The 177,502-nt window shown below is 71.1% G+C and carries 139 protein-coding genes, 2 tRNA genes and 1 pseudogene; 73 read left to right on the plus strand and 69 right to left on the minus strand.

From position 1 onward, the window contains the following. Nucleotides 1-128 precede the first annotated feature (128 nt). Nucleotides 129-1,250 (plus strand): 3-oxoadipate enol-lactonase, encoded by a 1,122-nt coding sequence (gene pcaD / locus ACFV9W_RS11355; protein WP_385758164.1) that lies wholly within the window; start codon nucleotides 129-131, stop codon nucleotides 1,248-1,250. A 74-nt stretch (nucleotides 1,251-1,324) separates the two neighbouring features. Continuing rightward, the gene (locus tag ACFV9W_RS11360) at nucleotides 1,325-2,128 is read left to right on the plus strand and encodes an SDR family NAD(P)-dependent oxidoreductase (protein ID WP_385758166.1); all 804 of its coding nucleotides are present in this window, start codon (nucleotides 1,325-1,327) and stop codon (nucleotides 2,126-2,128) included. 9 nt (nucleotides 2,129-2,137) lie between these two features. On the opposite strand, the gene ACFV9W_RS11365 is transcribed toward ACFV9W_RS11360, so the two are convergent. After that, a complete protein-coding gene (locus ACFV9W_RS11365; RefSeq protein WP_385758168.1) occupies nucleotides 2,138-2,794 on the minus strand; it encodes a hypothetical protein in 657 nt (218 codons plus the stop codon). A 61-nt stretch (nucleotides 2,795-2,855) separates the two neighbouring features. Further along, complete coding sequence (locus ACFV9W_RS11370; RefSeq protein ID WP_385758171.1) at nucleotides 2,856-5,549, minus strand: ATP-binding protein; 2,694 nt, start codon at nucleotides 5,547-5,549, stop codon at nucleotides 2,856-2,858. 238 nt (nucleotides 5,550-5,787) lie between these two features. On the opposite strand from ACFV9W_RS11370, the gene ACFV9W_RS11375 reads away from it, so the two are divergent. Further along, on the plus strand, nucleotides 5,788-6,822 hold the full coding sequence (locus ACFV9W_RS11375; RefSeq protein WP_385758173.1) for a DUF2510 domain-containing protein: 1,035 nt from the start codon (nucleotides 5,788-5,790) through the stop codon (nucleotides 6,820-6,822). Nucleotides 6,823-6,974: 152 nt separating this feature from the next. On the opposite strand, the gene ACFV9W_RS11380 is transcribed toward ACFV9W_RS11375, so the two are convergent. After that, nucleotides 6,975-7,607 carry a TetR/AcrR family transcriptional regulator gene (locus ACFV9W_RS11380; protein ID WP_385758175.1) on the minus strand — a complete coding sequence of 211 codons (633 nt, stop codon included), beginning with the start codon at nucleotides 7,605-7,607 and terminating at the stop codon, nucleotides 6,975-6,977. Nucleotides 7,608-7,709: 102 nt separating this feature from the next. Here ACFV9W_RS11380 and ACFV9W_RS11385 point away from each other — a divergent pair, with 102 nt between their 5' ends. Further along, nucleotides 7,710-8,654, plus strand: coding sequence for a phosphatase PAP2 family protein (locus tag ACFV9W_RS11385; protein WP_385758178.1), 945 nt, complete (start codon nucleotides 7,710-7,712; stop codon nucleotides 8,652-8,654). After that, nucleotides 8,651-9,541: a hypothetical protein gene (locus ACFV9W_RS11390; RefSeq protein ID WP_385758180.1), complete on the plus strand. Its 891-nt coding sequence runs from the start codon at nucleotides 8,651-8,653 to the stop codon at nucleotides 9,539-9,541. Before ACFV9W_RS11385 ends, ACFV9W_RS11390 begins: the two co-directional genes overlap by 4 nt. Before the next feature lie 4 nt (nucleotides 9,542-9,545). On the opposite strand, the gene ACFV9W_RS11395 is transcribed toward ACFV9W_RS11390, so the two are convergent. From ACFV9W_RS11395 to tgmA, 4 genes are read right to left on the minus strand one after another with little or no spacing between them, the layout of a single operon-like run. Beyond that, nucleotides 9,546-10,505, minus strand: a complete 960-nt coding sequence (locus tag ACFV9W_RS11395; RefSeq protein ID WP_385758183.1) for a phospholipid scramblase-related protein — start codon at nucleotides 10,503-10,505, stop codon at nucleotides 9,546-9,548. A 41-nt stretch (nucleotides 10,506-10,546) separates the two neighbouring features. Next, a complete protein-coding gene (locus tag ACFV9W_RS11400; protein WP_385758185.1) occupies nucleotides 10,547-11,995 on the minus strand; it encodes a carboxylesterase/lipase family protein in 1,449 nt (482 codons plus the stop codon). Nucleotides 11,996-12,047: 52 nt separating this feature from the next. Continuing rightward, the gene (gene tgmB / locus ACFV9W_RS11405) at nucleotides 12,048-13,070 is read right to left on the minus strand and encodes an ATP-grasp ribosomal peptide maturase (RefSeq protein ID WP_385758188.1); all 1,023 of its coding nucleotides are present in this window, start codon (nucleotides 13,068-13,070) and stop codon (nucleotides 12,048-12,050) included. A gap of 14 nt (nucleotides 13,071-13,084) precedes the next feature. Beyond that, nucleotides 13,085-13,276: a putative ATP-grasp-modified RiPP gene (tgmA, locus tag ACFV9W_RS11410; RefSeq protein ID WP_385758191.1), complete on the minus strand. Its 192-nt coding sequence runs from the start codon at nucleotides 13,274-13,276 to the stop codon at nucleotides 13,085-13,087. Between the two features lie 318 nt (nucleotides 13,277-13,594). Here tgmA and ACFV9W_RS11415 point away from each other — a divergent pair, with 318 nt between their 5' ends. Both ACFV9W_RS11415 and ACFV9W_RS11420 read left to right on the plus strand, forming a co-directional pair. Continuing rightward, nucleotides 13,595-14,434, plus strand: a complete 840-nt coding sequence (locus ACFV9W_RS11415) for a hypothetical protein (RefSeq protein ID WP_385758194.1) — start codon at nucleotides 13,595-13,597, stop codon at nucleotides 14,432-14,434. 317 nt (nucleotides 14,435-14,751) lie between these two features. Then, a complete protein-coding gene (locus tag ACFV9W_RS11420) occupies nucleotides 14,752-15,330 on the plus strand; it encodes an ankyrin repeat domain-containing protein (RefSeq protein ID WP_385758677.1) in 579 nt (192 codons plus the stop codon). Nucleotides 15,331-15,385: 55 nt separating this feature from the next. Here the strand turns inward: ACFV9W_RS11420 and ACFV9W_RS11425 are convergent, their stop codons facing one another. The 7 genes from ACFV9W_RS11425 to ACFV9W_RS11455 form a co-directional block, all read right to left on the minus strand. Then, complete coding sequence (locus tag ACFV9W_RS11425) at nucleotides 15,386-16,615, minus strand: amidohydrolase family protein (RefSeq protein ID WP_385758196.1); 1,230 nt, start codon at nucleotides 16,613-16,615, stop codon at nucleotides 15,386-15,388. A 102-nt stretch (nucleotides 16,616-16,717) separates the two neighbouring features. Next, on the minus strand, nucleotides 16,718-18,034 hold the full coding sequence (locus tag ACFV9W_RS11430) for an SLC13 family permease (RefSeq protein WP_385758199.1): 1,317 nt from the start codon (nucleotides 18,032-18,034) through the stop codon (nucleotides 16,718-16,720). A 155-nt stretch (nucleotides 18,035-18,189) separates the two neighbouring features. After that, complete coding sequence (locus tag ACFV9W_RS11435; RefSeq protein ID WP_385758201.1) at nucleotides 18,190-19,077, minus strand: hydroxymethylglutaryl-CoA lyase; 888 nt, start codon at nucleotides 19,075-19,077, stop codon at nucleotides 18,190-18,192. Nucleotide 19,078: 1 nt separating this feature from the next. Continuing rightward, on the minus strand, nucleotides 19,079-20,332 hold the full coding sequence (locus ACFV9W_RS11440) for a CaiB/BaiF CoA transferase family protein (protein WP_385758204.1): 1,254 nt from the start codon (nucleotides 20,330-20,332) through the stop codon (nucleotides 19,079-19,081). 150 nt (nucleotides 20,333-20,482) lie between these two features. Beyond that, nucleotides 20,483-21,136 carry an IclR family transcriptional regulator gene (locus tag ACFV9W_RS11445; RefSeq protein ID WP_385758207.1) on the minus strand — a complete coding sequence of 218 codons (654 nt, stop codon included), beginning with the start codon at nucleotides 21,134-21,136 and terminating at the stop codon, nucleotides 20,483-20,485. Nucleotides 21,137-21,161: 25 nt separating this feature from the next. Next, nucleotides 21,162-21,470 (minus strand): hypothetical protein, encoded by a 309-nt coding sequence (locus tag ACFV9W_RS11450; RefSeq protein ID WP_385758210.1) that lies wholly within the window; start codon nucleotides 21,468-21,470, stop codon nucleotides 21,162-21,164. A gap of 260 nt (nucleotides 21,471-21,730) precedes the next feature. Continuing rightward, nucleotides 21,731-22,600, minus strand: coding sequence for an alpha/beta fold hydrolase (locus ACFV9W_RS11455; RefSeq protein ID WP_385758213.1), 870 nt, complete (start codon nucleotides 22,598-22,600; stop codon nucleotides 21,731-21,733). A gap of 146 nt (nucleotides 22,601-22,746) precedes the next feature. On the opposite strand from ACFV9W_RS11455, the gene ACFV9W_RS11460 reads away from it, so the two are divergent. Continuing rightward, nucleotides 22,747-24,021: an MFS transporter gene (locus ACFV9W_RS11460; protein WP_385758217.1), complete on the plus strand. Its 1,275-nt coding sequence runs from the start codon at nucleotides 22,747-22,749 to the stop codon at nucleotides 24,019-24,021. A gap of 7 nt (nucleotides 24,022-24,028) precedes the next feature. Here ACFV9W_RS11460 and ACFV9W_RS11465 read toward each other — a convergent pair whose 3' ends face one another. Then, entirely contained in the window at nucleotides 24,029-24,952 is a 924-nt protein-coding gene (locus ACFV9W_RS11465) for an FkbM family methyltransferase (protein WP_385758220.1), read from the minus strand. Between the two features lie 201 nt (nucleotides 24,953-25,153). Here ACFV9W_RS11465 and ACFV9W_RS11470 point away from each other — a divergent pair, with 201 nt between their 5' ends. Further along, entirely contained in the window at nucleotides 25,154-26,929 is a 1,776-nt protein-coding gene (locus ACFV9W_RS11470; protein ID WP_385758222.1) for a glycosyltransferase family 2 protein, read from the plus strand. On the opposite strand, the gene ACFV9W_RS11475 is transcribed toward ACFV9W_RS11470, so the two are convergent. The 3 genes from ACFV9W_RS11475 to ACFV9W_RS11485 all read right to left on the minus strand — a co-directional run bounded on the left by ACFV9W_RS11475 (nucleotide 26,901) and on the right by ACFV9W_RS11485 (nucleotide 31,350). Continuing rightward, nucleotides 26,901-27,737, minus strand: coding sequence for a siderophore-interacting protein (locus ACFV9W_RS11475; protein WP_385758225.1), 837 nt, complete (start codon nucleotides 27,735-27,737; stop codon nucleotides 26,901-26,903). The two genes, ACFV9W_RS11470 and ACFV9W_RS11475, sit on opposite strands and share 29 nt — an antisense overlap. 11 nt (nucleotides 27,738-27,748) lie before the next feature. After that, nucleotides 27,749-28,456 carry a DUF2470 domain-containing protein gene (locus tag ACFV9W_RS11480; RefSeq protein WP_385758228.1) on the minus strand — a complete coding sequence of 236 codons (708 nt, stop codon included), beginning with the start codon at nucleotides 28,454-28,456 and terminating at the stop codon, nucleotides 27,749-27,751. A 74-nt stretch (nucleotides 28,457-28,530) separates the two neighbouring features. Continuing rightward, a complete protein-coding gene (locus tag ACFV9W_RS11485; protein ID WP_385758230.1) occupies nucleotides 28,531-31,350 on the minus strand; it encodes a glycoside hydrolase family 3 C-terminal domain-containing protein in 2,820 nt (939 codons plus the stop codon). A gap of 225 nt (nucleotides 31,351-31,575) precedes the next feature. On the opposite strand from ACFV9W_RS11485, the gene ACFV9W_RS11490 reads away from it, so the two are divergent. From ACFV9W_RS11490 to ACFV9W_RS11515, 6 genes are read left to right on the plus strand one after another with little or no spacing between them, the layout of a single operon-like run. Further along, on the plus strand, nucleotides 31,576-33,252 hold the full coding sequence (locus ACFV9W_RS11490; RefSeq protein ID WP_385758233.1) for an extracellular solute-binding protein: 1,677 nt from the start codon (nucleotides 31,576-31,578) through the stop codon (nucleotides 33,250-33,252). Further along, nucleotides 33,252-34,280: an ABC transporter permease gene (locus tag ACFV9W_RS11495; protein WP_385758235.1), complete on the plus strand. Its 1,029-nt coding sequence runs from the start codon at nucleotides 33,252-33,254 to the stop codon at nucleotides 34,278-34,280. Before ACFV9W_RS11490 ends, ACFV9W_RS11495 begins: the two co-directional genes overlap by 1 nt. Nucleotides 34,281-34,293: 13 nt before the next feature. Further along, entirely contained in the window at nucleotides 34,294-35,229 is a 936-nt protein-coding gene (locus ACFV9W_RS11500) for a carbohydrate ABC transporter permease (RefSeq protein WP_385758238.1), read from the plus strand. Beyond that, nucleotides 35,226-37,238 carry a beta-galactosidase gene (locus ACFV9W_RS11505; protein ID WP_385758241.1) on the plus strand — a complete coding sequence of 671 codons (2,013 nt, stop codon included), beginning with the start codon at nucleotides 35,226-35,228 and terminating at the stop codon, nucleotides 37,236-37,238. Before ACFV9W_RS11500 ends, ACFV9W_RS11505 begins: the two co-directional genes overlap by 4 nt. Beyond that, entirely contained in the window at nucleotides 37,238-39,448 is a 2,211-nt protein-coding gene (locus tag ACFV9W_RS11510) for a glycoside hydrolase N-terminal domain-containing protein (protein ID WP_385758680.1), read from the plus strand. The genes ACFV9W_RS11505 and ACFV9W_RS11510 overlap by 1 nt, the downstream gene beginning before the upstream one ends. 48 nt (nucleotides 39,449-39,496) lie before the next feature. Next, nucleotides 39,497-40,201 carry a hypothetical protein gene (locus ACFV9W_RS11515; RefSeq protein ID WP_385758243.1) on the plus strand — a complete coding sequence of 235 codons (705 nt, stop codon included), beginning with the start codon at nucleotides 39,497-39,499 and terminating at the stop codon, nucleotides 40,199-40,201. Between the two features lie 28 nt (nucleotides 40,202-40,229). Here the strand turns inward: ACFV9W_RS11515 and ACFV9W_RS11520 are convergent, their stop codons facing one another. Both ACFV9W_RS11520 and ACFV9W_RS11525 read right to left on the minus strand, forming a co-directional pair. After that, nucleotides 40,230-41,093 carry an alpha/beta fold hydrolase gene (locus ACFV9W_RS11520; RefSeq protein WP_385758245.1) on the minus strand — a complete coding sequence of 288 codons (864 nt, stop codon included), beginning with the start codon at nucleotides 41,091-41,093 and terminating at the stop codon, nucleotides 40,230-40,232. Nucleotides 41,094-41,125: 32 nt separating this feature from the next. Continuing rightward, on the minus strand, nucleotides 41,126-42,142 hold the full coding sequence (locus ACFV9W_RS11525; protein ID WP_385758247.1) for a LacI family DNA-binding transcriptional regulator: 1,017 nt from the start codon (nucleotides 42,140-42,142) through the stop codon (nucleotides 41,126-41,128). Nucleotides 42,143-42,327: 185 nt separating this feature from the next. Here ACFV9W_RS11525 and ACFV9W_RS11530 point away from each other — a divergent pair, with 185 nt between their 5' ends. The 6 genes from ACFV9W_RS11530 (at nucleotide 42,328) to ACFV9W_RS11555 (ending at nucleotide 51,206) form a co-directional block, all read left to right on the plus strand. Further along, nucleotides 42,328-43,857, plus strand: a complete 1,530-nt coding sequence (locus ACFV9W_RS11530) for a carboxylesterase/lipase family protein (protein WP_385758250.1) — start codon at nucleotides 42,328-42,330, stop codon at nucleotides 43,855-43,857. 101 nt (nucleotides 43,858-43,958) lie between these two features. Further along, nucleotides 43,959-44,684 (plus strand): YoaK family protein, encoded by a 726-nt coding sequence (locus ACFV9W_RS11535; protein WP_385758252.1) that lies wholly within the window; start codon nucleotides 43,959-43,961, stop codon nucleotides 44,682-44,684. Nucleotides 44,685-44,967: 283 nt separating this feature from the next. Further along, a complete protein-coding gene (locus tag ACFV9W_RS11540; protein WP_356373765.1) occupies nucleotides 44,968-45,189 on the plus strand; it encodes a type A2 lantipeptide in 222 nt (73 codons plus the stop codon). Nucleotides 45,190-45,349: 160 nt separating this feature from the next. Continuing rightward, entirely contained in the window at nucleotides 45,350-46,147 is a 798-nt protein-coding gene (locus ACFV9W_RS11545) for a DUF2118 domain-containing protein (RefSeq protein WP_385758254.1), read from the plus strand. Then, a complete protein-coding gene (locus ACFV9W_RS11550) occupies nucleotides 46,144-48,375 on the plus strand; it encodes an NHLP family bacteriocin export ABC transporter peptidase/permease/ATPase subunit (protein WP_385758256.1) in 2,232 nt (743 codons plus the stop codon). The genes ACFV9W_RS11545 and ACFV9W_RS11550 overlap by 4 nt, the downstream gene beginning before the upstream one ends. 8 nt (nucleotides 48,376-48,383) lie before the next feature. Continuing rightward, nucleotides 48,384-51,206 (plus strand): NHLP bacteriocin export ABC transporter permease/ATPase subunit, encoded by a 2,823-nt coding sequence (locus tag ACFV9W_RS11555; RefSeq protein ID WP_385758259.1) that lies wholly within the window; start codon nucleotides 48,384-48,386, stop codon nucleotides 51,204-51,206. A 100-nt stretch (nucleotides 51,207-51,306) separates the two neighbouring features. Here the strand turns inward: ACFV9W_RS11555 and ACFV9W_RS11560 are convergent, their stop codons facing one another. Beyond that, the gene (locus tag ACFV9W_RS11560; RefSeq protein ID WP_385758261.1) at nucleotides 51,307-51,981 is read right to left on the minus strand and encodes a GntR family transcriptional regulator; all 675 of its coding nucleotides are present in this window, start codon (nucleotides 51,979-51,981) and stop codon (nucleotides 51,307-51,309) included. Nucleotides 51,982-52,207: 226 nt separating this feature from the next. On the opposite strand from ACFV9W_RS11560, the gene ACFV9W_RS11565 reads away from it, so the two are divergent. The 3 genes from ACFV9W_RS11565 to ACFV9W_RS11575 are packed head-to-tail and all read left to right on the plus strand — an operon-like array spanning nucleotide 52,208 to nucleotide 55,640. Continuing rightward, the gene (locus tag ACFV9W_RS11565; protein WP_385758264.1) at nucleotides 52,208-53,542 is read left to right on the plus strand and encodes an MFS transporter; all 1,335 of its coding nucleotides are present in this window, start codon (nucleotides 52,208-52,210) and stop codon (nucleotides 53,540-53,542) included. Then, on the plus strand, nucleotides 53,539-54,717 hold the full coding sequence (locus ACFV9W_RS11570; RefSeq protein ID WP_385758267.1) for a GAF domain-containing protein: 1,179 nt from the start codon (nucleotides 53,539-53,541) through the stop codon (nucleotides 54,715-54,717). Before ACFV9W_RS11565 ends, ACFV9W_RS11570 begins: the two co-directional genes overlap by 4 nt. A gap of 17 nt (nucleotides 54,718-54,734) precedes the next feature. Next, entirely contained in the window at nucleotides 54,735-55,640 is a 906-nt protein-coding gene (locus tag ACFV9W_RS11575; protein WP_385758270.1) for a polysaccharide deacetylase, read from the plus strand. A 3-nt stretch (nucleotides 55,641-55,643) separates the two neighbouring features. Here ACFV9W_RS11575 and ACFV9W_RS11580 read toward each other — a convergent pair whose 3' ends face one another. Continuing rightward, nucleotides 55,644-56,900 (minus strand): lipase family protein, encoded by a 1,257-nt coding sequence (locus ACFV9W_RS11580; protein WP_385758272.1) that lies wholly within the window; start codon nucleotides 56,898-56,900, stop codon nucleotides 55,644-55,646. A gap of 301 nt (nucleotides 56,901-57,201) precedes the next feature. On the opposite strand from ACFV9W_RS11580, the gene ACFV9W_RS11585 reads away from it, so the two are divergent. From ACFV9W_RS11585 to ACFV9W_RS11595, 3 genes are all read left to right on the plus strand, one after another. Then, nucleotides 57,202-60,087 carry a peroxidase family protein gene (locus ACFV9W_RS11585; RefSeq protein ID WP_385758275.1) on the plus strand — a complete coding sequence of 962 codons (2,886 nt, stop codon included), beginning with the start codon at nucleotides 57,202-57,204 and terminating at the stop codon, nucleotides 60,085-60,087. Next, the gene (locus ACFV9W_RS11590) at nucleotides 60,080-61,468 is read left to right on the plus strand and encodes a hypothetical protein (RefSeq protein WP_385758277.1); all 1,389 of its coding nucleotides are present in this window, start codon (nucleotides 60,080-60,082) and stop codon (nucleotides 61,466-61,468) included. Before ACFV9W_RS11585 ends, ACFV9W_RS11590 begins: the two co-directional genes overlap by 8 nt. Before the next feature lie 76 nt (nucleotides 61,469-61,544). Then, nucleotides 61,545-62,681 (plus strand): serine hydrolase domain-containing protein, encoded by a 1,137-nt coding sequence (locus tag ACFV9W_RS11595; protein WP_385758280.1) that lies wholly within the window; start codon nucleotides 61,545-61,547, stop codon nucleotides 62,679-62,681. 12 nt (nucleotides 62,682-62,693) lie between these two features. Here the strand turns inward: ACFV9W_RS11595 and ACFV9W_RS11600 are convergent, their stop codons facing one another. From ACFV9W_RS11600 to ACFV9W_RS11610, 3 genes are all read right to left on the minus strand, one after another. After that, nucleotides 62,694-64,883 (minus strand): trehalase family glycosidase, encoded by a 2,190-nt coding sequence (locus ACFV9W_RS11600; protein WP_385758283.1) that lies wholly within the window; start codon nucleotides 64,881-64,883, stop codon nucleotides 62,694-62,696. Nucleotides 64,884-65,062: 179 nt separating this feature from the next. After that, entirely contained in the window at nucleotides 65,063-66,721 is a 1,659-nt protein-coding gene (locus ACFV9W_RS11605) for a cytochrome bc complex cytochrome b subunit (RefSeq protein ID WP_385758286.1), read from the minus strand. A gap of 145 nt (nucleotides 66,722-66,866) precedes the next feature. Next, a complete protein-coding gene (locus tag ACFV9W_RS11610) occupies nucleotides 66,867-67,547 on the minus strand; it encodes a FadR/GntR family transcriptional regulator (RefSeq protein WP_385758288.1) in 681 nt (226 codons plus the stop codon). A gap of 148 nt (nucleotides 67,548-67,695) precedes the next feature. Between ACFV9W_RS11610 and ACFV9W_RS11615 the strand changes: the two genes are divergently transcribed. Further along, on the plus strand, nucleotides 67,696-68,937 hold the full coding sequence (locus tag ACFV9W_RS11615) for a CynX/NimT family MFS transporter (protein WP_385758291.1): 1,242 nt from the start codon (nucleotides 67,696-67,698) through the stop codon (nucleotides 68,935-68,937). A 467-nt stretch (nucleotides 68,938-69,404) separates the two neighbouring features. Here the strand turns inward: ACFV9W_RS11615 and ACFV9W_RS11620 are convergent, their stop codons facing one another. Beyond that, entirely contained in the window at nucleotides 69,405-69,977 is a 573-nt protein-coding gene (locus ACFV9W_RS11620; protein ID WP_385758294.1) for a CGNR zinc finger domain-containing protein, read from the minus strand. Between the two features lie 81 nt (nucleotides 69,978-70,058). Between ACFV9W_RS11620 and ACFV9W_RS11625 the strand changes: the two genes are divergently transcribed. Both ACFV9W_RS11625 and ACFV9W_RS11630 read left to right on the plus strand, forming a co-directional pair. Next, complete coding sequence (locus tag ACFV9W_RS11625; protein ID WP_385758297.1) at nucleotides 70,059-71,231, plus strand: epoxide hydrolase family protein; 1,173 nt, start codon at nucleotides 70,059-70,061, stop codon at nucleotides 71,229-71,231. Between the two features lie 93 nt (nucleotides 71,232-71,324). Further along, nucleotides 71,325-72,791 (plus strand): MFS transporter, encoded by a 1,467-nt coding sequence (locus ACFV9W_RS11630; RefSeq protein WP_385758299.1) that lies wholly within the window; start codon nucleotides 71,325-71,327, stop codon nucleotides 72,789-72,791. A 12-nt stretch (nucleotides 72,792-72,803) separates the two neighbouring features. Here ACFV9W_RS11630 and ACFV9W_RS11635 read toward each other — a convergent pair whose 3' ends face one another. Then, entirely contained in the window at nucleotides 72,804-73,316 is a 513-nt protein-coding gene (locus ACFV9W_RS11635; protein ID WP_385758302.1) for a hypothetical protein, read from the minus strand. A 188-nt stretch (nucleotides 73,317-73,504) separates the two neighbouring features. On the opposite strand from ACFV9W_RS11635, the gene ACFV9W_RS11640 reads away from it, so the two are divergent. Further along, a complete protein-coding gene (locus tag ACFV9W_RS11640; protein WP_385758305.1) occupies nucleotides 73,505-75,331 on the plus strand; it encodes an AMP-dependent synthetase/ligase in 1,827 nt (608 codons plus the stop codon). A 27-nt stretch (nucleotides 75,332-75,358) separates the two neighbouring features. Here the strand turns inward: ACFV9W_RS11640 and ACFV9W_RS11645 are convergent, their stop codons facing one another. Continuing rightward, a complete protein-coding gene (locus ACFV9W_RS11645) occupies nucleotides 75,359-77,416 on the minus strand; it encodes a pectinesterase family protein (protein ID WP_385758308.1) in 2,058 nt (685 codons plus the stop codon). A gap of 298 nt (nucleotides 77,417-77,714) precedes the next feature. Here ACFV9W_RS11645 and ACFV9W_RS11650 point away from each other — a divergent pair, with 298 nt between their 5' ends. Then, the gene (locus tag ACFV9W_RS11650; protein ID WP_385758311.1) at nucleotides 77,715-79,880 is read left to right on the plus strand and encodes a DEAD/DEAH box helicase; all 2,166 of its coding nucleotides are present in this window, start codon (nucleotides 77,715-77,717) and stop codon (nucleotides 79,878-79,880) included. Nucleotides 79,881-79,893: 13 nt separating this feature from the next. Here the strand turns inward: ACFV9W_RS11650 and ACFV9W_RS11655 are convergent, their stop codons facing one another. The 9 genes from ACFV9W_RS11655 to ACFV9W_RS11695 form a co-directional block, all read right to left on the minus strand. Beyond that, nucleotides 79,894-80,949 carry an endo-1,4-beta-xylanase gene (locus ACFV9W_RS11655; RefSeq protein ID WP_385758314.1) on the minus strand — a complete coding sequence of 352 codons (1,056 nt, stop codon included), beginning with the start codon at nucleotides 80,947-80,949 and terminating at the stop codon, nucleotides 79,894-79,896. Between the two features lie 45 nt (nucleotides 80,950-80,994). Then, nucleotides 80,995-83,232 (minus strand): glycoside hydrolase family 3 N-terminal domain-containing protein, encoded by a 2,238-nt coding sequence (locus tag ACFV9W_RS11660; RefSeq protein ID WP_385758317.1) that lies wholly within the window; start codon nucleotides 83,230-83,232, stop codon nucleotides 80,995-80,997. A 45-nt stretch (nucleotides 83,233-83,277) separates the two neighbouring features. After that, nucleotides 83,278-84,042, minus strand: a complete 765-nt coding sequence (locus ACFV9W_RS11665) for a carbohydrate ABC transporter permease (protein ID WP_385758683.1) — start codon at nucleotides 84,040-84,042, stop codon at nucleotides 83,278-83,280. Nucleotides 84,043-84,131: 89 nt separating this feature from the next. Next, nucleotides 84,132-85,121 (minus strand): carbohydrate ABC transporter permease, encoded by a 990-nt coding sequence (locus ACFV9W_RS11670; protein WP_385758320.1) that lies wholly within the window; start codon nucleotides 85,119-85,121, stop codon nucleotides 84,132-84,134. Between the two features lie 6 nt (nucleotides 85,122-85,127). Beyond that, on the minus strand, nucleotides 85,128-86,459 hold the full coding sequence (locus ACFV9W_RS11675) for an extracellular solute-binding protein (RefSeq protein WP_385758323.1): 1,332 nt from the start codon (nucleotides 86,457-86,459) through the stop codon (nucleotides 85,128-85,130). Between the two features lie 127 nt (nucleotides 86,460-86,586). Next, on the minus strand, nucleotides 86,587-87,585 hold the full coding sequence (locus tag ACFV9W_RS11680) for a LacI family DNA-binding transcriptional regulator (protein ID WP_385758327.1): 999 nt from the start codon (nucleotides 87,583-87,585) through the stop codon (nucleotides 86,587-86,589). A 216-nt stretch (nucleotides 87,586-87,801) separates the two neighbouring features. Then, a complete protein-coding gene (locus tag ACFV9W_RS11685; RefSeq protein ID WP_385758330.1) occupies nucleotides 87,802-90,927 on the minus strand; it encodes a sugar-binding domain-containing protein in 3,126 nt (1,041 codons plus the stop codon). Nucleotides 90,928-91,061: 134 nt separating this feature from the next. Further along, complete coding sequence (locus tag ACFV9W_RS11690) at nucleotides 91,062-91,880, minus strand: SDR family NAD(P)-dependent oxidoreductase (RefSeq protein WP_385758333.1); 819 nt, start codon at nucleotides 91,878-91,880, stop codon at nucleotides 91,062-91,064. Continuing rightward, nucleotides 91,877-93,013: an LLM class flavin-dependent oxidoreductase gene (locus ACFV9W_RS11695; RefSeq protein ID WP_385758336.1), complete on the minus strand. Its 1,137-nt coding sequence runs from the start codon at nucleotides 93,011-93,013 to the stop codon at nucleotides 91,877-91,879. Before ACFV9W_RS11695 ends, ACFV9W_RS11690 begins: the two co-directional genes overlap by 4 nt. Before the next feature lie 175 nt (nucleotides 93,014-93,188). Here ACFV9W_RS11695 and ACFV9W_RS11700 point away from each other — a divergent pair, with 175 nt between their 5' ends. Next, nucleotides 93,189-94,244: a biotin/lipoate A/B protein ligase family protein gene (locus ACFV9W_RS11700; protein WP_385758339.1), complete on the plus strand. Its 1,056-nt coding sequence runs from the start codon at nucleotides 93,189-93,191 to the stop codon at nucleotides 94,242-94,244. A 45-nt stretch (nucleotides 94,245-94,289) separates the two neighbouring features. Here the strand turns inward: ACFV9W_RS11700 and ACFV9W_RS11705 are convergent, their stop codons facing one another. Together ACFV9W_RS11705 and ACFV9W_RS11710 are read right to left on the minus strand one after the other, a co-directional pair. Beyond that, nucleotides 94,290-94,712 carry a PPOX class F420-dependent oxidoreductase gene (locus ACFV9W_RS11705; RefSeq protein WP_385758342.1) on the minus strand — a complete coding sequence of 141 codons (423 nt, stop codon included), beginning with the start codon at nucleotides 94,710-94,712 and terminating at the stop codon, nucleotides 94,290-94,292. Nucleotides 94,713-94,865: 153 nt separating this feature from the next. After that, nucleotides 94,866-95,741, minus strand: coding sequence for a LysR substrate-binding domain-containing protein (locus ACFV9W_RS11710; RefSeq protein ID WP_385758345.1), 876 nt, complete (start codon nucleotides 95,739-95,741; stop codon nucleotides 94,866-94,868). Between the two features lie 118 nt (nucleotides 95,742-95,859). Here ACFV9W_RS11710 and ACFV9W_RS11715 point away from each other — a divergent pair, with 118 nt between their 5' ends. Both ACFV9W_RS11715 and kdgD read left to right on the plus strand, forming a co-directional pair. After that, the gene (locus tag ACFV9W_RS11715) at nucleotides 95,860-97,029 is read left to right on the plus strand and encodes a mandelate racemase/muconate lactonizing enzyme family protein (protein WP_385758686.1); all 1,170 of its coding nucleotides are present in this window, start codon (nucleotides 95,860-95,862) and stop codon (nucleotides 97,027-97,029) included. A gap of 205 nt (nucleotides 97,030-97,234) precedes the next feature. Then, nucleotides 97,235-98,149 (plus strand): 5-dehydro-4-deoxyglucarate dehydratase, encoded by a 915-nt coding sequence (gene kdgD, locus ACFV9W_RS11720; protein WP_385758348.1) that lies wholly within the window; start codon nucleotides 97,235-97,237, stop codon nucleotides 98,147-98,149. Between the two features lie 47 nt (nucleotides 98,150-98,196). Here the strand turns inward: kdgD and ACFV9W_RS11725 are convergent, their stop codons facing one another. Both ACFV9W_RS11725 and ACFV9W_RS11730 read right to left on the minus strand, forming a co-directional pair. Next, entirely contained in the window at nucleotides 98,197-98,931 is a 735-nt protein-coding gene (locus tag ACFV9W_RS11725) for a FadR/GntR family transcriptional regulator (protein ID WP_385758351.1), read from the minus strand. 71 nt (nucleotides 98,932-99,002) lie between these two features. After that, nucleotides 99,003-99,770, minus strand: coding sequence for an SDR family NAD(P)-dependent oxidoreductase (locus ACFV9W_RS11730; protein WP_385758354.1), 768 nt, complete (start codon nucleotides 99,768-99,770; stop codon nucleotides 99,003-99,005). Nucleotides 99,771-99,939: 169 nt separating this feature from the next. On the opposite strand from ACFV9W_RS11730, the gene ACFV9W_RS11735 reads away from it, so the two are divergent. The 20 genes from ACFV9W_RS11735 to ACFV9W_RS11830 all read left to right on the plus strand — a co-directional run bounded on the left by ACFV9W_RS11735 (nucleotide 99,940) and on the right by ACFV9W_RS11830 (nucleotide 120,906). Beyond that, nucleotides 99,940-101,931 (plus strand): beta-galactosidase, encoded by a 1,992-nt coding sequence (locus ACFV9W_RS11735; protein WP_385758357.1) that lies wholly within the window; start codon nucleotides 99,940-99,942, stop codon nucleotides 101,929-101,931. A 74-nt stretch (nucleotides 101,932-102,005) separates the two neighbouring features. Continuing rightward, nucleotides 102,006-103,337, plus strand: a complete 1,332-nt coding sequence (locus ACFV9W_RS11740) for an ABC transporter substrate-binding protein (protein ID WP_385758360.1) — start codon at nucleotides 102,006-102,008, stop codon at nucleotides 103,335-103,337. Then, on the plus strand, nucleotides 103,334-104,317 hold the full coding sequence (locus ACFV9W_RS11745) for a carbohydrate ABC transporter permease (RefSeq protein WP_385758363.1): 984 nt from the start codon (nucleotides 103,334-103,336) through the stop codon (nucleotides 104,315-104,317). Before ACFV9W_RS11740 ends, ACFV9W_RS11745 begins: the two co-directional genes overlap by 4 nt. Beyond that, nucleotides 104,314-105,204 (plus strand): carbohydrate ABC transporter permease, encoded by an 891-nt coding sequence (locus ACFV9W_RS11750; protein ID WP_385758366.1) that lies wholly within the window; start codon nucleotides 104,314-104,316, stop codon nucleotides 105,202-105,204. Before ACFV9W_RS11745 ends, ACFV9W_RS11750 begins: the two co-directional genes overlap by 4 nt. Before the next feature lie 39 nt (nucleotides 105,205-105,243). Then, nucleotides 105,244-106,392, plus strand: coding sequence for a galactonate dehydratase (gene dgoD / locus ACFV9W_RS11755; RefSeq protein ID WP_385758369.1), 1,149 nt, complete (start codon nucleotides 105,244-105,246; stop codon nucleotides 106,390-106,392). A 145-nt stretch (nucleotides 106,393-106,537) separates the two neighbouring features. Further along, a complete protein-coding gene (locus ACFV9W_RS11760; protein ID WP_385758372.1) occupies nucleotides 106,538-107,266 on the plus strand; it encodes an SDR family NAD(P)-dependent oxidoreductase in 729 nt (242 codons plus the stop codon). Between the two features lie 48 nt (nucleotides 107,267-107,314). Then, on the plus strand, nucleotides 107,315-107,818 hold the full coding sequence (locus tag ACFV9W_RS11765) for a 2,4'-dihydroxyacetophenone dioxygenase family protein (protein WP_385758375.1): 504 nt from the start codon (nucleotides 107,315-107,317) through the stop codon (nucleotides 107,816-107,818). A gap of 96 nt (nucleotides 107,819-107,914) precedes the next feature. Then, nucleotides 107,915-108,907, plus strand: a complete 993-nt coding sequence (locus ACFV9W_RS11770) for a LysR family transcriptional regulator (protein WP_385758378.1) — start codon at nucleotides 107,915-107,917, stop codon at nucleotides 108,905-108,907. A gap of 67 nt (nucleotides 108,908-108,974) precedes the next feature. Further along, nucleotides 108,975-109,628 (plus strand): RraA family protein, encoded by a 654-nt coding sequence (locus ACFV9W_RS11775; RefSeq protein WP_385758380.1) that lies wholly within the window; start codon nucleotides 108,975-108,977, stop codon nucleotides 109,626-109,628. Between the two features lie 7 nt (nucleotides 109,629-109,635). Continuing rightward, the gene (locus ACFV9W_RS11780) at nucleotides 109,636-110,610 is read left to right on the plus strand and encodes a sugar kinase (protein ID WP_385758383.1); all 975 of its coding nucleotides are present in this window, start codon (nucleotides 109,636-109,638) and stop codon (nucleotides 110,608-110,610) included. A 15-nt stretch (nucleotides 110,611-110,625) separates the two neighbouring features. After that, on the plus strand, nucleotides 110,626-111,768 hold the full coding sequence (locus ACFV9W_RS11785; RefSeq protein ID WP_385758386.1) for an ABC transporter substrate-binding protein: 1,143 nt from the start codon (nucleotides 110,626-110,628) through the stop codon (nucleotides 111,766-111,768). Continuing rightward, nucleotides 111,765-112,622 carry an ABC transporter permease gene (locus ACFV9W_RS11790; RefSeq protein ID WP_385758389.1) on the plus strand — a complete coding sequence of 286 codons (858 nt, stop codon included), beginning with the start codon at nucleotides 111,765-111,767 and terminating at the stop codon, nucleotides 112,620-112,622. Before ACFV9W_RS11785 ends, ACFV9W_RS11790 begins: the two co-directional genes overlap by 4 nt. Continuing rightward, nucleotides 112,622-113,440: an ABC transporter permease gene (locus ACFV9W_RS11795; RefSeq protein WP_385758392.1), complete on the plus strand. Its 819-nt coding sequence runs from the start codon at nucleotides 112,622-112,624 to the stop codon at nucleotides 113,438-113,440. The genes ACFV9W_RS11790 and ACFV9W_RS11795 overlap by 1 nt, the downstream gene beginning before the upstream one ends. A gap of 22 nt (nucleotides 113,441-113,462) precedes the next feature. Next, nucleotides 113,463-114,266, plus strand: a complete 804-nt coding sequence (locus ACFV9W_RS11800) for an ABC transporter ATP-binding protein (protein ID WP_385758395.1) — start codon at nucleotides 113,463-113,465, stop codon at nucleotides 114,264-114,266. Further along, complete coding sequence (locus tag ACFV9W_RS11805; protein WP_385758398.1) at nucleotides 114,238-114,594, plus strand: hypothetical protein; 357 nt, start codon at nucleotides 114,238-114,240, stop codon at nucleotides 114,592-114,594. Before ACFV9W_RS11800 ends, ACFV9W_RS11805 begins: the two co-directional genes overlap by 29 nt. A gap of 119 nt (nucleotides 114,595-114,713) precedes the next feature. After that, a complete protein-coding gene (locus ACFV9W_RS11810; RefSeq protein ID WP_385758401.1) occupies nucleotides 114,714-115,703 on the plus strand; it encodes a LysR family transcriptional regulator in 990 nt (329 codons plus the stop codon). Nucleotides 115,704-115,769: 66 nt separating this feature from the next. Continuing rightward, nucleotides 115,770-117,380 (plus strand): aminotransferase class V-fold PLP-dependent enzyme, encoded by a 1,611-nt coding sequence (locus ACFV9W_RS11815; RefSeq protein WP_385758404.1) that lies wholly within the window; start codon nucleotides 115,770-115,772, stop codon nucleotides 117,378-117,380. A gap of 50 nt (nucleotides 117,381-117,430) precedes the next feature. Beyond that, a complete protein-coding gene (locus ACFV9W_RS11820; protein ID WP_385758407.1) occupies nucleotides 117,431-117,922 on the plus strand; it encodes a RidA family protein in 492 nt (163 codons plus the stop codon). 35 nt (nucleotides 117,923-117,957) lie between these two features. Continuing rightward, nucleotides 117,958-119,271, plus strand: a complete 1,314-nt coding sequence (locus ACFV9W_RS11825; protein WP_385758410.1) for an amidohydrolase/deacetylase family metallohydrolase — start codon at nucleotides 117,958-117,960, stop codon at nucleotides 119,269-119,271. Between the two features lie 159 nt (nucleotides 119,272-119,430). Further along, nucleotides 119,431-120,906: an MFS transporter gene (locus ACFV9W_RS11830; protein WP_385758413.1), complete on the plus strand. Its 1,476-nt coding sequence runs from the start codon at nucleotides 119,431-119,433 to the stop codon at nucleotides 120,904-120,906. Here ACFV9W_RS11830 and ACFV9W_RS11835 read toward each other — a convergent pair whose 3' ends face one another. After that, the gene (locus ACFV9W_RS11835; RefSeq protein WP_385758416.1) at nucleotides 120,907-122,016 is read right to left on the minus strand and encodes an Lrp/AsnC family transcriptional regulator; all 1,110 of its coding nucleotides are present in this window, start codon (nucleotides 122,014-122,016) and stop codon (nucleotides 120,907-120,909) included. 90 nt (nucleotides 122,017-122,106) lie between these two features. On the opposite strand from ACFV9W_RS11835, the gene ACFV9W_RS11840 reads away from it, so the two are divergent. The 3 genes from ACFV9W_RS11840 (at nucleotide 122,107) to tnpB (ending at nucleotide 126,591) form a co-directional block, all read left to right on the plus strand. Continuing rightward, entirely contained in the window at nucleotides 122,107-123,348 is a 1,242-nt protein-coding gene (locus ACFV9W_RS11840) for an amidohydrolase family protein (protein ID WP_385758419.1), read from the plus strand. After that, on the plus strand, nucleotides 123,345-124,904 hold the full coding sequence (locus tag ACFV9W_RS11845; protein WP_385758422.1) for an AbgT family transporter: 1,560 nt from the start codon (nucleotides 123,345-123,347) through the stop codon (nucleotides 124,902-124,904). The genes ACFV9W_RS11840 and ACFV9W_RS11845 overlap by 4 nt, the downstream gene beginning before the upstream one ends. A gap of 169 nt (nucleotides 124,905-125,073) precedes the next feature. Then, on the plus strand, nucleotides 125,074-126,591 hold the full coding sequence (tnpB, locus tag ACFV9W_RS11850) for an IS607 family element RNA-guided endonuclease TnpB (RefSeq protein ID WP_385758425.1): 1,518 nt from the start codon (nucleotides 125,074-125,076) through the stop codon (nucleotides 126,589-126,591). 211 nt (nucleotides 126,592-126,802) lie between these two features. Here tnpB and ACFV9W_RS11855 read toward each other — a convergent pair whose 3' ends face one another. Next, nucleotides 126,803-128,365: a polysaccharide lyase family 1 protein gene (locus tag ACFV9W_RS11855; protein ID WP_385758428.1), complete on the minus strand. Its 1,563-nt coding sequence runs from the start codon at nucleotides 128,363-128,365 to the stop codon at nucleotides 126,803-126,805. 338 nt (nucleotides 128,366-128,703) lie between these two features. On the opposite strand from ACFV9W_RS11855, the gene ltnD reads away from it, so the two are divergent. The 7 genes from ltnD to ACFV9W_RS11890 are packed head-to-tail and all read left to right on the plus strand — an operon-like array spanning nucleotide 128,704 to nucleotide 135,651. Continuing rightward, the gene (gene ltnD / locus ACFV9W_RS11860; RefSeq protein WP_385758430.1) at nucleotides 128,704-129,684 is read left to right on the plus strand and encodes an L-threonate dehydrogenase; all 981 of its coding nucleotides are present in this window, start codon (nucleotides 128,704-128,706) and stop codon (nucleotides 129,682-129,684) included. A 1-nt stretch (nucleotide 129,685) separates the two neighbouring features. Further along, nucleotides 129,686-130,972 (plus strand): 3-oxo-tetronate kinase, encoded by a 1,287-nt coding sequence (otnK, locus tag ACFV9W_RS11865; RefSeq protein WP_385758433.1) that lies wholly within the window; start codon nucleotides 129,686-129,688, stop codon nucleotides 130,970-130,972. Continuing rightward, nucleotides 130,969-131,649 carry an aldolase gene (locus ACFV9W_RS11870; RefSeq protein ID WP_385758435.1) on the plus strand — a complete coding sequence of 227 codons (681 nt, stop codon included), beginning with the start codon at nucleotides 130,969-130,971 and terminating at the stop codon, nucleotides 131,647-131,649. The genes otnK and ACFV9W_RS11870 overlap by 4 nt, the downstream gene beginning before the upstream one ends. Before the next feature lie 60 nt (nucleotides 131,650-131,709). Then, entirely contained in the window at nucleotides 131,710-133,017 is a 1,308-nt protein-coding gene (locus ACFV9W_RS11875) for an MFS transporter (protein WP_385758437.1), read from the plus strand. Between the two features lie 36 nt (nucleotides 133,018-133,053). Continuing rightward, nucleotides 133,054-133,851, plus strand: coding sequence for a 2-oxo-tetronate isomerase (gene otnI / locus ACFV9W_RS11880; RefSeq protein ID WP_385758440.1), 798 nt, complete (start codon nucleotides 133,054-133,056; stop codon nucleotides 133,849-133,851). Next, nucleotides 133,848-134,882 (plus strand): D-erythronate dehydrogenase, encoded by a 1,035-nt coding sequence (gene denD, locus ACFV9W_RS11885; RefSeq protein ID WP_385758443.1) that lies wholly within the window; start codon nucleotides 133,848-133,850, stop codon nucleotides 134,880-134,882. The genes otnI and denD overlap by 4 nt, the downstream gene beginning before the upstream one ends. 4 nt (nucleotides 134,883-134,886) lie before the next feature. Continuing rightward, a complete protein-coding gene (locus ACFV9W_RS11890; protein ID WP_385758445.1) occupies nucleotides 134,887-135,651 on the plus strand; it encodes a FadR/GntR family transcriptional regulator in 765 nt (254 codons plus the stop codon). Nucleotides 135,652-135,673: 22 nt separating this feature from the next. Here the strand turns inward: ACFV9W_RS11890 and ACFV9W_RS11895 are convergent, their stop codons facing one another. Continuing rightward, entirely contained in the window at nucleotides 135,674-136,837 is a 1,164-nt protein-coding gene (locus ACFV9W_RS11895) for an acyl-CoA dehydrogenase family protein (RefSeq protein ID WP_385758448.1), read from the minus strand. A gap of 215 nt (nucleotides 136,838-137,052) precedes the next feature. On the opposite strand from ACFV9W_RS11895, the gene ACFV9W_RS11900 reads away from it, so the two are divergent. Beyond that, nucleotides 137,053-138,231 carry a CaiB/BaiF CoA transferase family protein gene (locus ACFV9W_RS11900; RefSeq protein WP_385758450.1) on the plus strand — a complete coding sequence of 393 codons (1,179 nt, stop codon included), beginning with the start codon at nucleotides 137,053-137,055 and terminating at the stop codon, nucleotides 138,229-138,231. A 71-nt stretch (nucleotides 138,232-138,302) separates the two neighbouring features. Beyond that, nucleotides 138,303-139,706, plus strand: coding sequence for a purine-cytosine permease family protein (locus ACFV9W_RS11905; RefSeq protein ID WP_385758452.1), 1,404 nt, complete (start codon nucleotides 138,303-138,305; stop codon nucleotides 139,704-139,706). A gap of 48 nt (nucleotides 139,707-139,754) precedes the next feature. Here ACFV9W_RS11905 and ACFV9W_RS11910 read toward each other — a convergent pair whose 3' ends face one another. The 12 genes and pseudogenes from ACFV9W_RS11910 to oxc all read right to left on the minus strand — a co-directional run bounded on the left by ACFV9W_RS11910 (nucleotide 139,755) and on the right by oxc (nucleotide 153,300). Beyond that, nucleotides 139,755-141,215, minus strand: a complete 1,461-nt coding sequence (locus ACFV9W_RS11910; RefSeq protein ID WP_385758455.1) for a PucR family transcriptional regulator — start codon at nucleotides 141,213-141,215, stop codon at nucleotides 139,755-139,757. 101 nt (nucleotides 141,216-141,316) lie between these two features. Beyond that, nucleotides 141,317-142,354 carry an ADP-ribosylglycohydrolase family protein gene (locus ACFV9W_RS11915; RefSeq protein ID WP_385758689.1) on the minus strand — a complete coding sequence of 346 codons (1,038 nt, stop codon included), beginning with the start codon at nucleotides 142,352-142,354 and terminating at the stop codon, nucleotides 141,317-141,319. Nucleotides 142,355-142,417: 63 nt separating this feature from the next. Continuing rightward, nucleotides 142,418-142,828, minus strand: a pseudogene (locus ACFV9W_RS11920) (DUF6508 domain-containing protein); the annotation flags it as partial. 16 nt (nucleotides 142,829-142,844) lie between these two features. Further along, on the minus strand, nucleotides 142,845-143,909 hold the full coding sequence (locus ACFV9W_RS11925; protein WP_385758458.1) for a hypothetical protein: 1,065 nt from the start codon (nucleotides 143,907-143,909) through the stop codon (nucleotides 142,845-142,847). Continuing rightward, nucleotides 143,906-146,101 (minus strand): putative T7SS-secreted protein, encoded by a 2,196-nt coding sequence (locus ACFV9W_RS11930; protein ID WP_385758461.1) that lies wholly within the window; start codon nucleotides 146,099-146,101, stop codon nucleotides 143,906-143,908. The genes ACFV9W_RS11925 and ACFV9W_RS11930 overlap by 4 nt, the downstream gene beginning before the upstream one ends. Further along, nucleotides 146,101-146,682 (minus strand): hypothetical protein, encoded by a 582-nt coding sequence (locus tag ACFV9W_RS11935; protein WP_385758463.1) that lies wholly within the window; start codon nucleotides 146,680-146,682, stop codon nucleotides 146,101-146,103. The genes ACFV9W_RS11930 and ACFV9W_RS11935 overlap by 1 nt, the downstream gene beginning before the upstream one ends. Further along, nucleotides 146,679-147,170 carry an SseB family protein gene (locus ACFV9W_RS11940; RefSeq protein WP_385758465.1) on the minus strand — a complete coding sequence of 164 codons (492 nt, stop codon included), beginning with the start codon at nucleotides 147,168-147,170 and terminating at the stop codon, nucleotides 146,679-146,681. Before ACFV9W_RS11940 ends, ACFV9W_RS11935 begins: the two co-directional genes overlap by 4 nt. Before the next feature lie 139 nt (nucleotides 147,171-147,309). Beyond that, nucleotides 147,310-147,394, minus strand: a tRNA-Leu gene (locus ACFV9W_RS11945). Between the two features lie 114 nt (nucleotides 147,395-147,508). Then, nucleotides 147,509-150,124 carry an ABC transporter permease/substrate binding protein gene (locus tag ACFV9W_RS11950; protein ID WP_385758468.1) on the minus strand — a complete coding sequence of 872 codons (2,616 nt, stop codon included), beginning with the start codon at nucleotides 150,122-150,124 and terminating at the stop codon, nucleotides 147,509-147,511. After that, complete coding sequence (locus ACFV9W_RS11955) at nucleotides 150,117-151,184, minus strand: glycine betaine/L-proline ABC transporter ATP-binding protein (protein ID WP_385758692.1); 1,068 nt, start codon at nucleotides 151,182-151,184, stop codon at nucleotides 150,117-150,119. Before ACFV9W_RS11955 ends, ACFV9W_RS11950 begins: the two co-directional genes overlap by 8 nt. Before the next feature lie 179 nt (nucleotides 151,185-151,363). Then, nucleotides 151,364-151,448: transfer RNA gene (locus ACFV9W_RS11960), tRNA-Leu, on the minus strand. 112 nt (nucleotides 151,449-151,560) lie between these two features. Beyond that, nucleotides 151,561-153,300 carry an oxalyl-CoA decarboxylase gene (oxc, locus tag ACFV9W_RS11965; RefSeq protein WP_385758471.1) on the minus strand — a complete coding sequence of 580 codons (1,740 nt, stop codon included), beginning with the start codon at nucleotides 153,298-153,300 and terminating at the stop codon, nucleotides 151,561-151,563. 278 nt (nucleotides 153,301-153,578) lie between these two features. Between oxc and ACFV9W_RS11970 the strand changes: the two genes are divergently transcribed. Further along, nucleotides 153,579-154,970, plus strand: a complete 1,392-nt coding sequence (locus ACFV9W_RS11970; protein ID WP_385758474.1) for an AMP-binding protein — start codon at nucleotides 153,579-153,581, stop codon at nucleotides 154,968-154,970. Between the two features lie 95 nt (nucleotides 154,971-155,065). Here ACFV9W_RS11970 and ACFV9W_RS11975 read toward each other — a convergent pair whose 3' ends face one another. The 7 genes from ACFV9W_RS11975 to ACFV9W_RS12005 form a co-directional block, all read right to left on the minus strand. After that, entirely contained in the window at nucleotides 155,066-155,998 is a 933-nt protein-coding gene (locus ACFV9W_RS11975; RefSeq protein WP_385758695.1) for a LysR family transcriptional regulator, read from the minus strand. Nucleotides 155,999-156,037: 39 nt separating this feature from the next. Further along, nucleotides 156,038-157,009 (minus strand): 2-dehydropantoate 2-reductase, encoded by a 972-nt coding sequence (locus ACFV9W_RS11980; protein WP_385758477.1) that lies wholly within the window; start codon nucleotides 157,007-157,009, stop codon nucleotides 156,038-156,040. Nucleotides 157,010-157,171: 162 nt separating this feature from the next. Further along, nucleotides 157,172-157,384 (minus strand): formate dehydrogenase subunit delta, encoded by a 213-nt coding sequence (locus ACFV9W_RS11985; RefSeq protein WP_385758479.1) that lies wholly within the window; start codon nucleotides 157,382-157,384, stop codon nucleotides 157,172-157,174. 1 nt (nucleotide 157,385) lies between these two features. Beyond that, entirely contained in the window at nucleotides 157,386-160,196 is a 2,811-nt protein-coding gene (gene fdhF, locus ACFV9W_RS11990) for a formate dehydrogenase subunit alpha (protein ID WP_385758481.1), read from the minus strand. Then, nucleotides 160,193-161,800, minus strand: a complete 1,608-nt coding sequence (locus ACFV9W_RS11995; protein ID WP_385758698.1) for a formate dehydrogenase beta subunit — start codon at nucleotides 161,798-161,800, stop codon at nucleotides 160,193-160,195. Before ACFV9W_RS11995 ends, fdhF begins: the two co-directional genes overlap by 4 nt. 18 nt (nucleotides 161,801-161,818) lie before the next feature. Further along, a complete protein-coding gene (locus ACFV9W_RS12000; RefSeq protein ID WP_385758485.1) occupies nucleotides 161,819-162,292 on the minus strand; it encodes an NAD(P)H-dependent oxidoreductase subunit E in 474 nt (157 codons plus the stop codon). Nucleotides 162,293-162,448: 156 nt separating this feature from the next. Further along, on the minus strand, nucleotides 162,449-163,162 hold the full coding sequence (locus tag ACFV9W_RS12005; RefSeq protein WP_385758487.1) for an acyl-CoA dehydrogenase family protein: 714 nt from the start codon (nucleotides 163,160-163,162) through the stop codon (nucleotides 162,449-162,451). Between the two features lie 227 nt (nucleotides 163,163-163,389). On the opposite strand from ACFV9W_RS12005, the gene ACFV9W_RS12010 reads away from it, so the two are divergent. Beyond that, a complete protein-coding gene (locus tag ACFV9W_RS12010) occupies nucleotides 163,390-164,082 on the plus strand; it encodes a GntR family transcriptional regulator (protein WP_385758489.1) in 693 nt (230 codons plus the stop codon). 53 nt (nucleotides 164,083-164,135) lie between these two features. Here the strand turns inward: ACFV9W_RS12010 and ACFV9W_RS12015 are convergent, their stop codons facing one another. The 6 genes from ACFV9W_RS12015 to sucC all read right to left on the minus strand — a co-directional run bounded on the left by ACFV9W_RS12015 (nucleotide 164,136) and on the right by sucC (nucleotide 170,877). After that, nucleotides 164,136-164,633 carry a beta-class carbonic anhydrase gene (locus ACFV9W_RS12015; protein ID WP_385758492.1) on the minus strand — a complete coding sequence of 166 codons (498 nt, stop codon included), beginning with the start codon at nucleotides 164,631-164,633 and terminating at the stop codon, nucleotides 164,136-164,138. 1 nt (nucleotide 164,634) lies between these two features. Further along, nucleotides 164,635-165,864, minus strand: a complete 1,230-nt coding sequence (gene frc, locus ACFV9W_RS12020; RefSeq protein WP_385758495.1) for a formyl-CoA transferase — start codon at nucleotides 165,862-165,864, stop codon at nucleotides 164,635-164,637. A gap of 96 nt (nucleotides 165,865-165,960) precedes the next feature. Further along, a complete protein-coding gene (locus tag ACFV9W_RS12025; RefSeq protein WP_385758497.1) occupies nucleotides 165,961-166,641 on the minus strand; it encodes a GntR family transcriptional regulator in 681 nt (226 codons plus the stop codon). A 483-nt stretch (nucleotides 166,642-167,124) separates the two neighbouring features. Beyond that, the gene (locus tag ACFV9W_RS12030) at nucleotides 167,125-168,660 is read right to left on the minus strand and encodes an aldehyde dehydrogenase family protein (RefSeq protein WP_385758499.1); all 1,536 of its coding nucleotides are present in this window, start codon (nucleotides 168,658-168,660) and stop codon (nucleotides 167,125-167,127) included. Between the two features lie 178 nt (nucleotides 168,661-168,838). Beyond that, nucleotides 168,839-169,723 carry a succinate--CoA ligase subunit alpha gene (sucD, locus tag ACFV9W_RS12035; RefSeq protein WP_385758501.1) on the minus strand — a complete coding sequence of 295 codons (885 nt, stop codon included), beginning with the start codon at nucleotides 169,721-169,723 and terminating at the stop codon, nucleotides 168,839-168,841. A gap of 11 nt (nucleotides 169,724-169,734) precedes the next feature. Next, entirely contained in the window at nucleotides 169,735-170,877 is a 1,143-nt protein-coding gene (gene sucC, locus ACFV9W_RS12040; RefSeq protein WP_385758503.1) for an ADP-forming succinate--CoA ligase subunit beta, read from the minus strand. Between the two features lie 198 nt (nucleotides 170,878-171,075). Between sucC and frc (ACFV9W_RS12045) the strand changes: the two genes are divergently transcribed. From frc (ACFV9W_RS12045) to ACFV9W_RS12060, 4 genes are all read left to right on the plus strand, one after another. Next, the gene (gene frc, locus ACFV9W_RS12045; protein WP_385758505.1) at nucleotides 171,076-172,305 is read left to right on the plus strand and encodes a formyl-CoA transferase; all 1,230 of its coding nucleotides are present in this window, start codon (nucleotides 171,076-171,078) and stop codon (nucleotides 172,303-172,305) included. Nucleotides 172,306-172,308: 3 nt separating this feature from the next. Further along, complete coding sequence (locus ACFV9W_RS12050; protein ID WP_385758507.1) at nucleotides 172,309-174,462, plus strand: acetate--CoA ligase family protein; 2,154 nt, start codon at nucleotides 172,309-172,311, stop codon at nucleotides 174,460-174,462. A 123-nt stretch (nucleotides 174,463-174,585) separates the two neighbouring features. Beyond that, the gene (locus tag ACFV9W_RS12055) at nucleotides 174,586-175,971 is read left to right on the plus strand and encodes an OFA family MFS transporter (protein ID WP_385758509.1); all 1,386 of its coding nucleotides are present in this window, start codon (nucleotides 174,586-174,588) and stop codon (nucleotides 175,969-175,971) included. 1 nt (nucleotide 175,972) lies between these two features. After that, nucleotides 175,973-177,352, plus strand: a complete 1,380-nt coding sequence (locus ACFV9W_RS12060; RefSeq protein WP_385758512.1) for an OFA family MFS transporter — start codon at nucleotides 175,973-175,975, stop codon at nucleotides 177,350-177,352. Nucleotides 177,353-177,502: the final 150 nt, after the last annotated feature.

The raw sequence follows: 177,502 nt of genomic DNA on the forward strand, positions 1-177,502 counted from the left end.
ATGTGTATAAGAGACAGCCTTTTAGGGGCGCGGGGAACTGCGCGCCCAGCCACGTACGACCGAAACCCGACCACCACCGAACACCGCCAGCCCAAGTCGAAGCTCGACGATCCACCGGGAGCACACCCATGAACGCACCCCGTCTCCACCACCACGAAGAGGGCTCGCGCACCGCTCCCCCGCTGGTGCTCGGGCCCTCGCTCGGGACGAGTTCCGCCCTGTGGGACGCGGTCGCGCCCGAGTTGTCCGCCGCCCACCGCGTCGTACGGTGGGACCTCCCCGGTCACGGCGGGTCCGACGCCGGCCTGATCAACCCCGGCGCCACCGTCGCAGACCTCGCCGACCTCGTCCTCGCACTCGCCGACGACCTCGGCATCGACCGGTTCGCCTACGCGGGCGTATCGCTCGGCGGCGCCGTCGGCCTGCATCTCGCCGTGCACCACCCCGAACGCCTCACCAGCCTCGCCGTCATCTGCTCCTCCGCCCACTTCGGCGGCGCGAAGAACTGGGAGGAGCGGGCCGCCCTCGTCCGCAAGGAGGGCACGGCGGGCGTCACGGAGACCGCGCCGTCCCGCTGGTTCACCCCCGGGTTCACCGTGGAACGCCTCGTGCAGGACAACCGGGACGCCGACCCCGCGGGCTACGCCGCCTGCTGCGACGCCCTCGCCGCGTTCGACCTGAGGGACCGGCTCCCCGAGATCACCGTGCCGACCCTCCTCGTCGCGGGCCGCCAGGACCCCGCCACCCCGCCCGCGCACCTGCGGGAGATCGCGGACGCCGTCCCGGACGCCGAACTCGTCGAGCTGGCAGGCGCCTCCCACCTCGCCCCCGCCGAACGGCCGGAGGCGGTCGTCGGGCTGCTGCGCGGCCACCTCGGGCACGCCGTGAAGCGCGGCATGGAAGTGCGCCGCGAGGTCCTCGGGGACGCGCACGTGGACCGGGCGCAGGCGAAGCAGACGCCGTTCACGGCCCGGTTCCAGGACTTCATCTCGCGCTATGCGTGGGGCGAGATCTGGACCGACCCGACGCTCTCCCGCCGCGAACGCAGCATGATCACGCTGACCGCGCTCGTCGCCCACGGCCACCTCGACGAGTTCGGCATGCACGTCCGCGCCGCCCTGCGCAACGGCCTCACCCCCGACGAGATCGGCGCCGTGGTGCAGCAGTGCGCCGTGTACGTGGGTGTGCCCGCCGCCAACTCGGCGTTCGGCGTCGCCCAGCGGGTGCTCGCCGAGGAAGGGCTGGCGTAGGGCCTTCTGACCCCGACAGGCCTACGACCAGGGGGGCCACGCCGACCGTACCTCCCGGCCCCTAGCCTGGACGCATGGCCACAATCCTGATCACCGGTGCCACCTCCGGCCTCGGCCGGTACCTCGCCTTCGAGCTCGGCCGCGGCGGGCACGTCGTGCTCGCCCACGGCCGGGACGAGAAACGTACGGACGCCCTCGTCGAGGAGCTGCGGGCCGCCGGCGCTCGCGCCGAGGGCTTCGTCGCGGACCTCGCCTCCCTGGAGCAGGTGCGCGGCCTCGGCGCCCGGGTCGCCGCCGCCCACCCGGAGCTCGACGTCCTCGTCAACAACGCCGGTGTCGGCACCGGTGCGCCGGGCGCGGGCCGCGAGCTGAGCGCGGACGGTCACGAGCTGCGGTTCGCCGTCGACCTGCTCGCCCCGGTCGCCCTCACCCGCGCCCTGCTGCCCACGCTCCGGGACAACGCACCGTCCCGCGTGGTGAACTGCGGTTCGCTGGGCCAGTCCCCGCTCGACTTCGACGACCTGAAGTTCGCGGACAACTACAGCGGCACCGAGGCGTACTGCCGCGCCAAGTTCGGCCTCGCCGCCCACACCTTCGCCCTCGCCCGCGAGCTGTCCGGCACCGGCATCCACGTCAACGTCATCCACCCGGCGACGTACATGGACACGGCGATGGTCCGCGAGGCCGGCGTCGGCCCGCTGAACACCGTCGAGGACGGCGCGGCCGGTGTACTGGCCCTGGCCGTCGGCGAGTTGGGCGGCGAAGCAACTGCCGGGTTCTTCGACGGGGAGCAGCCGACGCTGGCGCACGCGGAGACGTACGACCGCGAGGTCCAGGACCGCCTCGACGCCGAACTCGACCGGATCCTGGGGTCGTAGGGCCGGTTCCTACGACCGTGGTGTGCTCTGCCAGCGCCACGTGGTCGGGCGAGGGTGGCCCGGCAGGTCGGCGCGGCCGGTGGCCCACAAGAGGGTGGGCCAGGGGGCCGCGCCGTCCGGGGCCTGCGGGAACAGCCGGGTGAGTGCCCGCGAGCAGAGTCCGGCGGGCGGGGTCCAGTCGAGCCCGAGGCCTTCCGCCACGTCATGCGTGTGCACCAGCGTCTCCACCACGCCCATCGCCGCGAAGCCCTCGGGGTCCGACACCCCGGAGGCGTGGTGGGCGCGCACCTGGGGCGACGTCGTCCGCACCATGGCGACCAGCAGCGCACCGCACGCCTCAAGGACCTGCACCAGGCCGGCCGGTCCCGCGGCGCGCTCCGCGAAGAGGAAGTATGCGGGTCCGCCGGGCCGCTTCTGGTTCAGCGCGAACGGCACATGTGTGTCCAACGGCGGACTCTGCGGCCCCAGTTGGACGGAGTAGTACAGCAGATCGTTGGCGAGGTGCTCGACGGTCTCCCAGCAGTCCCACTCCAGCGAACCCGCCCTGCCGTCCCACCCCTCCGGGGACGCGTCGCGAAGGCTGCCCACGGCGAGCCGCACGGCGAGGGCGACGTCGTCCGCGGTGACGGGAGACGACGCTGGTCGGGTTTCGACTGATCGGGACATGGCAGGACCGTATCCCCCGGGTGGACAGCGCACGAGCCCGGCCTGATCCAAACGACAGGCACTAGCGCAGCCCGCGGCCCGTCTCCAGCACCTCCCGGGCCCGCGCCGTCAGCCCGTCAGCGCCGCACGAACGGGCCAGCTGCAAGCCGCGGTTGAGCTCGGACAGCGAGCGCGCGGCGATCCCGTACTCGACCCGCGCCCGAGCGTGTTCGTACGCGCAGGGGGACGCTTCGAGGTACGTGACCGCCTTCGCGTACAGGGTGAGCTGCTCCCGCCCGGTGGCCAGCGCGGCGGCGCACCGCAGTGCCTCGCCGATCGCCGTGTCCGTGCCGAACCGCTCGGCCTGGATGCGGGACTGCGCGACGAGTTCGGCGGCGCGCTTCGGGTCGGTGTCGGCGAGGGCGAGGGCCAGGTCGCCCGCCCACGACGCGACGACGGTGTTGTGGCCGCCGCGGGCCTGGGCCACCTTGCCCCCGGTCTCCAGTTCGCTGATGCCCTCCTCGGTGCGGCCCACGGCGAGCAGCAGCCGACCGCGCACCGAGTGCGCGTCGGGCAGCAGGATCATCGACGGGTAGGGCGCGGCGAAGCCGTAGCGGTCGGCGATCCGGAGCGCCTCGTCGGGCTTGCCGCGGACGAGCAGCGTGTCGATGAGCATGGCCGCGGCGTCCCAGTGCATGGGCAGGCCGTGGCCCACCCGGTCGGCCAGCCGCAGCGCCTCGCGCAGGAACGCTTCCGCATCGTTGAGCCGACCGCGCCTGCGGTGGACGTAGCCGACGAATGCGTGCGCGAGGGAGAGGTGGCCGCCGCTCCAGCCGGCGGTCTCGTAGGCCCGCATGCTCTCGGTGAACAGGCTCTCGGCGCGGTCGAGCCGGTCGGCGAAGAGGTACGAGAGACCGAGCGCGATGAGGATCTCGAAGCCCCACTCGGTGTCGGTCCAGCCGAGGCCCGGGGCGAGGCGTCCGTTGACCAGGGAGCGGTCGCAGTACTCCGCGACCTCCTCGGCGTTCTCCCCGCGGTTCATCATGTCGAAGGCGCGCAGGATCAGCAGGACGCGCTCGGGGTTGTCGCGCCCGGTGACCCGGCCCGCGAGTTCGGCGAGGCTGCGGGAGCGGTCCTGCGGATCGTGCTCGCCGGCGTAGATGCACTCCCAGAAGAGGCGGGTGGCCCGCAGGCGCAGCCGCTGCTTCCCCTCGTCCAGCTGGACGGCCTCGGCGTCGAGCGCGGCGAGCGCGTCGTCGAGGCGGTTGGTGTGCACGAGGGCCTGGGCGAGGCGGCACACCGCGTCGACGCGGTCCTCGCCGAGGAGTCCGGGCTCGGAGTCGAGCGCGGAGCGCAGGTGCGCGACGGTGGTGGACGGCGAGGTGAGCAGCGTGGCGCAGCCCAGCTCGTACAGCACGTGCGGCCGCATCTCGGGCAGCGGCGGCTCCTGGAGGGCGCGCTCCAGGCAGCGCCGGGCCGCCGACGGGGCACCGACGGCGAGGTGCTCGCGGGAGGCGGCGCGCAACTGCTCGACGAGCTCCGGGTCGTCGTCCGGGTGCACCTCCAGGAGGTGGCGGGAGGCGGCGGCGGGGCCGTGCCCGGAGGCGGTGACCGCCCAGGCGGCCTGGCCGTGCATGGCGGTGCGGGTGGCCGGCGGGATCGCGTCGTACACGGCGGACGCGATCAGCGGGTGGACGAACTCCAGGGTGTCGCCGGCGCCGAACCCCGGTCCGGGTGACCCGGTGTCGGTCAGGATGCGGGCGGAGCGCAGGTGTTCGGCGCAGCGACCCGCCTGTTCGGGGTTCATGCCGGCGAGCAGGGCCGCGAGGCCCGGTTCGATGCGGGTGCCGAGGATGGCGGCGGCCCAGGCGAACCGGGTCGCGTCGGTGCCGAGCCCTTCGAGCCGGGTGACGAGCCCGCGGCCGCGGGCGGACCGGTTGAGCGCCCGCAGTTCGACGGCGGCCCGCTCGTCGGGCTGGAACTCGCTGTCCTGGACCTTGGCGAGCAATTCGACGGTCTCGTACGGGTTTCCGCCGGTGACGGCCCACACCTCGCGGCAGAACGGGTCGTCGGAGTGGGCGCCGAGCGTGGCGCGGGTCAGGCCCGCGGTGGCGTCCGGGGTGAGGGCGCTCAGCTGGGATACGCCGGGGCGGGCGGCGGCGGCCACCGCGTCCAGGCAGGCGGCGGCGCGCCCGTCGGTGGCCTCGCGCTGGGCGACGACGACGAACACCGGCAGCCCGTCGAGGCGCTCGGCGAACGCGGCGAGCCACTCCAGGGTCTCCAGGTCGGCCCAGTGCGCGTCGTCGATGAGCAGCACCAACGGCCAGTGCAGGCGGGCCAGTCGGGACGCCGCGGCGACGAGTCCGTCGCGCACGCCCTGCGGGTCGGCCTGGCGTCCGGTGGGCTCGGCGATGCCGAGGGCGGGGCCCGCGATGTCGTACCAGTCGCCGAAGTACTCGCGGGCCTCCTCCTCGGAGAGCGCCACGAGGGCGGGCTGCAGGAGTTGGCGCACGACGTTGAAGGGAACGGACGTGACGGTCTCGCCGCCCCGGGCCGACCACACGGTGGCCCGGCCCGCCGCCATCTCGCGCACCTGGGAGAGCAGCGCGGTCTTGCCGATGCCCGCCTCGCCCTTGAAGACGACGAGGCTGCCCGCGGCCGCGGAGCCGCCGCACAGATCGTCGAGCGCACGCGCCGCGACGTCGAGTTCGGACTCTCTCTCCCACAGGTGAGGGCCAGAGGGCGCGGCGTCCGCGTGCCGTCGTCCCTGGGTCATCCCACAGCCTCCCGTTGTCGAACCGGGTGTCGTCCCGGTGTCCGGTCGCGGCCGACCACTTGGGGCGATCGGCGTACTGGTCACGAGCCTAGACCGGGAGGCCGCCGCTTCGTGGGGCGTCGCGGCAGCCGGTGACATTTGGCCGGAGATGGGCAGTACGGGCCGGCCGGGTAACGATCCCGACCGGGGGCCGGACCCTCTCATGTCCTTTTCAGCCGGGCCTCATACTGTTCCGTCCATGACGTCGCAGACTCCCGCAGGCTGGTACCCCGACCCGGGGCAGATACCCAACGGCCCGCGCACCGAACGCTGGTGGGACGGCGCACGCTGGACCGACCAGACGCGGCCCGCCGCCACGACCCCGCCGCCGCCTTCGCAGCAGCCGGCTCCGTTCGCGCAGCAGCCGCCCGCGCCCAACCCGGCGTACCCGAGCCATCCCGGCCATCCCGGCCATCCCGGTCCGCTGCCGTCGGCGTCGCGCGGCCGGGGCCGGATCGCCATCGCCGCCGGGATCGCGGTCGTGGTCCTCGCGGGGATCGGCACCGGCGTCTACGCGCTCACGGCGGGCGGTGACGGCGACGGCAGGAACGACAAGGCGGACTCCCGTTCGCAGAGCCCGAAGGAGGCGCCCCCCGAGGACCCCGGCGCCCCCGGCGGCGGGGGCGAGAGCCCCGGCCCCGACGCTCCGGGCGCCAGCCCGCGGGCCCCGCTCGACCAGGGCTTCGCCACCGATGTCAGCAACGGCGTCGCGATCCCGGTCATCAAGAACTGGACCGGCACCGACGGCGCGGGCGCCGCCGGCATCACCGTCGGCCCGTACCCCTGCCCCAACTCGAAGGGCGACGCCTGCGTGAAGGGCGGGGCGACCACCTCGTCGGCGAAGCGTCTGGGTCTCGACGCGAAGACGGCGAAGGCGGCCGCGAAGGAGGACATCGCCAAGAACGCGAAGTCGTCCTACGGCGGCAAGACCTACGAGGGGATCACGGGCCACGAGCAGGTCTTCGCGAAGGCGGTCACGGTCGCCGGGCAGAAGGGCTACCGGGTCCGCTGGAGCGTCGAGACGAAGTCCGGCGTCGACGCGTGGGTGGAGTCGGCCGCCTTCCCCTCCCCCGCCAACCCCGACAAGCTGATCGTGCTGCGCGCGGGCATCGACGTCCCGAAGACCGCCGCGGACAAGGCGAAGGGCCCGGACGCCGGGGCGATCGACAAGATCCTCGAGGGCATCAAGAAGGCGTCGGTGACCGGCGACGGCGACACCGGCGAAAACGTCTGAGCACCGCTTCGGCCCCGCACACATGCGGCCGGACGGGTCCCCCTCCGCTCAAGGAGGAACCCGCCCGGCCGGGGGTGCGCGCCGCCCCCGTCCCCACGGTGCGGCGCGGGCAGACCACCGGTCGGTCATCCCTGCGACCGGCGGCCTCCCGTTCAGGTGGCCCGACCCTCCCGGGTCAGGCCGAGTCCCGGAATCAGCGCGCGCTCGACGAAGCCGACCAGATAGTCGGCATCGGCCTCGCGCCCTTCCAGGATCGGTCGGCTGCGCATGACTCCGAAGAGCTGCGCGGCCAGGTAGGGCAGCGCGGGATGGTCCGCGGCGATCTCGCCGCGCGCCACCGCCCGCTTCACCATCGCGTCGATCGACGCGAGCTCCGGCTCGATCAGCGCCTCGCGCAGGGCGCCCTTCAGCTCGTCGTCCTGGAGGGCGGCGTGCCCGAGGGCCTGCACGAGCACCGTGTCCGGCTTGGCCTGCGACGCCGCGTTGCGCGCGGCGGTCGCGAGGTCTCCCGCGAGCGTACCCGTGTCGGCTGTGAAGAACTTGGCACAGCGTCCGGCCCGCAGCGCCGCGGCCACCAGCTGCGGCTTCGTCTTCCACTGCCGGTACAGCGTGGACTTGCTGCAACAGGCCTGCGCGGCGACGCCCTCCATGGTGAGCGCCCCGTACCCCTGCTCCCGCAGCTGATCGAGGACCACGTCGAAGAACTCCTGGGCCCGCTCGGGGCTGATCTTCGAGCGGCGCGAGGTGGTGGGTGCGGCCTCGGTGGCCTTCTCGCGCGTCGTCATGGCCCTCACTCCTCGGGTCGGCTGCGGTGTCGATGAGATCACACCGGCCTATCGATACGCCAGTGTACCGGTACGCCACCGTATCGGTACACTGGCGTATCGATGAACGGGAACATGCGGGAACCGGAGCAGCACGCCGTCCGGCCACCCCTGATACGCGAGCTCTTGCTGGTCGTGGGACTTTTCCTCGTCTACAAGCTCGGGCGGCAGCTGGCCAACGGCCACACCGCCGAGGCCTTCCACAACGCCGACCACGTGTGGAGCTTTGAACGTGGCGTGCACCTGCCGGGCGAGGGCGCGGTGCAGGACGTCCTGCTGAGCAGCGACACCCTCGTGCACGCCGCGAACATCTATTACGCGTCCGTGCACTTCCCGGCCACGATCGCGCTGCTCGTCTTCCTCTACCTGCGCCGCCCGCGCCACTACCTGTGGACGCGGCGCGTGCTCGCGGCGCTCACCGCGGCGGCGCTCGTGCTGCACCTGACGTTCCCGCTGGCCCCGCCGCGGCTCCTCGCCGCCACCCACCTCGTCGACACGGCGCAGGTCTACGGCCCCTCGGTCTACGCCGCGAAGCCCGCCACGGACACCATGGCCAACCAGTTCGCCGCGATGCCCTCGCTGCACTTCGGCTGGGCCCTGATGGTCGCCATCGGCCTGGTCGCCGCGACCCGCTCGCGGTGGCGCTGGCTGTGGCTGCTGCACCCGCTGTTCACGCTGGCCGTGATCGTGGGCACCGCCAACCACTACTGGCTCGACACGATCGTGGCGACACTGCTGCTCGGCGCCGCGCTCGCGGTCATCCGGCTGCCGCACGCCATCGACACGACCGGCTTCTGGCGCCACCTGTTCCCGGTGCCCGCGCCCACAAGCACGCCGCACATCGCGGAGCCCTCCGCGGCCACGCCGACGCCGTGGGCCCCGGCCGCGTTCCGTACGCCGCCGGACGCGCTGACGGCCGCCGACGTACTCGCGGCGGCGACGCCGACCCACATACCGGCCGAGCTGATCGCCGCGCCGCACACCCACCCGGCCGGAGCGGCACGATGACCGCCACCCTGCTCGCCGTCGCGCTCTCCCTGGTCTCCGCCGTGGCCTACGCCGCCGCGGCCGTGGCCCAGGAACGGCTCGCCGCCAGGTCGGGGGCGGGCGTGCTGCGGCTGCTCGCGACGGGGACCTGGTGGTGGTCGGTCGGCCTCAACGCCTCGGCCGCGCTGCTGCACGTCGCCGCGCTCAAGTACGGGCCCCTCACCCTGGTCCAGCCGCTCGGCGCGCTCACCCTCGTCGCGGCGGTGCCGCTGGGGGCGAAGGTGGCCGGCCGGCATGTCACGGCAGGCGAGTGGCGCGGCACGGCGCTCACCCTCGCGGGCCTGGGCGCGCTGCTCGTCACGGCCTCGGGCCCCGCCCCCGACGACACGCTCTCGCTGCCCGAGGCGCTCGGCGTAGCCGCGGTGACGGCGGCGCTCATCGGCGTGCTCTCACGGCGCGGCGCGAAGCCGGGCCTGCGCCACGCGACCGCCTCCGGCGTCGCGTCGGGCGTCGCCTCGGCGCTCACCCAGACCGTGACGGTGGCGGTCACCGACCGCACGGGCCCGCTGCTCGACGTCCGCGTCATCGCGGTGGCCCTGCTGGTCGCGGCCTTCGCGGCGGGCGGCCTGCTCCTGTCCCAGACGGCCTACCAGGGCGGCCTGGGCGCTCCGCTGGCGATGGTGACCTTGTCGAACCCGGTCGCGGCGTCCGTCATCGGGCTCGTACTGCTGGGCGAGCATCTGCAGGGCGGAGTGGCGGGTTGGTCCCTGGCGGCGGTGGGAGCGATCCTGGCGACGGGTGGCGTGGTGCTGCTGACACATTCGACGGCGAGCGACCATGATCAAGCCCCGCTCTTGGACGAGAGCCCGCGGGGTCCGGGGCAGAGCCCCGTGACCGCAACCCCGTAGAGGCTCACCCGAACCCGCGCGAATCCTGCTTCAGCGCCGTATCCACGGTCAGAGCCGTCGCGACGACAAGGCTCAACAACGGCTCGGGCAGCTGATAGTGCACCTGCAGCACATAGTTGTCCGCGGTCGTGAACATCGTCTTGGCCAGCCCCTCCCACGTCTTCGTGATCCGCGCGACCTCGTTGTCCGCGTGGTCGACGATCGCGAAGTTCCAGGCCCGCCAGTTCTCCGCCTTGATCGCCCCGATCTGCTGACCGTTCACGTTCATCGCGAAGTTGATCTTCCCGATGGCGTTCTGCTGGACGATCTCGCCGACCGGCGTGCCGTCGGGGCGCTCCACGAGCACCTTGGACTTGATGAACTTGGCCGGCCGCGTGAGCACCATGAGCGGCTGCCCGTACGGGTCCCGGATCTCCAGGCGGTGCGTCATGAACTGGTCGACGCTGGCGACGAAGCGCAGCGCCTTCTTCATGGCGCTCTGGCCGACCTGGACGACGGAGCCCACGTGGTTGCCGTGCTGATCCATGACGCTGTACTCGTTCGTCAGCTCGATCAGCTTGGCCTTCTGGTTCACCACGAGGACCGGCTCGGTGAACAGCGTGCCGCCGCCCTGCCCGGCCCCGGCGACGCCCGCCTGCTGCTGCACCTGACGCTGCACGTCGGCGGCCCGCGCCTGCCCCTGCTGCTCGTGCAGCGACTGCGGCTGGTGCTGGGGCTGGGCGTACTGCTGCTGCGGCTGCTGCACGGGCGCCTGCTGCGGCTGGGCCGGCGCGAACTGCTGCTGCGCCGGAGCCTGCTGCTGCGGCGGCACCTGGCCCGCGGCCGGAGACTGCTGGGCCGGGGCCTGCGCCTGCGCCGGGTGCGTGTGCTCGGTCCACTGGGCGCCGTCCCACCACCGCAGCGTCTGGGGCGTGCCCTGGGGGTCCGGGTACCAACCTGCGGGGGTGTTCGAATGCGTCGTCACCGGGGCACACTATCGCGCCACTCTGTGGGCGTTCCCTGCCGTCAGCGCGCCCCCTCCCACAGCTCCCGCTCGGCCGCCCGCGGGTCCGCCTCGACCCGGGAGGCCCCCGCGTCGAACACCATCGTCGACCGGTCCCCCGCCGGGTCGTAGGCGGCCCAGCCCGGATCGCCGGACTCCGCGAACGCGACCCACGCGCCGTGCATCGCGCGGGCCAGCTCCGCCGGTGCGTCCTTGCCCGCGAGCGCCGCGTAGTCCGGGTCGTCGGCGCGGTCGAAGACGAAGCCCAGCTCCAGGGCGTGGCACGCCCCCAGCAGACCGTCGAACTGGGGCGAGCGCCACGCGAACTCGTACAGGTGCGAGCCCGGCACCGCCTCGGCGAGCCGCACCGCCGGGATCCGCCAGAACCAGTCGGTGACGACGGCGTCGAGGAGTTCCCCGGGGCTCGCGTCGGGCCGGCTCGCCCGGTATCCGTCCAGGTCGGCGCCGAAGGCCTCGGCGCCCCGCCGCACCCGACCCTCGCTGATGGTGTCGAAGCGGCCGGTCGGCACCATGTAGAGCCGGTTCTCCTCGCGGTTGCTGCCGACGAGGATGTCCACGCCGAGGTCGGGCCCCGGCATGACGTGCTCGTCGGCGATCGGCTCGAAGACCATCCCGTTGAGCGCCGCGTCGCCCCACACCGCCGGGTCGGGGCGCGAGCGGAACTCGTCCGACAGGGCCCCCTGCGCCGCGATCAGCTCCGGCAGCGGCACCGCCGCGAACGCCTCCGCGGTGTGCGCGACACCGAGCCGCTCCGCCAGCCGCTCCCCGATGCGGCGCGCGGTGTCGGGCCGTACGAAGTGGTGGCAGGCCCCGCTCTGCAGGATCGCGCGCCGGAACAGGCCGCGGGCGCGCGGCTCGACGAGCAGCCGGCCGATCGCCACCCCGCCCGCCGACTCCCCGAACACGGTCACCCGGTCCGGGTCCCCGCCGAACGCCGCGATGTTGTCGCGCACCCATTCAAGGGCGGCGATCATGTCGAGCAGGCCCCGGTTGTCGGGCGCCCCGGGCAGGTGCAGGAATCCGTCGACGCCGAGCCGGTAGTTGACGCCGACGAAGACGACGCCGTCGCGGGCGAAGGTGTCGCCGCGGTAGCCGGAGGAGTTCGCGGAGCCGTTGGAGAAGGACCCGCCGTGCAGCCACACCATGACGGGCAGGCGCGCGCCGGATCCCGGCTCGGGGGTCCATACGTTCAGGTTCAGGCAGTCCTCGCCGTCCTGGGACGTCTCAGGGATCAGCGCGTCGAACGGCGGGGCGTACGGGGCCTTGGGCGCGGTCGGGCCGTACCGCTTCGCGTCGCGCTCGCCGGTCCACGGCTCGGCGGGTTCGGGCGCGGCGAAGCGGCGCGGGCCGAACGGGGCGGCGGCGTACGGCACTCCGAGGAAGGCGGCGATGCCGTCCTCGGCGCGGCCTCGGAGGGTTCCCTGCCTGGTGTCTGCAGTGGCGTCGGTCATGTTCCTCTCGTACCCCTCGCCCGCCGCCGCGTAAAGATCCCGCGGAGTCGTGTCAGCCACACCCGGCGCCGAGCGTGCGTTCGCCGTCCTCGCCCGCGGGCGGCACGGGCCCGAAGGGTTCGCCCGCGAGCCACTGGGCGACGGCCCGGCCGATGGGCTGGCCCGTCTCGATCTCGACGAAGCCGAACTGGCCCGACTGGTTGCACTCCAGGAACCACCAGATGCCGTCGGCGTCCTCGGCGAAGTCGAACGCCCCGTACGCCAGTTGGGCCCGGGTCAGATAGGCCCGCACCCCGTCGGCGACCCGCCGCGGCACGGGTATCGGGCGCCAGGGGCCCGCGGCGGCGTCGAAGCGCACGTCGTCGACGGTCGCCTCCTCGCTGTGCCGCCGCGCGTCCTCGGCGTCCGGTGAACCCGCCGCGCGCGCCGCGAACAGCCGGTCGCCCACGCAGGTCAGGCGGATGTCCGCGGCCCTGCGTATCCGGCGCTGCAGCAGCGTCGGCCCGTTCGCGACGTCCTGGTAGTCCTCGCCGGGGCGCACGCGCGTGGTGGGCACGGCGAGGCCGGCGTCGCCCGGGTGCTTGCCCGAGACCGGTTTCACGATCAGGTCGGGGTAGCGCTCGGCGAACTCGCGGGCCGCGCGCGGGAATGTGGTGATCAGCGTGGCGGGCACCGGGAGGCCGCAGGCGCGGGCCAGCCACAACTGCCACGGCTTGTGGCGGGCCTGGGCGGCGGAGTCGGGGTGGTTCATCCAGCGCGCCTCGGTGCACCGCAGCATCCCGTACAGGGACTGCGCGGACTCCTCGGTGAGCCACGACGACGCGGCTTCCGCATGGGCGGCGGGCACGCCGGGGCGGCGCACCCAGATCGAGCGCAGGCCGCCCACGCTGACGACCCGGCCCCCGACCGAGAGATGGCCGTGGAACGCGCCGTGCGCGAACTCGCCCGACACCCCGACGCCGCCGGGCAGTTCGGCGGGGTCGAGCCGCAGGACGGGGATTCCATTGGCGTTCAATTCGACGACGGCCATGTCGGCCGTCACATCCTGTTCACTCGTCAGGATCAGCACGGTCATTTCGGCAGGGCCGTTCAGTCGTCGAAATGGGTTTTCGAACCCGCGGTCGAGGTGGTGGCCGCGAACTCCCGCAACACTGCGTAGTCGCGTGCCGCCACTGCGCCGTCGGCCAATACGTTCAACTGCAGCGTTGCGTCGTACACATACGGCGCCCTGACCTCTGCCTCTCGCGTGGGGCGGGCATAGTTCAGTGCGAACGGTCGCATGAGCTCTCCTAGTTGGGGGTTCGCCAAGTCAAGCGCATGGTGACTCTCCGACGTCACACCTCCAGCGAATTTCCAGGTCTCGTTTTGGTAAGACGCGTCACACCCCTGAGGAGTTCATTCCGCCACGCAGCGTGATGACACAACGTCAGGCAGGTAATGACCGGGCATTGCAGGGGGCTTTGGGGTCACTCCACCTATACGGCGCCTTTACAACCCTTTACATCTCCGGGCGGGGTCGTACGGAGCTCGTACGGCGACAATCCGCCACCCTGCCCGAACACGCCCTGCGCGCGCCGATCATGGGGCAGGGTGACCTTCATGACCCGGCACAAGAAGCGGCACAAGAGACGCTCGGCGCTGGCCCTCGCCACCGCCCTGGGCGCCCTCACCCTCGGCGCGGCCCCGGCGTCCGCCGCGCCCACCTGGACGGAGACCGGCACCGCGCACGTGAACTCGCTGACGGGCAGCCAGGGCCTGGCCTCCCGCGCGGACGGGTCGCTCCTGTACCGCGGTCTCGGCTCGATCCCGCTGTCGCTGCGCGTCGCGGGCTGGACGCACGTGGGCGACCCGGACGTGGCACGTGGCTACACCTTCGACGCGTACCAGGGCGGCGACAGCGCGACGAAGAAGATGTTCGCGGTCACGACCGCGGCCGGGAAGCGCACCACCTACGAACACGCCCTGGACCCGGGCGAACTGCTCAACAACTCGTTCGCGTCCGTGTCGCCCGACGGTCAGTGGCTGGTGTCCGGCGAGTGGGGCACGCGGGAGCGCCTCCAGGTCTTCCCCACGCCGGTCCTCAACGCCTCGGCGCCGCAGCCCGGCGCCAACCTCCCCCAGGCCGGGCAGATCTCCCTCGACAAGCCGGTCACGAACATCCAGGGCTGCGACTTCACCGACGCCACCCACCTCCTGTGCTCGTCCGACGCCGCGACGAAGGAGGTCCTCGACATCACCCTCGACCGCCCGCTGGACGGCCAGCCGGTCACCGGCCGCGTGGCCACCGCCTTCGCGATCCCCCAACGCAGCGTCTGCAAGGGCACCTTCGAGTCCGAGGGCATCGACTACGACGCGGCGCGGGGCACCCTGCGCGTCCAGATGGTGCCGCCGTCCCCGTGCCTCGTGACGACCGCCATGATCTCCTACAAGCGGGGGTGACGCGGGCGCGCATCGACCGATCGGACGACATCGGGGTCCTCCTCCTGACCGCCGCACATAGCCGACGGGCCGACGCCGGGGCGCCCGGCCGGGGCGGAGGATCGGGGCATCGGCACAGCCCCACCCCACGGAGGACCGCGATGCGCACCCCACGACGCCCAAGGACCCGCTTGAGCGGACTGATCGCGGTCGGCGCGCTGGCGTTCGTCACGGCCTGCACCGCCGCGCCGGACGACGCGGCGGACACCGAGCGCCCGCCGAAGGCCTCGGCCGAGCGGTCGTCCGGCGGCGCGTCCGCCCCGGAGGCCTCCGCGGACCTGTTGCGCGCGGCGGGCGAGGGCGACACCGACGCGGTCCGTGCCGCCCTGCGCGCGGGCGCCGACACCGAGGTCCGCGACGACGAGGGCCGCACCCCGCTGCTGCTGGCCGCACTCGACGACCATGTGGCGGCGGCGAAGGCCCTCGTCGCGGCGGGCGCCGACCCGGACGCGCAGGACGAGCAGGACGACAGCGCCTGGCTGGTGACGGGCGTGACCGGCAGCGTGGCCATGGCCCGCGCCCTGATCCCGGCCGAACCGGACTACTCCCTGGTCAACCGCTACGGCGGTACGTCGCTGATCCCCGCGGGCGAGCACGGCCACGCCGCGTACGTCCGCGAGGTGCTGCGCGACACCGACATGGACGTGGACCACGTCAACAACCTCGGCTGGACCGCCCTGTTGGAGGCGATCATCCTCGGCGACGGCGGCCGCGACCACCAGCGCGTCGTCGAGCTGCTGCTCGACGGCGGCGCCGACCCGGAGCTGGCCGACCGCGACGGCGTCACCCCGCTCGACCACGCCGAGCGGCACGGCTACGACGAGATCGCGAAGCTGCTGCGGTCGGCGGGGGCGTGACGCGGGGCGCCCCCGGTGTCAGCCGGCGGGGGCGTGACGCCGGGCTCCCCCGGCGTCAGCCAGCGGGCGTGAAGCGCGGGTAGGTGTCCACCGGCTCGGGGCCGACGACCTTCCCGCCGTGCAGGACCAGGACGCGGCGCGGATGGTCGGCGACGGCCTCCGGGACGGATCCGGCCGCGACCGCCACGAGGTCGGCGCGGCAGCCCGGCGCGATGCCGTAGCCGTCGAGGCCGAGCGCGGCGGCGGCCTGGTCGGTGACGAGGGAGGCGGCGACGCGCAGTTCCTCGTCCGTCATCAGCCCGTCGCGCAGGCCGATGATCGTCGCCCGCTCCAGCATGTCGCCGGTGCCGTAGGGCCACCAGGTGTCGCGGATGTTGTCGGAGCCGGCGAAGACCCGGACACCGTGCCCGCGCAGCCGCATGACGGGCGGCATCGGTCCGGCCGGGCCGTTGGTCATGATGGCGACGCCCGCCGCGGCCAACGCCTCGGCCGTGCGGTCGAGTTCGGCGTCGTCGACGGCGCCGAGGCTGTACGCGTGGCTGACCGTGACCTGGCCGCCGAGGTCGAGGGCCGCCGTGCGCGCGGCGATGTCGCGCAGCTGCCCGGTGCCGGTCGTGCCGCCGTCGTGCAGGTGGATGTCGATGCCCTTGCCGTGCTTCTCGGCGAGGCCGAAGACGATGTCGAGCTGGCCTGCGGCGTCACCGTCGAAGCCGGCGGGGTCCAGGCCGCCGACGAGGTCGGCGCCCTCGGTGAGCGCGGCGTCCAGGAGCTCGGCCACGCCGGGCGCGGTGACGACGCCGCTCTGCGGGAAGGCCACGATCTGCATGCCGAGGCGGTCGCGGAACGCCTCGCGGACGCCGAGCACGGCGTGCAGATTGTCGAGGCCGACGTCGGGGTCGATGTCGACGTGCGAGCGCACGTGTCCCGTGCCGGAGGCGATCATCCGGCGGGCGAGCGCGGTCGCCCGCTCGGCGACCGGGACCGGCTCGGTGCGGCGGGCGGCCCGCTCGGACAGGATCTGGTCGCGCAGCGTGCGGGTGGTGCGGTGCGGCCGCCAGGGCGCGCCGAGCAGCGTCTTGTCGAAGTGGGCGTGGCCGTCGACGAACGCGGGCAGCAGCAGCGCGCCGTGCAGCTCTACGGCGCCGGGTGCGGGGGCGCCGCCGGACACGTGGTCGACGACCTCACGGACCCGTCCGTCGGCGATCCGGACGTCGACGAGGCGCCCGTCGGCGAGCGCGGCTCCGACCAGGTTCGCGGGTTCGGAAAGGGCTGCCGCCTCGCGCATGTGGGTCTCCTTGCGTAGTTCACCTGCGTCGTCCGGCGCGACGCCGGCACCGACCGCAAAATGGTATACCAAATGCCCCGTACCGGCGCTTCGAGGAGACCGTCACAGCGACGCCGGAGCGAGGATCACCGCCCACGCCAGCAGCGGGGCACCGGTGATGACCAGCGCGGTGTACCCGAACATCCGGCGCTGGAAGCGCTGTTTGTCCTCGACCCGGGCCTGGGCGAGGACGATGACGCCGTTGGTGGAGTACGGACTGACGTCGACGACCGTGGAGCAGAAGGCGAGCGCGAGGACGAAGGCGGCGGCACTGAGCCCGCCGCCCGCCTCAAGGAGCGGGAAGGCGACCGGGAGCGCGATGCCGAGGGTGCCGATGGAGGAGCCGAAGGCGGAGACCACGGCGACGACGAGGCAGAGCAGCAGCGCCGCGAGGAGCGGGGAGCCGAGCGCGGCGGCGCCGTCGCCGAGCAGGTCGAGGGTCTTGTTCTGCTCCAGGACCGCCATGTACGTCAGCATGCCGGACACCAGGAGGACGGCGGACCAGCCGATGTCGTCGGCCGCGTCCTTGTGCCCTGTGGGCCGCAGCAGCATCAGGGCCGCGGCGATCACGAGCGCGCACACACCGACGTCGAGGCCGAACGCCGCCGAGCCGACGATCAGGCCGAGCATCCCGGTGAGGGTGAGGACCCGGATCGGCGTGGCCCGGACGGCCGTCGCCGCGGGCGCCGTGGTGCGCACGGCGGTCGCGGTGCCGCCGCTCCCGCCGGGCTCGGGCGGCGCGGCCGGACCGGGCAGCTCCACCCGGTCCTCCTCCGGAGTCCCGGTGCCGCGCAGCAGGTCCCGGCCGAGTACGAGGAACAGCACACCGGCCAGCAGGACGTTCAGCGCGAACGGCACGACGAACAGGAGCAGCGGACTCAGCCCGATGTCGGCCTTGTCCGCCATGTCCGTGGTGAACGCCCCGTACACCGTGATCGGGGAGAACGCACAGCTCAGCGCGCCGTGGCTGAGCATCATGCCCATGAGCAGGGGGCGGATGCGGTAGCGGGCGGCGATGGGCATGGCGATCGGCGCGAGCATGGCGACGGCGAGCACGGAGCCGAGGGCCATCAGCACGCCGGCGAGGAGGAACATCAGCCACACGATGGCCCACCGGCGGCCCCGCACCGCACGCAGCGCGAGGGCGACGACGAGGTCGATGGTGCCGTTCACGCGGGCGACGCCGAACAGCAGGGTGATGCCGACGAGCAGGATGACGGTGTCGCCGGGGAACGCGCCGAAGATGTCGTCGAGGCCGATACCGGAAGCCGCTCCGACGAGGAACGCGGCGACGAACGCGAGGATCCCCATGTTGATCGGGGTGAGGGTGGCGACCGCGAAGAGCGCCACCAGGGCAAGGAGGGAGAGCGCCTGGACCACGGGAACGGCCTTTCCAGGGGCGGAGGTTGACGAAGGGTCTGGCTTTTGGTGCGGGGAGGTTGACGAGAGGTGCGGCTCTTGACGCGCGGGGGGGTGAAGAAGGGTCTGGCTCTTGGTGTGCGGAGGTTGAAGAAGGGTCTGGCTGTTGGTGCGGTTCAGGCCGCGAGCGGTTCGGCGCGGGCCAGGCAGGCCCGGACCAGGGCGATGGCCTCGGCGAGCGCGGCTTCGTCGATGCCGGTGCGGACGCCGCGGGCGTGGAGGTGGGCCACGAGTTCCTCGGTCGCCAGGTTGCCGTGGGCGCCGGGGGCGAAGGGGCAGCCGCCGTAGCCGCCCGCCGCGGAGTCGAAGCGGGTGACTCCTGCGTCGAGGGCGGCGTCCACGGTGTCCAGGGCCTGGCCGTGGGCGTTGTGCAGGTGCAGGCCGAACCCGGTGTCGGGGAAGGCGTCCCGCACCGCGTTGAGTGAGCGCATGACATGTGCGGGTGCGGCGGTGCCGAGTGTGTCGGCGAGCCCCACTTCGGCGACTCCCATGGCCACGAACTCGCCGACCACGTACTGAAGTTGACCGGGCGACACCTCGCCATCGAAGGGACACACGAACGCCGTCGACACACCACCGGTGAAGACGACATCGGGGTGGTCGGCGGTGGCCCGCGCGACCGCGTCGGCGATCCCCGCCAGCGCCTCGGCGGTGTCACGTCCCGCGTTGGCGCGGCTGTGCCCCCGGCCCGCCGATGCCACCACGGTGATGTCCCGCGCCCCCGCCGCGAGCGCGCGGTGGACACCGCGCGCGTTCAGGGCGAGCACACGGTGCCGCACGGGGCCGTCGGACGGCAGGCCCGCGATCATCTCCTCTGCACCCGCCATCTGCGGCACACGGGCCGGGTTCACGACGGAGGCGACCTCCATCGAGCGCAGGCCCGCGGCGGCCAGCGCCTCGGCAACGGCGATCCGGTCGGATACGGGCACGAGCACCGGCTCGTCCTGGAGCCCGTCGCGCAGGACGACATCGGTGAGCAGCACCTCGGGGGACGTGGCCGCCATGTCAGATCACCTTCCGCTCGCGCAGCCCGGCGATCCGTGCCGCGTCGTACCCGAGCAGCGAGCCCAGGACCTCCTCGGTGTGCGCGCCAAGGGCGGGGCCCGCCCACCGTGTCTCCCCCGGCGCTCCGGGCAGTTTGGGTACGACGCCGGGGAAGCGGATCTCCTCCTCTTCGCCGTCGATGTCGACCTTGAGCGGGTTGAGCATGCCGCGCGCCGCGTAGTGCGGGTCGCGGGTGATGTCCTCGGCGTCGTACACGGGCCCGGCCGGAACCCCCGCCTCGCTCAGCTCGTCGACGGCCCGGGCGACGGTGCGCTGAGCGGTCCATTCCCTGATGGCGCCGTTGAGTTCGGGCTCGCGGGCGTCCCGGGCGGAGCCGTCGGCGAGCGCGGGGTCCGCGCCCAGGTCGGGGCGGCCGACGAGGGTCATCAGGCGGGCGAAGACGCCGCTGGCGTTGCCCGCGATCATGACGGTGCCGCCGTCCCGGGTCGGGTAGCTGCCGCTGGGGACGACGCCCGGCAGATTCCCCGCGGTGCGCTCGCGGACCGTGCCGTACGCGTCGTAGTCCGGGATCAGCGACTCCATCGCCATGAACACCGACTCGTACAGCGCGACGTCCGCCACCCGCGGCCCCTCGTGCCGCTGGCCGCGGGCTCGGCCGAGGAGCAGCATCAGGGCGCCGACCGCGCCGTACAGTCCCGCGAGGGTGTCGCCGACGGGGGCGGCGGGGCGGACCGGGTCGCGGTCCGGGTAGCCGGTGACGTGCCGCAGGCCGCCGAACGCCTCGGCCACGCCGCCGAATCCGGCCCGGTCGCGGTACGGGCCGGTCTGCCCGTACCCGGAGATCCGTACGACGACGAGGTCGGGGTTGGCGGTGGTTAGGGTGTCCGGGCCGAGCCCCCAGCGTTCGAGGGTGCCGGGGCGGAAGTTCTCGATGACGACGTCGCAGCGCGCGGCGATGTCGAGGGCGGTGGCCCGGCCCTCGTCGCTGCGCAGATCGAGGGTGAGGGAGCGCTTGTTGCGGGCCATGGTGCGGAACAGCATCGAGGTGTCGCCCCGGCTGCGCCGCCAGCCCCTCAACTCGTCGCCGCTTCCCGGGCGTTCGACCTTGATGACCTCGGCGCCGAAGTCGGCGAAGATCCGGGCGGCGAAGGGGGCCGCGATGAAATTGCCGAGTTCGAGGACCCGGATGCCGGACAGCGGCAGGGAATCGACGCCCGTGGCCGCGCGGTGCGCACTGGTGGTCTCGACCGTCACTCGTGAGTCCTTTCACGGAGCGGTTCTCATATATTGAGTATCGCTGCTCAATCTACGAGAAGCTGGCCCGGTGACCGTAAGGGCGCGGACCGGCGCGGGCAAGGGGCCGCGCAACAAGTCCCTCGGGAACGTACGTGGTTGAGGGCGGCCTCAGCGCGTGGCGAGGGCCCGCTCGATGCGCGTCGCGGCGGCCACGACGCGCGGGCCGTACAGCCTCCCGGGGCCCGCGTCGCCCACGCGCGCGACCGGTGCGGCGAGACACACGGCGGCGACGGCCTCGCCGTGCAGGAGGACGGGCGCGCTCACCGAGCAGAGCCCCGGGGTGCGCCCCGACACGCTCTCGTACCAGTCACCGGCGACGCCGCCTTCGAGGGCTTCCGCCGCCGAACCCCCGTCGGCCAGCGGCAGCCGGGTGCCCGCGGGCAAGGTGGCGCGCAGCTCCGCCCGCGAGTCGAGGGTGAGCAGACAGAGCCGGTCCTCACCACGGCGCACCCACACCTGGGCCGTCTCCCCGGTCTCGCCGCGCAGCTCCTCGAGGACCGGCTCGGCAGCGCCGGACAGCGCGGACACCGCGAACCGCTCCCCGGGGTGCAGGTGCCCCTCGCCGTCGCGCCGCAGCAGCCCGTGCCGGACCATCGCCCCGGTGAGCCGGTGGGCGGTCGGAACCGACAGGCCGAGGTGCCGGGCCAGTTCGCTCGCCCCCATGGGCGCACGCTCGACCGTGTCGAGTATCGCGATCACCCGGTCGAGCACACCGACCCCGGTGACCAGGGTCGCCGCCGCGTCCACCTGCCGTTCCGTCACGGACCGGACCTTAACCGGGCGCGGGTCAGAGGGCCATGCCGTAGACGATGGTGAAGACGGTGCCGAGCGAGCCGATGATGAACACGCCGGTCAGTCCGGCGACGATCAGCCCCTTGCCCTGCTCGGCGCTGAAGGTGTCGCGCAGCGCGGTGGCGCCGATGCGCTGCTTGGCGGCGCCCCAGATGGCGAGGGCGAGGCAGATCAGGATCGCCACCGCCATGACGACCTGCACCATGGTGCGGGCCTCACCCCCCAGGGAACCGAACGGACCCCAGTCGGGGGCGATACCGCCGATGATCGTGGTGATGTCGCCCTTCTCGGCCGCGAACAACATGACGTGTCCTCCCCGCAGTTGATGAAGTCCACCGTAGCGGGCCGCTCACTCCGGCCCGCCCGACCGGGCCCCTGCCCGTCGTGCCGCGCGGGCGTCGCGTCGAGGCCGGGAGGCTCCTCGTCCCTGCTGCGCCGCGCGGCGAGGAGGGCTGCCGCGCTCAGGGCCGACATCCCCAAGGCAGCCAGCCGCGCGCACCCATCTCTCATGATGACCGGGGCCCGAGTACTTCGAATGGGAAATCCGCCCAGGTCAGCGGCAGCTCACGCGGCACCGTCGAGGACCTCCCGCAGTCGATGCGCGAACTCGTCGGGCTTCCCCGGGTATCCGAACTCCCCGTCGCAGAAGCCGCCGTGGTGGCTCGGGAATAGGGCCACCTGCTGCCCGAGCAGTTCGGCGGTCGCGACAGCAGTGCGCCCGGTCAGCAGGCCCACGGATTCCTCGCCCACGGCGATCACGACACGGGTCGGCGCGGCGGCGATCGCGGCGGCGTCCGGCCGGTAGCTGCTGACCGCCCAGGCCCGGTCGGACAGCAACGGGTCGTCACGTGAGCCGTCGTCCTCCGTGGGCAGCCCGAACGCGGCGGGATCAGCCTCCGGCTGTGTGAAGTACGCGTCGGTGAACTCTCCCTCCCACGAGGTCATGCTCACGAACGCGGCCATCCCGGCTCCCCAGCCGCGCTTCTCGTAGGCGTCCCGGACTCCTGCCCGCGCCCGCACGGCCGCGGGGCCGTCCGGGGTGAGGGTGATGAGCGGCGGCTCGTGCGCGACCAGGGTGGTCACGTCCTCGGGATACTTCGCCACGACCGCGAGCGCGGTGATCGCCCCGCCACTACTGGCGAACATCTCGACCGGCCCCGCCGCGAGCGCCTCGACGACGGCGTGTACGTCGCCGGCCTGGACCTCCGGCGCCTGGTCGACCCGCCCGTCCTTGCGAGTGCTTCGACCAAGCCCGCGCGGGTCATAGGTGACAACGGTCCGCTCGGAGAAGCGCGCAGCGAGCGCGGCGAAGCCCGTGGCGTCCATGGGCTGCCCGATCATGAGCAACGGCGGGCGCCCATCCGCGGTCGGCAACGGCCCGCGAACGTCATAGACGAGGTCTGCGTCGGGTGTCGTGAGCGTGTGAGTCTTCATACCTGTGCAGACCGGCCCGGTCCCGCAAACTCATCGGCGCGGCAGGCACAGCCGGTCGGCCACGCCGGGGCGGCCTGGTTGACTGATTGTTTCGACTCCGTCAAACCGCGTGTGAGCTGGGGGTTTCCGAGGTTAGCGTCAGGCTCATGACACAGACGACCACCACAGCGGCCCCACCCGCTCACCCCCTCCGACAGCTCCTCGCCGCCTCCGTCGGCAACGCCGTCGAGTGGTACGACTGGTATGCGTACACCTTCCTGGCGACGTACATCGCCGACCAGGTCTTTCCGAAGAGTGCCGACAACTCGCTCGTTCCGCTGCTCGCCACCTTCGCGGTGTTCGCGGTCGGCTTCTTCATGCGGCCGGTGGGCGGGCTGTTGATGGGGGCGGTCGCCGACCGGCGTGGGCGGCGGACCGCGTTGACGGTGACCATTTTGTTGATGGGTGGCAGCAGTCTGCTGGTCGGGATCACGCCGACGTACGCGTCCGTGGGAGTGCTCGCGCCCGTCGTGCTGGTGCTCGCCCGGCTGCTTCAAGGGCTGTCCGTGGGCGGGGAGTTCGCGGCGTCGACGACGTTTCTCGTGGAGTCGGCGGGGCCGGGGCGGCGCGGTCTTTTCTCGTCGTTCCAGTATGTGTCCACGTCCATCGGGCAGTTGCTCGCGTCCGGTGTCGCCGCGGTGCTCGTGGCGACGCTCGCCGAGGGGCAGATGGACGGCTGGGGGTGGCGGGTGCCGTTCCTCGCGGGGGCGGTGCTCAGCCTCGTCGGGTTCTGGATCCGGCAGGGGGCGCAGGAGACGCGCAGCGAGGGCCATGAACGGCCGGGGCTCTTCGACGCGCTGCGCCAGTACCCGCGGCAGTCGCTGCTGATCTGCGGCATCACGGCCGGCGGCACCCTTGCGTACTACACGTGGACCTCGTACCTGCCGACGTACGCGGAGCTGAACACCGGCATCGACAAGTCGCAGGCGCTGACCGCGGGCACGATCTCGCTGGCGTTCTTCGCGCTGCTGCAGCCGGTCGGCGGGATGCTCTCGGACCGCTTCGGCCGCAAGCCGCTGCTGTTGTTCTTCGGGCTCGGGTTCGCGCTGCTGAGCGTGCCGCTGCTGCACTCGCTGACGGGTTCCTTCGCCTCGCTGCTGTTCGCGCAGTGCGCCGGCATGGTGCTGCTCACCGGCTTCACTTCGATCTCGGCGGCGGTCAACGCGGAGGTGTTCCCGGCGCGGGTACGGGCGGCCGGGATCGGCTTCCCCTACTCGCTGACGGTGGCGCTGTTCGGCGGCACGGCGCCGTACATGGGCACGCTCTTCAAGGACCTCGGACACAGCGGGCTCTTCCCCTGGTACGTGGCCGTGCTGTGCCTCGTGTCGTCGGTGGTGTACCTGCGGCTCCCGGAGAGCGCGCACCGGGAGCTCGACCGCTGAGCGCGGTTCAGCCGCCGGCTCCCTGTCCGGCGGCTGCCGGGCGCTCCCGGTCCTCCGGTACGGGCGCGGGGGCCTCGGCCGCGCGCATCATCACGCAGTCGAACTCGAGCACCCGGCCGGTGTTCTTCTCGCGGGTCACCGGATACATGCCGGTGACCTCGAAGCCGCGCTCCTCGTAGACGGCCAGGGCCTCTTCCATGCGCGGGCTGTCCTCGTAGAGCCGCAGGAGCGCGACCTCCGACTGCAGGCCCACGAAGTCGTCGGCGCGCTTCCCCGCCCCGGCGAAGACCTCCAGGTCGTAGCCCTGCGTGTCCATCTTGAGGTAGGGGCGCGGGTCCGGGATGCCGGCGAGGGCCTGGTCCATGAGGCCGTCGAGGCGGCACACCTGGATTTCCTCCGTGCGGCCCTTCGTGAATCGCTTGTACGCCGCGTTCCCGTAGTCGCTCGGGGAAAGCAGCGAGTTCATGGTGTTCCACTCGACGTGCATGGGCCGCAGTTCGTCCGAACGGCCGAGCCCGCACGGGAAGACATGCCAGTCCGGATCGTCGCCGGAACGCTCCCGCAGCTTCTCCAGGAAGCGCGGAACGGGCTCGAATGATACAATTCGGCCTTTGTATCCGGACTGCCTCAGCCGCTTTCCGTACTGTCCGACGTTCGCGCCCACGTCGAATACGCAGTTCACTCCGTAGTGGTCGAGCATCTCGGCGACGTGGCGGCTGCAGAGATAGTCGGACGCCGCCTTCTGGAAATCCCGCTCCGGCGCCCCCGACTTCCGCTGGTCCACCACGAGATGGACGCCGCCCCCGAGGTCGGTGCTGGTCCACGTGCCATGGCGCCGGTGCACAAGGACCGCCGCCCCGGGGGCCAGGTCGATGATCTGGGCCCCGGTCCGGGAGAGGCCGTTCAGCAGTGTCCGGTACAGAGAAGCCATGGCCGACACCGTCGCAGAGTTGACGCGGAACCCCGGCAGGGCCCGGCCCACGTCACTCAAAACAGTGACCCGGGGTACTCCGTGCGATATTCGTATCGCGATGTGACCATGGAGGTGCGTTCCCTTCGAAGGAAATAAACGCTGCTAGGTTACGAGCCCTCTCCTCGGAACTGGTCCGAGCGCACGGATTGACACACCTACATGACCCCCGTAAAAGTCACGGTTATCATTCCGACCCACAACACCGGCGAAGACCTGATGGTGGGCCTCACCGCACTGCGGAAACAGTCCATGCCCCGCACGGACTTCGAAGTTCTCTACGTCGACGACGGTTCGACCGACGACACCGTCGCGTTCCTGCAGAGGGAATTGGCGGACGAGAAGAACATGCACGTCGTCCCGATGAGCAACTCTGGCTGGCCCGGACGCCCCCGCAACACCGGCGTCGACCGCGCGCGCGGCGAGTACGTGCACTTCGTCGACGACGACGACTGGCTCGCGCCCGAGGCGCTGGAGCGGCTCTACGCGTGCGCCAAGGACACCGACGCGGACATCGTGATCGGGCGCATGGCGGGACACGGTCGCGGCGCCCCGCGGGCCCCGTTCGCCAGGCCGCTGGAGCGGGGTTCCGTGCGCGAGAACCCGGTGCTGCTGGGCAGCATGACCGTCCACAAGCTGTTCCGCCGCCAGTTCCTCCTCGACCACGACCTGCGCTTCGAGGAGGGCCGGGTCCGGCTCGAGGACCATCTGTTCACGCTGCGTGCCTATCTGCTGGCCAAGCAGGTCAGCACCGTGCCCGACTACACGACCTACCACTGGGTGCGGCACCGCAACGGCAAGCACAACATCAGCTACACCCCCATCGAGCCCGCTCCCTACATCGGCTCGGTGCGGCGCATCATCGCGCTGCTGCACGCCCCGGACACCCGGGTGTCGGACGACGAGCTGCGGCACCGGTTCACCGCCAACTGGTACGGCAGCAAGGCGCTGAAGCGGCTGACCGGCAAGGGCTTCCTCGGGCAGGACGAGGAGCGGCGCGCGGCCTGGCGGCAGGAGGTCATCGATCTCGCCGCCGAGCTGCCGAACGCCGTGGACCGCCATCTGCCGGAGCGCCTTCGCGTGCTCTCCCGCCTGTGCCGTTCCGGCGATCACGAGGGCATCCAGGCCTACACCCGGTTCGAGAGCGGGGTCGGGCACCGCCCGCACGTCGAGCGGGCGGACTGGCGCGACGGGGCGCTGCATGTGCGGACGCGCACGTCGCTGGTGCGGACCGATCCGGAGACGGGCGAGAGCAGCCCGCTGCTGTTCCGCCGCACGGTGGACACGGCGCCGTCCGGCAAGAAGCGGGTGCGCTGGACGTGGCAGCCGCCCGCTCCCCTGGACGGTCTGGGCGGGCTCGACCCCGCGCTCGACTTCACGCAGCCACTCAAGAAGGCCAAGGCGCAGGGCCTCGTGCACCACAAGGCAGGCGGCACCCAGCTCGTCGTGACGACCGGGACGTCCACGCTGCGGCCCACACCGCACGAGGCGGACCCCGAGTTGTGGGAGATGCACTGGACGACGGAGTGCACCATCGACCCCACCGGCGTCGACGAGATCTCCGGCCCCCTCGACCCCGGCGTCTGGCACGTGTGTCTGCGCCTGAACGTGGGCGGCTGGCTCAGTTCACCGCGCCTGTCGGGGGTGGAGGTCTCCGTGCCGGGCGCGGAGAAGCCCGCGGCGGCCGAGCGGAAGCGGACCGCGACCGCCCCCAAGCACCCCCTGCACGGTGTCGCGAAGGCGGCGGTGCCGGTGCTGCGCCGGGTGCTCCCCGCCGCCGCATACGTGGCGCTGCGCGACGGGTACCGGCGCCTCACCTCGCTCGGCCGACGGCCGGCTCCGGTCTCGGCTGCGCTGGAGGAACTGCGGCGCGCCAGGCGGGCGCAGGCGCAGGCTCACGCTCAGGCGCTCAGCGTTTCCAGTAGCCGCAGAACATGATGCGGTCCTTCGGCACACCCTGAGCCACCCAGTGCCGGCGCACTCCGGTGGCGAGACCCGACTCCCCGACCGCCCAGCCGTACAACGGGCCGTCGGGGAGCGCCAGTTGACGGGCTCTTTCCAGTGCGGCCGCGCCGGGCACGGACGTGGCCGCCCTGTCGCCCCGGTCGACCCACACGACCTCGACGCCGGGCGGCGCCGTGAGTTTCCGGCGGTCCTCGGGCGTCGGCACTTCCGCGAGGGCCCAGCCCGTGGTGTCGGCGGGCAGTGAGGCGAGGACTCCGGCGAGCGCGGGCAGGCCCGACTCGTCGGCGGCGAGGGCCACGCGGCGGACGCCCTCGGGGAGGTTGAAGCCGGTCCCCTCGTCGAAGAGGACGACGGGGTCGCCGGGCTCGCAGTGGCGCGCCCAGGTCGCGGCGGGTCCGGCCGCACCCTCGTCGCCGTGCCCGTGGAGCACGAAGTCGACGTCCAGTTCCGGCCCTTGGGATCCTTCGGCACGGTGGGCGCTGACCGTGTAGTTGCGCAGGACGGGGCGGCTCTCCTTGGACCCGCCGAGGAGTTTCAGATAGCTGGCCGTGGTCAGCCGGTCCGGGACCCGGCCGAGCGAGGCGTCCGCGTCGGGCCCCGTCGGGAGGAAGAGGCGGAACCACTGGTCGTAGCCCATCGGCCGGAAGTCCGCGATGTCGCCGCCGCCGAGGGTGACCCGGACGAAGTGCGGCGAGATCTGTTCGCCGCGCAGGACGCGCAGGCGCAGGGGGCGTGCCGCATCGGGCTTGACGCGGGTGGCGGTGAGGTTGCCGCGCTGCATGGCGCCTCCGTTCAGCGGTGCGCGCGGGCGGCCGCGACGTCGAGGAGTTCCTGGATGCGGTGGCCCACCTCGTGGGGGCCGACCGCGGGAGCGTGGAAGGCGATGCGGACGTCCTCGTGTTCCAGGGCGGCGCGTTCTAGGCGCAGGACGAGGCCCTTGCGGTCGAGGCGTACGGGCCGGATGTCCGCCACGTCCGACAGGTCCAGGTCCCCGGCCAGCTCGACGAGTTGGACGAGCAGGTCGGCGTGGCCCGTGTCCAGGTGCGAGAGCAGTTCCGCCTCGACCTTGGCCAGCGGGTCGGGCGCCGCCGCCGCGAGTTCCGTCATGTCGAGCACGCGCACCGCGTCGTCCTCGGCGAACGCGGCCCGCGCCGGGCGGAACACCAGGGTGTCGGGGCCCGCGTTCCCGAGGCGTCCGCTGAAGGCGAGGCGGGCGCGCACCCGGTCGCGTACGACGACGGGGGCCACGTCGGTGAACTCCGCGTACGCGGCGAGGCCCGAGTGCGGCGCCGTGCCGAGCGCCTCGGTCAGCCGATCGTCGGCGGGGTCGAGCAGGACCAGCCGGGACGCGGCGTCCACGGCGTAGAGGCCCACGCAGTCGAGCCGCAGCCGGGCCTCGGTCGCGGTGGTCAGGGTCAGGGTCAAGGTGTCGGCCGCGGCGAGGATCGTCCGCGCCCGCTCGGCGGGGGTGAGCTCCTGGTGCGCCACTGGGTTGACCATCTCCACTCCAAACTTAGGTAAGGCTCACCTTACTCATGCGTGGGATGTGGTGTCACCCCCGGGGCCCTCCTCCGTCACTCACCGGTCCCCCGCCTCACGAGAGTGATGCGCCCGAGCCGCACCCCGCCGCCGATCCGAACCCGCAGCTCGCACACCCCCACCGCCTCGAAGGCGGCGTCCACGGTGACGTACGCGTACGGGCCGCCGGTCGCCGCCACCTCGACGCGGCACCCGTCCCCCACCTCCACGACCCCCTCGCCCGCGACGTCGAGCCGGACCGCCGAGACACCGTCGGCGCCGAAGTCGCAGTCACGGTAGAGGAGTTCACCCTCCCCCGTCACCGCGTCCCCGTGTGTCTTCGCGCGGTCGACGATCTCGATGCGGTCGCTCCCCTCGTCGTACGTCGCCGGGTCGATGCCATCGGCGAGGACGGGGCGCGGCACCGGCTTCTCGCCGGCCAGGTGCAGGGTCTCCGTGAGGCGGATGTCCTCACTGGAGGCGCCGACGAGCAGCTGGTAGAGCCCGCCCATGACGCCCCATCGGCCACGCGCGACGTCCCAGTGGCCGAACTCGGCGACCGGGACACGGAAGGTGACCCGCTCCGAAGCCCCGGCCCCGAGGGTGATGCGGCGATATCCGGCGAGCTGTCGGCGCGGGCGCGGCACGGCGGTGTCCACGGCGCGCAGATACAGCTGCGGCACCTCGTCGGCCGTGCGCGCCCCGGTGTTGGTGACGGTGAAGGTGACCTCGACCGTGTCGTCGTCCGGGCGCGCCACGAACAGCGCGTCGTAGGTGAACCGCGCGTAGGACAGGCCGTGTCCGAACGGGTAGAGCGGGGCGCCCTCGAAGTAGAGGTACGTCTGGCGCGAGCCGATGATGTCGTAGTCCAGGAGGTCGGGCAGGTCGGTATCGGCCGCGTACCAGGTCTGCGGGAGCCGTCCCGCCGGGCTCACGTCTCCTGCGAGGACGCGGGCGAGCGCGCGGCCCGCGGCCTGGCCGCCGTGCGCGGTCCACAGCAGGGCGGGCAGTTCGGCATCCGCATCGGGGACGGCGTACGGGTACGAGGAGACCAGGACGAGGGCCGTGCGCGGGTTGGCGGCGCGGGCCGTACGCCACAACTCGACCTGCTGCGGCGGAAGTTCGAGGGTCGTGCGGTCCTCGGTCTCGCGGCCGTTGATGTGCGGGTCGTTGCCGGCGAAGACCAGCACCACGTCCGCTTCGGCGGCGGCCCCTGCGACGACGTCGGTGCCGCGCTCCACGACGTCGATCTCGAAAACCGTGCCCTGGTCGGCAACCTTCAGGCCTTCGGCGGCGACCGACACGTACCGACCCGTTCCGGCGTGCTTGAGGAGGTGTCCGCTCCCGTGCGGTTCGAGCGTGAACGTCTCCTGGACGACCCAGCCGCCGGGCGCCTGGGCGGAGGCCCGGACGAGGCCGTCGTCGGCGACGGAGAGGTAGCGGCCGTCCGGCGCGCGGAGCGTGCGGACGCCGGATCCCCAGTCGGCCAGGGCGAGTTCGGTGCCGTCGGCGGACGGCGAGGCGTACAGCGGGGGCAGGTCGGTGCGGCCCGCGATCAGCGCGGGGTCGAGGGCTATCGCTTCCCGGTCGTCCGCCGTGTCCGCGTGCTCGGGCACGCACACCCACCCCTGTGCGCACCGCAGCCGCACCCGGTCGACCCCCTCCGCGTACGTGACACGCTCCGCACCGAACCGCTCCCGCAGCCCGTCGAGGGGTGTCGAGCGGCGGATGGGGGTGCCGCTGTACCAGTCCGTCTTGCACTCGTCCGCGAGCGGGCCGACGACCGCGATCCGGGTGTCCGCGCCGAGCGGCAGCAGGCCGTCGTTCTTGAGCAGCACGATCGCCTGCTCGGCGGCCTCCTGGGCGAGCGCGCGATGGGCGTCGGTGTCGAACTCCCAAGCCCCGTCGAAGGGTTCGGTGTCCGCGAACTCGCCGAGCCGGGCCCGCACCTCCAGCTGCCTGCGCACGGCCGCGTCGATGTCGGCCTCGGAGATCAGCCCCTGGTCGTAGGCGCGTCGCAGCCGTCCGACGGTGATCGAGGAGTCGGTGCCGTGGTCGGTGAAGCTGTCGACGCCCGCGAGCAGGGCGGCGGCGACGGCCTCCTCATGGGTGTCGAAGCAGTGCTCGGAGTCGACGAGGTTGCTGGGCGCGCCCGCGTCGGAGCAGACGAGCAGCTCCTGGCCGGTCCAGGTGCGCAACTGCTCGCGCAGGTACGGCGATACGTGGTTGGGGCGGCCGTTGACGAGGTTGTAGGCGGGCATGACACCGGCCACGGCGCCCGCCTCGACGGGCCGCCGGAACGCACGGAGGTCGTACTCGTGCAGCACCCGCGGGCGCACGGAGGCGTTGGAGGTGTCGCGGTCCGTCTCGTTGTTGTGGGCGAGCCAGTGCTTGAGGACGGGGGCCGTGCGCCAGTACTCGGGGTGGTCGCCGCGCAGGCCGCGGGTGTACGCCGCGGCGATGGCGGCGGTGAGGTGCGGGTCCTCGGCGTACCCCTCCTCGTTCCTGCCCCACAGCGGGTTGCGCAGCAGGTTCACCACGGGCGACCAGACGTTGAGGCCGACCCGGTCGTCGCGCTCCCGCATGGCGCGCGCCTCGGACGAGACGGCGGCGCCGATCCGGTGCAGCAGCCGGTCGTTCCAGGTGGCGCCGAGGCCGACCGCCTGCGGGAAGACGGTGGCCTCCCCCATCCACGCGACGCCGTGCAGCGCCTCCTGGCCGGTGCGGAACGCGGCGAGGTCGAGGCGCGGGACGCCGGGCGTGAACTGGTGCAGGAGCGCGAGGCGTTCGTCGAGCGTGAGGCGGTCGAGGAGCTCGTCGACGCGCTTGCCGTCGGGGGCGGCGGAGCCGGGGCGGAGCGGAGATCTTTCGGTCACGTGCGCGTCCCTTGGCCGGAGGAGAAGTCGGAGGGGGCGGAGCCTGTTCGAAGCGCTTCGATGCTCGGTACTGCGGTGACCAGGTGTCAAGTACGCAGCGTGAAAAGCGCGTTCAGGAATGTGACGCACGCGTCTTGTGGCCATGGGAGCGCTCCCTTAATGTCACGGCAACATCGAAGCGCTTCGACATCTGCGCGACGCGTAATCCCCCGAAGGGTTGCTCCCATGACGCCGAACTCCCCCTCCACCGGCCCCGGTCGCAGAAGCTTCCTCGCCTCCACCGCGGTCGCCGCCGCTGCCGTGGCCGGCGGCGTGCCCCTGCTCACCGCGTGCGGGGGCGCCGCCGAGACGGGCGAGGGGACGACCTCCGGGAAGTCGGCGAAGAAGCTCCTTCCGACGTACGCGGCCCGCGCCATCGGCACGCCCGACATCGCGTCGAAGAACGGCTCCTGCGTGGGCTTCACCGGCAAGGTGGACCTCGCGAAGCTGGAGACGTCCGTGCCGAAGAAGCTCGGCACCGGGGCCAAGGTGAAGATCATGGCTCCGTTCTGGGGGCCGCCGCCGAAGGCCGACTGCGAGTACTACACCGCGCTCAACGAGGCCTCCGGGGTGCGGGTCGGCTGGCAGAACCAGGACGGCAACACCTACGGCGAGAAGATCGGCGCCGTGCTGGCCTCCAGCTCACTGCCCGACGTGCTGATCGTGCCCGGCTGGGAGCTGTCGGGGAAGATCCCCGCCGCGCTCGTCGCGAAGATGATGGACCTCGGCCCGTATCTGGCCGGCAGCAAGGTGCGCGACTACCCGAACCTCGCGGCGATCCCGGCGGACGCCTGGCGGCGCGGCATCTTCGGCGGCAAGCTGCGCGGCATCCCGTACCCGTACGCGTACATCCCGAACATCGCGCCCTTCTACCGCAAGGACCTCTTCGACAAGAAGGGCTGGGAGCCGCCGAAGTCGGCGCAGGAGTTCTTCGACCTCGCCAAGGAGATGACAGCCAAGAAGGCGGGGGTGTACGGCTGCGACGACATGAAGTGGTCGGCCTTCAACTTCTTCGGCTCGCTCGGCGGCAGCGAGAAGGCGCTCGGCTGGAAGCTGGAGGGAAAGAAGCTCGTCAAGCGCCTGGAGACCGACGAGTACCTGGAAGCGCTGGAGTGGACCCGCAAGCTGTACGCGGCCGGGGTCGTGCACCCCGAGGCCAAGGCGCAGACCGGCGACGGGGCGCTCCGCTTCACCAGCGGCAAGGTCATGATGTACAACGCCGACATCACCGCCTGGTACGGCAAGAGCGCGGAGATGCGCGGCAGCAAGGCGTTCCCCGATTTCGAGATGGCCGCGATGGACATCTTCGGGCACGACGGCGGCGACCCGAAGCTGTTCGCGGGCACCCCGGCCAACGTGTGGGCGTTCGTCCGCAAGAACGCGCCCAAGGAGACCGTGAAGAACGCGCTGGCCGCCGCCAACTACGCGGCCGCGCCGGTGGGCACCAAGGAGCACATGCTCGCCTACTACGGCGAGGAGGGCACCCACTTCACGGTCGAGGACGGCGTCCCGACCAAGACCAAGAAGGGCAACGCGCAGGCCCTCAACACCTGGCAGATGCTGTCGGGCCCGGCCCCCTTCTTCGCCTACCCGGACCTGCCCGAGGTCACGACGGCGATGTGCGAGTGGCAGCAGCGGATGGGCGCGTTCGTCACCAAGTCGCCGTTCTACGGCATGACGATCGTCGAGCCGTCCCGGTACGCCACCCTTGAGGACAAGTTCGAGCAGCTGGAGGACGACTACGTCCGCGGAAACAAGTCACTCGGCGACGTCCAGCAGGCGATCAGCGACTGGAAGTCGCGCGGCGGCGACAAGCTCCGCGACTGGTACAAGAAGCTCCTCGACGAGAACGGCGCCGCCTGATGGCGCTGCAGACCGAGCGCCCGCCCCGCACCGCCCCCGCCGACGGGGCGGACCGGGGCCGCGCGCGCCGCCGCGCCAAGGGCGGGACCCGCCCGGCGGACGGCACCACCTGGCGGACCAGGCTGCGCCGCGACCGGACGCTCGTCCTCATGACCGTGCCGGTCATCGCCCTGCTGCTGGTCTTCAACTACGCGCCGCTGCTCGGCAACGTCGTCGCGTTCCAGGACTACAACCCGTACGTCTCCACCAACGGCGTCACGGCGATCCTGAACTCGCCGATGGTGGGGCTCGAACAGTTCCAGAAGATGGTCGAGGACTCCGACTTCTGGAACGCGCTGCAGAACACCCTCGTCCTCTTCGTCATCCAGCTGCTGCTGTTCTTCCCGGTGCCGATCGCGCTCGCGCTGCTCATCAACAGCGTGCTCAGGCCGCGGGTGCGGGCCCTGTCGCAGGCCATCCTCTATCTGCCGCACTTCTTCTCCTGGGTGCTCGTCGTCACCGTCTTCCAGCAGATGTTCGGCGGCGCCGGGCTCATCGCGCAGCTCCTCCAGGACCACGGCGTCGACGGCTTCGACCTGATGACGGACGCCGGGATCTTCAAGTACCTGCTCACCGCGCAGATGGTCTGGAAGGACGCCGGCTGGGGCATCATCGTCTTCCTCGCGGCCCTCGCCTCCGTCAGCCCCGAGCTGTACGAGGCGGCGGCGATGGACGGCGCGAACCGCTGGCGCCGCATGTGGCACGTCACGCTGCCCGCGCTGCGCCCGGTGATCGCGCTGCTGCTCGTCCTGCGCGTCGGCGACGCGCTCACCGTCGGCTTCGAACAGATCCTGCTGCAGCGCAGGGCGGTGGGCGCGGGCGCCTCCGAAGTGCTCGACACGTATGTGTGGAGCACCGGCATCCAGCACGGCGACTTCAGCTACGCGGCGGCGGTGGGCCTGGTGAAGGGCGTGGTCGGGATCTGTCTGGTCCTGGCGGCCAACAAGTTCGCCCATCTCCTCGGCGAGCAGGGGGTCTACAAGAAGTGAAGGTGGACGAGACATGAGCGTCACCGTCGAACGCCCGCGCCCGAGCGCGCGGTGGCAGGCGCCCGAGCGCCCGGTGTGGGAGGAGCCGCCGACCAGGGCGGGCCTCGGCGCCAAGGGCCTGATCCTCGCCGTGTGCTGCGTCGCCGTACTGGGGCCGCTGTGGGTGGTGGTCGTCACGAGCCTGTCGCCGCGGCACGTCATCGACTCGGCGGGCGGCCTGGTGCTGTGGCCCGAGGCGATCACCTTCGTCAACTACCAGGAGCTGCTCGGCGGCGGCCAGGTCAGCCGGGCCATGCTGGTCTCGCTCGGGGTGACCGGCGTCGGCACGGTCTTCTCGATGGGGGTGTCGGTCCTCGCCGCGTACGGACTGTCCCGGCCGGGCTCGTTCGCGCACCGGGCGCTGCTGATGGCGCTGATGACGACGATGTTCTTCAGCGCGGGGCTCATCCCGACGTATCTGCTGGTGCAGACGCTCGGTCTGACCGACAGCTATCTGGCGCTGATCCTGCCGAGCGCGGTGAGCGTGTTCAACATCCTGGTGCTGCGCGGGTTCTTCATGAACATCTCGCAGGAGCTGACGGACAGCGCCCGCATCGACGGGGCCGGCGACCTGCGGATCCTGTGGACGATCGTGCTGCCGCTGTCCCGCGCGGTCGTCGCCGTCATCTCGCTGTTCTACGCCGTCGCGTACTGGAGCGCCTGGTTCAACGCGATGATCTACATCGACGATCCGGCGAAGCTGCCGCTGCAGAACGTGCTGATGCAGCTCGTGCAGAAGAACTCGGCGCTGCCGACGGGCCTGAGCCAGGCGGTCAACGCGGGTGAACTCTCCGCGCTCGGGCTGCAGATGGCGATGATGGTGCTGGCCCTCGCGCCGGTCGCGGTCGCCTCCCCGTTCGTGCAGCGGCACTTCAAGAAGGGGATGCTCATCGGGGCGGTGAAGGGGTGAGCCGCGGCCGGGACCACGACCGGGGCTTCGTCCGTGACGGGCGGCTGCTGTTCGGCGGCGATTACAACCCTGAGCAGTGGCCCGAGGAGGTGTGGGCCGAGGACGTCCGGCTGATGAAGGCGGCCGGGGTCAACTCGGTCACGGTCGGCGTCTTCGCGTGGGCCAGGCTCGAACCGCGCCCCGGTGCCCGCGAGTTCGGCTGGCTCGACCGGCTCCTCGACCTGCTGCACGCGCACGGCATCGGCGTCGTCCTCGCCACCCCGACCGCGTCCCCGCCGCCCTGGCTGGGCCGCCTGCACCCGGACACGCTGCCGCGCGACGAGGACGGGCACACCGTGTGGTGGGGCTCGCGCCAGCACTTCGCCCACTCCTCCGCCACGTACCGCGGGCACGCTGCCGAGATCACCGAGGACCTGGCCGAGCGCTACGGCCGCCACCCGGCCCTGCGCATGTGGCACATCAACAACGAGTACTGCACCTTCGACCACGGCGAGGAGTCCGCGCGCGCCTTCCGCGACTGGCTGCACACGAAGTACGACACACTCGACGCGCTCAACACGGCCTGGGGTACGGCCTTTTGGGGCCAGCACCTGGAAACGTGGGAGGACGTGATCCCGCCGCGCCGCGCCCAATACCTGCGGGGCCCGGCGCAGCTCCTCGACTTCCGCCGCTTCACGTCCGACGCGCTCCTCGCCTGCTACGTCGCCGAGCGCGACCTCGTGCGCCGCCACACGCCCGACCACATCCCGGTGACGACCAACTTCATGCCCATGTGGACCGGGCAGGACGCGTGGGAGTGGGCGCGGCACGAGGACGTCGTGTCCGTCGACGTGTACCCGGATCCGCGCGACCCGCTGGCCGGGCAGTACAACGCGATGCTCGCCGACATGACACGCGGCCAGGCGGGCGGACGTCCGTGGATGCTGATGGAGCAGGCGGCGGGCGCCGTGAACTTCCGCCCGCTCAACTCCCCCAAGCCGCGCGGCCTGAACCGCCTCCTGTCGCTGCAGTCCGTGGCGCGCGGCGCCGACGCCGTCTGCTACTTCCAGTGGCGCCAGTCCCGGCAGGGCGCGGAGAAGTTCCACTCGGCGATGCTCGGGCACGCGGGCCCGGCGGGCCGGTCGTTCGCGGAGGTCGAGCGGATCGGCGCGGACCTCGCCCGGCTCGGCCCTGCGGTCGCCGGCACGCGCCTGACCGCCGAGGTCGCCGTGCTGCACGACTGGCACTCCTGGTGGGCCGGCAGCCAGGACGGCAGGCCGTCGGCGCACGTCTCGTACGAGGAGGTGGTGCGGGCCTGGCACCGGGCGCTGTGGGAGGCGCACCTCACGGCCGACTTCGCACACCCCGAACACGACCTGTCCGGCTACAAGTTGGTGGTCGTGCCGCAGCTGTATCTGCTGACGGACGCGGCGATCGACAACCTGGTGGCGTACGTGCGCGGCGGCGGGTCGCTGGTGTGCGGGTTCTTCACGGGGATCGCCGACGCGGACGACCGGGTGCGGCCCGGGGGCATGGACGCCCGGCTGCGCGAGCTGTTCGGCATCCGGGTGCTGCACGAATGGTGGCCGCTGGATCCCGCGGAGACCATTGACTGCGGCGATTTCACCGGCACGCTGTGGTCGGAGGAGCTGACCCCGGCGACCGACGCCGAGGTCACGGCCGCCTACCGCGGCGGCGAGCTCGACGGGCTGCCCGCCGCGCTGCGCCGCGGCCGCGCCCGCTACCTGTCCACACTCCCGCGGCCGGAGGACCTGCGCGCACTGCTCGCGGACGCGGCCCTCGAAGCGGGCGTACGGCCTCCACTGCCCGGCCTCCCCGCAGGTGTGGAGGCCGTACGTCGCGGGGAGCTGCTGTTCCTGCTCAACCACGGGCGACAGGAGGTGACGGTCCCGCTCGCGGACGGCGGGCGGGACCTGCTGACCGGGGCGCGGGCCGAGGGGTCGGTGACGCTGGGCCGGTTCGGCGTCGCCGTCCTGGATCCGGCGGCGCGGGGTGTGGGGTCCCGGTGATCCCCGAGCATCCGCACGGCACGTGGGAGACCGCGCCCGCCGGCCGCTGGGAGGACGGCTACCTGTGCGGCAACGGCCGGCACGGCGCGCTGGCCTTCGGCGATCCGCGCGACGACCGGGTCGTCGTCACCCATCACGGCCTGGTCCGCCCGGACGGCGGCCCGCAGCCGGGGCCGCCCGCGCTCGCCCACGAACTCGCCGCCCTCCAGGACCGGTTGCTCGCCGGTGACGTGACGGCGGCCGAGCGGTTCACGGACGGGCGGCCGCTGCGCTCGGTGCGCGCGTTCCACCCGGCGTTCCAGGTCCGCTTCGTGCGGGACGACGGCGTGGGGCACGGCTACCGGCGGGCCGTCGACTTCGCGACGGGGGTGGCCGAGGCGCGGTGCGGGGCCTGGCGTTCCCGGGTGTTCGTGTCGCGGGCGGACGACGTGGTCGTGCAGTACGTGACCGGCGCCGGACTCGTCGGCGAGGTGTCGCTCGACCCGCGGCTCAGCGGCGTCCCGGCCCGCCTCGGCATCGGCCGCGGCGTCGTCCTGGGCCCGCGCGGCGCCCGGCTCACACTGGCCTGCCGCTACCCGGACGACGGCCTCCGCTTCACCGGGGTGACGCTCGCCCTGGTGCGCGGCGGGGTCACCTCCGTGGGCGGAACGGGGCTGCGCGTCGAGGGCACGAGCGGGCTGCTGCTCCTCACGAGGGTGCGCAGGCACACTGGGGAGCTGGACACGGCGTCCGAAGCCGGCACGCTCGCCGACCTGGTCGACGCGGGCGGGTCCACCGACGCGACGTACGACACCCTCCTCGCCCGCCATGAGGCCCTGCACCGCCCCGCCTACGAACGGGTCACCTTCGAGCTCGACGCGCCGCGCCACCAACGCGGCCTGCCGGGCCGCGAGTTGCTGGAACGGCCGCAGAGCCCGGCCCTCCTGGAGCGGCTGTTCGCGGCCGGCCGCTACCACCTGCTCAGCTCCTCGGGCGCCCTGCCGCCCCGACTGACCGGGCTGTGGACCGGCGAGTGGGACACGGCCTGGTCGGGCGCGTTCACCACGGACGCGAACCTGAACCTCCAGACGGCGTCGGCGGTCGCCTGCGACCTGCCCGAGACAGTGAACGCCCAAGGAGCGCTCATCCAGGGGCAGTTGGCGCACTGGCGGGACAACGCGCGGATGATCTTCGGCGCCCGTGGCATCGTCGCCCCCGCGCACACCGATGGCGAGTCGGGGCACGCGTACCACTACCAGCGCGCCTACCCGATGCACCTGTGGACGGCGGGCGCCGACTGGCTGCTCACACCGCTGCTCGAACAGTCCGAGGCCACCGGCGAGCGGCCCGCCTGGCTCGCGGCCGCCGTCACCGAACTCGCCGTCTTCTACGAGGACTTCCTGACCCGGTCCGGGCCCGACGGGCGGATCGCGATCGTGCCCTCCTACTCCCCGGAGAACCGGCCCGCGAACGCGAGCTGGGGCACCGTCGACGCCACCATGGACATCGCGGCGGCCCGGCACGCGCTGCGCACCGCCGCCGCCTGGCACCCGGGCCCCGACGGCGACCGCTGGACAGCCCTGGCCGAGCGGCTCCCCGACTACCGGGTGGGCGAGGACGGGGCGCTGACCGAGTGGGCGTGGCCGGGCCTCGACGACACCTACGACCACCGGCACCTCAGCCACCTGTACCCGGTGTGGCCGCACCACGACATCACCCCGTACGACACCCCGGACCTGGCGAAGGCGGCGCGGCGGGCCCTTGAGCTGCGCGGCACAGAGAACGACTCCGCGCACGGGCACCTGCACCACGCCCTGATCGCGGCCCGACTGCGCGACGCGCCACGGGTGGCGGACTGCCTGCGCCACGTCCTGACCGGCGACTACTTCCACACCTCACTGATGAGCGCGCACTATCCGCGCCGCGACGTCTACAACGCGGACGCCGCGCACACCCTGCCCGCGCTGGTCACGGAGGCGCTCCTGCAGTCCACGCCCGAGCGCCTGGTACTGCTGCCCGCGCTGCCCGGCGAGTGGCGGCGGGGTGCGGTGCGGGGCCTGCGCACGCGGTTCGGGGCGCGGGTTGATCTGCGGTGGGGCGGCGGCCGGTGCACGGCGCGCATCCGGCCGGACCGGGACGCGGACCTGGAACTCAAGACCCCCGCCGACGACACCGGGCGACTGCGCCTGAAGTCCGGCGAGGACCACGAACTGACCGTGCGCACACGGTAGTTCGACCCACACCCCCACCAGGCACCACCGGACATGGAAAGGCACACCATGGCACCCTCCACCAGACGCACCTTCCTCGGTTCCGCCCTCGCGGCCGGGGCACTGCTCGGCCTCGCCTCCGCGCCCGCGCGGGCGGCGGTGTGGTCCTCGTCCGACCAGTGGGGCAACTACACCACCCCGGACGGCTACATCCTCTACAACAACATCTGGGGCTCCGGCGCGGGCCCGCAGTCGATCTGGGCCAACTCCGCCTCGAACTGGGGCGTGTGGGCGAACCACCCGAACACGGGCGGCATCAAGTCCTACCCCAACGCAAAGAGGATCGTGAACCGGCGGCTCGGCTCGCTCACGTCGCTGACCAGCAGCTACAACGTGAGCGTGCCGGCCTCGGGCGCGTACAACACCTCGTACGACATCTGGGACAGCGCGTACGACCACGAGGTCATGCTCTGGATGAACTACAACGGCGCCGTCGGTCCGCTCGGCACCTCGCAGGGCACTCTCACGCTCGGCGGTCACACCTGGAGCGTCTACAACGGCGACAACGGCGCCAACGCGGTCTATTCGTTCCTGCGGACCTCGGACTCCACGTCCGGCACGGTGAACATCCTGCCGATCCTCAAATGGATCAAGGACACCAAGGGCTGGTGGGGCGATGTGACCATCGGTGACGTGCAGTTCGGCTACGAGATCACGTCGTCGTCCGGCGGACTGAACTTCACGACGAACAGCTTCAAGGTGTCCGGCGGCTGACACCGCCGGACCCTCCCCGGCCCGGCCGCTACAGGAGCTCGGCGACCTCAGCCAGCACCCGGGCGGCCGGCGCCGGGTCGACCAGCCACTTCAGGTGCGAACCGTCGAGGGTGCGGACGCGGAAGGGGTTGTCCGGGGTCAGCGCGTCGGCCTCGCGGATCAGCCGGTCCTGGAGCGCGAGCGGCAGGCTCGCGTCGTCCGCGAGGCGCACGTACGTCTTCGGGATGCGGCCCCAGGTGTCGGCCTGCGCGCGGTCGTCCTCTGTGCCGACGTCGAGGTTCTCGTCCGGCTGGAAGGTGTTGAGGAAGGTACGGAACTCGTCGTCGGTGCCGTCGGCGAAGAAGGCCGACCGGAACGCGTCGAGGGCCTTCTCGTCGGCGGTGCGGAAGTTGACGCGCAGCAGCCCGAGTTCGGCTGGGTTGCCCGCCATGGCGAGGCCGAACGCGGTGGGGTCGACCGAGGCCATCTCCGGTTCCGCGTAGTAGTCGCCCACGAGGAGATCGACCGGGCACCAGGACGACACGTAGACGATGTGGTCGATCAGGTCGGGCCGGCGGTTGGCGGCCGCCGTGGCGGTGGCGCCGCCGCGGCTGTGCGAGACGAGGACGACCGGACCGTTCTCCTTGGCCCGCTCCAGGAAGCCGGTCAGGTGCGCGACGTTGTCGTCGAGGGTGACTCCCTTGATGGCGCCGGGTGTTGCGGCGAGGGCCGCCGCGTCCTGCGGGGCCTGGTACGCGGCCGGGTAGGTCGCCGCGAAGCCGTGGCCCGGCAGGTCGACGGCGGCCGAGCGGTGACCGAGCAGCCCGAGTTCCGCCTGGAGCGGCGCGAAGGAGAAGGAGTTGGCGAACGCTCCATGGACGAGGACGTACGTCGGGTGCACGGGCACGCTCACTTTCTGACGCTTCAGGACCGGTTGTGGAGATCCTATGCGGTCGGCGGCGCCTGCGCCGCGCTCTCCCGGACAGTCAACTCGGGCGCGAGCAGCACGACTTCCCCGGCCGAGCCACGGCCCTCGATCTGCGCGACGACCTGCTCCACCGCGCGCCGCCCCATCTCCTGCGCGGGCACGGCGACCGAGGTGAGCGGCACCGACGCGTGCCGGGCGACCTGCTCGGGGCAGACCGCGACGACCGACACGTCCTCGGGGACGGCCCGCCCCGACTGGCGGAGCAGGGCGAGCAGCGGGTCGGTGGCGGCCTCGTTCTGCACGATGAACGCGCTGGTGCCGGGGCGCTCGTCGAAGATCCGTGACAGCGTCGCGGAGACGGAGGCGTAACTGCCCTCGCAGGGGCGGTGCAGGAGCCGCAGGCCGAGTTCGGCGCTGCGCTCGCGCAGGCCCGTGAGCGTGCGCTCGGCGAATCCGGTGCGGCGCTCATAGACGGCGGCGGCCTCGCCGATGACGGCGATCTCGCGGTGCCCGAGGCCCGCGAGGTGCTCGGCGCACAGCGCGCCCGCGGCGGCGAAGTCGAGGTCCACGCAGTGCAGTCCGGTGCTGTCGGCGGGCAGCCCGATGAGGACGGCGGGGCGGCTCGCGGTGCGCAGGAGCGGCAGCCGCTCGTCGTCCAGTTCGACGTCCATGACGATCACGGCGTCGGCGAGCGAGCTGCCCTCGATGCGGCGCACGGCCTGGGCGCCCTCCTCGCCGGTGAGCAGCAGGATGTCGTAGCCGTGGGCGCGGGCGGCGGTGGCGACGGCCGTCGCGATCTCCATGAGCACGGGTACGTACATGTCGGTGCGCAGCGGCACCATCAGGGCGATGATGTTGGACTTGCTGCTGGCGAGGGCGCGGGCCCCGGCGTTGGGGTGGTAGCCGAGCGTGCGCACGCTGGTCTCGACGCGCTCGCGGGTGGCCGCCGAGATGGACCGCTTGCCACTGAGGACGTAGCTGACGGTGCTCGCGGAGACTCCGGCGTGCCTGGCGACCTCTGCGAGCGTGACCATGTCGTTCTCCTGATGCCGGATCCGAGGAGGGGGTGGGCGACCGCCCAGTGCGCCGGCTTCGGCGGGTGCCGCCCCCGTCGTTCGGCATGTCGACCCTATGATTTGCGCAGGGTGCCTGTCCAGAAGTTCGTCGAAGCGCTTCGACGCCCGGCCCGGCACCAGCCGGGCCACCAGGGAGGACACGTATGACCGACGCCACCCCGACCGCGCCGATAGCCACCACAGCGGGCCGGGTCCGCGGGCTCACGCAAGGCGCGCTCAGCGTCTTCCGCGGCATCCCCTACGCCCAACCCCCGGTCGGCCCCCTGCACTTGGCGGCCCCGGAGCCCGCTCTGCCGTGGGACGGGGTGCGCGACGCGTTCGCCTTCGGGCCGCCGCCCCCGCAGTCCCTCGTGGGCGGGCTCGTGGGCCGCGTCGTCCCCGAGGGCGAGGACTGGCTGACGGTCAACGTGTGGTCCCCCGACCTCGGCGGTGCGGGCCTGCCCGTGCTGGTCTACATCTACGGCGGGGCGTACGTCACCGGCTCCACGGACGGACCGCACTACGACGGCTCCGCACTCGCCGCCCGCGGCCAGGTCGTCGTGACCCTCAACTACCGGGTGGGCGCCGAGGGGTTCGGCGTCTTCGACGGCGCGCCCGCCAACCGGGGGCTGCTCGACCAGGCCGCGGCGCTGCGCTGGGTGCGGGAGAACATCGCGGCGTTCGGCGGCGATCCGGACCGGGTCACCGTGTTCGGGGAGTCGGCGGGCGCGGGCTCGGTGGCGGCGCTGCTCGCGATGCCGTCGGCGGCGGGCCTGTTCCGGCGGGCGGTGGCGCAGAGCGTGCCGGGCACGTACTTCTCGCCCGAGCTCGCGCGGGACATCGGCGCGCGGATCGCGGAGCGGCTCGGGGCGCCGGGCGCGGGGGCCGCGGAGCTCGCCGCGTGCGCGCCGAAGGCGCTGCGGGACGCCACCGACGACCTGATCCGCGCGCTGCCCTCGTACGCGGACCGGTGGGGCCGCGTCGCCCACACCGCCACCCCGTTCTCGCCCGTGGTCGACGGCGAGGTGCTGCCCGCCACCCCGTGGGAGGCGCTCGCGGGCGGCGCGGCGCGCGACGTCGAACTCCTCGCCGGGCACAACAAGGACGAGTACCGGCTGTTCACCATCATGGCGGGCCGGTACGGGAAGACGACGGAGGAGGAGGCGGCCGAGGCGCTGCTGCGGTTCGGGCCGGGCCCTGACGCCGGGGACCGCTACCGGGCCGCCTACCCGAGCGCGGGCCCGTCCGGCCTCCATGAACTCGTGCAGTCCGACTGGCTGTTCCGGATCCCGTCGCTGCGCCTCGCCGAGGCCCACGCGGCGGGCGGCGGGACCGCGTACGCGTACGAGCTGTGCTGGCAGGCGCCCGGCGCGGGCGGCTCGATGGGCGCCGCCCACGCCCTGGACGTGCCGCTGGTCTTCGGGACGCTCGACTCGGACTTCGCCGGGCTCTTCCTCGGCGCCGAGGCGCCGCCCGCGGCCGTGGCGCTGTCCGAGGAGATGGGGGCGGCCTGGACCTCGTTCGCGGCGGGCGAGGGCCCCGGGTGGGCGCCGTTCACCGCCGAGGAACGGACGACGCGGGTCCTCGACGCGCCCTCGCGGACGGTGCCGTACCCGGAGGAGGCCTCGCGGCTCCTGTGGGAGGGCGTGGACTTCGCGCCGCTGGGCCTCGGGCCGGATCCGGCCGCGGCGTAGGCCCCGGCCACGACGTAGGAGCAGCGCGCGGCGCAGGAGCGGGCCCGACGCGCCGACGCGCGAGCGTTTCGGGCGGGCCTCGCGCGCCTACCGTCTCGGACATGGACACACGCCCTCATGTCTCGCTCGTCCTGCTCGCCGCCGCCTCGGGGTCCGTGGACGCGCTCGCGTTCACGGCCCTGGGCGAGACGTTCGCCGGCGTCATGACCGGCAACCTCGTGCTGCTCGGCATCTCGGCGGGGCAGGGCTCCGCACACCAGGTGGCCGGTCCGCTGTACGCGCTCGGCGGGTACGCGGTCGGCGCCGCGGCGACCGCGTTCGCGTGCCGGGGCGTGCGCGGGGACCGCACCCAGGAGTGGCCGGGCCGCGTCGTGGCCTGCCTCGCCGCCCAGTGCGCGCTGCTCGGCCTGCTCGCGGTGGCGGGCGGGCTGCTCGGCGGGGACCCGGCCGGGGTGTGGCGGACCGTGCTGCTCGTCATGGCCGCGCTGGCGATGGGCGGGCAGTCCGCGGCGATGGTCGCGGCTGGGGCCGGCGCCGCGCCCACCACCTATTTCACCGGGACGCTGACGACGTTGGTGACCGGGGTGGTCGACGGGTCCGGGCGGCACCGGGAGCAACTGTGGGTAACCGGCCGGTTGTTGGCCGTGGTCGGCGGCGCGGCCTGCGCCGTTGCGCTCAGGGAGGCCGCCGCGCCGTGGGGATTCGTGCCGCCGGTCGTCCTGACCGCCGCCGCGGTCGCGTGCCAGAAACCTGCACACCGAATGCGCAGGGCAGTCACGGTACTTCGCAAGAAAAGATTGCCTCGTACAAGCACCGCGCGCCATTAATGCGCGAGTGTCCCCTTTGCTGCCCGGCGACACAGGGTGTTCACAAACCTCTCCGTGAAGAATGTGAAGGAGCTGCCACCCGGCTGTGAACACCCCGGCACATGACGGCAATTGACCTCGCGGATCCCCTATGAATGGACGCGGTCCGATTAGCTGTGCGACGCGTCAACATGCTTTGATCCTCCGCATCGCATGACGGCCGCAAGGGATTCGCAGCCACCGATTTCCAGCGCGCCCCGCGAATTTCGAAATACCCGGACATACCCAAGAAGGGCGGCTCATTATGAGCAACCACATTGAGACCGTTGAGATCTCGGACGCCGACCTCGACAACGTCTCCGGCGGCCTCGTCGGCGGCCTCGTCGGCCAGGTTCAGGGCACCGTTGACGGCATCGCCCCGGTTTCGGGCACCGTCTCCTCCGTGACCAACACGGTCGAGGGCCTCACCGGCCTGAACACCGGCGCCGTGACCGGCCTCGTCGGCGGCGTGACGGCCGGCCTCTGAGTCGGATTCGATCCCTCGGGATCGCCGCGCCACCTCCTGACGGGTGGCGCACCCCAAGCCTCGGGACCCCGTGTCCCGGGGCTTTCGGGGCGTCCGGGGTCCTAGGTCCGGGAATTCCCCGGTCCGGCCCGGCATGGAAGCTAGGTAAGGGAAAGACTCCGTGCAGTTCCGCCAACAGGCCCTGTCCAAACTGCAGTCGCCGGAGGAGCTCGATCTGCCGGTGCGCCTCGCGCGGCCGCAGGGACTGCTCGTACTCGCCGTCACCGTCGTCGTGATGGTCGCCGCCTGCGTCTGGGCCGTCACCGGTTCGGTGACGTCGACGCTCAAGGCGAACGGCATCCTCACGTACGCGCAGGGCAGCTACGTCCTGCAGACCCCCGTCACGGGGCAGGTCACCGGCCTGTACGTGAAGGAGGGCCAGCGGGTGCGGGCGGGCGCGCCGCTCCTCAAGGTGCAGACCGCGCAGGGCAACCGTGCCGTGCGGGCCATCGACGCGGGCCGGGTCACGGCGCTCGTCGCGCGGATCGGCTCGGTCGTCACGACCGGCTCCGACGTCGCGACGGTGGAGAAGACCGGCTCGGCGCGCGATCCGCTGCTCGCGATGCTGTACGTGCCCGCCACCAGCGCGGGCAACGTGGACGCGGGCTCCGACGTCGACCTGAACGTGCCGCAGGCGCAGCAGTACGGCGTGCTGCGCGGGAAGGTCAAGGCCGTCGGCCGCGCCGCCGAGACGAAGCGGCAGGTCACCGACTTCATCGGGGACAGCTCGCTGGCGGGCGAGTTCACGAAGGGCGGGGCCCGGGTCCCGGTCCTCGTTCAGCTCAAGAAGGCGGACACCAAGTCCGGGTACGCGTGGTCGTCCGACGGCGGGCCGCCCTATCCGCTCGCCTCCATGACCCTCGCCTCCGGCTCCGTGCACCTCGCCGATCAGCGTCCGATGGATTGGCTGAAGCCGTGACCACGACCTCACTCCCGCCCGCGGGCCACCGCCCGGACCGCCGCCGCGCACGGCCGACTCCCCCGCCGGCCAAGCGCCGCCGCAAGGTGCGCACGCCCACGGTGCTCCAGATGGAGGCCGTCGAGTGCGGCGCCGCGGCGCTCGCGATGATCCTGGCGCACCACGGCCGGCACGTCCCGCTGGAGGAGCTGCGCATCGCGTGCGGCGTCTCGCGGGACGGCTCGCGCGCCTCGAACCTGCTCAAGGCGGCCCGCAGTTACGGCATGACCGCCAAGGGCATGCAGATGGAGCCCGCCGCGCTCGCCGAGGTGCAGGGCCCGGCGATCCTGTTCTGGGAGTTCAACCACTACGTCGTCTACGACGGCATGGGGCGCCGCTTCGGGCGCCGCGGCGTGCACATCAACGACCCCGACAAGGGCCGCCGCTTCGTGCCGATGGAGGACTTCGACACGAGCTTCACGGGCGTCGTCCTCGTCCTGGAGCCGAGTGACGACTTCCGTACGGGCGGGCGCAAGCCGGGCATCATGACGGCGCTGCCCGCACGGCTGCGCGGCACCACCGGCACGATGCTCGTCGCGCTGCTCGCGAGCCTGCTGCTCGTCGGCGTGGGCGCCGCGGTGCCCGCGCTCAGCAAGACGTACATCGACCTGTTCCTCATCGGCGACCAGACCTCGCTGCTCGGCGCGCTGTTCGCGTCGATGGGCGCGATGGTGGCGCTGACCGCCGTACTGACCTGGCTGCAACAGGCGAACCTGCTGCGCGGCCGCATCATCTCCTCGACGCTGAGCAGCGCCCGCTTCTTCGGGCATCTGCTGCGCCTGCCCGTCACGTTCTTCTCGCAGCGCAGCCCCGCCGACCTGGTGCAGCGCCTCCAGTCGAACGACGCGGTCGCCGAGACCCTGGCCCGCGACCTGACGGCGGCGGGCGTCGACGGGATCGTGGTGCTGCTGTACGCGGCGCTGCTGTACACGTACGACCCGCAGCTCACCGGGATCGGCGTGGGCATCGCGCTGCTCAACGTCGTGGCGATGCGGGTGGTCGTGAAGCTGCGCGCGACGGGCACACAGAAGCTCCGCGCGGACACGGCGCGGCTGACCAACACCTCGTACACGGGCCTTCAGCTCATCGAGACGATGAAGGCGACCGGCGGCGAGAACGGCTACTTCCGGCGGTGGGCCGGCCAGCACGCGACGACCCTGGAGGAGCAGCAGAAGCTCGGGGTACCGAGCGCGTGGCTCGGCATCGTCGCGCCGACCCTCGCGACCCTCAACAGCGCGCTGATCCTGTGGATCGGCGGCATGCGGGCGGTCGAAGGGCATTTGTCGGTGGGTCTCCTTGTCGCCTTCCAGGCGCTCGTCACCCGCTTCACCGCGCCGCTCACCCGCCTGAACGGTGTCGCGGGCCGCATCCAGGACTTCGCCGCCGACGTGGCGCGTCTGAAGGACGTGGAGAACTTCCCCGTCGACCAGCTGTACGCGCGCCCCGAGCAGGTGCAGAGCACCCGCAGACTGCGCGGCCACATCGAGCTGGACGGCATCACGTTCGGCTACAGCCCGCTCGACAAGCCGCTGCTTTCGGGCTTCTCGCTGACGGTGGGACCCGGCCAGCAGGTGGCACTCGTCGGCGGCTCCGGCAGTGGCAAGTCCACGGTCTCCCGGCTGATCTCCGGCCTGTACGCGCCGTGGGAGGGCGTCATCCGGATCGACGACCGGCGCCTGGACGACATCCCGCGCGGCGCGCTCGCCGCCTCCGTCTCCTTCGTCGACCAGGACGTGTTCCTCTTCGAGGGAACGGTCCGCGACAACGTCGCGCTGTGGGACCCGTCGATCTCCGACGAGGCCGTGGAGGAGGCGCTGCGCGACGCGTGCCTGTACGACGTGGTGGCGCGCCGCCCCGGCGGTGTGCGCGGCCGGGTCGAGCAGGACGGCCGGAACTTCTCCGGCGGCCAGCGCCAGCGCCTGGAGATCGCGCGGGCCCTGGTACGGCGCCCGTCCATCCTCGTCCTCGACGAGGTGACCAGCGCCCTCGACGCCGAGACCGAGCAGACGGTCATGGACAACATCCGGCGGCGCGGCTGCGCCTGCGTCGTCATCGCGCACCGCCTCAGCACGGTGCGCGACAGCGACGAGATCGTGGTCCTCGACCACGGCCAGGTCGTCGAGCGCGGCCGCCACGAGCACCTGGTGCGGGCCGGCGGGCCGTACGCCGAGCTGGTCAAGGAGCACTGAGCACTGACATGACCGACCTGCAAGCGGAGTTCACCTCCTCCGACCAAGTCGTCGCGGCCTTCGGCGGCCTCGGCGCCCCCGTCGACTGCACCGATCTGCGCAGCCTGCCGCTCGAGGGCCCGCACGTGCTGTGGCTCGTCGCGGGCGGCGCGCTCGACCTGTTCGCGGTCGACGTCCAGAGCCAGGGCCACTGGCACTTCCTGGGACGTCTGGAGCCGGGCACGCTGCTGCTCGGCCCGGTCGAGGGCACCCAGCACACGCTCCTCGGCCGGCCACTCAGCGGCTGCCAGGTGCGCCGCATCCCGCTGCGCGAGCTGCCGTACGCGCCGCCGGCCTCCTATGACGCGGCCGGCTCGTACGGCTGGAGCCTGCTGGAGGAGGCCTTCGCGCTCGGCGTCGGGCGCGGGCAGAAGATCCTCTTCGAGGCGCCGCTCGACGGGCGCACCGTCGAGACGCAGGAGGACTCGCTCGTCGGCGACGACGACGTGCTGTGGCCCCAACTGGCGCCCGGCAGCGTGCAGTACGGCTCCGCCTACGCGGCGGACGCGGCGGCCGATCTGCTGGTCGACACCGGCCTGTGGCAGCGCATGGTCAACCAGCAGTGGCGGCTGCTCTCCACGCTCGACCGCTGGATCGAGCGCCTGGAGAGCGCCCACGAGGACCGTGCCGCGGCCGGTATCCGCGCGGGCGAGGCCGTCCGCGAGCAGGCCGACCGCACGCTGCTCGCCTCCATGGGCACCAAGCGCGGCCGCCGGAACTCCTCCGACGCGGGCGCCGACGCCACGTACGCCGCCTGCAAGGTCGTCGCGGACGCGTCCGGCATCCGGCTCGTCGACCCCGACCACGTGGGCGCGGTCAGCGACCGCCTCGACCCGGTCGAGCAGCTCGCCACGGCCTCCCGCCTCCGCACCCGCCCGGTACGCCTCGCCGGTGACTGGTGGCGCCGCGACGCGGGCCCGCTCGTCGGCTACCGGGCCTCGTCCGGCGCCCCGGTCGCCCTGCTCTACCGGCGGGGCGGCTACGAGACCGTGAACCCGGCGGGCGACCGGCGCGTCCGCGTCGACGAGGACAACGCGGAGGACTTCGAAGAGCGGGCGATCATGCTGTACCGCCCGCTGCCCGACGGCGATCTGACCCCGGCGCGCCTGATGCGCTTCAGCATGCAGGCGATGACGAAGGACATCCGCAGGCTGCTGCTCGCGGGCCTGGTCACGGTGGGGCTCGGCGCGCTCGTCCCGGTCGCGACCGGGCAGGTCCTCGGCACCTTCGTCCCCAACGCGCAGACGGACCTCATCACGCAGGTGTCGCTTGCGGTGGTGGTCGCCAGCGTCGTGAGCGCGGCGTTCATGCTGCTCCAGAACCTCACGGTGCTGCGCATCGAGGGCAGAGTGGAGAGCGTCCTCCAGCCCGCCGTCTGGGACCGGCTGCTGCGGCTGCCGACGCGCTTCTTCGCCTCCCGCTCGACGGGCGAGCTGGCGAGCGCCGCGATGGGCATCAGCTCCATCCGACGGCTGCTCTCGGGCGTCGGCCCGATCGTCGTCCAGTCGACGACGGTCGGCGCGATGAACCTCGTCATGCTCCTCCTCTACAGCGTCCCGCTGGCCCTGGCGGCGCTCGGCATGCTGCTCCTGGTCGCGGCCGTCTTCCTCACCCTCGGCCTGCTCGAACTGCGCTGGCAGCGCCGCCTGGTGAAGCTCGGCAACAAGCTCAACAACCAGGCGTTCCAGACGCTGCGCGGGCTGCCGAAGCTGCGGGTCGCGGGCGCGGAGAGCTTCGCGTACGCGGCGTGGGCGAAGGAGTTCGCGCGCACCCGCGAGCTGCAGCGCCGGGCCGGCCGCATCAAGAACGCGACGACGGTCCTCAACTCGGTCTACCTCCCGCTGTGCTCACTCGTGATGTTCATGCTGCTCGCGGGCCCGGCCCGGGGCAGCATGTCGGCGGCGTCGTTCCTCACCTTCAACACGTCGGTGACGATGCTCCTGACGTCGGTGACGCAGCTGACCGGCGCGCTGATCTCGGCGGCCGCGGTGCTGCCGATGTTCGAGCAGATCAAGCCGGTGCTCGACGAGAAGCCCGAGGTCCGCGAGGCGGCGACGCAGCCCGGCGAGCTGACCGGAGCCCTGGAGGCCCGGGGCGTCTCCTTCCGCTACACCGACGACGGCCCGCTGGTCCTCGACGACGTGAACGTGTCGATCAAGCCCGGTGAGTTCGTGGCGGTGGTCGGCGAGAGCGGCTGCGGCAAGTCCACGCTCCTGCGCCTGCTGATCGGCTTCGACGCCCCGGCCTCCGGCAGCGTCCTGTACGACGGCCAGGACCTCTCGGCGCTCGACCAGGCGGCCGTGCGGCGCCAGTGCGGCGTCGTCCTGCAGAACGCCCAGCCGCTGAGCGGGTCGATCCTCGACTGCATCTGCGGCGCCGAGTCGTTCACGCAGGAGGAGGCGATGGCGGCGGCCGAGATGGCGGGCCTCGCGGAGGACATCAAGCGGATGCCGATGGGCCTGCACACGATGATCTCGGGCGGCGGGGCGGTCTCCGGTGGGCAGCGTCAGCGGCTGATGATCGCGCAGGCGCTGATCCGCCGGCCGCGGATCCTCTTCTTCGACGAGGCGACGAGCGCGCTCGACAATGAGACGCAGCGCATCGTGATCGACAGCACGAAGGCCCTCCGGGCGTCGCGGGTCGTGATCGCCCACCGGTTGTCCACGGTGATGGACGCGGACCGGGTCGTCGTGATGTCGGCGGGGCGGGTCGTTCAGCAGGGGTCGCCTGCTGAGCTGTTGGCGGACACCGGGGGGCGGTTGCACGAGTTGGTGCGGCGGCAAATGGCGTGAGGTCGCGGGGCGCTGCCCCGGGCCCCGCTGCTCAATCGCCGCAGGGGCTCAATTGGGCAGATGGCTTGAGGTCGCGGGGCGCTGCCCCGGGCCCCGCGCCTCAAGCGCCGGCGGGGCTGGAACTGCCCGCGCCGAACAGCACCCGCATCGCCACCTCCCGGTAGTGGCGTACGTGGTGCAGGGCGCGGTCGGCCGCGAGGTCCGCGTCGTGGGCCGCGATGGCCTCGTACAGGGCCTGGTGTTCCTCCCACACCGCGTGCGGGTCGTCGACCTGCTGGAAGAGCCAGCGCATCCGGCCCTCCAGGGGTTGCAGCGTGTTGGCCAGCAGAGCGTTGCCCGCGATCTCGACGATGTGGTGGTGGAAGTCGGTGTTGGCGCGCGAGATGCGGGCCGGCTTCCCGGTGCGGGTCGCCTTCTCCGCGCTGGTCAACAGCCGTCCCAGCGCGGCGATCTGAGGCTTCTGGGCGCGTTCCGTCGCGCGCCGCACGGCGAGCACCTCCAGGGCCTCGCGCAGGTCGAAGAGGTCCAGCACGTCCTGGAACGCGAGCTGCTTGACGACGATCTTGCGGGCCGATGCCGCCTCCAGGAAGCCCTCGCTGAGCAGCACCCTGATGGCCTCGCGCACCGGAATCCGGGACACCCCGAACTCCTCGGCGACCTCGCGCTCCAACAGCCGGTCCCCCGGCCGCAGTTGCCCGGAGATGATCCGGTCCCTGATGCCCTCGCAGACCTGGTCGCGCAGCCAACCCGCCTCGCCGGGCCCCGCCTGAACCATGTTTCCTCCCCGTCAATTGCTCCTTACGGTATACCAACGCCTTGACGCGGCGCGCCCTCGTCCGCATCCTTTGGTATGCCATAGCGGCGAACGCACACGTCACACGCTTCTCCAGATGTCCGCAGGGCCGCCCCCACGGCCTTGCGAAGCATGCCCTGCACGTCCCCGCATGCCCCGCACCGCATGCCTTCCGTAGCTCGTCCCCCGGCTCAGCAAAGGGGTTGACATGTCGTCAGCCGATCTGACCCGCGCCACCGAAGCGGCCCAGCCGCACGGAAGAACCACCAAGTCACCGCCCACCCGCACCCGTTGGAAGGTGTTCCTGCTCCTCCTCGGCATCGTCACGCTGAACTACATCGACCGCGGCTCGGTGTCCGTGGCGCTGCCGCTCATCACCCAGGACCTTCACCTGTCGAAGGAAGTCACCGGCTTCGTCCTCAGCGCCTTCTTCTGGACGTACGCGCTGATGCAGATCCCCGGCGGCTGGCTCATCGACCGGTTCGGGCCGCGCCGGATGGCCGGCGGCGCCTGCGTCGGCTGGGGCGTCGCGACCGGCGTCACGGCGGCCGCCACCGGCGTCGGCTCGCTGCTCGCGGCCCGGCTCGCGCTCGGCGCGGTCGAGGCCCCGGTGATGCCGGCCGGCGGGAAGCTCAACGCGCACTGGCTGCCCGCGAAGGAACGCGGACGCGGCGCGGTGCTGATGGACGGCGGCGCCCCGCTAGGCTCCGCGCTCGGCGGCATCGCCATCTCCGGCCTGATCGCCTGGACGGGCAGCTGGCGGATCGCCTTCGTCGTCGCGGGCGCGGTGACCGTGGCGGTCGGCCTCCTGGCCCTGCGGTATCTGCGCGACACCCCGCGCGAGCACGCGGGCGTGAACGAGGCCGAGGCCGCGTACATCGAGCGGGAGCACGCGGCGGAGGACGCCGCGGCGCCCGGCGAGGACCGGCCCGCGAAGCTGCGCGACTACGTGAGGTACCGCTCGTTCTGGGGCATGTGTCTGGGCTGGATGGGCTTCAACGGCGTCTTCTACGGACTGCTCACCTGGGGCCCGCTGTATCTGTCCGAGACGAAGGGCTTCGACATCAAGTCCATCGGGTGGTCCACGCTCGTCATCTTCGGCGCCGGGTTCGTCGGCGAACTGATCGGCGGCTGGCTCGCCGACCACTGGCGCTCGCGCGGCACCGCCGCCAACACCGTCCTGCGCACCCTGATGGGGATCGCGGGCATGGCCGTGACGGCGGGCCTGCTCGGTGTCGTCCTGGTCCCCGACGCGATGACGGCCGTCGCGCTGCTCTCCGTCGTGCTCTTCTTCCTGCGCTGGGCGGGCCTGTACTGGGCGCTCCCCTCCACGCTCGGCGGACGCGCCAACGCGGGCGTGGTCGGCGCCGCCATGAACCTGTCCGGCAACATCGCCGGGATCGTCACGCCCATCGCCGTCGGCTTCATCGTCGGCGGCACCGGCTCCTACACCTGGGCGCTGCTGTACTTCGTCGGCGCGGCACTGCTGTTCACCGCCGCGTCCCTGGTCATCGACTACTCGAGGAGGCTCGCCGTCCGATGAACGACCCGTCGCACGAGAACCGTCCGCTGCGCATCGGCATGCTCACCCCGTCCTCCAACACCTGCCTCGAACCCGTCACGTACGGGCTGCTCCAGGGGGCCGAACCTGGGCTCGCCACCGCGCACTTCGCCCGCGTGCCGGTCACCCGGATCGCGCTCGACACCGGCAGCGACGCCCAGTTCGCCCCCGAGCCGATGCTGGCCGCGGCCCGGCAGCTCGCCGACGCCAAGGTCGACGTCCTGGTGTGGAACGGGACTTCGGGGTCCTGGCTCGGCATCGAGCGGGACCGGGCGCTCGCCGCCGCCCTCACCGCGGAGACCGGCATCCCGGCCACCACGTCTACGCTCGCGCTGCTCGACGCCTGCGCCGCCTACGGGGTGACCCGGCTCGGCCTCGCCCTGCCCTACACCCGCGACGTCGCCGACGCCATCGTGGCGACGTACGCGAAGGAGGGTCTGGAGTGCGTGCTCGCGGAGCCCTTCGGGGAGCACGACAACGAGGCCTTCGCCCGGATCGCGCCCGCCGACGTGGCCCGCCAGATCGAGGCGGCGGCCACCGACGGGGCGCAGGCCGTCGCCGTGGTGTGCACGAACGTGTACGGCGCCTTCGAGGCCGAGCGTCTCGAACACGCCCTGAAACTACCGGTGTTCGACTCGGTGAGCGCGACGCTGTGGCGGGCGCTCGACCTGGCCGGGGCCCGCCCGTCGTGGTCCGGGCACGGGCAGCTGCTGCGCGACGGCAGCCTGCGCGCGGACGTCCAGCGCACCCTGGAGCGGCTCCTGAAGGACACCGGCGCCGACCGCACGACGTTCCGCGTCGACCTGCCCGCGCACGAGCTGCACGTCGACCTCACGGCCGGCGAGGCGCTGGCCCCCGGCGTCCGTTCGATCCGGCGGGACGCCTCCCTCGACCAGCGCCGCCTGAACACCGTCGAGTGGCTGGAGGCCGAGCGCCGCGCGCTGGTGCAGCCGCACTTCCGCGAGGACCCGCAGCCGCCCGAGGCGCTGAAGGACGTGTACGGCGTGCGCGCCCAGATGCTCTCCCCCGTCCAGACCGGTGCCGCGCTGACCGGCTGGATCTCCGTCCACAGCACCCGCGAGCGCGACTGGACGGAGGCCGACCGCGAGGCGCTCGCGGCGGCCACCGCCGAGCTCACCGCCCGAATCCCCCGCTAGCAAGGAGCAGTTCGCCCATGCCCAAGGACATCCAGATCGCCCTCGGGGTCGACGTCGACGCGGTCGCCGGCTGGCTCGGCTCCTACGGAGGCCAGGACTCCCCCAACGACATCCAGCGCGGCGTCTTCGCCGGCGAGATCGGCACCCCGCGCCTGCTCAAGCTCTTCGAGCGGTACGGGATCCGCACCTCGTGGTTCATCCCCGGCCACTCCATCGAGACGTTCCCCGAGCAGACCCGGATGGTCGTGGAGGCCGGTCACGAGATCGGCGCGCACGGCTACTCGCACGAGAACCCCATCGAGATGTCGCCGCAGCAGGAGGAGGACGTCCTCGCCAAGTCCGTCGAGCTGATCGAACAGTTCACGGGACGCGGCCCCAAGGGCTACGTCGCGCCCTGGTGGGAGATGTCCGAGTCGACGGCCGCCCTGCTGCACAAATACGGCTTCTCCTACGACCACTCGCAGAACTACCGCGACTTCACTCCGTTCTACGCCCGCGTCGGCGACTCCTGGACGAAGATCGACTACTCGGGCGACGCGAAGGACTGGATGAAGCCGCTCGTGCACGGCCACGAGGTGGACCTCGTCGAGTTCTGCGGCAACTGGTACGTCGACGACCTGCCGCCCATGATGTTCAACAAGCACGCCCACAACAGCCACGGCTACGTCTCGCCGCGCGCCCTGGAGCAGGACTGGCGCGACCAGTTCGACTGGGTGCACCGCGAGCTGGACTACGCCGTCCTGCCGATCACGCTGCACCCGGACGTCTCGGGCCGCCCCAACGTCCTGCTGATGCTGGAGCGCTTCATCGAGTACGTCTCCGGCCACGAGGGTGTCTCGTTCGTGACCCTGGAGGACGCGGCCGACACCTTCCGCCGCCGCTTCCCCTTCGAGGGCACCGAGCGCCCGGCCGACATGCGCTGACCCTCAGCGCACATCCCCGTACTCGCTCAACACCCCGGGCGGCGCAAGCGCGTTGACGTAGTGCGCAGGCCCGTGGTCGTCGAAGGAGTACTTGAACGGGAGCGTCCGCGTCAGGGCCAGGCGCGCGGCGAAGAAGGCGAGCGGGGCCACGACCGCCAGGCCCGCGAGGCTGTCCATCTGGGGGTACGGAAGGGCGGGCTCCACCCGCTCGATCCAGCCCTCCTCGCGGGCGCGGCCGGGAATCGCGCCCATCCGGCGCAGCCTGCGCAGCGGGTTCACGCCGGTGAGGAGGTCGCCGGGGAAGGCGGCCGCCTCCGCCGCCGCGTCGGCCGCCGCCGTGAACACCGCGTCGACGGCCCGGCGCGGCCTGCGGAAGTGGAACTCGCGGCCGAACGCCGCGTAGGGGCCGACGGGGCGCGGCGGCAGCGCGGGCACCACGTCGCGGTCGTAGATGTAGCGCAGGAGGCGGTCGCGGAGCAGGTGGGTGCCGTTGCTGTCGACGGTGTTCTCGCAGGCGCGCGCCAGGTCGGGGCCGCCGAGCATGGGCTGCCCGAAGGTGTAGACGGCGCGCAGCCTGCGGGCGATGTGCGCGTAGCGGGGCTCATGGACGAGGGTGACCGCCATCAGCGCCGCCATCGCCGCGCCCAGGCTGTGGCCCGTGATGTAGAGCGCTTCGAGGCCGGGGCCGCGGGTGCCCTGCTCGTCGGGGTCGATGGACTCGCCGCGCACGGCGCGCTCCAGTGCCTGGAGGATGAGGTAGCGGGTGGCGCGCATGTTGCGGTAGAAGCCCGCGTGGACCGCGTAGTCGGTGCCGTCGAGGTCGACGGCGAGGGTCTCGGGGCGCACGTCGGCGTCGGTGAGGATGCTGATGATGTCCTCGGGCTGGGTGCCCCGGTAGCAGAGGATCGCGATCCTGCGGTCCTCGTCCTGGATCAGGTAGGCCGCCGAGGCGATGTACAGCGCGTCGACGCGCTGCTCGAAGACACGGCACCGGTTGCGTTCCAGGCCGAGCCGCGTCGCCATCATCGCGACGGTGTCCGCGTCGGCGCCCTGTTCGTACCCGGCGTACGCGTACGCGGCGAGGGTCGCCATGGTGTGCGGGAGCACGCCCGCCGGGTCCGGATGGTCCTTGTCCTCGCGCAGCAGGCGCGGCAGTTCGGGGTGGACGGGGAAGGTGGTCCTGCCCGGCTCGACGAACGTGGCCTCCTTGAGGGGGCGCAGGTCGGCGAAGGCGGGTCCGTGCACGATCGTCTGGCGCATGGCACCTCCCGGAGCGGGGGCTGTGCAGCACACCATCGGCGCATGTCGCCGTCAAGGCGTCGTCGATCGGCCACGCGCCGCGCCTGCGGGTGGGGCGGGAGTGGGGCCGGCGACGCGCGGGGCGGGCCCGGCCCGCGCGCCCGGCACGCTGACAGGGGCAAATCCCTTTGTGCGTACGGGAGTTCGCGTGCGCATACATGGCGGGATCGGTCGCTGCGGCAGGTCCGAGGGCGCCGATAGCGTCGCTGCCCCTCCCCCTGAACGAACCTTCCCCACGTACCTCCGACAGGGACGGCAACCGATGGCCGAGAACGAACGTCAGGCTTCCTACAAGCCTGCGCAGTACGAGCGGTACGAGGGCGGCAGCCCCGAGGCCGAGCGCCTCGTCTTCGAACGGCTCGCGCGCGAGATCATGAAGGTTCAGGTCGCGAACCGGCGGGCGAGCGGCGCCCAGGGCTTCCAGCGCGCCTTCCACGCGAAGGCCGCGCTCGGCGTGGAGAACGCCCGCCTGCGGTTCAACGACGATCTGCCGGCCGCGCTGCGCGCCGGCTTCGCCCAGCCCGGCGCCGAGTATCCGGCGACCGTGCGGCTCTCCAACGCGAGCGGGATGCACGGGCCCGACGGGGCGCCCGATCTGCACGGCATCGCGGTGCGGGTGCGGACCACGACCGAGGAGAGCCACGACCTGCTCGCCACCTCCTTCCCGGTGTCGCACGCCGCCAACGCCCGCGAGTTCGTGGCGTTCGCCAAGGCGATGGCCGGGGCCCGCAATCCGCTGCAGAAGGCGTTCGGCCTGTTCGTGAAGCTGCCGCTGGCCGTCGGCCTCGGCACCGCGAACCGGATGCGCCGCAACGTCCAGGCGGCGACCCGCAAGTCCGTCAACAGCCTGGCCCAGGAGACGTACTGGAGCCGCGGCGCGATGCTGTGGGCCGACGCGGGGCCCGTCCGGTTCCTGCTGCGGCCCGCCGTGGGCGGCGGCCCCGAGCCGCGCCCCGACCGCCGCGACCCGAACTTCCTGCACCGCGAGCTGGCGCGCCGGCTCTCCCGCGGCGACGTCGCCTTCGACCTGTGCGTGCAGCGCTACGTCGACGAGCGGCGCACCCCCGTCGAGAACGGCGCCGTGGAGTGGCAGGAGGCGATCACGCCGCCGATCCCCGTGGCCCGCCTCACCGTGCCGAGCCAGGACATCACGACGGCCGAGGCCCGCTCGGCGGCCCGGCGGATCGAGGAGCTGTCCTTCAACCCGTGGCACACCACGGACGAGTTCCGCCCGCTGGGCAACATCAACCGGGCCCGCAAGGCGGCATACCGGGCGAGCAGCGCGCAACGGCACGGCATCCGCTTCACCCCGCACGAACCGCTCAGGAACCGGGTTCTCGGCGTGCCCGTGAGCCTCGCGTTCCGCGCCCTGAACCGCTATGTCCCGTGGCACAAACTGCCGGTGGACCTGAGCCTGCTGAACCTGGTGTTCCTGCGGAAGGCGCTGCGCAGGCTGAACCTCATCGACACGGACGTCCAGGAGGCGCCGCCGAAGGCGGAGCCGGTGCCGGCCCCGGTCGACGAGCGGCTGCGCACCGAGCGTTCCTACGACGGCACGTACAACGATCTGTCGGAGCCGAAGATGGGCGCGGTGGGCGCCGCGTTCGGCCGCAACCTGAAGCCGGTGTTCCGGCCCGACCTCTTCGACACCCCGAACCCGGTGACGGTCAGCCGCAGCCTGCTGACCCGCGAGAGCTTCGTCCCGGCGACCTCGCTGAACATCCTGGCTGCGGCCTGGATCCAGTTCCAGGTGCACGACTGGGTCAACCACCGGCGCTACAAGGCGGGCGACAAGGCGGTCGAGGTGCCGCTGCCGCCGGGCGGCGGGACGTGGGTCAACACCCCGGGCGGGCCCGAGGAGAACGTGATGCGGTTCGCCGAGAACGAGGGGCTGGAGCTGCCCGGCGACGAGCCGCCGATCCTGTTCGGGAACACCGCCTCGCACTGGTGGGACGGCTCCGAGGTGTACGGCGGCGACGAGCAGACCGCGAAGCAGCTGCGCGAACCCGAGGGCGGGGCACGCCTGTTGCTGGACGGCGGGCACATCCCGATCGACCGGACGGGCATCCCGATCACCGGCTTCAAGGACAACTGGTGGATGGGCCTCAGCTCGATGCACACGCTGTTCGCCCGCGAGCACAACGCGGTGTGCGACGCGCTGCGCTCCGAGTACCCGTCGATGAGCGAGGAGCGGATCTACCACACGGCGCGGCTCGTGGTCTCGGCGCTGATCGCGAAGATCCATACAGTGGAGTGGACGCCGGCGATCCTCGCGACGAAGGCGATCGACATCGGCCTGCGCACCAACTGGGAGGGCCCGCCCCGGAATTGGCTGAACCAGCTGGGCCTGTGGCTCCTCGAATCGCACTCCCTGACCGGCATCCCGAAGACGATGCCGGACCACCACGGCGCCCCGTACTCCCTGACCGAGGACTTCGTCACGGTCTACCGGATGCACCCGCTGATCCCCGACGACTACGAGCTGCGCGAGCACCGCTTCGGGCAGCGCCTCGAGACGCTCGGCTTCAACGACATCCAGGGCGCGGCCGCCGAGAGCCAGATCCGCAAGACGGGCCTGGCGGACACCCTCTACTCGTTCGGCATCGCGCACCCGGGCGCGATCACGCTGCACAACTACCCGAAGTCCCTTACGCACTTCCAGCGCGAGGGCGAGATCATCGACCTGTCGGTGGTCGACCTGGTGCGCACCCGCAGGCGCGGCGTGCCCCGCTACAACGACTTCCGTGCGGGCCTGCACAAGGAGCGCATCCGCCGCTTCGAGGATCTGACGCAGGAGCCGGAGACCCTCGCGCGCCTCAAGGAGGTGTACCGGAACGTCGACGAGATCGACACCGTCGTCGGCCTGTTCGCGGAGAACCCGCCGACCGGCTTCGGCTTCTCCGACACCGCGTTCCGGATCTTCATCCTGATGGCGACGCGGCGCCTGCAGAGCGACCGCTTCCTGACCGTCGACTACCGCCCGGAGATCTACACGCCGCTCGGCATGGACTGGGTGGAGAAGGGCGGCATGAAGTCCGTGATCCTGCGGCACTGCCCGGACCTCGCGAGCCTGCTGCCGCGCGACGCGAGCGCGTTCGCGCCGTGGCGTCCGGTGCCGCCCGCGGAGAACGGCGGCGAGCATGGCTGACGGCAAATCGGGTCACCAGGGTCTCGACGACCTGCTCGCGCGCCCGCTCCTGAAGACGATCTGGCGCCGCCGCACCCACCGGGTCTCCCGCGGTGCGTCGGTGCCGGCCGGCTCCATGAGCTACACCTCCCAGCACGAGCCGCAGCCGCTGAGCGAGCTGGAGGAGGCACTGCTGATCGCGGTGACCGGCTCGACGGGCCTGACGATGCCGGACCGCCCCTTCGAGGACCCGCGCGACGGCAAGCCCATCATGTCCAAGCCGAACCTGACGATGACGGGCCGCACGGCCGGCAGCCCGGACAACGCGCAGGGCACGTACTTCTTCCTGATCAACGACAGCGGTACGTACTTCCTGCGCAAGCTGCCCGCGGCCCCGCACGAGCCGTTCACCGCCGAGGCACTGGTCGAGCGGGCCCGGCAGGCCAAGGTGAAGGTCCTCGACCACCGCCTCGATGTCGCCGAGGGGCTGCGCGACTTCCCGGCCTATCTGGACTCCAACCGCTTCCTGTCGAACCTGCCGGGCACGACCGTCCTGTTCCCGGTCGTCGACCTCTCGCACCAGTACGTCAACGCCCTGATGTATCTGCTCACGCAGCCGGACGGGGCGCGCCCCACCTTCGTCGACGACCGCAATCTGTACCGGGCGGCGGGCGTCAAGAAGTGGGTCGACAACGGGTTCCTCAACAAGGACCTGAAGCTGCCGCTGGGCGCGCTCGGACCGATGCGCACCCAGATCGAGGCGGACCTGCTGCTGCAGACCGTGATGCTGACGGCGGAGGCGATGGGCCTCGGCGCCTGGATCCACGCCTCCATCAACCCGGCGATCGCCCTCGGCGACCCGAAGTTCTCGAAGACGTACGGGAAGATGCTCGGCTTCACGTTCGTCACGCCGCGCTGGCGCCTCGCGGACCTGTGGCGCTGGCACGTCCCGCTGCCGAAGTACGCCAACCTGCGCTCGCACCCGGTGGGCCTGGCCGACCCGGCGACCGGCGAACCGCTGATCGCCGCGGCCTGCCCGCCCGCGCACGCCTCGATGTCGGACGCGGTCGACGCGATCGTCGACGCCAAGTTCGGCACCGGCGGCACCTACGGCGACAAGGACGTCTTCGCCCGCATCTACAAGGAGGACTACGGCCAGCGCTATCTCGCGGAGGCCAGCGAGTACGACGAACGTGTCATCGAGTGCGCCCGCGACGTGTGCACGTACATCCTCGCCACGCACCGCCGCTTCCCCGCGCACACGGACGCCATCCATGTGCCGGGCGTGTGGCTCCAGGCCCACCACGTGGAGGGCGAGTACTACGAGCGCTTCTTCACGAACGGGCTGACCGACGCGCACCGCGCGCACGACACGCTCTGGGACGGTGAGCCGATGAGTTGAGCCGGTCCGGGCGGTCTTCCTCTGTACGCTCACGCGGACGACGGCACCGCACCCGTACGCACAGGAGGATCGCCCGATGACCGACAACTCCGGCCTGGCCGAGGTCCTGACCCCGCACGTGTCGAAGGGCCCCGTGCCGGGCGCCGTCGGGCTCGTGGCCCGCGGCGACCGGGTCGAGGTCGCGGCCGTCGGCCACACCGACACCGAGGGCACGGCGCCGATGGCCCGCGACTCGATCTTCCGGCTCGCGTCGATCACCAAGCCGATCGTGGCGGCGGCCCTCATGACGCTCGTCGAGGACGGCCGCATCGCGCTCGACTCGCCGATCTCGCACTGGCTGCCCGAGCTGGCCGCGCCGAACGTGGTGCGCGATCCGGCGGGCCCGATCGAGGACGTGATCCCGGCGGCCCGGCCGATCACGGTCGAGGACCTGCTCACGTTCCGGGCCGGCTGGGGCTTCCCTTCCGACTTCTCGCTCCCGGCCGTGCAGCCGCTGTTCGCGCTGATGGACCCGCACCACCCGCAGCGGGTGCCCGAGCCGGACACCTGGCTGGCCTCGCTCGCCGGCGTGCCGCTGCTGCACCAGCCGGGCGAGGTCTGGCTCTACAACGCGTGCTCGGACATCCAGGGCGTGCTCATCTCGCGGATGACGAGCCACTCGCTGCCCGACTTCCTCGCCGAGCGGATCTTCGAGCCGCTGGGCATGGCGGACACCGGCTTCGAGGTCCCCGCCGCCAAGCGCTCCCGCTTCACCAGCTGTTACGTACCCACGCCCGACGGCGGCGCCGAGCTGGTCGACGCCCCGGACGGCGAGTGGAACAGCCTGCCCGCGTTCCCCTCCGGCGCGGGCGGGCTCGTCTCCACGGTGGACGACTGGCTGGCGTTCGCCCGGATGCTGCTCGCCGGCGGCGGCCCGGTGCTCTCCGCGGACTCGGTGCGGCTGATGACCACGGACCACCTCAGCGCCGAACAGCGGGCGGCGAGCGGCCTGTTCACGGAGGGCGAGGGCTGGGGCTTCGGCGGCTCCGTCGACGTCACCCGCACCCACCCCTACAACGTGCCCGGCCGCTACGGCTGGGTGGGCGGCACGGGCACGTCCGCCCACCTCACCCCGTCGACCGGGACGGTGTCGGTCCTGATGACGCAGCTCGGCATGGCAGGACCGACACCACCGCAGATCATGCGGGACTTCTGGACGTACGCGGCGTCCTGAGCGGTGCCGTGACTACCGCTCGCCGGAGAGGATCGGCAGCAGCAGCGAGGCCGACCAGCTGAAGTTCGGGGAGTTGAGCGGGGCGCCGGTCAGCGGGTCGTAGTTCTCCTGGATGGGACGGTCGCCGGTGAGCCCCTTGGCGCCCGCGAGGAGCTTGCCGGTGAGCTCGTCCGCGTCCTTGGTGTAGCCGTAGCGGCGCAGGCCGCCCAGCGCGACGTAGGCGTGGTCGAACCAGACAGGGCCGCGCCAGTAGGCCGTCGAGTCGAAGTACGGGGACGCCTTCGACACGGTCGGGAACGGCACGTGGGTCGCGAACTCGCCCGGGTCCGTCAGGCGCCCGCGCACGCTCGCGGCCTGCTCCTTGCTCGCGGCGCCCGTCCACAGCGGGACGGCGCCCTCGATGCCCCGGCCGCGGTCGGTGAGCGGGGCGCCGTTCTTCAGGCCGATGTCGTGGAACCAGCCGTCGGCCTTGTCGTAGAACTCGGAGCGCACGGCGGCGCTCGTCTCCTCGGACTTCTTCCGCCACTTCGCGGCCTCGCCGGGGCGGCCGATCTCATCGGCGATCCGCGCCAAGTAGCCCTGGTCCTGGGCGAGATAGGCGTTGAGGTCGACGGACTCCTGATCGAGCGAGTAGCCGAGCAGGGTGCCGTCGGCGGCGTGGTTGGCGACGACGGAGGTGCCGAGCTTCGCGTCGAAGCGCGGCGCGTTGTCCAGGCCGCTCTCCCAGGCGGCGGCGAGCCGGCGCTCCTCGGTGGAGTCGTTGGCGGGGTCGACGGTGGCGCCGTACTCGGCGAGCCCGTCGCGGTCGTGGTCCCGGTTGCGGTACCACCAGGCCTGGTAGGCGGCGAGTTTCGGGTACAGCTCGCTCAGGAAGGCCCGGTCGCCGCTCTTGCGGTACGTCTCCCACACCGACCAACTGGCCATCGGAGGCTTTGAGTTGCGTTCGTTCCAGTTGCCGCCGCCACGCTCCGGGTCGTTGTAGAAGAGCGCGTCGGGGATCATCCCGGCGTCCTGCGGACGCTCCTTGTCCTCGGCGGTGATCTGGTGGTCGAACATGGCCCGGATCTGCGACTTCGCGAGCCGCGGGTCGAAGCGGGCGGTGCCCACGGCCTGCTTCCAGCTGTCCCAGGCCCACAGCCCGCCGGTGAACCACTTGTACGAGATGGAGGGTGTCACGCCGTCGTGCTTCAACTTGCCCGCTGCGGAGCGCCAGTTGGTGACGAGCGTCTCCAAGGACTTCACGGCGGTGCGGCGCCGCTCGGCGGGCACCCCGCGCGTGACCCCGGCGACGTAGCCGCGCCAGCGGGCGTCACCGGCGGTGGCGTACGCCTGCGGGGCAGCGAGGACGGCGCGTGCCCGCCGGGCCTCGCGGGTGCGCTCGGCGTCGGTGAACGTATAGGACTCGGTCCAGTCGAAGTGGTGCGCGGCGCCGGGCGCGAGCTTCACGGGCGCGGCGACCTCGGTCCGGTACGTGTCACCGTCGACGGTCGTGCGCACGCGGTCCTTGTGCGTGACCTCGAAGCGTTCGGTGCCGTCGGTGAGGTAGTCCCACTTCTCGCGCACCTTGGCGAAGTCGACGCCGACGCCGTGCTCGGTGGACTTGAGCGAGGGCGCGTCGCGCATGGGCGCCTTCTCGGGCCGCAGCAGGCTGCCGGTCCAGCCGGCGCCGAGCGTGCGGGCGGCGGAGCCGGTGTTGCGCACCTCCGCGCGCACCAGGGCCGTCCGGTTGGTGGCGAACCGCAGCTCAAGGGTGAGGCGGAGGCCGCGCCCGAGGTCGTACGACTGGAGCAGGCGGCCCGGCTGCGAGGTGAAGCGGGGCGTGCCCCCGGCGGCGAGGTCGAGGGTGCGGCCGCCCTCGGTGAGCCGCATTCTGCTGAACGACTCGCTCAGCCACCACGGGTACTCCTGCGCGATGTACAGCGGGCCGCTGAACCCGCCGTACGCGGACCGGTCCCCGGCCTCCGGCAGCGCGTAGGCATGCCAGGCGCCGCGGTCCGAGAAGGTGCTGATGGGGTTGTTGTCCTCGGCGTCGCCGGGCAGCGCGGCCTTCGGGGTGCCGCGCAGGTCGAGGACGTCGGCGTAGTCGGGTCCGGGGTGCGGCGCGGCGGAGGCGGGCGGGGCGGCGAGACTCGCGCCGCCGACGAGGAGCAGGGCGGCGAGGGCGGCGCGGGCGGGTCGGCGTGCGGACTGACGAACGGTCACGGGGCGCTTCTCCTGTTGACATGAACCTGTGCGAGCGGGATCTTCAACCCCGACTCTCTGCGCAATCCTGCACGCGCGCAAGGAGTTTCAAGCACAAGCAATCAACAGCTGGTCGTTCTGAGCGCGGCTCAGCAGCTGACGGCAGGGGGCCGGTCCACGGACGGACCGGCCCCTCCCGCTCAGTCCACCCGCTCCGACTCGTGCCACCCCGCGTGCAGCGCCCGGTACTCCTCGGGCGTCGCCTTCGGCACGTAGGTGCCGGGGCCGAACATCGCCTTGGCGAGCCGGGCCCGCATCCGCTGGCGGACGGTGAACTTCCGCTCCACCCCGTTCTCGTCGAACCGCGGCCCCAACTCGTAGGGCCTGGGCTGCTCGTGCTGGTTGAGGGTGTACAGCTCCGCGCGCGTCAGCGGCTCGTGGACCTCGATGAACTCGCCGTGCGACAGCCGTTTGATCGTGCCGGACTCGCGGCCGTGCAACGCCTTCTCGCGGTCACGGTGCTGCAGGCCCTGACAGATCCGTTTGGTGATGATGAACGCGAGGACGGGCGCCAGGAAGAAGCTGATGCGCACGAACCAGGTGATGGCGTTGATCGACAGGTGCAGTTTCGTCGCCACGATGTCGTTGCCGCCGCCGATCAGCAGCACCGCGTACAGCGCCAGCCAGGCCACGCCGATGCCGGTCCTGACCGGCTTGTTGCGCGGGCGGTCCGCCGTGTGGTGCTCGCGCTTGTCTCCCGTGATCCACGCCTCCAGGAACGGATACACCGCCATGAAGGACAGGATCAGCGGGAACAGCGTGAAGGGGATGAAGACGCCCAGTTGCAGCGTGTACCCCCAGGCGTTGATCTCCCAGGCCGGCATGACCCGGATCAGCCCCTCGGAGAAGCCGAGGTACCAGTCCGGTTGCGCGCCCGTCGTGACGAGATCCGTTCTGTACGGCCCGAAGGCCCACACCGGGTTGATGGTCGCCACCGCGCCGAGGACCGCGAGCACGCCGAAGACGAGGAAGAAGAAGCCACCGGCCTTCGCCACGTAGATGGGGAAGAAGGGCGCTCCGATGACCCTCTTCTCGCTGCGTCCCGGGCCCGCGAACTGGGTGTGCTTGTGGTAGAAGACCAGGATCAGATGGAGCGCCACCAGGCCCAGCATGATGCCCGGCAGCAGCAGGATGTGGATCGGATAGAGCCGGGAGATGAAGTCGTCGCCGGGGAACTCGCCGCCGAACAGGAACATCGCCAGGTACGTGCCCACGATCGGCACCGCGAGCACGGCGCCGTGCGCGAACTTCAGGCCGGTGCCGGACAGCAGGTCGTCCGGGAGCGAGTAGCCGGTCAGGCCCGTGATGATGCCGAGGAACAACAGGGTCCAGCCGAACAGCCAGTTGACCTCGCGCGGCTTGCGGAACGCGCCGGTGAAGAAGACGCGCATCATGTGCACCGTCATACCGGCGACGAAGACGAGCGCCGCCCAGTGGTGGATCTGCCGGATCAGCAGCCCGCCGCGCACCTCGAAGCTGATGCGCAGGGTCGACTCGTACGCCTGGGTCATCCGGATGCCCTTGAGGGGCACGTAGGTGCCGTTGTAGACGACTTCCTGGGTGCTGGGATCAAAAAAGAAGGTCAGGTAGACGCCGGTGAGGATGAGGACGATGAAGCTGTAGAGGCAGATCTCGCCGAGCATGAACGACCAGTGGTCAGGAAAGACCTTGCGCATCTGGGACTTGGCGAGTTGGTAGATCCCGAGCCGGCCGTCCGCCCAGTCGGCGAGGCGTTCACCGGAGCTCGGGGGGTCGGGGCGGCGTCCGTCGCCCCTGGCGCGCGCACTGTCATCGCTCATGCGACTCCCCCTCAAGGCCGTTGAGGCTTCCGTCAGGGTAGAGCGCGCGGTGTCGGCACCGACAGAGGGCGACGCGCGGACAATCGTCCGCCGCGGAGAGGCCAATCGCCCGCCGCGTGGAGGTCAATTGCCCGCCGCCAGGCGGTTATTGATCGTCCGTCATCCGCTCCATCGCCGCCTCCACGGTCCGCGTGTGCGCCCACGCGGCCTCGGCCGCCGCCTTCGGGTCGCTGCGCGCGATGGCGTCGGCCAGGTCGTCGTGGGAGCTCGCGCCGGGCAGTTCCGGCGTCCAGCTCGGGCGCAGCGAGGCGATGCTGTCGCGCACCGATTCGACGATGCTCTCGTACAGCTCGGTCATCAGCGGATTGCCGCTCGCGGCGACCACGGCCCGGTGGAACTCCACGTCCTTCTCGACGTACGCCACCGGGTCCCCGCTCTCCTCGGCGCGGTGCCGGGCGAGCAGGGCGGACAGGATCCGGGCGAGGTCGGCCTCGCCGCGGTGGGCCGCGGCTGCGGGCGCGGCCTCCCGTTCGATGGCGAGGCGGATCTGGAGGATGTGCTTCAGCTCGGCGCGGCGCAGACGGCGCTGGAGCGCCGCGTTGAGGTCGCTGGCGGCGCGTACATATGTCCCGTCGCCGCGCCGCGCCTCCAGGAGGCCGGTGTGGCACAGGGCGCGGACGGCCTCCCGCACGGTGTTGCGGCCCACGCCGAGGTCCTCCACGAGGCGGCCTTCGGGCGGAATGCGGTCGCCGACGGCCCACTCGCCGCTCTCGATGCTCCGCTCGATCCGGCCGATGGTGCGCTGGACCAGGGTGGGTGCGGGCACGGTGTGGCCTTTCTCGCGGTGCGGGGTACGGAGGCAAAAATATCCCATGTATGCGGCGGTATCCAGCCCGGATTGGCGCGCATTTGCACACTTACGCCCCTCTCTGACCCTCGAGGGGACAGAAACATGGGATGTTACGTTGGCCGACATGCCGCAAAGTGCCCCCACATCCGCCTCCACCTCCACCTCGACCGCCTCCGCGAACCCGGCCACCGCGGCCGGGGCGACCGGCGGGCTGCTCGCCGCCGGTGTCCTCCTCATCGCCATGAACCTGCGGCCCGGCGTCGTGGCCGTCTCGCCCGAGCTCGACACGATCCGCCGCTCCACCGGGCTCAGCGGCTCGCTCGCGGGGCTGCTCACCACGCTGCCGATCCTCTGTTTCGGCCTCCTCGCCCCGTTCGCGGCGAAGCTCTCGCGGCGCATCGGAATGACGCGGGCGCTCGGCGCGATGATGGCGCTGCTGACCGCGGGCATCGCGCTCCGCCTCGCCCCCGGCCTGCCGGCCCTCTTCGCGGGAACCGTACTCATCGGCGCGGCGATCTCCCTGTCGAACGTCCTCGTACCGAGTGTCATCAAGCGCAACTTCGAGCGCCGCACGGGGCTGATGATGGGCCTGTACTCGGTGGCCCTGTTCTGCGGCGCCGCCCTCGCGGCGGGGGTGACCGTGCCGCTCGGCGACGCGCTCGGGCTCGGCTGGCGCGGGGCGATCGGCGTGTGGGCCGTGCTCTCCGCGCTCGCGCTCGTCCTGTGGATACCCCAGTTGCGCCGCTCGGACGCGCCGCCCGCGGTGGCGCCCGGCGCCGCCGACTCCCGTACGCCGCTGCGCCGTTCCCCGCTCGCGTGGAAGATCACGCTCCTGATGGGCCTGCAGTCGCTGCAGTACTACGCGTGCGCCGCGTGGATCCCGGCGATGCTCACCAGCCAGGGCATGGACGGTACGCAGGCGGGGTGGATGCTGTCCGTCATGAGCCTCGCGGGCATCGCGGGTTCGCTCGCCTTCACGGCGCTTGTCGGCCGGTCCGCCAACCAGGTCGCCCTCGGCCTCACCGGCACGCTGCTCCTCCTCGGCTCCTTGCTCGGCCTGTTGGTGGCGCCGGTGGGCGGGGCGTACGCGTGGATGCTGATGCAGGGCTTCGGCTGCGGGCTCCTGATCAGCACGGCGCTCGCCGTGATCGTGCTGCGCTCCCCCGGCGCGGCGCGCGCGGCGGAGATGTCCGGCATGGCGCAGAGCGTCGGCTATCTGCTCGCCGCCGCGGGCCCGTTCCTGCTCGGCGCCCTGCACGACGCGACGGGCGGCTGGACGGTGCCGCTGGTGATGCTCGCGGTGCTGTGCGTACCGATGGGCCTCGCATCGGTGGGCGCGGGCCGCGCCCGCCAACTGGAGGCGTGAGCCACCCGGCACGGCGGGGCGAGGTGGCGCTCACCCCACCTCGCAGGGAGGTCACACTTACGCCGCCCCGAGGCGAGGTGACACTCCACGGGCCGAGCCGACCGACTGACGGCGCAAACCACCCGACCGACAAGGCGACGCCCATCCCGCCCGGAGCCAGGTCACACTTACGCCGCCCCAAGGCGAGGTGACACTCCACGGGCCGAGCCGACCGACTGACGGCGCAAACCACCCGACCGACGAGGCGACGCCCATCCCGCCCGGAGCCAGGTGACGCTCATGCCCCCCCCCGGGCAGGGTGACGCTGATCCCTCCCGGGTGAGGCGACACTCACGCCCCCCGGGCGAGGTGGTGACACTCAGCCGCCCCGAGGCGACCTGTCACTCACCCGCCCCGAAGTAAGAGCCACTCACCCCACCGGGGTGAAGGCCACCCATCCCGCCGCCGCCCCGCCCGCAAGGCGGCGCTCACGCCGGCCCGCCGCCTCCCCGCCGCCCCGCATGGAAACGCGCCTTCTTCTGGCGGTTTCCGCATGTGTTCATGTCGCACCAGCGACGCGTGCGGCTCTGGCTGGCGTCGAAGAAGGCGGCCCGGCAGGTCGGCGACGCGCACAGCGCCAGCTTCCCGTCGCGTTCGCCCGCCACGACGTCGATCGCGTCGGCGGCGATCACGCTCAGGGCGTCCTCCACGCAGGCGTCCGGGCCGAGCCGCCACCGTCGCTCACCCTCGGGCGTCAGGACGGCCGCGGCCCGGCCCTGCACGCTGCGGTCGTTGATGATCCGGACGGCGGACGCGGGAAGCGGCTCCCGGCTCGCGGCCGCCGTCGCGACGGCGTGGATCGACTCCCGCAGCTCCCGGGCCAGATCGAGCTGGGCGAGGCTGCAGGAGTCCACGTCGAGGCCGTACACCGCCAGCCAGTCGACGAGCCGTTGCGGCGTGGGAATCCGCTCCACGGCCTCGCCCTGACGCTCCGTCAGGGTCGCCGTGAAGCTGGTCGCCAGCACCTTGCCGAGGCGGAATTCAGGGAAGTGGTCACGCATGGAACCACCTTAGGCGGTTGCGGCCCGGCTGTGAACGCTGCTAGAACCGCCTTAGACGGTTCCGCGATGCCAGGAGGTCTCATGCCCCGCCCGAGCAGCGACGTGCAAGCGTTCACAGCCCACGCGACCGAAGCCGACCTCGACGAGCTGCGCGCACGCCTGGCCGCCGCGCGCCTGCCGGAGGCCGAGACGGTCCGGGGCGCCGCGCCCGGCCCCGGCCGATGGGCCCAGGGCGTCCCCCTCGACGACCTCGTCGAGGTCGTGCGCTACTGGCGCACGGAGTACGACTGGCGGTCATTTGAAGCCCGCCTCGACCGGATCGGCCAGTTCCGTACGACCATCGACGGCCTCGGCATCCACTTCCTGCACCGCCGCTCCCCGCGCGCGGACGCCACGCCACTGCTCATGACGCACGGCTGGCCGGACAGCGTCGCCCGGTTCACCGACGTCGTGGAGGAGTTGGCGGAGCCGAAGGATCCGGACGCGCCCGCGTTCCACGTCGTGGCCCCCTCGCTGCCGGGCTTCGGCCACAGCGACCGCCCGGCCACCACCGGCTGGGGCACCGAGAAGATCGCGGCCGCCTGGGTGGAACTGATGGGCAGGCTCGGCTACGACAGGTTCCTGGCCCACGGCGGCGACTGGGGCGGCAACATCACCACGGTCCTCGGCGGCAGGTTCCCGGACCAAGTGCTCGGCATCCACACCACGTTCGCGGAGGGCCCGCCCGGCCTGTCCACGGACGGGCTGAACGCGACCGAGCGCGCGTGGGCCGAGGAGACCCGCGACTTCTGGAAGCACCGCGCGGCGTACGCGAAGCAGCAGGCGGCACGGCCGCAGACCATCGGCTACTCGCTCGTCGACTCGCCGGTCGGACTCCTCGCCTGGATCCTCGACAAGTTCGCCGAGTGGACGGACACCGAGGACAGCCCCTTTGAGCGGATCCCCATGGACCGGATCCTCGACGACGTCACCCTGTACTGGCTGACGCGCACCGGCGCCTCCGCGGCCCGCATCTACTACGAGAGCCACAACTCGCTGGACCCCGACCTCCGGGTCGACGTGCCCACGGCCATCACCGCGTACCCCCGCGACGTGGAGAAGTGCCCGCGCCCCTGGGCACAGGAGCGGTACCGGCGGATCGTCCGGTGGAACGAGCCCGAAAACGGGGGACATTTCGCGGCGTTGGAGGTTCCCGAGTACTTCGTCGCGGACCTGCGGGAGGGCCTCGCGGCCGTGCTGGACGCGAATCGATGAAGCGGCCCGGTTTACCCGTTGACCTGCGCGCACGGCTCTGCGAGGTTAGCAAGCGCTTTCTCGCCGCTCGTCGCTCAGCGCACAGGGGAACCCATGTCGGATTCAGCCGCTCCACCACGCACCAGCACCGAGGCCAAGGGCCGCCCGATCTTCTCGGGGCACTACACCCACTTGTGGGGCTTCCTGCTCGCCGGCTGGCTGATCAGCTACGCGGACCGCACGGTCACCGGGCCCGTCGTCGCCTGGATGATCGAGAACAAGGCGGGATTCATCGGTGACGCCTCGAACCCGGCGACGCTCGGCGGGCTCATCGGCTCGATGTTCTTCACCGGCTACATGCTCACGCAGTACGCGGGCGGCCGGCTCGGCGACCGCTACGGCCACCGCGAGATGCTCGTCGTCTCGCTGCTGTGGGCGGGCCTGCTCACGCTCGTGTCGGGCCTGACCGGCGGGCTCATCGGCTTCGTCGTGGCCCGCGTGCTCACCGGGCTCGGCGAGGGCGTCTTCTACTCCAACGACCGTGTCCTGGTCATCAATCACACGCCCGCGACCCGCCGCACCATCGGCCTCGGCGTCGTCCTGTCCGGCCTGTCCATCGGCCTCACCGTCGGCATCGTCGCCACCCCGCACCTCATCGACTGGGGCGGCACGCTCGGCATGGGCGGCCGGGCGTGGAGCATGCCGCTGTACGTCTTCGGGATCGTGTCGCTGCTGGTGGCCGGGGCGACGTGGGCGTTCTTCCGGGGGCGCGGCGACAAGCCGCTGCGGATCGGTCCGCCCGCGCTGCGCCTCATCGGCTACTCGATCCCCGCGGCGATCGCGATCGTCGGACTCTTCCTGCTCGCCGACGAGTTCAGCTGGCCGGACTGGCTGACCGCGATCGGCTCCGCGGTGCTGTTCCTGGTGATGGTGACGATCGTGATCCGCGGCATCGTGCGCACCGACCGCGGCACCCAACTCCTCAACCGGAACGTCTGGTTGATCTACATCGGCTTCATCGCCGTGATGTGGAACCTGTGGTTCTTCTCGTTCTGGTCGGTGCAGATCGTCGCGGAGGCCGCGCACAGCAGCCTGGGCGCCGCCGCCCTCACCGCGGCGTTCAATGCCGGCGCGGGCATCATCGGCTTCCCGGTCGGCGGCTGGATCGCGGACCGGCGGGTGCGCGCGGGCAAGGGCCGCAAGTCGCTCGCCGTGATCTGCGCGGCAGTGCACACGGTGCTCGCGGTGGCGTTCGGCGCGAGCGTCGCGAGCGGCGACCCCTCGCTGCTGCTGCTCGGCCTGATCCTGTTCTGCTCGGGCCTGTTCTTCAACGCGCTCCAGCCGATCGTGCACAGCATCCTCGGCGACCTGGCCGAGGAGAAGGACCGCGGTTCGATGTTCGGCCTGTTCAACCTGGTCGCCGAGATCGGCGCGGTGGCCAGCCCCGTCGTCAGCGGTGTGCTGCGCGACATGACCGGCAGCTGGGCCGCGGGCGTGTTCACCGCGGCCGGGGTGATGGCCGTGGCGGTCGTCCTCTACGCGCTGGTCAAGGAGCGCATCCCGGAGGTCGCCGCCACGTGACCCGGTGCGGGCTCAGCAGCCTTCGCGAAGCGGCCGGACGGTGACCTTCGCCCGGTCCGCCTCGCCCTTCACCTCGCCGTAGACAGTGGAGTTGACGCGGTACCAGCGGTCGTCGGCGGTGCGCTTGCCGCCGACGTCGTCGAGGCGGACGCACCAGTGTTCGGCCCGCAGGACCCGCGTGTACTTCTCGGTGCCCCGGCGCACCTTGTGGCAGTCACGGACCTTCTTCGTCGTGTAGTAGGTCTTGGTACGGCCCTTGCTGCGCTTGGTGTGCCGGACCTTGCGGGTGTCCGTGTCGCACTTCTTCACGAAGTGCGGCCGGGTGGCGCGGGTCGTCCGCCGCGTCACGTGGCGCACCCCGTCGCGCACCCCGGTCACCTTGTCGTCGCGCTGCTCGATGGACCGGCTGTCGGCGGATCCGCCGCCGCCGTGCACCGACGCGGACTTCTCCGTTCCGCCGCCGCAGGCCGCGAGCGCGACCACCAGCACCATCGTCAGTCCGGCCAGGGTCGGGCGCCGCTTCACGGAGATCGCTCCTCTAGATGTACATGCCATTGGGAAGCAGCAGCGTATCCGAAGCGCCACCGGTGGCTGTCGATTCGTTATGCAACCCCAGGGCGAAAAGTTCCCCTTGCATGTAGCTTGCCGTTCCGACGCATTCAGGTTGAATCGTCAACTCGGTTTGCCTACCAGAGGGAGCGATGAGCAGTCACATGCGGCAACTCGCAGTGCCCCGCCTGGCGCCTCCGTTGGAGTCGGGTGGACTTGCCGACTCGGTCTTCAGCGCCGCGCTGGAGGACCCGCGGCGTCCGCAGTTCTCGCTGCTCCGGGACGGTCACCCGACGCATGAGGTCAGCACTTCGCGGTTCCGTGACGAGGTGTTGGCCGTGGCCCGCGGCTTCCTCGCCGGCGGGGTCGGCGCGGGCGACCGGGTGATCGTGATGTCACGTACCCGCTACGAGTGGACGCTGATCGCGTACGCGCTGTGGAGCCTGGGCGCCACGGTGGTGCCGGTGTACCCCACGTCATCGACCGAGCAGGTGCGCTGGATCCTCCAGGACACGGAAGCGGTCGGCGTCGTCGTCGAGAACGAGCACAACGCGATCACGGTGGCCGCCGCGTACGGCGCCCGTACCGAGCTGACCCGGCTGTGGGAGCTGGAGGCGGGCGGGGTCCAGGCACTGATCGAGGCGGGCGCCGCGGTGCACCCCGACGCGGTGCACCAGCTGCGGGCCGGTGTGTTGCCGCAGGACCCCGCCGTGATCTGCTACACCTCCGGCACGACCGGGCAGCCCAAGGGCTGCGTCACCACCCACCGCAATATCGCCGCCGGGGCGGACACCATCCTGGCGGGCTGGGGCGAGCTGTTCGGCCCGCCCGGTGAACAGCCGTCCACGCTGGCCTTCCTGCCGCTCTCGCACTGCTACGGCCTGGTCCAGGTGGTCACCGCGGTACGCGGCGGCTGCAAGGTCGCGCACCAGCCGGACGCCTCTCCCGGCGCGCTGCTGCCCGCGCTCGCCGCGTTCCGGCCAACGTACCTGTACGCGGTCCCGTACATCTTCGAGCGAGTCTTCGCCAAGGCACGTGTCAACGCCCAGGAGAGCGGCCACATCGCCCTGTTCGAGCGGGCCGTGCGGTCCGCGATCCGGTACGCGGCGGCCGTGGAGCGGCACGCCGCGGGTGTGGGCGCGGGGCCGGGCCCCCGGCTGCGTCTGACGCACAAGGTCTACGACCGCCTGGTGTACGCGAAGGTGCGGGCGGTGTTCGGCGGCCGGGTGCGAAGCGTGGTGTCGGGCGGATCGCCACTCTCCCGCGACCTCGCCCTGTTCTTCGAGGCGTGCGGCCTCCCGGTCTACAACGGCTACGGCCTCACCGAGACGAGCTCGGCGGTCACCGCCCAGCCGCCCGGCGCACCGCGGCCCGGCACGGTCGGCAAGCCGATGCCCGGCAACGTCGTGTTCATAGCCGACGACGAGGAGATCTGGGTGGCCGGCGATGTCGTCTTCGCCGGCTACCACAACAACCCGAAGGCCAACGAGTCGGCGCTGCGCGACGGTTGGCTCGCCACCGGCGACCTGGGGCACCTCGACCCCGACGGCTATCTGGTCATCACGGGCCGCAAGAAGGACATCATCATCACGAGCGCGGGCAAGAGCCTCTCGCCGCAGACCCTGGAACAGGAGCTGTGCGCCCATCCCCTGATCTCGGGATGTGTCGTGATCGGCGACAACAGGCCCTACGTCACTGCCCTGGTCACCCTCGACCCGGAGGCCCTCGCCAGCTGGCAGGGCCTCAAGGGCCGCGCCCTGGGCTCCCCCGAGGAGGCCGTCACCGACGACGAGCTGCGCGGTCACATCCAGCGCGCGGTGCGGCGGGCCAACTCCCGTGTCTCGCGCGCCGAGTCGATCCGAGCGTTCCGCATCCTCCCGCACGAGTTCGGCGCCACCCAGGGCCTGCTCACTCCCTCGTTGAAGCTGCGCAGGACCGCGATCATGGAGACGTACGCACGGGAGGTCGAGGAGCTGTACGCGACGCGCTGAGCGGCGCCGCGCACAACGGGGTGTCCGTCAGGAGGCCGTGGGCGTCCAGTCCCCCAGCCAGTCCGCGACCTCCTGCTGCGCGGCCTGGGAGTCGCTCAGCTGCGGCCGGTCGGCGCTCGCCGCACCGGCCCCGTCGCCCGTGTTCTTGTACTCGGCGAACCGGTCGTCCTTCCACGGGAAGCCGCCCATGTCCGTCCACGGCTTCGCCTTGATCGCGGCGCTCAGCGTGGAGTTGCGGACAGTGGCCTGCGGGTCGAGGGAGGCGTCGCCACCGGCGTGCCAGTTGCGGCCGAGGTGGAAGGAGCCGGCGGAGACGTCGCCGCTGATGGTGGTGCGGTTGACCAGCAGGCCCTTCTTGCCGGCGGCGGTGCTCGGCGCCATGACGTACCCGGCGGACGTGCCGTCCCAGCGCTTCTTGAGCGTGATCACGGACTGGTCGATGACGGCGGTGGCGCCACCGAAGATGAAGTCGACGTTGCCGACGACGTACGAGTTCCTCATGTAGACGCGCTTGCCCGCGCCGTCGAGCAGCAGCGTGTCCTGGTCGCCGCTGGTGATGACCGAGTCGAGGAACACCTTGTCGGCGCTGGTGCGCAGGGCGACCGCCTGCGCGGCGATGGAAGTGTCCTTGGACTCGTCGTAGTCGTTGCTGACACTCAGGTTGCGCAGCTGGGTGTCAGCGGCGAGGACGGTGACGGTGGCGCTGCCGGATGTGCCATACGTCGATCCGTCCGGCTTCCTCGACCCGGCGGCGTGCCCCTCGACGAGCACGGTGGACTTGCGGCTCGAACCGGTGCCGACGACGGTGATGTGCGGCTTGTTCGCGGGGATGTTCACGGTGCCGCGGTACGTGCCGGGCGCGACCTTGATGTCCACGCGCGCGGTGTTGTTCGCGGGCACGGCGTCGACGGCGGCCTGCACCGTCTTGTACTGGGCGCTGCCGTCGGCGGCGACGGTGAGGGTGCTCGCGGCCGCGGCCTTCGTCGTCGCAGTCGCCGTCGTGCCGATCGAACTCCTGGGCCCCACACCGGACTTGAGCTTCCCCGGCACGTCCGCCGCCTTGTCGAGCGTGTAGGCGTAGAAGTCCGACGGGGTGAAGGCGCTGCCGCCGCTCTCGTTGCGCCCGCTGGTGCCGGAGAAGACGCTGCCGCGCTGCACGAGGGTGGCGGTGGAGTCCTTGATGACGGGGTTGTTGACGCCCTGGAAGTAGCTGTTCTCCAGGACCATCTTCGTCCTGCCCCGCGAGTAGTTCCCGTACGAGGACGTGATGTCGGTGTCCGGGTCGTCCTGGAGGTAGTTGTTGTAGAGGTGCGCGTGCGCGGCGTTGTCGGTGGAGGGGTTGCGCTGTTCCGTCTCGCGGATCCAGTTGTGGTGGATGGTGATGTCGGTGACGACGTTCTCGGTCCAGCCGATGCCGAAGGCCTTGTTGTCGTTGCTGAGCTTGTTCCAGGAGACGGTGATGTTCGTCGAGTCCTTGCGGACGTCGATGAGCCCGTCGGCCATCCTGCGCAGGTCGTTGTGGTCGATCCACACGTGGTGCGCGCCGTCCATCTGCACGGCGTCGAAGTCGTGGTCCTTGTCGTTCCACGTCCCCTGGTAGGAGTCGCGGATCGTCAGGTTGCGGATGATGACGTTGTGCACGCCGGTGCCGAGGAAGAAGCCGCCTCCGACGATGTGCCCGGCGGTGCCCGCGCCGACGATGGTCTTGTCGGAGGCGACCTTGATCTCCTTGCCGACGGGGTCCATCTTGATCTCGCCCGCGACCACGATGACGTAGGGATTGCTCGCGGTCGCGTACTTCTCCAGGTCGGCCAGGGTCTTCACGGTGACGGTCTCGCCGCCGCGCCCGCCGTACGTGCCGTTCTGCCCGTGCGCGTCGACGGAGGCGAAGCCGTCGGCGGTGTCGTCGGCGGTGTCGTCGGCCCAGGCGGCGGCCGTCGCGGCGCTCGCCGTGTCCGCGCCGTCCGCCCCGAGGAACCCGCCACCGTAGGCGAGGGCGCCCGCGGCGACGACGGCGAGCGGCGCGCCCGCGAGGAGGACGGTGCGGCGTCTGCGGTGGCGGGGTTTGCTGCGGGTGTCACTCATGAGCTCATGCACTCCGTACGTGGTGGGGGAACGCGTGCCGGGTGGCACGTGACGGAGTGGTGTCGCCGCGGGGGCCGGGAAGGTTGCCGGTCGTCTTCAGCCCCGCCGTCGGACGAGAGCCGGCAGGGCCCGGGGCAGCGCCCCCACATCAAGCCCCTGCGGCGATTGAGCAGCGGAGTCTGGGGCAGAGCCCCAGGACCGCAACCCCCTTGCAGCACGCCATGCCCGTTGTCACACCCCAATGCGAAGATGCAGCAACCGGCCGCAGTCGGACGCGCCAAGAGAAGGGCAGGGCCCCATGGGACGCACGGAGCGGGACGCCGTCGCCGACGGCACGCGTCTCCACGCGGCCGCGCGCGGCCTGCTCGACGACCACGCCCGGGCCGTCCAGAACGTGCGGGACGCCCTCGCCCCGCTGCTCGACGAGTCCGTGGCCCGGGTCCTCGACACCATGCCGGTGGCGCGGCTCCAGGAGGCCACGGACGGGCGGGTCCGCGTCGGCCTGGTGGAGCGGGACGGGCTGACCACCGTGCGGCAGGTCCTCGACGCGGGGCCCGCCCGCCTCCACCAGATCCACGGCGTGGGCCCGCAGACCGCGACGCAGCTGCTGGCCGCCGCGGGCCGCATCGCCGACCGCGTACGGCAGACCGCGGCGGTGCCGCTGGACGTGGACGAGCCGGAGCCCCGGACGACCGCGGTGGTCATGGCGCTGCACGTCCTGGTGGAGGCGGGGCCCGACGCGCGGCACGCCGTGGACAGCGCGAGCAGCATCGCCCGGCGGCTCGGACCGCTGCTCGACGAGGCGCGGCCCGCGGCGGGGCGGCTGCGGCTGCTGTTCGCCGGCCGCGTCAAAAAGGCCCGCGCACTCGACGCCGCCGCACAGGTTCGGGCCCTCGTCGCGGAGGCCGAGCGGGCCGGCACCCGGCCACTGCTCGCGCAGGCCTCGGTGGACCTGCTGCGCGGGCCCGCGACGGACGTGGCGGCCTGGGTCGACTTCGAGGTGCGCTCCGCCGAGTACTACAGCGTCCTCGGCGAGATCTCCGGGCTCGCGCCCGACAAGGACGCCGCAGAGGGCTTCCTGCCCGCCGACATCGCCGAACAGGTGCGGACGCAGGCGCTCGACGAGTCGCGGCTGCGGGTGTCGCTGCGCGGCTACCAGGCGTTCGGCGCCCGCTTCGCGCTCGCGCGGCGCCGCGCGCTGCTCGGCGACGAGATGGGGCTCGGCAAGACCATCCAGGCCATCGCCGCGCTGACCCACCTGGCGGCCGAGGGGCAGAGCCACTTCATGGTCGTGTGCCCGGCGAGCGTCCTCGTGAACTGGACGCGGGAGATCGAGGCCCGCAGCGCGCTGCGCGTCCTGCCGGTGCACGGCGCGGACCGCGGCGAGGCCTTCGCCGACTGGAAGGGCCGCGGCGGCGTCGCCGTCACCACGTACGACGCGCTGCGCACGCTGCCCTCGCCCGGCGGCGGCGAGCTGGGGATGCTCGTCGTCGACGAGGCGCACGCGGTGAAGAACCCGGAGACGCTGCGCTCGAAGGCCGTCGCCGAGTGGGCGGAGCACTGCGAGCGGGTCCTGTTCATGACCGGTACGCCGATGGAGAACCGGGTCGGCGAGTTCCGCAGCCTCGTGCGCGTACTGGATCCCCCGCTCGCGGACCGGCTCGACGAGGAGGACGGTCTCGCCGGTTCCGTCGCCTTCCGCACGGCGGTCGCTCCCGTGTATCTGCGGCGCAACCAGGACGACGTGCTCGCCGAGCTGCCGAGCCTCCAGCACACCGACGAGTGGGAGGAGTTGAGCGCGTCGGACGAGGCCGCCTACCGGGAGGCCGTCGCGTCGGGCAACTTCATGGCGATGCGCCGGGCGGCGTACGCGCACCCGGCGGAGTCCGCCAAGCTGGAGCGGCTGCGCGAACTGGTGAAGGAGGCGGCGGAGTCGGGCCAGAAGGTCGTCGTGTTCTCCAACTTCCGCGACGTGCTCGGCGCGGTCCGCACCGCCCTGGACACCGAACCACCCGTCGGCGGCCCGGTGTTCGGCCCGCTGACCGGCAGCGTGCCGCCCGCGCGCAGACAGCTGCTGGTCGACGAGTTCGCGGCCACGGACGGGCCCGCCGTCCTCGTGTCGCAGATCCAGGCGGGCGGCGTCGGGCTGAACATCCAGGCCGCCTCCGTGGTGATCCTGTGCGAGCCGCAGATCAAACCGACCCTGGAGCACCAGGCGGTGGCGCGGGCGCACCGCATGGGCCAGGTCAGATCGGTGCGGGTGCACCGCCTCCTTGCCACCGGCGGCGTCGACGAGCGCCTGGTGCGGATACTGGCCGACAAGTCCCGCCTGTTCGACGCGTACGCGCGGCGCAGCTCGATGGCCGAGGCGACGCCGGACGCCGTCGACGTGTCCGACGCGGAGATCGCGCGCCGGATCGTCGAGGAGGAACAGGCACGCCTGGGTGTGGCGGCCGAGGGCTGACCCCATCGACCCGTCAGTCGGTCAGTGCCTTGCGGATCGCGTCGTAGGCCGGCTTGCGCCGAAGGTTCTCGTCCCAGGGCAGGGCGGCGCCCTCGCCCTCGAAGAAGCCGGGGATCCACGAGTGCCTGTCGGAGTAGCCCCACAGCGTGATGCCGACGCAGCGCTTCACGGCGAGGCAGGCGTCGGTCACCTGCCCGTACCAGTCGGCCTGTTGGGCGAGCTTGGCCTCGTCGGCGGGGAGGAACATGCGGATGTCGAGCTCGGTGATGGCGACGTCGACGCGGAGGTCGGCGAAGCGCTGGATGTTCTGCCGCATCTGGTACGGGAAGCCGTACTGCAGCGCGAGGTGGGCCTGCATGCCGAACCCGTCGATGGGCACGCGGTCGGCCTTGAGCTGCTTGATGAGCGCGTAGTACGCGTCGGACTTCGCGCCGGTGCCCTCGACGTTGTAGTCGTTGAGGTACAGCTTCACCTTGGGGTCGGCGGCGCGGGCCCAGCGCAGGGCGTCGGCTATGTAACCGGGGCCGAGCGTCTTGTAGAAGATGTTCTCCCGGTAGGTGCCGTCCTCGTTCATGATCTCGTTGGCGACGTCCCAGGCGAAGACCTTGCCGCGGTAGTGCTTGACGACCTTGGTGATGTGGTTGCGGAGGATCGAGCGGAGTTCGTCGGCGCTCCAGGTGCCGTTGTTCAGCCAGTCGGGGAGCTGGCTGTGCCAGAGCAGGGTGTGGCCGCGGACCTTCAGGCCCTTCGACTGCGCGTACCGCACGATCTCGTCGCCCGCCGTGAAGTCGAAGACGCCGCGCTGCGGTTCGGTGGCGTACCACTTCATGCCGTTGCCGGGCGTGGTCTGGCCGAACTCGCTGCCGAGGAGGTCGGCGTACGGGGTGTCGGCGAGCTCCGGGTTGTCGACGGCGGAGCCGAAGTAGCGGCCCTGGTCGCGGGCGAGGTCGTGGAGCGTCTGCGTCTTCCCGCCGGAGTCGGCGGTCGCCGCGGGGGCGGAGGCGAGGCCTCCGAGGAGCAGCACCGTCGCGGTGGCGAAGGCGGCGGATCTGATGTGGGTGGTGCGCATGGCGGGTCTCCTCAACTGGTCGTGGTTCACGGGTGGTTGAGTACGTCACTTCACTCGCAGCTCGCAGCGCAGCCGCCGCTCGTGGCCCACCTCGCGGACCGGGCCCGTCAGGGTGAGCGGCACCGTGTGGCGGACGTGTTCGCTGGAGGCGGCGACGCGGAGTTCGAGGGCGCCGGGTTCGACGACGCGGCGGCCGTCGGCTCCGGTGTACGCGGCGAGGTCGGCCGGGACCGTGGCGTGGACCTCGGCCGAGGCGCCCGGGTCGAGGGGGACGCGGGCGTAGCCGACGAGCCGTGCCTCGGGGAGGGCGACGGTGCCGACCGGGTCGTGGAGGTAGAGCTGGACGACCTCGGTGCCGGGCCGGTCGCCGGTGTTGCGCACGGTCAGCTTGAGCGACACCTCGCCGTCGGTGCCGAACTCGGGCCCCTCGCAGCGCGGGGCGTCCCAGGCGAAGGTGGTGTACGAGAGTCCGTGGCCGAAGGGGTAGAGCGCGGTGGGGTCGATATTGCTGGGCCCGCCGTGCCGGCCGAGCGGCGGTGCGAGGTAGGGGGCGGGCTGGCCGCCGGGGGTGCGGGGGACGCCGACGGGGAGGCGGCCGGACGGTTCGACGCGGCCGGACAGCACCCCCGCGACGGCCGCGCCGCCCTCCTGTCCGGGGAAGAAGGCCTGCACGACGGCGGCGGCCCGGTCGGCCCAGCGGCCGAGCGCGTAGGGCCGACCGCTGAGGACGACGATGACGGTCGGCGTCCCGGAGGCGAGTTTGTCTTCGAGCAACGCGCCCTGCCCGTACGGGAGTTCAAGGTCGGCGGCGTCGCAGCCCTCGCCCGACGAGCCGCGACCGAAGAGGCCCGAGCGGTCCCCCACCACGGCCACGCAGACGTCGGCGCGCGCGGGGTCGGCCACGAACTCGGCTCTCGGCAGCTCCGCGCGCAGCGCCTGCGCGAAGGTCGGGATGTCGACGCCGGTGGGCAGTTCGGGGTGGTTGACGCCGACGTGGCGCGGGAACGTGTAGCAGCCGAGCATCGCCGCCTGCTCGTCGGCGAGGGGGCCGACGAGTGCGATGCGCAGGCCGTCCGTCTCCGGGAGCGGCAGCAGCCCCGAGTCGTTGGCGAGGAGGACCACGGACTCCTGCGCGACCTTCGACGCCAGCTCACGCATCTGCGGAGGGTTCAGGTCGACGGGCTCTCCCGCGCCCACCGGCTCCCACTCCGGGTCGAGCAGCCCCAGTTCGCACTTCTGCGTGAGGACGCGCAGCGCCGCCCGGTCGAGCGCGTCCTCCGGGAGCGCCTCGTCCGTCGCGAAGCAGTGGGCGGCCGGGAGTTCGACGTCGACGCCTGCCGCGAGCGCGAGCCTGCCCGCCTGCGCCGCCGAGGCGGCGACCCGGTGGGCGGACTCCAGGAACGCGATGCCGAAGTAGTCGGAGACGACGGTGCCGCCGAACCCCCACTCCTCGCGCAGCAGCCCGGTGAGCAGTTCCGTGTGCGCGTGTGCGGGCAGTGCGTCGACGTCGTTGTAGGCGGCCATCACGGAGCGGGCGCCGCCCTCGCGCAGCGCCATCTCGAACGGCGGCAGGATCACGTCCGCCAGCTCGCGCGGGCCGAGCGGGGCGGGCGCGTGGTTGCGGGCCCCGCGCGAGGCCGAGTAGCCGGCGAAGTGCTTGAGCGTGGCGACGATCCCGGCGGCTTCGAGGCCGCGGACGTAGGCGGTGCCGATGGTGCCGACGAGGTGCGGGTCCTCGCCGATCGACTCCTCGGTGCGGCCCCAGCGCGGGTCGCGTACGACGTCGAGGACCGGGGCGAGGCCCTGGTGGATGCCGACGGCGCTCATGGAGGCGCCGATGGCCCGCGCCATCTCCGTGATCAGCGCGGGGTCGAAGGTGGCGCCCCAGGCGAGCGGGGTCGGGAACACGGTGGCCTGCCAGGCGACGAAGCCGGTCAGGCACTCCTCGTGGGCGAGCGCCGGAAGTCCGAAGCGGTTGCCGGCGCGGATGCGGCGTTGCAGGTCGGCGAGGCGGGCGGCGCCCTCCGCGGGCTCCACGGGGACCGTTCCGAAGGGCCGGGTGAGGGTGCCGAGGCCGTACGGCAGGAGGGCGTCGAGGTCCGCGCTGTCGGCGGCGTACTCGTGCTGTCCGGGCGCCACGGCGGCATCGGCGTCGGAGCCGACGGAGGCGCCCAGCCACACGCTGCACAGCTGGGCCGTCTTCTCCTCGGCGGTCATCCGGGCGAGCAGGTCCGCCGCCCGGACGTGGGCGGGAAGGGTGGTGTCCTGCCAGGGCTGAGCCATGGATCTCCTCAAGTGCGGGACGCGTTGCGGTCGTTGGCAGGGCGGTCAGCCCTTGGTGGCGCCCATCGTGATGCCGCCGATGAGCTGCCGTTCGGCGACGGCGTAGAAGCCGAGCGCGGGCACCATCGCGAGGACGAGGTAGGCGAAGACACGGGCGATGTCCGTGGCGTACTGGCCCTGGAACTGCTGGACACCGACGGGGATCGTCCACCAGGTGGGCTCGGTGAACACGAGCAGCGGGAGCAGGAAGTTGTTCCAGCTCGTCACGATGGCGAGGACGGAGACGGTACCGAGCGCGGGGCGCGCCATGGGCAGCAGGACCCGCCAGAAGAAGCCGAACGGGGAGCAGCCGTCGAGGGTGGCGGCCTCCTCCAGCTCGCCGGGGATCTCCCGGAAGAAGCCGCGCAGGATGACGATGGTCATGGGCAGCCCGAACGCGGCCTGGGGCAGGATCACGCCCAGCGGGTTGTCGAGGAGCCCGAAGGTGCGCAGCAGGATGAACAGCGGCAGGATCGCCACGGCGAAGGGGAACATCAGGCCGACGGTGAAGAGAGTGAACATCAACTCCCTTCCCTTGAAGGCGAACCGGGCGAGCGCGAAGGCCGCTAGCGCCGCCGTGCCGACGGTGAGGACCGTGGTGCCGACCGCGATCAGCGTCGAGGAGCCGAGCATCCGCCAGAACGAACCGGAGGCCAGGATGTCCGTGTAGTTGGACACGACCCACGGCGACGGCAGCCCGAAGGCGTTCTGTGACAGCTGGTCGGTGGACTTGAACCCGGACACCAGCGCGTACAGGAGCGGGGTGACCATGACGACGCCGACCAGCCACACGATGACGTACAGCGGTGTGGAGCGCAGGCGCCGGCGCGCGGCGGGGCCGAGGGCCGCCATCAGGTGACTCATCGGGTGGCTCGCATGTTGGTGAGGGCTCCTTCGGTGTCCCGGCGCAGCACGTACCGCTGGTAGGCGACGGCGAAGACGAGGCTGATGAGGAACATCGCGATGCTGATCGCGCTGGCGTAGCCGATCTGGTAGCGCTTGAAGCCGAACTGGAACAGGGAGACGGCCATCGTCTCGGACTGGTGGTCAGGGCCGCCCTGCGTGGTGACCCACACCAGGTCGAAGAGCTGGATGGCGCCGATGACGGACAGGAAGGCGCTGATCCGGATGGTGGGTCCGAGCAGCGGCAGCGTCACGTTGCGAAAGCGCTGCCAGGCGTTCGCCCCGTCGATCCGCGCGGCCTCGTGCAGCTCAGGCGGGATGCCCTGAAGGCCTGCCAGGTACAGCATCATGTGGAAGCCGAAGTACTTCCACATCATGACGAGGAACAGGGTGGGCAGCACCCAGTCCTGGTCGGCGAACCAGAGTCCGCCGAGGCCGTCGAGGCCGATGGAGCCGAGCACCTTGTCGGCGAGCCCCTCGTCAGGCGCGAAGATCATGGAGAACAGGACGCCGGTGATGACCTCGGACAGGACGTACGGGGCGAAGAACAGCATCCGGTAGACGGCTCGGCCGCGCAGCTTCTGGTTGAGCAGGACGGCCATCGCGAGCGCGAACGGGAGCTGGAGTCCGACGGAGGCGAGGACCAGGAGCAGTCCGCGCCACAGGTCGCCGAGGAAGACCGGGTCGCCGAAGAGGCGGGTGTAGTTGTCGGCGCCGGCGAAGTCCGACGGCGCCCCGAAGCCGCCCCAGTTGAAGAAGCTGACGTACAGCGCGTAGAGGATGGGCGTGAGCACGAGCAGGGCGAACAGGAGGAGGGCGGGCACCGTGAACGAGAAGGCGGTCAGCCAGTCCCGCATCCGGCGCGCCAGTGGGCGCCGGTTCGGTGCCGGGGCGGCCTGCTCCTTGACGGGAGCGGGCCGCGCGTCATTGATCTGAGTCGAAGTCATGGCTGCTTACTGGCTCTTGGCGACCTGGGTGATGGAACGGGCGGCCTGCTCGGGCGACTTGGCGCCCGCGATGAGGGCGGCGACCGAGTCGTTGATCTCCTGGCCGAGCGCGGGCGGGTAGGCCTGGTCGAGGTAGAGCTGGAATCCGGTCGCCTTGTCCAGGGCGGCGGAGACGACCTTGAGGTTGGGGTCGGTGAGGGAGCCGATGGCGTCCTTGAGGGCCGGCATCAGGTTGGCCTTCTTCACCAGGAGCTTGTCGGACTCGGGCGACATGAAGAACTTCAGGAAGTCGACGGCCGCCCTGGGCGCGCCCTTGCGCACGGCGTAGCCGCCGCCTCCGCCGAAGATGTCGTATCCGTCGCCCTTGCCGCCGGCGACCGTCGGGAACGTGAAGAAGCCGAGGTCCTTGCCGACGCCCTTGCCCGCGTCGGCCTGCACGACCGGTGCCCACTGGCCCATCAGCTCCATCGCGGCCTTGCCGTTGCCCATGGTGGCGGCCTCGCCGCCCGGCGTGGAGTACGCGGCGCCGAGGAAGCCCTTCTGGAACGGCTTCAGGGCGACGAGTTCCTTGAGCCGCTCGCCCGCCTTGACGAAGTCGTCGCCGGTGAAGTCCTTGGCTTCCGCGGCCTTCTTCATTCCGTCGACGCCGGCGATGCGCATCGCCAGGTAGGCCCAGTAGTACATGCCGGGCCACTTCTCCTTGCCCGCGAGGGCGATGGGCGTGATCCCGGCGCTCTTCAGCTTCTTGACGGCGTCGAGGTAGTCGCTCCAGGTGGCGGGCGGGCTCGTGACACCGGCCTTCTTGAAGTGCGCCTTGTTGTACCAGAAGCCGACGCCGCCGATCTCCATGGGCATCGCGTACATCTTGCCGTCGAACTTGTAGGGGTCGGGGGCCACGCCCACGAACCGGTCGGACAGCGGCTCGATGGCCTCGGTGAGGTCCTCGACGAGGCCCGCGTCGATCTGCTGCTCGAGGATCCCGCCGCCCCAGGTGTGGTAGATGTCCGGCAGCTTCCCCGAGCTGGTCAGCGCGGTCAGCTTCGACTTGTACGCGTCGTTCTCCAGCGTGACGAGCTTGATGCGCACGTCGGGGTGCTCGGCCTCGAACGCCTTGGCCCGCTCGGGCCAGACGGTCTTCGACGGCTCCGTGGTCTGGATGTTCCACCACTCGACGACCGTGCGGCCCTTGCCGTCGGTGGCACCGGATTCGGAGCCCGAACAGGCGGAGAGACCGGCGGCCCCGAGGCCCACGGCGGAGGCGGTCCCCAGGAACCGCCGGCGGGACAGGGCCGCGGCGACGGCGGACGGGGACACAGCGGCTCGGTCGAACACTGGCATGGCGCACCTTCCGGAAGGAATCCGAAAACTATCGGTAGATGGCCAGGGAAGTTACGGGCATACAACAGGGGCGTCAACGCCCTTAACAAAAAAGGCTGTTGACGCCCCTGAGGCGGCTGCGGCGGAGCTACCCGTTCCGCGGCGCCGCCGTACTGGCCCTGACCACGAGTTCCGTCGCCAGATCGACGCGCGGAGCCGCGGGTTCCACGGAACGGGCCAGGTCGAGCGCGGTACGAGCCGCCAACTTGCCCATGTCGGACAGCGGTTGGCGCACCGTGGTGAGCGGCGGAGCCGACCATCGGACTTCCGGAAGGTCGTCGAAACCGACGACGCTCAGATCCTCGGGCACGCGCAGGCCGCGCCGCCGCAGCGCCTCGATCGCGCCGAGCGCCATCTGGTCGCTGGCCGCGAAGATCGCGGTGGGCGGCTCGTCGAGATCGAGCAGCCGGTCGCAGCCGGCGAACCCGGACGCGTGGTAGAAGTCTCCCGGCACGATCAGCTCGTCCTCGATGGGCACGCCCGCGACGTCGAGCGCGGCCCGGTACCCGTCGAGCCGGGCCCGCGAGCACAGCAGCCGCGGCGGCCCCTGGACGAAACCGATGCGCCGATGGCCGAGCCCCAGCAGATGCTCGGTGGCCGCCATCCCGCCCGCCCAGTTGGTGGCGCCGATGGTCGGCGCGTCCGTCACGGGCGAGCCCGCCGGGTCGATCACCACCAACGGCACGCCCAGGCGCTGCAGTTCGTCCCGCAGACCGGATTCCAGCACCGACGTCACCAGGATCACGCCGTCCGACGCGCGGGCCCGCAGATTGGTCATCCACTCCCGCGCGGCGCCCGCCCGGTCGTGGATGGCGGAGACGACCGTCCCCACGCCCGACTCGTGCGCGACCTCCTCCACGCCCCGGATGATCTCCACGGCCCACGGGCTGTCCAGGTCGTTGAAGACCAGGTCGAGCAGGGCCGCCCGGTCCCCGGGCGCGGGCGCCCGCCGCTGGTAGCCGTGCCGGTGCAGCAGGTCCTCGACACGGGCCCGGGTGCCGGGCGAGACGTCGGAGCGCCCGTTGACGACCCGCGAGACCGTCGGCACGGACACCCCCGCCTCCCGCGCGATCTCGGTGATCGTCACCTTGGCCGGCCCCTCAGGGCTCCGCGTGGCTGCCTTGCGCTGAGTGCCTTCCCCGGCCACGTTCCCCACCTCCGTCGACATGTCCGTCCGGATCCGGATCCGATAATTCTCCGAACGTCTTCCGGAAACCGTAGAACATGCCGACCGAAGTGTGCCGGTCAAGCCGCAGTTCTTTGCGGCCTGTTGATCAGGTGCGTGCCGGTGGGCGCCCCGGGGTCAGGACTGCGCCACGTCCAGGGCGCTGATGCCGATGCCGCCGCTCGCCTCCCCGGGTTTGCGGCTGCGCATCCTCAGGCGCAACGACCGGCCGCGTACCGCGTCGAAGGTGAGGACGGTGGGCTCGCCGGAGCCGGCGGCCCAGTCGATGTCGACATCTTCGACGCCCTTGTACGTCTCGCCGTCGCCGACGGCCACCTCGATCGCGGCGGGCAGGGAGTGGGTGGCGTCGACCGTGAAGGACACCTCGACGCGGCCGACCTGCCGTTCCTGCGCCCAGGTCAGCGAGACCCAGTCGTCGGGGCGGGCCCCGTTGAATGCGGGCAGGAGGGCGGTGGCGGCCTTGTTGAAGGCGTTGGACCACTGGGTGGCCGGGTCGCCGTCGAGCATCGCGGCGGGAAGTGTCTTGGCGGCGCCCGAGTAACTGGCGTCGGCGTGCGGGTACTTGGTGGCTCCCGGTCCGGGGTCGGGGGCGAAGGGATCGGCCGGGGTGACCGGCTGCCCCGCGGGTCCCGTGACCCGCAGGGTCACCTTGCCCTGCCGCAAGCCCTTCGCGCGCGCCGTGACGGTGAGGCCGCCGGGCTCGGTGCCCGCACGCACGATGGCGAGCGCGAGGCCGTGGAACGTCGTACGGGTACTGGCCTGATAGCGCTCGGCGGACTCCTGCCGCCCGTTGTCGACACCCGCCAAGTGCCCGCCCTTGACGTCGAATTCGAGGAGCCGCGCGGCGTCGGGGACGATGGTTCCCTTCGCGTCGACGACCTCCGCGGTGACGAAGGCGAGGGCCCGCCCGTCCGCCGCGACCGCCTTCCGGTCCGCCGTCAGCCGCACGGCATGCGGGGCGCCCGCCGTCCGCAGCACATCGGTGGCCACGGTCTTGCCGCCACGCCGCGCGACGGCTTTCAGTTCACCGGCCGCGAAGGGCACCTTCCACGTCAGGTGCAGCTTGCCCGCGCTGCCGTTCGGCGAGGTGTAGCTGCCGGGGTAGGGGCCGGAGGTGACGGTCTTGTCGTCGTGGGTGGCCTCCGTGGTCTCCAGGTACGGGCGGCCGTCGACGGTCTTCTTCTCGTCGAAGGAACGCACGCCCAGCGAACGGCCGTTGAGGTACAGCTCGACCTCGGCGACGTTCGCGTACGCCCACACCTCCACCTCCGCGCCCTTCTCGTGCGTCGTCCAGTCCATGGGCAGCAGATGCACCATCGGCTCGTCGACCCACTGGCTGCGGAAGAGGTGGTACATGTCCTTCGGGAAGCCCGCCGTGTCGACCGCGCCGAAGAACGACGCCTTCACCGGGAACACGTCGTACGGGGTGGGCTCGCCGAGGTAGTCGATGCCCGACCACAGGAACTCGCCGGCGAAGAAGCGCCGGTCACGGTCCTTCTTCAGGCCGTACTCGCCGCTCATGGTCCAGGAGGCGAGGTTGTTGTCGTACGAGGAGGTGGCGCGCTTGCCCGGCGTGTGATTCTCGCCGGTGTTGAGGCGCTCGGGCTCCTGGTACGTGCCGCGGCTGGACGTCTCGGAGGAGGACTCGGACTCGAAGAGGAACAGGTGCGGGTAGCGCTTGTGCAGCGCGTCGACGGAAGCCGCGGTGTTGTAGTTGAGGCCGAGCCCGTCGAGCCCCGCGACGATCTTGTCTGCGGGTGAGCCGACGGCGGGCAGCGAGCGGTACTTGTCGGAGCCGATGACGATGGGGCGTGTGCCGTCGAGTTCCTTGATGTCGGCGGTCAGGCGCTCCGCCATGGCGATGCCCGAGGTTTGGGTGGAGTCGGGGATCTCGTTGCCGATGGACCACATGAGGACGGCCGGGGAGTTGCGGGCGGCGCGCACCATCTCGGCGATGTCGGCGTCGGAGTGCTCGTCGAAGAAGCGCCCGTAGTCGTAGGTGTTCTTGCCGGTGCGCCAGCAGTCGAAGGCCTCGACGAGCATGATCAGGCCGAGGTCCTCGCAGGCCTCGATCACCTCCGGCGCGGGCGGGTTGTGCGAGGTGCGCAGCGCGTTGACACCCATGGACTTCATGATGGTCAACTGGCGGCGGACGGCGTCGGGTTGCACGGCGGCGCCGAGCGCACCGAGGTCGTGGTGCAGGTCGACGCCCTTGATCTTGGTGTGTGTGCCGTTGAGCGAGAGGCCCTGGTCGGGGTCGAAGGTGGCATGCCGGAGGCCGAAGCGGGTGCGGTAGGTGTCGACGGTGCGGCCGTCGACGCGCAGGTCGGTGACGAGGGTGTAGCGGTTGCCCGGGGTCTCGATGGACCACAACTCGGGCTTGTCGAGGCGCAGTTGTGCGTGATCGGTCCTGCCGTCCTTGCCGACGCCCGTGAGGGTCGACTCGATGCGGGCCACGCGGCGGCCCTTGGCGTCGCGGACCGTGGAGAGGACCGTCACGTCGCCCGAGGTACCCACGACGGTGGTGCGCACGTCGACGGTGGCGTAGCCCTTCTTCAAGGTCTGCGCGAGGTCGGGCGTGGTGACGAAGGTGCCCCAGCGCTGGACGTGCACCGGTTCGGTGACGACGAGGCGGGCGTTGCGGTAGATGCCGCTGCCGGAGTACCAGCGGCTGCTGGGCAGCCGGTTGCGGACCTCGACGGCGAGCAGATTGGGGGTGGCGCCGTCGATGTGCAGCAGGTCGGTGATGTCGTGGGCGAACCCGGTGTAGCCGTACGGGTGGTGGGTGACGAGCTCGCCGTTCACATACACGTTGGCGTCCATGTAGACGCCGTCGAACTCGACGGAGATCCGCTTGCCCGCGTACGCCTTCGGCACCGTGAACGTCTTGCGGTACCAGCCGAGCCCTCCGGGCAGGAAGCCCGTACCGCTCGTCGTGTTGTGCTCGGCGGTGGGCGTCTGCTCGATGGACCAGTCGTGCGGGATCGCGACCTTCCGCCACTTCGTGTCGTCGAAGTCGGGGCTCTCGGCGTCGGCGTACGCGCCGGTCGGGTCGGTGATGCCGTCCGGGCTGACCAGCGCGAAGCGCCAGCCGTCGGCGAGGTCGACGGTGCGGCGGCCGACACTGCCGGCGCGGCCTTCGGCGGCGCGGGCCGCGGGCGCGGCGAGCGCACCCACGACGGGGGCGGCCGCGCTCGCGGCCAACACGGTTCTACGGCTGACGGATCTACGGCTAGCAGACATGCGGAAATCCCCTCGAAGCCAACATGACTCGCCACAAGCGAACGTGAGTCAACAGATTCTTGTGGCTTCGTGTGGGGATTAGTCAAGAGCCTTACAGAACAACCTGGTTGGCACCCCGCGAGGCGACACGTACCTCAGGTGTCACCGATCGTCGGATACGGGAACTTGACCCCGGTGCCACCGTCCACGACGAGCGTCTGCCCGGTGACGTACGCGGAGAGCGGCGAGGCCAGGAAGAGGAGCGCGGCGGCGATGTCGGCGGGTTCGGCGACGCGGCCGAGCGGGGCGTTCGCCGCGTTGGCGGCGCGGCCCTCCTCGCCGAGCAGCCCCGCGACGCGCGGCGTCCACACGACGCCGGGCGCCACCGCGTTGACCCGCACGCCGCGTGGCCCGTACTCGACGGCGGCCGTGCGCACCAGCGACATCAGGCCCGCCTTGGCGGCCCCGTACACGCCGTGCAGCGGGGCTGCCGTGAGCCCGGAGACCGAGGCCACGAACACCAGCGGCCCGCCGCCCGCCGCCGCCACTGCCGCTCCCCCGTACTGAACGGCGAGCCAGGCGTGCCGGAGCACCAGGTCGAAGTGCCACTGCCACGCGTCGTCGTCGAGCGCGTCCAGGGCCTCGTAGCGGGCCATGCCGACAATGTCGACGACACCGCCGACCGACCCCAACTCCCGTTGCGCGTAAACGAAAAGGCCCTCCACTTCCTGCCGCCGCGTGACGTCCGCGACGTACGGCACACCACCCGTCTGCGCCGCGACCGCCTCCGCCCGCGCGCTGTCGACGTCCACGCACAGCACGCGCGCGCCCGCCGAGGTGAGCGCGTGGGCGGTCTGCCGGCCGATGCCGTTGCCCGCGCCGAGCAGGACGAAGGTCCGGCCGTCGAGGCGGTGCAGGGCGGCGTAATCGGGGACGGTGGTGTCATCGAGGGGCTCACCCGCGGGGGAGGTCACGACGCGGCCGACTTTGGCTGGTACGCAGTCGACTTCGGCTGGTACGCGGCCAGTTCGGGGATGACTTCCTTGCCGAGGATCTCGATGGTGCGCAGGATCTCCCGGTGTTCCAGGTAGCCCCACTGGACGTAACAGATGAGCTGGTCGATGCCGAGGTCCGCGTACCGCTTGGCCTTGCGGACGATGGTCTCCGCGTCGCCGATGAGGATCATGTCACCGGCGTCGAAGTCGGCGACGGGGACGTTCCCCTCGATGATCGGGTTCAGCAGCGGAAAGGTCTCGTCGCGCTCCTTCGCGGACAGGTGCGGCAGCTCCCAGTCGAGGGTGAACTGGGCGAGGTTGCGGTACCACCAGGCGACCGAGTCCCAGACGCGCCGGGAGGGGCGGTCGGCGGCGTGCACCAGGGTGTAGGCGGCGACCTTGTCCGTGGTGACACCCGTGATCGGGCTCGGGGCGCGGGCCGCCGCCCGGTACGCGGCGACCTGCCGGCCCATCGCCTCCAGCGGCTGCATGATCGAGAAGGACAGCAGCCCGAGCCCTGCCGCGCCCGCGACCTCCGCGGACCCGGCCGATGTGGCCGCCATCCAGCACGGCGGATGCGGGTCCTGCACGGGCTTGGGGGTGACCATGCGGCGCGGGAAGCTGTACCGCTCGGACTCGTACTGGAAGTACTCCTCGCGCCACATGCCGGTGACGATCTCGATGGCCTCGCGCCAGTCGGCCCGCGACAGCTCCCTGTCGACGCCGAACGCGGTCTGCTCCATGGGGGTCGACCGGCCGGTCCCCCACTCCACGCGCCCGTCCGAGAGCACGTCCACGGTGGCCACCTTCTCGGCGAGCCGGGGCGGCGGCGTGAAGCCGAACGGGGTGAGGGTGACACCGAAGCCGAGCCGGATACGTTCGGTCAGCGCCGCCAGATGGCCGAGCAGCACCTCGGGCGCGGGACAGTGCGAGCGGCCCTCCCGGAAGTGGTGCTCCACCGCCCACACCGTGCGAAAGCCCATCCGGTCCGCGAGCCGGATCTGCTCGACGGCCTCCCGGTAGGCGCGCTGCTCGGCGGCGCGCTGGCCGTGCGGGTGGGAGCCCTGCCAGGGCTTCGGTACGTCGATCTCGTACAGCACGTCGAGGTCCATGGCGCGCTCCTCCGGTAGTCGGTCCGGTGGGGATGCGGGGCGACGATGCGGGAGATCTGACGAAGAGTCAATAGAGACGGGGGCCGGCCGCGGGGACGCCCGTGGAACCCGGAATGTCCGGACTCCGGTTAGCGTTGTCCGCGAGGACGGACAACCTGGTGGAAGGCGGCACACCGTGCACGGCGAGTACAAGATCCCTGGCGGCAAGCTCGTCGTCGTGGACGTGGACGAGGTGGGCGGGGTCCTGCGGGACGTCCGCGTCGCGGGCGACTTCTTCCTGGAACCGGACGACGCGCTCCTCGCGATCAACGCCGCGCTCGAAGGCGCCCCCGCCGACGCCGACACCGCCGCCCTCGCCGCCCGGATCGACGCGGCGCTGCCGCCCGGCACGACCATGCTCGGCCTGACGACGGAGGGTGTCGCCACGGCGGTGCGCCGCGCACTGGCCCAGGCCACGGACTGGCGGGACTACGACTGGCAGCTGATCCACGACGCGCCCCAGTCCCCCGTCCTGCACATGGCGCTCGACGAGGTGATGGTGGAGCAGGTCGCGCTGGGCAAGCGCCCGCCGACCCTGCGGGTGTGGGAGTGGGACCGCCCCGCGGTGATCATCGGCAGCTTCCAGTCCCTGCGCAACGAGGTCGACCAGGAGGGCGTGGAACGGCACGGCGTGACCGTCGTGCGCCGGGTCTCGGGCGGCGGCGCGATGTTCGCGGAACCCAAGTCCACGATCACGTACTCCCTCGCCGTCCCGGAATCCCTGGTCTCCGGCCTCTCCTTCCAGGACTCCTACGCCTACCTCGACGACTGGGTGCTCGGCGCGCTGGCCGACATGGGCATCAAGGCCTGGTACCAGCCGCTGAACGACATCGCCACGGACGTCGGCAAGGTCGCGGGCGCCGCGCAGAAGCGGGTCGCGGCCGGGCAGGGCGCGGTGCTGCACCACGTGACGATGTCGTACGACATCGACGCCGACAAGATGGTCGACGTGCTGCGCATCGGCAAGGAGAAGCTGTCCGACAAGGGCACGAAGAGCGCGAAGAAGCGGGTCGATCCCTTGCGCCGCCAGACCGGCCTCCCGCGCGAGGAGGTCATCACCCGCATGATCGACTCGTTCCGGAGCCGCTACGGCCTGACCGAGGACAAGGTCACCGACGAGGAACTGTCCCGCGCCCGCGACCTCGTCCGCACCAAGTTCGGCACGGACGAGTGGACGGCGCGGGTGCCGTAGCCTCCGGCCGGGACCGGGTCTGGGGCTGGGGCTGGGGGCTGGGGGCTACACGGTGGCCTGGTCGCTGTCGCGGAACTCACCCCAGCCGTGCCAGCGCTCGATCTCCATGACCGCGGTGAAGCGGGCGCGGTCGCGCTCCGGGTAGGGGCCGCCCGCGTAGTGAGTCGAGATCCGGTCGATGTCGGCGAGACCCTTGTCCTCGCGGATCTCCACGACCCGGCCGATGAGGGTGATGTGGGTGTACCAGCTGTCCTTGTCGAGGACGGTGAGGGTGAGCCGCGGGTCCCGGCGCAGATGCCCGAGACGGACCCGCCCCTCGTCCATGTTGAGCAGCACGCGGCCGTCCTCCCAGAGGTACCAGGTGGCGGCGGACACGGGCGACCCGTCCGACCGGAGGGTGGCGACGGTGGCCGGATTGGCCCGCTCCAACATGCCAACGGCTTCGGCGGACAGCGGGGGCTTGGACACGATTCCTCCTGCTACGTCGAGTGGTACGCGGTCGACACTAGTGACCGCGCGCCTGGGCCGCTCGGTCGGCCAAATCAAGCCCCGCCGGCGATTGAGGCGCGGGGTCCGGGGCAGAGCCCCGGGGCGGAGGACGGTCCACCGCAACGCGTCCGGTCACAGCAACCGCAGAAGCGCATGCAACGCCGGATTGTCATTCGCCTTCCGCCACACCAGATGCAACTCGACCGGCGTCGCATCGGAGAGCTCCAGCGGGCGGAACGCGATCCCGGGAAACCGCATCTGCGCGGCCGATTCCGGCACGAACGCGATCCCCCACCCCGCGTGCACCATGGCCAGCAGACTGTGCACCTGGCTGAGGTACTGCGTGAACCGCGGCCGCACCCGGGCCTCACGGAAGATGCTGACCAGCAGCTCGTGGAAGTAGCGCGCCTCGATGGGCGAGTACATCAGCACGTCCTGGCCGTCGAACTCGCCCATCGGCAACGGCCCTTCGCCCTCGGCGAGCGGATGCCCGCTCGGCACCGCGGCGAGCAGCCCCTCGCGCGTGGTCGAGCGGGTCTCCAGGTCGGGGCCCGTGCTGGAGGGCCGGATCATGCCGAGGTCCAGGGACCCCTCGGTGAGGGCCTCCAGCTGGTCGCGGGTCACCTTCTCCCGCAGCACGATCTCCGTGCCGGGCATCGAGGTCCGGGCGACGTCGAGCAGCGGGCCGAGCGCGGAGTAGGCGCTCGCCGCGGTGAACCCGACGGCGATGGCGCCCGCCTCACCCGTGGACACCTGCCGCGCGGCGAGCGTGGCGGCCTCGGCCTGCCGCAGGATCGTGCGCGCCTCGTTGAGGAAGGCACGGCCCGCCGGGGTGAGGCGGACGGTGCGGTTCGTCCGGTCGAGGAGCTGCACGTCCAGCTCGTGCTCCAGGAGCTGGATCTGCCGGCTGAGCGGGGGCTGTGTCATCCGCAGCCGTTCGGCGGCGCGCGTGAAGTGCAGTTCCTCCGCGACGGCCACGAAGCTCGACAGCTGCGCAAGCGTGAACAACGATGCCCTCCAGGTATTGGATCATCCAAAAACTATGTTTGACGTGGATTAATCGCCGACCTTAGCGTCAACGGGAATCATCGGCTCACACCCCCAGGGATTCGCAGTGGCGACCAGCATGCCCGCAGCCAGTTCAGCCGCCTCCCGTCAGGGCGAGGCGACCCTCGACACCATCGCCCGGATCAAGCTCTCCTCCGTCACGCTGCCCCTCGCGACGCCCATCAGCGACGCCAAGGTGCTCACCGGCCGGCAGAAGCCGATGACCGAGGTCGTCTTCCTGTTCGCGGAGATCGAGACCACCGGGGGCCACTCCGGCATCGGCTTCGGCTACTCCAAGCGCGCGGGCGGCCCCGCCCAGTTCGCGCACGCCAAGGAGATCGCCGACAACCTGATCGGCGAGGACCCCAGCGACATCGGCCGCCTGTGGACGAAGCTGGTGTGGGCCGGTGCCTCCGTCGGCCGCAGCGGCGTCGCCACGCAGGCCATCGCCGCCATCGACATCGCCCTGTGGGACCTCAAGGCCAAGCGGGCCGGGCTGCCGCTCGCGAAGCTGCTCGGCGCCCACCGCGACTCGGTGCAGACCTACAACACCTCCGGCGGCTTCCTGCACACGCCGACCGAGCAGGTCCTCGAGAACGCCACCGCGTCCCTGGCCAGCGGCATCGGCGGCATCAAGATCAAGGTCGGCAACCCGGACCGCAAGGCCGACCTCGCCCGCCTGACCGCCGTACGCGAACACATCGGCGACGACGTGCCGTTGATGGTCGACGCCAACCAGCAGTGGGACCGGCCGACCGCCCAGCGCATGGGCCGGGCCATGGAGGAGTTCGGCCTCGTCTGGATCGAGGAGCCGCTCGACGCCTACGACGCCGAGGGCCACGCCGCGCTCGCCGCCTCGCTCGACACCCCCGTCGCCACCGGCGAGATGCTCGCCTCGGTCGCCGAACACGTCGAGCTGATCAAGGCGAACGCCTGCGACATCATCCAGCCCGACGCCCCGCGCATCGGCGGCATCACCCAGTTCCTCAAGCTGGCCGGCCTCGCCGAGCACCACAACCTGCAACTGGCCCCGCACTTCGCGATGGAGATCCACCTCCACCTCGCCGCCGCCTACCCGATCGAGCCGTGGGTCGAGCACTTCGACTGGCTGGAGCCGCTGTTCAACGAGCGCCTGGAGACCCGCGACGGCCGGATGCACGTCTCCTCCCGGCCGGGCCTCGGCATCACCCTGAGCGAGCAGGCCCGCGCGTGGACGGTCGCGACCCACGAGGTCGGCGCCCGCCCGTAACCCGCCGCTCCCCCGCCCTCTGGCGCGGGCCCCGCTGACGGACAGCGCGGGGCCCGCGCCAGAGCCATGTCCGGAGCACCTCTCCATACTGTGCGGGTATCAGTGGATGCAAAAACAGTGTTGGACGCGCATGAGTGACGCCTCGTAATGTCGTACTCACACCCGCTCTTCACCGACCTCACCACCCCGCAGGAGCAGACCACCCATGTCCTCGTTCACCCCGTCGGAGCTCGGCCAGCGCATCGGCTCGGGCCTGCTCTCCTTCCCCGTCACCCACTTCACGGCCGACGACCTCGCGTTCGACGAGGCCGCCTACCGCGCCAACATCGAGCGTCTGTCGGCGTACGAGGTCGGCGGGCTCTTCGCCGCGGGCGGCACCGGCGAGTACTTCTCGCTCACCGCCGCCGAGACGGACCGAGTGGTGACGGCGGCCGTGCAGGCGGCGCCCGAGGGCACCCCGATCCTCGCCCCGGCCGGATACGGCACGCGAACCGCGATCGAGTACGCGCGGGCGGCCGAACGGGCGGGCGCCGACGGCCTGTTGCTCTTCCCGCCCTACCTGACGGAGGCCTCGCAGGACGGCCTCGCCGAGCACGTCGAAGCGGTCTGCAAGGCGACGGACCTCGGTGTCATCGTCTACGGCCGGGCCAACGCCCAGTACAGCGCGGACACCCTGGCCCGCGTCGCCGAGTCCTGCCCGAACCTGATCGGCTACAAGGACGGCGTCGGCGACATCGACGCCATGACCCGCATCTACACGCGGCTCGGCGACCGCTTCACCTACGTCGGCGGGCTGCCGACCGCGGAGATGTACGCGCTCCCGTACCTCGAACTCGGCGTCACCACCTACTCGTCGGCCATCTTCAACTTCCTGCCGGAGTTCGCGCTCGACTTCTACGCCGCCGTCCGCGGCCGGGACCACGCCACCGTTCTCAAGCACCTGCGCGACTTCGTGCTCCCGTACACGGAGCTCCGCAACCGCAAGGCGGGTTACGCGGTCAGTATCGTCAAGGCGGGCATGACAGCGACGGGTCACCCTGCGGGCCCGGTCCGGCCCCCTCTTACCGACCTGACGGAGCCGGAACTCTCCGAGCTGAGCGGGCTCATCGAACGCGTCTGAGGCACCTTCGCCGCCACGTCACGGGGCTCCGCCCCGGACCCCGCTGCTCAATCGCCGCAGGGGCTAGAAATTCGCTCCAGGTCCCGCGCCGCCTGCTCAAGCAACGTACGCATCGCGGCCTCCGCCCCATCCGGATCCCCCGCCCGCACCGCCTCCAGGACCGCCCGGTGGCTCGGGACCGGGTCCTTGGGGTGGCGGCCCATGCCGTGCACGAGGCGGTCGCGGTGGGCGAGGCCCGCCGCGATCACCATCTCCATCCGCTCGAGCAGTTCGTTGTGGGAGGCCCGCAGCAGCGCACCGTGGAAGGCGAGGTCCGCCTCGACCGCGTGGGCCGCGCCGTCCTCGCCCTCCTCGCCCATCGCCTCGAGCGCCGCGTCCAGCGCCGCCAGATCGTCCGCCGTGCGGCGGCGCGCGGCGAGCCGGACCGCGGCGGGCTCGACGATGCCGCGCACCTCGTCCAGGTCGCCGAGCAGCGGATTGCCCGGGGCCGCCGCGAGGCCCCCGTCCACCGACTCGAACTGCCAGCGCAGCACGTCCGCGTCGAGCAGATGCCAGTCCGCGCGGGGCCGCACGAAGGTGCCGCGCTTCTGCCGGGCGTCGACCATGCCCTTCGCGGCGAGCACCTTCAGGGATTCCCGCAACGCGGTGAGGCTGACGCCGAGTTCGTCCTGGAGCGCGCCGAGGTCGAGGGTGTCGCCCTCCCCGATCCGGCCGCTCAGCACCCGGTGCGCGATGGTCTCCACGGTCTGCCCGTGCACTCCGCGGCGCGCGTACCCCGCCATGTCCTACCTGCTGTTCTCTCGAAGTCTCGGCCCGCCAAGTATCTCCGGGGCGGCCGACGTTCACCCCGTGTTCACGCCGATGACTTCACCACGCTCCATCCGCCGTCGACCACCAGGCTCGTCCCGGTCACGTACGAGGCGTCGGGCGAGGCGAGGAAGGCGATCGCGGACGCCACCTCGTCGGGGCTGCCGAAGCGGCGGGCGGCGGTCCCGGCGACGCTCGCCTCCCGCTCGTCCTGCGGGACCCGGTCCCACACCCCGGTCAGGATCGGCCCCGGCAGCACCGTGTTGACGCGCACCGACGGCCCGTACTCCACGGCGAGCTGACTGCTCAGCGACAGCAGTCCGCCCTTGGCCGCCGCGTACGCGGGGTGCCCGGGGATGCCGTGCCGGGCGTGCACGGACGAGACGAGGACCACCGCTCCGTCCTGCTCGCGCAGGTCGTCCAGGCAGGTCCGTACGCCGAGGAACGCGGCGGTGAGCCCGATGGACAGCTGACGGTTCCAGGACTCGGGCGAGGTCTCGTGCGCGGGGGCGACCTCGATCTTCACGGCGTTGCTGACCAGGACCGCGACGGGACCGAAGGTGTGCGCGGCGGTCAGCACCTCCCGCCAGGACTCCTCGCGGGCGACGTCGGCGGGCACGAACGCCGCGCGGGCGCCGTCCCGCCCGATCTCCTCGGCCACCTCGGACCCGTGCTTCTCGTCGATGTCGGCGAGCACGACGGCGGCGCCCTCCGCGGCGAGCCGGCGCGCGGTGGCGGCGCCGATGCCCGCGGCGGCTCCGGTCACGACGGCGGTCCGCCCGGCGAAGCGGTCGGTGGCACGCGGGGCTGTCATGGGCTGCCTCCTGGTTCCGGTGACCCGTAAACATGGTCATCCGCGGTTCGCCTGTTCAGGGGCTTGACCCCCTCCGTTCACGCTCCTATATTCCGCCACGTTAATTCCTAATTAATGGATTGAACAGACCGGGCACGACCAGCGAATCCAACGGATCGAGTGAGGTGCGATGCTCCACTTCGGCGCCGACTACAACCCCGAGCAGTGGCCCGAGGAGGTCAGGGCCGAGGACACCCGGCTGATGAAGGAGGCCGGGGTCACCATGGTCACGGCCGGGATCTTCTCCTGGGCCAAGGTCGAACCCCGGCCGGGCGAGTACGACTTCGGCTGGTTCGACCGTGTCATGGACGACCTCGCCGACGCGGGCATCCGGGTCTGCCTGGCCACCATGACCGCGTCCCCTCCGCCGTGGCTCTCGCGCCTGCACCCGGAGGTCCTCCCGGAGACCGAGGACGGCCGGCGCAAGTGGCCCGGCGGCCGCCAGCACTACTGCCCCTCCAGCCCGGTCTACCGGGAGCACGCCACCCGCCTCGTCGAGCGGCTCGCGACCCGCTACGCCGGTCACCCGGCTCTGGACACCTGGCACATCGGCAACGAGTACGGCTGCCACACCCGCCAGTGCTACTGCGACGTGTCGGCCGCCGACTTCCGCCGCTGGCTGCGCGAGCGGTACGGAACCGTGGACGCCCTCAACGAGGCCTGGTCCACGGCCTTCTGGTCGCAGCGCTACGACGACTTCGACGAGGTCCTGCCGCCACGCCTCGCCCCGACCTTCGCCAACCCGGCCCAGCAGCTGGACTATTGGCGCTTCAGCGACGACGCGCTGCGCCAGTGCTACCTCGCCGAGGAGGCGGTCCTGCGCCACGTCACACCGGGCGTGCCGATCACCACGAACCTGATGCCGAACCACAAGCCGGTCGACGCGTTCGCCTGGTCGCGGCACATGGACGTGATGGCGCTCGACCACTACCAGGACCCGTACGAGGCGGACCCGCACCTCACGGCCGCGTACAACTTCGACCTGATGCGCTCCGCGCGCGGCGGACAGCCCTGGCTGCTCCTGGAGCAGGCGCCCAGCGCGGTCAACTGGCGGCCCCGCAACAGCCCGAAGCAGCCCGGCCGGATGCGCCTGTGGAGCTGGCAGGCCGTCGCGCAGGGAGCCGACGCGGTCCTCTACTTCCAGTGGCGCCAGTCGCGCGGCGGCGCCGAGAAGTACCACTCGGCGATGGTGCCGCACGCCGGTACCGACACCCGTATCTTCCGCGAAGTGTCCGACCTCGGGCGGGAGTTGGCGTCCGTCCCAGAGATCGCGGGCACCCGCTCGACCGCCGACGCCGCGCTGCTCACCGACTGGAACAGCTGGTGGGCCCTGGAACTGGACTCGCACCCCTCCACGGCCCTGAACCAGACCGACATCAACCTCGCGCACCACCGCGCCCTGTTCGACGCAGGCGTGCCGTGCGACATCGTCCCGCCGGACCGCGACCTGTCCTCGTACCAGCTCGTCGTCGTGCCGAACCTGTACCTGCTCAGCCAGGAGAACGCCGAGCGGCTCGCGGCCTACGTCGAGGGCGGCGGGCACCTCGTCGTGTCCTTCTTCTCCGGCATCGTCGACGACTGCGACCGGGTCGAACTCGGCGGCTACCCGGCCCACTTGCGGCGACTGCTGGGCATCCGCACGGAGGAGTTCTGGCCGCTCGACGAGGGCCAACACCTCACCGTACGAGGCGAGTTGACAGGCCGGGCCGACCTGTGGTCCGAGGCCATCGACCTGGAGGGCGCCGAAGCCGTCGCCCGCTTCGAGGACGGCGAACTCGCGGACCGCCCGGCGGTGACCCGCCACTCGTACGGCGCCGGCACGTCCTGGTACGTCGGCACCCGCCTCGAACCGGCGGCGCTGCGGGCCCTGTTGGACAGGGTGCGCGCGCAAGCCGGGGTAGCCCCCGTCCTCCCGAACCTCCCCACAGCGGTGCAGGCGACCGTACGCGAGGGCGCGACCGGCCGCTTCCTGTTCCTGCTGAACCACGGGAAGGACGAGGCGACGGTCGCTCTCCCCGCACCGATGCGCGACCGCCTCGCGACCGACGCAACCCCCACCACTCGCATCACACTGCCGCCCTACGGCGTGGCCGTACTCGAATCAAGCCCCTGCGGCGATTGAGCAGCGGGGTCCGGGGCAGAGCCCCTCGACCGCAACGCCGTGCGGCCGCAATCGCGCACTGACAAGGAGGTCAGATGCCTCAACCACCCACCCGGCGAAAAGTCCTCACCTGGGCCGCAGCAACCGCCGCCACCCCCGCGGTAGCGGCCTGTGGCGAAACCGCCGGCGCCGCCCGCATGTCGAAGGACCACGGCCGCAAGCCGGGCCAGAAGGTCACCCTCAGGATCTGGACCTGGGTGCCGCTGCAGAAGGCGGTCGCCCTGTGGAACAAGCGCAACCCGGACATCCAGGTCGTCGCGCAGATGGTGCCCGCCAACACCTCCGGCGGCTACCAGAAGATGCACGCCTCCCTGAAGGCCGGCAACCCGCCGGACCTCGCCCAGGTCGAGTACTACGCGCTGCCCGAGTTCATGCTGGAGGGCGGCCTGACGAACCTGAGCGCCTTCGGGGCGGACAAGCTCAAGGAGCACTACGTCGACTGGCAGTGGAAGCAGGGCGTCTTCGCGGGCGAGACGTACGCGATCCCGCAGGCGTCAGGCCCCATGGGCCTGTTCTACCGCAAGGATCTCTTGGAGGAATGGGGCGCCGAGGCACCCCGGACCTGGGACGAGTACCGCGCCGTGGCGAAGAAGGCCAAGAAGCACGGCTCGTACATCACGGCCTTCCCGCCGTCCAACGCCCAGTGGTGGGCCTCCTTCCCCTGGCAGCGCGGCGCCCACTGGGTGCGCACCGAGGGAGACACCTGGATCGTCGACCTGACGTCTCCGGAGTCCCTTGAAGTCGCCGACTACTGGGACGGCATGGTCCGCGACCGCTTCACCCTGCAGACGCAGGACGCGCAGAGCGCCTTCTACAAGGGCCTGCAGACCGGGCAGTTGGCGACCTGGCCGGGCGCGCAGTGGTACGACGCGCTGATCCGCGGCAACGCCCCGCGCACCAAGGGCAAGTGGGCGGTGGCCGAACTGCCGCAGTGGGAGGCGGGCGCGCACGCCTCCTCGAACTGGGGCGGCTCGTCCACCGCGATCCTCCAGGGCTCCCAACACCCGGTGGAGGCACTGAAGTTCGCGCACTGGCTGAACACCGACCCGGACAGCATGAAGCTGCTGATCGAGGCCGGGTACGGCTGGCCGGCGGCGAAGATCGACCTTCCGAAGACGCCGCTCGGCAAGCCCGACCCGTTCTTCGGCGGCCAGCGCTACAACGAGGTCTTCCAGACCTCCGACCGCAACGTCGACACGTCCTGGCGGTACGCGCCGACCACCACGCAGTCCTTCACCCACATCCAGGACAACCTGGCGCTCGCCCTCGCGGGCAAGGGCACGTTCGTGGACGCGCTGAAGGACGCGCAGACCAAGTTCGTCGACGACCTCAAGGCCAAGGGACTCAAGGCGAGGAGCGCACGATGACGACATCGTCCGTGAAGTCCGCGCGCCCCGGCGACAAGGGCTCGGCGGGCACGGCCGCGGACCCGAAGCCCGCCAGGCGCCGCAACCGGCGGGCCAGGCCCGACCGCAAGGCGTGGCTGTTCCTCGGACCGTTCCTCGCGGTCTACCTGTTCGCGATGATCATCCCGGTGTTCTACGCGATCTACCAGAGCATGCTGAAGGTCGAGCGCTCCGGACCGCTCGGCCTCGGCTCCCCCGAGGTCGTCTTCGGCGGCCTCGACAACTACGCGATCGCGCTCCAACAGGACGCGTTCCTCGAGGGCTTCGGCCGGGTGCTGCTCTTCGGCATCGTGCAGGTCCCGGTGATGCTGCTGCTCGCGCTGGTCCTCGCGCTGCTGCTCGACCAGATCTCCGACCGCTGGGCCGGCCTGATGCGGGCGACGTACTTCCTCCCGTACGGCATCCCCGGCGTCATCGCGACGATCCTGTGGGGCTTCCTGTACGTGCCCGGCATCAGCCCGATCACCGAGATGCTCGGCGACCTGGGCTTCCAGCCGGACTTCCTCGGCCCCGACAACGTGCTGTGGTCCATCGCGAACATCGTGATCTGGGAGTTCGCGGGCTACAACATGCTGATCATCGTCGCCCAGCTGAAGTCGATCCCCGAGGAGCTGTACGAGGCCGCTCGGATCGACGGCGCCGGGCCCTGGCAGATCGCGCTGCGCGTCAAGATCCCCCTCGTCCGCCCGGCCCTCGTCCTCACCTGCGTGTTCTCCATCATCGGCACGATGCAGCTGTTCGCCGAGCCGCTCGTCCTGAAGAAGATCGCGCCGGCCGTCACCCCCGACTACACGCCGAACCTCAGCGCGTACTTCGACGCCTTCTCCAACGCCAACATCTATGTGGCCGCGGCCAAGTCCGTGATCCTCGCCGTCGTCGCGATGGTCCTGTCCTTCGGCTTCCTGAGCCTCGTCACCCGCAAGCAGAGGAGCGAGCGATGAGCGCCGTCGACGTCAAACAGCGCGAGCGCGTGACCACCGACCGGAAGCGCCGCTTCACGCCGGGCCGGATCGTACTGGTCGCGGTCCTCACCATCGCCGCGATCTACTTCCTCGTCCCTGTGTACTGGCTGGTCGTCGCGGCGACGAAGAACAACGACAGCCTCTACGGCTCGTTCGGCTTCTGGTTCGACAACCCGCAGCTGCTGCACAACCTGGGCAACGTCTTCTCCTACGACCACCACGTCTATCTCCAGTGGGCACTGAACTCGCTGCTGTACGCGGGGGTGGGCGCGGTGCTCGCCACGCTGTTCTCCGCGGCGGCCGGCTTCGCGCTCGCGAAGTACCGGTTCCGGGGCCGCGAGGCGGTCTTCAAGTTCGTCCTGGCGGGCGTCCTGCTCCCCTCCACGGCACTCGCCCTCCCCCTGTACCTCCTCTTCAGCAAGCTGCACCTGACGGACACGTACTGGGCGGTCCTGATCCCCAGCATCGTCTCCCCCTTCGGCGTGTACCTGTGCCGGATCTACGCGGAGGCCTCCATCCCGGACTCGCTCCTGGAGGCGGCGCGGGTGGACGGCGCGGGCGAGGAGCGGATCTTCGCCACCCTCGTCCTGCGCATCATGACGCCGGCGCTCGTCACGGTCTTCCTCTTCCAGTTCGTGCACATCTGGAACAACTACTTCCTGCCGTTGGTGATGCTCTCCGACGACCGGAAGTACCCGATCACGCTCGGCCTGGTCACCTGGCAGCAGGCCGCGGACCGGGTCCCGGAGCTGACGCAGTACACCATCGGCGGCGCCTTCGTCTCCGTCATCCCGCTGGCCGTCGCGATGCTCGTCCTGCAGCGCTTCTGGCGCACGGGTCTGACCGAGGGCAGCGTCAAGGAGTAACGGCAGAAGAGGTCGAGAGAGAGAAAGGGAGCACCAGGCTTGAAGATCACCCGAGTCGAGACCTTCGCCGTCCCGCCGCGCTGGCTGATGTGCCGGATCGAGACGGACGACGGTCTCATCGGCTGGGGCGAGCCCGTGGTGGAGGGCCGCGCCGACACCGTCCGCACGGCCGTCCACGAGCTCGCCGACCAGTTCCTCCTCGGCGCGGACCCGCTGCGCGTCGAGGACCACTGGCAGCTGATGACGAAGGGCTCGTTCTACCGTGGCGGTCCTGTCCTCTCCAGCGCCGTCGCGGGCCTCGACCAGGCGCTGTGGGACATCGCGGGCCAGGCGTACGGCGCGCCCGTGCACCAACTGCTCGGCGGTCCGGTACGCGAACGGGTGCGCGCCTACTGCTGGGTGGGCGGCGACGAACCGGCCGAGCTGCGCGACCAGATCGCCGCCCAGGCCGCAACGGGTTTCACTGCGGTCAAGATGAACGGTTCGGGCCGCACGAACCGCCTCCCGACCGTCGCCGAGCTCGACGCCATGACGGAGCGCGCCGCGGTGGCCCGCGAGGTCCTGGGCCCCGAGGGCGACTTCGCGGTCGACCTCCACGGCCGCTTCACGGTGGCGGGCGCGGTCCGGGCGGCGCAGGCCCTCGCCCCCTACGGCCCGATGTTCATCGAGGAGCCGGTGCTGCCCGAGCACACGCACCGCATCGGCCGGGTGGTCGACTCCACGACGACGCCGATCGCGACGGGCGAGCGGCTGTACTCCCGTACGGAGGTGCTCCCGGCGCTCCAGTCGGGGGTCGCGGTGGTCCAGCCGGACCTCTCGCACGCGGGCGGCATCTCGGAGTCCCGGCGCATCGCCTCCCTCGCCGAGACCTTCGACGCCCTGGTCGCCCCGCACTGCCCGCTCGGCCCCGTCGCCCTGGCGGCCAGCCTCCAACTGGCCTTCTGCACACCGAACTTCCTCATCCAGGAACAGTCCGTCGGCATGCACTACAACAACGGCGCCGAGCTCCTCGACTACGTGGCCGACCCCGAGGTCTTCCGCTTCCACGAGGGCCACTTCACCCGCCCCACCCTCCCGGGCCTCGGCATCCGCATCGACGAAAAGGCGGTCCGCGCGGCGGACGGTTCGACGGCGAGCTGGCACAACCCGGTGTGGCGGCATGGGGACGGGTCGTTCGCGGAGTGGTGAGGCCCCCGCACCGGGGAGGGCCTCGCATCCGAATGGCCCTCATTCCCCCCACGTATGAGAACTGACGCCTGAACATCCCCCGTGGTCGACTCGGAGGTGATCGCGCTCGCGGTCGCTTCCGAGCCGGAGACAGAAGGGGGCACATGTGCACCAGGACGAGACGGCGGGGCCCGGTGGGCGGACCGTGGTGGTCACCGGTGGGACGAGCGGCATCGGTGCCGCGATCGCACGGCGCTTCGCCGCCGACGGGGACGAGGTCGTCGTCGCGGGACTCGACGCGGACCGGTGCGCGGGCGAACTGCCGTCGGATGTACGGGCCGTGGAGCTCGACGTCACGCGGGCGGACGCGCTGAACACCTTCCTCGACGGACTCGACGGACTCGATGTGCTGGTCAACGCGGCCGGGGTGATCGCCCGCGGCCGGGAGTACGAACCGGATGTCTTCGCCGACGTCATCGGCGTCAACCTCACCGGGACGATGCGCAGTTGCGTCGCGGCCCGCAAGGCGCTCGCCGACACCGGCGGCTGCATCGTCAACGTCGCCTCCATGCTGAGCTACTTCGGCGGCCCCAAGGTGCCCGCGTACAGCTCCAGCAAGGGCGGGGTGATGCAGCTGACGAAGTCCCTCGCCGTCGCCTGGGCGGACCAGGGCATCCGGGTCAACGCGGTGGCGCCCGGCTGGATCCGCACCCCGCTCACGCGGGCTCTGCAGGAGGACCCGGAGAACAGCCGCCGCATCATCGACCGCACCCCGATGGGGCGCTGGGGCACACCCGCGGAGATCGCGGGGGCCGTCGCCTTCCTCGCGGGCCCGGACGCCGGGTTCATCACGGGGGCCGTGCTCGCGGTGGACGGCGGATATCTCGCCGCGTGAGCCCGGCCGGTCCACTCAACACCCTTATCTGGAAAGGAATGTGACGTCATGACACAGAGCCGAGGCCCGGTCATTCCCGTCTCCTCCGTCGTGCCGCCGGAGATCGCCGTGGCGGCGCTGCCCGAGGACGAGCGGGTGTGGGTGCCGCAGGCGCCGAACGTGTGGTTCCGGCCGCTGATGTTCAACACGGTGACCGGGCAGTGGTGCAACCTGCTGAAGGTGACCGCCGCCGGCATCGTGTCCCGGCACCGGCACCCGGGCGTCGTCTTCGGCTATGTCATCAAGGGCAAGTGGCACTACTACGAGCACGAATGGGTCGCCGAGGCGGGCCACTTCGTCTACGAGCCGCCCGGCGAGATCCACACGCTCGCCGTGCCCGAGGACTGCGCCGAGATGATCACGTGCTTCAACATCACGGGAGCGATGGCCTACGTCGACGAGGACGGCGTCCAGATCGGCTACGAGGACACCTTCACGAAGATCGAGATGTGCCGGGAGCACTACGACAAGGTGGGCCTCGGAGCGGAGTACGTGGACCAGTTCATCCGCTGATGCCCGGGAAGAACCGCGGATGGGGTGATCACGCACCATTCTTTTGGCGGCTCACCGAGGGTAGCGTTCCGGTCGATCTCGGTGACTGGAGGCGTCATGGACCTCGCAAGCGTGCACCACTACCGCATCGACTGGATCGTCAGCTTCGTGGCGGTCGCCCGGCACGGCAGCTTCTCCGCCGCCGCGAAGACCCTCTACCGCTCCCAGCCGCGGGTGAGCAGCCACATCGCCGCGCTGGAACGGCTCGTGGGCCGACGGCTCGTGGACCGGTCCGTGCAGCCCGCGACGCTCACCCCGGAGGGGCGGGGGCTGCTGCCGCACGCCGAGGAGATCCTGCGGCGGCTCGACCTGATGGCCGAGAGCACCGAGGGCGCGGTGTGCGGGACGGTCCGGCTCGGCTGCTATCCGAGCGCCGCCGCCCATCTGTACCCGCGGGCGGTGCGGGCCCTGCGCGCCGCGCATCCGCGGGTGCGGCTCGTCCTGCACGAGGGGCCGAGCCTGGACCTGGGCGAGCAGCTCGTCGACGGGGGCGTCGACCTGGCCGTCAGACCGCTGCACCCGCTCGTCAGCTCCGACAAGGTGGCCAACCGGGTGCTGTGGCGCGAACCGCTCGTCGCGGTCTTCCGCACCGACCACCCGCTGGCCGGCGCGCACGAGGTGGCGCTCGCACAGACGGTGACACAGCCGGTGATCAGCATCGGGGAGAGCGACGACGGCCACAGCCGCCAGTACGAGACCAGTCTCGCCTTCGCCAACCTCGGCCTGCAGCCGGTGATCCGCGAACGCACGAACCAGCCGCAGACACTGATCTCCCTGGTCCGGCACGGGCTCGGCGTCGGTGTCACCAACGCCCTCGCCATGACCACCGCCGACACGGCGGGCGTGACCCTCGTACCGATCCGCGACGCCGGGTGCGAGCGGGCCGTCGCCACCTGGTGGCGGGCCGGCGAGGAGTCGCCAGCGGTCGCCGCCGTACGCGAGTGCCTCGACCTGCTGCCGGGTCCCACCTGGCCGTGGGCCACCCCGTCCGCCCCGGCCGCGCCCGCGCCATCCGCTAGTCGAATAGCCGCATTCGCGACCGAACACTGACGGTCCATCAGTGCGCTCCTACGGTTGCCCCAGTCGATTCGCCGACCTGGACAGGAGCACATCCCGCATGGCCAACTCCTTCTCCCCCGAGACCATCGAGGCGTTCCGCCCGCTCGCCACGGCGTCCGTCGCCGACGCGGTCGAGCAGTTCGGAGCGCGCGGCTATCTCTCCGGCACCATCCGCCAGGTGCTGCCGGGCAAGCTCGTCGGCCCGGCCGTCACCGTCCTGGAGGTGCCCTCGCCCGAGCCGGCCCCGCCGGAGCACGCGCTGCGGGCCATCGACGAGTCGGCGCCGGGCAGCGTCGTCTGCATCGCGGCGGGCGGCGCCGACGTCGCGGTGTGGGGCGGCCTGATGAGCGCGGGCGCCGTCGCCAACGGCGTCGCGGGCGCGGTCCTCGACGCGGGTGTCCGCGACATCGAGGAGATCCGCCGCGACTACCCGCACTTCCCCGTCTACGCCCACGGCGGCGTCCCGGCCACCACCGTCGGCCGCTACCGCACGGTCAGCCTCAACGAGCCGGTGGAGATGGGCGGTACGCGGGTGTACCCCGGCGATCTGATCGTCGCGGACAGCGACGGCGTGGTGTGCGTACCCGCGGAGCGTGTGCCGCAAGTCCTCGACGCGGCGCGGGAGATCGAGCGGCGGGAGCGCGAACAGACCGCCCTGATCCTGGAATCGGGCTCGCTCCAGGGCGGGCTCGAGAAGTACCACCGGATCTGAGGCCGGCGTGGACATCCTCGCGGCCGGTGAGCCGCTCCTCGAGTTCAACACGTCCGCGGACGCTCCGGGCCCGGTCGGCGCGGGCACCTCCTTCACCGTGGGGCACGGCGGCGACACCTCCAACTTCTGCGTGGCCGCACGCCGTTCCGGCGCCGACACCGGATACATCACGCGCATCGGCGACGACGACTTCGGCGCCTCCTTCCTGCGGCTGTGGGAGCGGGAAGGTGTCTCGACCGAGCACGTGATCCGCGAGCCGGACGGGCGGACCGGCATCTACTTCATCGCCCGTGCGCCGACCGAGAGTTCCTTCACGTACTACCGGGCGCGGTCCCCCGCGAGCCGCCTCGCACCCGCCGACATGCCGGCCGAGGAGATCGCGCGAGCCCGCCTGCTGCACCTGAGCGGCATCACCCAGGCGATCTCCACCTCCGCCTGCGACGCGGCCTTCCACGCGATGCGACTGGCCCGCGACAACGGCACGTTGGTCAGCTACGACCCCAACATCCGGCCCGCCCTGTGGCCCGCCGAACGGGCCCGGGCGGTGGCCTGGCGCAGCATCGAGCTGTGCGACATCGCGCTGCCGAACCTCGCCGAGGGGCGGCTGCTCACCGGGCTGCACGCGCCGGACGACGTCCTCACGGAGTTCGTGCGGCGCGGACCCTCGATCGTGGCCCTGAAGATGGGCGACCAGGGGGCGCTCCTCGCACACGCCGGGAAAGTCACCCGCATCCCGCCGCACCCCGTCGACCCGGTCGACACCACCGGCGCCGGTGACACCTTCGACGGCGCCTTCGCGGCCCACCTCCTCGCCGGAGGCACCCCCGAGGAGGCCGCCCGGTACGCGGCGGTCGCCGCGGCGCTCACCACGACGGGGCCCGGCGCCGTCACCCCCATCCCGCGTCGCGAGGACATCGACGCCGCTCGGCACGCCCAGGGCGCCGACCGGCCACCACCGTCAGCAAACACACCGGTCCGATGAGGAGTTGAGAAGCCAATGGTTCGCGCCAAACGCCACGTCGCCGTGGCGGCATGCTCGGGAATCCTGCTGCTCGCGGGGTGTTCCGACGGTTCCACCGTGGACGACGCCGTAGAGGGTGCGTCCGGCGCGGGCGCGGCGGCGCCGACCCGCGTCAGAGCCGGATATGTGTCCGCCGTCGACCAGATAGGCCTGCCGTCCGGCGTGGAGGCCGGGTACTTCGACGAACAGAACCTCAACGTGAAGCTGGCCCAGCCGTACCCGACCGGGGTCGACGCGCTCAACGCGCTGCAAGCGGGCGAGGTCGACTTCATCCAGGTCGGCACGCCCGCGATCGCCGCCGCGCAAAAGGGCATCGACCTGTCCCTGGTCGGCAACTACACCGGCTCGTCCAGCCAGAAGAGCATCGACGAGACGATGGCCGTCGTCGCGGCAGCCGGGTCCGGCGTGGACGGCAAGGACCTCACGACCTTGCGCGGCAAGAAGATCGGGGTCTCCGAGGGCTCCATCAACCACCTCTATCTGCTCGGCCTGCTGCGGGAGGCCGGCCTGAGGACCGGCGACGTCAAGATCGTGAACACCGAGCCCCCGGACATGGCGGTCGCTCTGAAGACCGGCGGCATCGATGCCGCGATCGTCTGGGACCCGTTCCCCATCACCATCGTCGACCAGGTCGACGGCGCCAAGGAGGTGCTGCGCGGCGGCGGCCACATCCCGTTCATCGGCTACATCGTCACCACCCCCTCGTACGTGAAGAAGCACCCGGAGGTCGTGGAGCGGTTCCTCACCGCGCGGGCGCGCACCGACCAGTGGATGCGGGAGAACCCCGAGGACGCGGCCGACTCCGCGACCCGGTGGCTGCCCGGCACGAAGAAGGCGGTGGCCGTGGAGGCGATGAAGCACAACGTGAAGCAGCTCGACCCGCGCTTCTCCGCCTGCAACTACCTGGCCCTCGACACCCAGGCCCGCCTGCTCGCCGGGCAGGGCGCCGTCAAGGCCGGATTCGACGTCGACGAGTACTTCGACCCGAAGCCGATCCTCAAGGTGATGGCGGCGAACCCGAAGCTGTTCCGGGACCTGCCCGACGTACCGAAGGCGGCGGCCGTCGAGGGCGGGTACCGCTTCGACCGGGCGAGCGCCTCGAAGGCCTGCCCGTCGTGACCCCGCCGACGACGAAGGAGGCTCCCGCGCGCCCGGCGGCCGCCGTGCCACGCCCTGCGCGAAAGCCCCGCAAGCGGCGCGGCTCCCGCCTCGGCCGCGCGCTCTGGTTCCTCGGGCCGCTCGCCGTGCTCGTCGTCGCGTGGGCGGTGGCGGTGGCCGTCACGGGGACGCCGCTGCGGGTGTTCCCTCAGGTGACCGACGTGTTTCGGGCGCTCGGTGACATGGCGGCGAGCGGCGATCTGGTCCGGCATCTGGGCGCGAGTCTGCGGCGGATGGGCCTCGGGATCGTGCTCGCGCTGGTGACCGCGCTGCCCTTCGGCATCGCCCTCGGGTCGAGCCGCGCGCTGTCCGCGTTCTTCGCGCCGCTGCTGCGGTTCTCGGTGGCGCTCGCGGGCATCGCGTGGATCCCGGTGGCGACACTGTGGTTCGGCTACGGCGACCGTGCGGTGATCTTCATCGTGTGGAACGCGATGTTCTTCGCGCTGACGTACAACGCGATGCTGGGCGTGCGCCAGATCCCGGTCCAACTCCTGCGCGCCGCCCGCTCATTGGGGACGGGGCGGGTGCGGATGTTCTGGGAGATCCTGCTGCCGGGCGCCCTGCCGAGCATCGTGACCGGGCTGCGCGTGGGTCTCGGGTACGGCTGGCGCGGGCTCGTGGCCGCCGAGATCATCGCGGGCAGCGCGGGCCTCGGCTACGCGCTGTTCCAGGCGCAGAAGTACTTCCGCACCGACGTCATCATCGCCTCGATGGTGATCATCGGGGTGCTGTGGCTGCTGATGGACCGGCTGCTGCTCGCGCCGCTCGAACGGCGCACGGTGGAGCGCTGGGGCATGACGGGGGTGAACCGCTGATGGCCGCACTGTCCACGGCGACCGTGCCCGTGTGGCGACGCCTGTCGCGCAGCGGCACGGTCCGCACGCTGGGCCCGTTCGTGCCGGTCGTCGCCCTGTGGTGGCTGCTGGCCGAGTTCGAGGTGTTCCCCCGCTCGTTCTTCGCGGGCCCCGGCACCGTGCTCTCGACGCTCGGCGGTCTCCTGGAGAAGGGGATCCTGCCGGGCTATCTCTCCGACTCCCTGACCCGCCTCGCGTACGGCGTCGGGTTCGGGCTGCTCATCGGCCTGCCGCTGGGCTTCGCCGTCGCGATGATCGGCCGGCTGCGCCGCTTCTTCTGGCCGATCCTGCTGTTCTTCCAGGCCATCGCGGACATCGCGTGGCTGCCGATCGTCATCGTCTGGTTCGGCTTCAGCCTGACCGCCGTCACCTTCGTGATCGTCTACACCATCGTCTTCCCGCTGATGCTCAGCGTCGTCGCGGGGGTCGAGCAGGTGCCGCGCGAGCTGGTGCGGGCGGCGCGGAGCCTCGGGGCCGGGCGGTGGCGGGTGTTCGTCGAGGTGATCGTGCCGGGCTCGCTGCCGTCGGTGGCGGGCGGCATCCGCACCGGGCTCGGCTACGGCTGGCGGGCCCTGGTGGCCGCCGAGATCATCGTCGGCACCAGCGGGATCGGCTACATGATGTTCGACGCGCGCCGGGTCGGCGACATCAGCCAGGTCTTCCTCGGCATGGTCGTCCTCGGCGCGCTCTGGTACGCGCTGGACGCGCTGATTCTGGCCCCGTTCGAGCGGGCGACCGTCGAACGCTGGGGAATGGTACGCAGGTTGGAGGCCGACTGATGAGCTGCTGGGAGAACGACTCATGACCGCTCTGGAGATCAGCAAGCTGCGCAAGGCGTACGCGGACGACTACAGCGGCGAGGAGGTCACGGCGATCGACGAGGTCTCCTTCGGCGTCCAGGAGGGCGAGTTCGTGTCGGTCCTCGGGCCGAGCGGCTGCGGCAAGACCACCGTCCTCAACATCGTCGCCGGGTTCGTCGAGGCGAGCGGCGGCACCGTGTCCGTGGACGGCGCGCCCGTGCACGGGCCGGGGCCCGACCGGGGTGTGGTGTTCCAGAGCCATGCGCTCTTCCCGTGGAAGACGGTGCTCGGCAACGTCGCCTTCGGTCCCCGCATGCGCGGGGTGGCGAAGACGGAACGTGCGGCCCGCGCAAGGGAGTTCCTCGATCTGGTCGGCCTGGGCGGCTTCGAGCACCGCTATCCGCACGAGCTGTCCGGCGGCATGCAGCAGCGGCTCGGCGTGGCCCGCGTACTGGCCAACGAACCGGCGGTGATGCTCATGGACGAGCCGTTCGCCTCCATCGACGCGCAGACCCGCCGCAAGCTGCAGGAAGACCTCACCGGCATCTTCGAGAGCCGCCGCCCGACGGTCTTCTTCGTCACGCACGACGTCGACGAGGCGGTGTTCCTCTCCGACCGCGTCGTGGTGCTCACCCGCCGCCCCAGCAGGGTCAGGGAGATCGTCGACGTCGAGCTGCCCCGGCCCAGGCGCTGGGACACCGCCGTGACGCTGCCGGAGTTCCGGGCCGCAGTGGACCGGGTCAACGCGTTGCTGGCAGGGGAAGGGGATGAGGACGGTGCCGCCGACGTCGTCACTTCTGCGTAGAACCGCGAAGAGCCCCACGCTGCGCAAGATCGCGGTGGTGGTGCTGCTGGTCGTCGCCTACCAGGTGTGGCTGAGCGTGCAGGCCACCGGGAAGGTCGGCCCGGGAGTCGGTGAACTCCGCGACACCCGGGGCCGGTTCGCCGTCGACGTCGAGCTCGGCTTCAAGCCGGAGCGGTACCACATCCTGCAGCTGCAGAAGCACGGCCGGATCGCGGGCACGGACGGCGACGTGGTACATCTGCGCGGGGTGGCGCCGGCCGGTGTGGACGCGCTGACCCGCGAGTACTGGATCGAGCACATCGAGGCACCACCGGGAGCGCCGCGCTGAACCCGCGTGCGGGGCGGGCGTGTTCAGGGTTCCGCACGCTATTCGGAAACCGTATCGGCCCTCCTCTGAAAGCCGGTCCCTTCTGGTCCGCGGCGCTCGGGCGGCGGTAGACGAGAGGCATGCTCCGTTCCGATCTGCGTCTCGAATGGCTCGTCTCCTTCCTCGGCGTCGTGGACACCGGCAGCTTCAGCGCGGCGGCCGAGCTGACCCACCGCTCCCAGCCGCGCGTGAGCATGCATGTCGCCGCCCTCGAACGGGAGGCGGGGGTGCCGCTGTTCGACCGCGACCGGCGCCCGGTGACACCCACCGACGCGGGCGCGGTCCTCGCCGAGCACGCCCGTGCCATCCTGCGCAGGCTCGCGGGGGCCGAGGCCGCGATGGCCGGGTACCGCGGCGCCGCGCGGGGCGTGGTGACACTGGGCAGCTACCCGAGCGCGAGCGTGGCGTTCGTGCCGCAGCTCCTGGAGCGGATGGCACGTACCCGCCCCGCCATCAAGGTGGTCCTCGTCGAGCGCTCCACCCTGGAGCTCGACGCGGCGCTCGCGAGCGGCGAGGTGGACGTCTGCCTGCGCCCGATGGCACCTCCGCCCGGCCCTTCGGTGGAGTCGCGGCCGCTGTGGTGGGAGGGCCTGATCGCGGTCCATCCGCCCGACCACCTGCTGGCCGAGCTGCCGGAGCCGCTGCCGCTCGCCGCGGTGGCCGCGCACCCCCTGATCACCATCGGGCGGCTCGGCTCCCCCGAGGCGATGGGCTTCGAGACGTACCGCGCCTTCAGCGAACGCGGCCTCGAACCCAACGCCGTCCAGGCCACCAATCAGCCGCAGACCCTCATCTCGCTGGTCCGCAGCGGCCTCGGCATCGGTGTCACCAACCTCCTCGCCGTCGCCACCGCGGACACCTCGGGCGTCGTGGCGCGAAGACTCGACGTGCCCTGCGGGCGCCGGGTCGCGGTGCACTGGTCCACCACCCGGACCCTGACACCCCCCGCACGCACACTGCTGCGCGAGATCGAGGCGTCACAGGCGCCACCGGGCACCCGGGACCTCACGGAGGACACCCGGAACGGTTCATCCAACTTGCGAATACCCGCATCAGCACGGCGCGCTTAACGCCGGCCGACGGCGTTCCTAGCGTGTGCCCAACACCGGTCAACGAGGCGGAAGTTGAGGGTTCGGATGCGTACTGACCCAGTCACACGTCGCACGATGCTCGGCCGGAGCGCAGCGGCCGGCGGGGCGCTCGCGCTCGGCTCGCTGCTGCCCGGGGAGGCGATGGCCGCCGACAGGTCCACCGGCGCCGCCGACGCCGCTACCACCACCGCCGCCGCCGCGAAGAAGGGCGGCTACGAGCGCATCGGCGTACGCCCCCTCATCAACGGCCGCGGCACCTACACCGTCCTGAGCGGTTCGCTGATCCTGCCGGAGGTGCGCGAGGCCATCGACGCGGCGTCCCGGCAGTACGTGCAGCTGGACGAGCTGGCCGACGGCGTCGGCAGACGGCTCGGCGAGCTGACCGGCGCGGAGTTCGGCATGGTCAGCTCCGGCTGCTCGGCGGCCCTGACCCACGCGTCGGCGGCCTGCACGGCGGGCGGCAACCCGGACCTGCACATCCAGATCCCCGACCTGAGCGGCTTCGCCAAGACCGAGGCGATCATCCCCAAGCACTCCCGGAACGTGTACGAGGCCGCCATCAGCGCCGTCGGCCTGAAGGTCGTCGAGGTGGCCACGCTCGAGGAGTTGAAGGCGGCGCTCGGCCCGCGGACCGCGCTCGTGTACGTCTTCGCGATGCCCCGCGTCGACGAGAGCGAACTGGATCTGAAGACCATCGCCGACCTCGCCCACGCGAAGGACGTGCCGGTCCTGGTCGACGCCGCCGCCGAGGTCCTCACCATCCCCAACGTCCATCTGCAGCGCGGCGCCGACCTCGTCGCGTACAGCGGTGGGAAGGCGCTGCGCGGGCCGCAGTCGGCGGGCATCCTGCTCGGCCGCGAGGACCTGGTGCGCGCGGCGTGGGTGCACAGCGCGCCGCACCACGGCTACGCCCGCGGCTTCAAGGTCGGCAAGGAAGAGGCCATGGGCATGCTCGCGGCCGTCGAGATGTGGGTGCGCCGCGACCACAAGGCCGAGTACGCGAAGTGGACCTCGTGGCTGCGGACCATCGCCAAGCGGGTCTCCGCCGCGGTCCCGGGTGTCACCTCCGAGCTCGTCCAGCCGGAGGGCCTCTCCAACCGCACACCGACGCTCAACCTGTTCTGGAACACCGAGAAGCACGGCGTCCTCGGCCAGACGATCGTGGACGCCCTGTGGGAGGGCGAGCCGCGCATCGCCATCAACCCGGCGGGCAGCAAGGATCCGGCGCTCTCGGGCCTGGCCGTCACCCCGTACATGCTGGAGCCCGGCGACGAGAGGACCATCGCCGACCACATCGTCAAACGGCTCAAGAACCCGCCCCCGGCCCCCGCGAAGCCGAAGCCGCCCTCCGTCGACGCCGGCGGCACCTGGTCCCTGGAGATCACCTACGCGGCCGGAACCTCCAGCAAGCACCAGCTGACGCTGAAGCAGGACGGCGCGAAGCTCACCGGCACCCACCGCGGCGACTTCGTCTCGCGCGCCGCCACGGGCTCCGTCAGCGCCGACGAGGTGACGGTGCGCAGCTCGTACGGCGAGGAGCACGGCGACTCCCTCTCGTACGCCTTCACCGGGAAGCTCTCCGGCGACGAGATGAGCGGTCGCGTCGATCTGGGCGAGTACCTCAAGGGCAGCTGGAAGGCGACCCGTACGTCCTGAGCCCCCCGCAGTCATCCCCACCCGATCACCTCACCTTCACCGGAGGACGCATGACCTCGAACCGACGGGACTTCATCCGCAAGGCCCCCGCCGTGGCGGCCATCGCCGCCGTACCGGCCGTGGCCGGCGCGGGCACGGCCTCGGCGGCCGACGCCCAGCACGGCAGGCCGGCCAAGCCGCGCAAGGAGGTGCACTACCCGGACGGCGCGGAGCCGCCGGAGAACCCGCTGTTCAGCCCCATCGTCACGTACGGCTCGATGGTCTTCATCTCCGGTATCGGCGCCCACTTCGAGGGTGACATCCGCGCGCACACCGACCATGTGCTGAACGAGGTGGAGCGCTATCTGGAGTCCGTGGGCTCCTCGATGGAGAAGGTCCTCAAGGTCAACGTCTATCTGAACACCCTCGACGACTACGACGGGATGAACGAGGTCTTCCTCGGCCGCTGGGGCCGCGAGCCCGGTGTGCGCACGACGATCGCGGCGGCGGCAGGCATCCCGGGCGACTCGCTGGTCGAGATCGACTGCATCGCCGTCATCTGAGTCGCCCCACCGGTCCGAACGACGAGGGAGTCTTCATGCGCACAAGACAGCGGGCCCACTGGCTGGTGCTTCCGGCGGCCCTGACACTGACACTCGGCGCGGCGACGGCGGGCGCTCTGTCGCCTTCGACCGCGGCCGCGACATCGCAGGCCGAGGCCTACGACCTGGTGATCGAGCGCGGCCATGTCATCGACCCGAAGAACGACGTGGACGCGGTCCGCGACGTCGCGGTCAAGGACGGGAAGATCGCGAAGGTGGCGAAGGACATCGACGCCTCCGCCGCGAAACAGAAGGTCGACGCGGCGGGTGGTTACCTCACTCCCGGCCTGGTCGATCTGCACGCCCACTTGTTCCCGGGCCCGGAGGACGACTACGCGAACGGCAAGAACGGGGTGGCACCCGACGGCTTCACCTTCCGCACCGGTGTCACCACGGCGGTCGACGCGGGCTCCGCGGGCGCGGCCAACTTCGACCTGTTCAAGAAGAACATCATCGACCGGTCCCAGACCCGCGTCCTCGCCTTCCTCAACATCGTCGGCAAGGGCATGGGCGGCGCGAAGGTCGAGCAGGACGTCGGTGACATGAAGCCGGGGCCCGCGGCGGAGAAGGCGGCCGAGCACCCGGACACCGTCGTCGGCATCAAGACCGCACACTACGAGGGCAAGGACTGGGCCGCCGTCGACAACGCAGTCGAGGCGGGTACGAAGGCCGACCTGCCGGTCATGGTCGACTTCGGCGCCAACCACCCCGAGCGGCCGATCGAGCAGCTCCTCGGCGAGAAGCTGCGCCCCGGCGACATCTACTCCCATGTGTACTCGGGGCTGCGGGGCGAGCTGCTCGACAGCGGCAAGCTCAACTCCGGTCTGCACAAGGGCCGGGAGCGGGGTGTGCTGTTCGACGTCGGGCACGGCGGCGGCAGCTTCAGCTGGGACGTGGCCGTCGAGGCGATGAAGGAGGGCTTCGCGCCAGACACCATCTCCACCGATCTGCACATCACCAGCATGAACGCCGGCATGAAGGACATGCCGAACATCATGGGCAAGTTCCTCACCCTCGGCATGCCGCTGAAGGACGTCGTCGAGGCCTCCACCTGGAAGCCCGCGAAGGCCGTCGGCCGTTCCGATCTGGGCAACCTCTCGGTCGGCGCCCCGGCCGACCTGGCCCTGTTCTCCCTCGACAAGGGGAAGTTCGGCTACGTCGACAGCTTCGGCTACCGGATCGACGGCAGCCGCAAGCTCACCACCCAGCTGACGGTCCGCGCCGGCAAGGTGGTGTGGGACCTCAACGGGAAGTCCGCGCAGAAGTGGACGCCGGGCGCGAAGCCGGACACCGGGGAGCACGAGCACTGAGCGGCGAGCACCTTCGGTGAGCGGGCCCCGGCTGCCGGCCGGGGGCCGCGCACCCCAGTGTCCAGCCTGCGGGCCAATGGACGAGGCCCGTCCGGTGCTGGGTCTTATAACCGCGACACACCTGTCACCCGCAGACACCCGCACCCCCGGAAGGCCCCCGTGAGCACCACTTCCTCCCTGCCCTCACCCACGCCGGCGGAGGCGGCGTCCGGACCGGTGGCGATCCGGTCCGCGGCCGATGTCTCGGATCTGGTCAACTCCGGTACGGCGCGCGGCAAGCACGCCCGGATGATCGTGATCATCGCGCTCGGCGGCATCTTCCTCGACGCGTACGACCTCAGCTCGCTCGCGTACGGGCTCCCCGACATCACGAAGCAGTTCGGACTCAGCTCGACGATGGCCGGTGTCGTCACCGCCTCCATCAGTGTCGGCTCGCTGATCGGCGCGCTCGTCGGCGGCTGGCTCGTGGACCGAATAGGGCGCTATCGCGTCTTCATGGCCAACATGCTGTTCTTCGTCGTGACGGCATTGGTGTGCGCTCTCGCGCAGGACGCGTGGACGCTGATCGGCGCCCGGTTCGTGATGGGCATCGGTGTCGGCATGGACATCCCGGTCGCCATCGCGTTCCTCGCCGAGTTCTCCCGGCTGCGCGGCAAGGGCAGCAAGGGCTCGCGCACGGCCGCCTGGTCGCCCGCCTGGTACGCGGCCACCAGTGGCTGTTACCTCGTCATCATGGCGCTGTACTTCCTGCTGCCCGACGCGCACCTGGGCTGGCTGTGGCGCTTCACCGTCGGCTTCGGCGCGATCCCCGCGCTCGTGGTGCTGCTGCTGCGCCGCCGCTACATGAACGAGTCCCCGACCTGGGCCGCCGACCAGGGCGACCTGGAGGGCGCGGCGAGCATCCTGCGGCAGTCGTACGGGGTGGATGCCTATGTCCCCGACGACGTACAGGGGAAGACCGAGCGCCCGCAGCGGCCCGGGATCGCCTCCTACGCGCGCCTCTTCAAGGGCCCGTACCGCACCCGCACCATTCAGTCGGTGACGGTCGGCCTCGCGGAGACCTTCGGCTACAACGCCGTCGCGTTCGGCCTGCCGATCATCATCGCCACGCTCATGACGCAGGGCCCGCTGACCACCATCGCGTCGTCCTTCACCCTGAACCTCGTCTTCGCCCTGACCGGCGGGCTGCTCGGCATCCGCTGGGCGTCGACGAAGGGTGCCTGGCCGATGATGTCGCTGGGCTTCGCGATCCAGTTGGTGGCGATCACTGTGCTCGCCCTCATCGGACAGCCCTCGGGCACCGCCGTCGTCACGGCGGGCATCCTGATGCTCGGGGCGTTCATGTTCGCCCAGGGATTCGGGCCCGGCGCACACATCATGAGCTACGCCTCGCTGGGCTTCCCCACCTCGATGCGCGGTGTCTCCATCGGCTTCAACCAGGCGGTGCTGCGCCTCGGTTCGACGCTCACGCTGTTCTTCTTCCCGATCCTCAGCGCCGGGCTCGGGACCGGTGTGTACTGGGTGATTCTCGGCGCTCCCGTACTCGGCCTCGTCGCGCTGCTCGTGAAGCGCTGGGAGCCGGTGGGCTTCGACGCGGACGCCGAGGAGCGGGAGCTCAGTCTCCGGTCGAACTGATCAGTCGCCCGTCGATCTGAGGGGCACCGCGCCCACGCTGTGGCCGCGCCGGTCGAGGAGTCGACCGGCGTGCTTCAGTGTGCGCAGCACCACCGCGCGCTCCGTGATGCGCAGGCCGAGGTCGGCCAGGCGGCGGTTGAGGAGGGCCTCCGTGGTGTGCACCTCGGCCAGTGTGCGCAGCCAGATGTCGAGGATGAGGTTGTGGGTGCCCGCGGTGATGCTGCACATGCGCAGTCCCGGCAGGGTCCGCAGGGCCTGCACCGCGGGGTCCAGGTTCTCGGCGGGCACGGACCCGAAGTAGACGGCCGACACCGGGAATTCCGTCAGCGGCCGGGCCAGCGTGCACCGCAGCGAGAGGCGTCCGCCCGCGGCCAGTACGCGCAGCCTGCGCCGGACGGTGGCGGTGCTCGCCCCGGTGGCGCGGGCCAGGCCCGACAGCGGCATCCGCCCGTCGCTGCCGAGCGCGTGCGCGATGCGCCGGTCGATGGGACGTATCGGCTCGTCGGGGACGGGGCTCTCCGCATCAGCGTACTCCGGGCGCAGCAGCGCGCGCTGGGCCGGCGTGAGGCTCCGCAGCCGCCACTGCGCGCCCTCGAAGGGCACCGCCGTGATGACATGGATGCGGGTGCCTCGCACCCCGGGCAGCCGGGAGATCCGCTCCCCCGTGTACTGGGCCAGGTCGTCGAACGACGAGGCGCCCACGATGGCCAGCAGATCGCGCCCGCCGGACGTCTGCTTGAGGCTGAGCATCCGGGTGTCCGCGGCGAGCGAGGTCAGCACGTCCTCCGGCAGATGCCCACCGGTGTCGATCTCGACCTGCGCGTACACCGATCCCTCGTCGCGGTCGAGCGCGAGGTACCCGTCGACCCATGCGGCCCCGCTCTTCGCGAGCCGCTCCCAGCGTCGGGCGGCGGTGACGGGGTCGATGCCGAGGGCCTCGCCGATGAGTGTCCACGGGGCGCGGGTGTTGATCTGCAGGGCGTGCACGAGCGCGAGATCGAGCTCGTCGACCCGGGTGCGGTCCGCCGCGCCCCGCTCGGCGGCAACCGGTCCGGCCGGCTCCGCGACGGTGCGCCGCTCCGTCGCCGGTTCTGAATGCTGCGTTCTCACGGTGGCCGAAATCCTGCACAGATAGGTGGACCAGGTCAGGTTCCTGCGATTTTACGTGTTCGTCATCGCCGAATCCGACAGTGTTCGCTCATGAGTTCCCAACAGCCTTCCTCGCTCCGCATCACCAACGCCCGCCTCATCGACGGCACCGGCGCCGCACCCGTCGAGGGCGCCACGCTCGTCGTCGACGCCGAGGGCCTCATCGCCTACGCGGGCCCGGCGGCGACGGCGCCGGAAGCCCTGCCCGGCGTACGCACCATCGACGCGGCCGGCCGCACGCTCCTCCCGGGCTTCATCGACACCCACGTCCACCTCGGTGTCGAGTCCGCGCGTCAGATGGTGCGCCGCTACGAGCAGGACACCACGGTCGAGACCTTCCGCACCGCCGAGCGGCTGCGTGCCACCCTCGACGCGGGTGTCACCACCGTGCGCGACCTCGGCGGACTGCCGGCCGGGTACCGCACAGCCGTCGAGCAGGGCCTGACCACGGGGCCGCGCATCCACACGGCGGTCCGCATCCTCTCCCACACCGGCGGCCACGCCGACTTCGCCACCGAGTGCGGCTTCGACCCGAGCTCCGGGATGGGCGAGATCGCCGACACCCCGGACGAGGTGCGGCTCGCTGTGCGCAAGCTGCTGCGCTCGGGCGCCGATGTCATCAAGGTGTGTGCCACGGGCGGCATGTCGAGCCCCTACGACCACCCCGACGACGAGGGCCTGACCGAGGACGAGATCCGTACCGTCGTCGAGGAGCTGGCCCGGCACGGCGGCCGCCCGGTCGCCGCGCACGCGCAGGGCACGGCGGGCATCCTCAACGCGATCCGCGGCGGTGTCACCAGCGTCGAGCACGGCTACGGCATGTCGGCGCAGGCCCGTGAACTCGCGGGCGAGCGCGGCACGTTCGTCGTCCCGACGCTGTCCACGGTCTTCGACGGCATCGACAAGGCCACGATGGAGCCGTACCACTACGAGAAGAAGGTCCGCTGGTCCGGGATCACCAAGGAGAACATCTCCGCGGCGATCTCCGAGGGCGTGAGGATCGCCATGGGCACGGACGCGGCGATGGTCCCGCACGGCCGCAACCTGCGCGAACTCACCCACCTCGTGGCCCTCGGCATGACACCACTGCGGGCGATCACCACCGGCACCCGGTCCGCCGCCGAACTCCTCGGCCTGGACGCCGAGATCGGCACGCTGGAGCCGGGCAAGCAAGCCGACCTGGTGCTGTGCGAGGGCGACCCGCTCGCCGACATCACACTGCTCGCCGACCCCGCGAACGTCGTCCTCGTCGCGCAGGGCGGCACACTCCGCAAGAACGGACTCGGGACATGACGACACAGACGCCGGCCCCCGAGCAGGAGCACACCAGAGCCGGCTTCATCGACAAGGCCATGTCCGGCATCGAGCGGGTGGGCAACAAACTCCCCCACCCGGTCCTCCTCTTCCTCGGCCTGTTCGTCCTGGTCGGCGCCGCGTCCACCGCGCTCGCAGCGGCGGGCGCGACGGTGCGGATACCCGGCGAGGACAAGACAGTCGCCGTACAGGGGGTGTTCACCGGGGACGGCGTGGTCTGGCTCCTGGAGAACTTCATCCCCAACTTCACCGGCTTCCCGTCGCTCGGCACGGTGCTGCTGATGATGGCGGCGGTGGGTGTGGCCGAGCGGACGGGCCTCCTCGAGACGATGGTCAGGGCCTCGATCTCGCGCGCGCCGAAGTGGCTCCTGCCTTATCTGGTCGCGTTCGTGGCGGCGCAGGCGCACCTGATGAGCGACGTGGCGATCCTGGTGATCCCGCCGCTGGCCGCGCTGGTGTTCAAGAACGCGGGACGCAACCCGGTCGCGGGCCTCATCGGCGGCTTCGCCTGCGTGTGCGCGGGCTACGCGGCGGGCTTCACGATCGGCGCGCTCGACGCCCTCTACACGGGCATCACCCACCAAGCGGCGCAGGTCCTCCCGCAGGGCGGCGACGCCCCGACGCACATCCTGATCAACTACTTCTACACGGCGTCGGCGAGCGTCGTCCTGGCCCTCATCGGCGGCTTCCTCATCTCGCGGGTCCTGGAACCGCGGCTGCCGCGCCCGACGGCGGACGGCACCGACGCGGACGGAGAGGTCACCACGGAGGTCACCGCCCTCCAACGCCGGGGCATGATCCGCGCGGGCCTGGTCGTCCTCGCCTACGCCGCCGTGGTCATCACCTGCTGGCTGCTGCCCGGCTCCCCGCTGCGCGGCGAGGGCGGGGCACTGGTCCCCTCCCCCGTACTGGACGGCATCGTGCCGCTCCTCTTCGTGGCGTTCCTCCTGGCCGGCACGGTCTACGGCCGTACGGTGAAGGCGGTCACACGCTTCGAGGACGTGCCGCGAATGATGGCCGACGCGATCACGGGCATGTCCGCGTACATCGTCCTCATCCTGGTCATCGCGCAGGTCATCGGCGTCTTCGACTGGACGAACCTGGGCACGCTGCTGGCGGTGAAGGGCGCGGCGCTGCTCGAATCGGTGGGCCTGACGGGCTACTTGGGCCTGGTGGCCTTCGTCCTCCTGGTGTGCGTCCTGAACCTCTTCATCACATCGGGCTCGGCGCTCTGGTCCCTGGTGGCCCCGGTCTTCGTCCCGGCGTTCATGCTGCTGCACATGGAACCGGCGGTCACCCAGGCCGCGTTCCGCATCGGCGACTCGGCCACCCAGATGATCACGCCGCTCAACCCCTACGTCTTCCTGCTCCTCACGGTCCTCAAACGCTACGAGCCGGAGGCCCAACTCGGCTCCCTGCTCTCACGGCTGTCGGTGTTCGTGGTGCCGTTCCTGGTGGCGTGGCTGGCGGTGCTCGGCATCTTCTACGGCTTCGACATCCCGCTGGGGCCGGGAGCCTCCATCAGCACACCCTGACCTGCACACATTTCTCCACACATGTATCGCTCGCAGAGCGGCTTGGCGCTGTGGCGCCCCGAAGGAGAGAAGGGGTTTTCGATTGCCGCTCGCGTGTCCCGATGGCGGGTGCCTCGTTGGACAATACGACCGCGCTACCGGGGCCGGGTAAGCAGAGAGGGGATAGGGGATGCGGAAGTTCGAGTCGCAGCCGGGGTTCACCGTCCTGGCACACAAGCTCGCCCTGGACCCCAACACACAGGCCACGAACCGACTGCACTCGCACGCGGGCGCGGCGCGGGCCGCCTACAACTGGGCGGTCGCCCATGTGACGGCCGTGTGGTGGCAGCGCAAGGCCGAACAGTCCTACGGCATCACCGGAGACCGGCTCACCCCGTGGCGGTCGTGGTCACTTCCCGCGCTGCGCAAGGCCTTCAACGCGGCCAAGCGCACCGATGAGCGGTTCGCCGACTGGTGGCAGGAGAACTCCAAGGAGGCCTACAACACCGGCCTGGCCCATGCCTCGGCCGCGTTCGACAACTACGCGAAATCGAAGAGCGGCAGGCGCAAGGGGGCCCGGATGGGCGTGCCGCGGTTCAAGCCGAAGCGCACGGCGCGCCTGTCCTGCCGGTTCACCACCGGCGCCATCCGCATCGAGCCGAGCGGACGCCATGTCACGCTGCCCCGAATCGGCACCATCCGGCTCCACGAGGACGCCTCCCGCCTGCGCGCCCTTGCCGATGCCGGGCACCTGCGGATCCTGTCCGCGACTGTCCGCCTGGAGCGGGGACGCTGGTTCGTCGCCCTCCAGGTCGAACAGCGCCACGAGCTGACCAAGGTCACCCGCCCCGATGCAGCGGTCGGCATCGACCTCGGCATCAAGACCCTCGCCGTCCTCGCGGGCAGCGACGGCACTCTTGGGAAGGAGCCCAACCCTCACCACCTGGAGCGGGCTCAGAGACAGCTGCGCCGCGCCAGCCGGGTCGCCTCGCGCCGCCAGGGACCCGACCGGCGTACCGGGCAGCAGGGCTCGAAGCGCTGGGAGAAGGCGAATCGGGCACGCAACAAGATCCATCACCGGGTGGCGAACCTCCGCGAGGACACCCTGCACAAACTCACTACCCGCCTGGCCTCCGCGTACGGCACGATCGTCATGGAGGACCTGAATGTGGCCGGGATGGGCCGCAATCGGCGCCTGGCGCGCCGGATCGCGGATGCTTCCTTCAGTGAGATCCGCCGTCAGCTCACGTACAAGACCCGTCGGCGCGGCACTCGTCTGATCGTCGCCGACCGGTGGTTCCCCTCCTCGAAGACCTGCTCGGGCTGTGGTGCGGTGAAAGCCAAACTGCCCCTCAGCGTCCGGGTCTTCGAGTGCGATGCCTGCCCTCTCGTCCTGGACCGGGACGACAACGCCTCACGCAACCTGGCCGCCCTCGCGGCCCGGACCACCACCAGTACAGGTACCGGAGTGGCCGGAGACCTGGATCCCACCATGGTGGGATCGAATCCCCGTGGAGCCGACCACAAGACCCGCACTAACCGCCCGCGCCGCAAGGCCGGGACGGGGCGGGCAGGCGGCGCGATCCCCAGCCTCCGGCAGGGAAGGAAACGGGAGACCGTCAACAGGACACCGGACCGCGCACCGCACCCCGGCGAGACCGTTACGGACCATCCCGACAGAAACGCCGGGATTGCTGAGACTTCCTGATCGTCAGAGCAACGGAACCTCATGCGCTACCGCTACGCGCCCAGCCCGCAGCCGTCGCCTCGCTCGCCGCGACCGTGGCACCCACGCAGGCCACTGAGTACTCATCGACCCTGAAGGTCAGGGGTCCATCGCGTGCCACGGCTGGCCCTCACCACCGGATCCCGGCGCCCCGGCCCCCGGCCTCCATGCCGGTGGGCGGGGCGCCGTCCGTCTACTGCGCGTACGTCTCGAACTCCGCGACCTGCGGCGCCGCGCTCGCGCTCGTGATGTCGAGCGTGAGCTTCTTGAGCGAGGTCTTGGGGAAGGAGGTGGCACCCGCGCCGGTGCCGAAGGTCAGCACGGCGCCCGTGTCACCGTTGAGGAGCCGCCAGGCCTTGATGCGGCCCGTGGCTCCCGCCGTCTCCCGGATGTTCGCCTGGGAGACCGCGGTGGCCGTGCCCCACTTGACCGAGACCGAGCCGGTCGGGCCGCTCGGCGACCAGTAGGTGGTCATGCTGCCGTCGCGTACGTTGCCGTAGCTGGTGCCGTCCGCCTTGCTGGAGCCGTCGGCGCCCGCACCGATGCTCAGGTTGGTGCCGGAGGGCTGCGTGGGCGCCGGGTCGGTCGGTGTCGGCGTCGGATCGGTCGGCGTGGGCGTCGGTGCCGGTGTGGGTGTCTGCGGCGAGCAGCTGCCGTCCGACACCTTCATGCCCTTGTTGGCGCCCGCCGTCCCGCCCACGACACCCGGTACGCAGGACGACGCGTCGAGCGTGTAGGCGTACGGGATCGAGACCGTGGTGTTCGACGTCGGGTTCGGCCCGGCCGGCTTGTAGTCGCTCGCGGCGCCCGACCATGTCACGTTGTCGAAGGTGTTGCCGCTGACCTGCCAGTATCCGGCGGCGGTCGTGTAGAACGTGCCGAGGACGTCCTTCGAGTTCTTGAAGTAGTTGTTGTCGACCTTGGCCTTCGCCCCCGCGCGGGAGTTGATGCCCGACTCGTTGAGGCTCACGTAGTAGTTGTTGTACATGTGCGCCGTGCCACCACGCAGCAGTGGGGCGCGGGAGTCGATGTTCTCGTACAGGTTGTGGTGGAACGTGATGAAGCCGTTGGACAGCTCCGTCTCGCTGGAGCCGATCAGGCCGCCGCGGCCGGAGTTGCGCAGCGTGCTGTACGAGAGGGTGACGTACTGGGTGTTGTCCTTCATGTCGAAGAGGCCGTCGTAGCCCTCCGACTCGCCGCCTGAGGCGAGCAGGTTCACATGGTCCACCCAGACGTTGCGGACATCGCTCTCCATGCCGATGGCGTCGCCGCCGTTGGAGGTGGGCGAGCCGGACTTCTTGACGTTCTGGACCGTCACGTTCTGGATGATGATGTTGCTGGACTCGCGGATGTGGATGCCGAGTTGGTCGAAGACGGCACCGTTTCCGGCACCCACGAGGGTGACGTTGCTGATCTGCTTGAGCTCGATGACACCATCGGCCGTGCTGCAGCTGTCGCCCGACACCTTGCTGGTGTTGCCGTGGTTGATCGTGCCCTCGACCTCGATGGTGATCGGGGTGCTGTCGCTCGCCCGGTTGCACAGGGCCGCGTGGATCTGGGTGCCGGTGGTGGCCTTGACGGTCGCTCCGCCCGCGCCTCCGGTGGTGCCGCCGTTCTGCGTGGCGTAGCCGGTGGCGGTGCCGGTCACGGCGGCCGACGCCTCGGACGTCGACAGGGTCATGGCGGCGGCGCCCGCGAGGGCGAGCGCGCCGATGCCGGCGGTGAGGCGGAGCGCGACGGGTCTGGGTAACTGCATTTCGTGGATCCCTTCCGGTGCAGTGCAGCGCACTGATTCAGGTGCTCTGGGCATGCCGGTGCGACCGGTGTGATGACCGGCGAAGAGCGGGGAAAGCGCTTTCTGCGCGGGACAATAGAGTGCCGTCGGATCGGGTGGCAAGGTCCCGCGCACCGCTTGTGACTCAACTTCCGGCGGACCCGCGCCCCCTGCCCCCGACGTGGACACCGTCACCCACCTGTGACCGGCATCACCCTGTACTCACCGGCGACGTCAGGTCATCATATGACCTGCGCTCGACGGCCCACGGGCCTCGACCCACGGCCCCGGCCCACGGCGAGAGACAGGGACAGACACCCATGCACGACCAGGATCGACAGGACCGGCCCCGCGTAGGCGTCGTCGGCCTCGGGGCCATGGGGCTCGGCATGGCGCGCAGCCTGCGTGCCGCCGGGTTCCACGTGGCGGTCCACGACCTGCGCGCCGACGTGGCCGCAGCCTTCGCCGACGAGGGTGGCGCCGCCTACGACACGGCCGGTGACCTGGCGGCCGACGTCGACGTCCTCGTCGGTGTCGTCGTCAACGCGGCGCAGGTCGAGTCGGTGCTGTTCGGTTCCGGGGACGACGGCGCCGCCCACCGGCTGCGCCCCGGCTCCGTCTACGTCATGTGCTCCACCGTCGACCCCGCCTTCGCCGCCCAACTGGAGGGCAGGCTCGGCGAGTTGGGTGTGCGCTGCCTGGACGCCCCGATCTCCGGCGGCGCCGCCCGCGCCGCCACGGGCGAGCTGACGATGATGACTTCCGGCGCCCCGGAGGCCTACGCGCTCGCCGACCCCGTGCTCGACGCGATGAGTGCCACGGTCTACCGGCTCGGTGACACCGCGGGCCTCGGCTCCAAGGTCAAGATCGTGAACCAGCTGCTCGCGGGCGTGCACATCGCCGCCGCCGCGGAGGCCATGGCCCTCGGCATCAAGGCGGGTGTCCCGGCCGAGTCGCTGTACGAGGTGATCACCCACAGCGCGGGCAACTCGTGGATGTTCGAGAACCGCATGGCCCATGTGCTGGCCGGGGACTACACACCACTCTCCGCCGTCGACATCTTCGTCAAGGACCTCGGGCTCGTCCTGGACTCGGCACGCCCCGAGAAGTTCCCGCTGCCGCTGTCCGCGACCGCCCACCAGATGTTCCTCCAGGCCTCCGCGTCCGGGCTCGGCGGCGAGGACGACAGCGCGGTCATCAAGATCTTCCCGGGCATCGAACTGCCCGAGCCGAAGCCCGAGTCCGCGACCCGGGCCGAGCCGACGCCCGCGCCCCGGCCCGCGCCCCAGAAGGAGAACTGACATGCCCATCCGGCTCGGCTGCATCGCCGACGACTTCACCGGAGCCACCGACCTCGCCAACAACCTGGTGCGCGCGGGCATGCGCGTGGTCCAGCTGATCGACGTACCCGCACCGGACACCGAGACACCACAGGACGCCGACGCGGTCGTCATCGCGCTCAAGTCGCGGACCGTCCCGGCGGCCGAGGCCGTCGACTCCTCGCTGCGCGCCCTGGAGTGGCTGCGTTCGGCGGGCGCCGAGCAGATCTACTTCAAGTACTGCTCGACGTTCGACTCGACGCCGGCCGGCAACATCGGCCCGGTCACCGAGGCCCTGATGGACGCGCTCGGCACCGACTTCACCGTCGCGACCCCCGCGTTCCCCGACAACGGCCGCACGGTCTTCAAGGGACACCTCTTCGTCGGTGATGTGCTGCTCGGCGAGAGCAGCATGCGGCACCACCCGCTGACCCCGATGACCGACTCCAATCTGGTGTCGGTGCTGGACGCGCAGACCGCGCGGCCCGTCGGGCTCATCGACCACAAGGCCGTCGCGGCCGGGGCCGAGGCCGTCGCGGCGCGGATCGAGGAGCTGCGCAAGGAGGGTGTCGGCGTCGCGGTCGTCGACGCCGTGTCCAACGACGACCTGGTGCGCCTGGGCGCAGCGGTCGCCGGTCTGCCGCTGGTCACCGCGGGTTCGGGCCTCGCCATCGGGCTGCCCGCGAACTGGGGCATCGTGCCGTCCCCCGAGGCCGCCGAACTCCGCGCCGCCTCCGGCCACTCGGCGGTCGTCGCCGGTTCGGTGTCGGCGGCCACCAACGGTCAGGTGCGGGAGTTCCTCGCCACCGGCCGCCCGGGCTTCAGCGTGGATCCGATGCGGATCGCGGCGGGCGAGGACGTGGTCGCCGAGGCGCTCGCGTTCGCCGACGCCCATCTGTCGTCCGACGGGCCGGTGCTCATCTACTCGACCGAGTCCCCCGACGCCGTACGCGACGTGCAGGGGCAGCTCGGTGCCGCCGAGGCCGGGGAGCTGGTGGAGCGGACGCTCGCGGGTGTCGCCCAGGGCCTCGTCGAGCGCGGGGTGCGGCGGCTCGTCGTCGCGGGTGGCGAGACCTCGGGCGCCGTCGTGCAGGCCCTCGGTCTGACCGGTCTTCGGATCGGCCCGCAGATCGACCCGGGTGTGCCGTGGTGTGCGGCGTCGCTCGCCGACGGTGACACCCTGCACATCACGCTCAAGTCGGGGAACTTCGGCGGCCCGGACTTCTTCACCGCCTCCTTCGACAAGCTCGCCCATGGGGAGCCCAAGTGACACTCGACACCAAGTCCCCCGTCGACACGGCGCGTTCGGAGATCGTCCGTGTCGGCACCAGCCTCTTCGACCGCGGCTACGTCCACGCCAGCGCCGGCAACATCAGCGCGAAGCTCGACGACGGCCTCGGTCACCTCATCACCCCGACCGACGCGGCCCTCGGCTTCCTGGATCCCGAACGGCTCTCGCTCGTCGACGCCGATGGTGTGCAGGTGGCGGGCGACCGCGCCAGCAAGACACTGACCCTGCACCGCCGGATCTACGAGGCCGATCCCACGGCCCGCTTCGTGATCCACACCCACTCCACCCACCTGGTCGCGCTCACCCTCGCCGGTGTGTGGCACCAGGACGACGTCCTGCCGCCCATCACCCCGTACTACGTGATGAAGGTGGGACACGTCCCGCACATCCCGTACCACCGGCCCGGCGACCCGCGCGTCGCCGACCTGGTGACCGAGCGGATCAACTCCCGTACCGCACAGGGCACTCCGATCCGCGCGGTCCTGCTCGACCGGCTCGGCCCCGTGGTCTGGGGCCCGGATGCCGCCGCCGCGCTCGCCGTCCTCGAGGAACTGGAGGAGACGGCCCGCCTCTGGCTGACGACCGACCGCAAACCCACCCCCCTCCCCGAAGACGCCATCGCCGAACTGAGAGCCACGTTCAGCGCGGCGTGGTGACACCGCTCCCCCTGCCCCCTCCGCTCGCGCAGCACTGAGCCGCACAAGGAAGTGCCCCTCATGTCCACGACCGTCCCCACGGCCGACACCCCCGAACTCGCGCGTGAGAACGCCGTGTTCCGCAAGGTGATCCGCCGCATCGTCCCCTTCCTGATCCTCTGCTACGTGGTCTCCTATCTGGACCGCGTGAACGTGGGCTTCGCCAAGCTGCAGATGTCCTCGGACCTCGGCTTCAGCGAGGCGGCCTACGGGCTCGGAGCCGGCCTCTTCTTCATCGGCTACTTCTTCTTCGAGGTCCCCTCGAACCTCCTGATGCAGAAGGTCGGCGCCCGCACCTGGATCGCCCGCATCATGATCAGCTGGGGCCTGGTGTCCGCGGCGTTCGCCTTCGTCAACAGCGAGGCGACGTTCTACGTGCTCCGCTTCCTGCTCGGCGCCGCCGAGGCCGGCTTCTACCCCGGCGTGATCCTGTACTGCACGTACTGGTTCCCGTCCCAGCGCCGCGCCCGCGTCATCGCGATGTTCATGTCGGCGATCCCCGTCGCGGGCATCTTCGGCAACCCGCTCTCCGGCTGGATCATGGACGTCTTCGACGACGCCGCGGGCTGGAACGGCTGGCAGTGGCTGTTCGTCGTGGAGGCGATCCCCGCCGTCGTCATCGGTGTGATCTGCCTGTTCTGGCTCGACAACGGCGTGCGCGACGCCAAGTGGCTGACCGACGACGAGAAGACCGTCATCGAGAACGCCCTCGCCGCCGACGCCACCCACCACACCGTGCACGGCCGCGCCCTCGACGCCTTCCGCAACGGCAAGGTGTGGCTGATGTGCCTCATCTACTTCTGCTTCGTGATGGGCCAGTACGCGCTGACGTTCTGGATGCCGACGTTCGTCGAGTCCACCGGAGTCAAGGGCGGCCTCGCGATCGGCGTCCTGAGCGCCGTCCCGTACCTGGCCGCGCTGATCGCCATGAACCTCTTCGGGTTCTCCGCCGACAAGCGCCGCGAGCGCCGCTGGCACCTGGTGATCCCGTCCCTGATGGGCGCCGTCGGCTTCTCGATGGCGGCGAGCTTCACTGGTTCGACCGTGCTCGCCCTGGTCGCCCTGTCGATCGCGGCGGCCGGCGTGCTGACCTGCGCGCCGCTGTTCTGGTCGCTGCCGACCGCGTTCCTCGGCGGCACGGCGGCCGCGGCGGGCCTCGCGGCGATCAACTCGGTCGGCAACCTCGCCGGCTTCGTCAGCCCGTACATGATCGGCGCCCTGAAGGACGCGACCGGTTCGACGGCGATCCCGATGTACGTTCTGGCTCTCTCGCTCGTCATCGGCGCGGCGGCCGTCCTGACGACGAAGAAGGACGTCGTCAACCGCTGAGGCACCCACCTCTCTCCACCCTCCCTAGGAGTCACCATGCCGAGGTTCGCGGCGAACCTGTCCATGCTGTATCGCGAGCACGACTTCCTGGACCGCTTCGCCGCGGCCTCGGCGGACGGCTTCGAGGCCGTCGAGTACCTCTTCCCGTACGCGTACGGGACCGGGGAGCTCCGCGCCCGCCTCGACGAACACAGCCTGCGCCAGGCCCTGTTCAACGCCCCGCCCGGCGACTGGGACGGCGGCGAGCGCGGTATCGCGGCGCTCCCGGGCCGCGAGTCCGAGGTCCGCGAGGGCGTCGACCGGGCCCTGGAGTACGCGGCCGCGCTCGGCAGCCCGCGCGTACACATGATGGCGGGCCTCGTGCCCGAGGGTGTGTCGCGCGAAGAGTGCCGGGACACGTACCTGAGCAACCTGGCGTACGCGGCCGAACAGGCGGCGCCCGCCGGGATCGACATCCTGGTCGAGCCCATCAACACCCGTGACATGCCGGGCTACTTCCTGAACCATCAGGCGGACGCCCACGCCGTCGTACGCGAGGTGGGCGCGCCCAATCTGAAGGTCCAACTCGACCTGTACCACTGCCAGATCGTCGAGGGCGACCTCACCGCCGCCCTCCGCCGCGACCTGCCGACCGGACGGGTGGGCCATCTGCAGATCGCGGGCGTCCCCGACCGCCACGAGCCCGACGCCGGCGAGCTGAACCTCCGTCACCTGCTGTTGGTGATCGACGAGTTGGGCTTCGACGGCTGGATCGGCTGCGAGTACCACCCCAGGGCCGGCACGAGCGAGGGTCTCGGCTGGCTGAAGAACATGCGAGGAGAGCAGTACTCATGAGGATCGTCATCACGGGCGGCTTCGGCTTCCTGGGCCGCCAGGTCGCCGAGGCCCTGCTGGAGCGGCGCACGTTCGACGGCGCGCCCATCGACCGCCTGACGCTGGCGGACAAGTTCGTTCCCGACGAGTCGCCGCTGAAGGCCGACGCCCTGGTGAGCGTGGTCGAGGGCGACCTCACGGACCACCTCGACGAGCTGTTCGCCGAGCCGGTCGACGTGGTCGTCCACCTCGCGGCCGCGGTGTCCGCGGAGTGCGAGGCGGACTTCGACCTCGGCATGACGGCGAACCTGGATACGACCCGCGCCCTCCTGGAGGCGGCCCGCGCCCAGTCGGAGGCGGGCGGCCCGACCGTCCGCCTCGTCCTGGCCAGCAGCGTCGCGGTCTACGGCTCCGACGCGGCGCTCCCGCTGCCGCCCGTGGTCAGCGAGTCGACGCTGCCCACGCCGCAGTCCAGCTACGGCGTGCAGAAGCGGATCTGCGAGCAGCTGGTCGCCGAGTACACGCGCCGCGGGTACGTCGACGGCCGCGTGACCCGCCTGATGACGGTGTCGGTACGCCCCGGCAAGCCGAACGCCGCCGCATCGGGCTTCCTGTCCGGCGTGGTCCGCGAACCCCTCGCGGGCCTCGCGGCGACGTGCCCGGTGAGCCCGGACACGCGGGTGGCGCTGGCCTCCCCGCGCCGCACGGTGGAGGGCATCCTGCGGGTCGCGCAGGCCGAACGCGGCACGCAGGAGGGCCAGTTGACCGGGAACATCCCGGTCAACCTCCCCGCGCTCACGGTCACGGTCGCCGACATGCTGGCCACGCTGCGCGAGCTGGCGGGCGACGCGGTGGCCGACCTGGTGACGGTGGCCCCGGACGCGGCGGTGGAGGCGATCGTCGGCTCGTGGCCGGCGGCCTTCGACAACACCCGCGCGGCGGCCCTCGGCCTGTCCGCCGACCCGGACTTCGCGTCGGTGATCCGGCAGTACGCCGCCGATCACCCGGACGCGGTCACCGCCGAGGTGTCCGCGGCCACGTCGATAGACTGACGTCATGTTCAACAAGGTGGACGGACCCGTGCGGCTCGCGGATCGCGTCGCGGCGATGCTCACCGAGGAGATCGAATCGGGGCGGCTGAGCGAGGGCGACAAGCTGCCGACCGAGGTGGAACTCGTCAAGCAGCTCGGCGTGAGCCGCACGGTGATCCGCGAGGCGGTCTCCCGGCTGCGCAACGCGGGCCTGGTGGAGCCCCGCCAGGGCAGGGGCGTCTTCGTGCTGCCCCGCCGCACCCGTCCCCTTGACCTGGAGGGCGACGCCGAGTCGCCGGGCACGCTGGCGAAGGTGCTCCAGATCGTCGAGGTCCGCCGCGCGATGGAGTCCGAGGCCGCCCATCTCGCGGCGACCCGCGCGCAGCCCGCCGACATCGTGCGGATGCGCGCGGCGCTCGCCGCGATCGACACGGCGGTGGCGGCGGGCGGCGACGGCACGGACGAGGACCTCGCCTTCCACCGCTCCATCGCCGAGTCGACGGGCAACCCGGTCCTGGTCTCCACGGTCCGCTACCTCGGCGAGGTCTCCCGCGGCGGCATCCGCGTCACCCGCGCCAACGAGGCCCGCCGCGACGACTTCTTCGAGGCGGTCCGCCATGAGCACCAGGCGATCCTGACCGCGATCGAATCCGGCGACCCGAAGGCGGCCCGTACGGCGGCGCGCCGCCACATGAAGCACGCGGCGACACGCCTGCAGAAGGCGGACCCGGAGTTCTGGGACGAGGCGGAGGGCCTGGAGGTCCCGGTGGACCTGGACGAGAGGGCCTGAACCACCCGCGGCCCCGATCCGCTCACCGTGCTCGCAGCAGCTGGCGGGCCATCACGATCCGCTGGATCTGGTTGGTGCCCTCGTAGATCTGGGTGATCTTCGCGTCGCGCATCATGCGCTCGGCGGGGAAGTCCCGGGTGTAGCCGTAGCCACCGAGGAGTTGCACCGCGTCGGTGGTCACCGCCATCGCGACGTCCGAGGCCAGGCACTTGGCGGCCGCGCCGAAGTACGTCAGGTCGGGCGATCCGGCGCTGCTGCGGGCCGCCGCCGCGTAGACCATCTGCCGTGCCGACTCGACCTTCATCGCCATGTCGGCGAGCAAAAACTGGACGCCCTGGAACTCGGCGACGGCCTTGCCGAACTGCTTGCGCTCCTGCACATAGCCGACCGCGAGGTCGAGGGCTCCCTGCGCGATGCCGAGGGCCTGGGCCGCGACCGAGACCCGCGTGTGGTCCAGGGTTCCGAGTGCCACCCGCATTCCCCTCCCCCGCGCGCCGAGCAGGCGGTCGCCGGGAATCCGGCAGCCGTCGAAGTACACCTCGCGGGTGACCGAGCCCTTCATCCCCATCTTCCGCTCGGGCTCTCCGTACGTGATGCCGGGGTCGTCCGCGTGCACGACGAAGGCGGAGATGCCCCGGGAGCCGGCACCGGGATCGGTGACCGCGAAGACGATGAGGTACCCGGCAACGCCGGCGGAGGTGATCCAGGTCTTGACGCCGTCGAGCACCCACTCGTCGCCGTCGGCCACCGCCCGGCAGCGCATCGCGGCGACGTCGCTGCCCGCCTCCCGCTCGCTGATGGCGTACGCCATCAGCGCCCTGCCCGCGGCGACTTCGGGGAGGTAGCGCCGCTTCTGCTCCTCCGTCCCGGCCAGCAGCAGCGGTACGACCCCGAGCTTGTTGGAGGTCTGGACGGTGGAGGACGAGGCGCACACACGGGCGACCTCCTCGACCGCGATGGCGGCGGCGATGGCGTCGACGCCGTCGCCCTCGTACTCCTCGGGGACGCCGGGAGCGTGCAGCCCGGCCGCCACGAGCGTCTTGTAGTTGTCGTGCGGGAAGCCGCCCCGGGCATCGACCTCCGCGGCCCGTGGTCCGAGTTCCTTCTCCGCGAGGGCCCGCGCCGCGGCGCGGAACTCGTCGTACATCGGGGGCAGCAGGTACGGCGTGGTGGCGTGCTCGGTCATGGCGCGGCCCTTCAAGGTGTGCGGATCGGTAAGGGGAGGGCGGCACGGAGGAGTGCGGGCCCGGCTCCATTCCGGGCCACGGTGCCTGGCCCTGCCAACGTGCGCACGCACGAACATCGGCCCGCAGTTCGTGCGCCCGCACATCGACCCCGCGACGGCCACAGCCATACGTTCCGCATGCCGGATGCGATCCACCGATTGAAAGGCGCGAGGCGATGACCGTTCTTCAGGGGCTGCGAGTGCTCGATCTGAGCCGGGTGCTGGCGGGCCCGTACTGCACCGCCCTGCTGGCAGATCTCGGCGCGGACGTGGTGAAGGTCGAGCCGCCGGCCGGTGACGACGCGCGGCACCTGGGGCCCTTCCGGGACGGCGAGAGCGTCTACTTCGCCCAGCTCAACCGCGGCAAGCGGAGCATCGCGCTCGATCTGAAGAACCCCGACGACCACGCGCTGCTGCTGCGGCTCGTCGAGCGTGCCGACGTCTTCGTCGAGAACTTCCGCCCCGGTGTCGCCCAGCGGCTCGGCATCGACCATCCCACGCTCGCCGCGGTCAACCCGCGCCTGGTCTACGCGAGCATCTCGGGTTTCGGGCAGAGCGGTCCGATGCGGGAGCACCCCGCATACGACCTGATCGTCCAGGCGATGTCCGGCCTGATGGCCGGGACGGGCACCCCGGACGGGCCGCCCACCAGGGTGGGTGAGTCGGTCGGTGACCTGATGGCCGGGCTGTTCGCCTCGTGGGCCATCAGCTCCGCTCTGTACGACCGGGAGCGCGGCGGACGTGGCCGGCACATCGACGTAGCCATGCTCGACTCGCTGGTGGCGCTGCAGGTGACCGCGATGAGCCTGGTCACCGCGACCGGGCAGCTGCCGGGCCGGGTCGGCAACCGGCATCCGGTCTCCACACCGTTCGACACCTACCGCACCGTTGATGGCCTCGTGGCGATCGCGGTGGCGAGCGACTCGGTCTTCGAACGGTTCGCCACTCTGGTGGGTCGGCCCGACCTCCCGTCCGATCCGCGGTTTCACGACGACACCGCCCGCTCCCGCCACGTCGAGCAGGTACGGGAGATCACCGAGGGGTGGTCGTCGGCCCTCACCACGGACCAGGCCCTGAAGCTCGCACAGGAGGCGGGGGTCCCCGCCGCGCCGATCTGGGAGCTGACCGACGCGCTGCGCAGCGAACAGATCCAACAGCGGGGCCTGATCGGCGAGTTCGACCACCCGGTACTGGGCCCCACTCCGTACCTACGGCAGCCGGCGCAGTTCGGGGACGCCTCCCCTGGCCCGACCGCCCCCAGCCCCGGGCTCGGCGCGCACGCCGGGGACGTCGTCGCGCAATGGCTCTCCGGAGACGGGGACCGGGACAGGAACCGGGACGACACACGCCCGTAGTTCCGAGCACCCGCAGCACGCACTCAGCACACACGCAGATCCGAGGCACACCAGCGAAGAGGGTCATACACATGGCAGGCGTGGTAGAGCAGCACTCGATCGATGTGGTCCCCGATGCCGAACGGCACGGGACCGCCTTCAGTCAATTCACCCTATGGCTGGGCGCCAATCTCCAGATCACCGCGGTCGTCACGGGAGGGCTCGCCGTCGTCTTCGGCGGCGGCGCGTTCTGGTCGATCGTCGGCCTGCTGGTCGGCAATCTCCTCGGCGGGGCGGTGATGGCCCTGCACTCGGCGCAGGGCCCGCGCCTCGGGCTCCCGCAAATGATCTCCAGCCGGGCCCAGTTCGGAGTCCGGGGCGCCGTCGTCCCGCTGGCTCTCGTCATCGTCATGTACGTCGGATTCTTCGCCAGTGGCAGCGTCCTCGCCGGTCAGGCGGTCGGTGAGCTCACGCACCTCGGTGACACGACCGGCATCGTGGTCTTCGCGCTGACCACCGCGGTCACGGCCGCCGTCGGCTACCGCCTCATCCACACCCTCGGCAGAATCGCCAGCGTCGTGTGCGCGCTCGCCTTCGTCTACCTCGGCATCCGTCTCCTGGAACAGGCGGAGCTGTCCGCGCTGCTGGTCGACCGCGCCTTCGACCTTCCGACCTTCCTCCTCGCGGTCTCGCTCTCCGCGTCCTGGCAGCTCGCCTTCGGCCCGTACGTCGCCGACTACTCGCGCTACCTGCCCCGCACGACCTCCGCCCGCGCCACGTTCTGGTGGACGCTGGCCGGTTCGGCCCTCGGCTCCCAGTGGTCGATGGCCTTCGGCGTCCTCGCGGCGGCCGCCGCGGGCAGTGCCTTCGTCGACAACCAGGTGGGGTACGTCATCGGCCTCGGCGGCGCGGGCCTGACGGCCTCGTTCCTCTACTTCGTCATCGCCCTGGGCAAGCTGACCATCAATGTGCTCAACACCTACGGCGGTTTCATGTCGTTGGTGACCGGCGTCAGCGGCTTCCGCGGTCAGCGGTACCTCTCCCCCCGGCTCCGCGCCGCCTACATCGCCGGCATCATGGCCGTCGGGACAGCGGTCGCCCTCGTCGGCAAGGACAGCTTCCTGACCTCCTTCAAGGACTTCCTGCTGTTCCTCCTGACCGCGTTCACCCCCTGGTCGGCGATCAACCTGGTCGACTACTACGTCATCGCGAAGGAGCGGTACGACCTGCCGGCCCTGAGCGACCCGCACGGCCGGTACGGGGCCTGGCGCTGGAAGGCCATCGGTGTCTACGGCGTCGGGCTGCTGGCCCAACTCCCTTTCCTCGTAACGGGTTTCTACACCGGCCCGCTGGTGGCACCGCTCGGCGGTACGGACATCTCCTGGATCGTCGGCCTCACCGTCCCGGCCGCTCTTTACTGGGTGCTGTGCCGTCGCGACACCGCCCACATACCGGAGCGCACGATCCTGCGCCCCGCGGATGTGACTGCCGTCTAGGGCCTGATCCAAACGACAGGCCCCAGGGCCGGATCACAACGACAGGCCCTACGCGTCGGCGTCCAGCGCGGTCAGCGCGAGCCACAGTTCCATGCGGTCGGCGAGGCGGCCGAGGTCACGGCCGGTGAGTTGCTCGATCAGCCGCAGCCGGTAGCGCAGGCTGTTGCGGTGGAGGGTCAGCTCGCGGGCGGTCGCGGCGGGCGAGCAATCGTGAGCAAGGTACGACCGCAGGGTGCTGACGAGTTCCGCCCGGTGCTCCTCGTCGTGGCTCAGCAGCGGAGCGAGCACGGCGTGCCCCAACTCCCGCAGCGGCAGGTCCAGGTTGCCCATCAGCAGACCGGCGATGCTAAGGGGCGCCGCCCGGTGCACCCCGGGTCCTGCCTGTGCGGCCTGGCGCGCCTCGAAGTAGCCGAGCCGCAGCCCGCTCACACCGCGCCGCGGCTCCGCCACGCCGACCCGGACCTGCGGGTCCAGCACGCTCAGGTGGCCCGCGACCGTCCCGGCCGCACCCTCGGCGTCGACACCGCCCGGCACGACGATCATCACCGTGTCGTCGATCAGAGCGGTGGGCAGCCGGTCCCTCGCCCGCTCCAGGAGCGGCCCCAGCGTCCACGGCAGATTGCGCAGCCGCGCGGGGTCGCCGTCGACCCGGGCGACCACGACCGCGTGGAGGCCTTCCGTGGCGAGCCCGTGGGAGGCCAGCCGGCGGCGGGCGTCACCGTCCGAGACCGTGCGGTGCAGGACGTCCTCCAGGAGCTGACCGAGCAGCTCCCGCCGACCGGTGAGCACGGCCTGGTGGCGGGCCACTTCGAGCCCGAGGATGCTCGTGGCGAACGACAGGATGTCCTGGCGCCGCGTGGGCTGCTGGGTGCGCAGCTCCGCGACCGGGACACCGTCCACGACGACCGGCAGGGACTCCCCCGTACCGACCGTGGCGGTGTCCGGCCAGCGGCTCGACGCGGGGTGGCGCGCGAGGACGTGACCGCCCGCCTCGACGACTGCCACAGGACCTGCCACCAGTTCCCGGTGCAGCCGCCGGAGCAGCCCGCGCAGCCCGTGTCCGGACAGCAGTTCGCGGACCAGCTGGTCCTGCAAGGTGACGGCCGAGCGCACCGCGTCGTATCGCTGCGCGAAGATCCGGTCGGCGACCCAGCGGCTGATCTGCACGAACGGCACCTCGACCGGCGAGCCGATGAGCGCGAGGCCGGCCCGCTCGGCGACCTCGACGACAACGGGCGGCACTTCCTGGTGCACGAGGCCGGTGCCGAAACAGAGCGCGGCCACCGGCAACTCCGCCAGCCGTTCCAGCAGCCCGGCCCACCCGGCGTCGTCCCGCTCGAGCATGCCGGTCGTCATGACCAGCTCGTCGCCGCGCAAAAACGGCAGCGGATCGGGCAGCTCCGTCGTGGACACCCAGCCGATCCGCCGCGCCGCGTCGTGACAGTGGCTGGTCAGTGCCCGAAGCCGCAGGGACGGTTCGGCGAGGAGATCGGCAACGGAGACGGACACGGACCGATTGTGCATCATCCCGGATCCTGGGGAAGGGGCCCCTGCTCCTTAGGAGCTGGGGGGGGGAGGCATGCCGGCGCCGGGGACTCCAGCAGGCTCCGTCAGAAGGACCCTTCCTCGTCCCACTCCCCGCCCAACGCCAGCAGCTCCTTGCTGTGCTCCACCTGGGAGACCCACTCCGGGGGCCAGCCCGCGATCCCGTGGTACGCCCCCGCGAAGGCGCCGGTGAGCGCGGCGATCGAGTCGGAGTCACCGGAGGTGCACGCGGCGCGGCGCACCGCGGTGACCGGGTCGTCGGGGAAGAGCAGGAAGCACAACAGGCCGGTGGCCAGGGCCTCTTCGGCGATCCAGGCCGCGCCCGTCGCCAGGCACGGATCGGCCTCGGGGTCGACCCCACCGGGCGCGGCGGCAGCGGCCAGGCGTTCGAGGACGCTGATGCACTCCTGCCAGCCCCCGTCGACGTAGGCCGCCCCCTGGGGTGCGAGGTCACCGAGCCACTGACCCCAGCCGGGCGGCGGCGTGAGGACCGAGGCGCGCGCGTAGGCGAGCAGCAGTTCCGGCAGGAGCGCGGGCGCGGTGCCATGGGCGAGGAGCCGGATCGCGTACGCGGTCAGGTCGCTGGCGGCGAGGGCGGTAGGGTGCCCGTGCGTGAGGGCGCTCTGCAACTGGGCGATCAGGGCACGCTGGTGGGGCGCAGGCCCGGGGATCAGCGCGACGGGCGCGACGCGCATATTGGCACCGCACCCCTTGGAGTTCGGAAGCGTGGCCTGGGCCCACGGCGTGCCCTTGCGCAGGGCGCGGCACGCGGTCATGCAGGTCTTGCCGGGGGCGATGCCCGGGTGATCGAGCCAGGCACCGAACCGCTCGATGAGCGCGCCGGTCACCCGCTGGGGCTGGGCGAGCCCACCGCCCTCCTGCACCTGACGCAGGGCACGCGCCACCGCGAGCGTCATCTCGGTGTCATCCGTGACGAGCGCGACACCGTCGTACCGCACGGGCAGCCGCGTCCCCCGCCAGGGCCCGAACTCGGCCTCGATACGCGTGACGGACGAGAGGAACTCGGTGGGCTGCCCCATGGCGTCGCCGAGGGCGGAACCGATGAGGGCGCCGGTGGCGGGGCGTTTGTTGGGGGTGCTCACGGGGGTGTGTTCCTTCCGGTGGGACGTGCTGGAAGTGCTGGACGTGCTTCGGTGCCAGGTGACCAACGCCTGTACGGCGACGGCGAGCGAACCGTTGTCCAAGGCGCTGGCGATGCAGCCGTCCCCGAAGCGTTCACCTCGTACGACGCTGGTGACCAGGCGGACGGCGTCGGCGGCGCCGATGGTGCCGTCGTCACCGGGCCGTGGCGGCTCTTGGTCCATCCACTTGTAGGCGGGCGTGACGGCACCGATCTCGTACAGCAGCTCGGTCACGCGCCGGACGAGGGGCGGGTACTCGGGGAAGGGGATGTGCCGGACGCCGTCGTCCCCCACGGGAGACGTCCACGGCACGTCCCGAATCTCACGCAACGGACCGATACCGCGCTCCAGCTCCTCCCACTGCGCGACCTTGGTCAGGTCGAGCTGGTCGAGCAGCACGGCATCGTCGGCCGGCGCGTCGGCGGGCTGATTCATTCTCGTCGTCCCTTCGTCAGCCGAAAGCGTTCACGCCGATGTCGCGGACCGGGAGGGTGACACCGAGGCGGTAGCCGCGGTTCATGCGCAACCAGCTCGACGGGGCGGCGTTTCGGGTCAGCTCCTCGACCGTCGCCTTGCCGACGCCTGGCCAGTCCTTGGGGGCGTAGTCCTCGCGTGTGGCGATCTCCAGCAGGTGAGGGTACTTACCGTCTCCGGCGTTCTCCTGCCACAGCGGCCTGCCCTCCGCGGTGAGGGGATAACACACCTCGGCGACGCGCAGGACCTCCAGGAATTTCGCGGCCGTGGTTCTCGCAACGCGCAGTTTTTGGTATTCGAGCTCGACGTCGTTGACCGACGGGTCGAAACCCATTCCCTTGGCCGTCACCTTCCACTTGGGGTTCGCCTCGAACTCCGACATCGACCCGTCGGGACGGATGCGCCACAGACCGACGTATCCGGTGACCGGGATCTTCCGGCGGTCGTAGAGCGGAAAGTGCTGGTCGACCGCGAACCAGAGACGTTCGCCCTCGGCGGGCTTGGCTTGTTCGGCGGTGCGCCGCATCTGATCGGTGGGGTGCACGACGAATCCCTTGCCACGTTCGTACCTGGGGAAGTGGCGGGAGAACAGACTGCGTTGGTCCGGCTCGTCGATACTGGGCGTGACGACCTTCTCCGGGAGCTCGGCCGGACTCTGCGCCTCGCCCCACTCGCCCCGCAGCACGACTCCCGGGTACGGCCAGGCGCCGATGAGCTTGGTCTGGGCCTCGGCCAGGAACTCGGTGGGTCTCAGCCCCCGCTCGTAGGCCGCTCGGCGCCGCCCGAGCCAGAAACTGTACGACTTGTTGCTCGCGTCGTCTCCTTGCTCCCTATTGATGTAGATGCCTACGGCACCCTCCTCATCGGATGCCCACAGACAGCCGAAAACTCCGATGGGGTTGGCCAGGAGCACATACGTGACCGGGCCGTCGTACCGGCTCGGGTAATCGGGCGGGCTGTACACGAGCCGCGGGCTGAGGGGTTCCGACTGGGGCCTTACCAAGGGGGTTTCCTCATTCCCCCCGGGGGTGTTCTCACTCACTTGGCTACTATTTCTCCGTAGATGTGGTACTTGCCGTCCACGTTCGCGACCTCCGACACCTGGAACTTCTGGCCCCGGTCGAGGAGCAATTCTCGCTCACCCCGGTTCTGACTGATCTCGTCGACCCACATTCCATGGGTTCCCTCGGGGGCGCGGAGGTGCAGCACGGATTCGGTGTGCGTGAACTGCGTCGGCCCGAGGGACGTGGACAAGTAACCGTCGTCCGAGAGCGTCTTGCCGGCCAGTTCCTGGGGATCGCTCACCTTGAATTCCTTGAGCCAGTGGTCCAGGTCGGTCGCCCTGTGGACCACCAGGTCCTCCGGGAGGGTGCTCTTGGTCATGGCGGAATCGATGTTGTCGATCCAGCCTTCCACCTGCGGACTCGCCAGGCCGGCGTCCCCGCGCAGCAGTCCGTTGATGTCGCCGAAGCGGTGGCTGGTGTAGGCGTGCAACGCGTCACGCTCTTCCGCGGGCAGCGAGCGCACGGTGTCGCCCATCTCGGAATTCCCGTACCGCACCGCCGAGTCGGCGTCGAAGTCCCGGGCGCCGGTGAGTGCTTCGTGCTGATCGCCCCGGGCCGCGGAGGTGTCACCGTCGGGCGGCTGCTGCGGTGAGTGGTCCGGGGATTGCGCCGGGGAGTCACCGAGGTCACCGCTGTGCCCTTCCCCTGCACCGTTGCCACGGTCGTCCCAGTCGCCTCGGTCCGGGGAGTCCGGGGCAGGACCGTCCTGGCCGACGCCATGGCCGTCGGGATCGCCCAGCCCGTCGCCGGGCGCATCCGAAGCAGGAGACTCGGACGGGCCGTGTCCGGCCCCATCGGACACCTCGGGCGCCTCGGACGGCGCCCCGGCCGGGTCGTCCGCCGGGCTGTGGGACGGGACGTCATCCGCCTTGGCGGCATCGTCGAAGGAGCTGTTCGCGCTGTCCGGCACCGCGGGGTTCTCCGGCACCGCGGGACTCTCCGGCCCCCGATCAACGGTCCACCCCTCCGGCAGCTCAGGCTTGCCCGCCGCATCGGCCCCGCCATGCTTCGCCGCGGACTCCCCCGCCCCCTCCGCGAAGTCCCCCACCACATCCCGCCCCGCGCTCCGGGCCGCCGACTCCGTGGCCTCCTCCGCGCCCTCGCGGGCCACCGAGGTCAGCCCGCGCCGGGCCGCCGACGCGCCCGTCGCCGCGCCGCCCGTGGCGACGTCGGTCGCGGCGTCGAAGAGGAAGGTCCCCGTCGCCTCCACCGGGTCCTTGGACCAGCCGGAACCGGCCATGCCCTTCACCAGGTCGACGGGGTGGTTGGTGCTCTTGACCAGGCCCGCGGTCAGACCGCTCACGTTGGAGAGGTACTGCATCGGGTGCGTCAGGTTGTACGGCGTGAGCGGCTGCACCGTGTTGAGCAGCCGCACGGTGCCGGAGGCGCCCTTCACGAAGCCGCCCACCAGGTGCTCGGTGCTGACGATGCCGGACTTCGTGTAGTCCCCGACCGCGGACATGAGTTGGGTCCCCATGCCCGGCGCGTCGGGGGCGCCCTTGGACGCCTCGAGGACCTTGGACCTCGCGTCGGCGGCCGCCGACGTGCGCTGGCCGCGCGCCTCGTCGAGGATCTCGCGGGCCTCCTGCCTGCCCGCCTCCCCCGGGTCGTCGAAGGCGCCGGGATCCTTGGGCGCGGGGCCCTGTTCGGCGCCGAGGGACCCGGACAGCTTGTAGTCCCACATCGCCTGCTGCTCACGCTCGTACGCGGCCCTCGCCTGCTCGGAGCGCTGCTCGGCGGCGCGCCAGGTCTGGACGGCCACGGCCGCCTGCTTGCGCGCCCACTCGACGGTGTCGGCGTACGCGTGCAGTGCGCTCGCGGCGTCCTGGCAGGCGTCGGCCGCGGTCAGCCACCGCTTGGGGTGCGCGTCGAACTTCTCGCGGAACGAGTCGCCCGCCGCACCGCTCCACTCCCCGGTGGCGATCTTCCGGAGCGCCTGCCCGGTCGACTCGAAGGCCTTCCCGAACTTCGCGAGGTGGTCGGCGGACTCCCGCAGATCGCCGGGCGAACCGTGGATCAGCTCGCCCGGCTCGACCGTCTCGTCGAGCTCGCGCTCGGGCACGTCGACGCCCAGCTTGTCGCCGGCCCACTCGAGGCCGTCCTTCGTGCCCTCGACGACCGTGTCCTTGACGGCCCCGACCTTGTCGGAGACCCAGTCCGTGACGCCCATCAGCCGTCACCGCCGCGGCCCGCACGGTAGGCGGACTCGAGCATGTCGATGCCCGCGCCCCTGACACCGCTGGTGGCGGAGTCCTTCAGGGTGCTCGACCACTGCTGACGCATGTCGTCCATGGCGGACTTGGTCGCATCCGGCGACGTGTCGGGCCTGAAGGACTCCTTGGCGCCGTCGCCGATCTCGCTCCACGACATCTTGCTCGCCTGGTCGCCGGTCACCGTCGGAGCCCCGAACTGCGCCATGACGGCGTCCTTGACGATGCCCTCCCCGTACTCCTCCATGTCGTGGTACGTGCCGGCGGACAGGTCCAGCTTGTCGGCGACCTCGTTGCCCTCCCGCACGAGTTCGCGCACGCCCCAGGCCCACCGCTCGCCGAAGGCCGTCAGCGCCGCGGTGAGTCCCTCGTCCCCGACCTGCAGCTTGCTGAGCGTGATGTCCTCGAAGCCGCGCCCCACGGCGCCGTTCCCGACCGCGTGCAGGCCGCCGAGCGACTGCAGCTCGTCGATGACCTGGTTGATGCCCTTGGCCGCCTGCTTGAGCAGGTCCGGGTCGACCCCGTAGCCGTTGCCGCTCACGCCATCGCCCCCTGCGCCACGATGTCGACGGCGATCGCGTCCGGGACGATGCCGGACGTGGGCGGCAACAGCATCGGATACGCCCCCGCCACATCCACCGCGACGCCCGCAGGCTCCCTCACCTCGCGTACGAGGTCGGGCAGGACGTCGTCAAGGAGCCGGAAGCCGAGCACGGTCACGAAGGTGATCCGGCCGTGCTGCGCCGCGAGATCCGCGTCGTCCTGCGCGGCCTTGGCGTGCACGAACCGCTCCAACTCGCCCTGCGAGGTGAACGCGTACAACCACCGCGTCCCCCGCACCGAGCCGTTCCACAGCGAACGCGGCCCGGCCATCGGCACGATGACCGCCGCCTCACGGAACGCGGCGAGCAACGCGTCCCGCTCCCCGCGCTCGGCGTAGAAGTCCCGTATCTCGGCGGCCAGTTCGGCCCGCCCCGCATCTCCTGCGGCTTCGTGGGCCCCACTGGCCCCTTGTCCCCCGTGCATCATGCGTTGCTTCCTCCCCGTGCGCGGCGCGATGATCATGCAATCACGAACATGCGTGCACGCCACAACCAGGTCGGGGCCACAACGACAAGAAGTGCCGGCCGAGACGAATCTCGACCGGCACTCCGTGAGTTGAGCTGAGTGTCCGAGGGGGGACTTGAACCCCCACGCCCGATAAAGGGCACTAGCACCTCAAGCTAGCGCGTCTGCCATTCCGCCACCCGGACAAGGTGTTCGCCGCTTCCGGGACCTTGCCCCGTGGCGACGAACAGAACCTTATCAAGGGTTCGGAGTGGCTTTCACCAGCACCTATGCGATCTGTGCGATCCCGGCCGGCCTCCCTACGGAGCCGTCATCCGCTGCTCGACTTCCGGGTGCTTCTTCAGCCACGCCGCGACGGCCGCCTCCTGGTGGCCCTGGCCGTGCTTGTTGATCTCGATCTCCAGGGTGCCGAGCTCGTCCTCGCTCATCTTGAACCTGTCGAACCACTTGGTGAGCTGCGGGTACTGCTTGGTGAACGCCTTGCTGGTGACCGTGCGGATGGTGTCGCCCTTGCCGAAGAGGCCCTTGGGGTCCTTCAGCTTGGTCAGGTCGTACTTGCTGTAGGCCCAGTGCGGGGTCCACAGGAGCACCGCGATCGGCTCCTTCTTGGCGTACGCGCGCTTCAGCTCGGCCAGCATCGCCGGGGTGGAGCCGTTGACGACCTTGTACTCCTTGTCGAGGCCGTAGCCGGGCACGACATCCTTCGTGAGGATGTTCATCGTGCCGGTGCCGCCCTCGATGCCGACGATCTTGCCGTTGAACTCCTTGGCGCGCCCCTTGAGGTCCTCGACCGACTTGATGCCCTTCACGTAGGACGGGACGGCGATCTCGAGCGAGGTGGGCCCGTACCAGGAGCCGAGGGTCTCGACCTTGTTCTTGTACTTGTCCCAGTAGCTCTTCTGCGTATACGGCAGCCAGGCGTCGAAGTTGACGTCGATGTCACCGGTGGACAGGCCGGTGTAGACCGGGCCGACGTCCATCTGCTTCAGGTTGAACTTGTAGCCGCGGTTCTCCAGGACGTGCTTCCAGAGGAAGGTGACCGCGATGTCCTCGTCCCAGGGGAACCAGGCGACGTTCACCGGGCGCTTGGCCTCGGCCGGGGCCGACTGCTTCTTGACCGGGGCCAGCTTGTCGACGAAGCCGGGGTCCTCCTGCTTCAGCCACGCCTTGACGGCGTCCTGCTGCTTGCCCTTGCCCGACTTGTTGATCTCGGCCTCGAGGCTGGTGAGCTGCTTGTCGGTCAGCTTGAAGGCCTTGAGCCACTTGTCGACCTCGGGGAAGTCCTTGCCGAAGCCCTTGCGTCCGATGGAGTGGATGCCGTCGCCCTTGCCCCAAGTGCCCTTCGGGTCCTTGAGCTTGGTGAGCTTGTAGTCGTTGTACGCCCAGTGTGGCGACCAGAGCGGGACGACGATCGGCTTCTTCTTGGCGTACGCGCGCTTCAGCTCGGCCAGCATCGCCGGCGTCGAGCTGTCGACGACCTTGTACTCCTTGTCGAGGCCGTACTCCTTGAGGACCTTGCTCTTGAGCAGCGCCGACTCGCCGGCGCTGGCCTCGATGCCGGTGATCTTGCCGCCGAACGTGGCGCCCTTGCCCTTCAAGTCCTCCATCGACTTGATGTCCTTCATGTACGAAGGCACCGCCAGCTCCAGAGAGGTCGGGCCGTACCAGCTGCCCAGGTCCTCGAGTTCCTTGCCGTACTTCTTCCAGTACTCGGCGTGCGTGACCGGCAGCCACGAGTCGGTCTGGAAGTCGACCGAGCCCTCGGCGAGCGAGGTGTAGAGGGGACCCGCGTCGAGCTGCTTCATCTCCACCTTGAAGCCGCGCTGCTCCAGGACTTCCTTCCACAGGAATCCGGAGGCGACGGCGTCGTCCCACGGCACGTAGCCGAGGGTGATCTTCTTGCCCTGGCCCACGTCGGTGGACGCGGCCGTCGGGGAGGTCGCGGCGTTGTTCTGGCCGAACATGCCCATGCCGCCCGCCACGAGCGCGAGGACGACGACACCGACCACGGCGACGGCCGGGCGGGGGCGGTACGACCAGATCTTCAGGCCCTGCGTGACCCGCAGCTTGTTGAGCGCGCGGCGGCCCAGCGGGGAGACCTGCTGACCGAGCGAGCTGGTCATACGGTCCAGGTAGATCGCCAGAATGACGATCGAGATGCCGGACTCGGCGCCGAGGCCGACGTTCAGCTGGCCGATGGCCTCGTTCACCGCGCCACCGAGACCACCCGTGCCGACCATGCCCGCGATGGCGGCCATCGACAGGCCCAGCATGATGACCTGGTTGACGCCCGCCATGATCGTCGGCAGGGCGAGCGGGAGCTGCACACGGAACAGCGTGTTGCGTGGCGTCGTGCCGAACGCGTCCGCCGCCTCGACGAGTTCCTTGTCGACCTGGCGGATGCCCAGCTCGGTCATGCGCACGCCCGGCGGCACCGCGAAGATCAGCGTCGCGACGATACCGGCCGGGGCACCCGAGCCGAAGAACAGGATGGCGGGGATCAGGTAGACCATCGCCGGCAGCGTCTGCATCAGGTCGAGGACCGGACGGAACAGGTTGCTGACCCGGTCCGAGCGGGCCGCCCAGATGCCCAGGGGCACGCCGATGATCAACGCGATGAGTGTCGAGACGAGGACGAGCGACAAGGTCTCCATCGCCTTGTCCCACAGCTCCAGGTTCTGGATGAACCAGAGCCCGACGAAGGCCAGGACGGCCCCCAGGGTGCCGCGCAGCCAGAAGGCGATCACGGCGAAGATGCCTGCCAGCAGGAGCGGCTCGGGCGCCTGGAGGAGCTCGGTCAGGCCGTCGTAGACGCCGTTGAAGATGCTCTCGAAGAAGCCGAACAGCCAGTCCAGGTGGACGAGCATCCACTGGACGACGTCGTTGACCCCGTCACCGAAGGGAATCCTAGGCACCGGCGTTCACCTTCTTCGCCGGCTCGTCCTCGGTGAGGTCGGAGGCCGCCGCGTTGTCCTCGACGGTCTTCGTCGGCTCGCCCAGCACCGCGAGCAGCCGCTCGCGCGGGACGACTCCGACGAGCTCGCCCTCGTCGTCCACGACCGCGACGGGTATCGCGCTCGTCGAGCACGGCAGGAACAGTTCGGCGATGGGTGTGTCCTCATGCACCTGCGCCGGGGCATCGGCCATCGCGTAGCCCTCCCCCGGCTCCGCCATGATCGCCCGCGCGCTGAGCACGCGGGAGCGGTCGACGTCCTGCGTGAAGGAGGCCACGTAATCGTTGGCCGGCGTGACGAGAATGTCCTCGGCGGACCCGATCTGGACGATGCGACCGTCGCGCATGACCGCGATGTTGTCGCCCAGACGCATGGCCTCGTTGAGGTCGTGGGTGATGAAGACGATCGTCTTCTTCAGCGTCTTCTGCAGCTCAAGAAGCTGGTCCTGCATGTCGCGCCGGATCAGCGGGTCGAGCGCGCTGAACGACTCGTCCATCAGGAGCAGGTCGGCGTCGGTGGCGAGCGCGCGGGCCAGGCCCACACGCTGCTGCATACCGCCGGACAGCTCGTCGGGGAAGGACTTCTCCCACCCCTCCAGACCGGCCAGACGCAGCGCCTCGACCGCTCGCTCCTCGCGCTCGGCGCGCGGAACGCCCTGCACCTCCAGGCCGTACGCCGCGTTCTCCATCACCGAGCGGTGCGGGAACAGCGCAAAGTGCTGGAACACCATGCTGATCTTGCGGGCGCGCACCTCGCGCAGCTCGCGCGGAGCGAGCGCCGTCAGGTCCTCGCCCTCGAACTTCACATGCCCCGAGGTGGGCTCCAGGAGCCCGTTCAGCATCCGCAGGAGCGTCGACTTGCCGGACCCAGACAGACCCATGACGACGAAGATCTGACCGGGCTCGACGGTGAACGACGCGTCGATCACGGCGGCCGTGGTTCCCTCGGCGCGCAGCTCCTCACGGTCCGCGCCGCCGCGGAGCCTCTCCACAGCCTCTTGTTGTCGCCCGCCGAACACCATGTACAGGTGCTCGGCCACCAGTCTGGAGGACACACCGACCTCTATTCTCTTTATTCTCTTTGACCTGTGAAAGGTTGAAGGGGCCATGCATATGGCTCGAGGTCGCACCTGCCCGCGCCCGACCAGCGCAAACACAAAAAAGTGCCGGTCGAGAAGAATCTCGACCGGCACTTCGCAAGTGTCCGAGGGGGGACTTGAACCCCCACGCCCGATAAAGGGCACTAGCACCTCAAGCTAGCGCGTCTGCCATTCCGCCACCCGGACAAGGTGTGCATCGCTCGGCGCGGGGTGTTCCCCGCGGCGACACGTCAACAATACCAAGGTTTCGGAGTGGCTTTCACCTGCATATCGGTGCACCCACGGACACGGAGGGTGACTACTTCTTGATGCCGATGCCCTTCGGGTTCAGATGGGCGATGTGACCGCTCTCCGTGCCGGCCGACGGGTCGATGACGCAGTCGATGAGCGCCGGGCCACCGGCGGCGAGCGCCTCGGTGAGCGCCGCCGTGACCTCGGCGGGGGTCGTGGCACGGTAGCCCTTGCCGCCGAAGGACTCGATCATCTGGTCGTGGCGGGCGGCGCTCATGAGCGTGGTGGGGGCGGGGCTGCCCGCGATGGTCTCGTCGCCCTTGTAGACGCCGCCGTTGTTCATGATCACGGTGATCACCGGCAGCTTGTAGCGGCAGATCGTCTCCAGCTCCATGCCGCTGAAGCCGAAGGCGCTGTCGCCCTCGATGGCGACGACGGGCGCTCCCCCGCTCTCGACCGCGGCCGCGATCGCGTAGCCCATCCCGATGCCCATGACGCCCCAGGTTCCGGAGTCGAGGCGGCGGCGCGGGTGGTGCATGTCGATGACGTTGCGGGCGATGTCGAGGGTGTTGGCGCCCTCGTTGACGATGTACGTCTGCGGGTGCTGGTGGACGACGTCGCGGACCGCCTTGAGCGCGCCCATGAACTGCATGGGGTGCGGGTCGGCCTCCAGGCGCTTGGCCATCTTGGCGACGTTCTGCGCGGAGCGTTCGCCGAGCTCGTCCCGCCAAGCGGTGGGCGCCGAGATCTGGCCGGGCTTGGTGCGGTCGGCGAGCTGGTCGAGGACCGACTCGATGTCGCCGACCAAGGGCGCCGCGATGGGCTGGTTGGAGTCCATCTCCGTGGCCTCGATGTCGACCTGGATGAACTTCGCGTCCGGGTTCCAGCCGCGTTCGCCGTGGTTGAGCAGCCAGTTCAGGCGGGCGCCGACCAGCATCACCACGTCGGCCTTCTTGAGGGCGAGGGAGCGGGCCGTCGCCGCCGACTGCGGGTGGTCGTCGCGCAGCAGACCCTTCGCCATCGACATCGGTACGTAGGGGATGCCCGTCGACTCGACGAGGTCGCGGATCTTGTCGTCCGCCTGGGCGTACGCGGCGCCCTTGCCGAGGACGATCAGCGGGCGCTCGGCGTTCTCCAGGAGGTCGATGGCGCGGTCCACGGCCTCGGGGGCGGGCAGCTGGCGGGGCGCCGGGTCGACGAGGCGGGAGAGCGTGCGGTCGCCCTCCTCCTTGTCCATGACCGCGCCGAGCACCGCCGCCGGGATGTCGAGGTAGACGCCGCCGGGGCGGCCGGAGACCGCGGTGCGCAGGGCGCGGGCGATGCCGCGGCCGATGTCCTCGACGCGGCTGACGCGGTAGGCGGCCTTCACGAAGGGCTGGGCGGCGGCGAGCTGGTCCATCTCCTCGTAGTCGCCCTGCTTGAGGTCGACGAGGTGGCGCTCGCTGGAGCCGGAGATCTGCACCATCGGGAAGCAGTTGGTGGTGGCGTTGGCGAGGGCGACCAGGCCGTTGAGGAAGCCGGGGGCCGAGACCGTCAGACAGATGCCGGGCTTCTTGGTGAGGTAGCCGGCAATGGCGGCGGCGTGGCCCGCGTTGGACTCGTGGCGGAAGCCGATGTAGCGGATGCCCTCGGCCTGCGCGAGGCGGGCCAGGTCCGTCACCGGGATGCCCACGAGGCCGTAGATGGTGTCGACGTCGTTCTTCTTCAGGGCGTCGACGACGAGGTGGTAGCCGTCGGTGAGCTCGGCCGGCGCGTCGGCTCCTGCCGCGGCCTCGGCGGTTTGGTCAGCGGTCGAGTCAGCGGTCATGATCCGAGTTCCTCCTTGGACGGTCCTGCCGGTGCGGCTCATGCACGTACGGCCGGTGCGGCTCCTGTTCTCACCTTCGACAGGGCGCGGCGCCCCGTCCAAGACCCATCGGCTTCCAGCCGATAAACGGTGTCTATCGAGAGTCAAGCGCTTCCCAAATCCCCTGCTGGGGGCGCCACTTCGGGCTTCATAAGCCGTTGCTATCGGCTGTTCGTGAGTGCGTATTGGACGTGCGCGGCCGCTGACCGCACGCTCGCTGGGGAGGGGAGGTGGAAGGCATGGCCACGTCGGTCCTGGCCGTCACGGGGCTCGCCGGTCTCCTCGACCGGCAGGCGCGTGCGCGGCCCCACGCCCCCGCGCTCTTCGTCGGCGAGGAGCGGGTTTCCCTGTCGTACGAGGCGCTGGACGCGCTCGCGGAGCGGATGGCGCGGCGGTTGGCCGCGGCGGGGCTGCGGGCCGGTGATGTGCTCGGGATCGCGCTGGGGAACACGGCCGAGTTCGTGGCGGCGCTGCTCGGCGCGGCCCGCGCGGGGGTGGTCGCCGCGCCTCTCGATCCCGCACTGCCGGATGACGAACTGCGCGTGCGAGTACGTGAGTTGGGGGCGCGGGCCGTGCTCGGCGTTGACGGGCTCGGCGGCGGGGGCGGAGGCGTCGCGCGGCGCATGCGTCCCGAGCACGCGCTCGTCCTGTTCACCGCGGGGGCCACGGGGCGCGCCCGGACGGTGACACTAACCCATGCGAACGTCGCGGCGTCCGTGCACACCATCTGTGCCACGTACGCGTTGGGGCCCGAGGACGCGACCGTCGCCGTCATGCCGTTCTTCCACGGGCACGGCCTGTTCGCCTCGCTCCTGTCCACGCTCGCCGGTGGCGGGCGGGTGCTGCTGCCGGCGGGTGGGAGGTTCTCGGCGGAGACGTTCTGGGCGGATCTGCGGGCGGCGGGGGCGAGCTGGTTCACGGCGGTGCCGACGATCCACGAGGCACTGCTCGACCGTTCGTCGGAGGCCGCCGACCTGGGGGCGCCGCCGCCGTTGCGCTTCGTACGGAGCTGTGGGGCGCCGCTCAATGCCGCGACGCAGCGGGCGCTTGAGCGGATGTTCGGGGCGCCGTTGCTGTCCGCGTACGGGATGACCGAGGCCGCGCACCAGATCGCCAGCGAGCCGTTGCCGGAGCACGGGCCGCTCAAGCACGGCACGGTGGGGCGGGCGACGGGGGTGCGGCTGCGGATCGTCGGCCGGGACGGGAGGGTGTGTCCGGCCGGGGTGCGGGGCGAGGTGTGGGTGTCGGGGCCGGCCGTGGCGGGTGAGGGGTGGCTGCGGACGGGGGACCTGGGGTCGCTCGACGAGGACGGGTATCTGTCCCTGGCCGGGCGCATCGAGAGCCTCATCGTGCGGCGGGGGCTCTCGATCTCGCCGGAGTACGTGGAGGACGTCCTCGCCGGGTGCCCGTCCGTCGCGGAGGCGGCGGTGTTCGCGGTGGGCGGGGAGGGGGTCGGGGCGGCGGTGGTGGTGCGGGGGGACGAGTGCGTGGAGCCTTCGGAGATCTTGCGGTACTGCCGGGAGCGGTTGGCCGCGGTGGCGGTGCCGGATCGGGTCGTGTTCGTGTCCGCGTTGCCGCGGACCGCGCAGGGTGGGTTGGATCGGGTGGCGGTGTGGGAGCGGTACGGGTGAGTTGACGTCGCGGGGCTCCGCCCCGGACCCCGCTGCTCAATCGCCGCAGGGGCTTGATTTTCCTGGCCCCGCCGCATGGAGATCGACGCCCGGGCTCAGGAGTGTGTCGCCTGTGCCGGGACCCTCTGGTCGAACACCGCGTCCAGGTTCAGGGATGTCGCCGCGCTCACGAACGCCCGCGCCGCCACCGAACCCGGTGTGCCCGCGTGGATCGCCACCGAGATCTGGGCGCCGGCCTCCGGGTCGACCAGGGGGAGCGCTCGCGTGCGGCCGTCCACCGGCATCGCGCGCAGCCAGGTGTGCGGGACGACGCTGGCCCATTCGCCGTCGCCCACATGTGCGTACAGGGAGGCGATGGAGTCGGTCTCGACCTGCGGGGTGACCTCCAGGCCCTTGTTGGCGAAGACCTTGTCGATGATCTGGCGGATGCGCATGTCGGGGGTGAGGAGGGCGAGCGGGAGTTGTGCCGCGTCGGCCCAAGTGAGGCTGCCGGTACGGGACTTGAACTGGTCGTCCGAGACCAGCAGCATGTAGCGCTCCTGGTAGAGGGGGACCACTTGCAGACCCTCCTGGTCGTCCGGGTCGAAGTGGGCGATGGCCACGTCGAGTTCGAAGTCGCGGAGCTGGCGGTGGAGTTCCTTCGTCGAGAGGCGGGAGCGGACCTGGACCTTCGCCAGGGGGTGTGCCGAGCAGAAGGCGCCCACCGGGAGAGCCAGGGTGGTGGACGCCGTGGGGTCGGTGCCGAGGCGGAGTGTGCCGGTGATGCCCGACTGCACGGCGGCGACCTCGGCCTTGAAGGCGTCCTGTTCCGCGAGGATGCGTTTCGCCCACACCACCAGGCGCTCGCCCTCCGGGGTGAGGCCCTGGTAGTTGTGGCCGCGGTTGATCAGCGTGACGTTGAGCTCGCGCTCCAGCTTGGCTATCGCCGCGGAGAGCGCGGGCTGGGAGACGTAGCAGGACTCGGCGGCGCGTGCGAAGTGCCGCTCGCGCGCCACCGCCACGAAGTACTCCAACTGCCGGAACAGCATGTACGTCTCCTCTGCCACGTGATCTTCATCCGTAGCGTGCTACGGCAGCACGGTGCGTGCCAATAGGTCGGTCGCCGCGTGGATGGCACGCAGGGTGGGTGCCTCGGCGCCGGTGATGTCGGCCATCTCGACGACGGCCGTCACGATCGCGTCCAGCTCCAGCTGCTTGCCCGCCTCCAGGTCCTGGAGCATGGAGGTCTTGTGGGCGCCCACGCCCTCGGCGCCGCGCAGCCGCTTCTCGATGGAGATCTCGGGTGTCGAGCCGACGCGGGCCGCGATGTCGAGGATCTCCTCCATGACGCGGGCGACCATGGTGCGGGTCAGCGGGTGCCGGCACATGTCGGCCATGGTGGCCCGGGTCAGCGCGCTGATCGGGTTGAAGGCCGCGTTGCCCATGAGCTTGATCCAGATGTCGTCGCGCAGGTTCCGCTCGACGGGGCACTTGAGGCCGCCCGCGACCATGGCCTCGCTCAGCTCCGTGCAGCGGCCCGAGACACTGCCGTCCGGCTCGCCGATCGAGAAGCGCGTGCCTTCCAAGTGGCGGATCACGCCCGGGGATTCGATGACCGTTGCCGGGTAGACCACGCAGCCGATCGCGCGCTCGGGCGGCAGCACCTTGCTGGTCGCGCCGCCCGGGTCGACGGCCTCGATGCGGCGGCCCTCGTACGGGCCCTCGAGCTGGTGGAAGTACCACCAGGGGATGCCGTTCTGCCCGGCCACCAGCGCGGTGTGCTCGCCGAGCAGCGGGGCGACGAGCGAGCCGCACGACGGGTACGAGTGGGCCTTGAGGCCGAGGAACACGTAGTCCACGGGGCCGATCTCGTTCGGGTCGTCGGTGGCGTGCGGGTGGGCGGTGAAGTCGCCGCGCGGGCTGAGCACGCGGACGCCTTCGGCCTGGATGGCGCGCAGATGGTCCCTGCGGGCGACGAGGTGCACGTCCGCGCCGCCGCGGTGCAGGGCCGCGCCCACGTACGCGCCGATGGCTCCGGCGCCGACAACTGCGATCTTCATGTGGTGCCTCCTGGATTCGAGGGTGTGGAGGTACGCACATGTCGCCGCCCGCGCGCCGCACAGCACGCGGAACCGACGACACATGGAGAAGAGGGCGCGGCCGCCGCGCGTGCCCTGTCGCGCGGCGGCCGCTGGGAAGGTGGCCGGGAGGGGAGGCCGGGGTCAGCGCATGAGTTTCACGGCCGCGACCACGAGCGGGTCGATGCCGTCCGCTCCGTCGTCCACGAGCGCGTAGAGCCGCTTGCGCATCCTCGGGTCCCAGAACCTGGTGAGGTGTCCGGCGATCGCCTCGGCCGCCGCCGAATCCGGTAGGTGGCCCTGGTTCGCGGCGATGTCGTTCGCCATCCGGCGCTCGGCCGGGACGGTGTGCGCCATGTCAGTCCACCACCGTGACGAGTTCGTCCGCCGCCTCGCGAGCGGCCTCGGCCTTGGGTGCCAGCCCCACCTGCACGGCTGTCACCTTGTACTCGGGGCAGTTGGTCGCCCAGTCGGAGTTCTCGGTCGTCACCACGTTCGCGCCCGTCACCGGGTGGTGGAAGGTGGTGTAGACGACGCCCGGTGGCATCCGGTCGGAGATCTGCGCGTGCAGGGTCGTCGCGCCGACGCGGCTGGAGAGTGTGACGAGGTCGCCGTCGGTGATGCCGCGCTCCTCCGCGTCGTGCGGGTGGACCTCCAAGATGTCCTCGGCGTGCCAGGCGACGTTGCCGGTGCGGCGGGTCTGGGCGCCGACGTTGTACTGGCTGAGGATGCGGCCGGTGGTGAGGACCAGCGGGAAGCGCCGGGTGCTGCGCTCGTTGGTCGGGACGTACGAGGTGACCACGAAGCGGCCCTTGCCGCGCACGAACTCGTCGACGTGCATGGTGGGTGTGCCCTCGGGGGCCTCCTCGTTGCAGGGCCACTGGATGGAGCCGAGCTTGTCGATGAGGTCGAAGGAGACACCGGAGAACGTCGGGGTGACCGAGGCGATCTCGTCCATGATCTGTGACGGGTGCTCGTACTCCATGGCGTAGCCCATGGCGGTGGCGATCTCGCACACGATCTGCCACTCGTGCTTGCCGGACTTCGGGGGCATCACCGACCGCACTCGGTTGACGCGCCGCTCGGCGTTGGTGAACGTGCCGTCCTTCTCCAGGAAGGAGGCGCCGGGCAGGAAGACATGGGCGAACTTCGCGGTCTCGTTGAGGAACAGGTCCTGGACCACGACGAGTTCCATGGCCTCGAGGGCCGCCGTGACGTGCTGGAGGTTCGGGTCCGACTGGGCGATGTCCTCGCCGTGCACGAACAGGCCCCGGAAGTCACCTTCGATGGCCGCGTCGAACATGTTGGGGATGCGCAGGCCCGGTTCGGGCAGCAGCGCGGAGCCCCACAGGTTCTCGAAGACGCCCCGCACGGCGTCGTCGGAGATGTGCCGGTAGCCGGGGAGCTCGTGCGGGAAGGAGCCCATGTCGCAGGAGCCCTGCACGTTGTTCTGGCCGCGCAGCGGGTTCACGCCTACGCCGTCGCGGCCGATGTTTCCGCAGGCCATCGCGAGGTTGGCCATTCCCATGACCATCGTGGAGCCCTGGCTGTGCTCGGTGACACCGAGGCCGTAGTAGATCGCCCCGTTGCCCGCGGTCGCGTACAGGCGGGCCGCCGCGCGCAGTTCGGACGCGGGTACGCCGGTGATCTCCTCGGTGGCCTCGGGGCTGTTCTCGGGGCGGGCCACGAACTCGGCCCACTCGTCGAAGCCCTCGCAGCGCAGCTCGATGAAGGCCTTGTCGACGAGGTCCTCGGTGACGACGACGTGCGCCATGGCGTTGACGACGGCGACGTTGGTGCTGGGCCGCAGACTGAGGTGGTGCTGGGCCTCGATGTGCGGGGAGCGCACGAGGTCGATGCGGCGCGGGTCGACGACGATCAGCTTGGCGCCCTCGCGAAGCCGCTGCTTCATCCGGGAGCCGAACACCGGGTGGGCGTCGGTGGGGTTGGCGCCGATGACCATGATGACGTCGGCCTCGGCGACGGAGCGGAAGTCCTGGGTGCCGGCGGATTCGCCGAAGGTCTGCTTGAGCCCGTAGCCGGTGGGCGAGTGGCAGACGCGGGCGCACGTGTCGACGTTGTTGTTGCCGAAGGCGGCGCGGACCATCTTCTGGACGACGTACACCTCTTCGTTGGTGCAGCGTGAGGAGGAGATGGCGCCGATCGCGCCCGGACCGTACTGGCCCTGGATCTCGCGGAAGCGGCGGGCGACGGTGCCGATGGCCTCGTCCCACTCGACCTCGCGCCACGGGTCGGTGATGGACTCCCGCACCATGGGCTTGAGTTGGCGGTCGGGGTGGGTGGCGTAGCCGAAGGCGAAGCGGCCCTTGACGCAGGAGTGGCCCTCGTTGGCGCCGCCGTCCTTGTGGGGGACCATGCGGACGAGTTCGTCGCCGCGCAGTTCCGCCTTGAAGCTGCATCCGACACCGCAGTACGCGCACGTGGTGATCACGGACCGGGTCGGCATTCCGAGGTCAACTACCGACTTTTCCTGGAGAGTTGAGGTCGGGCAGGCCTGGACGCAGGAGCCGCAGGACACGCACTCGGAGTCCATGAACAACTCGCCCGCACCGGCGGAGACCTTGGAATCGAAGCCGCGGCCTTCGATGGTCAGCGCGAACGTGCCTTGTGTCTCGTCGCAGGCGCGCACACACCGCGAGCAGGCGATGCACTTGGAGGGGTCGAAGTCGAAGTACGGGTTGGAGGTGTCCTTCTCGGCGTCGAGGTGGTTGGCGCCCTCGTAGCCGTAGCGGACCTGCCGCAGGCCCACCACGCCCGCCATGTCCTGGAGTTCGCAGTCGCCGTTGGCGGGGCAGGTGAGGCAGTCGAGGGGGTGGTCGGAGATGTACAGCTCCATGACACCCTGGCGGAGCTTCGCCACCTTCGGTGTCTGCGTCTTCACCGACATGCCGTCCGTGCACGGGGTCGTGCAGGAGGCGGGGGTGCCGCGGCGGCCGTCGATCTCGACGACGCACAGCCGGCAGGAGCCGAACGCCTCCAGGCTGTCGGTCGCGCACAGCTTCGGCACGTCGATCCCGGCCTCGGCCGCCGCCCGCATCACGGACGTGCCCTCGGGGACCATTACCTGCTGGCCGTCGATCTCCACCGAGACCGTGGCCGGCCCGGGGCGCTGTGGAGTGCCGAAGTCGGGTTCCTTCATGAGTGTCATGCCTGGCCCTCCGTTCGAGTGCTTCCCGGCTGTACGGGGTGGATGTTCAGGAGCCGACGGTCGCCGCGGTCGACGAAGTCGTCGGCGAAGTGCGCGAGCGCGCTGCGTACGGGCATCGGCGTCAGACCGCCCATGGCACACAGTGAACCATCGGTCATCAGCTCGCACAGGTCCTCGAGCAGCGCGAGATTCTCGTCCCGCTGCTCACCGGCGACGATGCGGTCGATGACCTCGACGCCGCGCACCGAACCGACGCGGCAGGGCGTGCACTTGCCGCAGGACTCCTCGGCGCAGAACTCCATCGCGAAGCGGGCCTGCGCCGCCATGTCGACGGTGTCGTCGAAGACGACGACGCCGCCGTGCCCGAGCATCGCCCCGGCCTCGGCGAGCGCCTCGTAGTCCATCGGCAGGTCGAACTGCGCCTCCGGCAGATACGCCCCGAGCGGTCCGCCCACCTGCACGGCCCGCGCGGGGCGGCCGCTCAGGGTCCCCCCGCCGTAGTCCTCGATCAGCTCGCGCAGGGTGATGCCGAAGGCGGTCTCGACGATGCCGCCGCGCTTGATGTTTCCGCCGAGCTGGAAGACCTGGGTGCCGCGGGAGCGGCCGACGCCGAGGTCCTGGTAGGCCTTGGCGCCGTCGGCGAGGACGACGGGGACGGTGGTGAGGGTGAGGACGTTGTTCACGACGGTCGGCTTGCCGAAGAGGCCCTCGATGGCGGGGATCGGCGGTTTCGCGCGGACCATGCCGCGCTTGCCCTCCAGGCTCTCCAGCATGGAGGTCTCCTCGCCGCAGATGTACGCGCCCGCGCCGACGCGGATGTGCAGGTCGAAGTCGAGCGACGAGCCGAGGATGCCGGTGCCGAGCCAGCCGCGTCCGCGCGCGATGTCGATCGCGGCGCCCATGGTGGCGATGGCGTCGGGGTACTCGGAGCGGATGTAGAGGTAGCCCTCGCTCGCGCCGACGGCGTGGGCGGCGATCGTCATGCCTTCGATGAGGAGGAACGGGTCGCCCTCCATGACCATGCGGTCGGCGAAGGTGCCGCTGTCGCCCTCGTCGGCGTTGCAGCAGATGAACTTGGTGTCATCGGGGCCGCTCGCGCAGTCGAGGACCGTCTTCCACTTGATGCCGGCGGGGAAGCCCGCGCCGCCGCGTCCGCGAAGTCCGGAGTCGGTGACCTCGGTGACGACGTCGGCGGGTGTCATCTCCAGGGCCGCGCACAGTCCTCGCAGGCCGCCGTGTGCCTCGTAGTCCTCGGGCGAGAGCGGGTCGGTGACGCCGACGCGGGCGAAGGTGACCCGGTTCTGCCTTTGCAGCCACGGGAGTTGGTCGACCGGGCCGAGGCGGAGCGGATGGTCGGCGCCGTCGAGCATTCCGGCGGCAAGGAGGCCGGGTACGTCGTCGGGGGTGACGGGGCCGTAGCCGATGCGGCCCTCGGGGGTCACGACCTCGACGAGGGGTTCCAGCCAGAGCAGCCCGCGCGAGCCGTTGCGGACCACGTCCACGCCCAACCCGCCCTCGATCGCGGCCAGTTGCAGCGCCTGCGCGACCTCGTCGGCCCCCACGGAGCGGGCCGCCGCGTCGCGCGGTACGTACACGGTCGTCATGTTGTCGGAAGTCACCTCTCACACCGTCCCGTTGAGGATCGCGCCGAGCCGGTCCGGGGTCACGCGCCCGTACAGCCGCCCGTTCGCCTCGACCGAAGGCCCGAGGGCGCAGTTGCCGAGGCAGAAGACCTGCTCGACGGTGACACGGCCGTCGGCACTCGTGTCGCCGAGCGTCAGACCCGACTCCCGTACGTGGCTCAACAGGCCTTCGGCGCCCAGGGCCTGGCAGGCCTCGGCGCGGCAGACGCGGACGGTGGAGCGGCCCGCGGGCTCGCGGCGGAAGTCGTGGTAGAAGGTCACCACGCCGTGCACATCGGCCCGCGAGAGGTTGAACTCGTCGGCGAGGACGGGGATCGCCTCCTGCGGTACGCACCCCAACTCGGCCTGCACGGCGTGGAGTACGGGCAGCAGTGCGCCGCGCTCACCGCGGTGCGCGGCCGCGGCCCTCCTGACCACGCTCTCGACCGACACGTCCGTCCCGCTGGTCGTCATGATCGCTCCGCCTTCCCTCATGCGGGCCTCCGGCGCGGGTGCAGGAGAACCCCGGCACTACCCCATACAGACTTCTGTATACAGAAGCCCGGTGTAAAGAAGCGGGACGAAATCGAGCGGAGTCGATCGGCCGACTTCCGTACACCGGACCGGTGTTCAGGAGGCCACGAGCACGGGCTCCTGGTCGGTGGCGGCGCCCAGCTCGGTCAGCCACGGCAGCGCGATCTGCCGCACCAGCCGCTCGCCGTCGCCGTCCGCCCCGAGCAGGGCGGATGCGGGTACGCGCACGGGGTCGGCGCAGACCGTCGAGGTCGCGCTGCCGCTCGGTCCCGGACCCACCGCCCGCGCCGGCACGTACAGGTCCGGGGCGTGCGCCGGAACCAGCCACAGGCTCCGGCCTCCCGGCCCGCCCTCGGACGCGCCGCTCGACCAGAGGTAGCTGTCGGCCTCGCCCGCGGCGACCACATGGCGCTTGCGGCCGCGCAGGGTGACGACGTCGCCGGTGCGGCGCGCCGGGGACTCCGGCCCGTCCTCCTCCAGTGCGAGCGAGCACAGCTGACGCCCGGCCGCGATCTCGGCGCGCACCCAGGCGCCGCCGTGTGCCTCGACGACGGCGACCGCCGCGTAGTGCGAGCGCAGTACGGTCGCGGCGGCCGGGCAGACGCGTGCGACGCGCGACACGACATCGACGGCCTCCGCCAACCCCCGTCCGCCGCCGCCGAGTTCGGGGGCGACGGTGAGGCCGAGGAGGCCGGCGCGGCCGAGCGCGGTGACACCGGAGCGGGGGAATCTGCCGTGCGTGCGGGCCGGTTCGCCACCGGATGCGACGGCGCCGGTCAGGACGTGGGTGAGTGCGGTGCGGTACGACACGGGGCGACCCCCTCGTCAGCGATATGTGAGCGGCCGCGATGCGGCACAGTAATTGCATACAGTATTCCGTTACACCCCGGAGGGCCAGAGGCGTGCACGGCAAAGTGCTGGCGGAACTTCAACTCCCGTACATGCACGCCGAGTTACAAACTGTCTATTGCATACTAAAGTCAGTATCCCAGCGCCTCTGGCGTCGCGTCAGCGGACGAACAAGGGAGGGCTCAGCCATGCCCGAGCTACCAGCCGTGGCCATCCGCGGCCCGATCAGCCGGCCCGTTCCGCTGCGGCAGGCCGTCCACGACACCCTGGTCGAAATGATCATCAATGGCACGCTGCGCCCTGGCCAGCACCTCGTCGAGGCCGACCTCGCCCAGCATCTGGGAGTCAGCCGGCAGCCCGTGCGCGAGGCGCTGCAGCGGCTCCAGACCTCCGGCTGGGTCGACCTGCGACCCGCCCAGGGCGCGTTCGTGCACTCCCCCACCGTCGAGGAGTGCGCGCAACTGCTGGGCGTACGCGCAGTGTTGGAGACCTACTCGGCGCGCGGCGCCGCCCAGCACGCGACGGCGGAGGACGTCGCCCGCCTGTGGGAGCTGCAGCAGGCGGGACTCGACGCGCTCGCGGCCGAGGACGCACGGGGCATCGTCGAGGCGAACGCCGCGCTGCACTCGCACATCACCACGCTGTCCCGCAACGCGGTGCTCGGCGAGCTGATCCCCCAGGTCGACCAGCGGGTGCGCTGGTACTACACACCCATCGCCAAGCCCCGCGGCAACGACGCCTGGAACGAGCACGCCCTGATCATCAAGGCGATCGCGGCGGGCGACCCCGACCGCGCCGAGGCGCTGATGCGGCGGCACACGCAGAACACCACCGACTTCTACTGCGCGCAGATCGAGGCCGCGGCCGGCCAGGGCGGCTGAGGCGCCGGGCCGGCCACGGCGGTCCGGGCCAGAGGGCGGGCGGTAGTGCGGGGCTACGCGGTGATCTCCCGCAGCAGCCCCGTCCGCACGTCGAAGACAAAGCCGCGCACATCGTCGGTGTGCGGCAGGAACGGCGACGTGCGGACCTTCCGCAGCGACTGCCGCACATCCTGGTCGACGTCCGTGAAGCCCTCCACCGCCCACGTCGGCCGCTGACCGACCTCGCGCTCCAGCTCGTGCCGGAACTCCTCGGTCAGGGACTGGAGCCCGCAGCCCGTGTGGTGGATCAGCACGACGCTGCGGGTGCCCAGCGCCCGCTGGCTGATGGCCAGCGAGCGGATGGTGTCGTCGGTGACCACACCGCCCGCGTTGCGGACGGTGTGGCAGTCGCCGAGCTCCAGGCCGAGCGCCGCGTGCAGGTCGACCCTGGCGTCCATGCAGGCGACGACGGCCACCTCGAGGACCGGGCGGGCGTCCATGCCGGGATCGCTGAACGCGGCGGCGTATCGTCCGTTCGCCTCGACGAGGCGGTCGACCACGGTGCCGTCCATCTCAGATGACGCCCTGTTCGGCGAGCTGCGCCAACTCGGCGGGATCCAGGCCGAGTTCGTCGGCGTAGATGGCGGTGTTGTGCTCGCCGAGGAGCGGGGAGCCGGAGATGGTGGTGGGTGAGTCGGAGAGCTTGAGCGGGTTGCCGACCGTCGTGTACGAGCCTCGGCCGGGGTGCTCGACCTCGACGACCATGTCGTTGGCGACCAGCGACTCGTCCTCGATGATCTCCTTGGTGGAGAGGATCGGGCCGCAGGGGATGTTGTGGGCGTTGAGCCGGTCAAGCACCTCCCACTTGGGAAGCGTCGAGGACCACTCCTCGATCAGCTGGAACATCTTGCCCAGCTTCGGAAGGCGCGCCTCAGGCGTCGACCACTCCGGGTCTTCCGCCATCTCGGGGCGGCCGATCAGTTCGGCCAGCGGCTTCCAGCCGACGGGCTGGACGATGACGTAGACGTAGTCGTTGGGTCCGCCGGGTGCGCACTTGACGGCCCAGCCGGGCTGCCCGCCGCCCGACGCGTTGCCGGAGCGGGGGACCTCGTCACCGAAGTCCTCGTTCGGGTACTCCGCCAACGGGCCGTGGGCCAGGCGCTGTTGGTCGCGCAGCTTCACCCGGCACAGGTTGAGGACCGCGTGCTGCATGGCGACGTTCACGCGCTGGCCACGTCCGGTGTTCTCGCGCTGGAACAGGGCCGCGAGGATGCCGGCGACCGTGTGGATACCGGTCCCCGAGTCGCCGATCTGCGCGCCCGTGGCCGTCGGCGGACCGTCCTCGAAGCCCGTGGTGGCCATCGAGCCACCCATGGCCTGGGCGACCACCTCGTAGGCCTTGAAGTTCGTGTACGGGCCCTCGCCGAAGCCCTTGATCGAGGCGTAGATGATGCGCGGGTTGATCTCCTGGATGCGGTCCCAGGTGAAGCCCATCCGGTCGACCGCGCCCGGGCCGAAGTTCTCCACCATGACGTCCGAGCGGCGGATCAGCTCCGTGAGGATCTCCTTGCCGCGGTCGCTCTTGGTGTTGAGCGTGATGCTGCGCTTGTTGGAGTTGAGCATCGTGAAGTAGAGGGAGTCGACGTCCGGGACGTCACGCAGCTGCTTGCGTGTGATGTCACCGGTCGGCGCCTCCAGTTTGACGACGTCCGCACCCAGCCACGCCAGCAACTGGGTTGCGGACGGACCCGACTGAACGTGCGTCATATCGAGGACACGCACGCCCTCAAGAGCCTTGGTCATGATCGACACCCCACCTCTCGCTTGCGCGTCAGGAGTTGGAAGAGCGGCACATACCAATGTTCATACAGTATCCGTCGACTGTATGCAATCCACCTGTCACTGCCCCGCGCGCTGGTGGTACGACTTCCGCGTGTGCTCGGTGTGCGCGCGCATGACCTCCGCCGCGCGGGCCTCGTCGCGGTCCGCGAGCGCCGCGATCAGCTCGCGGTGCTCCGCCCACGACTGGTGGCCGCGCTGCCGCGCCACCGGTGTGTAGTACCAGCGCACCCGGCGGTCGACCTGCGCCGCCAGCTCCGCGAGGACCTCGTTGGCCGCCAACTCCATGATTGCGCCGTGCAGTTGCGCGTTGAGCGCGACCGCCGCCTCGACGTCGTCCGCCGCGACCGCCCGCTCCCCCGCCTCGCACAGCTCCTCCAACGCCGCGACGGCCACGGCGTCGGCCTTCCCCGCGGCGAGCCGGACCGCCTCGGTCTCCAGGAGCTGGCGCACCGTCAGAAGCTGGTCCGCCTCGTCCTCGGTCGGCTCGTGCACGAACGCGCCCTGCGCCGGCCGCAGATCGACCCACCCCTCGGTACTGAGCCGCTGCAACGCCTCCCGTACGGGCTGCCTCGACACCCCGAGCTGCGCGGCGAGTTCGGTCTCCACGAGGTGGGCGCCCGGCGGCAGGGTGCGGTTGATGATGAGTTCGAGGAGAGCGCCGTAGACCCGCTCGCGCAGTGGTCCCGGCCGGTCGAGCTTGGGCACGGCACCTTGCGGCAGTCCTGCGGTCGGCAACATCGGGGCCCCTTCCGTCCTGCGTCCACGGCGTCTCAACCCACGCTTCGCGCATGGGGATTGTCGTAGTTCTTGCCGAGGGCAATCCCAGCCTGTACACAATATCCCGTCGACACATCGTGTGCGCGGGGCGGGCGAGAACTCGCCCCGCGGCACGGCGGCGGGGTTCACGTGCGGCGGGGAGCGCCCCCTGCGCCGCGCGGGACCCCGCCGCAGCCAGGGTCCTTCTGACGGATCAGGCTGGACCCGGGTGGCCGTCATCGATCGGTGCCGGTGAGCGGGGTCTGGTGCGTGCAGCTGCAAGGCGGAGGAGGCGCCAACGCGAAGGGGGCACCTCCCGCCCGAGCCTGGCGGAGCCTGGTTCGAGGGTGGGGGAGTTGGCAACCGACGACAACGCCGAAGGGGGTCCCCCCTGCTCCTTAAGAGCTTGGGGGAGTGCGTGCCAGACCCCGCGACTCCAGCAAGATCCGTCAGAAGGGCCCTCGGTCAGGGCATCAGCTGGTACTCGGGGAAGTTGCCCGGCAGCCGCTCCCCCGACGGCCCTTCGGTCACCGCGCGGACCAGGAGTTCGCCGCCCACGAAGGCGCCGCGCCACGACGCCCCGAACCCGCCGAACAGCTCGTCCCGGTCGCCGCGCGAACGCGGCTTGCCGTGGCCGACCTTGAACGCCCGGATCTGCGGCGCGAGACGCTCGTACGTCGCCTCGTCGTCGGTGGACAGGGTGGCGACGAGGGCGCCGTTGGACGCGTTCATCGCCGCGAGGAGTTCCGCCTCGGTGTCGACGAGCACGATGGTGTCGACCGGGCCGAACGGCTCGGCGTGGTGCAGCGGCGAGGACGGCGGCGGGCCGAGCAGGGTCACCGGATGCACGTACGCGCCGGTGTCCTGGCCCGGCAGGAACAGCTCCGGGTCGGCCGTCGCTCGGTGCAGCGGGACGGCCCCGCGGTCGATGGCCTCCGCGACCTGGTCGTGCAGCTCCTTGGCCTTCGCCGCGTTGATGAGCGGGCCGAAGTCGAGCGCCGGATACGGGTCGTCGGGATGCTCGACGGCCAGCGGGTGGCCGACGCGCAGGGTCCGTACGGCGGGCAGGTAGGCGGCGAGGAAGTCGTCGAAGGCCTCGCGCTGCACGACGAACCGGGGGTAGGCGGTACAGCGCTGCTTGCCGTAGTCGAAGAGCTTGGGGAGGACGGCCGTGAGCTTGTCCCAGTCGGTGAAGTTCCAGATGCCCCAGGTGTTGAGGCCCTCCTGCTCCAGGATGTGCCGCTTGCCGAGGTCGGCGACGTCGGTGGCGACGGCGGCGCCCGTGTCCCGGCCGCCGACGAAGGACACGCAGCCGATCTCCGGCGCCCGCACGAGCGCCTCGGAGAGCTGGCCGCCACTGCCGCTGACGAGCGTGACCGGGATGCCCTCGCGGGCGGCGAGCGCGCAGGCGAGGGTGAGACACGAGACACCGCCGTCGGTGGGTGTCTTGGCGATGACCGCGTTGCCGGCCAGCGCCTGGACGAGCATGGCGTGCACGAGCACGCTCATCGGGTAGTTCCAGCTCGCGATGTTCGACACGGGCCCGGGCAGGGGCGTGCGTTCGCCGAGGGTGTCGTCGATTCCGTCGACGTACCAGCGCACACCGTCGATGGCGCGGTCCACGTCGGCCTGCGCGAGCCGCCACGGCTTGCCGATCTCCCAGACGAGGAGCAGGGCGAGCAGTTCACGGTGTTCGGTGAGGGCGTCGAGGGTCGCTGCGACGCGGGCGCGCCGCTCGGGCAGCGGGATGTGCCGCCAGGCGCGGTGCTGGTCGAGGGAGGCGCGCACGGCCTGGTGGGCGGTGTCGGCGTCGAGGCGCGGCGGGCCCGCGATGGGGCTGCCGTCGACGGGGCTGGTGGCGGGCAGGGCGCGGCCGTCGGCCTGCCAGGCGCCGTTCCACAGGTTCAGGACGCGGTCGTCGCGGAAGGCCTCGGGGGCGACGGCGAGGCAGCGCTGCCAGGCGTCGGCCCAGGAGGTACCGGACTTGAGGGTGATTGCCATGGTGTTGGTCTCCGCTCACGGTGCACAGTCGGGGCGGGGTACTTGATGGCTGGTGGTGCTGTACCGCTGGTGGTGCTGTACGACTGGTGGGTGGTGCTGTGGACGGGAGGTGCCCAGCGGACACCTCCGGTATGCCAATTCCCGTACAGGGATGGCCAGTTGACGCCTATGAGACGCGTCACTGCCCGTCGGCGAGGCGGTCCAGGACGAGCCGGGCCGTCTCCGTCGGCGTGGCGCCGACGCGGACGCCGACGGCTTCGAGCGCCGCCTTCTTGGCCTCGGCCGTTCCCGAGGAGCCGGAGACGATGGCGCCTGCGTGGCCCATCGTCTTGCCCTCGGGCGCGGTGAATCCGGCGATGTAGCCGACGACGGGCTTGGTGACGTGTTCGCGGATATGGACCGCGGCGCGTTCCTCGGCGTCGCCGCCGATCTCCCCGATGAGCACGATGAGTTCGGTCTCGGGGTCGGCCTCGAACGCTTCGAGGCAGTCGATGTGCGTGGTGCCGATGACGGGGTCGCCGCCGATGCCCACACACGTCGAGAAGCCGATGTCGCGCAGCTCGTACATGAGTTGGTAGGTGAGGGTGCCGGACTTGGAGACGAGTCCGATGCGGCCCGGCTTGGTGATGTCGGCCGGGATGATGCCCGCGTTCGAGGCGCCGGGCGAGATGAGGCCCGGACAGTTGGGGCCGATGACACGGGTGCCCCGCTGCTTCGCGTACGCCTGGAAGGCGACGGCGTCGTGCACCGGTATGCCCTCCGTGATGACGACCGCGAGGGGGATGCCCGCGTCGGCCGCCTCGATCACGGCCCCCTTGGCGAAGGCGGGCGGCACGAAGACGACGGTGACATCGGCTCCGGTGGCGGCCATGCCCTCGGCGACGGAGCCAAAGACCGGGACCTCGCGCCCTTCGAGGTCGACGCTGCTGCCGGCCTTGCGGGGGTTGACGCCGCCGACGATGTTCGTGCCCGCCTGGAGCATGCGGCGGGTGTGCTTCGTGCCCTCGGCGCCGGTCATGCCCTGGACGAGGACCTTGCTCTCCTGGGTCAGGTAGATGGCCATGTCCCGGCTCCTTAAAGGGGGTTGCTGACGAGGGCGAGTTCGGCGGCCTGCCGCGCGGCGCCGTCCATGGTGGTGGCCTGTTCGACCAGCGGGTGCGCGCGCTCCTCGAGGATGGCCCGGCCGCGCGCGGCGTTGTTGCCGTCGAGGCGGACGACGAGCGGCTTGGTCAGCTGGACGTGCTCCAGGGCCTGGACGATTCCGTCGGCGACCGCGTCGCAGGCGGTGATGCCGCCGAAGACGTTGACGAAGACGGACTTCACGGCCGGGTCGGAGAGGATGACGTCGAGGCCGTCCGCCATGATCTGGGCGGAGGCGCCGCCGCCGATGTCGAGGAAGTTGGCGGGCTTCGCTCCGCAGCCCGCGACCACGTCGAGGGTGGACATGACGAGCCCGGCGCCGTTGCCGATGATGCCGACCTCGCCGTCGAGCTTCACGTAGTTGAGTCCCTTGGCCGCTGCCTGCGCCTCCAGGGGTTCGTCGTGCTCGGACTCCGCGTTCTCGCCCCAACGGGCGTTGCGGAAGCGGGCGTTGTCGTCGAGGGTCACCTTGCCGTCGAGCGCGAGGATGTGGCCCTGCGCGGTGCGCACGAGCGGGTTCACCTCGACGAGCAGCGCGTCCTCGCGGGTGAGGACGTCCCACAGGCGTACGAGGACGTCGACGGTCTGCGGCGGAAGCCCCGCCGCCTCGGCGATGCGGGCCGCGACGGCGGAGGTGACACCGACGGCCGGGTCGACGGGGATGCGGGCCACGGCCTCGGGCCGGGTGGCGGCGACCTCCTCGATGTCCATGCCGCCCTCGGCGGAGGCGATGGCGAGGAAGGTGCCTGCGGCGCGGTCGAGGACGTAGGACACGTAGAACTCGGCCTCGATGTCGACGGGTTGGGCGAGCATCACCCTTCGTACGGTGTGGCCCTTGATGTCCATGCCGAGGATCTGGCGCGCCGTCAGCTCGGCGGCGGCCGGGTCGGCGGCGAGCTTGACGCCGCCCGCCTTGCCGCGACCGCCCGTCTTGACCTGCGCCTTGACGACGACGCGGCCGCCGAGCCGGCGCGCGAACTCGCGGGCCTCCTTGGCTGATTCGGTGACCTCGGCCCGCGGAACGGGGATGCCGTGCTCCGCGAACAGGTCCCTCGCCTGGTGTTCGTACAGGTCCATTTGCGGCTCCTGTCTGGGTTCCTGCTTCAGCCCTTGATTCGGCTACGGAAAGGAAAAATGCTGCACGCCCCCTGGACACCATCCACGCAATGCGGGATACCAGTTTTCATACAGTATTCGGCGACTGTATGCAATGTACGAACCGACGGTGGACCGACCGTGGAACCGACCGTGGACCAGTAGCGAGGTGAGTCGTTCGTGACCAAGGCACTCGAGGGTGTGCGCGTCCTGGACATGACCCATGTCCAGTCAGGCCCATCCGCCACGCAGATGCTGGCGTGGCTGGGTGCGGACGTCGTCAAACTGGAGGCGCCGACCGGTGACATCACACGCAAGCAGCTGCGTGACGTCCCGGACGTCGACTCCCTCTACTTCACGATGCTCAACTGCAACAAGCGGAGCATCACCCTGAACACCAAGACGGAGCGCGGCAAGGAGCTGCTGACCGAACTGATCCGCCGCTCGGACGTCATGGTGGAGAACTTCGGCCCCGGAGCCGTGGACCGGATGGGCTTCACCTGGGACCGCATCCAGGAGATCAACCCGCGCATCATCTACGCCTCGATCAAGGGCTTCGGCGAGGGCCCGTACACCAACTTCAAGGCCTACGAGGTGGTCGCCCAGGCCATGGGTGGCTCGATGGCCACCACGGGCTTCGAGGACGGTCCGCCGACGGCCACGGGCGCGCAGATCGGCGACTCGGGGACCGGTATCCACACGGTCGCCGGCATCCTCGCGGCCCTGTTCCAGCGCGAGAACACCGGACGTGGCCAGCGCGTGAACGTCGCCATGCAGCACGCGGTCCTCAACCTGTGCCGGGTGAAGCTGCGCGACCAACAGCGCCTGACCCACGGCCCGTTGGCGGAGTACCCGAACGAGGACTTCGGTGACGAGGTCCCCCGCTCCGGCAACGCGTCGGGCGGCGGACAGCCCGGCTGGGCGGTCAAGTGCGCACCCGGCGGACCCAACGACTACGTCTACGTCATCGTCCAGCCCGTCGGCTGGAAGCCGCTCACCGAGCTGATCGGGCGGCCCGAACTCGCCGAGGACGTCGACTGGGCCACGCCCGAGGCGCGCCTTCCCAAGCTGGGCAAGATGTTCCAGCTGATCGAGGAGTGGTCCTCGACGCTTCCCAAGTGGGAGGTCCTGGACCGGCTCAACGCCCACAACATCCCCTGCGGCCCGATCCTCTCCACCAAGGAGATCATCGAGGACGAGTCGCTGGTCGCCAACGACATGGTCGTCGAAGTGCCGCATGCCGAGCGCGGCTCCTTCAAGACCGTCGGTTCCCCTCTCAAGCTCTCCGACTCCCCCGTCGACGTCACCTCCTCCCCGCTGCTCGGCGAGCACAACGCGGAGGTCTTCATCGGTGAACTCGGCCTCGGGGACGAAGAGTTGCGTCTGCTCAAGTCGAACGGAGTGATCTGATTGATGGCCGAGGAACGTGAGCTCAAGGTACGGGCGCTGCTCGACACCGTACGGGCCGAGGGACGTACAGCGCTCACCGCGCCCGAGGGGAAGGTGATCGCCGACGCGTACGGCATCGCCGTGCCCGGCGAGGAGCTCGCGACCGATGCCGACCAGGCGGTGGCGGCCGCGGCCCGCTTCGGCGGACCCGTGGTGCTGAAGATCGTCTCGCCCGACATCCTGCACAAGACCGACGCGGGCGGCGTCGTCGTCGGCGTGGACGGCGAGGCCGCCGTACGGGAGGCGTACCAGCGGATCGTCGACAACGCGCACGCCTACGACGCCACCGCCCACATCACCGGCATCCAGGTCCAGGAGCTGCTGCCCACGGGGCCCGACGCCCAGGAGGTCATCGTCGGGTCCGTCACCGACCCGACGTTCGGCAAGGTCGTCGCCTTCGGGCTCGGCGGCGTACTCGTCGAGGTACTGAAGGACGTCACCTTCCGGCTCGCGCCGGTGTCGGAGGACGAGTCCCTCGACATGCTCGACTCGATCAAGGCGGCGGAGGTGCTGCGCGGTGTGCGCGGCGCCAAGGGCGTCGACCGGGAGGCACTGGCCGAGCAGATCCGCCGGGTGTCCCAACTGGTCACGGAGTTCCCGGAGATAGCCGAGGTCGACCTCAACCCGGTGATCGCGACGCCCAAGGGCGCGCTCGCCGCCGACATCCGCATCATCCTCGCGGAGGGCGAGCAGAAGCAGCGGCGCACCTACAGCCGCGAGGAGATCCTCACGTCGATGCGGCGGCTGATGCAGCCGTCCTCCATCACCGTGATCGGCGCCTCGAACGAGCAGGGCAAGATCGGCAACTCGGTGATGCGCAATCTCATCGACGGCGGCTTCTCCGGCGAGATCCACCCGGTGAACCCGAAGGCCGACGACATCCTGGGCCGCAAGGCGTACAAGAGTGTCACGGACGTCCCCGGCGACGTGGACGTGGCGGTCTTCGCGATCCCCGCGAAGTTCGTGGCATCGGCCCTGGAGGAGGTCGGCCGCAAGGGCATCCCGAACGCGGTCCTCATCCCCTCCGGGTTCGCCGAGACCGGCGAGCACGAGCTCCAGGAGGAGATCGTCGCCATCGCCGAGCGCTATGGCACCCGCCTGCTCGGCCCGAACATCTACGGCTACTACTCGACGTGGCAGGACCTGTGCGCCACGTTCTGCACGCCGTACGACGTGAAGGGCGGCGTCGCCCTCACCAGTCAGTCCGGCGGCATCGGCATGGCCATCCTGGGCTTCGCCCGCACCACGAAGACGGGTGTCTCGGCGATCGTCGGGCTCGGCAACAAGTCGGACCTCGACGAGGACGACCTGCTCACCTGGTTCGGCGAGGACCCCAACACCGACTGCATCGCGATGCACCTGGAGGACCTCAAGGACGGGCGCGCCTTCGTGCAGGCCGCGCGCGAGACCGTGCCGAAGAAGCCGGTCGTCGTCCTCAAGGCGGGGCGTACGGCGGCGGGCGCCAAGGCGGCCGGTTCACACACGGGCGCGCTCGCGGGCGACGACGCCGTGTACGACGACATCCTCAAGCAGGCCGGTGTCATCAGGGCTCCGGGCCTCAACGACATGCTGGAGTACGCGCGGGCGCTGCCGGTGCTTCCCACCCCCCAGGGCGACAACGTCGTGATCATCACGGGGGCGGGCGGCTCAGGTGTGCTGCTCTCGGACGCCGTGATGGACAACGGGCTCGAACTCATGGAGATCCCGGCCGACTTGGACGAGGCCTTCCGGAAGTTCATTCCGCCGTTCGGCGCCGCGGGCAACCCCGTCGACATCACGGGCGGCGAGCCCCCGTCGACGTACGAGGCGACGATCCGGCTCGGCCTTGAGGACCCGCGGATCCACTCGCTGGTGCTCGGCTACTGGCACACCATCGTCACCCCGCCCATGGTGTTCGCGGAGGTGACGGCGCGCGTCGTCCAGGAGTTCCGGGACCGGGGCATCGAGAAGCCCGTAGTGGCCTCGCTCGCGGGCGACGTCGAGGTCGAGGAGGCGTGCCAGTACCTCTTCGACCGGGGCGTGGTCGCGTACCCGTACACGACCGAGAAGCCCGTCGCGGTGCTCGGCGCGAAGTACAAGTGGGCTCGTGCGGCAGGGAAGTTGGGGGGCGGTCGATGACGTAGCCGACCGGCGGGACCGGTCGGCGGTGCGCGCCGGCCGGGCCCAGGCCCCGTGCGCACACGAAAGAAATTTGGACAGGGGGCGCTGCCCAGATCTTTCGACGCAAGGGAAACGATCGACATGACAACAACCGATCTGCCGAGTTCCGTCCCCTACAGGGAGGTGACGGACGCCAACGGCCGGATGTACCGGGTTGGCGAGAGCGACATCGACATCATGGGTCGCGGGCGCAAGTGGATGGTCATCCTGCCCTGGGTGGGCATGATGGGCATCTCCTCCGCGGAGTACGCGTTCGCGTCCGCAGAGGACACCCTGCACACCGCACACCATTGGAACAGCGGACACATCTTCTGGATGATGACCGTCTGGGTGTTCTTCCAGGCGGCCGTGGCCATGCCCGCGGGCAGGCTGCGGGAGAGCGGCAAACTGCCGGCCCGCTGGGCCATGATGCTCGGCGCCGTGGGCACCTTCCTCGGCTATCTGTCGCTGGCCTACGCACCGCACGTCATCGTCGCCTACATCGGCTTCAGTGTCTTCAGCGGTATGGGCGCCGGCATGGTGTACGCGACCTGCGTCAACATGGTCGGCAAGTGGTATCCGGAGCGCAGGGGCGGCAAGACGGGCTTCGTCAACGGCGGTTTCGCCTACGGCTCGGTGCCGTTCGTGTTCCTGTTCACCGGGTACATGGACCTGACCAACTTCCGCTGGGTGCTGGTCTCGGTGGGTGTCTTCCTGGCCGCGATGGTCGCCGTCGCGGGCTCCTTCTTCAAGGACCCGCCGAAGAACTGGTGGCCGGCGAACATCGACCCGCTCAACCCTCCGGAGGACCCGCGGGCGCGCAGGTCCCTGGAGAAGAACCCGCCGGCCGTCAAGCAGTACACCCCCCTGGAGGCATGGAAGACGGGCCGGGTCGCGCTGATGTGGTTCTGCCTGGCGTGTACGTCGGGTGTGAACATCTTCGGCATCGCCTTCCAGGTCGACATCGGCAAGGAAGCGGGCTTCGCGGGCGGGATCGTGGCCACCGCGATGTCACTCAAGGCGGTCGTCAACGGCACCGGGCGTGGTGTCATCGGCTGGCTGTCCGACCGGTACGGCCGCAAGCAGTGTCTGCTGGCGGTGTGCATGATCCTGGGCCTCGCCCAGTTCGGCATCATCTGGTCGGCCTCGGAGAAGATGCTCGCGATGTTCCTGGTCTTCTCCGCGATCTCCGGCTTCGGCGGCGGTGCGATCTTCCCGATGTTCGCGGCCCTGACCGCGGACTACTTCGGTGAGAACAACAACGCCACCAACTACGGCATGGTCTACAGCTCCAAGCTCGTCTCGGGGCTCGGCGCGGGCATGGGGTCCGTCGTCGTCGGCGCCTGGGGACACTCCGGGGCCTTCATCCTGGCCGGCTGCATCTCGTTCTTCGCCGGCTTCGTGGCTCTGTTCCTGTCTCCGCCCGGTAGGCCCAAGAAGCGTGGGGTCCACCCCAACCCACACCCCCTTGGTGAGGAGATGACGTGATATGACGGCGGAACCTGTCTCCGCTGGCAATACGGCACCGGCTGCGGGGAGCCGGTACCGAGAACTGACCGACGAACACGGCCGGATCTATCGCGTGGGCGAGACCGACCGGGACATCCTCGGCCACTCCCGCAAGTTCATGGTGTACCTGCCATGGGTCGCGATGATGGCCATCAGTGTCTCCGAGTACGCCTACGGGTCCGCCGAGGACACGTTGTCCTCGGCGCACGGCTGGACGCAGTCCAACACCTTCTGGATCCTGAGCGTCTGGGTGTTCTTCCAGGCGGGTGTGGCGTTCCCGGCCGGCTGGCTGCGTGAGAAGGGCATCATGCCGGCCCGCCGCGCCATGTACGTGGGCGCCTTCCTGTGCATGATCGGCTTCCTGGCCCTCTCACACCTGCACAACGTGTGGCTGGCCATCGTCGGATTCGGCGTGATCGGCGGACTCGGCTCCGGGTTCGTGTACGCGACCTGCATCAACATGGTCGGCAAGTGGTACCCCGAACGCAAAGGCGGCAGGACAGGTTTCGTCAACGGAGGCTTCGCCTACGGCTCGCTTCCGTTCATCTTCATCTTCAACTACGCCTTCGACACCTCGAACTACCACCGGGTGCTCGACATGATCGGCGCCTATGTGCTGGTCGTGGTGCTGGTGTGTGCGTTCTTCTTCCGGGACCCGCCGAGGAACTGGTGGCCCTCGGAGGTCGACCCGCTCGCCACGTCCGGCTCCGGGAAGAGCGCGCGGGCTCTCGCCAAGAACCCGCCGGCGGTCAAGCAGTACACCCCCATGGAGGCCATCAAGACGGGCCAGCTGCCGCTGATGTGGCTGAGCCTGGTGCTTACCGCAGGTGTGTCGATCTTCGGCATCTCCTTCCAGGTCGACTTCGCCAAGGAGGTCGGCTTCGGTCCGCTGGTCGCCGCCTCGTCGATGGGTGTCATGGCGGTCATCAACGGTGTCGGCCGGGCCGTGGTCGGCTGGATGTCGGACCTGTGGGGCCGCAAGGCGAGCCTGATCCTCGTGATCGTCGTACTCGGTCTCGCCCAGTTCGGGATCATCTGGGCGGGCGACATCCGCAGCGAGTGGCTGTTCCTGGTCTTCGCGTTCCTGTCCGGCTTCGGCGGCGGCGCGTTCTACCCTATGTTCGCGGCGCTGACCCCGGACTACTTCGGGGAGAACTACAACGCCACCAACTACGGCCTGGTGTACAGCGGGAAGCTCATCAGCGGCCTGTTCGGCGGCGGTCTCGGCTCGATGGTGGTCGGCGCCTGGGGCTACAACGGCGCGTACGCCCTGGCCGGCGGGATCTCCATGCTGTCGGCGCTCGTGGCACTGCTGCTGCGGCAACCGGGGCGGAACGACAAGGCGGTGTCGTTGACATGATCACGTAAAGCGCGTCACGTAAAGCGCGCCGGCAACAGTTGAGTGGGGGCCGGGCCGGGGGGGGCGGGCCCCCCCCGGGCGAGGGGGCGGGATGGGGGGAGGCGGCCGGTGGGGCGTGCCGCGCCCCCCCAGGGGGAGGGGGAGGGCGGG

It is taken from the genome of Streptomyces sp. NPDC059897 (genome assembly GCF_042730865.1).
Lineage (GTDB): Bacteria > Actinomycetota > Actinomycetes > Streptomycetales > Streptomycetaceae > Streptomyces.

Excerpts from the sequence above, each read along its gene's own strand:
- pcaD (WP_385758164.1), top strand. The coding sequence starts at position 129 with ATGAACGCACCCCGTCTCCACCACCACGAAGAGGGCTCGCGCACCGCT.
- ACFV9W_RS11360 (WP_385758166.1), top strand. The coding sequence starts at position 1,325 with ATGGCCACAATCCTGATCACCGGTGCCACCTCCGGCCTCGGCCGGTAC.
- ACFV9W_RS11365 (WP_385758168.1), bottom strand. The coding sequence starts at position 2,794 with ATGTCCCGATCAGTCGAAACCCGACCAGCGTCGTCTCCCGTCACCGCG.
- ACFV9W_RS11370 (WP_385758171.1), bottom strand. The coding sequence starts at position 5,549 with ATGACCCAGGGACGACGGCACGCGGACGCCGCGCCCTCTGGCCCTCAC.
- ACFV9W_RS11375 (WP_385758173.1), top strand. The coding sequence starts at position 5,788 with ATGACGTCGCAGACTCCCGCAGGCTGGTACCCCGACCCGGGGCAGATA.
- ACFV9W_RS11380 (WP_385758175.1), bottom strand. The coding sequence starts at position 7,607 with ATGACGACGCGCGAGAAGGCCACCGAGGCCGCACCCACCACCTCGCGC.
- ACFV9W_RS11385 (WP_385758178.1), top strand. The coding sequence starts at position 7,710 with ATGAACGGGAACATGCGGGAACCGGAGCAGCACGCCGTCCGGCCACCC.
- ACFV9W_RS11390 (WP_385758180.1), top strand. The coding sequence starts at position 8,651 with ATGACCGCCACCCTGCTCGCCGTCGCGCTCTCCCTGGTCTCCGCCGTG.
- ACFV9W_RS11400 (WP_385758185.1), bottom strand. The coding sequence starts at position 11,995 with ATGACCGACGCCACTGCAGACACCAGGCAGGGAACCCTCCGAGGCCGC.
- tgmB (WP_385758188.1), bottom strand. The coding sequence starts at position 13,070 with ATGACCGTGCTGATCCTGACGAGTGAACAGGATGTGACGGCCGACATG.
- tgmA (WP_385758191.1), bottom strand. The coding sequence starts at position 13,276 with ATGCGACCGTTCGCACTGAACTATGCCCGCCCCACGCGAGAGGCAGAG.
- ACFV9W_RS11415 (WP_385758194.1), top strand. The coding sequence starts at position 13,595 with ATGACCCGGCACAAGAAGCGGCACAAGAGACGCTCGGCGCTGGCCCTC.
- ACFV9W_RS11425 (WP_385758196.1), bottom strand. The coding sequence starts at position 16,615 with ATGCGCGAGGCGGCAGCCCTTTCCGAACCCGCGAACCTGGTCGGAGCC.
- ACFV9W_RS11435 (WP_385758201.1), bottom strand. The coding sequence starts at position 19,077 with ATGGCGGCCACGTCCCCCGAGGTGCTGCTCACCGATGTCGTCCTGCGC.
- ACFV9W_RS11450 (WP_385758210.1), bottom strand. The coding sequence starts at position 21,470 with ATGTTGTTCGCGGCCGAGAAGGGCGACATCACCACGATCATCGGCGGT.
- ACFV9W_RS11455 (WP_385758213.1), bottom strand. The coding sequence starts at position 22,600 with ATGAAGACTCACACGCTCACGACACCCGACGCAGACCTCGTCTATGAC.
- ACFV9W_RS11460 (WP_385758217.1), top strand. The coding sequence starts at position 22,747 with ATGACACAGACGACCACCACAGCGGCCCCACCCGCTCACCCCCTCCGA.
- ACFV9W_RS11465 (WP_385758220.1), bottom strand. The coding sequence starts at position 24,952 with ATGGCTTCTCTGTACCGGACACTGCTGAACGGCCTCTCCCGGACCGGG.
- ACFV9W_RS11470 (WP_385758222.1), top strand. The coding sequence starts at position 25,154 with ATGACCCCCGTAAAAGTCACGGTTATCATTCCGACCCACAACACCGGC.
- ACFV9W_RS11475 (WP_385758225.1), bottom strand. The coding sequence starts at position 27,737 with ATGCAGCGCGGCAACCTCACCGCCACCCGCGTCAAGCCCGATGCGGCA.
- ACFV9W_RS11480 (WP_385758228.1), bottom strand. The coding sequence starts at position 28,456 with ATGGTCAACCCAGTGGCGCACCAGGAGCTCACCCCCGCCGAGCGGGCG.
- ACFV9W_RS11490 (WP_385758233.1), top strand. The coding sequence starts at position 31,576 with ATGACGCCGAACTCCCCCTCCACCGGCCCCGGTCGCAGAAGCTTCCTC.
- ACFV9W_RS11495 (WP_385758235.1), top strand. The coding sequence starts at position 33,252 with ATGGCGCTGCAGACCGAGCGCCCGCCCCGCACCGCCCCCGCCGACGGG.
- ACFV9W_RS11500 (WP_385758238.1), top strand. The coding sequence starts at position 34,294 with ATGAGCGTCACCGTCGAACGCCCGCGCCCGAGCGCGCGGTGGCAGGCG.
- ACFV9W_RS11515 (WP_385758243.1), top strand. The coding sequence starts at position 39,497 with ATGGCACCCTCCACCAGACGCACCTTCCTCGGTTCCGCCCTCGCGGCC.
- ACFV9W_RS11525 (WP_385758247.1), bottom strand. The coding sequence starts at position 42,142 with ATGGTCACGCTCGCAGAGGTCGCCAGGCACGCCGGAGTCTCCGCGAGC.
- ACFV9W_RS11530 (WP_385758250.1), top strand. The coding sequence starts at position 42,328 with ATGACCGACGCCACCCCGACCGCGCCGATAGCCACCACAGCGGGCCGG.
- ACFV9W_RS11535 (WP_385758252.1), top strand. The coding sequence starts at position 43,959 with ATGGACACACGCCCTCATGTCTCGCTCGTCCTGCTCGCCGCCGCCTCG.
- ACFV9W_RS11540 (WP_356373765.1), top strand. The coding sequence starts at position 44,968 with ATGAGCAACCACATTGAGACCGTTGAGATCTCGGACGCCGACCTCGAC.
- ACFV9W_RS11555 (WP_385758259.1), top strand. The coding sequence starts at position 48,384 with ATGACCGACCTGCAAGCGGAGTTCACCTCCTCCGACCAAGTCGTCGCG.
- ACFV9W_RS11560 (WP_385758261.1), bottom strand. The coding sequence starts at position 51,981 with ATGGTTCAGGCGGGGCCCGGCGAGGCGGGTTGGCTGCGCGACCAGGTC.
- ACFV9W_RS11565 (WP_385758264.1), top strand. The coding sequence starts at position 52,208 with ATGTCGTCAGCCGATCTGACCCGCGCCACCGAAGCGGCCCAGCCGCAC.
- ACFV9W_RS11570 (WP_385758267.1), top strand. The coding sequence starts at position 53,539 with ATGAACGACCCGTCGCACGAGAACCGTCCGCTGCGCATCGGCATGCTC.
- ACFV9W_RS11575 (WP_385758270.1), top strand. The coding sequence starts at position 54,735 with ATGCCCAAGGACATCCAGATCGCCCTCGGGGTCGACGTCGACGCGGTC.
- ACFV9W_RS11580 (WP_385758272.1), bottom strand. The coding sequence starts at position 56,900 with ATGCGCCAGACGATCGTGCACGGACCCGCCTTCGCCGACCTGCGCCCC.
- ACFV9W_RS11585 (WP_385758275.1), top strand. The coding sequence starts at position 57,202 with ATGGCCGAGAACGAACGTCAGGCTTCCTACAAGCCTGCGCAGTACGAG.
- ACFV9W_RS11590 (WP_385758277.1), top strand. The coding sequence starts at position 60,080 with ATGGCTGACGGCAAATCGGGTCACCAGGGTCTCGACGACCTGCTCGCG.
- ACFV9W_RS11595 (WP_385758280.1), top strand. The coding sequence starts at position 61,545 with ATGACCGACAACTCCGGCCTGGCCGAGGTCCTGACCCCGCACGTGTCG.
- ACFV9W_RS11605 (WP_385758286.1), bottom strand. The coding sequence starts at position 66,721 with ATGAGCGATGACAGTGCGCGCGCCAGGGGCGACGGACGCCGCCCCGAC.
- ACFV9W_RS11615 (WP_385758291.1), top strand. The coding sequence starts at position 67,696 with ATGCCGCAAAGTGCCCCCACATCCGCCTCCACCTCCACCTCGACCGCC.
- ACFV9W_RS11620 (WP_385758294.1), bottom strand. The coding sequence starts at position 69,977 with ATGCGTGACCACTTCCCTGAATTCCGCCTCGGCAAGGTGCTGGCGACC.
- ACFV9W_RS11625 (WP_385758297.1), top strand. The coding sequence starts at position 70,059 with ATGCCCCGCCCGAGCAGCGACGTGCAAGCGTTCACAGCCCACGCGACC.
- ACFV9W_RS11630 (WP_385758299.1), top strand. The coding sequence starts at position 71,325 with ATGTCGGATTCAGCCGCTCCACCACGCACCAGCACCGAGGCCAAGGGC.
- ACFV9W_RS11640 (WP_385758305.1), top strand. The coding sequence starts at position 73,505 with ATGCGGCAACTCGCAGTGCCCCGCCTGGCGCCTCCGTTGGAGTCGGGT.
- ACFV9W_RS11645 (WP_385758308.1), bottom strand. The coding sequence starts at position 77,416 with ATGAGTGACACCCGCAGCAAACCCCGCCACCGCAGACGCCGCACCGTC.
- ACFV9W_RS11650 (WP_385758311.1), top strand. The coding sequence starts at position 77,715 with ATGGGACGCACGGAGCGGGACGCCGTCGCCGACGGCACGCGTCTCCAC.
- ACFV9W_RS11655 (WP_385758314.1), bottom strand. The coding sequence starts at position 80,949 with ATGCGCACCACCCACATCAGATCCGCCGCCTTCGCCACCGCGACGGTG.
- ACFV9W_RS11660 (WP_385758317.1), bottom strand. The coding sequence starts at position 83,232 with ATGGCTCAGCCCTGGCAGGACACCACCCTTCCCGCCCACGTCCGGGCG.
- ACFV9W_RS11665 (WP_385758683.1), bottom strand. The coding sequence starts at position 84,042 with ATGGTCACCCCGCTCCTGTACGCGCTGGTGTCCGGGTTCAAGTCCACC.
- ACFV9W_RS11670 (WP_385758320.1), bottom strand. The coding sequence starts at position 85,121 with ATGACTTCGACTCAGATCAATGACGCGCGGCCCGCTCCCGTCAAGGAG.
- ACFV9W_RS11675 (WP_385758323.1), bottom strand. The coding sequence starts at position 86,459 with ATGCCAGTGTTCGACCGAGCCGCTGTGTCCCCGTCCGCCGTCGCCGCG.
- ACFV9W_RS11685 (WP_385758330.1), bottom strand. The coding sequence starts at position 90,927 with ATGTCTGCTAGCCGTAGATCCGTCAGCCGTAGAACCGTGTTGGCCGCG.
- ACFV9W_RS11695 (WP_385758336.1), bottom strand. The coding sequence starts at position 93,013 with ATGGACCTCGACGTGCTGTACGAGATCGACGTACCGAAGCCCTGGCAG.
- ACFV9W_RS11715 (WP_385758686.1), top strand. The coding sequence starts at position 95,860 with ATGCCCGCAGCCAGTTCAGCCGCCTCCCGTCAGGGCGAGGCGACCCTC.
- kdgD (WP_385758348.1), top strand. The coding sequence starts at position 97,235 with ATGTCCTCGTTCACCCCGTCGGAGCTCGGCCAGCGCATCGGCTCGGGC.
- ACFV9W_RS11725 (WP_385758351.1), bottom strand. The coding sequence starts at position 98,931 with ATGGCGGGGTACGCGCGCCGCGGAGTGCACGGGCAGACCGTGGAGACC.
- ACFV9W_RS11730 (WP_385758354.1), bottom strand. The coding sequence starts at position 99,770 with ATGACAGCCCCGCGTGCCACCGACCGCTTCGCCGGGCGGACCGCCGTC.
- ACFV9W_RS11735 (WP_385758357.1), top strand. The coding sequence starts at position 99,940 with ATGCTCCACTTCGGCGCCGACTACAACCCCGAGCAGTGGCCCGAGGAG.
- ACFV9W_RS11740 (WP_385758360.1), top strand. The coding sequence starts at position 102,006 with ATGCCTCAACCACCCACCCGGCGAAAAGTCCTCACCTGGGCCGCAGCA.
- ACFV9W_RS11745 (WP_385758363.1), top strand. The coding sequence starts at position 103,334 with ATGACGACATCGTCCGTGAAGTCCGCGCGCCCCGGCGACAAGGGCTCG.
- ACFV9W_RS11750 (WP_385758366.1), top strand. The coding sequence starts at position 104,314 with ATGAGCGCCGTCGACGTCAAACAGCGCGAGCGCGTGACCACCGACCGG.
- ACFV9W_RS11765 (WP_385758375.1), top strand. The coding sequence starts at position 107,315 with ATGACACAGAGCCGAGGCCCGGTCATTCCCGTCTCCTCCGTCGTGCCG.
- ACFV9W_RS11770 (WP_385758378.1), top strand. The coding sequence starts at position 107,915 with ATGGACCTCGCAAGCGTGCACCACTACCGCATCGACTGGATCGTCAGC.
- ACFV9W_RS11775 (WP_385758380.1), top strand. The coding sequence starts at position 108,975 with ATGGCCAACTCCTTCTCCCCCGAGACCATCGAGGCGTTCCGCCCGCTC.
- ACFV9W_RS11785 (WP_385758386.1), top strand. The coding sequence starts at position 110,626 with ATGGTTCGCGCCAAACGCCACGTCGCCGTGGCGGCATGCTCGGGAATC.
- ACFV9W_RS11795 (WP_385758392.1), top strand. The coding sequence starts at position 112,622 with ATGGCCGCACTGTCCACGGCGACCGTGCCCGTGTGGCGACGCCTGTCG.
- ACFV9W_RS11800 (WP_385758395.1), top strand. The coding sequence starts at position 113,463 with ATGACCGCTCTGGAGATCAGCAAGCTGCGCAAGGCGTACGCGGACGAC.
- ACFV9W_RS11810 (WP_385758401.1), top strand. The coding sequence starts at position 114,714 with ATGCTCCGTTCCGATCTGCGTCTCGAATGGCTCGTCTCCTTCCTCGGC.
- ACFV9W_RS11815 (WP_385758404.1), top strand. The coding sequence starts at position 115,770 with ATGCGTACTGACCCAGTCACACGTCGCACGATGCTCGGCCGGAGCGCA.
- ACFV9W_RS11820 (WP_385758407.1), top strand. The coding sequence starts at position 117,431 with ATGACCTCGAACCGACGGGACTTCATCCGCAAGGCCCCCGCCGTGGCG.
- ACFV9W_RS11825 (WP_385758410.1), top strand. The coding sequence starts at position 117,958 with ATGCGCACAAGACAGCGGGCCCACTGGCTGGTGCTTCCGGCGGCCCTG.
- ACFV9W_RS11840 (WP_385758419.1), top strand. The coding sequence starts at position 122,107 with ATGAGTTCCCAACAGCCTTCCTCGCTCCGCATCACCAACGCCCGCCTC.
- ACFV9W_RS11845 (WP_385758422.1), top strand. The coding sequence starts at position 123,345 with ATGACGACACAGACGCCGGCCCCCGAGCAGGAGCACACCAGAGCCGGC.
- tnpB (WP_385758425.1), top strand. The coding sequence starts at position 125,074 with ATGCGGAAGTTCGAGTCGCAGCCGGGGTTCACCGTCCTGGCACACAAG.
- ACFV9W_RS11855 (WP_385758428.1), bottom strand. The coding sequence starts at position 128,365 with ATGCAGTTACCCAGACCCGTCGCGCTCCGCCTCACCGCCGGCATCGGC.
- ltnD (WP_385758430.1), top strand. The coding sequence starts at position 128,704 with ATGCACGACCAGGATCGACAGGACCGGCCCCGCGTAGGCGTCGTCGGC.
- otnK (WP_385758433.1), top strand. The coding sequence starts at position 129,686 with ATGCCCATCCGGCTCGGCTGCATCGCCGACGACTTCACCGGAGCCACC.
- ACFV9W_RS11875 (WP_385758437.1), top strand. The coding sequence starts at position 131,710 with ATGTCCACGACCGTCCCCACGGCCGACACCCCCGAACTCGCGCGTGAG.
- otnI (WP_385758440.1), top strand. The coding sequence starts at position 133,054 with ATGCCGAGGTTCGCGGCGAACCTGTCCATGCTGTATCGCGAGCACGAC.
- denD (WP_385758443.1), top strand. The coding sequence starts at position 133,848 with ATGAGGATCGTCATCACGGGCGGCTTCGGCTTCCTGGGCCGCCAGGTC.
- ACFV9W_RS11890 (WP_385758445.1), top strand. The coding sequence starts at position 134,887 with ATGTTCAACAAGGTGGACGGACCCGTGCGGCTCGCGGATCGCGTCGCG.
- ACFV9W_RS11895 (WP_385758448.1), bottom strand. The coding sequence starts at position 136,837 with ATGACCGAGCACGCCACCACGCCGTACCTGCTGCCCCCGATGTACGAC.
- ACFV9W_RS11900 (WP_385758450.1), top strand. The coding sequence starts at position 137,053 with ATGACCGTTCTTCAGGGGCTGCGAGTGCTCGATCTGAGCCGGGTGCTG.
- ACFV9W_RS11905 (WP_385758452.1), top strand. The coding sequence starts at position 138,303 with ATGGCAGGCGTGGTAGAGCAGCACTCGATCGATGTGGTCCCCGATGCC.
- ACFV9W_RS11930 (WP_385758461.1), bottom strand. The coding sequence starts at position 146,101 with ATGGGCGTCACGGACTGGGTCTCCGACAAGGTCGGGGCCGTCAAGGAC.
- ACFV9W_RS11940 (WP_385758465.1), bottom strand. The coding sequence starts at position 147,170 with ATGATGCACGGGGGACAAGGGGCCAGTGGGGCCCACGAAGCCGCAGGA.
- ACFV9W_RS11955 (WP_385758692.1), bottom strand. The coding sequence starts at position 151,184 with ATGGTGTTCGGCGGGCGACAACAAGAGGCTGTGGAGAGGCTCCGCGGC.
- oxc (WP_385758471.1), bottom strand. The coding sequence starts at position 153,300 with ATGACCGCTGACTCGACCGCTGACCAAACCGCCGAGGCCGCGGCAGGA.
- ACFV9W_RS11970 (WP_385758474.1), top strand. The coding sequence starts at position 153,579 with ATGGCCACGTCGGTCCTGGCCGTCACGGGGCTCGCCGGTCTCCTCGAC.
- ACFV9W_RS11975 (WP_385758695.1), bottom strand. The coding sequence starts at position 155,998 with ATGCTGTTCCGGCAGTTGGAGTACTTCGTGGCGGTGGCGCGCGAGCGG.
- ACFV9W_RS11980 (WP_385758477.1), bottom strand. The coding sequence starts at position 157,009 with ATGAAGATCGCAGTTGTCGGCGCCGGAGCCATCGGCGCGTACGTGGGC.
- ACFV9W_RS11985 (WP_385758479.1), bottom strand. The coding sequence starts at position 157,384 with ATGGCGCACACCGTCCCGGCCGAGCGCCGGATGGCGAACGACATCGCC.
- fdhF (WP_385758481.1), bottom strand. The coding sequence starts at position 160,196 with ATGACACTCATGAAGGAACCCGACTTCGGCACTCCACAGCGCCCCGGG.
- ACFV9W_RS11995 (WP_385758698.1), bottom strand. The coding sequence starts at position 161,800 with ATGACGACCGTGTACGTACCGCGCGACGCGGCGGCCCGCTCCGTGGGG.
- ACFV9W_RS12000 (WP_385758485.1), bottom strand. The coding sequence starts at position 162,292 with ATGACGACCAGCGGGACGGACGTGTCGGTCGAGAGCGTGGTCAGGAGG.
- ACFV9W_RS12010 (WP_385758489.1), top strand. The coding sequence starts at position 163,390 with ATGCCCGAGCTACCAGCCGTGGCCATCCGCGGCCCGATCAGCCGGCCC.
- ACFV9W_RS12015 (WP_385758492.1), bottom strand. The coding sequence starts at position 164,633 with ATGGACGGCACCGTGGTCGACCGCCTCGTCGAGGCGAACGGACGATAC.
- frc (WP_385758495.1), bottom strand. The coding sequence starts at position 165,864 with ATGACCAAGGCTCTTGAGGGCGTGCGTGTCCTCGATATGACGCACGTT.
- ACFV9W_RS12025 (WP_385758497.1), bottom strand. The coding sequence starts at position 166,641 with ATGTTGCCGACCGCAGGACTGCCGCAAGGTGCCGTGCCCAAGCTCGAC.
- ACFV9W_RS12030 (WP_385758499.1), bottom strand. The coding sequence starts at position 168,660 with ATGGCAATCACCCTCAAGTCCGGTACCTCCTGGGCCGACGCCTGGCAG.
- sucD (WP_385758501.1), bottom strand. The coding sequence starts at position 169,723 with ATGGCCATCTACCTGACCCAGGAGAGCAAGGTCCTCGTCCAGGGCATG.
- sucC (WP_385758503.1), bottom strand. The coding sequence starts at position 170,877 with ATGGACCTGTACGAACACCAGGCGAGGGACCTGTTCGCGGAGCACGGC.
- ACFV9W_RS12050 (WP_385758507.1), top strand. The coding sequence starts at position 172,309 with ATGGCCGAGGAACGTGAGCTCAAGGTACGGGCGCTGCTCGACACCGTA.
- ACFV9W_RS12055 (WP_385758509.1), top strand. The coding sequence starts at position 174,586 with ATGACAACAACCGATCTGCCGAGTTCCGTCCCCTACAGGGAGGTGACG.
- ACFV9W_RS12060 (WP_385758512.1), top strand. The coding sequence starts at position 175,973 with ATGACGGCGGAACCTGTCTCCGCTGGCAATACGGCACCGGCTGCGGGG.